Raw genomic sequence first — 226370 nt, 5'->3', positions numbered from 1 at the left:
ATCCGCATCCCCATCCTCTTCCACCTGTTCCTGGGGCCCGCGGTCATCCACCCGGACTTCCTGGACGCCATCGACTTCTACCCGGGCTCGCCGCCGCCGCAGTACGGCCGGCTGATGGGCGGCGCCATCGACGGGCGCCTCACCCGCCCTCGCGACGACCGCGTGCACGGCAGCGCCTACGCGGACTTCATCAACGCGGGCTTCTTCCTGGAGACGCCCTTCAAGTCCACCGGCACCAACGTCAGCCTCGCCGGGCGCTATTCCTATACACCGTGGATCATCGCGCTCGCGGCCAATCAGTTGCAGGACCCGCCGCCGCCGGGGCGCACCAACCCGAAGGTGGTGTTGGACTTCTGGGATTACCAGGCCCGCGTGGAGCAGGACGTGGGCAGAGGCAAGCTGCGGCTGTTTGCCTTTGGCTCGTCGGACACCTTCGGCTCCGAGGCGCAGGACGACCAGGGCGACACCGCGCTCCAGTCCATCAACTTCCACCGCGTGGACCTGCGCGGCCGCCACCCGCTGGGCAAGGGCGAGCTCGAGCTTGGCGGCACCTGGGGCCTGGACCGCTTCGCCGTCGTGTCGCGCGGGCCGGACGCCGGGGACGAAATCTACATCGACCAGGACAACTACTCCGGGCGCCTGGGCTACAGCGTGCCGTTGGATGCGCGGCTCCTCCTGCGCGCGGGCGCGGACGTGGAACACAAGCGCGCCATCGTGGACGTCCTCCGGACGGAGAACGGCCAGCCGGTGGACGCGGACTCGGTGCGCGTGCCCGTGGCGCTGGCCACCTTCACCGGCGCGTACGCGGAAGGCGTGTGGACCCCGACTGACAGCTGGACGGTGGTGCCCGGCCTGCGGCTGGACGCCTACCACCTGTCCGGCGGGTTCGACTACAAGGTCATCGAGCCGCGCCTCACCGTGCGCCGCAAGCTCAGCGACACCGTGACGCTCAAGGGGGGCGCGGGCATCTTCCACCAGCCGCCCACCACCCTCATCAGCCTGCCCGTGGTGGACGTGGGCAGTCTGTTGTTGGGCCTCCAGGAGGGCGTCCAGCTCTCCACCGGCGTGGAGTGGAAGGCCTTCGAGAAGTGGGAGGTGGGGCTGGATGTCTATGTGAACCCCATGGTGCGCACCATCGAGCTCACGCCCTTCTCCGACGAGGGCCTGCAGGACGACCTGGATGGCGTTGGCAATCCAGATGAGCCGCCACCTCCCGGCCGGGGGCCCCGTCAGGACGGCTTCCGCCGGGTGCGCGCGCGGCAGATCGACATCGGGAAGCCGCCCGTCAGCCGGGACGACTGGAACCTCCCGGACTTCACCAGCCATGGCCTGGCGTATGGCCTGGAGTTGCTCATCCGCTACCCGCTGGGGAACAACTGGTTCGGTTGGCTGTCGTACAGCCTCCAGCGCAGCACGCGGCGCACCACCTTCTATCGATATGACTCATCAGGCCGGGCCATCTCCGAGGCCAGCGCGGACCTGCCCTTCGCGTTCGACCAGACACACATCCTGAACCTGGTGGTCAGCCACAAGTTCTCCAACAACATCACCCTGGGAGGCGTGGTCCACTTCAACACCGGACGCCCCGAGTACGGCACCCTGGGAAGCCAGACGCACCGCGAGGGCACCGACTCCGACGGCCGCCCCGCCTGGGTGCAGGTGGACAGGGATCAGGCGGACCGGCTGCCGCCCTTCTTCCGCTTCGACCTGCGCGTCTCCAAGGCCTGGGCCTATGACACCTTCAGCCTGGAGGCCTACCTGGACATGCTCAACGTCACCCTCAACACGGAGACGCTGGGCTTTGACTACCTGGGAGGTGGTTACACCCGGCAACCCCTGACCAAGAGTGCGGTGGGTCTGCCCATCGCCCTGCCCATCATCGGCGTCAAGGGCCGGTACTGACCTGCCCCGGAGGGCAGGTCCAGTGCTCGGGGGTGAGCACTCTTTCGCGCCCCCTGCCCCGCAGGGCTGCTCCACTCGTGGCGAGATGTGTCAGTATTCCGCGAGACGCGGGTTTTTCCAGCCTGCCCGGCACCGACGTGATGGGTGGGGAAACAGACCCGTAGCGTCGGGGGGAGTACGATGATGGGTTTGTCCTGGGGGCCAGGCATGGCTCCGGCATGGGAACTGTCCGCAGACAGCGAGACGCCCTGCATCCTCCTCGAGCCGCTGTTCGGGGAGACGGGGGATGCGCTCGACTTCCGGTGGACGTCCATGAACGTCCCGGCGGAGGGCTGGGTGCGCTCCCTGGAGCTGGGCCGTCACGTCTCCCTGTGGGCGCGGGACGGCGCCGCGCTGTTCGACGTGGCGGCGTTCGTGCGCGTGCTGATGCGCGGTGTGCCGCACGTGGGGCTGGTGCCGGGGGACCCGGCGGGGCGGCGGTACGTGGTGGTGCGGCACGGAGAGGGATTGGCGCTGTGGCTGTTGCCGCGCGACGAGGGCCAGGCGGCGGATGCCCACCAGGCGGCGAGGGAGCGGGCGGCGCGCGAGGAGGTGGAGGCGGCGCTGGCTCGGGCGGAGCAGACGGTGAGCGCGCTGCGAGAGGCGGAGGAGCGCTACCGGCTGGCCACGCGCGCCACGCATGACGTGTTGTGGGACTGGCACTTCGCCACGGACCGCGTGCGGTGGGACCCGGGGACGGGGGACGCGTTCGGCCACGCCACGTCCATCCTGGAGCACAAGCTGGGCTGGTGGGGCGAGCGCGTGCACGACGACGACCGGGACCGGGTGGTGGACCGGCTGGTGGAGTTCGTCGCGTCCACGGGGGACGTCTGGAGCGAGGAGTACCGCTTCCAGCGCGCGGACGGCAGCTGGGCGCACGTGCTGGACCGGGGCGTGCTGGCGCGCGACGACGAGGGGCGCCCGGTGCGGATGATTGGCTCGATGATGGACGTCACCGAGCGCACCCGCCAGCTGGAGTCGATGGTGGAGGAGGCGCGCTTCCGCGAGCGCTTCATCGGCATCCTGGGGCATGACCTGCGCAACCCGCTCAACGCCATCGTGCTGTCGGCGCGGGCGCAGAAGCGCCGGGGACCGCTGGAGTGCACGCCGGAGCAGCACCGCCAGCACGCGCAGCGGATTGAAGCGTCCGCGACGCGCATGGGGAACATGATCGCGGACCTGCTGGATTTGACGCGCGCCCGGCTGGCCGGCGGCATCCCGCTGCGCAAGGGCCCCACGGACCTGGGGGCGGTGTGCCAGCAGGTGGTGGACGAGCTGTCCGCGGCGTACCCGGACCGCGCGGTGGCGGTGGACGTGGACGGCAAGGCGGAAGGGGAGTGGGACGCGGAGCGGCTGGCGCAGGTGCTCTCCAACCTGGTGGGCAACGCGCTGGAGCATGGCAGCCCGGAGGCGCCGGTGTTCCTGCGCTGCTGGGCGAAGGGCGAGCACCAGGTGCTGGAGGTGCAGAACCCCGGCGCTCCCATCCCGGAGGAGCTGCGCGAGCGGCTGTTCGATCCGTTCCGCCAGGGCGAGGGCGAGCGGGGGCAGGGCGGCCGGCGCAACAGCGGGCTGGGGCTGGGGCTGTTCATCGTGAAGGAGATCGTCCAGGCGCACGGGGGAACGGTGGAGGTGACGTCGACGCAGAAGGACGGCACCACGTTCACGGTGCGGCTGCCGCGGCCGCCGCGCCCGAAGGCGAAGGCCAAGGCGGGGCGGGGGCGGACGCGAACTGCCTGATCTTTCGGAAGGGGTCAGCGTTCGCCGCCGTGCGGTGAAGGGGAGGAGCGTCCGCCGCCGCACGCCGCGCGTGTTGGGCGAAGGACCGAAGGGGATGGGCCGGGAGGGCAGGGGCACTGCGCGCTTCATTGGCTTGCGTTTACCGGTTGATCCGACCGCACGGCTCGTGCGGCCACCCACGCGGAGGCAGTCCCCATGCACCTCAATTCCCCTCGCAATTCCCTGTTCCGTTCCTCCCTCTGGACGGCGCTCTGTCTGGCCGCGGCCCTGGTGGGGTGCGGCGCTCCCGTCGACGAAGGCTCGGACGTCCCGGGCCAGTCCTCGGACGCGCTCGCATCCACCAATGGCATGACGTTGAACGGCATGACGTTGAACGGCATGACGTTGAACGGCATGACGCTCAATGGCTTGCTGGTGAATGGCTTGTCAGTGGCGGGGCTGTCCACGAACGCATTCCAGAGCTGGTTCCAGCAGGATCCCGCGTTGGCGGACATGGTGATGCGCTACGTGGTGAAGTGCTCGATGGGGGCGGGGGTGACGTTGTCGTATCAGTCTCCGGCCACGGGGACGCGCTACGCCTGGGAGGGGAGTCTGGGGTTGGCGCAGGGGTGGTCGAGCGGGCAGCCGGCGACGGTGGCGGAGCAGCAGGTGGTGAGCGCGTGCCTGGCGGCGCACGCGAACAAGTATGGCGTGCACGTGAACATCTCCCTGCTGGGACGAGACGCGGCGGGCGGAGCGGTGCCGTACACCTCGGAGGAGCTGAATACATACAGTGAGAAGGAGGCGTGCTTCTTCGGCAACCTCTTCACGTCCGAGGGCGTGTTCGCGGCGAATGACGGCGCGTACCTGGACTATGACGAGAGCACGGTGCGCACGTGCGGCCTGTCGTCCTGGAGTGACACGACGTCGTGCTCGCCCATGAAGCACGTGGGCGCGTGCCGGTACTACTGCACGCTGGACGCCACGAAGACGTACTACACGCGCTGCACGTACAACGGCGTGAACTACCGCCCCATCACCACGCGCATGTTGCCCCAGGACATCTACCGCTGCGGCGACGGCGTGTGCCAGCTGACGGAGAAGTGCGGCACCGGCAACACGGCCGACAGCTGCGCGGCGGACTGCGGCGCCTGCCCGTAGCCACGGGCAGGGTGGGGCTTCTCAGGTGGGGCGGGCCCGCGCGGCGTGGAGCCGGTAGCGCGTGACGAGGTCCCCCCACCAGCGGCCAATCATGGCGACGGTGGCCGCGCCGTCCAGGCCGTGGCGCACGGGGTGGTCCATGCGGATGGCGTCCCAGCCCCGGTGCTCCAGCACGACGCGGGTGCCGCCGAAGGTGGGCTCGAAGCGGACGTCGACCTCGGTGAACTCCCCGGGGGCGAAGTTGCTCGCGCGCCACTGGAAGACGAGCCGCGCGCCGGGCTCCCAGACGAGCACGCGGCCAATCTCGAAGACGTCCTCCTCGAAGGACTCCAGCAGGCGTCCGCCGGGGCCGGGCGGGTCGAAGCGCAGGACGCCTCGGGGGTTCTTGACGGAGCGGTAGCGCGGGCCCTTGTTCCACCAGAGGTCGGTCTCCTCGGTGAAGACCTCAAAGGCGTCCAGCGGGGACACGGCGACGAAGGTGGTGACGCGGGCGCGGTCCGCGGTCATGACTTGCGGCCTCCGGAGGGCTTGGGGCCCCGGGTGCGCTCGGCGTGGGCCTTGAAGGCGCCCAGCTGGTCCTCCCAGAAGGACTCCACCTCGTCCAGCCAGCCGCGCAGGGCGGCGAAGGGCTCCGGGCGCAGCGAGTAGACGCGCACGCGGGCGTCGTCCGAGTCGATGCGCTCCTCCACGAGCCCTGTCTGCCGCAGGACGCGCAGGTGACGGGACATGGCCGGAGGGCTCATGTCGAACGCGGCGGCCAGCTCCCCGGCCGGCTGGGGCCGGCGACGCAGCCGGTCCACGACGCCCCGGCGCGTGGGGTCGGCGAGGGCGGCCAGGGTGCGGTCGAGCGCGGACGGGGTGGCCATGGCGGAGAGCCTACTTCGGCCCGGCGACGCGCGCGGTGAACCACCAGCGGTGGCCCTCCAGGTCCTGGGCGCCATAGGAGCGGTTGGTGCCCCAGTCGTCGCCGTAGTTCTTGGTCTCGGGCTCCTGGAAGATGACCGCGCCCGCCGCGCGCGCCTGGGCGCAGTGGGCGTCCACGTCGTCCACGTAGACCATGAGCGTCTGCGTGTTGACGCCGTCGTGCAGCCGCGGGCTCTGGTGGAGCCCGTGGCGCCCGGAGGAGTTCACCATGATGACGCCCTCGCCGTAGACCAGCTCCGAGTGCACGATGGTGTTGTCCGCGCCCTCCACCCTGAGTCGCGTCTGGAAGCCGAAGGCGCGCTCCAGCCAGTCGATGGCGGCGGGGGCGTCCACGTAGAACAGACTGGAAGAGATGCGCGGCCAGTCCTGGGGAATGGGCTTCATGGCGGTGACTCCTGGAGGATGGAAAGTCGTTAACGTCAGGGCGAATGATTAACCCTGACGTTAACGGTCGTCAATCCACCAGGGCCGCTAGCGGTACTGGAAGCCGCCGGGCGCCCGAGGGGCCAGGGTGGGGTCGGTGGGCGGCGCCTCCTTGGTGCCGAGGATGGCCGGGAAGGAGGGCGTGAGCTGCCCGACGTACAGCAGGCCCTGGAGTCCCTCGGCGGAGGGGGGGCGCAGCTGGATGTACGGACTCAGGCCGGCGCGGGCCGCCACTGCTGGCGCGGGCGTGGCACCCACGATGCCGCAGATCAGCTTGCTGTCGCGGCTCAGGTCGCAGCCCCAGCGCGTGCCCTGCGCGTAGCTCATGTCCAGCACGACGAGCGACCGGTCCTTCATCAGGTGCGCCATGGGCGTGAAGGACGGGTCCCACTGCGTGCCCTTCTGCATCTGGGTGTGGGTGTTGCCCGCGAGCACCACCTGGACCTCGTCCGGCCTCGCGGCGCGGCGCTTCGTCCAGACCTGGGCCAGGGCCGCGTCGCGTTCGCTGCCGTTCATCACGTCCGTGTCATAGGCCACGACCGACACCCGCAGGCCCGCCGCGCGCAGGGCGCGCATGCGGTCGATGAGGTCGAGCACGGCGCGGCTGCTGCGGCCGTCCTGGTACGGGCGGTTCCAGAAGCGGCCCTCCAGCAGCGCGTCCTGGTCGGCCGGGGCGCCGGGGCTCGCGAGGTATGCGTCCACGCGCGCCTGCTCCGTGTCGGGGATGGACAGGCCCAGCGTCACGGCGAGCCCTGTCTGGGCCGCCTGGCATGCTACGTGGCCCACCACGTCCGGCACTTCGTTGGAGCCCAGTTGCTCGCCGATGAGCAGCGTGAGGCCCGGGTGCAGCAGCTCCGGCAGGCCGCGCACGGGCGTGGTGCACGGGCCTGCCGCGACGGCGTCTTCCTTCCAGCGCCCCAGGTAGAACTCCGGCGCGCGCACGGCGGTGGGGCGCTTCTCCTCCACCGCGTTGCCCGCGATGACTTCGACAGAGGGTGCGGACTCCAGCCGCAGGGTGAGGGCCTGCTCCAGGTCCAGGTCGCGGGTGCCGTGCTGGGCGCCTTGCAGCATGGACAGGCGCCTGGTCTCCGCGTCGTCCTGGTCGAAGTCCACGTTCTTCACGAAGGGCTGGGCCTGCTGTTCGGCGCGCTCCAGGTAGATCTTCCACCAGACCTTCTTCCACTCGACGTCATTGCCCATTGTCTGCTGCGTCATGCGGAAGATGCGGACGACGGACTGACGCGGGGCCACGGTGATGCCGGTCACCAGGTAGCGCGTGTACGTGGTGTTGCGTGTCCCGGCCCGGTCCGGCTCGGACCAGGTGGTGACGAGCTGGTGGGGGTCCTCTGTTTCCTCGAACGTGTAGCCCTGCTCTTCCAGCAACTGGCGCGTGGCGGCGAGCGCCTCCGTCAGGGGCTTCTGGAAGACGTGCTCGTACTTGGGCAGCTCCGACTCGGGTGCCCGCTTCGAGTGGGCGCAGCCCGTGGACATCAAGAGCAACGCGACGACGAGCCAACGACGATGCATTCCTGTCCCCCTCCGAGAGAAGTGCGAAGCGCCTCTGATTAAAGCCTGCTCATCGCCGGAAACGCCAGGGGGCGCGTGGTGCTTCGTGGCGGCTGCCTACGCGGGTGGACCCGTTTGGGATGCATCGCCCGACTCCGCGCGCCGGCTTCATTTTTTGTTCCGGAGCCCCATTCACACCCAAATGTTATCATGATTCCATCATGACCCGATTTTCAGGCACTCCCTGCGAACAGCAGTGGTAAGGCCAGTGCACTCAACGTCTGGCATTCACCGTCCCGGCGCCAGAAGGCTCCGGGGGCCCTCGCGGGATGTCCTCTCATCATGCCTCGCTCCTCCGCCGTCTTGTCGCGGTCACTCCTCGGAGTGCTTGTCGCCGTGACACTGCTCTCCTGTCTGTCCTCTTCCGCGCCCGAGAAGGATTCGCCAGAGGTGGCGTCATCATCGCCTCCCACGATCCAGGCTCCCTTTGATGTCTCCGCGGTCATGCGACAGGTCCACTTCGCCTTTCGTCCCGATGGACAGGCGTGGAGCGGGGGCCACTCCACCTACGGTGTGACGGCAGGACCCGAGGGGCTGACACTGACGCCCTTCATGCCTCCGGGCGCGGTGCCCCCCGCGCAGCGCGTTCCTGCTCAGCGAGCGAACACGAAGGGTGCGCCGCTCAGTCTGGGCGCCATGCGCTGGCATCGCGGAGTCCAGGGCGCCGCGCAGAGGGCGGAGCCGGGACGATTGGAGCGGACCGGCCACCTCACCCTGGTTCGGGATGGCGTCGTCGAGCACCTGCGCAACACGGAGGACGGGCTTCAGCAGGAATGGGTCTTCTCCTCGGCGCCCAGGGGCTCGGGGGAGCTGGTGATGACGCTGCCCGCGAAGGGGTTGACCTATGTCGGCGCCACGGACAAGGGCCTCCACTTCAAGGATGAGCAGACGGGGCTGGGCGTTCGCTACGGCCATGCGGCCTGGGTAGAGGCTTCCGGCCGAAGCACGCCGGTCCTGGCGCGGTACGTCGCGGGAGCCCTCCAGCTCCGGGTACCCGAGGAGGTGGTGTCCTCGTCCGTGTTCCCCGCCACCGTGGCGCCCGTCATCTCTCCGGAGTTCGGCATGGATCAGCCCGTGCCAGGGCGGCAGACCTCACTCCATGAAAAGCCGGCCGTGGCTTCGAATGGCGCTGACTCCCTCGTGGTCTGGGAGGACTTCCGAGAGGGCATCATGCAGGTCTACGGGACCCGCGTGTCGAGCTCCGGGGCGGTGCTGGATTCCTTGGGCCTCGACATCTCTCGCGGCGCCAGGTCCGTCTCGGATGTCTCCGTGGCCTCCAACGGTGCGGACTACCTGGTCGCCTGGACCGAGCGGACCGAGAGCACCACTCGCGCCATGGCTGCGCGGGTGACCGGAGGAGGAGGACTGCCGGACACCGCGCCGTTCATCCTCACCCAGCAGAACTCGTACTCCCCAGCCGTGACGTCCAATGGGACGGCCTACTTCGTCACGTGGATCGGCACCGGCGGGGTGTTCGGTTCGCGCGTGACGAGCGCGGGTGAAGTCGAGGATCCGATGGGGATCGCCATCTCCACGTCGGCGGGCGCGAAGAGCCAGCCCGCCGCGGCCTCCAATGGCACGGACTATTTCGTGGTCTGGGAGGATGAGCGCAACGACGGGGTGGGCGACATCTTCGGGGCACGGGTCTCCGGCCTGGGCGTCGTGCTGGACGCGCAAGGAATCGCATTGGCCACGGGGACGCATTCACAGCGGACGCCCTCGGTGGCCTCCAATGGCAGCGACTACCTCGTTGCCTGGAAGGACACGGTCAACATCGACGAGTCGGACATCTTCGGGACGCGTGTCACGAGCACGGGTGCGGTGCTGGACGGCCCCGGGTTCGAAATCTCCACCGCCGAAAAGATGCAGGCCAATCCATCCGTTGCTTCAAACGGGGAGGACTATTTCGTCGTCTGGACGGACAATCGCTCGGGCTACAACGGCCTCCGTGGGACACGCGTCACGAATGGGGGGACCGTGGTCGATGTGGCCGGACAGGAGCTCTCCCCGAGCGGCGACTCTCCGGCGGTGGCCTTCAACGGGACCGACTACTTCATCGCCTGGGAGAGCGGTTGGGATGCCTTCGGGATGCGGGTGACGCAAGCAGGCGGCATCCTCGATTCAACGGGGATCATCCTCGCCTTGGCGGCCAGCACACAGACCGCCCCCGTGGTGGCTTCGAATGGCACGGACTTCCTTGTCGTCTGGTACGACAGGCGCAACCTCGGGGAGAGCATCGTCGGCGTGCGCGTCGACCCCCTGGGCGAGGTCCTGGATCCGTCGGGACTCGAGATCGCCTTGGGAACGGCCGACGGGATGGCCTACTTCCGCCCCACGGTGGCGTCCAATGGGACCGACTACCTCGTTGGCTGGGTGGGCTATGGCCATTCGCAGGGGCGGATTTTCGGCACACGGATCACCCGCACAGGCGAGGTGGTGAAGCCAGGGGGCCTTCCCCTCTCTCCCGCGTCCCTTGGGAGCGCCACCTCCCCCAAGCTGGCCTCGAATGGCACGGACTACCTCCTCGTCTTCGAGGCGTCCGAGGAGCAGTGGACCCCCCGATTCCTCGCGGGGGTGCGGGTCTCTGGTGCGGGCGTAGCCCTGGATGCCTCGGCATTCCTCATCACCCCCTCGCTTGGTGAGTACGGCACCCATGCCGTGGCGTCCAACGGCAAGGACTATCTCGTTGCCTGGTCGGCGAACGGCAGCAGTGACTGGGACATCCATGCCTCGCGGGTGACGAGCACGGGAGCGGTGCTGGACCCCGCGGGACTGATCATCTCCGCGGAGCGATACAACCAGCGATTCCCTTCGGTGGCTTCGAATGGAACGGACTACCTGGTCGCATGGGCAGGCTTCAGCGGGAGGAACATTCCTCATATCTATGGAGCCCGGGTGACGAGCGGGGGAGCGCGGCTCGACCCAGCGGGGTTCGTCATCGCCACGGAGCACTACCAGCGCCATCCCTCGGTGGCCTCGATGGGTACGGAATACCTGGTCGCATGGCAGGACAACGTGGTGAACAGCCCTGACTCCAATGTCTACGGGGCGCGGGTCACGAGCGCGGGCATTGTTCGTGAGCCTCAGGGGTTTGTCATCGCGGGGAGCACTGACAACGAAGAGACCCCCGCGGTGGTGTTTCTGGGAACCGGCAGGACAGCCCTCGTCGCCTACCCGCACGACGACAGGACGGCGCCCTACTGGGGCTACCGGATCCGGGGACGGCTCGTGACATTCAATGACAACCGTCCGCCCGCGGCCGTGGGACAGTCCGTGTCCACGCCAGTGGAGACCCCCCTGCCCCTGACGCTCCAGGGCACGGATCCGGATGGGCAGAGCGTGACCTATCAGCTCTTGACGCAGCCCCAGCACGGCACGCTGACTGGCTTTGGAGCCAACCCGACCTATCAGCCCGCGGCCCGCTACTCCGGCCCGGACAGCTTCTCCTTCCGTGTGTCGGATGGAGAGTTCTTCTCCGCCGCCGCCACGGTCTCCATCCAGGTGACGAACATCCATCATCCGCCGTCCGCGCCCGTGCTCATCGCGCCGGAGGCGGACGCCCACCTGACAGGAGGGCTCGTCACGTTCCGGTGGGACGCTTCCACGGATGCGGAGGGTGATGCCCTCGCCTACGACCTGGAGATCCTCCAGGGGGGCACCCGTCTTCGCCTGTACAGGACGGCGGAGACGGCCCGGACCCTGGCCGCGAACGAGGCGCTCGCCGTGGGGAGCTACTCCTGGCGCGTGAGCGCCGTGGATGCCCAAGGCGCCTCCAGCGCTCCGTCCCCCGAGCGTGGCTTCTCTGTCGTCGACGAAGCCCCTCAGGATGGCGGCAGCGGCACGGATGGCGGCGAGCCCGACGGTGGGTCCACCGCAGGCACCGAGGACGCGGGCGTTCCGGATGCCGGCGCTCCTGTGGATGAGACGCCCGAGCCTGCGTCGGGCTGCGGTTGCAACCCTGTCGCCGGTTCGACTCCCACGGCGCCCCTCTTCCTGGCGGCGCTCGGGGTGTGGGTGCGGTGGTCCCGCCGCCGCCGCTGAAGCAGGGAAGGCGCCAAAGCCCCCCTGCCTCGTTCACACGGCAGGGGGCGGGGAGGTTCGGAGGGCGGAGCAGATCCAACACCAGGCCGAGCCGCGCCGCGGTCAGGCAGACCCGCCGGAGCATCTTGCCCGCCTTCTGTAACCGTCCGGCCAGTGACGTGCCGGAAGGATTGAAGACGGACCACGACCGTGCACGGCGGGCGCCGCGAGGAGCGTGAGCTGTTCAGGGACTGGGCTGGAGGGGCGAAGCGGGCGGGTCGGCGGCGCGTCGCCGCATCCACTCGTGGGGGAGCAGCTCACCGATGCGCGAGTTTGGGTGCGTCTGCCCGCTCGCATCAAACGCTTCTGCCATCCGCCTCCACTCCGGCTTCTCCACCGTCTTCGCCATGCCCGAGAGCGTCCGCCGCGCGCCGCTACCACGGCAATCCCTCACGGCACGTCGTTGGCCGGACGGTTATCCCTCACCACACAGTCCGCTCGCGCTGCAGCCACCCGCACCGCCCCAGAGCAGCAACCCCTGGCCGTTGGAGACCGCGGTCATCTGGAGCGGCGGACGGAGCGCGTGGGCACGGTCTCTCAGGAACCCTGCTCCGCGTCACCGTCGTCGTTCGATGCGGCGGGACTTGAACAGCCCACGAGGGCCACAGGAGGAAGAGGCCTGGGGTCAAGCGCATCCAGGAGGACGCCACGGGCAGGGGCGCGCACCGAAATCCCATTCTCGGCCGCAGTCTGACATCCGTCGGGCCGGCAGGACACGCGCGGGGTGAGTGTCTTCTCGAACCCGGCGCCCAGTGCGCGGGTGACGCCAGACCTCGAGACCTGACGGTGTCAGTGGGCCTGAAGGGGTGCGCCTTCGGGCCGCCGGGGAGGGGCGAGGTGGTTCGCCCCCCCCGCGGTCAGTCGCCTCGCAGTGCCTCCGACACGGGGAGGCGCGCGGCGCGGAGGACCGGGAGGAGGCTCGCGACGACGCAGATGACGAAGAGCAGCGCCGTTGCCGCGCTCAGCGTCACGACGTCATCCGGAGCGACGCCGAAGAGGAAGCTGCGGCCAAGGTGCGCCGCGACGAGCGCTGCGGGAACGCCGAGCACCAGGCCGATGCCCGCCAGTTGGACCGCGTCACGCAGCACCAGACTCGCCACCGACCACGCGGACGCGCCCAGCGCTCTCCGCACAGCCAGCTCGCGCGTGCGCTGCCGGACCGAGTAGAGCAACACGCCGCTGAGCCCCACTACCGCAAGCACCAAGGCGCATGCCCCCAAGGTGCTCGCTAGCAGGGCGAGTGAACGCTCCGTCGAGGAGTCCGCGCGAACGACGTCGTCCTGGGTCCTGACGTAGGTCAGCGGGACGCCGGGAGCCAGCGCTTCGAGCTCCTTGCGGAGCGCGAGAACGACCGACAGCGGGGCGCCATGGGTCCGGACCTCGATGGTTGCCTGCCCCAGCAACTCCTCGGACGCCTGGGCCAGTGGCACATAGACCGCCCAGCGCGTGCGGCTTGCGTCGTCCCGGATGGAGGGGCGGATGTCCTTGGCGATGCCCACCACCGTCAACGGCTCGCCGCCGCCAGTGAGCCGGACCACGTGCCCCAGCGCGCCCATCCCGGGGGAGAGATAACGGGCAAGGCTCTCGCTGATCACCGCGACGCGTGCCGCGCCGGCAGAGTCGGAGGGGGCGACGTCGCGGCCCGCGACCAGCGCCACCCCCATGGTATCGAAGAACCGAGGCGTCACCGCGTTGATGGACACCCGGGCGGGGCTCCCTCTCTCCCCGCCCTCCTCGAGTTGTCGCTCGAAGTAGCCGCCGAAGTAGGGGGCTCTCGACACGGAGGCCGCCCTCACGCCGGGCAGGGCTCCCAGCCTCTCCGCGAGCCGGGTGTACAAAGCGAGCTCGCGCGTTCGCTCGTAGCCGAGCAGCGACGGGTAGAGGCTCGCGAGCAGCACCTGCTCCCGCTCAAATCCCAGCTGCACTCCTTCCACGTTCCTCACGCTGCGCAGCAGCAGTCCCGCGCCGGACACGAGCACCATGGACAGCGCGACCTGGAGCACCACCAGGGCTCGCGCGAAGCGCGAGCGCGGCGCCCCGACAGCTTGGCCTCGGTGGATGCCCTGGCCCATGTCGAAGCGCGTGGCGCGCAGGGCGGGAAACAACCCACACAGGAGCGTCGTGCCGACGGCGGACAGGGTGGAGAACAGCATCACCCTCCCGGAGGGATGGAACGACAGGGATTCGGAGTTCATGTCCTGGCTAAGCAGGAGCAGGAGCCCATCACCCATCCACCAGGCGGTGAGGAGCCCCAGGCCCGCCGCGAGCCCCGAGAGGGCCCCGCTCTCCACCAGGAGCTGCCTCACGATGTGGCCGGAGCGTGCCCCCAGGGCCTGTCGCACCGCCAGCTCGCGCCGCCGCGCGATCGCTTGCGCCAGGAGGAGGTTCGCGACGTTGCCGCACGCCACGAGCAACATCAACAGGACCATCCCCAGCAGAAGCAGGAGGGGGACGCGCAGCGCCTCATGCGCGAAGCTCTCTCCATGGGCGATGCTTCGCAGCTCGAGCCTCGCGGCCTGCAGGCCCGGGGCCGCGCTGGGAAAGCGCTGGAGCAACGCGTCATGGGTGCTGGACAGCTCCGCGAGCGCTGCCTCCGCTGTGGCGCCTTCCGCGAGGCGCACCACCACCCTGGCCTGATGGTCCTTCAACCCCAGACGGGCCTGGAGCCAGAGCGGTAGCGTCACCTGGGGCGGCCTGTCCCCGCGGGCCAGGCCGAAGTACTCACGCGGGGTGACGCCGATGATGGTTGAAGCAACACCTCCGACCACCAGCGTCGTGCCGATGACGGAAGGCGACCGTCCGAAACGCAGGGCCCACCACGCGTCGCTCAGGACGACTACGGGCTCGGCTCCCGGGCGGTCATCCTCCTCGCGAAGCAGCCGGCCCACCTGTGCCCGGACGCCCAGCACCTGATACCCGTTGCCCGCGAGGAACTGGCTCGACACCATCTCGGCTTCGCTGCTGGTGCCCACGACGAGGCGGGAGCCATCCTCCGCAAAGAGCCCCGCGATCGCGCTCGCGCCCGTGCGCCGCTCACTGCGCAGGCCCTCCACCAGCTCCGGAGCGAAGCCACTCTGGTAGCCCCGCTCCGGGAGGTTGCGGCCGACAGCGTAGAGCTGCTCGGGCCGGGTCACGGGCAGCGGGCGGAGCATCACGGCATCAATCAACCCGAAGACCGCGATGGTAGCCCCGAGGCCGAGCCCCAGCGAGGCCACCACCACCAACGACAGACCAGGGCTGCGCGTCAGCAGACGCCTCACGCTGGTGAAGTCCTGCCGCAGCCCATCCAAGAATCGTGAGAACCCCATACCCATGAAACCTGCAGTCGTCGTGCCGACGCCCTGCCGACGAGCAGGGCCGAGTCTCACACGGAAGGTGTGCCGGAAGTGGGAACTTCATGTCCCGGAGCCGGACACCCCGAGCGCCGCGATGCCGGCCGCGTCCTCACCACACCTGGCAGGCGTCGGCGCCTCGCGACATGGGGCTCCCCGCCTTGCAAGCGAAGGACTCCTGGAAGGCGGGGAAGTTCGCCAGGGAGTTGTTCACGCGGAACCTGGGGAGTGAGTGGGGGTTGGTGAGCACGTGGCGGCGGGCAGCCTCCGGGCGCTCCGCAGAGCACCAGGAGAAGGCGAAGGAGAGGAAGAATCGCTGACGGGCGGTGAGTCCGTCGGCGCCAACGTCATCCAGGGATCTTCCCTCTTTGCGGAGCGCGGATTGGAGCGCCAGGAACGCGATGTGAACCCCGCCGTTATCGGCGGTGTCCTCTCCCAGGGTGAACCGCCCGTTCGTCTTGATGCCCAGCCAGGGCAGCTCCCGGGTGTACTGCCGCGCGATGCAGTCCACCCGCTCGTCGTATTGCCTCGCATCCTCCGCGGTCCACCAGTCGCGGAGGTTTCCCAGGCCGTCGAACTTGCGGCCCTGGTCATCGAACCCGTGGATGACCTCGTGGCCAATCACCACGCCAATGGCGCCGTAGTTGACGGAGAGGTCGAGCGAGGGGTCGAACAAGGGCGGCTGGAGGATGCCCGCGGAGAAGTTGACGGAGTTGAGCTGCGCGTCGCAGTAGGCGTTGATGGTCGGCGGAGTCTGCGACCACTCCGCGCGGTCGACAGGCCTTCCAATCTTCGCGAGCTGCCGGCGGACCTCGAACCCGGTCGCCCGGGCGACGTTGCCGAGAAAGTCCGTTCGGCTCACCTTGATCTGGGAGGAGTCGCGGAAGCGCGCCGGGTAGCCGACCTTGTTCTCGATGGTCCGGAGCTTGGCTCGCGCCGCCGCGCGCGTCTCCGGGGTCATCCAGTCGAGCCGCTCGAGCTGGGCGTCGAGCGTCTGCTCGATCGTCTCGACCATCGCCTCCACCTGCTCCTTGCTGGAGCGCGGGAGCGCGCGGCTCACATAGGCCTGTCCCAGGGCCTCTCCCAGGTCCCTGTCCGCGTACGCGACGCAGCGGCGCCAGCGTGGGCGCAGCTCCCGAGCACCGGAGAGCACGCGCCCATAGAAGCTGAAGTTCTCGTCGACGAACGCCTTGGGAAGGGCCTCCGCCCTGCCGTGGAGGGTCCACCACCGCAGATAGGCCTTCCAGTGGCTGAGCGACTCACGCTGAATCAGCCGCTCGACCGCGTCGAGGAAGCCAGGGGTCGCCACGATATAGTGACGGGCGGCGGGCGCGCCCACGGCCTTGAGGTACGCCGCCCAGTTGAAGGACGGCGTCGCCGCCCTCACCTGCACGAGCGTGCGCACGTTGTCGAGCTTCTTCGGGTCTCGTCGCGCGACGGCATCCATGGAGGCCCGGGCGAGCGCCGTCTCGATTCCGAGCACCGCGTCGGCATCCCGCGCCGCACCCTCAGGCGACGCACCGGCCAGGGTGAACATCTCGCGGACGTGTTCCCGATACCGCGCGCGCTGCTCCTGGAGCCTGGGGTCTTCCGACACGTAGTAGTCACGACCGGGGAGCCCCAGGCCTCCCTGGTCGATCGCCGCGACAAGGAGGGTGGAGTCCGCGAAGTCCTGCGTGGGACCGAACCCAAAGAGCGCTGCCGGAGTGCCCGTGTCGTTCTTGTTGAAGCCGCCCGTTGAGTTCGGTGCCGACAGGTGAAGCCGGGCGACCTCGGCCGCGAGCGCCGCCTTGCTCCGCAGGCCATCAATGCGGCGTAGGTCCGCGGCGAGCGCGCCCAGACCCGCCCGTTCCACACCGGCTTCGTCCATGCAAGCCGTCCAGTAGTCCCCGATCTGTCGCATGGCGGGGGAGGGCGATGGCTCGAGCCTGGACGCACGTTCCAGGGTCTCGCGAAGCACCGTCTGGTTCCAGAGCTTGAGATTGGAGGTGGTGGTCCAGAAGCCCTGGTCCGTGGGAATTGGGTTCTGGCCGAGCCAGCGCGCGCACGCGTATTGATAGAAGTCCGTGCATGGGTCGAGCGTCGGGTCCGCGAGGGTCGACATGAACCGGCTGAGTTCGACGGAGTCACCCGCGTCCGCACGGGTTCCAGGGCACAGCGCCAGCAGGCCACAAAGGCCCGCGCCAAAGAGGGGACGTTGCATGGTCGTCCTCTCTTCTGCATCACCCATGCCTCATGCCCGCTGGACTTCGCTCCCGGTGAGGGGCTCGGCCGGCGCTCCGGAACTGGGAATCGACGTCCCACGTCCGGACTCGGGCTCAGCGAGCCATCGTCGGCCCGCGAGCACCTGCTTCCTTCGGCTGACACACGCGTGAAGGGAGTCCATGGCAACCCTGAGTACCGCACCGGATTGTTGAGACACCACGTTGGCCGTAATCAGGCATCTTGCTTCAGCATCAGCTCCCGCCGGGCCTGACCGCGGGGTTCGGCTGAGCCGATCCGGTGGGCATGAGCTGCTCGGGGGATGACCCGACCGATTTCCGAGGACTTACGTCGACGCATTCTCAAGGTGCGTGAGGAGAGCGGCAAGACGTACGAGGAGTTGGCAGAGCAGTTCCGCGTGGGCCGGGCCACGATGAATCGGGTCCCATCCTCGCGGGCCGCGAGTTTCGCGCCATCAAGGCCCACCAGGGACGGCCTGGGCTCCTTCACATCTGCCCAGCGCGGAACGAGGAACTCCGCGAAGCCGAAATGGGTCATCGCGTCGCCACGTCCCGGCTCGGCCGCCGGGTCGAGGTCGAAGCTCACGTTCAGCGTCCCGTTGTCGGTGGAGTACTGGAGCTCCAGTCGCTGGAGCGGCCGTGCGTCCTGGACTCGGGCGAAGTCCTTCACTGCCTTGGCGAGGAACTGCGCGACGCGCTTTTTGACAGCGACTTGCTGTTGGTCGACAGCGCCGCCTTCGCTGCAGCGTACGCCGTCGTTGATTCTGGCAGGGGCAACTCGCGTTGGATGGACGTGACGTGCACGATGACGCCTGCCCTCTGCGCCAGCATCGACGGCAGTACCCGTCCGGCCAATGACGTGACGCGCGCAGTTGCAGGCGGACGTGGAGCGTGTTCGGCGAGCGCCGGTACTCCTCGGGGTTGACGCCACTGGCCGCGCAGGTGGCGACCCGCGCGTAGAGGCCCGCGAGGTTTTCGCCCGCGGCCTCATGGCCGACGAAGAGAATGTTTTTGCGGCCCAAGGCTGCTTTCCGCAGCGCGGCCTCGGAGCGGTTGTTGTCCAAGGGCAGGCGCGCGTCGGAGACGAAACGCGTCAGGGCGTCCCACTGCTTCAGCGCGTAGGAAATGGCCTGGCCCAGCGGACTCTTGGGGAGCTGACGCTGTGCTGCTGGCGCAGCTCGCGGTGGGCCGCGGTGCGCACCACGTCCGCGCCTCGTGCCTGGGATTCCACGCGGTAGAGGGCAAGGATGAAGTCCAGCGCCTCACGCGCCTCGGGGGTGGTGGGCAGCGCGTCGAAGAAGCGGCGACGCACGTGGGCCCAGCACCCGACGCGCACACGGCCCTCGGGCAGCGTCACCGCGTTGTAGCCGGTGTACGCGTCCACCACGAGGGCCCCCGTGGTGCCGCCCAGGACTTCCTTCGGCGTCTTGCTGGCCCGGCCCAGACTGAAGCGGTAGCCGATGAGCCACTGCCCCGCCTCATTCTGGGTGAGGAAAGTCCAGAGGTAGCCCCGCTTCGTCTTCTTCACGTCCAGCACGCGAAGCGGCGTCTCGTCGGCCCACACCACGTCCGCAGACGCAATGCATTGCAAGAGGTGCTGGGACAGAGGCAGCAGCACCGAAGCGGCCTGGTGGAAGAGGTCCGTCAGCGTGCTGCGACTCATGGGCACGCCGCTTCTCTCCACCCGCTGGGCGAGTCGGTGTAGGGGCATGGGGTCCGCGCACTTCGACGTCGCCACGTGGGAGAGGAAGCCCGGGCCGTACTCGCCCCTGTCCACCACCCGGGCCGGAGGCGGGGCGGTGACGACGCCCCGGCCGCACGCGCACGCCAGCACCTCCTGCACGTGCACCTGCTTCTCGAAGCGGGCGGGCACGTACTCGTACACCACCGAGGTGCGGCCCTGGCCCAGGGGCCTCAAGTCCTCGCCGCCGCACGCGGGGCAGTGGCGCTCCTCGGCCGGCACCGCGTGGTGAATCTCCCGCGCCGGAGCCCCCTCGGCCTTGCGCGCGGCCCTCTCTTGCCGCTTCTGCTTCGCGGCCTCGGCCCGGGCCGCTGTCGAATCCGCGTCCCCGCGCAACTCGGCGGCCACCGTCGGCAGCTTCTCCGTCCTCCTGCCGAAGACGTGGCGCTGCAGGGCCGCAAGCTGCCCCTTGAGGGCGTCCACCTCCCCGCCAATGCGGCTCACCTCGGCCTTGAGCTCCTCGGCTTCCTCGCGCCAGGGGCAGAAGTGGTCCTGAGGGAGTTCGCGCGGCACCCAACCTCAACACGCCTGCGCCACGCCGCGTCCCGAGCCGGGCACGTCAGCTGCCCGTACGCCCGGGAGGTGCCCAGGCGGGCTGGCGCCTCACCTGGGCCACGTCGATGCCGTCCAGCAGCATCGCCAACTGCGTGGCGTCCAGCGTCACTGCCTGCGCGCCCGCGTCCACCGGCGGCAGCCGGAAGCGGCCCGTCTCCAGCCGCTTGTAGAGAAGCACGAAGCCGCCCCGGCTCCACGTCAGCACCTTGATGCGGTCGCCTCGCCTGGAGACGAAGGCGAAGAGGTGCCCCGAGTAGACGTCCTCGCCCCACGCCGTGCGCACCAGCGCCATGAGGCCGTCAATCGACTTGCGCATGTCCACCGGCTCCACCGCCAGCACCACGCGCACCGACGCAGGCAGGGCGAACATCGCTTCAGCGCCCCAACGCGGCGACGAGCCGGGCCACGTACGCCACGTCGGTACCGACGGCGAATCGCACCCGTGCTCCGCTCGTGGCCACCACCACCAGGGACTCCGGCGCCGCAGGGGCGCTCGCCACTCGCACCGGCAACAGCCGCACGGCTTCCGCTCGCGATGGAGCGGACCGCCGATGCCGGTACACCCACGACTGCAACGTGCTCAGCCGCATGCCGTGCGCCAACGCGAACTCCCGCTGCGTCTGCCCGCTCGCCTCAAAGGCCTCCGCGATACGCGCCCACTCCGGCTTCTCCACCTGCTTCGCCATGCCCAGCAGCGTCCGCCGCGCCCCGCTACCCCGGCAATCCCTCACGGCACGTCGTTGGCCGGACGGTTACGGTCTGCGCCTACGCTTGAACGCCTGATGCTTCCCGGCCCAGCTCACCTCCGTGAGCTTCTCCGCACCGAACTCGCCTCGGTACCGCCACTAGGTTCCGGTACCGGAAGTGCAGACTTCGTATCAGCGCGACGGCGGGTACTTCTGGAGCTTCCGCTGGAGCGAGCGCCGGTGGATGCCCAGCTTGCGCGCGGCTTCGGAGATGTTGCCGGCGCTGTCGGCGAGCACTCGGTGGATGTGCTCCCACTCCGCTCGCGCCAGTGACGGTGCCTGGAGTGTCTCTGGCGCCGCGACGTTGGGCGCTTCCTCCGCCCTCGCGAACGCCGCCAGGATGTCGTCCGCGTCCGCGGGCTTCGGCAGGTAGTTCACCGCTCCCAGCCGGATGGCATCCACCGTCGTGGAGATGCTGCCGTAGCCCGTCAGCACGATGACTCGCGTGGATGCATCCACCGCCAGCAGGTCTCGCACCAGCTCCAGCCCGCTGTGGCCCGGCATGCGCAGGTCCACCACCGCGTACTCCGGTGATTCGCGCCGTGCCACTGCCATGGCTTCGTCGTGGTTTCCCGCTGTCGTCACGTCCCAGCCGCGCTCGCGGAAGGCCCGCGCCAGGCGCTCGCGCAGCGTGCTGTCGTCGTCCACCAGCAACAGGCTGGGACGCTGATCCACCGGGACCGTGCTCATGCTGCTGCCTCCTTCGGGTCCGCACCCGGCAGGCTCAGGCTCGCCGTCGTGCCTTCTCCTGCCTTCGAGCGTAGCTCCAGGGACCCGCCCAATTGCTCCGCCAGCGAACGCGCCAGGAACAGCCCCAGCCCCATGCCCTCGCCCGGCGCCTTCGTGGTGAAGAACGGCTCGCCCGCACGCTGGAGCACCGCCTCCGGCATGCCCTGTCCTTCGTCGCGCACCTCCAGCCGCGCTCCCGCGCCCTCCGGATGCACTCGCAGCTCCACGCCCCGACCCATGGGCGTTGCCTGGAGCGCGTTCTTCACCAGCCCTCGCAGCACCCTCGCGAGCGCCCTTGGCGGTCCGTGGACAAGATGCGTCCTCAGTGCTTCCGGCATGTCCACCCGCACCCGCTCGCGGCCCGTCAGCTCCGACAGCGTCTCCTGCACCAGCCGCTCCAGCGGGATGGGCTGGAAGGGCTCTCCCGTCGTCTGGCCCGCGTCCGCGGACATCTGCACCAGCACGTCCCGGCAGCGGTCCACCTGCTGGCGGATGAGTCTCAAATCCTCTCTCACGGAGTCGGATGTCTGTGATGCCGTGAGCGCCCGCTCCAATTCCTTCGCCACCACCGCGATGGTCGACAGCGGCGTGGACAACTCATGCGCCGCACCCGCCGCCAGCGTCGCCAGCGAGGCCACCTTCTCCTGTCTCGCGTGCCTTGCCCTGGCCTGCTCCAATTCCTGCTCACGCCGCGCCAGCGCCCTTGTCACTCGCTGGATGAAATACACGATGAAGCCCGCCGCCACCGCGAACGCCACCCACATGCCGCTCAGGTGCAGCCGCATCAGCTCCGCGTGGTCCGGCCGCTCCAGTCCCGGCAACGTCACATCCTGCAACACGAACAGCGAACCGAACGCCACCAGCGTGAAGCCCAGCATCGCCCACGTGCGGCGCGGCGGCAGCAGCACCGTGCCCAGCGCCACGTTCACCAGGTACAGCGTGGTGAAGGGGTTGTGCGTCCCTCCACTCATCGCGAGCAGCCCCGTGAGCACCAGCGTGTCCCAGAGCATCAGCCCGAAGATGGCCGCCTCCGCCACGGGCCTCGCCTTCGCGAGCCCCGCGCGCACCGCCGCGTTCGTCACCGCCTCGATGCACAGCAGCGCCACCAGCGCGGGCACCGGCAGCGCCAGCTTCAGGCCCCACGCCGCCACCGCCACCAGCACCGCCTGCCCCATCAGCACGCCCCAGCGCAGCCGCAGCAGCCACACCAGGTTGATGCGGGCTCGGAGCGGGGGTTCGGAGGGCGGCGGTGAAGGCGTCATGGCGTGGCGGAGGACATCGCCACGGAGCGGGCCACCGTGTCCAGCGCCGTGGCCGCCGCACCCGGGGACTCCAGGTCCACCGTGGCCAGCCACGTGTCCCAGGCGAGCGCGAAGGTGCGCTCGGCCGTCGGCTCGTCCTCGGACAGCGTCAGCCCGTCCAGCACCACGTCCACCGTGGCGATGTTGGACGTCACCAGCCGGAAGGGCTGGGGCTCACCGCCGTTCGCGGGCACCCGCGTCCCCTCCAGCCACAGCGTGTGCTCCACCATGTCCACGCCGGTGCCCGCGCCCGGCAGGCCCTGCGCGTCCGCGTCCGCGGGCTCGAAGGTGAGCCTCGCCCGGCAGTAGCGCCCCGGCGGCGGCCGTAGCGTGCCGAGCTTCAGCACCGTCCCGTCCGGCCGCTCCAGCCCGCTCACGTGCGGCACGCCCAGCTTCAACGGCGACCCCACCGAGTGCGCGTGCGCCGTGCCAATGGGCGACAGCGCCTTCAACAGCCGCCAGCCCAGGGCCTCCTCGCACGGCCTCAACTCCACACTGCCCAGCGCCACGTAGCCGCGCGTCAGCGTGAGCACCTGTCCGTCCGCGCGCGTGAAGGAGCGCTCGCCGCCCGCCGCCTGCACGCCCTGCGCGGTGGCCCGGTGCTCCAGGCCCAGCGTGACGGTCATGCCGTCCACGCGCTCACCACACGCGCTCAGCATGCACAGCAATCCCATCCATCCCAGACTCGAGGCGCGGATCATCACAGGTCGTACGCGAGCGAGAGCACCGCGATGGGCGTGGACGACACCCGGCGCAGTTGGTTGACGACAGGAATGCGCACCCCGGCCTGCACCACCACGTCCATGCCCGGGCTGAACAGGACGTCCGGCGACACGTAGCCGATGAAACCCCCGCCGGACTCCTCCGGCGCGCCGTTCGTGTCCGGCGCCTTCTCCGCCCGCGTGTCCACACCCAGGCGCACCGCCCAGGTGGTCGACGGCTGGTACTGCGCCGCCACCTGCGCGCGCACGGACGCTCCCAGCCGGTAGTCGTCGCGCCCGCGCGAGGGCAGGTAGCCCAGGGCGCTCGCGAGGAACGACCACTTGCCCTTGAACCCCTGCCACGCCAGCCCCGCCATCGGATCCACCGAGCCGCTTCCGGGCTGCGCGTCGATGCCCAGCGTCGTCCCGTCCCGCGCGTGCAACCGGGGACCCGTGGGCAGCTTCACCCCGCCCACCACGCTGATCAGCTGGTCCGGCGAGAACTCCTTGTCCTTCCACACGAACGCCTTCGCGCTCACGTCGATGTCGCCCAGCCCCCAGCCGCGCTCCAACCCCAGGCTCACGTCCTGGACCTCGCGCGCCTGGAGCGGCAGGTTCACCGCCAGCACCAGCCAGGGCCTGGGCGCGTACGCCACCGCGACGTCCATGCGCAGCTCGCGCAGCCGCTGCGCATCCACGCCCGTCACGCCCTCCGTGTGGCCCCACGCGCGCAGCATCGTGGACAGCCGCAGGCGCCCCTCGAAGGGCTGCTCGCCCCCCATGGAGGTGAGGGTGGGGTCCCCGCACGCGCAGCTCGCGCAGGCCCATGCCGCGGACGCGGGGGCGAGGAGGAGCGCGGCGCTCAGGAAGGCCAGGGTGGGGGTTCTCAAGGCGTGGCCACCCTAGCGCTCCCCCGTCCCCGCGCGCTGTGGCGTGTTGTCGCAGCCCTCCGGTGCGTCACCCTGGAAACGGACCGGCTGTCCACCCGGCCGGAGAGCAGGTAGGGGCGCGAGGGCTGGCTGTCCGCCCGCCCATGCGTGCGTATCTGGAGAATGACACCCACCCGTCCGCGTTGAGGGGGGACACGCCGGAGGCATGGAGGTCATTCATGGGGCTGCTCGCACCGCTGGGACGGCTGCTGTTCTCGGTCATCTTCATCACCAGCGGGCTCAATCACTTCATCCAGCTCCAGGCCCTCACGGCCTACGCCCAGGCGTCGGGTGTGCCCGACCCTCGGATGGCCGTGCTGGTGTCCGGCGGGGTGCTGGTGGTGGGAGGCCTGTGCGTCCTCCTGGGGGCCTTCGCCCGGCTGGGCGCGGCCATGCTCGCCGTGTTCCTGGTGGCGTCCGCCTTCATGGTCCATCACTTCTGGAAGATGGATGACCCGGTGCAGGCGCAGAACAACCTCATCCACTTCATGAAGAACCTCTCCATGGCGGGAGGCGCCTTGCTCATCGTCTACTTCGGGCCCGGCCCCTTCAGCCTGTCGCGCAAGAAGCGCGACAGCTCCCTGGGCGGCATGAAGCTGGGGGCGCCCCTGCGCTGAAAGGCGCGCCGTCCCGCCCGCGTGGGTCAGGTCGCCCCGACGTGGGCGGCCTGCGAGGTGCGCAGCGTGAAGAAGGCGACCTCCGGCGTGCTGCCCCGGCGCAGGTACGGCCCGCCGAAGCCGAAGCCCAGCCCCTGGTTCACGTACAGGTGGTTGCCATTCACCCGGTAGTGGCCGCGGATGTACGGCTGGCCTGCGCGGCGGAAGATGGCCTCCGTGAGGCCTCGCACGATGAACTGACCGCCGTGGGTGTGCCCGGAGAACTGCACCAGCCCCGCGTGCGCGGGCAGCTGCTCCGCGGTGGGCGGCGTGTGGGCCAGCACCAGCCGCGTCCCGGTCGTGGGCGCGCCCCGGAAGGTGGCCTCCACGTTCGCCATGCCGGTGAGCCCGTCGTCGATGCCCAGCACCGTCACCGGCGCGCCCTTCACGTGCACCACGCGGTGCTCGTTCTGGAGCACCGTGTAGCCCAGCGCCTCGAAGCTCATGCGCAGGTAGGGCGCGTCCACCCAGTGGTCATGGTTGCCCATCACCACGAAGACGGGGCCGTTGAGCCCCTGGAGCAGCTGGCGCACGCGCGGCAGCGGCTTGGGGCTGTGCGTGACGTAGTCGCCCGTGAGGAAGACGAGGTCCGGCGCGGCCTCGTTCACCGCGGCCACCGCGCGGCGGATGCGCACGTCGGAGGTCGCCTGGCCCACGTGCACGTCCGACAGCTGCGCGATGCGCAGGCCGTCATGCTCCGGGTGGATGCTGTCCAGCTGGAGCAGGTGCTCGGTGAGCACGAAGTGGTCCCGCCAGCGCAGGCGCCGGTCTGGCCGGAAGGGGTCGGGGCCTCGCGCCTGGAGCTCGTTGCGGCCGTGGGGCTCCACTGCCTCGGAGATGGCGAGCGAGGAGGTGGCACCAGCGGCGTGACGGCGGCGGGCGAGTCTCAGGCGCATGCGTTCGGATTCCTCCGGCGGGGCGAGGGGCGATTGTAGAGAGCGGTCCTCGGGGCCGTGAAGCCCTGGGGCCGGTCTGCCTGCCTGCTTGCGTGAAGGCGGGGGGCGGAAGCAGAACCGGGCCTTCTTCCAGAACATTTCCGCGCCCCCCAGGGCGACCCCACCCCGTGACGCCGGGTGCGACATGCGCAGCGCCCCGGCGTCAGGGTGGGACCTGCTAGTAGCCGCGCAGCACCGTCAGGCCCTCGGAGGTGAGCACCAGCAGCATGCCGTTCGCCGAGGAGCCGTCGTAGACCAGCTGGAGCACCTTGTTGCCGCGCACGTTCGCCACCTTCTCCAGCGTCTTGCCCGGGGTCAGCCGGTAGAGGCCGCCCGAGTTGGTGCCGATGAAGAGCGAGCCGTCGTTCGTGGAGGCGAGCGAGTTGATGTTGGTGAGCGCCGGGATATCCGCGCCGATGCGCGTTCCCCTCTGGAAGGGATTGCCAGCGGAGCCAATGGTCATGTTCCACAGGCCATAGATGCTGCTGCCCAGATAGTACTTATCGTCCGTCGTCTGCTGGAAGCCACGCCAGTAGTCGAACTCCTCTTGCGAGTTGAGGTCCAGCAGGAACGAGGACTTCACCTTCTGCTGGTTGATGCTCTCCGTGGTGGTGTCGTCCCAGGTCTCCATCCTCGTGTCGGGCGTGACGGTGCCGAAGTTCCACTCGTTCGCGATGAGCACGTCCCCCGACGGCGAGATGCCCAGGCCGTAGGTGTAGCCGGCCTGCTGCGAGCCCTGGGCGCTGGGCTTTTCGGGATCCTTCTTGTACCAGATGGGGTGCCGGTGGGAGTTGTAGGTCAGTTCGCGGATGCGCACGACGCCGTGGTTGGTGCCGAAGAAGACGTCGCCCTTGTTCGGGCCGCGCAGCACGGACGTGCAGCTGAGCATGGACCGGTCTTCGTCGAAGTGGTGGTCGTTGCTGTTGCGGATGCCCAGGCTGACACCGTCCACCATGGTCGGGCCCGTCTGGATGAAGACGTTGCCGTTCGCGTCGAGGTTGGCGCGGCGGGACTGATTGATATGGCTTTCGAGGACGACCTGACCGCTGGCATTCAGCCTCACCGCGTCCACGTCACCCTGCTTGTAGAGCTGCAACCGGCGCGCGCTGAAGGGGTAGCAGGTCTGCTCGTTCACCGGGACTTCACACGGCTTCGCGGTGACGATGAAGTTGGGGTGCAGTTTGTCGAACTCTGGATCCGGCTGGAGGTCGGGCGCGCCGTAGCCCACGTACGCGCGGCCCGCCTCGCCGCCGCAGATGACGGTGGAGGGCTGCCCATCCGCCGCCTGGCCCACGGGGCTCGACACCCAGACCAGCTTCTGCGTGTCCGCGCGCACCACGCCAATGCGGTTGCCGTCCAGCACCCAGATGTTCTTGCCCAGATCGATGCCGACCGACTTCACCCTCCCAATGCCGTAGCGGTCCGAGTAGTTCGTCACCGGATCCGCCGGCCACGGATCCACCGTGCCCGCGTCCGTGCCCCCGTCGGTGCCGGCGTCCGTGCCCGCATCCGTGCCCGCATCCGCCCCGGCATCCACGCCCCCGTCGGTGCCGGCGTCCGTGCCCGCGTCCGTCCCGGCATCGGTGTCACCGCCCGTCCCCGCATCCACCTCCGGTCGCGGATGGATGTCGTCTGGATTGTCCACGGGGGTCGTGGGGTTGTCAGACCCGCCGCAACCCCACGCCGACAGCACCATCGCCCCTACACACACGCCCAGCAGTCGTCGTTTCACCATGGTCTCCCTACGCGTACACACCACCCAAGCAAGCGGCGTACCCGCCCTGGAGAGCAGGCTTCCGTGATGCATTCCCTGGGGCGAGGGCAATTCCCTTCCCAGCCAGGGCACCGGCCGCCCCTGAAGGAGCAGTAAAAAAGCCGGGCCCGCTCCCCTGGTGGGGAGCGGGCCCGGCGAAAGGCTCCGCGACGAACCTGTCCGGCCGTCCTACTGCTTGGGCGAGGTCGCCCTCAGCTCCAGCGCGACGGAGTCGCTCCCCTCCAACTGGAACTTCGCGCGGACGGTGGCGCCCTCGGGCAGGGCGCTCGCCTTCACGGTCTTGCCGTCCAGGGTCACCTTCGTCTGGTCGCGCACCTTCAGCTTCGCCTCCGGCAGCGTGTCCGTGCGCGCCAGGGTGACGTTGTCGTTGTGCTTGGACGACACGGTGCCGGTCAGGCTGTAGGCGTCCTTCTCCTTCCACACGCCGGTCTTGTTCGCGGCGTCCGCCTGCTCCTTGGACGTGTCCGTGCCAACGACCTTCTTCGCGGTGTTGCCGATGGCGGGGCCCACGTCCTGGGCCTGCCAGCCCGTGGACGGGCCATTGTGCTGTTGCGCGCTGGGCGCGCTGGGCGCCGGGTGTTGCGGCGTGCCGGTGGTGTCCTGCGCGAAGGCAGCCGTTCCCAGGCACATCACTGCCGCGACGATGAGCTTCTTCATGGTCCCGCTCCCTTTCGTGGATGCGTTGCGTGTCCGTACTCAAGGGTGGGGTGGCCGGGCTCCGCCGCCAACCTCCCTGCTCGCATCCGTCCCGTCCCGCCGCAGGTGGAGCAGGCGGGCTCTCAGACCGGCAGACACAGTTGCTTCACGGTGGTGAGCAGCGCGGACAAATCCAGCGGCTTTCGCAGGTAGCCCGCCACGCCCATGCCATCCACCGTGTCGCGCACGTCCAGGTCCGCGCTGGCCACCACCACCGGGATGTCCGAGCACGCGCGCTCGTGGCGCAGCGCCTCGCGGAACGCAATGCCATCCATGCGAGGCATCATCAGGTCCAGGAGGATGAGCTGTGGCCGGGGCTCCGACGAGCGCAGCCGCTCCAGCGCCTCCAGCCCATCCGCCGCCAGCTGCACGGCGTAGCCCTCCAGCTCCAGCGCGTCCTGGAGCGCATCCCGGATGTCCATGTCGTCATCGACGACCAGCAACGTGTGATGGGCTTCCATCCCAATCCCCCTGCGAGCCTTCGGAGCGCCCGCGCGCTCCCTTGAGCCGGAACGGCGGGGCCCCGCCTTCGCCAGCACGAATCTGTGCCCGGGGTCAGGAGAGTGGAAGCTCGCATGTAGGCGCGCGCCTACCAGTGAGCACATGTATCGCCAGGGGCTCGCCTGGCCGGCCGGTCAGCGGGTGGGCGCCGAGGGGTGGGGGCTACTCGCAGCGGTCGCAGAGGCCGCGCAGCTGCACCTCCACGGCCCGCTGCGACACGGCGCGGGGGACACCCCGAGCGGCGGTGAGGCGCACGGACTCCTCGGGGAGGCAGGAGACGGTGCCGCAGTCGGTGCAGGTGAAGTGGGGGTGGTTGTTGGCGTGCTCGGTGGCGCCGGCGCGCTTGAGCTCGAAGCGCCAGACGTGGTCGCCCAGGTCGGCGCGCACGACGAGGCCGGCCTCGGTGAGGTCGGTGAGGTTGCGGTAGATGGTGACGCGGTCGTAGCCCTCGCCCCCCAGCTCCTCCACCAGGTCCGCGTGGCTCATGGGAGCGGTGGCGGTCTCCAGCTTGCGCAGCACGGCCACGCGGGGGGCGGTGCTGCGCAGCCCCGCGGCGCGAATCCGGTCCTGGAACCCGGTCAGCTTCTCCTGCGCCGTGACTTTCTTGGCACCCATGGGCGGTCGAATAACACACCCGCCGCGCCACGTCCCCACGCGCTTGCAAACGAAGTGTACCTGTAGCCCGGTTGTACCAGTGACGCGGCAGGCCAGCCGCTGGTTTCCCGGCTCCGTGGCCTTCCAACTTCCAACACTTCCAAAGGGTTGCCTTGACTCAGGAGCCCCCGTCACGAGACTGCGCCCTTTCCACACCTGGGGGCGGGCCGTTGGGGTCCCACCTTCCGGGAACGACCTGTCGCCCGCGCCCGTCCTTCGTCCTCAAGTCCCCCCCGATGAAGCCCACCCTGCTGCTCGTCGAAGCCCCGGGCCCCCACCGGGAGCTGCTGTCCCTGGCGTTCCAAGGCCAGGGTTGGCGGGTGTTGCTGGCGGCGGGGGTGGAGCCGCTGCTGCGTGCGCTGCGCGAGTCTCCGCCGGTACACCTGGTGCTGGTGGCGGGGGAGCTGCTGACCCTGGCGGCGGAGCACCTGGACGCGCTGCGTGTGGCGCTGGCCGCGTCCGGCGCGTCTCTCTGGGCGGAGGCTCCGCCGGCCGAGCAGGAGGCGCTCCGGCGGCTGGGCATGCCGGTGACGGGCTTCCTTGCTCCGGGGCTGTCCCTGGGCGCGCGGGTGGAGGCGGTGCGGCGGGCGCTGCCGAGGGAGGCGCGCGCGGCGGAGGGCGGCCGGGCCGTGCTGCGGGTGCTGCTGGTGGAGGACGACCCCGTCTACCGCAAGCTCCTGCGGCTGGCGCTGACCCCCTTCCACTTCGAGCTGATGGAGGCGGAGGACGGCCTGTCCGCGCTGGAGCTGGCGCGGCGGCATCCGCCGGACATCGTGCTGACGGATGTGTTGATGCCCCGGCTGGATGGCTTCCGGCTGTGCCTGGCCCTGCGCCAGGACCCGAAGCTCGCCCGCGTGCCGGTCATCCTCACGCACGCCACCGCGCCGGACGAGCTGGACCTGCGCATGGCCGCGAACGTGGGGGCCAACGGCTTCGTGCGGCGCACGCAGGGGGATGACGAGCTGGTGGCCACGCTGCTGCGCGAGTCTCGCGCGGAGGGACCCCTGCCCGCGCCGGTGCCCGGCGAGCTGTCCACGGAGAAGCACCTCTACGCGATGGTGCGCCAGCTGGAGCGGCGGGTGGGGCTGCTGGAGCAGGCCGAGCGCACCGCGCGCGAGAGCGAGGAGCGCTACCGGCTGGTGGTGTCCGGTTCCTACGACGGTGTGTGGGATTGGGACGTGCGCAACCAGCGCATGTATTGGAGCCCGCGGCTGCTGGAGATGCTGGGGCTCAAGCCGGAGGACTTCCCCGGCACCTCCGAGGCGTTCCTCGCGCGGGTGCATCCGGAGGACCGGGACGAGGTGGCGTCCGCGCTGGCCCGGCACCTGGAGCAGGGGACGCCCTACGACGTGTCGTTCCGGTTGAAGCACGAGGCCGGGGGCTACCGCTCGTGCGTGAGCCGGGGCCGGGCCATCCGCGACGCGCAGGGGCGGCCCGTGCGCATGGCGGGCATCATCGGCGACGTGACGGAGCAGCTGCGGCTGTACCGCGAGGCGCGCGAGGCGGTGCGCGTGCGGGATGAGTTCCTGGCGGTGGCCGCGCACGAGCTGCGCACGCCGCTGGCCGCGCTGCGGCTGCGCGTGCAGGGGACGGCGGCGGCGCTCAAGCACGAGCGCCAGGTGGCGCCGGAGCGGCTGGAGCGCGCGCTGGTGGCGGCGGACCGGCAGGTGCAGCGGCTGGCGGACCTGGTGGAGGGGCTGCTGGACGTGTCGCAGATGCAGAGCCACGCGCCCCGGCTGAACCTGGAGGACGTGGACCTGGGGCAGGTGGTGCGGGACGTGGTGATGCGCACGGAGGAGATGGCGGCGCGCGCGGGGTGCATGCTGGTGGTGCGCGACGTGGCGTCCGCGGTGGGCCACTGGGACGCGCTGCGGCTGGGGCAGGTGGTGACGCACCTGTTGGTGAACGCGGTGAAGTTCGGTCCGGGCAAGCCCGTGGAGCTGGAGGTCCAGGCGGACGCGGACACGGCCTCGCTGGTGGTGCGCGACCACGGCATCGGCATCGCGCCGGACCGGGTGGACGGGCTCTTCCGCCGCTTCGAGCGCGCGGTGCCCGCGCGCAACTACGGAGGGTTGGGGTTGGGGTTGTACCGCCTGTATCGCATCGTGGAGGCGCACGGCGGCGAGGTGGCCGTGTCGAGCACCCCCGGGCAGGGGGCGACCTTCCGGGTCCGGCTGCCCCGTGCGGGGCCCCAGTCGGGCAACGCCTGACGGCTGCCTGGACGCCCGGCGCTCTGTCGCGTGCTCCACACCTGCTGGCGGGAAGCCGCTTTCCTCCGAAGCGGGAGGGCGCAAGTTCTCCGCATGGGAAAGCGACCCACCGTGCTGGTGCTCAACGGGAGCGAGGACCTCATCGAGGCACTGGAAGAGGTGCTGGACGGGGCCGGCTTCCAGACGAAGGGCGTGCGCGTGCAGGACGTCATGCGCGGGCCCTTGGACTTCCCGACGCTGGTGCGGGAGGTGGCGCCGGCGGTCATCGTCTACGACATCAGCGTGCCGTTCGATTTGAGCTGGCACGCGTTCCAGAAGCTCGCGGCGAGCCCGGTCGTCGCGGGCATCCCCTTCGTGCTCACCACCACCAACCGCGAGGGCGCGCAGGAGTACACCGGCCCGGATGTCATTGAGCTGCTCCTGAAGCCCTATGACATCGACCAGTTCACCCAGGCCGTGAACCAGGCGGTGAGGCGCGGGAGCACCGAGGCCAGGGGACGGTGAAGGGGAGCTGGCTTGCTCATGGCCGTCCCACCTCCTCCCGCGAGCGCAACAACACCCTCGCCGGCGCCCCGTCTCCGTCCTTCAAGCGCAAGGGCAGACACACCATCTCCCAGTCGCCGGGCTCCACCCGCGTCAGGTCCAGGCCCTCGATGATGCAGACCCCCGCGTCCAACAGCAGCCGGTGCGTCTCCACGCCCTCGTCCATGCCCGCGATGGACAGGTAGTCGATGCCCACGGTGCGCACCCCCACGTCCACCAGGTAGCGCGCCCCGCCGCTCGACAGGTAGGTGAAGCCCGGCTGGAAGGCGGACGTGTCCCAGCGGTGAGAGGAGTTGCGCGTCTTCAACAGCAGCCGTTCACCCTGGCGCGGCGCGTGGACCCGCAGCGCGTCCGCCGTGATGGCCGGCCCGCTGGAGAGCTCCAGCACCCGCACGTCCCCCAGCAGCCGGTCGATGGGGAGCGCGTCCACCCCCATCCCTCCCGCGATGAAGTGCACGGGCGCGTCCACGTGCGTTCCGGAGTGCACCCCCAGCGACAGGTGCGACACGTTGGCCGCGTCCCCCTTCGCCATCGCCAGGTAGGGCCGCACCTCGATGGGCGGGTTGTCCGGCCAGTGCACCATCCCGTCGCGGACCGGCACCGTCACGTCCACCCAGGGCGCGCCGCCCGCCTTTGTCTCCAACGTCGAATGCGTGGGCATGCGCGAAGCGTAGGCACGCGGTGTCCGCGACAGGACGCGGCGGGAGACGGCGTGCTCCACCGGCCGCCCTGGACTCCAGGGCAACGCGCGCCCCTACGCTCCGGACCCCTGCTTCGCGTCCAGGTGCGGCAGCCGCACCGTGAACGTCGTGCCCGCCTCCCGCGTGGACGTCACGTCGACGGTGCCGCCGTGCGCCTGCACGATGGTCCGCACGATGTAGAGCCCCAGGCCCACGCTGCGCGTCGCCGCGTCCATGCCCGGCGCCCCGCGCTGCATGGGCTGGAAGATGCGCGGCAGCACGTCCGGCGCGATGGGCGCTCCGCCGTTGTGCACCTCCAGCAGCACGCTGCCGGGCGCCTTCCACAGGCGCACCGCCACCGGCGTATCCTCCGGCGAGTACTTCAACGCGTTGCCCAACAGGTTGATGAGCAGCTGCGTGACGCGGTCCGGATCCCAGCAGCCGCGGAGGCCCGATTGCGGCAGCGACAGCTGGAGGTCCCGCTCCGGGGCGGTCATCCGCACCTCCTCCACCACCTGGCGCACCAGCGCCCCCAGCTCCAGGTCCTCGCAATTCACCGGGAGCCCGCCGCCCACGCGCGCCTGCGTGAAGTCCAACAGGTCGCGGATCATCCGCACCGCCCGCTCCGCGGAGGCCTGGATGCGCAGGACGGCCTTCGTCGCGCGACCGTTCAGCTCCTCGCGCTTCAGCAGGGACGACGTGCCCAGGGTGATGGCGTTCAGCGGGTTGCGCAGGTCGTGCGACACGATGCCCATCAGGTACTGCTCGAACTCCGCGCGCTGGCGCGCCGCCTCGTCCGCGAGCTTGCGCTGCGTCACGTCCAGCCCCGCGCCCACGAAGCGCATGGCCCGGCCGTCCGGCCCGAAGTGGACGTGGCCCCGCCCCAAAATCCAACGCACCGGCGGGCCCCCCTGGGGCGGCCGCACGCGGAACTCGCACGCGTACTCGCCGGAGCCACCCGGCCGGGCGGCCTCCTCCATCGCCTCCTCCACCCGGCGCCGGTCCTCGTCCAGGACGAACCGCATGGCCTCGTCGAGCCGCAGCTCGCCCTCCGCGGGCATGCCCAGCAGGGCGCGGAAGCGCGCGTCCCAGGTGGCCCTGCCCGTGGTCAGCTCGACGTCCCAGCTGCCCATGTCCGCCGCGTCCAGCGCCAGCCGCAGGCGCTCCTCGCTGGCCCGCAGCGTCCCCGCCAGGTCCTCCGCCCGCTGGCGGGCGCGCACGGCGTCCGTCACCTCGCTGGCGACGACGAGGATGCCCTCGATGCCGACCTCCTCCTGGCGCAGCGGCTGGTAGACGAAGTTGAAGTAGGCGTCCTCCAGGGCCCCGCCCTCGGCCCTCGCCAGCCGGGCGTGCCGCTCCTGGCCCAGGTACGGCGTCCCCGCGGCGAGCACGCTGTCCAGCAGCTCCCGGACGCCCTGGCCCTCCACCTCCGGCAGCGCCTCGAGCAGCGGCCGGTGCAGCACCTGGGCGCTGGAGCGGCCCAACAGCTGGCAGAGGCGGTCATTGGCCAGCGCCACGACGTGCGCGGGCCCCTGGAGGATGGCGAGCGCGACGGGCGCCTGCCGCAGCATCGTGCGCAACTGGCTCAGCTCCGTGTCCGCCCGCGCACGCGCGCTCCGGGCCTCGAGGAGCAACTCCTCGTGTCCGTTCTCCGCCTCCCAGCGGGAGGTGACGTCCTGCATGGCGCCCACCATGCGCACGCCCCGGCCCGCCGCGTCGCGCAGGATGACGCCCGTGTCGAGCACCCGCACGACGTCGCCCGGGGGGGTGAGGACGCGGTACTCGTCCTGCCAGCGCGCCTGCGTGCCCTGGATGGCCGCGTGGATGCCGCGCGTCACCCGCTCGCGGTCCTCCGGGTGGATTTGCGCCACCCACCAGTCCGCCCGGGGGCCCATCTGCTCGGGTGCCCAGCCCAGGAGCCTGCGGGTCTCCCCGCTCCAGGTGACCTCCTGGGTCAGGAGGTTCCAATCCCAGACGGTGTCCGCGGCCGCCTGGCTGGCAAGCCGGTAGCGCGTCTCAGACGCCTCCAGCCGCGCGTGCGCCTCCTCCAGCCGGCCCATCAAGAGCGCGCGGTCGAGGATGCCGGAGAGGTACTCCACCAGCGTCTCCAGGAAGCGCCTGGTCTGTGGGGGCACCGGCCGCGCCTCCGCGAAGCCCACGCACAGCACGCCCATCAGGTCGCCGTGGGGCCACAGCCGCAGGCCCAGCAGCGTGCTCCACCCGCTGGCGTGCAGCCCCTCGCGCTCGAAGTCCTCCAGGCCCCGCGCCTGCGCGAGCACCAGCGGCTCCTCCGAGCGCGCCACGCGGCCCAGGAAGGACGGCCCCTGCGCGTCCACCCACCGGCCTGGAGGCGGCACGGCGTGCGCGGTGTGCGCGACGGGGATCATCCTCCGCCCTCCCGCGTCCACGAGGAACAGCTCCGCCCCGTCCGCCTCCAGCGCCCGGACGATGAGCTCCACCAGCGGCTCCAGCCCGCGCTGGGGGGCCGCGCGCGGCGGCAGCACCCGGGGCGCCAGCGCGTCCATCTGGCGCAGGAGGCGCTTCTCACGCTGGCGGTCCTCCAGGGAGTAGCCGGAGAAGAGGACCACCACGTGGTCCATGGCCTCCTCCAACTGCTGGAAGAGACACCGGAGGTCCGCGGCCTCGGGCTTGTGCTCCGGCCGGGCGTCCTCCCAGAGCTGGGGGATGAGCCTGCCGAGGAGCGTGTATTCGTCCGTCGCGTCCTCCTGCGTGGCGCCCACGCGCAGCCGCAGGTTGATGTGGGCCTCCTCCAGGCGCGCCCGCGTCTCCAGCCGCTCCGGCGTGGGCCCCTGGCGGCAGATGGCCGCCACCGCGTGCAGGTACTCCGGCAGCGTGGAGATGAGCTCCGACGGCTTCAGCCCCTGCGCGCTCTCCCGCCCGCGCGCCGCCTCCGCGAAGCGCCGCACCAGTGCGTCCAGGTTCGCTTCGATGAGGTCAGCGACGAGGTTCATGGGTTCGTTCATGAAGGGGGTAGGGGCTCGGGCCCCCAGGTGCAACGGACCCACCCGGTTTCACTCGCGATTCCGAACAGGCGGACCGCCAGGGGCCCGCCCCGCGTGTCGTTCACGCGCACGCGCGGGGCGAGGACTCATGGCATCCCTGGCGTCAGCGGCGCGACCTGCATAGGCTGCGGCCCGTGAGCAGCACCCCCCCGCGTTCCACCATCCTCATCGTCGACGATGAACCGGACCTGCGTGAGGTCGTGGCGGAGCTGCTGGAGATGGAGGACTACACGGTGCTCCAGGCCGCCAACGGACAGGCCGCCCTGGACCTCCTGGCCTCCCACGACGATGACCCGCCCTGCCTGGTGCTGCTGGACCTGATGATGCCGGTGATGGACGGCCACGAGTTCCTCCACCGCATCCAACAGGACGTGCGCTACCGCGAGCTGCCCGTGTTGATGCTCACCGCCCACTTCTCCGCCAAGGCGCCGCCGGGCACGGTGGGCCTGCTGCGCAAGCCCGTGGACATCGCGGAGCTGCTGGCCACGGTGGCCCGTCACTGCCCCGCCTCCTGAGCGCGGGGGGCGTCACGCCTGCACGGCGTGCACGGCGATGGCGTCCAGCAACGCCTCCAGCTTCACCGGCTTGCCCAGCCGTCCAGACACGCCCTGCGGCAGCGGCAGCGTGGGGTGCGCCGTCAGCACCAGCACCCGTGTCAGCGCCAGCACGCCCGTGTCGCGCAGGCGTTCGATGAAGGCATGGCCGTCCATCACCGGCATCACCAGGTCCAGCAGGATGAGGGCGGGCATCCGCTCCTGCCGCGACAGGACGCCCAGCGCGTCCTGGCCGTTCACCGCGGTGTGGACCTGGTAGCCCTCCGACTGGAGGATTTCGCGCAGCGCCTCGCGCACGTCCTCGTTGTTCTCCACGAGGAGCAGGGTGGCGCGGTGTTGCGGAGTGGACACACGCGCACCGTAGGGCACGGGCCCCGGCGTTTCCAGGCGGCGCGTGGGACTGGCCGGCCGGCAAGCATGCGAACGGATTGACGCGCGCCCACCCGGGCTCATGCGCCGCTTCGGGGCAGTGTCAGGGTGAACACGGTCCGCTCCGCGTCCGACGTCACGGTGAGAGAGCCCCGGTGGCCGCGCGCGATCTGGTCGGAGATGAAGAGCCCCAGGCCCAGCCCGGAGGGCACGTGGGCGCCGGTGTGCGCGCGCTGGAACGGATGGAACAGCGTCTTCAGCGCCTCCGGGTCAATGGCCTCGCCGGGGTTGGTCACCCGCGCGATGACCTGCTCCGGCTCGCCCGCAAGCGCCAGCTCCACGGTGGCGTCCGGCGGGCTGTACTGGAGGGCGTTGCCCACCAGGTTGCTCAGCACCTGCGCCAGCCGGTCCGCGTCCCAGTTGCCGGTGAGGGGACCGGTGGCCGTCACCTCCACGGTGCGGTTCGGGTGCCCCAGCTCCAGCTCCTCCACCACCTGGCGCGCCACCTGGCCCAGGTCCGTGGCGCCCGGGGTCAGCGGGATGCCGCTGCCCAGCCGGCTGCGGGTGAAGTCCAGCAGCTCGGTGATCATCCGCGTCATCCGGTCCGTGCTGTGGATGATGCGGCTGGCGGTGCGCTCCAGCGGCGCGGGCAGTTGTTCGCTGGCGACGAGGTAGCTGGCGCCCATGCGGATGGAGTTGAGCGGGTTGCGCAGGTCGTGGCCGACGATGCCCAGGAAGCGCTCGCGGAACTCCGCGGTCGCGCGCAGCTCCTCTTCCGCCTGCTTGTGCCGGGTGACGTCCACCATCACGGTGCCCACGCCCACGACCTCTCCCCGCGCGGTGCGCACCGGGTGGTAGCTGGCCATCACGTGCACCCCGCTTCCGGGGGCGTCCGGGGGCTCCAGCGTGAAGCCCAGCTCCTCCACGGGCTCGCCCGTCTCCATCACGCGGCGAAGCACCGGCTCCAGCCGGGGCGCGTACCGGGGCAGCACCTCCGCCAGCGTCCTTCCCGAGTAGGCCTCCACGGGCAGCCCGTCCAGCTTCGCCATGCGCGCGTTGACGCGCACGAAGCGCAGGTCGCGGTCCAGCAGGGACAGCCCCACGGGCGAGGACGTGAGGAGCGCGTCCAGCTGCGCGAACACCTCCGCCTTCTCCACGCTCGCGCGCCGCACGTCGTCCACCAGCCGCTTGGCGCGCGCGAGCGCGTCCACCCGCGCGCGCACCTCCTCCGTGCGGAAGGGCTTGGACACGTAGTCGTTGGCGCCCGCGCGCAGGCCCTGCACCAGGTCCTCCGGCCGGCTGTGCGAGGTGAGCAGCAGCACGGGCAGCGCCTCCGTCTCCCGCTGGCCGCGCAAGAACTGGCAGACCTCCGGACCGGACATTCCCGGCATCTCCCAGTCCAGCACCACCACATCCGGCGCCCGCCCGGCGTGCAGGCTTTCGAGCATCGCGGCGCCGTCCGGGAACGTCTCCACCCGGAAGCCCGTTCCCAGCGCGGTCTTGATGAAGCGCGCCTCACTGGCGCTGTCGTCCACCACCCAGACACAAGGTGCGGGCTCCGGCGGGACCAAGGGGAGTCCCGGCGGGCGGGGGAAGGCGGCGTCGGGCGGAGGAGGCGGGCGCATGGATGGAGTTCGGTCCCCGGAGCGGAAGGTCAGCAGGGCGCAGGGTGCCGGATGTCATGGATGTCCGTGGCGCTCTGTCTCCCGGCGTGGCACACCGTCCAGGGCAGGCGTGGACAAACCAACGTTCAGCGCGCGCCGGATGACTCATTTCTTTCAGCGGGTCGGAATCGGTCTAGCTTGGCCGGTCGTTTCTAGAGGACGCCATGCCCGAGGTACTCGTCGTCGATGACAGCAAGGTGATGCGCGACATGGTGGTCGCCTGCCTGAGGCCCTACCCGGACAGCCACTTCACCCAGGCGTCCAGCGGGTTGGAGGCCATCGAGCAGCTGTCGCTCAAGCCGTATGACCTGCTCGTCCTGGACCTCAACATGCCCGACATCGGGGGCATCGAGGTCGTGGAGTTCGTGCGCGGACAGGACCACCTGCGCAACCTGCCCATCATCATCGTCACCACCCGGGGCGATGAAGCGTCCCGCGAGCGCGCGCTGCAGGCCGGCGCGAACCGCTTCATGACCAAGCCCTTCACGCCGGACTCCATCCAGGGCGCCGCCCGGGCCCTCCTGGAGACCTCGGCCGAGGCGCCGCGCGGGTGACGGGAAAAGGGGAGTTCGCGGAGTTCCTCCCCGCGTACCTGGCGGAGGTCGATGAGCTGCTCGCCGCCTCGCAGAAGGAGCTGCTCGCGGTGGAGGAGGCGGTGCGCAAGGGGCAGGCCCAGCCCCGCGCGGTGCGCGAGCTGTTCCGCGCGCTGCACACGCTCAAGGGCCTGTCCGCCATGGTGGACGTGGAGCCCGTGGTCTCCCTGGCGCACTGGATGGAGGCTTCGCTGAGGCTGGCGGACCAGGCCGGCGGCCGGCTGCCCGAGTCCAGCGTGGAGCCGCTGGTGGAGGGCCTGCGCGCCATCGAGCTGCGCGTGCGGCAGCTGGGCGCTGGCAAGGCCGCCTCGCCCGCGCCCGCGGGCCTGCTGGAGCGGCTGGAGGCGCTGGGGCCGCAGATGCGCGACGCGGCCCCCAGGCGGGCCCGGCGGGTGGTGCTGGACGCGGACGCCGCGTTCGCCTCGCGGCTGGCCGCGTCCGAGCGCGAGCAGCTGGAGGGCGGACTCGCCGGAGGCCAGCGCGCGCTGCGGCTGGACTTCGTGCCGTCGTCGGAGCGCGCCGCGAAGGGCCTCAACATCAACACCGTGCGCGAGCGCGTGGCGAAGCTCGCGGACATCGTGAAGGTGCTGCCCCTGTCCGGCGCGGCCGCGGGGGGCGCGTCGCTCGCGTTCGCGCTCCTGTTGAACACCCGCGCGGAGGACGCCGACCTGTTGGACGCCGTGGGCGGCCCGCCCGCCACGGTCCGCTCCCTGGAGGCTCCCGCGCCCGCGGAGGCCCCGTCCGGGGACGCCGCGAGCCTTCCCGGTCCCGCCGTCCTCGACGAGGAGCTGGAGGAGCCGGAGGTGCGCCGCGGCGGAGGACTCCTTCGCGTGGAGGTGTCGCGGCTGGACGAGGCCATGGAGTGGCTGGCGGCGCTCGTGGTCAACCGCTCCCGGCTGACGCGCGCCGTGGCGGCGCTCACCCAGGCCGGGGCGCCCACGCGGGAGCTCACCGCCATCCTCCAGGAGAACGGCCGGCAGCTGCGCGACTTGCGCTCGGCCATCCTGCGGCTGCGCATGGTGCGCGTGGGCGACGTGCTGGAGCGGCTGCCCCTGCTGGTGCGGGGCCTGCGCCGCGCCACGGGCAAGGCGGTGCGGCTGGAGCTGGACGTGGGCGACGCGGAGCTGGACAAGGCGGTGGCGGACCGGCTCCTGCCCGCGCTGGTGCACCTGGTGCGCAACGCGGTGGACCACGCGCTGGAGTCCCCCGAGGAGCGCCAGGCCGCGGCCAAGCCCCCGGAGGGGCTGGTGCGCCTGTCATGCCACGCGCGCGCCAACGGCCAGTTGGAGCTCACCCTGCGCGACGACGGCCGCGGCGTGGACGCGCAGGCGGTGGCGAAGGCGGCGAACAGCGCCGTGCCGGACTCCGCGGACGCGCTCCTGGACCTCCTGTGCCGCCCCGGCCTGTCCACGCGCCAGGAGGCCACGCGCACCAGCGGCCGGGGCATGGGCATGGACATCGTGCGGCGCATCGTCGTGGAGCAATTGGGCGGGGAGCTGCGCATGGACACGCGCAAGGGCGTGGGCACCACCTTCACCGTGTGCGTCCCCCTCACGGTCACGCTGATGGACGCCATCATCTTCGAGTGCGCGGGCCGCCGGTACGCGGTCTCGGTGGCCACGGTGGAGGAGCTCATCGACGTCACGGGCGTGGTGCGGCCGGCGGGCGCGGACGGCGTGGGGCTGGTGGAGCGCCGGGGCGCGGCCGTGCCGCTGGTGTCGCTGGCGCGGCTGCTGGACGCGGGGGGGCCCGGGAGCGCCAGCGAAGCGGGCCAGGGCGCCAAGGCGCTCATCGTGCGCCAGCGCGGGGAGCCGGTGGCCTTCGCGGTGGACCGGCTCGTGGGGCAGCAGGAGATCGTCCTGAGGCCGCTGGAGGATCCGCTGGTGCGCGTGCCGGGCGTGGCCGGCGCCACGGACCTGGGTGACGGCCAGCCCACGCTGGTGCTGGACCTGGGCGCGCTGGGCGCGGCGCGCTCGGGCCGCCGCAAGCGCGCGCCGCGGGTTGGGGAGTGGGTGACATGAACGTGCTGCACGTGCTGTTCAAGGTGGACGGGACGGAGTACGCGATTCCCGCGGCGGACGTCGTGCAGATGGAGTCCTTCACCGGCGCGACGCCGGTGCCCGGGGCGCCCGCGCACGTCGCGGGCCTGGTGCAGGTGCGGGGCCGGGTCATCCCCGTGGTGGACGCGAGGGCGCGCTTCGGGCTGCCGGCGGGGACGCCGTCGCTGGATTCGCGGGTGGTGGTGGGGCAGCTGGGCGAGCGCACAGTGGGGCTGCTCGTGGACAGCGCCCGCGAGGTGTTGAAGCTGGATCCGCGCACCATCCAGCCGCCTCCCCCCATGGTGGTGGAGGGCGCGAAGGGGTTCGTGAAGGCCGTGACGCAGGTGGGCCCGCGGCTGGTGATGCTCATTGATTTCCCCCGGGTGGTGGGGGAGGAGGCGGCGGATGTCGACGGACAACGGTAACAGCGTGCGCAAGCTGGAGGACGCGCGCGCGCTGGCGGAGCGCGCCTCGCTCCAGGTGGCGGAAGGCGTGGGGCTGGTGAAGTCCACCGAGCAGCTGACGGCGCGGCTCGCGTCCGCGGGCAACGACCAGGCGGCGGCGGGCGAGCAGGTGCGCATCGCCATCGAGTCCGTGGCCGCGCAGGTGGAGCAGACGAGCGCCGCCGTGCAGGCGCTGGTGCGCAGCCAGACGGCCACGAGCGACGCGGCGAAGGCCGTGCAGCAGGAGGCCGAGACCACCGCGGGCGCCATGCAGGAGGTGACCGCGTCCGTGTCCAGCGTGCGCAAGGACGCGGGCGTGCTGTCGTCCAGCGCCGACGTGACGGCCTCCACGCTGGAGGAGGTGGCGCGCTCGGTGAAGGGCGTGAGCGCCAACGCGGAGGACCTGGCCGCCTCCAGCGAGCAGCTGCTGGCGAGCATGCAGGAGATGACCGCCACGGTGGAGGACCTGGTGTCGCGCAACCAGACCAGCGCCGCCACCACGGAGGAGGTCGCCGCCACCATTGAAGAGATGTCCAAGGGCATCACCCGCCTGGCCACGGACGCGCAGGGCGTGGGTGAGCGCATGGGCCAGGTGTCCGGCGCCGTGATGTCCCTGGGCAGGACGCTCCAGGACGTGGTGCGCGACGCGGCCGCCATGGCCGCCAGCGTGGAGGAGACGGCCTCCACCGCGGAGCAGGTGGCGCGCAGCGTGCGCGGCGTGGCCGAGCACACGCGCACCCTGGAGGCCAGCGCGGTCACCACCGCGTCCACCGTGCAGGAGGTGGCCGCCAGCGTGGAGGAGGTCGCCGCCACCGCGGAGAAGAACGCCGCCGTGGTGGACACCAACGCGGCCACCATCGAAGAGCTGTCGCGCTCCGCCCAGGCGGTGGCCCGCGCGGCGGAGAGCATCAACAACCTGGCGTCCACCAGCGCCACCGCGTCCTCGCAGCTGGAGTCCTCCACGCGCCGCGCGTCGCAGCTGACGGAGGAGGCGCGGCAGGCCGCCGAGCGCGTGGGCGCGAGCGCGCGCGAGGGCGGCGCCACGGTGGCGCGCTCCATCGCGGGCTTCGGCCGCATCCGTCAGTCCATCGTGGAGTCGTCCGGGGTGATGAAGGAGATGGGCCGGCGCGCCGAGGAGATTGGCGACATCGTCCAGACCATCAACCTCATCGCGGACCGCACCAACCTGCTGTCGCTCAACGCCAGCATCGAGGCGGCGCGCGCGGGTGAGCACGGCCGCGGCTTCGCGGTGGTGGCGGAGGAGATCCGCGCCCTGGCGGACCGCGCGGCGGCGGCCAGCAGCGACGTGGCGAAGATTGTCCGGGGCCTCCAGGCGACGGCGCGCGAGGCGGCCGTGGCCACCGGCGAGGGCGTGCGCGCGGCGGACGAGGGCGCGGCGCTGGCGGGGGACGCGGAGCGCGCGCTGGGCACCATCCTCAAGGGGGTGGACGACCTGGGCCTGAACGTGCGCGAGGCGTCGCGCGCGTCGGCGGAGCAGGTGCAGGCGGTGCAGGCGCTGGTGCAGGCCACGGCGAAGGTGAGCGAGCAGGGGCGGCTCATCGCCGCGTCCGCGGTGGAGCAGGCGCAGGCCGCGCAGGCGCTGGCCCAGGGCGGCACGGAGATGCGGCGCATGGCGCGGCAGACCACCCAGGCCACCCAGGACCAGGCCAAGGCGCTGCGCGACGCGGTCCGCTCCAACAACCAGCTGACGGAGGTGGCGGAGAAGGTGTCGCGCGCGATGCAGGAGCAGGCGCAGGCCGCCACGGACCTGGCCCGGGGGGCCACGCAGATGCGCCAGCTGGTGCAGGGCGTGAACAGCGCGGTGATGGCCCAGGGCCAGCAGGTGGCGGTGCTGGGCACGGCGGCGCAGGAGGTGGCGACCTCCACGCAGCGCACGCTCACCGGCGTCGCGGAGCAGGCCAAGGCCGCGCAGGAGGTGACGAAGGCCATGGAGGCCACGCGCAAGGAGGTGGCCCAGTCCACGCGCGCCATGGCGGAGCAGGCCCGCGCGCTCAAGCAGGGAGAGCTCGCCAGCCGCCAGGTGGCCAGCCTGGCCAAGGAGGTGACGCGCGCCACGGAGGAGCAGGCCCAGGCGCTCACGTCGCTGGTGCGCGGCGCGGAGGAGGTGCGCCGGGTGGCGAAGTCCACCGCGCGCGCGCTGGATGAGCAGACGGACGCCCTGGCGCTGCTCACCGCGTCCGCCGCGAAGCAGGCCACGGGCGTGGCCTCGGTGGCGAAGGCCACCCAGGACCAGGCCGTGCTGACCGAACAGCTGGGCCGGTCGGTGGAGGACATGCGCACCCGTGCCAGGGAGATCGCCGGCACCACCGCGGAGCAGGCGCGCGCCATGGCCGTCACCGCCCAGGAGGTGAAGGAGGTGGCGGGCCGGATGGGGCAGCTGTCGCGGCTGCATGGAGAGCAGGTGGAGGGCTTGAGCCACCTGAGTGGCCTCCTGGGTGGGACGACGCCGCGGAGCACGCGGGAGCAGGCCACGTGAGCACCCCCGCGAAGCAGCACCCGCTGTCCCTGTCCGCGGACGACCGCGCGCGGGTGGAAGAGGTGGAGCAGCTGGCGCGCCGGGGCCCGGTGAGCCTGCCGGTCCTGGTCCAGGGGCTGGACGCGCCGTCGTGGGCGGTGCGCCGCGCCGTGGTGTCCGCGCTGGCGCGCCTGGGCACTCCCGCCGTGGGGCCCCTGTGTGAGGTGCTGCGCCACCGCCGGGACAACGAGGCGCGCATCGCCGCGGCGGTGGACGCGCTGGTGGCCGCCACGGGCGAGGTGGAGGCCCGGGTGGAGGCGCTGGGGGACGACCCCAATCCGGCCATCGTCTGTGACGCCGCGCAGGTGCTGGGGCGGCGTCGCAGCCGGCGGTCCGTGCCGCTGTTGTCGCGGCTCATCGTCCACCCGGACGACAACGTGGCGGTGGCCGCCATCGAGGCGCTGGGCCGCGTGGGCGGCGGCGCGGCGGTGGACGCGCTGCTGGCCTCGCTGGGCAGCGGCAACTTCTTCCGCATCTTCCCCGCCATCGACGTGCTGGGCCGCTCGGGGGACCCCACCGTCGTGCCGGCGCTGATGGCGCTCTTGTCGGACCCCTTCTACGTCCTGGAGGCGGCGCGCGCCCTGGGGCGCACCGGCCAGGAGGCCGCGGTGCCCGCGCTCGTGAGCCAGCTCCAGCGCGGCAATGACGCGGTGGTGCGCGTGGCGGCGGTGGCGCTCGTCGAGATCCACGACGCGCAGGTGCAGCGCTTCGGCGGCGCGCGCACGGTGCCGTCGGTGCTGCGCTCCAGCTCGGCGGATCCGCACCCCACGGGCCGCCGGCTGGCCCAGGTCATCGCGGGCGCGGACGCGGGAGAGAAGACCGCGGTGGCGCGCCTCCTGGGCTGGGTGGGCGGCGCGGACGCGGCCGTGGGGCTCTTGAAGCTGCTCGACTCGCAGGACCTGGGCGTGTCGCGCGCGGCCGCGGCGGCGCTGGGCGAGCTGGGCGCGGAGGCGGACGCGCAGATTCTACAGGCGCTGCGGGAAGGGGACAGCTCGCGCAGGCGGGTGCTGTTGCCGCTCGTGGGCAAGCGCTCCGCGGCGGTGCCGGACGTGCTGCTGTGCCTGGAGGACCGGGACGCGACGGTGCGCGCGCTGGCGGCGGAGACGCTGTCGCGCATTGGCGACACGTCCGCGGTGCCGGCCCTGTTCGCGCGGCTGTCGGACGAGGACCCGCGCGTGTCGCAGGCGGTGGTGGGCGCCATCCAGTCGCTGGGCAGCGAGGCGACGGAGGCCCTGGCGCTGGAGGCGGCGCGCTCCACGGACGCGCGCCAGCGGCGGGCGGCGCTGCGCATCGTGGCGTACTTCGGCTACCCGCGCGGCCTGGACGCGCTGCTCGCCGCCATGCGGGACCCGGACGAGCGGCTGCGCGACGCGGCCATCTACGGCCTGCCCTTCATCGACGACCCGCGCGCGGTGGACGCGCTGCTGGCCGCCGCGAGCCATGAGTCGGAGCGCACGCGCGCCACCGCCATGCGCGCGCTGGGACAGACGGACAAGCAGGCGCGCATCACCTCCACGCTGCTGGGGGGCCTCAACGACCGCGACCCGTGGGTGCGCTACTACGCGTGCCAGTCGCTCGGGAAGCTCAACGAGGAGGCCGCCGCGGACGCCATCGTCGCGCTGGCCAACGACGACGCGGGCCAGGTGCGCGTGGCGGTGGTGGACGCGCTCGCGCACATGCACACGGAGAGCGCCATGGCGGCGCTGCGCCGGGCGGCTTCCTCCGCGGACGCGGACGTGCGCCGCGCGGCCCTCCTGGGCCTGGGCGTGGCCCGGCGGCCGGACGCGCTGCCGGTGCTCCTGGAGGCGGTGCACTCGGAGGACCCGGCCACGCGGCTGGTGGCCCTGTCCGCCGTCGCGGAGTACGACGCGCCGGAGACGCTCCCCGCGCTCCTGCGCGCCGCCGGAGACCGGGACGACAGCGTGCGCAGCGCGGCGGTGGGCTTCCTCGCCACGCGCACGGGCCCGCATGCGACGCAGCAGCTGGTGTCGCTGTTGGGCGACATGATGCTGCGCGAGCAGGTGGTGTCCGCGCTGGCCCTGCCGGTGGAGGGGCGCCTGCCCGGGCTGATGGCGGCGCTGGAGGTGGCGGACGACGCCACGGCGCCCCTGCTGGTGGCGGCGCTGGCGCGCATGCGCCGGGCGGACGCGCGGGCGGCGCTGATGCAGGCGCTGGTCAGCGCGAGCCCCGCGGGCCGCCGGGCCACCGCGCCCGCCGTGGCGGCGCTGGGCACCGTGGAGGCGCGCGAGGCGCTGGACCGGGCCGCCCACCGCGACGAGGACCCGGAAGTGCGCCGCGCCTGCCTGCTGGCCCTGGGCCGTTGAAGAGAAGCCACGGCCCATGAACGCGCTGCCGCTGTCCCCGCAGGTCCTGGCCATCCTCTCCATGCTCATCGAGCAACGCTCGGGGCTGCACTACGGGCCCGAGGACCGGGACCTGCTGGCGGAGAAGCTGTCCACCCGCGCGCTGGACGCCGGGTTCGACTCGCTGCTCGACTACTACTACTTCCTCCGCTACGACCCGAAGGGGCTGGAGGCGCTGGACTCACTGGTGGAGGCGCTGCTCGTCCACGAGACGTACTTCTTCCGGGAGCCCCAGGCGCTGGAGGTGCTGGTGGACGAGCTGCTCGTTCCGGAGGTCCGCGCCGGCCGCAAGCCCCGGGTGTGGTGCGCGGCGTCCTCCACCGGCGAGGAGCCCCTCACGCTGGCCATGGTGCTGGACGCGCGCGGCGTGCTGAACGACGTGTCCATCCTCGCCACGGACCTGAGCGCCCGGGCGCTGGAGCGCGCGAAGGCGGGGGAGCACAACCTGCGCTGCCTGCGCGCGCTGCCTCCGGGCGTGATGGGGCGCTGGGTGGACCTGGTGGACGGCCGTCCCCGCGTGCGGCCGGAGCTGATGGCCCGCGTGGAGTGGCGCCAGCTCAACCTGGTGGACATGGAGCGCTACCCGGAGCCGGGCAGCTGCGACGCCGTCCTCTGCCGCAACGTGCTCATCTACTTCCAGGACGACACCGCGCGCCGCGTGGTGGACGGCCTCACCGGGGCGCTGCGGCCCGGCGGCCACCTGGTGGTGGGCACGTCCGAGTCGCTGATGCGCTTCGGCACGGCGTTGCGCTGCGAGGAGCGCCGCGGCTCGTTCTTCTACAGCAAGGCGGACCCATGACGTTGCGCGTGCTGGTGGTGGACGACTCCGCGTTCGCGCGCAAGGTGCTGCGCAAGGTGCTGTCGGAGGCGGAGGGGCTGGAGGTGGTGGGCACCGCGCGCGACGGGCTGGACGCGCTGGAGCGCGTGACGGAGCTCAAGCCGGACGTCATCACCCTGGACCTGGTGATGCCGTCGCTGGACGGCGCGGGCTTCCTGCGCGCGCTGGGCGGCATGCCGGACGCGCCTCGCGTGGTGGTGGTGAGCAGCGCGGGCACGGACAGCGAGCTGGCGGTGGCCGCGCTCGAGGCGGGGGCGGTGGACCTGGTGCACAAGCCCACGGCGCTCGCCACGGACCGGCTCTACGAGCTGGGCGCGGAGCTGGTGGAGAAGGTGCGCGTCGCGGGGCGCGCGGTGCCGCGCTACGCGACGGCGCTCGCGGCCGCCGTGAGCGCCCCGTCCCCGCGGTCCCTGCCCCTGGCGTCGACGAAGCTGCTGGCCGTGGGCACGTCCACGGGGGGGCCGCAGGCGCTGACGCGGCTGTTGGGCGCGCTGCCCCGGGACTTCCCGGCGCCGGTGGTGCTCGCGCTGCACATCCCCGCTGGCTACACGGAGGCCGTGGCGAAGCGGCTGGACTCGCAGAGCGCGCTGGAGGTGGTGGAGGCCAGCGACGGCCTGGAGCTGGTGCCGGGCCGCGCGGTGCTGGCGCGCGCGGGCCACCACCTGAAGGTGGCGCGGCACGGGGCGCTCAACCTGGTGCGCCTGGACCGCAACCCGCTGGGCACCCCGCACCACCCCTCCGTGGACGTGCTCTTCCAGAGCGTGGCGGACGTCTGGGGGAAGGACGCCCTGGGCCTGGTCCTCACCGGCATGGGCGAGGACGGCCTCCAGGGCGCGCGCGCCGTGCGCGCCGCGGGCGGCGTGGTGCTCACGGAGGCGGAGTCCTCCTGCGTGGTGTACGGCATGCCGCGCGCGGTGGCGGAGGCGGGCCTGTCCAACGGCAGCGCGCCGCTGGCCGAGCTGGTGCCCCTCATCTCCCGCTTCGTCTGAGTCAGGTGCGGTGCGGAGGCGGCGGGGGCGGCTCGGGCGGCGGGCCCTTCCGGGGCGGCGCGCGGCGCGGCAGCGTGACGGTGAAGGTGGTGCCGGCGTCCTCGGTGGAGGTGACGTCGATGGTGCCGCCGTGCGCGTGGACGATCTCCCGCACGATGTAGAGCCCCAGGCCGTAGCTCATCTTCAGCGTGCGCGTCTGCTGCGGGCCCTGGCGGAAGGGTTCGAAGAGGTGGGGCAGGGTGGCTTCCGGGATGGGGCGGCCCTGGTTGTGGACCGTCATCATCACCTTGTTGCGCAGGCCGTGCGTGGACAGGCGCACGGGCGCGTCCGCCGGGCTGTACTTGAGGGCGTTCTCCACCAGGTTGGACACCACCTGCGCCAGGCGGTCCGGGTCCCAGTGCCCCTGCGTGTTGCCCTTGTGCTCCACCACGATGTCGCGCTGCGGGAAGGCCACGCGGAACTCGTGCGCCACCTTGGTGAGCAGCTCCTTCGTGTCCGTGCCGCGCGGCTCTATCACCACGCCGCCCACCAGCCGGGCGCGGGTGAAGTCCAGCAAGAGGCGCGTCAGCCGCTCGATGCGCACCGCCGCGGTGGCGATGCGCCGGCTGGTGCGCGCCGTCTCCTCCGCGGGGCCGCCGGCCGCGAGCACGCGCGACCAGTTCATGATGGCGCCGAGCGGGCTGCGGATGTCGTGGCTGATGATGCCCATCAGGTGTTCCTGGAACTCGGCGTGCCGGCGCACCTCCTCTTCCGCCCACTTGCGCTGGGTGATGTCGCGGCTGATGCCGAACAGGCCGAACACGTTGCCTTCCGGGTCGCGCAGCGGGCCCTTGGTGGACAGCCACACGCGCGTGTCCCCGTGGGGGTCCTTCTGCGAGTCCTCGTAGGTGAGGGGATGGCCCGCCTTGAGCACGTCCCGGTCGTGCCTCAGGTTGACCTGCGTCTCGTCCGGCGGGAAGAGCTCCGCGTCGGTGCGCCCGCGCACCTCGGACACGGTGCGGCCCAGGGCCCGCGCGCCCGCGGAGTTGATGACCTGGTAACGGCCCTCCATGTCCTTGATGTAGATGGCGTCGGTGGTGCCCTCCATCACGGACTGGAAGAGCTCGCCCGCGCGCTGCAGCTCATGGCGGGCCTGGAACTCGCGGGTGATGTCGCGGCAGTGCACCAGCAGGCCGCCGTCCACGGGCTGGGGGCTCACCTCGAAGCAGAAGCCGCCCTCGTGCCAGCGGTGCTCATAGGGCGCGGCGGCGGCCTGCTCGGTCGCGGGGGCGTCCAGGCGCAGGTGCCCGGCCAGGCCCAGCACGTCCGCCGCCTTCTTTCGAAGGTCGTCCCCCGGCTGGATGCGCGGGCCCAGCAGCTCGCGCATGCGCCGGCTCAGCCAGGTGATGCGCCAGCCCGCGTCCACGCCGAGGAAGGCCTCCGGCAGCCCCTCCAACAGCGCGAGCAGACCCGGGCCGGAGGACTCCGTCGGTGACGGGGCGGTGGGACGGGAGCGCGGGCGGGCAGGGGCTTGGGCCATCGGCGGATTGTCGGGGTGCGGGAGCGGTTGGTTCCTTCAGGTGGAGAACACAGCACTGCCATGGAGCGTGCCCGGCTTCATCGCCGGAACACGGAACCAGGACAGCGCAGGGCGTCCTGACCGCCCGTGACTCGATTCAAGAACTCGTGGATTTCCGAGGGTAGGGAGGAACCTCCAGGAGGGAACGGGTCTGTGACGTTCTTGTCGCCCAGGCCCTGGGAGAGGTCCGCCATGCGACAGAAGACACGGCTCTGGAGGGGGACGGGGCGCATCCTCCCGGAACCATAGCGCGCGAAACGCGAAGCGGGGGCCCGCCCGGAGGGATGAGCCGCGTTCCCTGCGGCACACCCCCGTCCGGCCCTCCCTGGCGGGTGGCCCCGGTGGAGGGTTGTGACCGGAGCGGATGGCGCCGCTCTCAAGAGCTGGGAAGGAAGGGGGTGGACGCCACCCCGCCTCAGGGCTTCTTCGCTTCCCGAGGCTCCTTGGCCTCGCGGGCCTCGGCGTCGCCGCGCTCCAGCTTGCGGTAGAGCGTCTTGCGGTCCACGCCCAGGATGCGCGCGGCGAGCGTGCGGCTGCCGCCCACCGCCTCCAGCACGCGGTGGATGTAGCGGCGCTCCAGCTCCTCCAGCGTCACCAGCTCCGACGGGTCCGTGTTCTCCGGCACCACGCGCGGCGTGCTGTAGTTGCGGATGCGCTCCGGCAGGTCGTCCACGGTGAGCTGTTCGAAGGACGTGAGCGCCACGGCGCGCTCGATGCAGTTCTGCAGTTCGCGCACGTTGCCCGGCCAGCCGTAGGCCAGCAGGCGCTGCGCGGCGGCGGGGGACAGCCCCACCACCGTCTTGCCCGTGCGGGACGCGAACTGCTCCACGAAGCGCTGCGACAGGAGCAGCACGTCGTTGCCGCGAGCGCGCAGCGGGGGCAGCTCCAGGCCGATGACGTTGAGCCGGTAGTAGAGGTCCTCGCGGAAGCGGTTCTCCTCCACCGCCAGCTCCAGGTCGCGGTTGGTCGCCGCGACGATGCGCGCGTCGAAGGGCATCTCCGTGTCGCCGCCCACCGGGCGCACCACGCGCTCCTGGAGCGCGCGCAGCAGCTTCGGCTGGAGCGTCATGGGCAGCTCGCCCACCTCATCCAGGAACAGCGTGCCGCCGTTGGCCTTGATGAAGAGGCCGGTGCGCGACGCCTTCGCGTCGGTGAAGGCGCCCTTGGCGTGGCCGAACAGCTCGCTCTCCAGGAGCTGCTCCGGCATGGCCGCGCAGTTGATGGCCACGAAGGGCCCCTCCCTGCGCCGGCCCCGCGCGTGGAGGGCGCGCGCGGCCACCTCCTTGCCCGTGCCGCTCTCGCCCGTGATCAGCACCGTGGCGTCCACGTCCGCCACCCGGTCGATGAGCGCGTACGCCTGCTTGAGCGCGGGGCTCTCTCCCACGAGCGCGCCGTCGTCCTGGCGCTGATCCAGGGCCTGGCGCAGCCGGCGCACCTCCGCGCGCAGGGCGCGGTGCTGCACGGCGCGCTCCAGCACCAGCACCAGGGCGTCCAGGTCGATGGGCTTGGTGATGAAGTCGTAGGCGCCCGCGCGGATGGCGGCCACCGCCGTCTCCAGGCTGCCGAAGGCGGTGACGACCACCACGGGGATGTCCGGCCGGTTGAGCACGATGCGCTCGCACAGCGCCAGGCCGTCCATGCCCGGCATGCGCAGGTCGGTGAGGACGGTGTCGAAGTCCTCGGCGGCCAGCCGCTGGAGGGCCTCGTCCGCGGCGGCCACGGCCAGGGGCTGGAAGCCCCGGCGCTGGAGGCCCTTCTCCACCATCGTGCGCATCTCGCGCTCGTCTTCGACAATCAGGATGCGGCCTGGCATGCGTGCGTCCCTGGCGGCAGGTAGATGGAGAAACAACTCCCACGGCCTGGTTCACTTTTCACGTCAATCCAGCCGCCGTGGTCCCGCACCATCCCATAGGAGACGGACAATCCGAGCCCCGTTCCCTCGCCCACGTCCTTGGTGGTGAAGAAGGGCTCGAAGACGTGGGGCAGCACGTCCGGCGGGATGCCCGAGCCCTCGTCCTCCACGTCCAGCCGCACCCAGTCCTGCTCCGGGCCGCCCACGTCCGCGGGCGGCGTGGCGCGCAGCACCTGCGAGCGCACCCGCAGGGTGCCGGGCCGGTTCGTCGCCTGGAGGCCGTTCATCACCAGGTTGGTGAGCACCTGCTGGAACTGCCCCGCGTCCACCTCCACGATGAAGCCCGGGGGCACCTCCTGGGACAGCGTCACGCTGCGCTTGGTGGCCATGGGCTTGAGCAGCTGCAGGGTGCGCTCCGCCAGGAGCGACAGGTCCTCCGGCGCCCGGGACGGCGCGCGGCGCCGTGCGAAGTCCAGGAGCTGCCGGATGATGCCGGTCATGTGCTGCGCCTGCTGGAAGATGATGCGGGCGCACTCGTTCACCTCGTCGCCCTCCGCCTCGCCGGAGGAGACCATCTTCGCGCGGCCCATGACGACGTTGAGCGGCGTGCCCAGCTCATGCGCCACGCCGGAGGCGAGCTTGCCCACGGTGGTGAGCCGGTCCGCGTGGCGCAGGTGCTCCACCGTGGCCAGGCGCGCCTGCGTCTCCGACGCCAGCCGCGCCCGCGTCTCCTCCAGCTGCTCACCCATCCGGTTCATGGCCACCGCCAGGGTCGTCAGCTCGTCGCCCTGCTCGCGCCGCAGGGGGACGCGCGCGGTGAGGTCGCCCTCGCCAATGCGCCCCGCAAGGTGCACCAGCTGCTCCACGGGCCGGCCCACCAGCCTGCGGCCCATGGCCATGGCGGCCAGGAGGAAGAACACGGACAGCGCCGCCGTGGCGATGAAGGTGCCCAGCACGGTGGTGCGCACGTGCTGCTCCTGTTCGGACAGGGACTCGGTGATTTCGATGGCGCCCATGCGCCGGCCCAGGAACACCGGCGTGTACGAGCGCAGCACGCCCGGGCTGTTGGACGTGTCCATCAACCAGCCATCGTGCCCCTCGCGCAGGCTGGCCAGCAGGGCCGGGGGCAGCGCCGGCGCGAAGCCGGAGCCCGGCCCGCCATCCAGCCACACCCAGCGCAGCCGCACCTGCTCCTGGAAGCGGTTGGCCTGGTTGAGGAGCGTGAGCGCTTCGGCTTCGCCCGCCAGCTGCCACGCCTTGCCAATGGAGCCGGCCAGCGTGTGGCCGAGCAGGCGGTGGTCGTGCTGCGAGTCGATCTCCGACCGCGCGAGCTCCCGGTTGACCTGGAACGCCTGGAGGCCGGCCATCACCGCGACGGCGAGCAGCACCAGGGCCAGGGTGAACTTGCGAGCGAGCTTCACGAAAAGGCAACCCCCGGTTCGTGCGTGAGGGGGAAGGAACACACGGACCGGGGAGGTACGCTACGGGTACCGCGGGTGCTGCGTCACGACGGGGTTTGGCTAGTTGCTGCCCGAGCCCTCGGCCGGGGCGGCGGAGGCCTTCTGGCCGGCCGGCTGCTTCGCCTTCTTCGCCTTGGCGCCGGCCTTCGGCTGGGTCTGGGCGGGCGCGCTCTTGGTGGACTTGGGGGCGGCGGCGAACGCGCCCATGGAGGCGAGGGACAGGGAGAGACCGAGGACCAGGGCGGACGTGCGCTTCATGGAGAGACTCCGTATGGGCCCGCGAGAAGTGAGGTGCGGGGCTGACAAGGGCTAGAGCATCCGCCGTGCCAACCCCCGTCCCCGAGTAGGGCGCTGCCAACGCGAGGCGGAATGGCCATGCATGCCTGGGGCACATTGCCCCGGTGGGGGCAGGATGCCCCGGGACCGCATGCGGCACGACGGATCCACGTCCCTTCAAGCCATGGAACGCAGGGGCGTGGCATGCGCCGTGCTCCTTCCGCACCCAGATGTCGAACGCACCTCCACACGAAGAAGCGGCGCCCGCCGTGCGCATCCTGGTGGCCGAGGACGACGACGCGATGCGGGCGATGCTGGTGCGCACGCTGACGCGCTCGGGCTACACGGTGGTGGAGGTGGAGGACGGCTTCGAGCTGGGGGACTACGTGGCGATGATGCAGGGCCACGGCGGCTCGCTCGCTCCGCCGGACCTCATCGTCAGCGACGTGCGCATGCCGGGGCGCACCGGGCTGGAGGCGCTCGGGCGGCTGCGCGCGCAGGGCGTCACGTGCCCCGTGCTGCTGCTCAGCGCCTTCGCGGACGAGGAGACGCACGCGGAGGCGCTGCGGCTGGGCGCCCGGCAGCTGCTGGACAAGCCGGTGGACCTGGACGTGCTGAAGGCCGCGGTGCGCGACGCGGTGGCGCACCCCTGAATCAGGGCCCGGGGGCTCAGGCCGGCGTCCCCGCGTCGGCCGGCGGGACCTCCGGGACGGACCGGCCGTCGAGCTCGGCGCGCAGCCGCTCGCGGTCCAGCTCGTTCTCCCACCGGGACACGACGATGCTGGCCACGCCGTTGCCAATGAAGTTGGTGATGGCGCGCGCCTCGCTCATGAACCGGTCGATGCCCAGGATGAGGGCCAGCCCCGCCACCGGCACGGACGGCACCACCGCCAGCGTGGCGGCCAGGGTGATGAAGCCCGCGCCCGTCACGCCGGAGGCGCCCTTGGACGTGAGCATCGCCACGCCCAGCAGCGTGGCCGTCTGGGTGAAGGTGAGCTCCACGTTGAGCGCCTGGGCCACGAACAGCGCCGCCATGGTGAGGTAGATGTTGGTGCCGTCCAGGTTGAAGGAGTAGCCGCTGGGCACCACCAGCCCCACCACGGACTTCGAGCACCCCAGCCGCTCCAGCTTCTGCATCAGCGGCACCAGCGCGGACTCCGACGACGACGTGCCCAGCACCAGCAGCAGCTCCGCGCGGATGTAGCGCAGGAACTTGAGGATGGAGAAGCCATTCAGCCGCGCCACCAGGCCCAGCACGCCGACGACGAAGAGCACGCACGCCAGGTAGAAGCACCCCATGAGGCGCAAGAGCGGCCCCAGGCTGGTGACGCCGTAGGCGCCCAGCGTGAAGGCCATGGACGCGCCCGCGCCAATGGGCGCCAGCTTCATCACCGTGCGGATCATGTGGAAGAAGGCCTGGGAGAGCGCCTCCAGGAGGACGACCACGGGCTTCGCCGTGGCGCCAATGGCCGTGAGCGAGAAGCCGAAGAGCAGCGCCAGCAGCAGCACCTGGAGCAGGTCGCCCTCGCCGGTGAAGGCGTCCACGAAGGTGCGCGGGATGATGTGCAGCAGGAAGCCCGCGGTGGACTGGTCATGCGCCTGCTGGGCGAAGCGGGCCACGGCGCCCGCGTCCAGCGTGCGAGGGTCCACGTTGAAGCCGGAGCCGGGCTTGAGCACCCTCACCACCAGCACGCCGATGAAGAGCGCGAACGTGGAGACGACCTCGAAGTAGAGCAGCGCCTTGCCGCCCACCCGGCCCACCTTCTTCATGTCCGCCACGTTGGCCACGCCCAGCACCACGGTCAGGAAGATGACCGGGGAGATGAGCATCTTCACCAGCGCGATGAACCCGTCGCCCAGCGGCTTGAGCTTCACCGCCGTGGACGGCGCCAGGTGGCCCAGCAGGCCCCCCGCGAAGATGGCGGCCAGCACCCACAGGTAGAGGCGCGAGGAGGACTTCGAGGAGCCAGCGGACGCGTCGGCGCTCATGGGCGTGTCCCTCAGGCCGACTTCTGCTCGGCTTCGTCCTTTTCGAACAGCTGCTCCAGCTCACGGCGCGCGCGGACGATGACCTCCATCATCTTCTTCTCGTCCTTGAAGACCTTGGCGGTCTCCCGCATCAGGGACTCGTCGTGCTCGCGGAAGCGCTCCACGGAGCGGCGGGCCTCCGCGAAGGTGAGGCCCATCTCCTGGAGCACGTCGCCGGCCATGACGAGGCTCGCGTCGAACGTCTCGCGGATCAGATGGGTGACGCCCATGTCCAGCAGGCGGTAGGCGTGCTCGCGGTTGCGCGCCCGCGCGTAGATGGTCAGGTGCGGGAAGTGCTCCTTCACCATCTGCGCGGTGCGCAGGGACGCGGCCATGTCGTCGATGGCCAGCACGAACACCCGGGCCTTCTCCGCGCGGGCCGCGCGCAAGAGGTCCAGCCGGGACGCGTCGCCGTAGAACACCTGGTTGCCGAAGCGCTGGATGAAGTCGATGTGCTCCGCGCTCGCGTCAATGGCGGTGAACCCGATGCGCCGGGCGCGCAGCAGGCGGGCCACGACCTGTCCCACGCGCCCCATGCCCGCGATGATGACCGGGTGGTCCTCCTCCGGGGCCACGTTGTATTCGCGCTGCGGGCCCTTCTGCTTGAAGCGCGGCGCCACCCAGCGCTCGTGGATGGCGGACAGGAACGGCGTCACCACCATGGACAGGCCCACCACCAGCACCAGCAGGTCCGCCTGCTCGCGGTCCATCACGTGGAAGGACACCGCCAGGGAGAAGAGGACGAAGGCGAACTCACCGCCCTGCGAAATCACCACCGCCAGGCTCTCCGCGGAGCCCGGCTTCTTCAGCCCCACGCGCCCCAGGCCGTACAGCACCAGCGCCTTGAGGAAGGTGAGGCCCAGCACCAGCGCCAGCACGCGCAGGGGCTCGCGCGCGAGCAGCTCCAGGTTCACGGACATGCCCACGGCGATGAAGAACAGGCCCAGGAGCAGGCCCTTGAAGGGCTCGATGTCCGCTTCCAGCTCGTGGCGGTACTCGGACTCCGACAGCAGCACGCCCGCGAGGAAGGCGCCCAGCGCCATGGACAGCCCCACCGCGCTGACCAGCGACGCGGTGCCCACGACGACGAGCAGCGCCGTCGCGGTGAACAGCTCCTGGCTGTGCACGGACGCCACCGCGCGGAACACCGGCCGCAGGAGGTAGCGGCCCGCCAGCACCACCAGCACCACCGCGCCCACGGCCTTCAGGGCCACCAGCCACCCGGCCTCCGTGGACGGCGTGTCGGAGGTGCCCAGAAGCGGCAGCGCGGCCAGCAGCGGGATGACGGCCAGGTCCTGGAACAGGAGGATGCCGAAGGCCAGCTGGCCGTGCTCGGTGGTGAGCTGGTTCTTCTCCGCGAGCAGCTGGAGCGCGAACGCGGTGGAGGACAGGGACAGGCCGAAGCCCGCGATGATGGCCGCGCCCCAGGACAGCCCCAGCGCCTTGCCCACGCCCGCGAGCAGCACGCCCGTCAGCACCACCTGCGCGCCGCCCATGCCGAACACGTTGCGGCGCAGGCTCCACAGGCGCGACGGCTGCAGCTCCAGGCCAATCACGAACAAGAGCAGCACCACGCCCAGCTCCGCGATGTGGAGGATGTTCTCCACGTCGGACACGAGCCCCGCGCCATACGGCCCGATGGCCGCGCCCGCCGCCAGGTAGCCCAGCACGGACCCCAGTCCCAGCTTCTTGAAGAGGGGCACGGCGATGACCGTGGCGGCCAGGAACACCAGCGCCTGATGCAGAAAGGACATAAGGCGCCTGCATGGCACGCTGAAGGCCACCTCGGCAACAGGCGTGGGGTACGGCTCAGGGCTGCTGGGTGGGCATGAGGGTGAGCTGCTGGAAGTTGATGTGCCGGGGCTGGGCGGTGGCGAAGGCGATGATGCCCGCGACCTCCTCGGGCGACATCCAGGTGAGCGACTTCCGGGCACCCTCCAGCCAGGCCCGCGCGCCCGGGTCGGTGTTGCCGTCGTGCAGCTCCGTGTCCACCAGGCCGGGCTCCAGGGCCATCACGCGGACGAAGCGGGGGCCCAGCTCCGCGCGCAGGTGGCGGGACAGGTGGGTGACGGCGGCCTTGGTGGCCGCGTAGACGTTGAAGTTCGGGGCCACCGTCTGCGCGATGACGGACGACACGTTGATGAGGTCCGAGCGCCCGCCCGCCTTCGCCGCCGCCAGCAGCGGCTCCACGAAGGTCTCCGCGACGCGGACGCTGGCCTTCACGTTCACATCAATCATCCGCTCCCAGTCCGCCGTGGGGTGGGCCTCCAGGGGCGTGGGCCGCATGTAGCCGGCGTTGTTGAGGACCAGGTCCACGACGCCCAGCTCGCCCGCGATGGCCTTCGCGGCCTCCTTCACGGACCGCGCGTCCAGCAGGTCGGCGCCCAGGGCGAGCGCCCGTCCCCCCTCTTGCGTGAGGGTGGAGACGAGCGCGTCCAGCCGCTCCTTGCGGCGTGCGAGCAGGGCGACGCTCGCGCCGTCCCGGGCAAGGCGCAGGGCGGTGGCGGCGCCAATGCCGCTGGAGGCGCCGGTGATGACGGCGACGCGGCCGGACAAGGAGAGCGTGGGGGATGCCATGGGTGACTCCTGCTCGCGCTGGGGAAGGGTGCGGCTCTCGCGAGACAGGCCAAGGGATAGGAAACAGAGGCTGCCGGGAGTAGGTCTGGAATCCGGATGGACTCCTGAGGAAAGCTCAGGAATGGCCCTGACCCCGCTCAATGCCTTGCACCAGTTTCTCGCCGTGGCCCGGCACCGCAGCTTCGCGGCGGCCGCGGCGGAGCTGGGCGTGTCCGCCTCCGCGCTGAGCCACACGGTGCGCCAGCTGGAGGAGCGGCTGGGAGTGCCGCTGTTGTCGCGCACGACGCGCAGCGTGGCGGTGACGGCGGCGGGACGGCGGTTGGTGGAGCAGGCCGGGCCGGGCGTGGCGCAGGCCCTGGGGGCGCTCAAGGATGCGTCCTCCCAGCCCGGGGCGCTGACGGGGGCGCTGCGGCTGACGCTGCCGTCCACCGCGCTGCCGTTCCTCCTCGCGCCGCTGCTGGCTTCGTTCCGGAAGCGGCACCCCCAGGTGGAGCTGGACCTGGTGGTGGAGAGCCGCAAGGCGGACATCGTCGCGGAGGGCTTCGACGCGGGCATCCGGCTGGAGGAGCACCTGGAGCGGGACATGGTGGCGGTGCGCATCGCGCCTCCGTTTCGCTTCATCGTGGTGGGCGCGCCGGAGTACCTGGAGCGCCACGGCGTGCCGCTGAAGCCGAAGGACCTGCTCCAGCACGACTGCTTCACCTACCGCTCGTCCAACACCGGCGCGCTCCTGCCGTGGGACTTGGAGAAGGGCTCGCGCGCGTGGCGGCTGCCGGTGCGCGGCACGGTCACCACCAACGACGAGCGCGTCTGGCTGGGCCTGGCGGAGGCCGGCCTGGGCCTGGCGTACGTGCTGGAGTCGCAGGTGGAGGCGCAGCTGCGGGCGGGCACGCTGCGCCGGGTGCTGGAGGAGTACGCCGCGTCCGTGCCGGGCCTCTTCCTCTACTTCCCCAGCCGCACGCAGGTGTCACCCGCGCTGCGCGCCTTCCTGGAGCACGCGCGCGAGGTGCTCACCCCGCCCGCGCGCAAGAAGGGGCGCTGAATCAGTGCTCGTAGGTGTCGCGGGGGCGCGTCATGTCGGCCGTGCCCTGCGGGGCGGCGGCGGGGAGGCCGATGTGCGGCGCCACGGGCAGCGTGAAGGTGAAGACGCTGCCGGTGCCCAGGATGCTCTCCGCGCGGATGGTGCCGCCGTGCGCCTCCACCAGGCCCTTGGCGATGGCCAGCCCCAGGCCGGTGCCGCGGGCGGCCGCGTCGCGCGCCTGCCAGTAGCGGTCGAAGATGTGCGGCAGCGCGTCCGGCGTGATGCCGTTGCCCGTGTCGCGCACGTCGAAGGACACCTCGCCGCCGCGCCTCACCGCCTTCACCGCCAGCGTGCCGCCCGGGGGCGTGAACTTCACCGCGTTGCCCAGGAGGTTGCCCATCACCTGGAGCACGCGGCTGCGGTCGCACTTCACGCGCAGCCCCTCCGTGGGCAGGTCCGCCTCCAGGTGCAGCCCCTTGGCCTCCGCCAGCGGCCGGATGGCCTCCAGCGCCTCCGTGGCCAGCGCCACGGCGGTGTGCTCGCCCAGCTCCAGCGGCAGGTGCCCCGCCTCCAGCCGGCCCCAGTCCAACAGGTCGGAGATGAGGCGCGACATGCGCTCCGCCGCGTCGTTGATGCGCGTGGCCTGCTTCGCCACCGCCTCGCCGCCCGGCTTGCCCGCCGTGCCGCGCAAGAGCAGCGCCGCGCCCAGCTGCACCACGCCCAGCGGGTTCTTCAGGTCGTGCGACACCACCGCGAGCAGGTCCTCGCGCGCGCGCGCCGCCCTGCGGGACTCACCCACCAGCCGCGCGTTGTCGATGGCCAGGCTCGCGCGCAGGCACAGGTCCTCCGCCAGCGCCAGGTCGTCCGGGCCGTAGCGCCGCCCGGAGCCGGAGCTCACGAACGTCACCGCGCCCAGCGTGTGGCCGCGCGCGCGCAGCGGGATGATCATGTACGAGCGGGCCTGCAGCGCCTCCAGCATCGCCGGGTGCGCGGGCTCCGCCGCGGCCGCGCGCAGCAGCGAGTCCGTCACCGCCGGCACCAGCTCCGGCTCGCCCGTGCGCAGCACTCGCAGCAGGCCCACGGGCGCGTCGTCGCGCACCTCCGTGCGCATGGGCAGGCCCCGCGCGCGCTCCTGCTGCGTCGGGTCCAGGCACGCCACCGCCGCGCGGCCCACCCACGGGCCCTGCTCCAGCGCGTCCACCAGGCACCAGTCCGCCAGGTCCGGCACCGCCAGGTGCGCGAGCAGCGTGTACATGCCCTGCGGGTCGGGCGGGTGGGTGAACAGCGTCGTCATCGCCTGGTAGAGGAAGGACCGGCGGCGCTCGGCGGTCTCCACCTCCGCGCGCGCGGCCTGCTCCAGCTCCAGCGCGCGCGAATAGACGGCCTCGGCCTCCGTGAGCGCCCGCGCCGTCACCAGCACCGTGGGGGACGCGTCCGTCTGCGGGCCCAGCGGCGTGAGCACCAGCGCGTGCCGGCGGAGGCCCTGCGCGCCCGGCCAGGGCGCCTCCACGGTGGCGGACTCGCGCAGCGTCACCACGCGCACGCGCGCGGACTCCAGCGCCGTCAGCGCCTCGTGCGGCAGCCCCAGCTCGCTCCAGTGCCGGCCCGACAGCTCCCCCACCTCGTGGCCGAGCGCCCGGGCGCCCGCCGCGCTGCACGCCACCAGCCGCCCCGTCCCGTCCAACAGGTAGGCCGGGTCGGGGATGGCGGCGAAGACCGCTTCGTAGGTGACGGCAGTCGAGGGAACACTCATCGGGAGGCGCAGGCGTGGGGAGGGCCCGGATTGGACCCGATATTGACACTCCGCTCCAGGCCCGCCATTCCGGCCACAAGCTCCCGCGGATGAGTTTCACTCAACCAACACTTCAGGGGAGCCGCCCCCCGGGTTGGAGCAGGGACGACAGCCTGCGGGCAATCTGCCCGAGCGGCAGGACCTCGTGCGCCAGGTTGGCGCCCACCACCACGGCGGGCATGCCGTAGACGACGGAGGTGGCCTCGTCCTGGGCGATGACCCGCCCGCCTGCCTGGTGCAGGTCGCGGATGCCGTCCAGGCCGTCCTGGCCCATGCCGGTGAGCACCACCGCCAGGGACGTCTGCCCGTAGGCCCGGGCCACGGCGCGGAACAGCCAGTTGGCGGATGGGCGGAAGCCCTGGATGGGGGCGGCGCCGGACACCTGCGCGCGGTGGTCCTGGGTGACGCCCAGGTGCTTGTCGTCCGGGGCCAGGTACACGGTGCCGGGGACCAGCGGCTCGCCGTCCTCGGCCACCTTCACCTGGAGCTTCGTGGCCGTGCCCAGCCACGTGGCCAGGCCGGAGCCGAAGCCCAGCGCGATGTGCTGCACCACCAGGATGGGGGGCGGGGGCGTCTCGCGGGCGCCCAGGTCGGCCAGGATGCGGTAGAGCGCGGCGGGGCCCCCGGTGGACGCCGCCATCGCGAGCACGGCCGGCGGGCGGGCGCCGGGCGTGGGCGTGGACTCCGGCGGCGGCGGCGCGGCGGCGCGGTCCGGCCAGCGGCGCACCACCTTCACCTGGGCCATGGCCTTGAGCGTGTCGCGCAGGCGGCGGCTCTCCGCCTCGAAGTCCGGCGACTCCGGGCCCACCGGCTTCTGGAGCACCGCGAGCGCCCCGGCCCTCAGCGCGGCCATGGACGTCTGGATGTCGCGCTCCACCAGCGTGGACACCACCACCACCGGCGTGGGCACCTCCGTCATGATGCGGCGGGTGGCGTCCAGGCCGTCCATGCGCGGCATCTGGATGTCCATGGTCACCAGATTCGGCCGCAGCCGCTGGCACAGCTCCACCGCCTCCAGGCCGTCCCTGGCCTCGCCCACCACGGTGAGCGCCGGGTCGGTGCGCAGGATCTCCACCAGCAGTCGCCGGGCCGTGGGCGAGTCCTCGGCCACCAGGATGCGCAACGGTTCGGTCTTCATAGCAATCGCCTCAGCGTCTCCAGCAGGCTCGTGGGGTCAAACGCGCTCTTCACGATGTACGCGCTCGCGCCGGCTTGCAGGCCGCGCGCCTTGTCCTCGGGCTTCTCCCGCGACGTGACGAGCACCACCGGCAGCCGTCCAAAACGGGGAGAGGTCCGCACGGCCTCCGTCACCTGGAAGCCGTCCATGCGCGGCATCTCCACGTCCAGCACCAGCGCGTCCGCGCCGCCGGCCTGGAGCCGCTCCCAGGCCTCCGCGCCGTCCGCGCACGCGGTGACGTCGTAGCCGGCGCCCTCCAGGATGCTCTGCTCCAGCATGCGCGTCGTGGGCGAGTCGTCCGCCAGCACCACGCGCCGGCGCACCGCCCGCTCCTTGGGCGTGGGGAAGAACTGGGCGGAGGGGCGCCCCCCCGCGGCCCGCACCAGCGACGCGGGGCTGAGCAGCAGCGCCATGCGCCCATCCGGCAGCACCGCCGCGGCGGCCACGTGCCGCGCGCGCTTCACGCGGCTGCCCAGGGAGCGCACCAGGACCTCCTGCTCCGCGATGACCTCGTCCACCACCAGCGCCGCCTGCGCGGTGCCCGCGGACAGCACCACCGCGGGCGGCCGCGCCCTGGGCGGCCCCGGGGGCAGGTCCAGCACGCTCGCGAGCGACGCCAGCGGCACCAGCGCCTCCGGCGTCACCCAGGACGCGCGCCCCTCCACCTCGCGCACGTCGGCGGGAGACAGGCGCAACAGCCGGTCCACGCCCTCGCTGGCGAGCGCCAGCACCTGCCCGCCCACGGACACCAGCAGCACGCGCAGGGTGCTCAGGGTGAGGGGCACGTCCAGCGTGAAGCGGGTGCCCTGGCCCGCCTTGAAGGCCACCTCCACGCTGCCGCGCAGGGCCTCCACCTGGGCGCGCACCACGTCCAGCCCCACGCCCCGGCCGGACACCGCCGTCACCTTCCTCGCGGTGGACAGGCCCGGCAGGAACACGAGCCGCGCCGCCTCCTCGTCGTCCTCGGGCGCCTCCAGGCCCCGGGTCCGCGCGCGCTCGCGCAGGGCCTCCAGGTCCAGGCCGCGCCCGTCGTCCTCCACCGCCACCTCCACCCGGCTGCCGCGGAGCCGCGCGGACAGCACCACGCGGCCCTCCTCCGGCTTGCCGTGGCGCGCGCGCTCCTCCGGCGCCTCCAGGCCGTGCGCCACCGCGTTGCGCACCAGGTGCAGCAGGGGCTCGCGCAGGGACTGCAGCAGTGAGCGGTCCAGGTCCAGCCCGCCGCCGTGGACCTCCATGCGCACGCGCCGGCCCAGGCCATGCGCCACGTCACGCGCGGCGCGCTCCAGCCCGGTGCAGCCCTCCTCGAAGGGGAGCATGCGCGCGCGGCGCACCTCATCATCCAGGCCGGTGGAGGACTGGAACAGCGCGCGGCGGTCCTGCGCCAGCATGCGCGCCACCCGCGCCAGCTCCAGCTCCACGCGGCGCAGCGTCGTCTCGGACTGCGTGCCGCGCACCGCCTCGCGCAGCCCGGTCACCTCGTCGCGCAGCGCCTCCAGGGACTCGGCGTGGCCCTCCAGCCGGAGCATCGCCACGCGCAATTCGCCGCTGCGGCCCAGGAGCGCGTCCAGCTTCTGCCCGGACACGCGCACGGGCAGCGCCTCCGCGCTGGCCTGCGAGGGGACGGGCAGCTCCGGCTCGGGCTCCCGCGGGGACGGCGCCTCGCCGGACGCGGGGGCTTCCGGCGCCGGCTTCGGAGCGGCCTGGGGCGCCTGGGACGGCGCGCCGCGCGCGGCCTGCTCCAGCTGGGGCAGCAGCGCCTCCAGCGGCGAGCCGGCCAGCTCCTGGCGCGACGCCAGCCGGCGGCCCGCGTCGTCCAGCGCGTCCACCGTGGCGAAGCACAGCTCGAAGAGGTCCGGCGTGGGCGCGCGCCCATGGATGAGCGGCTCCAGCACCTCCTCCATGCGGTGGCAGGCGTTCTCCACCATGCTGGCGCTGGCCGCGCGCGACGCGCCCTTCACGCTGTGCAGCGTGCGCAGCAGGCCCGGGATGAGCTCCTTCGCGCGCGCCGGCGCCTGCTCCAGCGCGAGCAGGTCCCGGTTGAGGGACACCACGTGCCCCTCCAGCTCCTCCAGGAACGAGTCCAGCAGTGCCTGCGCCAGCCTGTCGCGATCCATGGGTTAGCGCCCGAACTCCCCGAGCAGCCCCTTCAGCTTCTGGCCCATGGCGTTGATGTCCTGCATCGCGCGCTCCGTCTGCCGCGACGAGATGAGCCCCTGCTGCGTGGCCTGGTTCACGTCGTGCATCGCCTGGCGGATCTGCCCGATGCCGGTGGCCTGCTGGTTGGCGGACGCCGCGATCTGCGCGGCCGTGAGCGACGCCTGGGTGAGCAGGTCCGCCAGCTGCTGGATGGTGGCGCCCGCCTCCGTGACGACGCGCGTGGCGGCGGACACGCTCTTGGTGCCCTCCTCCGTGGTCATCACCGCGCCGTGGGTGGCCTTCTGGATCTGACCAAGAATCTGCCGCACCTGCGCGGTGGCCTTCTTGGACTGGTCCGCCAGGGCCTTCACCTCGGAGGCGACGACGGCGAAGCCGCGGCCGTGCTCGCCCGCGCGGCTGGCCTCGATGGAGGCGTTGAGCGCGAGCATGTGCGTCTGCTCGGAGATGTCATTGACGGTGGTGATGATGTCGCCAATGGCCTGGGCCTGCTCGGCCAGGGCGAGGATGCGCGACGCGATGGACTCCACCTGGTCGCGCACGGCGCCCATGGAGGACACGGCCTCCTCCACGGCGCGGCGGCCGGAGCGGCCCACCTCTTCGGAGTGGCGCGCGGACTCGCTCACCGCGCGGGCGCGGCCGGCGGCCTCTTCCGACGTCTTGGTGATCTCCTCGATGGTGCTCACCGTCTCCGTGACGGCGGTGCCCTGCTCCTGGGCGCCGGCCACCTGCTCGGTGGTGCTGGCGAGGATTTCGGAGGACGCGCTGGCCAGCTGGTTGACGAACTCGGCCACGGTCTTGAGCGTGTGCTCGCGCTGCTCGGACTGCCTGGCCAGCTGGATTTCCGCCTGCTGGCGGCGCTCCGCCATGGCGTTGAAGGCGCCGGCCAGGTCGGCCATCTCGTCCTTGCCGCGCACGTCGATGCGGTGGGTGAGCTCGCCCTTTCCCAGCTGCTCCGCGCCGAAGGTGAGCTTGCGCAGGGGGTCGGTGATGCCGCGGGTGATGACGAAGCTGCCCACGCCCACGATGGCCAGGCCCAGCAGGGTGCCCAGCGCCAGCACCCAGACGCTGCGCTGCGCGGCCTGGGTGGCGGCGTCGGAGTACTGCTTCCAGCGGTCCTCCTCCGTCTCGCGCATGTCCGTGATGATCTCCCGGATGGCCTCCATGTCCCGCTGGCCCCGGTTGGTCTTCACGATGGCCTGGGCCGCCTCGAAGCCCTGCTCACGGCGGATGCGGACGGTGTCGGAGAGCTCGTCCAGCTTGCTCAGGACCATCGGCTCCAGCTTCGCGAAGCGCGAGCGCTGGTCGGGGTACTTCGCCATCGCCGGGCGCAGGGCGTCCAGGTCCGTGCGCAGCTCGGCCAGCGAGTTCTGGTACGGGCGCAGGTAGGACTCGTCACCGGTGAGGATGAAGCCGCGCTGGCCGGTCTCCGCGTCCACGACGAGCGCGCGCACCTCGCGCAGCAGCTTGTAGTTGTTGTGTGACTCCAGCAGGCCCTCGGTGGTGGTGGTGAGCTGCTGGGCGCCCTGGAAGGCCACGCCGGCGATGATCAGCAGGACCAGCAGGGACAGCCCGAAGCCCAGCGCGATGCGATTCCCGATGCTCATGCGACTCCTTCTTCGGACAGCTCGAACACGAGGCGGTCGTCGGCGAGGAGGGCCTCTCCCTCCAGGACGAGCGCGCCGTCGGGGCTGACGCCGGACACCAGCGCGCCCGCTTCCTCTTCCAGGGAGGGGGGCGCGGGCACCAGCTCCGTGCCCGTCAGCTCCGCCACCTCCGCCACCTCATCCGTGCGCAGGCCCAGCTCCGCGCGGGCCGTGCCCACCACCAGCACGGGGCCCACGCCCTGCGACGCGGGCCGGCCGAACAGGGGGGCCAGCTCCACCACGGGCAGCACCTCGCCGCGCAGGAGCGTCAGGCCGCGCAACAGCGGCGGCGCGCCCGGCAGCAGGGTGAGCTCCGGCGCGCGCAGGACCTCCAGGATGAAGCGCGACTCCAGGGCGTACGTCTGGCCCGCGACCTTGAAGCGCACCACCTCCCGCAGGCTGCCGGGCAGCATGGGGACTTGGGCCGGGAGGGCCAGGGCGCGCGCGCGCGCGTCGAGCGCCTCGCGGGCGGCCTCGTCGGTGAAGCTGTCGCGCGCCTCGGTGGCGCGCTCCAGCTCCTCCAGCCGGGCCCGGGCCTTGTCCCAGTCGATGTTTCCCTCGCGCTTCGGCATCCGCTCGCCTCGTCAGCCTTCCGTCCGCTCCAGGCGCCGCCACTCCTGGCGGGCCACGTCCGCCAGCGCTCCAGCCCGCTCTCCCTCCGCCAGCGGCACCAGCGCCTCTGGCGGCAGCTTCCGGCACAGCCCCTCCGCCTCGCGGTAGGCCCGGGCCGCGGCGGCGGGTTGGTCCCGCCGGCGCAGCACGTGGCCCAGGAGCAGGTGGCCCACCGCGAGCCCCGGCTCCAGGTAGAGCGCCTGCCGGGCGGACCTCTCCGCCTCGTCCAGCCGCGCCTGTCCCAGGAGCAGCAGCGCCTCCAGATACCGCAGACCGGCGACCAGTGGGTGACGAACCGAGGCCTCCTCGCACGCGAACAGCGCCGCGCGGGGATCCAGGTTGGCCAGTGCACGAACCGCGGTGAGAGCGCCCTCCGGGTCGGCGGAGTGCGCGCCTGCCCGCCGTGCGGCCTCGCGCCAATCGCCCCGGGCCAGCGCCACCCGCACGGCCTCCAGCGCCTCCACGCTGAGCGTGAACCGGGTCCGCGTCCCGGACGCGGAGGACTCGCCGGAGCGGACCGCCGGGGGCGTCCCCGAAGCGGGAGTGCCGCGGGCGGGCGAAGTCCCCGGCGCGCGAGCACCACCGCCAAGAGGCCCGGGAGCCGGGGCGGGAGCGCCGCTGGAGACGCCAGTGCCCGGCGCGGGAGCCCCGGTGGGGCCCGCGCCACGGGGGCCCACGCCCTCTGCTCCGGCGGCCGAGGGCCGTCCCGGCGCGGAGGCGCTGGGGGGCGCCGCGGTGAAGGGCGTGCCGTCCGCGCGCAGCGGGGCCAGGGGTTGGAGCGGGACGACGTGCCCGGCGTTCGCGCCGGCCAGGGGCTTGCGGTACAGCACGCCCCACTCCGTGAGGACGGGCTCGAACGGCGCGTAGTCCCCGAGCGGCGGATCCGACGGCCCCGTGAACAGGTAGCCCCCGTCATCCAGCGACGCATGGAGCCGGCGCGCCACGCCCTCGATGGTGGCGCGGTTGAAGTAGATGAGGACGTTGCGGCAGAAGATGACGTCCAGCTGCCAGATGCCGCTCTCCGCCGAAGGCCACGTCTCCAGCGCCAGGTTGAGGTAGCCCAGCTGCACGTGGCGCTTCACGTCCTGGGACAGCCGGTAGAAGCGGCCCTCCTGCGTGAGGTGGGGGCGCATGCGGTCCGCGGAGGGGCCGCGCAGGGACCAGTCCGTGTAGCGGGCCTGCTGGGCGCGGTGGAGCGCCGTGCGTGACACGTCCGTCGCGCGCACGGACATGTGCTCTTCCCAGCCCTCGGCCATCAGCAGCGCGGCGATGGAGTAGGGCTCCTCGCCGGAGGAGCACGCCGCGCTCCACGCGCGCACCAGGTGGTCCGGCCCTCGGCGCTCGCGCAGCTCCGGCAGCACCACGCGGCGCAGGTGGTCGAAGTGCTCGTGGGTGCGGAAGAAGTACGTCTCCCCGATGGTGAGCTCGGTGAGCAGGTCGTCCAGGAGCGCGTTGTCGAACGACAGCTCGCGCAGGTAGACCTCCACGTCCTCCTGGCTGGCGCGGGCCATGGCGCGCTGGATGCCCTCCAGCGCGGCGGCCAGGCAGCTGGGCGCGGCGAGCCCCGCGCGCTCCTCCACCAGGGCGAGCACCTCCTTGAAGCCCGGGGGCAGGACGCCGCCAATCAAGAGGGCTCCGGAAGGGCTCCGAGCGCGGCGTCGAGTTGCAGGGCTTCCGCCTCGGAGAGGAAGGCGCGCAGGTCGTGCACGAGCACGAGCCCGTCCGGGAGCTTCGCGGCCCCGGCCACGTACCCCACGCCCGGCAGCTCCCGGGGGGACGGGTCCCACTCCCCGGCGGTGACGGCGTGCAGTCCTTCGGCCCGGTCCACGCGCAGCGCCACCCGCCGCACTCCGGCGGAAGCGACGATGAAGTGGTCCATGGGCGACAGCGCGCGAGCGGGGTGGCGGAAGCGGCGGCGCAGGTCCAGCACGGGCAGCAGGTCGCCGCGCAGGTTGAGCAGGCCCTCCACGACGTCCGGGGCCTGGGGCAGGGGCGTGAGGCGCGCGGCGCGCACCAGCTCTCGCACGTCCTCCACGGGCAGGCCGTAGCGCTGCCGCTCCAGGGTGAACAACAGGACTTCCTGTGGGCGGGCCTCCGAGGGGGGATTCATGGATGCGCGTGGCAGGCTACAAGAGGCCGGGCCCCCTGGGGATTCAGGATGTTGGCCCGTCCTCCAGACAACGCTCCCGAGCGGACGAACGCAGGGCCAGCCCGGAGCCAACGCCCGGCGGAGCGTCTGGAGTCCCGAGGAAACGCTTTTTCGCCTGGGCCGTCCTCAGGGGACAGTCGCCAGCCGGCGAGGGGCCGGGCATCGTGAGGCACATGGTTCAGCACGTCATCGTCGTGGGCGCGGGACCGGGAGGCCTGACGGCCGCCATCAACCTGGCGGGGCAGGGCTTCCGGGTCACGGTGGTGGAGAAGGACGCGGTGCCTGGTGGCCGGATGAAGGGGCTCACGCTGGGCCAGGCTGGCGAGTACGCGGTGGACACGGGGCCGTCCATCCTCCAGCTGCCGGGCATCCTGAAGCAGATCTTCCAGCGCGCGGGGAAGCGGCTGGAGGACTACGTCACGCTGGTGCCGGTGGACCCGAACACGCGCGTGCACTTCTGGGACGGCACGCACCTGGACACGCGGCGGGACCTGGAGCGGATGGGCCGGGACCTGGAGGCGTTCGGGGCGGGGAAGGGGCGGGGGCTCCAGGAGTGGATGGAGGACGGGAGGAGGAAGTACGCGCTCGCGTACGAGAAGTTCATCTGCACGAACGCGGGCGGCCTGGACTACTACGCGCCCTGGCGGCTCGCGCCCACGCTGCGTTTCAAGCCGTGGCAGACGCTCTACAAGCAGCTGGATTCGTTCTTCCACGACGACCGGATGACGTACGCGCTGGCGTACCCGTCGAAGTACCTGGGGCTGCACCCGACGACGTGTTCGTCGGTGTTCAGCGTGATTCCGTTCATCGAGCTGGCCTTCGGCGTGTGGCACGTGCGTGGCGGCTTCCGGGAGCTGGCGCGAGGAATGATGAAGTGCGCGCAGGACCTGGGCGCGACGTTCCGCATGGGCACGGCGGTGGAGCGCGTGCGCACGGAGGCGGGGCGCGCGGTGGGCGTCCGGTTGACGAGCGGCGAGGTGTTGGACGCGGACGCGGTGGTGGTGAACGCGGACCTGGCCTACGCGGCGCGGAAGCTGGTGGCGCCGGAGCTGCGCGAGGGCACGCGGTTGTCGGACGGGGCGCTGGAGCGGGCGAAGTATTCGTGCAGCACGTTCATGGCGTACTACGGGTTGGACACGACGTACGCGGACCTGCCGCACCACCTCATCTACCTGTCGGAGAGCGCGAGGCGCACGGACCGGGACGCGCTGGAGGACCGCACGGTGGACGTGGACGACCCGCCCTTCTACGTGTGCAACCCGGGGGTGACGGACGGCTCGGGGGCGCCGAAGGGGCACTCCACGCTGTACGTGCTGGTGCCCACGCCCAACACGGCGCGCCCGGTGGACTGGGCGAAGACGGAGGCGACGCTGCGCGAGCGCATCCCGAGGATGCTGGAGAAGGTGGGCATCAAGAACCTGCGCGAGCACGTGAAGGCGGAGCGCTACTTCACGGCGGAGACGTGGAGGGACGACTTCAACGTGTTTCGGGGCGCGGTGTTCAACCTGTCTCACACGTGGATGCAGCTGGGCCCGCTGCGGCCGCGCGTGAAGAACGCGCAGGTGGAGGGGCTGTACTTCGTGGGCGGCGGCACGCACCCGGGAAGCGGGCTCTTGACCATCATGGAGAGCGCGAACATCGCGGCGGACTACCTCACGCGGGAAGCCGGCAAGGGGCCGCTGAAGGGCTGGCCGTACGTGCCGCCGCTGGAGGATGACGGCGAACAGGCGCCGCTCCGCGTGGCGCGGAGCGGCTGAAGGTCGCGCCGGGTCCTCCCATGTCAGACCTCCCCGCTAGGTTCGGCGGCGTTGTCGAAACGAGGGGGGCACCGTGGCGCTGGATTGGAAGACATTGCTGTGTGACACACGGATCCGTGAGGCGGAGGGTGGACGCGGTTCCTCTCCGCTGGAGGATGATGGCCGGTCCCAGTTCGACCGGGACTATGACCGGACCGTCTTCTCCACTCCCGTCCGGCGCCTGAAGGACAAGACCCAGGTCTTCCCACTGGAGCCAAACGACGCGGTCCGGACGCGCCTGACGCATTCCCTGGAGGTTTCGACGCTGGCGCGGGGCCTCGCGCGAGGCGCGGCCCGATGGATGCTGCGAGCGCATCACCTGGAATCCGTCCAGCAGGCCCTCGACATCGAAGCCATCGCGGCGACCTGTGGCCTCATCCACGACCTGGGCAATCCTCCGTTCGGTCATGCGGGCGAGGAGGCCATCAGCAGCTGGTTCAAGAAGAACTTCGGCGAGACGGGACAGGGGCTCTTCCCTGGGACGGAGGGGCGTGACGGCCAGCTCCGGAATGATTTCTTGCTGTTCGAGGGAAACGCCCAGACGCTACGCATCGTGTCGCGCCTTCAACTGCTCGCGGACTCCTACGGGCTGAATCTGACGGTGGGCACGCTGTCGGCCGCGATGAAGTACACGGCTGCTTCGGATGCGACCTCCGAGAGCGGGCCCGCCGACAAGAAGAAGCCCGGTTACTTCGCTTCGGAACGGGCCATCGTCGACAGGGTCCGGACCCTGACGGGCACCGGGTCCGCACGCAACCCCATCGCGTATCTGGTGGAAGCCTGTGATGACATGGTCTACGCGACCGTGGACATCGAGGCCGGGGTCAAGAAGGGCATCGTGAGCTGGCCGGAGGTCGAAGCCCTCCTGGAGAAGCACGATGACTCGGGCATGGCGAAGACCGTCCTCAAGAGCGTCCATGACTACATCGAGAAGGCGGACACACCGCTGGAGGGACGGGCTCGGGACGAGGCCCTCGCGCAGCACTTCCGGACGGTGGTCATCGGCGAGGCCAAGCGGGAAATCCTCGCGGCCTTCCACAAGCACTACGCCCGGCTCATGCAGGGCGAAGCGCTCGAGCAGGGCGACCTCATCAGCGCCAGTGGAGCCTCGCGCCTCATCGAGGTCTGCAAACGGTTCGGGCGAGAGCGCGTCTACAACGCTCCGGAGACGCTCCGCTTGGAGACCCTGGGCCGCCGTGTCATCCATGGCCTGATGGACATCTTCTGGGAGGGGGCTCGCGCATGCCCGGTCCCCATGGACCCCGTGAGCAAGGCCTGGAAGAAGTTCTGCAAGAGTCCTGAGGGCAAGGTCTACAACCTGCTGTCGAGGAACTACCGGACCGCGTTCGAAGCCGCCTGCAAGAACTCGAGCCTTCCTTCGCTGTACCATCGCTACCAGTTGGTGACCGACTACGTTTGTGGAATGACAGACACCTTCGCTTGCGACCTCCATGCGCAGCTCACCCACGGATAGCGCGGTCATCCACGATCCCGTGGGGGCGTTGCGCAGGCGTCTGAGCGACTTCGTCACCCGTGTGCCGCATCCCTGGCACGGTGCGATGCGGACGCTCCTGGACGTCTTCCGGGCGCATGACTGGGAGGTGTTTGTCTTCGGAGGCACGCTGCGGGACCTGCTGGCCGTGTCCGCGACGGCGGCGCCGCGAGACGTGGATCTGGTCGTGGCGGGTGCGACAGGAGAGGCGCTCCGGGCGGCCTTCGCCCGGCAACTGGTCCGGGTCAACCGATTCGGGGGGCTGCGCCTCCAGGTCCAGAAGCTCCCGGTCGACATCTGGACCCTGGAGTCCACGTGGGCCTTCCAGCAGAAGCTCGTCCCTGGAGGAGACTTCGCCCAACTGCCGAGGACGACCTTCCTCAACGTGGAGGCCGTCGCCGCGGAGATGGACACCCGGAAGGGGCGTGCGCGCCAGGTGTACGGAGACGCCTTCTTCCGCGCGGTGCGCGAGCAGGTGCTTGAAATCAACCTGGAGGAGAACCCCTACGCGGGCCTCTGTGTGGTCCGGTCCCTGCTCACGGCACGGAAGCTCCACTACGCGCTCGGGCCTCGGTTGGCGCGCTACCTTGCCCACCATGGCTCCCGCATTGATGGGGCGGAGCTGGAAGCCATTCAGCGCTCCCATTACGGCCGCGTGCATCTCGGCCGGGACCAGTTGATGCGGCTGATCCGAATCGTGAGTGGTAGGGCCACGGCCACGCGCCCGAGGCCCATCGAGCTGCCCCGGGCGCGTCAGCTTGAATGGACGTTGCCGCGTCCTCAGCAGCTCGACTGGTACTCCCGCGCTGGCTGAGGCTCATGCGATGACCGCACAGCCGCACGTCACGCGGCGCCGGGACGGCAGCTCACCTCCACGAGGATGCCGCCGGGCGCGCGGCAGTAGACGAGGGTGCCCCGGTTGTTGCGGATGACGTCGGACACCTCCAGGCCGTCAGCCTTCACGCGCTCCTGGAAGGCGAGCACGGGGGCTTCGGCGTCGTGGAGGAAGCCGACGTGGAAGTCCTCGGGGAAGACGTCGGTGTCGCGCTTGCGGCGCTGGAGGACGAGCACGAAGCCGTCCGCCCCGCCGAGGATGGCGATGGCGGGCGAGTCATGGTTCTTCGCGTGCGACGTGAAGCCGCAGTAGCGCATGAAGAAGCGGGCGGTGGCCTGGACGTCGGGGACCTGCAGATCAAGGTGGTTCAGCTTCATGGTGGACCTCGCGAAGGCACACGAGTGCCTTCGAAGGGCCGTGGGTCCTGAATCCCGAAGGAGACGGACAAGTGCTTCCACCCTGGAAGTGACCGGGGCTCACCGAACCGGTCCGCCGTTTTCCGACCGGGGCGCAGACTAATGCAATGGCAGACGGAATGCCAGACTACGACACGTACCGCTCCGCCAGCTCCGACACCTGCCCCGTCGCCTGGGCCACCGCCGTCGCCGCCTCCTGCGTCGTGCCCAGCTGCCGCAGCGTCGCGGCCATCAGCTCGTCCATCTCGCTCACCGCGCTGAACAGCTGATCCACGCCCGCGTGCTGCTGCGCCACGGCCTCGGCGATCTGCCGCACCGCTGACGCGGACTCGTGCGTCAGCTTGATGAGCTCCCGCAGCCGCTCGCCGCTCTTGCGCAGCGGCACCAGCGCCGCCTCCACGCCCTGCGCGCTCTTGTCCGCGGTGATGACCGCCTCACCCGTCGCGGCCTCCATGCCCTCCAGCAGCCCGCGCACCTGCCCTGTCGCCTTGATGGACTGGTCCGCCAGCTCCCGCATCTGCCGGGCCACCACCGCGAAGCCCCGGCCCTGCTCGCCCGCGCGGCTCGCCTCGATGGCCGCGTTGATGGCCAGCATGTGCGACTGGTCCGCCAGCGACTTCACCACCTCCGACACCCGGCCCACCTCGCGGGCCCGCGTGCCCAGGTCCGCCACCTGCTGATTCAACCCGTGCGTCAGGCCCCGGATGTCGTCGAGCCCCTGCTCCGTGCCCGCCAGCGACTCCTCGCCCAGCCTGCCCATCGCCGCGGTGCGCTCCGCCACCTGCAGGACGCTCCCCGCGCGGCTGGCCGCCAGCTTGGACATCTGCTGGATCTCCTGCGCCGTCGTGCGCGCCTGGTGGATGGCCGACGCCTGCCGCGACAGCGTGCGGTTCTGCTGGTCGCTCGCCTCCGTCAGCCGCGTGCCCGCCTTCGCCAGGTGCCCCGCGGACGAGCGCAACGACCGGGGCAGCTCCTGCAACTGCTCGTAGAGCAACCACGTGCGCGCGGACAAGTCCCCCAGCTCATCCGTGGACACCCACTGCGGCGGCGACGCGCGGCCCTCCACCAGCGCGTCCAGCGACGCCCCCACCGCCTTCGCCCCCTGCGCCAGCCGGCGCGCCGCCCACGCCGCCGTGAAGATGGCCCCCAGCGCCGCGAACCCACCCAGGAACGCCACCGGCAACGTCAGGTCGCGCTGCAGCGGGTGGATGCGCGAGCGCACCCGCGCCGCGCCCCGGTACTCGCCCGACAGCTCCAGGTCATCCGCCAGCGCCGACAGGTTCTTCTCCAGCCGCAGCTGCAACGTGGCGATGCTCGTGATGCACGTAATCAGCAGCGCGGACACCACGATGGCCGGCAGGAACCAGCTCTGCCGCGGCAGGAACAGCCCCTCGCCGACAGGGCGCTCGTGCGGCGCCCGGCGGAACGCCTCCAGCGTCACCGCCGCCAGCGCCTTCTCGTAGAGCATGTACATGATGGGCGCGCTGAAGAGGCCCGCGCTCATCGCCACCGCCACGCCCACCAGGATGACGCGCGGCGGCCGGTCCAGCGCCAGGCCAATGGCGCCGTTGAAGAAGATGCCGCCCAGGAACCAGCCCGCCTGCGCCTCCACGAACGTGAGCACGCCCGGCAGCCGCAACAGCCGCCCCAGCCGCTCCGCCGGACTCGCCTCCGCCTCCACCGCGTGCCGCAAGAGCGCCCCCACCGCCCCAATGGGCACCACCAGCGCCAGCCCGCCAATCACGATGGGCGTGACGACGCCCAGCACGAACCCCGCCATGCTCGCGTCCACGTCCAACAGCTGCATGTCGACGTAGATGGCCGGCGCCACCGCCACCGTGACGACCAGCGTGCGCAGCAACAGCAGCTTGAAGAGCAGCGCCTGGGTCGAGGTGGAGGAGGGCTGTATCATCGGGTGACGGATCCGGGAGGACCGCTCAAGCCTGAGCGGGAAGCGCGGGTGCGTCAATGCAACGTCCACGTCTTGTCGCGGGCCGTGGCATGGACTCTCGGGTCTCCGCGAAAAAGCAGGGACACGGCGGGTGGGGAGGGCAGGGCGCGTGTCGTTCTACCGCACGCCGCACCCTGTCCATCGCCTGACATTCCTGGCTGTCGCGGACGTGTCACGGCCCGGGGGCAGCCGTGCGGGCGAGCCACCGCCGACGCATGCCGCCGGCGGGTGACGTGAGCACGTTGTCCTCCACAACGATTCACACACCGACGTCAGGAGGACGCCATGGGCGAGTGGACTGACAAGGCCAAGGGCAAGGTGAAGGAAACCGTGGGGGTCGCGACCGGCGACCGCTCCCTGGAAGCCGAGGGCAAGGCGGACACCCTCAAGGGCAAGGTCAAGGGCGTGGTCGAGGACGTGAAGCACGCCATCAAGGACAAGCGCGACGAGCGCGAGGAAGCGCGCCGCGGCGACGCGGATCCGCAGTAGCGCCAGTCACCCCCGTTGAAACCGTTCGGGCCGCGGAAGCCAGTGCTTCTCGCGGCCCGAGCCGTCTTCACATCCCCGCGGGGTGCTCAACGCCGCATCTTCTCGCAGGGACACGCCACCTCGAGGAAGGTGGTGGACTTGCCGCTGAGCATCACCCAGAGGCAGCGCAACACACAGGCTGTACCGAACTCCCGGTAGATGAGTCCCAGGTTGGCAACCACCTCACGTCCGGTGATGACCCCTCGCATGTTCCCGCTCCCTTGCCTTCCTGCCGTCCGACCCGCCGCCCATGGCCCTTCGTGCGGAGCCGGGCAGAGGTCTTTGCAAAGGGCTGGCCGGACCTCTGAAAGCGCCCCCATCCGCGAGCGTCGTGCGCTCAACGCCCCAAGCCGTTGAAACAACGGCCCTGAGCGCCCGTCTGCCCTGGAGTCCTTGAACGAAGCGGTGGGGCGCCCTGAAAACGTTACAGAAACAGGACTCCTTCCAAAGACGGGACGGCCTGTTCGCCTGTTCCCGGTGAAGCGGCCCGCCGGGCTCCGCCGCTCGCGTGGCCCCCCGCCAGGCTGCGGACGTGGCATCCCCACCCAACACGCCCGCAAGACAAGTGGCACATCCACCGACGGCGCTGAATGTATGTCCATGAGCGCCCGCGTGAGCCGCCGTGCCGCCACGCCGACGCCCATGGGGTGCGTCCAAGCGCGGAGCGGTGGAAGGGAGTCGAGATGAGGCCGAATGCGTCTTCCAGGAGGACCTTGCCGCTGCTGCCCGCCGGCCTCCTGCGTGCTCAGCGGGGGCTGCACCGGGTGGCGGTGGGGTTGGACTTCTCCCTGCAGTCCGAGTTCGCGCTGGCCCGCGCGCTGCGGCTCCCGCTCGCGCATGGGGCGGCCTTCAGCGTGCTGCACGTGAGCCGGTGGGATGGCCACAAGGGCTCGGACGGGATGGTGGGCAGCGAGCGATGCCTGCGCCGGTCGGTGTCATCCGTGGCGAAGCGGCTGCGGCAGCGGCCGGACGTGGACGTGCGCGAGGAGCTGCGCACCGGGGACGCGCCCCACGAGGCGGCGGAGCTGGCGAAGGACCAGGGCGTGGAGGTGCTGGTGGTGGGCCGGCCGCACCCGGGCCCCCCGGTGGTGCCGCTGCCGGAGGACTCCATGGTGATGCGGCTGGTGCGGGAGGTGGACGCGTCCGTGCTGGTGGTGATGCCGCACCCGGGCCGCGTCTATCACCGCCCCCTCGTCGCGGTGAACTTCTCGCGGGAGTCGCGCCGCGCGCTGGAGCTGACGATGCGCCTGTGTCCCGCGTCGACCCCCATCGAGGTGCTGCACGTGGTGGACGTGCGCGAGGAGGCGGCGGCCCTGCACCGGCGGGACGCGCCCCTGGCGCTGGAGCTGCGGCTGCGGCAGGAGCGTGAGGACGCGACGCGCAGGGCGCTCGGGCGCTTCCTCGCGCCCTACCGCGAGACGGGCCGCGCGCTGGAGATCCGCCTGCGCTTCGGGGACCCGCGCGAGTGCATCCTCGCGGAGGCCCGGGAGCGCGACTCGGACCTGCTCACGCTGGGCATGTCCTCCGCGAATCCGCCGTCCTCGTTGACCGAGTTCGTGGTGCGGCACTCGCCCTGCGACGTGCTCATCTCCCGGCACGTGGCCCCGCCCGGCGCCCTGCCGGACGGCGTGGTCGCCCCCACCTCCTGAAAGCAGGGAAGCCCAGCGCGGCGGGCGCCAGGGCGTTATGAGGGGCGGCACCTTGCCACCTCCCACGCCGTCGACACCGCCATCCCTCCGCGCCCGCCTGAAGAACGCGGGCGTCCTCTTCAAGCAACTGCCGGGCACCTTCCACCTCTTCTGGCGGGCGAGCCCCCGGGGCGCGGTGGTGCTGGGCGTGCTCACGCTGGTGGCGGCGGTGCTGCCGGCGGGCATCGCGTGGGTGGGCAAGCTCATCGTGGACACGGTGGTGGCCGCGGCGAAGGGCGACGCGGCGGCGCACTCGCGCGTGCTGGGCCTGGTGGCCACGGAGTTCGGGCTGATGGTGGCCTCCGCGGTGGTGGACCGGGGGCTCACGCTCACCAAGGACCTGCTGCGCGCGCACCTGGGAAACCTGCTCAATGAGCGCATCCTCCAGAAGGCGCTGGAGCTGGAGCTCAAGCACTTCGAGGACTCGGACACCTACGACAAGATGCAGAACGCGCGGCGCGAGGCGAACGCGCGCCCGCTGTCGCTGGTGATGCAGGCGTTCAGCATCGTGCGCAACGTCATCACCCTGTCCACCTACGCGGTGCTGCTCGTGGCGCTGTCGCCGTGGAGCGTGGTGGTGCTGCTCGCCGCGTCCATCCCCGCGTTCATCGCGGAGGCGCGCCTGGCGGCGGAGGGCTTCCGGCTGTACTCGTGGCGCGCGCCGGAGGGGCGCAAGCTCAACTACCTGGAGTGGATCCTCACGCGCGACAGCACCGTGAAGGAGGTGAAGCTCTTCGGGTTGGGGCCGCTGGTGATGGGGCGCTACCGCACGCTGTTCCAGAAGTTCTTCGCGGAGGACCGCGCGCTCGCGCGCAAGCGCATGGGCTGGGGCCTGGGGCTGGGCCTGGTGTCCCTGGCGGCCTTCTACGGCTGCTACCTCTTCGTCGCGAGCCGCGCGGCGTCCGCCACCATCTCCGTGGGCGACATGGTGCTGTACCTGTCCGTGTTCCGGCAGGGGCAGGCCGCGTTCCAGGGCATCCTCACCAGCGTGGGCTCCATGTACGAGGACGCGCTCTTCATGAGCAACCTCTTCGCCTACCTGGACATCCCCACCGCGGAGAACGCGCCGGGGCTGCTGCCCGCCGTCTCACCGCCGCGCGGCAGGAACAACGCCATCGAGCTGCGCGACGTGTCCTTCCGCTACGCGGGCAAGGACGCGTGGGCGCTGCGCAACGTGTCGCTCACGCTCAAGCCCGGCCAGAAGCTGGCGCTGGTGGGGGAGAACGGCGCGGGGAAGAGCACGCTGGTGAAGCTGCTGTTGCGCATGTACGAGCCCACGGAGGGCCAGATTCTCTACGGCGGCGTGGACACGGCGCGGATGGACGCGGACGACCTGCGCGGCCGCTTCGGGGCGGTGTTCCAGGACTTCGTGCGCTACCAGTTCAGCGTGGCGGAGAACATCGGCCTGGGACACGTGCCCGCGCTGGAGGACCGGCCGCGCATCGAACGGGCGGCGGAGCAGGGCGGCGCCAACACGGTCATCGCGGCGCTGCCGGGCCAGTACGACACGATGCTCGGCGGCTGGTTCGAGAAGGGCCAGGAGCTGTCCAGCGGCCAGTGGCAGAAGCTGGCGGTGTCGCGCGCCTTCATGCGCGACGACGCGGAGGTGCTCATCCTGGACGAGCCCACGGCCAGCATCGACGCGGAGGCCGAGCACGCCCTCTTCGAGCGCTTCCAGGCGCTGGCCGCGGACCGCATCGCCATCGTGATTTCGCACCGCTTCTCCACGGTGCGCATGGCGGATCAGATCGCCGTGCTCCACAACGGGACGGTGCAGGAGCTGGGCAGCCACGACGAGCTGATGGCGCTCGAGGGGCGGTACGCGCACCTGTTCCGGCTTCAGGCGCGCGGCTACCGGGACTGAACGGGGCCCGGGCCTCTTTCAGGCCTGGGCCTTGGCGCCGCCGGGCAGGTGGTCCCGGATGACGCCCAGGAAGTACGGCTTGCCGTAGTACTGGCTCATCTTCCCCAGGAGCTTCCCGTTGCGGAACAGCAGGAAGGTGGGGATGCCGAACAGGCCGAAGCGCGTGGCCAGCGCCTCGTGCTCGTAGGCGTTGACCTTGACGACGCGCATGGGGGCGCCGTCCAGCTCCTCGAGGAGCTCGGGTTCGGCGGCCGCGTAGATGTCGCAGTTGGGGCAGCCGGGACCCCAGAAGTCCACCACCACCAGCTCGTCGCGGGGTTCCATGACGAGCGAGTCGAAGGTCTCGGTCGTCGCCTCGATGCTTACGGGATGCGCCATGGCGTCCTTCCTAACGCCCGAGGGGCCAGGCTTCCATCGGGGCCGCCAGGCTCGGGGGCAGGCGGCCAGGAGGGATGGCGGGGGCGGCGTGTCAGGTTGTCCAGGTATGTCTACAGGCGTCGGGTAGACGAAACCCGACATGCACACTGCGCACGAGGGCCCAGGCGCCTTAAGGTGCGAGCCCTGGTGGCTGTCGATGTCGTGGAGGGGTCATGCACGAGTGGTTGGAGTCACTGCGCAAGTCGGCGAAGACGACCTCGGAGGGTGTGCAGGCGGAGGAGGTCCGCCGCGCGGAGACGGAGTGCGGCGTCCCGTTTCCCGAGGACCTGGCGGACCTGTATCAGGCGCTCAACGGCGGTGAGTTCCAGGGCGAGGTGCGGCTGTACCCGCTGCATGGCGGCGAGGGGGAGCCCAGCGTCCTGGAGAAGAGCCGCCTGATGGTGGTGGGCCTGCCCGCCGCGGGCGTGTGGCGCTTCGGGCTGAAGGGGACGCACCGGCACCTGTTCGTCGCGCGCAAGTCCGCCATGGAGGAGCAGGGGGACGGCGGCGGGCCGCTGCCCGGCTGGGTGGACGCGCTGGACGGGGAGGACTGGGTCTTCGGCACCTGGGACGGCGAGAAGAAGGACATGCGGATGTACCGCTCGCTCAAGGACATGCTGGAGGTGCTGATTCCGCCCGTCGAGGAGAAGGAGACCTTCGGGGAGCGCACCTTCGCGCGCGCCATGAACGCCGTGCTCCAGGGCGCGCTGTCCGGCGCCGCGGCGCGGGTGGGCGACGAGGGCGAGGAGGCCGACACGGATGCCGCCGACGCGGAGGCATTCGAGGCCGCCGAGGCCGCCGACGAGGACGGTTTCGACGACGAGGGCGAGGCCGAGGTGTCCGGCGAGGAGGAACTGGAGGAGGAACTCGCCGAGGACACCGGTGAGGCGGAGTCCGGAGCCGACGAGGACGTGCGCGACGAAGAGGCGCCCGAACAGGAGGAGCTGTTCGAGGAGGCCAAGCCGAAGCGCCCCGCCGCGAAGAAGGCCCGCCGCGAGCCGCCCATCACCGGGGCGCCGGCCGCCCCCGCCAAGAAGGGGGCCGCCGCGAAGAAGTCCGCGCCCGCGCGTGGGGCCGCGAAGAAGGGCGCCCCCGCGAAGAAGGCCACGGTCAAGGCCGCCGCGAAGAAGTCCCCCGTGAAGAAGGGGGCCACCGCGAAGAAGGGCGCTGCCCAGAAGCGCGGGGCCGCGAAGAAGGCCGCCGCGAAGAAGGCCACGGGCAAGGCCACCGCGAAGAAGGGCGCTGTCCAGAAGCGTGGCGCCGCCGCGAAGAAGGGCGCTGCCCGGAAGCGCGGGGCCGCGAAGAAGGCTCCGGCCCGCAGGTCCGCGGCGAAGAAGTCCTCGCGCCGCCGGTCCTGAGCCGGACCCGGTGGATGGGGGGCTCCTGACGGGCCCTCCACCTGACGAACAAAGGGCGCGTCCCACGCACGGGGGACGCGCCCTGTTCACATCCCCGGGTCGGACCCGGCTACCCCTCGGGCAGCAGGTCCGGCGACTGCGCGCGGGCCCCGGGCTCGTCGGGCTGCGCGCTCACCTCGCGCTCCTCTTCCTCCTCGTCCCCCCGGCCGAAGCGTTGGATCTGATCCGGCAGGATGTCCCGCGCATCCGCCTCCTCTTCCATGGGCGGCGACGCGGCCAGGTCCTGGTCCGAGATGTTGATTTCATCCTCGCCGGTGTCCGGGTTCCGGTGGCGCAGTGAGGTGGACTCGCCCACGTCCTCATCTCCGAGCTTGTTGAACCGCATGGGGTCTCCTCGACAGGGACGGTTGAGAAAAGCTTCCGTGTCCTCACGAAAATGGGACCCCGGGAAGGCGGCCGCAATGGAACGCAGCCCGCCTGCCTGCCGGGCCCGGCCCTCGTCAGCGGGGAGCCGTCGGCGGCCGGGCGTCAGGGCTGCCGGGCTTCACGTCCAGCAGCACCATCCCCAGCGCCAGCACCCGGGAGAGCGTCTCGCGCACCGTGTAGCGCCAGGGGGTCGGCCGTCCCTCGTCCGCCGCCACGCCCCACGCGTCGATGCCCACCGAGTTGGCGATGAAGAGCGCCCGCGACAGGTGGAAGCGCTGCGTGACGAGCACCGCCCGGTCCGCGCCGAACACCGAGTGCGCCCGCAGGCAGCTGTCGTACGTGGACAGCCCCGCCTCGTCTCCCAGCACCGCGTCCGCGGGCACCCCGCGCTCCAGCAGGTAGCGCCGCATGGCCCGCGTCTCGTTGTGGAAGGGCGCGGAGTTGTCCCCGCTCACCAGGAGCGACCGCACCTTGCCCTGCCGCCACAGCGCGATGGCCGCGTCCAGCCGCTGCGCCAGCACGGGAGACGGCACCGCGCCCGGCGCCAGCCCCGCCCCGAACACCAGGGCCACCGGGGCCTCTGGCGCGACCGCCAGCGGCACGATGCGGCCCTGGTAGCGCAGGCGCACGAAGTGGGACAGACCCAGCAGCACGGCCAGGGCCAGCCCGAGCAGCCCCAGGCCCCTGCGTACCCACACCCTGGTCGTGCCGCCAGCCTTCATGGACCCCGCAGAACGGTCGGAAGGGGCCATTCTCTTCCGGCGCCCCCCACTCGGAAAGCACCACCGGCGGCCCGTTGATGGGAACCGGTCACGCCCGCCCGGTCCCCGGACGGCGGTGGCGGCGGGCCCGGGGGCAGGGTGGGGGCCTCATCCGGGCACCCCGCCGTTGACCGGCCCCCGCCCCGCCTATATAGGGGGCCCGCCGTCCCTCATGGCCAGCCCGGGCTGTCACAGGGGCGCGCGCCGCACGTCGTTCCAGAGGAGTTTCCGGTCCATGGCGTCCCTTCGCGACATCCGCAAGCGCATCCGCTCGGTGAAGAACACGCGGCAGATCACCAAGGCCATGAAGATGGTCTCCGCCGCGAAGCTGCGGAAGGCGCAGGACGCCATCCTCGCCGCCCGCCCGTACGCGCAGACGCTGGAGCAGATCATCTCCGAGCTGGCCGCGCGCTCCGCCGACCAGGAGCTGGCGCACCCGCTGCTGGCCACCCGCCCCGTGCGCCGCGTGGAGCTGGTGCTCCTCACGTCCGACCGCGGCCTCGCCGGCGGCTTCAACTCCAACGTCATCCGCCGCGCCAACCGGTTCCTGTACGAGAACAACAACCTGGAGATCCGCATCTCCACGGTGGGCCGCAAGGGCAACGACTTCTTCCGCAACCGCGGCCAGGCCATCCGCAAGGACTTCGCCGGCCTCTACGCGACGCTCAACTACCGCTCGGCCGCCAACGTCGCGGAGGAGCTGGCCGCCTCGTTCCTCAACGACGAGGTCGACGCGGTCTACGTCGTCTACAACGAGTTCGTCTCCGCCATCAGCCAGAACGTGGTCGTCTCGCAGCTCCTGCCGCTGCAGCCCGCCGCGGTGAAGGCCGCCCCCTCCGAGGAGGCCTCCGTCACCACGCCCACGGCCCTGGTGGACTTCAAGTACGAGCCGTCCCGTCAGGCCGTGCTGGACCGGCTGGTGCCCCAGGCGGTGAACATCAAGCTGTACCGGGCGCTGCTGGAGAGCGTGGCCAGCGAGCAGGGCGCGCGCATGAGCGCCATGGAGAACGCCACCAACAACGCCACGGACATGATCTCCAGCTACACGCTGATCTACAACCGCACCCGCCAGGCGGTCATCACCAAGGAGCTCATGGAGATCGTCTCCGGCGCCGAGGCCCTCAAGTAGTCCGCCTCCCGCCCGGCCGCCTCCCGGCTCCTGGCTTCATGACGCAGGGCCCGTTGCTTCGCGCTCCCACGAGCGTCCGAGGCACGGGCCCTTCGTCGTTCCAGGCCCCCTCACCGGCCAGGCGCCAGGGGCGGGCGCCGCAAGGGACTGGCGCCCGGGACACGGCTCCGCTAAGCGGGACTTACGTGCGCGGACCCGGGAGGCTTGACCCTGCCGGGCACCCCCCGGTAAAGGGGGCCCGCCCACACCCCTCTTCGGGGTTCGATTTCCTGACGGGCGGCGGCGCCCCGGCCGCTCGCCACACGAGACAAGGCAGAGGAGTCCCATGAGCGCTCAAGTCCCGACGACTGGCAAGATCACGCAGGTTCTCGGCCCCGTGGTCGACGTGGAGTTCCCGCCCGGCGGGCTCCCGGAGGTGTACGTCGCCCTCAAGGTGACCAACCCCAACCTGAGCGCGGAGAAGGACAACCTCGTCATCGAGGTGGCGCAGCACCTGGGTGAGAACACCGTGCGCTGCATCGCCATGGACTCCACCGAGGGCCTGGGCCGCGGCATGCCGGTGTCCAACACGGGCGCCCCCATCCAGGTGCCGGTGGGCAAGGCCACCCTGGGCCGCATCATGAACGTCACCGGCGACCCGGTGGACGAGATGGGCCCCGTGAGCGCCACCGAGTACTGGCCCATCCACCGCGCCCCCCCGCCCTTCACGGAGCAGGACGTGCGCGTGCAGATGTTCGAGACCGGCATCAAGGTCATCGACCTGCTCGCCCCCTACACCCGCGGCGGCAAGATCGGCCTGTTCGGCGGCGCCGGCGTGGGCAAGACGGTGCTCCTGCAGGAGCTCATCCGCAACGTGGCCGTGGAGCGCGGCGGCTTCTCCGTGTTCGCCGGCGTCGGTGAGCGCACCCGCGAGGGCAACGACCTGTACCACGAGATGCAGGAGACCAAGGTCATCCAGACCGACAACCTGGAGAAGAGCCAGGCGGTCCTCGTGTACGGCCAGATGAACGAGCCGCCCGGCGCCCGCGCCCGCGTGGCCCTCTCCGCGCTGACCATGGCGGAGTACTTCCGCGACGTGGAGGGCCGTGACGTGCTCCTCTTCGTGGACAACATCTTCCGCTTCACCCAGGCCGGCTCGGAAGTGTCCGCCCTCCTGGGCCGCATCCCCAGCGCGGTGGGTTACCAGCCCACGCTCGCCACGGAGATGGGCGGCCTGCAGGAGCGCATCACCTCCACCACCAAGGGCTCCATCACCTCCGTGCAGGCCATCTACGTGCCCGCGGACGACCTGACGGACCCGGCGCCGGCCACCGCGTTCGCCCACCTGGACGCGACCACGGTGCTCAACCGCTCCATCGCGGAGCTCGCCATCTTCCCCGCCGTGGACCCGCTGGACTCCACCAGCCGCATCCTGTCCGCGGACGTGCTGGGCGCCGAGCACTACGCCGTGGCCCGCCGCGTCCAGGGCATCCTGCAGCGCTACAAGGAGCTCCAGGACATCATCGCCATCCTCGGCATGGACGAGCTGTCGGAAGAGGACAAGCTGTCCGTGGCGCGCGCCCGGAAGATCCAGCGCTTCCTGTCCCAGCCGTTCTTCGTGGCCAAGGTCTTCACCGGCAAGGACGGCCGCTACGTGAAGCTCCAGGACACCATCCGCGGCTTCAAGGAGATCGCGGACGGCAAGCACGACGACATCCCGGAGAGCGCCTTCTACATGACGGGCGGCATCGAAGAGGTGCTGGAGAACGCCCGCAAGATGGCGGCGAGCTAGTCGCCTCCCGGAGAGCGTCCCCATGCGCCTGACCGTCGCGCTCGCCCTGCTGCTCTGTGGTGCCGCGCCTTCCGCCCTGGCGGAGGAGCGCGGCAGCCGGGCACGGGTGAGCGGGAACGGCCTCTACAGCGTCCGCACCGTGGACGTGGGCGTGGGGAAATGCCGGCTGGAGATGCTCAAGGAGAGCGGGCCCCTCTGGTCGGCGGACGTGTGCGTGGGGACGGTGGATGACCTCTACTTCGCGTCCAACGACGGGGAGAAGGTCTGGGTGCTGTACCCGCTGGTGGAGAAGGGCAAGCCGCTCCCCAGCCAGGGCAGGAAGAAGGCGAAGGGCCAGGGCCTGGCGTGGGCGCGGGTGATGGTGGCGGCCCAGTTCGACCGCACCGGGCAGAAGCTCCAGGAGCGGCGGCTGACGGAGCTGATGACGACGAAGCAGCTGCCGGAGGTGCGGCAGCTGGCCCACCACCTCAAGTGGCTGGAGGGCACCCTGGGCATTCCGGGCAAGGGCCCCCGCCTGACGGACGCCGGGGTGTTGGAGTTCGAGCCGGTGGGCGCGCAGACCCAGCGGCTGACTTTCTGATGCGGTAGTGCGGTAGCACGAGGACCTTCATGGCCAAGCTGACTGTCGAGATCGTCACCCCCGAGAAGCGCATCCTGTCCGTGCAGGCCGACGAGGCCATCGTGCCGGGCGGCGAGGGCCTGTTCGGCGTGCGTCCCGGCCACACGCCGTTCCTGTCGCTGGTGGAGCCGGGCACGCTCACCCTCATGGAGGCGGGCCGTCAGGACCGCTACTTCGTGGCCGGTGGCTTCGTGGAGGTGAGCAACGACAAGGTGCTGGTGCTGGCGGACGCCGCCGAGCACGTCACCGGCATCGACGTGGCCAGCGCCCGCCGCCGCATGGAGGACGCCCAGGCGCGCCTCAAGGACCTGAACAGCGCGGACGCGCGCTACGCGATGGAGCAGGCCACGGTGCGCCGCGAGACCGCGCGCATCAGCGCCGCCGAGACGCGCTGACGTCCTGCTTCGCGCGTCCTCCCCGGCGCGCGCAGGCGGCATCCGGAAGGGTGGAGTCCCGAAGCTCCCGAGGCACGGGGGCCGGCGCTCCACCCTTTTCGCGTTCCAGGGCGCATGATGCGGCGCTGTCATGAGCACACCCGACTCGCCCGTCCTGGAGCTGTTCCACCGCATCGCGGATCCGCCGTCCGCCACCGCGCGCCGCTTCGTCACGGACCACGCGCTGGAGGACCGCGTGCGCTTCCGCAACCTCACCTACGAAGAAGTGGAGCGGGACTGGCGCGAGCGCGGCGGCCACACGTCCCCCGCGCTGTGGGACGGCGCGCGGCTGCACCAGGGCGCGGAGGCCGTGGTGGCGCGGCTGATGGCGGTGGTGAACCTGGGCCGCGACGGCGCGTGATCCGCGCGCGCACCTCGCGCATCGCGTGGACGAAGTGAAGTCGCGCGCGTCAAGGTGAACACCTGAGCCCGTGGGTCGCGCACGCGCACGGCGCCTTGCGCACCCACGCGCGGCCACCCATGCGTCCCTTTCGGTCCATGTGCAGCATTCGAAGTTGGACATGCTCGCGCGTTTCCACGGGCCCGCCTGCTTGCTGAAAAGCGGCAGGATGCGATAGCTACCGCGCCCCCGGTTGCGCCGTGGTGACGGCGGAGGAGGCGGACAGTGGCGACGCGCGTGGTGCAATCCAGCGGGACCTTTCTTGTCCAGCGCTTCACCGCACCCGCTTCGTGCACGTCAAGGCCCCATGATCGATCCGCCGTCGCGTCGCGCGCCCACGCAGCGTTCATCTCGGTGCTCGTCCTTGGCTGAGGCTCGGGTAATCTCCGCCCCTCCGATGCCGCTGACTCCCGCAGACCGCCAGGACCGTTTTCATGCGGCATTCCTGGGGCTCGCCATCGGGGATGCGCTCGGCTTTCCGCTGAGGGGCATCCCCCCGGCGAGCCTGGCGCGGCTGCCCGGGCTGGCGGAGGACTTCGCGCCCCGGCCGCGCGGCAAGTTCGCCAAGGGCCAGTTCAGCGACGACACGCAGCTGCTGCTCGCGGCCGCGGAGAGCGTCATCCGCGAGGGCAAGGTGGACGGCCGCAGCGCGGCGCTGCACCTGGCGTGGCTGTGGCAGGAGGGCATCATCCTCCAGCCGCCGCGCAGCCTCTCCGAGGCGCTGCAGCGGCTGGCGGGCGGCACGCCGTGGATGAGCGCGGGCGCGCCCCTGGGCACGAAGTGCCCGTCGGTGCTCAGCCGCGCGCTGGTGGTGGGGCTCTTCGAAAGCGGCCAGCGTGCGCGCCTGCCGCACGACGCGGGCGTGCTCACCGTCATCACGCACAAGGACCCCGTCTGCGCCGCGGCCGCGGCCGCGTTCGCGCAGGCGGTGGCGCTGGGCATGGAGGAGGAGGCCCTCACGCCCGCGGCCTTCTGCGAGGCCCTGGCGCTGTCCGCCGCCGTGCACGACAAGAACCTGGCGGAGGAGATCCGCCACCTGCCGCGGCTGCTCACCTGGGACACCCAGCGCGCGCTCAACCAGCTGCGCAAGGTGGGCGTGCCCCCCAGCGAGCTGAAGGGCGTGGACGGCCTGCCGTGCCACGTGGTGCCGGTGCTGCTCACGTCGCTGTACGCGACGCTGAAGGTGCCGCACGACTTCCGCGAGGCCGTGGTCCTCACGCTGCGCTGCGGCGGCGAGGCGGACGTGACGGCCGCGCTCACCGGGGCCCTCCTGGGCGCGCACCTGGGCACCCGCGCCATCCCGGCCCGCCTGCGCAAGCAGGTGCTGTACGCGGAGAACCTGCTGGACACCGCGGACCGCCTCTTCCGGGCCCGCCAGGTGCGCGAGACCCTGGCCACGGCGATCGCGCATCAGCAGCGCCGCCGGTAGTTGACCGGGGGCCGGATGCCTCTCCTCACGGGGCGGGGGCACCAGGCAGGCAGCCGGACGGAAAAGGGGTGTGCGGCGGGACTTCTCCCACACATCCTTCCTGACCACCTTGAGGGACAGACCGGGGGCAGCCGGGACGGCCAGTCAGGCGTCCGAGGGCTGCGCTCTGGAAGTCATCCTGTCGGAGGCACGGTCGTGGACCTCGAATCGGAACGCCTGGAGCGGACGCAGCTGGAGACGCTCTCCACCGCGGAACTCATCCGGCACGCGCTGTCGGAAACCCGCCTGCTGGTGAAGGCGGAGGTGATGCACGCCAAGAAGGAGCTGAAGCAGGAGCTGCAGTCCGCCAAGCTGGCGGGCATCTTCGTGGGCGCGGGGGCCGTGCTCGCCCTCACGTCGCTGGCCGTGCTCTTCGTCGCGCTGGGCCTGGCGCTGCCGCTGGGGGCCGCCGTGGGCGTGCTCATCGTGGGGGTGGTGCTGCTGGCCGTGGCCGGCCTCCTGTTGTTCCTGGGCACGAAGCGGATTCCCAAGAAGCCGCTGGTCCACACCCAGGAGCGCTTGAAGACGGACTTTCAGATGACCCGGGAGACGCTGCAATGAGCCAGGCACCCGAGACGCAAGCCCACGAGGACCACGCCATCACCCGGCGCATGGGCGACCGCGAGCAGGTGGAGCAGACCGCGGACCGCATCCGCGACGAGCTGCTGCTCACCCTGGAGGAGCTGGACCGCCGGCGCGCCCGCGCCACGGACGTGCGCTACCACGTCAACCAGCACCGCGACCTGCTCGTCACCGTGGGCGCCGCCGCCCTGGTGGCGGTGGGCCTGGGCGTGGGCTACGCCATCTACCGCGCCCGCCACCACGACGAGCGCGTGCGCCGCCAGCGCCGCAAGGCCCTGGAGCGCGCCTGGGCCCACCCGGACCGCGTGGCCACCAGCATCGAGGACAAGCCGCTGGGCGCGGAGCTGGGCCGCAAGGTGGTGATGATTTTCGCCACGTCGCTCGCCACCGCCGTGGCCCGCAACTCCATCCAGTCCCTGGTGCCCTCCAGGGTGATGACCAAGGTGCCTGCGGACAAGGATAAGAAATCCTGAATGCGTAAAAATCGCGCATAAAGCAGACTGATGTCCATGACGGACCTGCTCTATGCGCGCGCGCAGATGGGACTGTCGCTCGCGTTCCACATCGTCTTCGCGGCGGCCGGCGTGGCGTTGCCTGTCTTGATGGTCTTGAGCGACCTGAAGTCCCGGCGGACGGGGGACGCGGACTACCGGAAGCTCAGTGAGAAGCTGGCGAAGGGCACCGCCATCCTGTTCGCGGTGGGGGCCGTGAGCGGGACGGTGCTCTCGTTCGAGCTGGGCCTGCTGTGGCCGGAGTTCATGGGTCGCTACGGGGAGGTGATTGGCCTGCCCTTCAGCCTGGAGGGCGTGGCCTTCTTCACCGAGGCCATCTTCCTGGGCATCTACCTGTACGGCCGCGAGCGCGTGTCGCCGGGCCTGCACCTGTTCAGCGGCGGGATGGTGGCGGTGAGCGGCGCGGCGAGCGCGTTCTTCGTCACGCTGGTGAACACGTTCATGAACAACCCGTCCGGCTTCACGCCCACGCCGGCGGGGCCCACGGACGTGCAGCCGCTGGTGGCCATGTTCAGCCCCGGCTGGCAGTACCAGACGGCGCACGTGCTGTTGTCCTGCTATCAGGCCAGCGCGTTCGCGATGGCGGGCATCCACGCCTTCATCCTGCTGCGGCACCCGGGCGCCGCGTTCCACCGGAAGGCGCTGTCCATCGCGCTGCCGCTCGCGTGCGTCACCGCGCTCGTGCAGCCCCTGGTGGGGGACCTGTCCGCGAAGCACGTGGCGCGCGCGCAGCCGGTGAAGCTGGCCGCGATGGAGGCGCACTTCCACACGGAGGCGGGCGCGCCGCTGAGGGTGGGCGGATGGCCGGACGCGGAGAAGGGCACGGTGCCGGGCGCCATCGACCTGCCGAAGGGGCTCTCCATCCTGGCGTTCGCGGATCCGGACGCGGTGGTGAAGGGGCTGAACGAGTTCCCCCGCGAGAACTGGCCGCCGGTGGCCAGGGTGCACGGGGCCTTCCAGGTGATGGTGGGCACGGGCAGCCTGATGGCGCTGCTCGCGCTGGTGACGCTGTGGCGCAGGTGGCGCGGACGCGAGTGGCCGCACGGCAAGGGGATGATGCGCGCGTGGCTCTGGGCGGGGCCGCTGGGGCTGGTGGCGCTGGAGGCGGGGTGGCTCGTCACGGAGTGGGGACGGCAGCCCTGGATCGTCCGGGACGTGATGCGCACGGGCGAGGCGGTGACGCCGGTGCCGCACCTGGCCGCGCCGTTCCTCACCTTCACGGGGGTGTACCTGTTCCTCGGGGTGACGGTGCTCTTCGTGCTCTGGCGGCAGGTGGCGGGCACGCTGCCCGGCTCCAAGACGCCCGGCGCGCCCGCGGGAGGCGAGGTGGCCCATGTCCCCTGAGACGGCGGTGCTGGGCTTCGCGGTGGCGGGCACGTTCGTGCTGTACGCGCTGCTGGGCGGAGCGGACTTCGGCGGCGGGGTGTGGGACCTGCTGGCGCGGGGGCCGCGCAAGGCGGAGCAGCGAGCGCTCATCGCCCACGCCATCGGGCCGGTGTGGGAGGTGAACCACGTCTGGCTCATCGTCGGGCTGGTGCTGCTCTTCAGCGGCTTCCCGCGCGCCTTCGCGGCGCTGAGCGTGGCGCTGCACGTGCCCCTGACGTTGCTGGTGCTGGGCATCGTGTTCCGCGGCACGGCGTTCACCTTCCGCGCCTACGACACGCGCGGCGACGCGGTGGAGCGCCGCTGGGGCGTGGTGTTCAGCGTCGCGAGCGTGGTGGCGCCGCTCCTGTTGGGCATGTGCGTGGGCGCGGTGGCCAGCGACGCCATCCGCATGCAGGGGCACGCGGTGGTGAGCGGCTTCTTCGCGTCGTGGCTGTCGCCCTTCGCGCTGTCCGTGGGCGCGCTGACGCTGGGGCTGTTCGCGTTCCTGGCGGCCGTGTACCTCACGCACGAGGCGCGCACGCCCGAGCTGGCGGAGGACTTCCGGCGCCGGGCGCTGGTGATGGGCGGGCTCTTGTTCCCGCTGGCCCTGGCCGCCCTGCTGCTGTCGCGCGAGGGGGCTCCCCGCGTGTGGACGGGGCTCTTGCAGACGCCGTTCGCGCTGGCGCTGCACGCGGGCACGGCGGTGGCGGCGGTGACGGCGTTCGCGCTCCTGTGGACGCGGCGCTTCCGGGCCGCCCGGGTGGCGGCGGCCACGCAGGGCGGGCTCATCGTGCTGGGGTGGGCCGTGTCGCAGGCGCCGTACCTCGTCTACCCGCACCTGACGCTCCAGGGCACGGCCGCGCCGCCGGAGGTCCAGCGGCTGCTGCTCGTGGCCCTGGCCGTGGGGCTGGTGACGGTGGTGCCGTCGCTGGTGCTGCTGTTCCGCGTCTTCGGGCCGCGCGGCCAGGCGCCCCAGGCTCCCCCCCAGGCTCCCCCCCAGGCTCCGGAGACGCCTACGACTTGAGCACGGGGAAGAGCGGCGGGTGCACGACGCGGGGCGGCTCGTCGCCCCGCGCCACCAGCACGCGGGCCCCTTCGAGCAGGTCCTCCGCGTCCAGCGCCTCCACCACGGTGCGCGCGGCCGAGTCCGGGTCCATCACGCGGCAGTGCACGCGCATGACGCCCGCCTCCGTCTCGCCGCCCTCCACCTCGCCGTTGCCCGTCCAGCCGAGCGCGTCCGTGAGCAGCTCCTCCACGGCGTTGCGCTGCTCGAAGTCGTGGCCGGTGCCCTTGCCCTGCACGGTGTACTCGACGAGGAGCACGGCCATGGCGTCCGGCTCGGGCTCGTCGTAGCCGGCGTCCACCAGGGCCCCGGCTTCCTGGGCGATGACCATGTCGGGGTCCTCGTCCGGGGGGACGGGGACGGTCTTCTGCTCGCCGCCATCACCGACGGCGCCCCAGTGCACCGTGACGACCCCCTCGTGCTCCCACGCCTCCCAGTAGCGCAAGGTGTCGCCGTCCTTCTTGTAGAGCTTCAGCAATGCGTTGGCCTCATGCGGGCGGACTCCATACCGCAACGGGCCCTAGTAGGCACGGCCCTGTCCGCCGTCCACGGGGAGGGTGGCGCCGGTCACCCACTTCGCCCGCTCGGAGCAGAGGAAGGCGACCACGTCCGCCACCTCCTCCGGCGTGCCGAAGCGGCCCCAGGGAATCTGCTCGCGCACCATCTTCGCCACCGCCTCCGGGTCGTGCTGCTGGCGTTTGTCCCAGCTGCCGCCGGGGAAGAAGATGGAGCCCGGGGCCACGGAGTTGACGCGGACGCGGTGGGACGCCAGGTCCACGGCCATCTCCTTGGTGAGCGCGACGAGGCCCGCCTTGGCGGCGCTGTAGGGCGCGCTGGTGGCGTACTCGCGGCCGAAGATGGAGCTGATGTGCACGATGCTGCCGCCGCGCTGGCGCATCACCGGCACCGCGCGCTGGCTGCACCACACGGCGGACATCAGGTTGCGCTGGAGGACGTCGTTCCACTGCTGGGTGCTGGCCGCGTCGAAGGCGCCCGCGCCGCCGCTGCCGCCCACGTTGTTCACCAGGATGTCCAGCGAGCCGAAGGCGCGCACCGCGGAGTCCACCGCCAGGTACGCGCCCTCCTGCGTGGCCACGTCCGCGACCACCGTGGCCACCTGGGCGCCCTCGGAGCGCAGCTCCTTCGCGATGGCCTCCAGCGGCTCCAGGTGGCGCGCGCACACGCACACCCGGGCGCCCTCGCGCGACAGCACCGTGGCGATGGCCCTCCCGATGCCCCGGCTGCTGCCGGTGACGAGCGCTGTCTTCCCCGTGATTCCGAGTTCCATGCCGTCCGTTCTACCGCCCGCCCGGGCCGGGTGGGGGAGGGGATTCGCCGGGGCGTTCAAAGGCGTTCGAAGACGTCCAGGCGCCAGGCGCCCTCCATCACGCCGCGCAGGTGGCGCAGGTGCGTGGGGGCGAGCTGGCGGAAGGCGTCGTGGACCGCGTGACCGTCCAGGCACATGTCGCGCGTCTGGCCGGTCCAGTGCACGAGCACCAGGTGCCCGCCGGGCTCCAGGTGTTCCAGGATGCGCTGCTGCGCGAGCGCCATCTCGCGGAGGTTCCAGTAGGCGGCGCGTCCGGCCACCAGGGTGAGGTCGAAGGTCTGCGCGGGGTAGCGCACCAGGATGTCCGTCTGCTCGAAGCGGATGTGCGACAGGTGGCGGCAGCGGTGGATGGCGCGGGCCTGGGCGGACCCGGAGGACTCCAGGGAGAGCAGGGCGTCACAGCGCGACTGGAGCTTCTCCGTGAGCAGCCCGATGTTGCCGCCAATCTCCAGGCCGGAGCGGTAGCGCGCGTGGGGGAGCGAGGCCAGCGTGACGTCGTCGCGGCTGCGCACGCAGCCCAGCGTGTCGGGGCCCCACGGATCCTCGGCCTCCCGGGAGGCAAGGGGCGGGGGCCGCAGGAGGGCGGAGGCTGGTTTCATCGCGAGGGGCTCCTGAGGAGATGGACTCTCAGGATGGGAACCGTCCGCGCCCCCCACATCCCGTGCGCCCGGGGCCAGGAGGTGTCGACCCAGGGGCAGTCGGAGCGTCTGGCGTTGGTCAGCGCAGGGTCAGCCGGCCTGGAAGCGGGCCTCCGCCGGACGCGCGCCGCCCGAGCGCTTCACGCCGTGGTCGCTGTTCGCGGACAGGTGCTCCAGCAGCTTGAACACCGTCTCCACTTCATCCGCCGCGCCGATGTCCTGCGCCAGCTGCTCCGCCGAGCGCGCCTCCGCCTTCGCCGCCTTCAGCTTCGCCAGCAGCTTGCCCTGCAGCTCCAGCACGCGCCCCGCGGCCTTCTTGCCCGCCTCCACGCCCGGCTGGTGATAGGCGTTGATGTTCACCAGGCTCGCGTAGAAGCCCACCGCCCGCTCGTACAGGGCGATCAGCGCCCCCAGCGTGCGCGCGCTCACGTCCGGCACGGTGAGCGTCATCGACTCGCGGCCCTTCTCGAACAGCGCCCGGCGCGTGCCCAACAGGAACCCCAGCAGGTAGTCGCCGCTGGTGTTCTCACCCTCCACCGCCAGGGACCTGCCGTCGCGGTCCTTCAGCACCTCCACGAAGGTGACGAAGAAGTTGTTCACGCCCTCGCGCAGCTGCTGCACGTAGGCGTGCTGATCCGTGGAGCCCTTGTTGCCATAGACGGCGATGCCCTGGTTCACGACCTTGCCGTCCAGCGACAGCTCCTTGCCCAGCGACTCCATCACCAGCTGCTGGAGGTACTTGGACATCAGCATCAGCCGGTCCTTGTACGGCAGGATGACCATGTCCTTCTGGCCCCTGCCGCCGCCCGCGTGGAACCACATCAGCGCGAGCAGCGCCGCCGGGTTCGCCGCCACGTCATGCCCGCGCGTCGCCGCGTCCATGTCCTTCGCGCCCGCGAGGAAGCCGTCCACGTCCAGCCCCTGCAGGTACGCCGGCACCAGCCCCACCGCCGACATCACCGACGTGCGCCCGCCAACCCAGTCCCACATGGGGAAGGTGCGCAGCCACTGGTGGCCCCTGGCGTAGGCGTCCAGCTCGCTGCCGTCGCCCGTCACCGCCACCGCGTGCGCGCCGAAGTCCAGGCCGCGCTGCTTGTAGGCGGCCTCCGCCTCCAGCATGCCGTTGCGCGTCTCCTTGGTGCCGCCGGACTTGCTGATGACCACGGTGAGCGTCTCCGCCAGCCGCTCGCCCAGGCCGTTGAGCACGCGGTCCATCCCGTCCGGGTCCGTGTTGTCCAGGAAGTGCACCTGCATGGCGTCCCGGCCGCTGCCCAGCGCGTCCGCCACCAGCTGCGGACCCAGCGCGGAGCCGCCGATGCCGACGATCAGCACCTGCGTGAACTTCCGCGCCTTCGCGGGCTTCACCTTGCCCGCGTGCACGTCCCTCGCGAACGCGGCCACCTGGGCCTGCATGTCCGTGATGGCCTTCTTCAGCTCCGCGTCCGGCGCCAGCTCCGGGGCGCGCAGCCAGTAGTGGCCCACGCGGCGCTTCTCATCCGGATTGGCGATGGCGCCCTTCTCCAGCGCGTCCATGGCCTGGAAGGCCGCGTCCATGCGCGAGCGCATCCCGTCCAGGAAGTCCGCGCCGAAGTTCATGCGGGAGATGTCCAGCGTGAGCCCCACGGAAGGGACGACGCACAGGTGCCGCTGGTACCGCTCCCACAACTCGCGCTCCGTCATGACCCGACTCCCTTGCAAGGGGCGCCGACCTCATGCGCGGCGCCCGCCAGAACCGTCGCGGCGCACCGTAGCAAGGCCCGCATGGCGGGGACGCAACGATGTCGCGCGCCGCGTTGCCTGGACGTCGGTTCCACCCCCGGGCTGTCCTCCACCCGGAAGGGCGAGGCCCTCAAGGCGCCGGGTTGGCGGCCTCCACGGTGGGGGGCCCCGCCGCCGGCGGCGCCTCCTTGGGCTTCCATGCCGGGTTTCGGAAGATGTAGCCCAGCCGCTGGCTCAGCGGTCCGGGGCGGGCCGCGTCCTTCACGATGGCGGCGAACTCATGGAACGCGATGCGCACCGGGTTGTGCGTGGTGAGGTTCTTCGTCAGCCCGTAGATGGGGCGCTCGGTCTCCGGGACGAACGTGCCGAAGAGCCGGTCCCAGATGATGAGGATGCCCGCGTAGTTCACGTCGATGTAGGCCGCGTTGGATGCGTGGTGCGCGCGGTGGTGCGAGGGCGTGTTGAACAGCCACTCCACCGGACGCGGCAGCCGGTTGATGGCCTCCGTGTGGATCCAGTACTGGTACAGCAGGCTCACCGCCTGCTGCGTGACGATCATCTCCGGGGAGAAGCCCAGCAGCGCCAGCGGCGCCCAGAACACCCAGCCCGTCATGGGCGTCCACGTCTGCCGCAGCGCCGTGGACAGGTTGTAGTGCTGGCTGGAGTGGTGCACCACGTGCGACGCCCAGAAGAAGCGGCTCTCGTGGTGGACGCGGTGGAAGGCGTAGTAGCAGAGGTCTTCCATGAAGAAGAGCAGCACCCACGCCACCAGCCCGTGGCCCATGCGCAAGGGCGTCAGGTGGTAGAGCGCCGCGTAGCCCGCGAAGGCCACGCCCTTCCAGAACACGCCCACCGCCACGTTGCCCAGGCCCATGGAGAGGCTGGCCAGCGTGTCCTTCCACGTGTGGCCCTTGATGCTTTCGCCACGTTCCTGCCGCAGCCTCCTCACCCAGAAGACCTCGGCGATGACGGTGATGACGAACACCGGGATGGCCGGGGTGATGAGGTCGGGGATGTGCGTCATGTCCATGGCTGCTGACCTCCTGCGAATTCAATCCCTGGGTGCGAACGCGACGCGCATGAAGCGCGCCAGCGTGTCCAACATGCGGCGGTGCGCGGGGTCCGAAGGCCGGGCCGCGCCACCCACCGCCGCGCCCTGCACCGCGTCCAGCGCCAGCTCCACCACGTCGTCGAAGTCCGGGTGCGTGGCGGCCACGTCCGGGAACAGCTCGCGCGCCACGCGGTGCATGTTCTGGCGGTGCGGCCCGTCCACCGCCGCCAGCGCCTTCTGAAGCTCGGGGCTGGTGCGCGCCGCGACGTACAGCTCGATGGCGGCCTGCAACTCCGGCCGCTGGTAGGCGGCCCACAGCATGTCCACCGCCGCGCCCACGCGGTCCTTGCCGGAGGGCCGCGCGCCCACGCCCGCGAGGAAGTCCTGGATGAGGCGCGGGAACAGGTGCTCCACCGCCACCGCGAGCAGCTCCTCCTTCGTCTCGAAGTGCGTGAAGAGCGCCCCCTGCGACACGCCCGCCCGCTTCGCCACCTCCACCGTCGTCAGCCGCGCGTAGCCCTGCTCCACCAGCGTCTCGAGGGTGGCGTCCAGCAGCTTGCGGCGCGTCGACTCGCGGCGCTCCGCCTGCGTGCGGCGCACCGGGACCGCGGCCTTCCGGGGGGCGGACTTCGGGGACATGCCGGAACGATAACCGCTGACTTAAAAAGTGACCAGTCACTTTCTTGGGGCCCGGCTCCAGGAGGTCGGATCGCGGACGCCCGGGCCTGCCCGTGGGGCGTTCAGGCGGACGGGCGTCTGTCTTTGCGCCCGTGCAGCTGACAGGGATGGGGGCGGATGTGATTGGGAGGCGCAATGCCTGCCAACCGGACAGGCAGGGAGGCAGGCGCTCTCGTGCTTCCGGGCCGTTTTCCCTCTGGAGTGTGGTCAAGGCTCGCCCCCTTGAGACAGGGCGGGGCGTGGCTCGGCTGCTAGTGATCCGTTCGGGACTGAGCGAAAATGGCTGTGAAATAGCGCGAGGCCTTGCGCTGGTTGTCCGCCCGCCCCGATATGAACTTCTCCGCTCTTCTCGTCGGCTCCCTCCTCGCTTCTGCTCCTGCCCTCCCTCCCGCCGCCTCGGCGGCCGCGAACATGCCCGAGGTGGGCGTGCCCTTCGCCTGTGGTCGCATCTATACGGTGAGCCAGGGTCACGAGACGGGCAGTCACCAGCACAACGACACGTTCGCGTGGGACTTCCGGATGCCGGAAGGCACGCCCATCGTGGCGGCGCATGACGGCGTCGTGCGCATGGCGCGCGGCGACAGCAAGCAGGGCGGATGCGGCGAGCAGTTCGCGCCCATGGCCAACTACGTCGTCATCTCCCACGGCGACGGGCTGGAGACGCAGTACCTGCACTTCAGCGCCGTGGTGGTGAAGGCCGGTGAGCGCGTGAAGGAGGGCCAGCTCATCGGCTTCTCCGGCGCGACGGGCTGGGCGTGCGGCGCGCACCTGCACTTCAAGGTCGCCAGGGAGCAGGGCGCCGGCTGGAACAACCCCTCCGTGCCCGCGCGCATCGTGGGCTACGGGGACCCGGTGCGTGACACGCTGGTGTCGGCGCCGCTGTGCAAGGACTCCGCGCAGCCGCTGATGGCCTCCAACGGTGGCGTCCACGTGCCCGGCCAGGCCGTGATGTCCATGTCACCCGAGAACGCGAATACGCTCCAGGATGCGTCGCGCGGCCTGCCGCCCGGTGCCAAGGCCCTCCTCGACGGCCTCTCCCAGCCTCCCGCCCAGGGCGGCGAGGGCCTCGACAAAGCGGCTCCGGCCCGCACGCCCCGCATGGCGAGCGGCTCCGACGAGACTCGCTGACGCGAGCAGCGCTCCGGCGCCCGCGAGCAGCCCGAAGAAGGCCCCCGCGTTGAGGAAGTACTCCAATGGCAACAGGGGGCCTTCGACGTATCCGCGCACCACGCGGTAGCCCACGTGCGCCAGCAGCGCGAGCAGGGGCAGGTTGATGAGCGGCAGCACCAGCCACCGGGCCGTGCGCCACCAGCGGGCCACGGCCTCCGCGACGGCGGTGGAGGCCGTGTAGCGCCACGCGCCCGCGCGGGCCACGCGCAGCTCCGCCAGCATCGCCTCCACGTCCGGCACGCCCAGGCTCTCCGCCTCCAGTCCCTGCGTGCGCGCCACGCTGCGCGCCTCCGCCAGGGCGGTGCGAGCGGCGGACTCCGCGAGGAAGTCGTCCTCGAAGGGCTCCACCACGGCCACCTCCGCGGCGCGGGCGCGGGTGCGGTCCCTCACCGCGTCCACCACCGTGGAGGCCGCCGCCACCGCGAGCCCCGCGGGCAGGCTGCGCCGGGCCACCAGCGCGCCCGCGCCCATGCCGGACGCTCCCCACAACGACAGCCGCAGTCCCCACGCGGCGGGGCCCCAGAAGCGGCCCGCGGCCTGACGGCGCACCTCCGACGCCAGGTGTCCGTGGGCCAGGGACAGCCGCGCGTCGAAGTCCGCCTGGAGCGCCTCCGCCGCGCGAGCGAGCCCCGCGTCCAGCGCGGTGCGCGTCTTCGCGAGCAGCGCGTCCGTGTCATCGAGCGCCCTCTGGATGATGGAGGCGAGCTCCTCCAGCGCGCCCAGCGCGTTGGTGTGGCGCACGCGCGCGGCCACGGCCTGGGTGGCCAGCCCGCGCAGGTGGAAGAGGAGCGGGCCGAACTCGCCGGAGACGTCCTGGCCGTCCTTCGCGGCGCGCGCGCTGATGGCGAAGACGGGGACGTCCTCCGCGGCCAGGCCGTAGTGCTGGGTGGCCAGGCGGCGGACCTGGGACTTCAGCGCGTCGCGCGAGTCGGCGGAGAGCTCGTCCGCGAAGTTGAGGATGAAGACGAGCGCGCGGCGGCGGGCGAACTCGGCGAGGAACTCCACCTGGGTGGCCTCCGCGACGCTGCCCCGGTGCATGACCACGAGCGCCACGTCGGCCTTGTCCAGCGCGGCGCGCGCGACCTCGCGGTGCGCCGTGGCCACGCTGTTCAGGTCCGGCGTGTCGATGAAGACCTGGCCGCTCCACAGGCCCTGGGGGCCGGGCGTGTAGCGCACGACGCGCGCGCCGGTGCGGGCCAGCTCGTCCGTGGCCATGCCCTCCGGCGCGAAGAGGGTGGAGGCGGTGCTGGTGGGGCGGTCCACGCCCTCGCGGGAGAGGTGCTGGCCGGAGAGGGCGTTGAGCAGGGTGGACTTGCCCGCGCCGGTGGCGCCCACCAGCGCGACGACGAGCGGCGCGTCCCTCCGGGCGATGCCCCGCGCGTAGTCCTCCAGCAGGCGCTCCAGGCGCGGGCCATGGGGCTTGAGCGCGGGCAGCGACAGCGCGTCGGTGAGCAGCGGCCGGAGGGCTTCAGGGTCGGGAAGGCGGGTGTCGTCCACGGAAGGGCCAGCGTGACGTGGCGCGCTCGTGCTGGCTACCAGGATTGAGCGGCGACGGTGCGCCAGCGTGCATTCTCCCAGGGGCCCGCGGGCGCTGTCCCTCAGCTCGCGACGGCCTCGACGGGCTGCGGGACCTGACCCGGGTCTCCAACGGTCTTCCACAGCCAGGCGTTCACGTCGAAGCGCGGGTCGCCCAGCTTGCGTCCCAGGTCGATGCCGTCCCAGGCCAGGTGGTGATCATCCGGAGGGCCCAGGTCGCTGAGGATGGCCATCAGCTTGACCATCTGTTCTCCCGGAGCGCTGTCGTTGGTGGCGCCGAACATCGCGTAGAAGGCCAGGTGGTGGGTCTGGTCCCGCCCCGCGCTTCCGTTGTCGTCGAGGCGGCTGACGCGAAAGCCGGTGGGCGGGAGCGGGCGCGGGTGGTTGAGGTTCCAGCGCTGGTCCCGCTCCGACGTCAGGCCATCCAGGCCGGAGTCCGTCCCCGCGAACAGCAGGCCCAGGTCGCGTCCCGCCTCCGCGCGATGGATGCGCGTGGTGGGGCCCTCTCCGGTGGTGAGCAGCCATCGGACGCGCTGGGTGGCGCGCGAGAACAGCTCCAGCGCCAGGCGTCCCGCGAGCCGCTCCTCCGCGGCCCTTTCCCGGAGGAAGTCGCGCCGCAGGTGGGCATGTTGCCGGAAGAACTCACGCACCGCGGCCACCCTCCGCGCCGTGGCCGCGGTCAGCCAGTGTCCCCGCGCGTCCAGGAAGGCGATGGCCTCCACCTGGATGACATGGTCGGAAAGCGGCGGAGGGGCAACGGTGCGGTGCGCCATGGGCGTTCTCCGGGCAAGGGGACACCCGAAATGTCGGAACGCTTCACAAGGCCGGAAGTGGGGCCGCCCTCCCGCATGTCTGCCATTGCGCATCGCGGAAGCGGAACGTGCGCTCGTGCGCAGTGACCCGGCACGCCCGGGTGTCAGGGGGCCTCCGCGCATGTGGTTCCGCGAGGGAGCGCTCGAGGGCCCCGTGTGCTCATCCCTCCGCAATCGGGAGCGGACCTCACGGCCTGGGGCATCCCTACGTCCGTGACGGGCCCTGGCGGGAACGTCAGACGGGCAGGCCTCGCCTGGGACGACACGACGCCGGATGCGAGGGGCACAGGGGGCCCCTCCCGCCCGGCGTCGGTCATGGCAGGCGCTGACGCCTTACAGCGAGTTGACGAACTTCAGGAGCGCGTTGCGGTCCGCGGCGCTGAGGTTCACGAAGGCCTGCTTGGCGGCCTCGCCCTCGCCGCCGTGCCAGAGGATGGCCTCGGTGACGCTGCGCGCGCGGCCGTCGTGCAGGTACGCCTCACCGCCGGACACGCCCGCCGTCAGGCCAATGCCCCAGAGCGGCGGCGTGCGCCACTCGGCGCCGGAGGCCTGGCCTTCCGGCAGGTTGTCCGCCAGGCCCGCGCCCATGTCGTGCAGGAGCAGGTCCGTGTACGGGTGGATGGTCTGGTTGCGGAACTCGTTCATCGCCGCGTACTGGCTGGTGGTCAGCGTGGGCGCGTGGCACTTCGCGCAGCCCGCGTTGTTGAACACCGTCTCACCCTGCATCGCCGTCGCGTCCGAGTGGTCGCGGCGCGCGGGCACGCCCAACAGCGCGATGTAGCGGGTGAGCTTGTCCAGGTCGCTGTCGGCCAGCTCCACGCTCGTGCCCGCGCAGCCCTGCTGCGCCGAGCCGCAGTCCATCGCCTTGAACACGTTGGTCGTCACGCCCATGTCGCTGTTGAGCGCCTCGGCCACCTGGTGCTTCACGCGCGCCGTGCCCGCCTTCCAGCCGAAGCGGCCCAGGCGGGTGACGCCCGTCTCCGGGTCCGTCACCGTCTGCATGCGGCCGGAGATGCCGTCGCCGTTCGCGTCGTTCGGGTCCGCGAGGCCGGCGATCTGCGACTCGGGCACCGCCTCCAGCAGGCCCATGCCAATCAGCTGCGGCGAGATGCGCGGCGAGAAGTTCGTCGGCGTCACGTTGAGGAAGCTGTAGTTGGGCTTGCGCAGCTGGTACGCCGTGCCGTCGCGCAGCGTGCCGCTCGTGGTCGTCCAGCCGCTGATGCGCACGTCCGCCTCCGGCGTGCCGCTGACCGCGCGCGGCTGCAGGCGGAAGCCCAGCGCGGGGTCCCCCGTCACGGTGCTGCCGTTCACCTTGCCCACCTTCACCACGTAGTTCTCCAGCGTGGTGTTCGTGGTGGCGGGCGGCAGGCCGCGGCCGTTCTGCTTGTGGCAGGAGACGCAGGACACGTTGACGTAGTTGTTCCCCAGCTTGTTCGCCTGCGCCGTGAAGATGGGGTTGTCCGGCTCGGAGTGGCTGCCGTCGCGGAAGTTCGTGTGGTGCAGGCGGCGGCCCTCGACGAAGGGCTGCGCGTTCACCGGCGCCAGGTTCGTGGGCATCTGGAGGAAGCGGTTGTCCGGCTCGTTGGAGAACGGCGTGTGCAGCGTGCCGCGGCCGCCCGCCCAGGCCTTCTCCGGCAGCGGGAAGGAGTCGCGCAGCGAGCCCTGGCCCTCGAAGGGCAGCAGGCCGCCCTGGCCCACGATGTAGAGCATCGCCGTGGAGTAGTAGTTGAAGCGGCCTTCCACCGGCTGCTGGAGGAAGACGCCAATCTCCAGCTCCATCCGGTCGCCCACGCGGATGGCGCGGCCTTCCTTCGCGTTGAAGTTCACCGACGACGTGTACTTGTAGTCGTTGACCTTCACGAAGTCCGCGTTGTGCCAGTACTCGGCCACCGTGTTGATGCCGCGGAAGAACGCGCGGAAGTCCGGCGAGTCGTACGGGTAGAGGGTGTACAGGTTCACCGTGATGGTGCTGCCGCCCTTGGCCACCTCATCCACGATCTCGATCCAGTGGGTGCGCTTCTCGAAGTACAGCTTCAGGTAGTGGTCGTAGGCCTGGTACTGGTCCTCGCGCATGTGGCGGTCGCGAACGCGGTCGCCCACGCGGGTGATGATGGCGGTGGCGGTGGTCTCCACCGTGGCCGGCTCCAGCGCGGTGGCGCTGGTGAACAGCGGCACCACCGGGCCTGCGTCGCCGCTGGGAGGAGGGCCCGCGTCGGGCGTGCCCGCGTCCGGCGTACCGGTGCCCGCGTCCGTGCCGCCGCCGGTGCCGGTATGCGTGTAGCGCGTCCAGGCCGTGTCCCGAGCGCAGGCGCAGGACACGTCCCAGTACGTGAAGAAGTAGTCGATGTAGTTGCCGTTGCTCAGGCCCGTGACGGTGTACTGGTTGCGTCCGCCCGTCACCGCCATGCGGATGTTGAGCTGTCCTCCGTCGTTGAGCTTGTAGTGGATGTCCGCCCAGTCCGTCGTGTCGACGTAGAAGACGGCGGAGGAGCCAGACGGCGTAACGCCATACGTGGCGGCTTCTGCGGTTTGCACCGCCAGACAACTGACGGCCAGGAATGCGAGCGCGATTCCCGTGAGTCTGCTTCGGCTCATGGTTGCGAACTCCATTGTGGGGTGGATGGGGCGTGGGACGGCCAGCGCTACGAATGGGGACTTCGTAGCTTGTCCGAAGAAAGTCGGAACGGCTGGAAGCCGCAAGGTGGGATGGCTGAGAATTCGGCTTAGGCGTGATAAATGATAAATAAGCGAAATTGATGTCATCCTTGACGCGCTGTGCTGTCAGGGATTGACGCGTTGTGTTGGGAGTGGGGCGTGGACGTGCCCGTCCCCGAGCGGCGGCGGGGGATGGGGCGGCGCGGCGTGGGTGGGTAGACTCCGGGCCCATGCGCTTCCAGCCACCGTGGGGTGGAGCCTTCCGGCTCGACACCTTCTTCCACCGCACCCCGGACGCCCTGCCCGAGGAGACGATGGCCTCCATCCGCTCGGCCATCCTGGGCTCGTCGCTCCTGGGGGAGTCGAACCTGTCCGGGCAGTTCTCCGGCACGTACGGCTTCTCGCTGACGTTCCGCCGGGACGCGCTGCCGGAGGTCCACCAGCGCTTCCCGGCCTTCGCCCCGTACCTGGCGAAGACGCTGTTGCCGGAGTGCAACGCCTTCCTGCTCAACCCGCTGCTGGTGGGGCAGGGCCGGAACGTCGCGGCGCACATCGACCGGAGTCTTGAATTCTACGGCCCGAGCATCGGCTGCCCGGTGGCGGTGAGCGTGCTGTATGTCCAGGTTCCGAAGGAACTCCGGGGCGGGGCGCTGAGGCTGTACCACCGGGGAGGGCAGGTGGCGGAGCTGAAGCCGCAACAGAACGCGCTGGTGATGTTCCGGGGCGACCTGCTGCACGAGGTGGAGGCCGTCACCTCCGGCGCGCCGGGGCTCTCGGACTCGCGGATCAGCCTGGTGGTGGAGCAGTACCGCGCGCCGGAGGACTTGCTGGCGAACGTGCCGCGCTTCGAGCTGCGCACGCGCTCGGGGGTGCGGGCGTGAGCGACCTCGCGCTGGAGTGGAGGCTGCCCGCGCCGCCGGACGCGGTGTTCCCCGCCTTGTCGGAGCCCGCGCTCATCCGCCGCTGGTTCGGAGCGCCGCCGGGCTGCCACCGCACGCACGCGCCGGATCCGGGCGCGCTGGGCCAGCCCTACCGGGTGGGCCTGCGGGACGCGGCGGGCCGCCCGTTCGCGCAGGTGGGCTGCATCGTGGAGGTGGAGCCGGGGCGCTTCCTGGCGCTGGAGATGGACTGGGAGGGCGGGCCCATGCCGCGGGGGCGCACCCGGGCGGAGCTGACCTTCCATGCGGCGGACGAGGGCACGCGGCTGGAGCTGCGCCAGGGCCCGTTCCCGGACGACGCGGCCCGGGACGCGCACCGCGCCTACTGGGAGGCGTGCCTGGGGCGGCTGGCGCGCGTGGTGGCGGGCGAGGCGGTGCCGTGCTTCGAGGAGTTCTGGGAGGAGTCGCGCGGCTACGTGGGGCCGCTGGCGGTGGCCGCCTACGCGGTGCTGGCGGGGCTGCGCGAGGCGGGCGCGCCGAAGGAGACGGTGGCCCAGGTGGAGGACGTGCTCTACACGCACCTGCCGCGGCTGCGCGAGGACACCGCGGACGTGCTGGGCGCGGTGCTCCAGTCGCGGGTGGAGGGCGAGCCGGAGCGCTGACGGCGGCCACGGTGCCGCGCAGGCGCCCGAGGGGTCGTCGTTGGACGCGGTGACGCGCAGCTCCCTTGGAGAAGATGGACAGGTGCTCGACGGTGCGCAGCGAGGCCAGGCCGTACCGTGACTGCAGGGCCCGCTTTCCCCTTCATACGGGGAGAGGGGCCCGGACCGGTCACGCGGCCGTCAGGCTCAGGAGGCCAGGGCCTGCGGCGGAGGGGCGTGGGCGTCCTCCGCCGGGACGTGGGCCTCCGCGTCCTTCGCCTTGGCGATGCGCTCGTCGAGCTCCGCGGTGAGGTGCTCGAAGACCTCCTTGTTGAGCGTGCCCTGCTGGTAGGCGTTGAAGAGGGCGTCCTTCTCCACGATGAGGACGCGGCGGATGGCCTCCTGCTGCTCCTCTTCGTGGAAGCGCGTGGACTGCTGCTTGAGCGTGGTGAGCTCCTGCTCCACCGCCTGCGCCTTCTGCTGGTAGTCGCGCTCCAGCGGCTCCAGCACGTCCACCGGAATCTCCCGCGCGCGGCGCATGGCCTCCAGGGACGCGAGCGCCGCGTGGATGGCGCCCAGCTTGCCGCGGGCCAGCTCGTACTTCTCCTGGTAGACGTCCTTCTGGCCGGTGATGCCCAGCCACTTGAGGAACGGCGCCATGGTGAGGCCCTGGAAGATGATGGACAGCACCACCACGCCGAACGTCATGTTCACCAGCAGCTCGCGGTGGGCGAAGTCGTCCGGAAGACCGAGCACCAGCACCATGGACACCGCGCCGCGCAGGCCGCTCCAGGTGAGCACCGCGCTCCACGACCACGGCAGCTTCTCCGACGTGAACCGCAGCACGCCGGACGTGATGTAGACCACCAGCGCGCGGCCCAGCAGCACCGCCCCGTACGCCAGCAGGATGGGCAGCCACGACTGGAGCAGCGACGTCAGCTGCACCTCCAGGCCGATGAGCAGGAACACCACCGAGTTGAGCGCGAACGCCAGGTACTCCCAGAAGCTCTCCACCGCGATGCGCGTGGTGGGGCCCATGCCCAGGCGCGCCGCCCAGTTGCCGCACAGGAGGCCCGCCACCACCACCGCGATGACGCCCGAGTAGTGGAAGTGCTCCGCCACCACGAAGGACCCGTACGCGGCGATGACCGTGAGGGTGATCTCCACCATGGCGTCCTCCACCCGGAGGATGACCTTGGACACCGCCCAGCCCACCGCCGCGCCGATGACGGCGCCCATGCCCGCCACCTTGATGAAGTCCATCACCGCGCCGCCCACGGTGAAGGCCTGGCCGCCGGCCACGCCCACCACCAGCGTGAAGAGCACCACGGACGTGCCGTCATTGAGCAGGCTCTCGCCCTCCACCAGGATGGCCAGCCGCTTGGGCGCGCCCAGCGCCTTGAACAGGCCCACCACCGCGATGGGGTCCGTGGACACGATGAGCGACGCGAACACCATCGCGTGGATGAGGCCGAAGCCCTCCAGCAGGTTCATCCCCCGCATCGCCGGGGACAGCAGCAGCGCCGTGAGCGCCATGGACGCCACCACGCCCGGAATCGCCATGGAGGTGATGGCCAGCTTGTTCTTCATGAACTTGCGGAAGTCCACGTGGAACGCCGCTTCGAACAGCAGGCCCGGCAGGATGACCGCGAACAGCAGCTCCTTCGTCAGGTGCGGGGGTTCGAAGGCATGCACGATGCCCAGGGCCAGGCCCGCCAGCACCAACGCCACCGTGTACGGAAACTTGAAGTAGCGCGCCGCGATCGCCACCGCCGTCGCGATGGAGAAGAGCAGCACGAAGGCCAACTCGAAGTGCATGAATCCCCAGCCTCGTTCGTGCCCAAAAAATGGCGAGGATGCCATGCGCGCGGGGCGGTGGGGCAACCCCCTTTCGAGGGGAAATGAGAGGGGACAGGCGAGCGTGGCATTTTGCCAGACGCGTTTCTCACGGCGGGAGACGCAGCCGCGTGAACGGGCAGGCGTGCACACGGATGGAATGGACCTCCGATGGAATGAACATCCACTGTGGAGCGGTGGACGGCCGGGCTTCGGGCGGGCGGGGGGAGCGGGCCGGGTGCATTGTGGGGCCCCGGGCCGGCGGCTAGAAGCGAGGGATGATGGACCTCTTCCTGATGTCGCCCCCGGGCCGGGGCTGGGCGCTGCGGGGCCGCTCGAACTTCCGCAGCCGCGAGGCCGCTCCGGCGGATGCGCGCGGCGCGCGGCGGGAGTGGCTGACGCTGGCCCGCCACATCGAGTCGCGAGGCGGCACGGTGGTGGCGCTGCCCTCGCCGTCGGACGCGCTGACGGGCATGCCCTACGCGGCCGAGTGCGGCCAGGTGGTGGCGCGCGAGGGGCAGGCGCCGCTGTTCCTCCTGCCCAGGATGATGAGCGCGCATCGCTTCGCGGAGCGCGACCACTGGGCGCCGCTGGCCCGGCGCATGGGCATGGAGGTCGTGGACCCGGGCGTGGGCATCTGGGAGGCGCACGGCGACGTGGCCACGTTCGACGGCGTGACGCTGCTGTTCTGGGGCGGGCGCACCACGCTCGACGGGCTGGAGGCGGCCCAGAGGTCCTTCCCCGGCGAGGTGCTGCGCGTGCAGGTGCGCGAGCCCGCGTTCCACGGGAACATGGCGGTGCTGCCGCTGCCGGCGGTGGACCGGCTGGTGGTGTGCCCGGACGTGATGGCGCCGGAGTCGGTGGCGCTCCTGGAGCAGCGCTTCGGCGCGAACCGGCTGGTGCGCGTGACGGAGGGAGACATCCGCCGCTATGCGACGAACGGGCTGCCGCTGGGCCGGGACCTGCTCGCGCCCACGGTGATGCCTCCGCACATCGTGGAGACGTTCGAGCGGCTGGGCCTGCGCGTGGTGTCCATGCCGATGCCGGAGCTGACGGAGAAGGGCGGCGGTTCGTCGCGCTGCCTCGTGTCGCGCGCGTCGGTGGAGGCCTCCCGCGTCACGCTGCCGCCCGAGTATCGGTTGGACGTCGTGGCGAAGGACCTGGAAGCCGATGGCGGGTGAGCTCGCGGCGCTGGCCCAGGCGTTCTTCGCCGCGACCCCGGAGCTGTCGTTTCAGGCGCTGGGCTCCGGCGTGCACGTCCCGTCGCTGGACCTGGAGCCCTACGGCGTCCCGGTGAAGCACCTGCTGGCGGAGCACAACGCGGAGCTCGCGCGGCAATACCTCACGCTCAACCAGCTGGCGTTCGGCGGCATCGGCGTGCCGCGCTGGGTGCTGTCGGACCTGTACCTGCTGCCCGGCGCCATCGGGCTCCTGCGCTGTCCCGCGCGGCTGCTCAAGGCGCCCGCGCGCGAGCGGCTGCTGCTGGCGGACGAGGAGTCCGCCATCGGCGCGGCCTGCTACGTGGCGCCGACGCTGACGCCGGGGCTGTTCGTGGGCGTGTCGCTGTTCAGCTTCCTGCCGGGGCGCGGCGTGTCCGCGTGGGTGAAGCTGCTCACGCTGGGCATGGTGCGCGCGAAGCGGCTGCGCGGCGTCACCCAGTGGGACAACCCCGCCGTGCGCGTGCACTCGCGGCTGGGGCCCATGCGGCTGGTGGGGCGCGTCCCCGGCGGACACGAGTACGACGAGCGCACCTTCGTCTACGAGACGGACTTGAGCGACGAGACCCGCGTGGCCCGGGCGATGCTCCGGGGAGCTTCACCGCGGTCCGCGGTCCGCATCCCCGTCACGGACCTGCTGTCCCTGGGCGCGCTGCTGGACCGCGCGGAGCGGGGCGCCCGGCTGGAACTGGCGCCTCCGGGCCAGGACGGCGGCCACGTGCTGGTGCGCGAGCTGCCGCCGGACTGAGGGCTTCAGGGCGCGGGGGCGTGCGGGAACTCGTCGTCCTGTTCCAGGGCCTTGCGCAGGGCGTTGGCGCCGTCCTTGAGGATGGGCGCGCCGTGCGCGAAGCAGACGGTCTGGATGGGCAGGTGGTCCAGGATGCGCTGGATGCTGGTGCGCGTGCGCAGCGGCTCGTCTTGATACTCGCCGGGGACGAAGTCCGGCGTGCGCTTGCCTTCATGTGACAGCAGGTCGGAGATGAACACCACGGCGTGCGGGCTCTTCTGGAGCCAGAGCGTGTACATGGCCTCCGTGGGCCCCGGCGTCTGGAAGGTGTTGAGGCCGCCCGGCAGCGTGGTGCCGTTCACGTATTCGAAGTCCGGCTTCTCCTCCAGACCCTGCGCGCCCTCGGGGGCCCAGACGGGCACGCCGAACGCCTTGCGCATGCGCCACGCGGAGCGCTGGTGGTTGCCCGCGGTGAGCACGATGGCGTCGATGTCGCCCAGCTTGCGCAGGGCCTTCTCGTCGATGGGCAGCGGGTCGATGAGGGTGACCGTGCCGTCGTCATCCACCACCGCGTAGGCGTCGCTGCGGATGCCGCCGAGCCGGTCGTCGGAGACGGTCCAGTGGTGCACGCCGGGGACGATCTCCTCCGTCTTCTTCGCCTGGGCCTTGGGCTCGCTCATGCGGACAAAGCTAGGCACCTGTCCCGGGATGACAGGGGAGCGCGCTCCGCCTGCCTGCCCCTCCAGCGGGCCCTCCCGCCCCCTTCGCATCCATCCCGCCGCGCGCACCTTTGTCGTCGGACGGACGAAGGAGGGACCCGATGCGCGCGATGACCCGCGAGATGAAACCGCTCGTGCTGTTCGATGGGGACTGCGGCTTCTGCAAGCGCTGGGTGGCGCGCTGGCGCCAGGGCACGGAAGGGCGCGTGCGCTTCGTGCGCGGGAGCGGGTGGCTGCTCAAGCTCCTGGGCATCTCCAAGAAGGACATGCGCAAGGCGATGCAGCTCGTGGAGCCATCGGGGCGCCGCTCGTCCGGCGCGGAGGCCGTCTTCCGCGTGCTCGCCTGGTCGCCCCGCTGGAGCACGCGGCTCGCCGCGCGGCTGGGCCTCTTGCCCGGAGTCCGGCAGGTGGCGGGCGCGGTGTATTCGGTCATCGCGCACGACCGGGGGCGCGCGTCGCGGTGGGACACGTGGTTGTTCAGCCGCGTGACGGAGCCCGCGGAGCACCGGCTGGTGCGCTGGGCCTTCCTGCGGCTCTTGGGCGGCACGTTCCTCATCGCCTTCACGTCGCTGGGCAAGCAGGTGCTGGGGCTCTATGGAGAGAAGGGCATCCGCCCCATCCGCGACGTGGCGCAGTCCGAGCGCTACGCCGAGCAGGGCCGCTGGCGCCGTCCCTCCGTGTTCTGGAGGGACGCGTCGGACGCGGCGCTGGTGCGAGGCTGCCGCGTGGGGCAGGCCCTGTCGCTGGCGCTGCTCCTCGACGTGGCGCCTCGCCTGAGCGCGGGCGCGCTGTGGGGCCTGTACCTGTCCTACGTGTCGATGGGGCGCGAGTTCCTGTCGTTCCAGTGGGACGTGCTGCTCCTGGAGATGGGGGTGTTGGGCGCGCTCACCGCGCCGGGCGGCGTGCGGCCCGGGCTGGGGAAGCGGGATGTGTCCGCGGTGGACGTGTTGCTCTTCCGGATGCTCGTGTTCCGGCTCTACTTCGGGTCGGGCATCAGCAAGTTCCACTCGGGGGACCGGACGTGGCGCGAGCTGAGCGCGTGCGACGTGTACTTCGAGACCGCGCCCCTGCCCACGCGCGGCGGTTGGGCCGCGCACCAGCTCCCGCGCCAGGTGCGCCACGCGGGCACGGCGGCGGTGCTGGCGGTGGAGACCGCGGTGCCCTTCCTCGCCTTCGGTCCCCGGCGCGTGCGGCAGGCCGCCTTCGGCATCTTCTCCGCGCTACAGGCGGCCATCATGGCCACGGGCAACTACGGCTTCTTCAACGTCCAGTCGCTGGCCCTGGGGCTGTGGCTGCTGGACGACGCGGCGCTGAAGCGCGTGCTGCCGGAGGCGCTGTGGCGCGGCGCCGGGCCCGCGCGGCGGCCGTCGGTGCCGGGCACGGCGCTGTCCATGGCCGCGGCGGTGCCGGTGCTCACGCTGGGCACCGTGGAGCAGCTGCGCCGCATGGGGTGGTGGCCGCGCGGCCCGGAGCGCCTGGTGCGGGCGGTGGACTGGCTGGAGGACCGGGTGCTGCCGCTGCGCTCGGTGAACTCCTATGGCCTCTTCGCGGTGATGACGGTGGACCGGCCGGAGATCACCATCGAAGGCTCGGACGACGGCGTGCACTGGGTGGAGTACCCGTTCCGCTACAAGACGTCCGCCGTGGACCGGCCGCCACGCCAGGTGGCTCCGCACCAGCCCCGGCTGGACTGGCAGATGTGGTTCGCCGCGCTCGGGTCGCCGCCCTCGTGGTTCCTGGCCCTGATGGAGCGGCTGCTGGAGGGCTCGCCGGAGGTGCTGGGGCTGTTCGCGTCCAATCCCTTCCCGGACCATCCCCCCCGCATCGTGCGGGCGGTGCTCCACGACTACCGGATGACGTCCGCCGAGGAGCGCCAGCGCACCGGGGCCTGGTGGAAGCGGGAGCGGCGCGGGCTGTATGTGTCGCCGTTGACCCTCGCGCCCGGGGCCTCCGAGCAGGCCGGACGGCTGACCTGGCACGTCTGAGCCGCGCCCGGGCCTCTCGGGCCCGGTATGTCAGGACCCCACACCGAGGCGGAGCGGCGAAGGGTTTCCCCCGTGTGAAAGCGTGGGGCCGGGGACTGGCGGGGGATGGGGAACGCTGGGTACGGTGCAAGGGCGATGGTGTCCGGTGCTTCCCCGTCTTCCCTCATCTTCGGCAGGTACGCGGTGTTGCGTCGCGTGGCCGTGGGGGGCATGGGGGAGATCTTCCTGGCCCGTCAGGTGGGGGTGAGCGGCTTCGAGCGCCCCGTCATCCTCAAGAGCCTGCTGCCGGACCTGCTGGAGCACGAGGGCTCGGTGGAGATGTTCCTCGACGAGGCCCGCGTCGCGGCGCACCTGAACCACCCGAACGTCGTCTCGCTGTACGAGGTGGGCGCGTGGCAGGGCACGTTCTACATCGCCATGGAGTACATCGAGGGCGAGAACCTGGGCCGCCTGGCGAAGGCGGCGCAGCGGGCCGGCACGCCGCTGCCCCACCGCGTCTGCGCGCAGATGATCCGCGACGCGGCGCTGGGGCTGGACCACGCGCACCACGCGCGTGACAGCCAGGGCCAGCCGATGGAGCTGGTGCACCGGGACATCAGCCCTCAGAACATCATGGTGCGCCTGGACGGCCTGGCGAAGGTGGTGGACTTCGGCGTGGCCAAGGCGACCATCCGCGCCAGCCGCACGCGCACGGGCGTGCTCAAGGGCAAGCTGCGGTACATGTCGCCGGAGCAGGTGCGCAACGAGCCCGTCTCCGGCACCAGCGACCAGTTCGCGCTGGGCGTGGTGCTGTGGGAGCTGTGCACGCGCCGGCCGTTCATCGACACGGACAACCCCGCGGAGGCCATGCGGCGCATCGCGCTGGCGGCGGTGCCCCGGCCCTCGCAGTTCGTGGAGGGGCTGTCGCCGCTGCTGGAGCAGATCATCCTGCGCATGCTCCACCGGGCGCCCGCGCAGCGCTTCGCCCGCTGCGCGGACGTGGCCCGCGCGCTCCAGGCCTATCTGGATGAAGTGCCGGAGGCGCCGGAGGAGAGCGTCTCCGCGGTGGTGACGCGGCTGGTGGGGGACGCGGTGCTGGCGCGGCTGCGCGACGCGGGCAGCGGTGAGCCCGGCCTGCCCCAGGTCCGCGAGCCCTCCAACGTGTCATGCCCGCGCTGCGGCCAGCGCACCAGCGCGACCAACCGCTTCTGCCCCGCGTGCGGCAACGCGCTCGCGCCTCCGCCCGGGGACGCCGCGCCCAGGTCGCTCACGCCTTCCGCCGGAGGCGCCGCGCCGAAGCCGCCGATGATGCCCGCGCTGCGCGAGCCGCCCGTGCACCTGGGCGACGAGGACGTCCCCGACGCGCCGACGGCGAAGGCGCCCGCCCATCGCGCCGATGGCGCCGTGCACGAGCCGCCCACCGACCCGACGATGGAGGTGCCCGCGCCGCTGGCCTCCGCCCGGGACCCTGCGCCGCCTGTCGCCGGGGACGATGACGGCCCCCCGCCCCTGGGAGACGAGGCCCCGGGCCCCACGGTGAAGATCCGCGCGATGGACGCGCAGGCGCAGATGCGCCGGCTCACGCTGCTGGTGGTCGCGGCCGAGCCGGCCCACGCGGCCCGGCTGCGCGACGCCGTCGTGCAGGTGTCGATACGCCACTCCGTGGAGGCGGTGGCGCTGTCGGCCACGCACTGGTGTCTGTCCTTCGGGCTGCCGCAGGCGCACCCCGAGGGCGCGACGCAGGCGTTGAAGTGCGCGGAGGAATTGGGCAGCGCCGGTCTGAACGTGCGGCGGGGCCTGGAGTCCGGCGTGGTGCGCGTGAGCACGGAGGCCGGAGTGCCCCGGCTGTCCGGCCAGGGGCTGGAGCGGGCCCAGGCGCTGGCGGACGCGGCGGTGCCCGGAGAGCTGCTGGTGGGCGCGTCGGTGAAGGCGCTGCTGGTGGAGGCGGGCGGGGTGCGCATCGGCGTGGCGCGCGAGGTGCCGGGCGGCACGGCGTGGCGCGTGGAGTCCGGCGCGCCCGCGACTCGCGTGGATGCGCTGGTGGGGCGCGACGAGGCGCTGACCCAGGCGGCGGTGGTGGTGGAGTCGGCGCGCAAGGGCGAGGGCGGCGCGCGGCTCTTCGTGGGCCCCACGGGCGTGGGCCGCAGCCGCTTCCTGGAGGCGGTGGCGGAGCTGGCCGCGGGCAGCTCGCCGCGCGTGGTGTACGCGTGGGGGGGAGACCCCCGCTCCGCGGGCGCGATGGGGCTGTGGCGCACGGTGTTCGCCACGCTGTCGCGGGCCGCGACGGGGGGCGACGCGTCGCTGCCGCCGCTGTCCGGGCTGGGCCTCTCCGAGCCGGAGGCCGCGGCGCTCTGGCGGAGGCTCGCGCGGGGCGCGCCAGCGGGCGGGCACCTGCCGGCGGGGGACGGGGCGGTGGTGGACGCGCTCCAGCGCGTGGCGAAGCCGTCCGGCCTGCTGTTGCTGGTGGACGACGTGCACCGCGTGGACGGCCCTTCGCTGGAGCTGCTCGCGAGCGTGCTCGCGGCGAAGGACGCGGGCGTGGCGCTGGTGGCCACGGGCGACGTGGACGCGGTGCCCACGGCCCTGGCGCCCCTGCCCGTGACGGTGCTGGAGGGGCTGTCGCCGTCGGAGCTGAACGCGCTGCTCACCGCGAGCCTGGGCATGGCCCTGTCGCCGCCGCTGGAGCGGGCGGTGGCGGACCGGGTGCGCGGCAATCCCGCGCATGCGCTGGCATTGGTGCGGCTGCTGGTGGCGGTGGGCGTGCTGCAGCGCACGGAGGGCGGCTTCCAGTCCAACGGGCCGCTGTCCTCCGCGTCGCTGCCGCAAGGCCTGGGGCAGGCCCTGGGCGCGCGGCTGGAGCTGCTGCCCGCCGCGTCGCTGCGCTTCCTCCAGCGGGCCGCGGTGGAGGGCTCGCTCTTCTGCGCGGAGCTGGTGCGCGCGTCGCTGACGGCCCCTGACGGCGCGGAGGTGCTCGAGGACGCGGAGTGGGTGGTGCCCGTGCCCGGGCAGCCCGGCATCTTCCGCTTCACGCGCGAGGAGGCGCGGCAGGTGCTGCGCGAGCGCCTGTCGCTCCCGCGGTTGCGCGGCGCGCACCAGGAGCTGGCGGAGGCGCTGGAGCACAAGGCGTTCGCGCAGGAGCCGGCCCGCGAGGTGCGGGTGGCGGACCACCTGCTGGGCGCGGAGTCCGCCGGCGCGCCGGCCGCGTGCGAGCGGGCGGGAGACTGGTTCGCGGCGCGAGGCGAGTGGCGCGCGGCGGTGGACTTCTACCGCTGGGCCCTGGGCCGGGCGCCCGGCGCGACGGCGACGGTGGTGCGCTGGCAGCTGGACGTGCTCGCGCGCGCGGCGGGGTGTCTCACGCAGGTGGACCCCGCCGCCGTGGACGGGCTGGTGACGCCGTGGCTGGACAACGTGCCGGTGATGCAGACGCCCGGCCGCTGGGCGGAGGCCGCGAGGCGCCTGGCCGTCGCGGAGCTGAAGCTGGGGCGCGTGGACGACGCGGAGGTGCGCCTCAGCATGGCGCAGGGCCCCTCGGGCGCGGACCCGGAGGTGGAGGCCCTGGTGCTGGGCGAGCTCGCGCGGGTGCGTGAGGCCAAGGGCGAGACGACCGCGGCGGTGGAGCTGCTGGCGCGGGCCTTCCAGCGCATGGGCAACCGGACCCCGCACGCGGCGGACTTCTTCTGGGAGCACTACCTGCTGCTGGGCCGGCTCCAGCAGCGGCTGGGGCAGCTGGACCGGGCGCGGGTGGCCTTCACGCGCGCGGCGGACCAGGCGCGGTCGGTGGGCAGCGCGGTGGGCCAGGCGCGGGCGCTGTCGCAGCTCGCGGGCCTGCGGGTCCTCGCGGGCGAGCCGGGCCAGGCGCTGTCGGACCTGGAGCGCGCGCTCGTGCTGGCCGAGCAGGGGGGGGACGCCCAGGAGGTGGCGCGCATCCACTTCAACGCCGGGCGCCTGCTGGTGGCGGGAGGCCGGGCTCCAGAGGCGCGCGAGCGGCTGGAGCAGGCGAGGGAGCGTGCCCGGGTGGCGGGCTGGCGGGAGGGGGAGGCCCTGGCCGCGCAGGTGCTGGGGGCCATGGAGGCCCGGGCACCCCGCCGCTAGGGGCGGGAAAACGTCGGCAGGCGAGCAGGCGCGAGGACTTTGGCGCGGGCGCTCACGGTTTTCACGCCCGCCGGGTGGTCCGCCGGTAGACTCGGTTACCCCCACCCGCCCCGTGCCTGCCTTCGTGAAGACGTCACGTTCCTTCTCCATTTCCCTCATGGGCTTCCTCGCGCTGGGTGTGCTGGGCGCGTGTGGACCGTCGCCCACGACCATCACCCTGGAGCCGCCCGAGCTGCGCTACCTGCGCACGCAGGGGCAGAACCTGCCGCTCGGCTACACGGTGCTGGACGCGGACGGGCGCAAGATGATGGACGCGCGCCTGCGCTGGACCAGCTCCGCGCCGGAGGTCGCCTCCGTGCTGGAGGACGGCACGGTGGTGGCGCGCAAGTCCGGAAAAACAATCATCGGCGTGCAGGGCGGAAGGGCGAAGGCGGCGCTGCCGCTGGACCTCACCATCCTCGCGTCGCTGGACGTGCGCGCGCCAGGGGCGGACTTCGTGGAGGTGGGGCGCACCCTCAAGCTGCGCGTGGTGGCGCGCAACGAGTCGGGCCACGTCATCGCGGACGCGGCGCCCACCTTCCGCTCCAGCAACGAGGCCGTGGCGCGCGTGGAGAACGGCGAGCTCATCGCCGCGTCCGCGGGCGTGGCCACCGTCACCGCGACGCTGGGGCACCTGAACCGCGCCATCGCCGTGCAGGTGGTGCCGCCGGACTTCGCGCGCCTGGGGCTGAACCTCACCTCGTACACCTTCAAGAAGAAGGGCCAGTCGGTGATGGTGCAGGCGCGCGCGTACAACCGCAACGGCGTGGCCCTGGAGCAGGTGCCGCTGGAGTGGTTCAGCTCGAACAGCGCCGTGGTGACGGTGTCGCCCGAGGGCCGCGTGACGGCCGTGGGCCCGGGCCGCGCGGTGGTGTCGGTGGTGGCCGGCCGCCGCCGCACCGCCGCGGACTTCATCGTCGAGTAGGCCCGTCCTTCGAAGTCCGGGCCCGCCGCCCTCGCGCGGCGGGCCGCGGAGTCATCAAGGCTTCTTCGCGGGCGGCGGCGCGGTGGGGCGCTTGCCGCCCTTCTTCTTGGACGCGGCCTCCACGTCATCCGGGCAGGGCGGGCGGGGCCCGTCGCTCGGCGGCTGGATGGTGAACTCGACGCGGCGGTTGAGGGCCATGCCCTCCTCCGTGGCGTTGTCGGCCACGGGCATGCTGCGCCCGAAGCCCTGCGAGCACACGCGCTCCGCGGCGACGCCGCTCTCGATGAGGAAGCGCTTCACGCTGGAGGCGCGGCGCTTGGACAGCTCCAGGTTGTACTGGTCGCTGGCGCGCGAGTCGGTGTGGCCCTCCACGAGGATGCGGTCCATCTTCGGGTTCTCCTGCATCACCCGCGCGACCTCCTCCAGCACGGGGTAGGACTCGGAGAGGATGACGTCCTGGTCGGTGGCGAAGTTCACCTGCTCCAGGATGACGATCTTGTTGCCCGTCGTGCGCGCGAGCGGGCAGCCGTCGCGGCCGCGCTTGCCCTGCGGGACGTCCGGGCACTTGTCGAGCCGGTCCACCACGCCGTCGGAGTCCGCGTCGGTGTCCGGGCAGCCCGCGTTCTCCACCGGGCCCGCGACGGTGGGGCAGCGGTCGCGCTCGCCGATGACGCCGTCGTTGTCGGGGTCCACGGGCGGCGGGGGCGGCGGGGGCGGCTCCTTGAAGCGCTCGATGGCCTCCCACTCGCGCGTCTTGGCGGGCACCCAGAGGATGGACGTGAAGAAGCTCAGGTTCGGCGACGCCAGCGAGCAGCCGCAGCCCAGGCCGCCGCCGAAGGTGAAGGTGACGCCCAGCGAGCTGTACCAGCGCAGGCCGATGAGCAGCTCCGCGGGAATCTGCCGCTCCTGCCCCGGCGCCTTCTTGAGGCCGAACGCGCCGTTCACCATGCCGAGCGCGGTGATGCCGCTGCCGCGCAACAGGGGCACCTCCGTGCCCAGGCCGAACGGCGCCATGTCCCCCAGCTCCACGTTGTTGAAGATGATGTCCGGCCGCTTCCAGAAGCCGCCGTTGAAGGCGAGGAGGATGCCGGACTCGAAGCGGTAGTCGAGCACCAGGCCCGGCGCCCAGGTGAGCTCGCCGTCACCGGCGAAGGCCTCCCGCACGCCGGTGGGGAAGCTGACGTTGAGGGTGAGCGCGGCGCCCCAGCCGTGGCCCTCGGCGGGGCGGCGCAGGCCGGGGATGGCCACCTTGCCGGTGAGGCGCAGGTCGCCCAGGGCGAAGCTCTCCACGGGCCCTTCCGTGCCGATGACCTCCAGGTTCTGGCCGCCCTGCAGGAGCACGAGCGGCATGTCCACGCCCACTTCGGCCCAGTCGAAGAGGCCCACCGTGGCCATGACGTCCAGCTGGAGCCGGTTGCCCACGAGGCTGATGGAGCCCAGGTTGCCGTCCTTGGGGACGAGCGAGAGCGGGTTGATGGAGTAGCTGAGGTAGGGCCCGGCGGAGACGGACAGGTGGGACAGGGGCCGGGACTGGGTGACCATCACCAGGTCCTGCGGCGCGCCGGACGGGCGGAAGACCTGGATGTTGAAGCGCGGATCCGGCGCGGCGTGGGCGGCGGTGGACAGCGCGAGGGCCAGCAGCAGCGGGAGGAGCGGCGTGCGGGAAGGCTTCATCGGACGCGGCGGGCGGAGCGCAGGAAGAGGAAGCCCAGGGCGAGGGTGACCAGCATGGCGGTGCTGCCGGTGGGGGTGTCCTCGGCGGTGGTGCCGCAGCAGAAGGCGCCGCCCTGGGGCTCGGTGCCCGGCTTGCGGCGGCCGCGTTCGCACTGCTGGGTCTGGGCGGAGCAGAACTCGACGCCCAGGCAGTCGCCGCTGTCGGAGCAGGATTCGAGGCAGGTGTTGGTGGTGAGGTCGCAGGTGCCGCCGCAGGGGCAGTGGGCGTCGGCGAAGCACTCGACGCACGAGGACCCGTCACACACGAGCCCCGCCGCGCACGTCACGGCGCACGCGCCGGTGTTGGAGCAGGTGCGGGTGGTGGGGTCGCACTTGCCGCTGCCGCAGTCGGAGTCATTGACGCAGCCCACGCACACGCTGTTCTGCACGGTGCCGTCGGAGAGGCAGAACGGGGTGTCGCCGCCGCAGGCATCGCAGCGCGGGCCGCAGCGCTTGTCGGTGGTGCAGGAGCTGCATTCACCGCTGAGGCAGAACTGGCCGTCGCCGCATTCCAGGTCGTTGCGGCACTGGACGCAGACCTCGCCGTCGAGACAGAAGGGGCGCTCGCCGGGGCACTTGGAGCAGCCGGGGCCGCAGCGGTCGGAGGTGTTGCACTGCGGGATGGCGTCGACGCAGGCGCCGTTCAGGGTGTCGCAGCGCTTGCCGTTGGCGCACTGGCTGTCGGTGGTGCACTCGACGCAGGAGGGCTGGGCGCCGGGAGTGGGCGCGGCGCACTGGGTGCCATGGGGGCAGCAGTTGCAGGAGTTGCCGGCGCAGGCGTCGTTGGTGTTGCAGGGCGTGCAGACGTGGTTGGAGCACGACTCGCCGCGGTCGCATTGCGTGTCTTCGTTGCACTCGACGCAGGTGTTCGCGGTGAGGTCGCAGACCTGGCTGCCGGGGCACTCCGAGTCGGCGGTGCACTGGACGCAGGTGAAGTTCGGCTCGTCGCAGACCTTGCCGGAGCCGCAGTCGGAGTCGCGGACGCAGCCGGTGCACACGTTGGTGGTCGTGTCACAGCGGCCGGTGGCGCAGTCGCTGTTCTGGGTGCACTGGACGCAGGTGAACTGGCCGCTGACCTGCGCGCAGATGGGCGCGGTGGGCCCGCAGGGTGAGCACGTGTCGCCGCACAGGAGGTTCGTGTCACAGGGGGCGCAGAGCGCAGCGGAGTTGCAGTAGTAGGACGGACCGCAACTGCCATTGCCGGGCTGGTTCGCGAACTGCCGGTTGCACTGGATGCACTGATCCAGGTTGTCCGGGAACGACGGACGGCCGGTTTCGGTCTGGAACAGCCGCGTGGGCCGGACCAGTTTAAATTCAGCGGTGTTGAGCGGAACGACTGGAACTTGATTCGCCGGACGGTCGTAGTCCGTAAACGGTCCGTCGAGCACTGAGAACTCTAGCGCCGCGTGCTCTACGATCTGCGCGTAGAGCAACTCAATGGGGTAGAGCCCGGATTGAGTGAAGGTGACGGAGTTGGTGGTGCGTCGCGTGGGGGCGCCGAGCTCTGGTGGCCGGATGACGATGTCGTAGCGCCTGCTGGCCTTATCGAACAGCACGAGGCTGATGGCATCGTCGGCGTAGAAGCCAAAGTGCAGGACACGCCCAACCATGTCTGGGGTGACGTTCAGGTAGCCGCGGAAGCGAGAGACAAATCGCGTGGTCGAGTCGTTGTAGTGGAAGGGGCAACCGCCCTGGGCGCAGCCCGAGACCTCGTTGACGAAGTCGCCGTAGCTCAGGATTCGACCGTCATTCAGGTTGTTCGACAGGTCGAACGCGGAGCGCAGCACGGAGGTCATCCGCGTCCCGCGGTTCTCCTCCATGTATGCGTTCAGGCTGTCCGTATAGAGCGACTGACTTTGCGGGTACTCCGCCGCGGTGCGCGTCCACACGTTGGACGCCATGCAGAGCCCTGTACCGATCTCAGTTGGGGATGGCGCTGAGGGCGGCCCGTTCACCACCACATCCGGCAGCTTCTGCGCCACGGCAGGCGCGCTCGCGAGGCACACAGCGAGCAGGAACAGCGCGGCGGACGCGCGGAAGGGCAGGGGAGCAGTGCGCAAAACGTGCGCAGCCTTACAGATTGGGTTGACGTTGCCAACAATCGGCCATGTCCCGAGTCCCCGTGCGGAATGTGACCTCCAGGGTCCTCCGCTCCTCGGAACCGCAGTCAATCAGGACAGCATGCAAAACCGGAAACGTCACGCGCGACGGCAGGCGACGTCACCATCCTGTGAACGGATGAACGCCGCGGCGAGTTCGCTGCCCAGGGCCGCGCACAGCACCTCGTACGTCCGCCGCCGCGCCCCGCCGAAGAAGCCGGGCTGCCGGGTCAGCGTCTCCGGGTGACGCACGAAGACGTTGTACCCGAGGATGCACCCATCCGCGCGCAGCACGGTGATGCCGTCAGTGGCCATCATGCCGCGCAAGAGCTGCGCGGTCGCACGCACCGCCGACGCCGCGGTGCCCTCCTGCGTCGCGTGATGCCGATCCAACAGCGCCACCACGTCCATGGGCCGGGGCAGCAGGATGCCGTCCACGAACAGCGCCGAACCCGCGCGCTCCCGGGGCAGCACCGCCACCAGCGTGCCGTGCGACGACTGCATCACCTCGAACAGCACCCGCCGGAAGAAGCCCCGCGCGTGCTCGCGGCTGGAGGGCAGGACCTGCTCGGTCACAGCGCTCGCCAGCGCGTCCAGCACCACCGAGGGCGGCTCCAAATCAGTGCGGGCGCCGGACAGGTACACGTGCCGGCACAGGCCGCCACATCCACGCAGCTCGATGATGTTGTCCGCCAGCTGCAACACGCCCACCACGCGCGCGCCCCGGTCCGGCGCGTGCCGCAGGCGCTCCAGCGGCGTCTCCGACAGGGGGAACGGATCCGTGCGGAAGATGCCGTAGGACAGGCCCGCCGGCTCGCGCAGCAGGTACAGCGCCCACCAGCGCCCCTGGCCCAACGGCGCGCACTGCTTGAGCGCCCGCTGGATGGTGGCGCGGTTGCGCGGCCCCACGCCGAGCGGAATCGGATCGTGTCCGCCCAGGAGCTCCATCATCATGCCCAGGTCGTCTCCCACGAACGCGGTGGGGAACAGCAGCGCGCCCTCCTCGCGGTAGCGCGACAGCGTCACCAGCAGCTCGCTGAGCGAGTCCGCCGTCTGCGGACACGTCATGTCCGCCTCGTCGAGGAACGCACTGACGGACTCGGTCAGCAGGTGACGGAACGACAGGATGAGAGGCGAACCCGCCTCCGGGCCCGGACCGGTCATGGCGGACCCAGCATGACGCATCGGTGGCGGTGAGGCACGAAGTCTCGCTGCCCTCCCCGAGGCGGCGGCCTGTCAGGCACCCGCCGCCTACTCCGCCGCCCGCCGTGCCGCCTCCAGGGTGGAGGCGGTGCGCAGCCAGCCCTCCGCCTGGGTGTCCAGGTGGGACAGGAGTTCCGCGAAAAAGCGGGTCTCCAGCGCCTGCGCCAGCGTGGCCCCGTGCGCGTCCGCCCACTTGCGCGTCACCGTCGCGCGCACCTGGGCGCCCAGCAGGTCCACGAAGCGCTCCAGGAGCGGCGTGGACAGGAGCGTCCCCGCCCACACCACCGCGTCGTGCCCGAAGCCGCCGGTGGCCACCGTCACCACCGCCGCCGCCCCGGACGGCACCGAGTACACCAGCGTGGTGAGCGTCTGGAGCAGCTCCTCGCGCATGCCGCCCTGCAGCTCGCTCCCCACCAGCTGACGGCAGAAGTCATACAGCGTCGCCCGGTCCGCCGCGTGCGCGTGCAGCGCGCCCAGGTCCAGCGGGGCGTCCAGGCGGCCGAGCATCGCGGGCCCGAAGGACTGCGCCAGCATCTCCCGGGTCTCCGCGTCGCCGCGCCACGCGGCCACCTCCGGCGCGAAGGCATCCACCAGCCTGCGCAGCCCGTCCTTCAGCGATTCATCCACCGCCTGCGTGGGCAGCGCCTCCTGGGGCCGGGGCCCGGTGAAGGAATCACGCACCTTGCGGCTCACGAACGTGAGCGCCGTGGCCAGCCCGCGGAACGGCAGGCGAACGAAGCGGTGGAAGGTGCTGCGCGCATCCAACTCGTCGCGGAACGCGTCCACGAGCACGTCCGCGGGCACGGCCTTCAGCGCCGCCTGCGCGCCGATGCCCAGCAGGTCGTGCCGCAGCCGCTGCCGCAGCCGCTCCGGTTCACGGGCCGCGCGGATCGCCGCCCGCGCCACCGCGTCCAGCTCCGAGCGCGCATCCGACAGCGAGGCCTCCAACGCCCGCGCCTTCAGCTCACGCGCATGCTCCGCCTGTCCCAGCAGCGCGGCGAGCGGCGGCCGTCCATCCAGCGCCTCCGTGGCCAGCGGCTTCAGCCCCGCCTCCACGTCCGGCTGATGCGGCGCCAGGTAGCGAGCGATGGGCGGGTGGCCCACGTCCTGGGCCAGCTTGTCCAGGTGTCCGCGCGCCACGTCCTCGCGCGTGGCCTCGTTGTAGACGAGCAGGTACGGCCTGCCGTGGCCCACCGCCGCGCGCAGGAAGTCCACCAGCGCCGCGTTCTGGTACGTCTGCCGGCTCACCACGAACGCCAGCACGTCCACCGTGACGAGCAGCGCCTCGGCCCGCTCGCGGTTGTCGCGGTACACGCTGTCGAAGTCGGGCGTGTCCATCACCAGCAGCCCGCGTGGCACCGCGTCCGACAGCACCAGGTAAAGCCGGCCCGGAGGCCCGGGCTCGTCCACCGGCGCCACCGTGCCGTGGGCCACGGGGACGATGTCGTAGCGCTGGGTGAGCACGTCCTTCAGCGCGCCCGTCCACGTCTCCGGATTCGAAGCGGCCAGGCACTGCTTGGTGAGCCCGCCCTCGGGACGCGCGGGCGACAGGGGCGCCTTCGCCAGCGCGTTGAAGAGCGTGGACTTCCCGACGTTGTTGGGCCCGGCGATGGCCACGAGGAGCAGGGGCACATCCCCGTCGCCGGAGCCCAGGCGGGGCAGCAGGTCGCGGCGCAGGCGCTCGGCCAGGCGGCGGGCCACGTCGGCGTCGCCTCCGTCGGGGAAGCGCTCGGAGGCGGGCAGGGCGTCCAGGGCGGACGCGAGGGCGGTGCGCAGGGCGCGAGGGTCCTTCATGGGCATAGGGGCCGGGCGCAGGACACCACGCACGCCGCGCGGTGCCCAGACAAGTGTGCGCACTCTGTCCACCGGGGACACCCCTGGAGAGGCGCGGTAGGGTGCGCCGCATGCGCTCCCTCCTCGCCTGTCTGCTCCTGTCGGGGTCCATCGCCTGCACGGCCACGAACGCCAACGCGCCCGCGACCGCGTCCGCCGAGGCCCACGCCGAAGGCCCACTGCCCTTCATCCCGGATGACTACGCCCGCGCGCTCGCGGACGCGAAGGCGAAGGGCGTGCCCCTGTTCGTCGACACCTGGGCGCCGTGGTGCCACACCTGCCGCTCCATGCGCGCGTATGTCTTCACGGACAAGGCGCTGGCGAAGCAGGCGAACCGCTTCGTGTGGCTGGAGCTCAACACCGACCTGACCCAGAACGCGGCGTTCCAGGAGAAGTACCCGGTGGAGTTCTGGCCCACCTTCTTCATCATCGACCCGCGCGAGGAGAAGGCCCTGCTGCGCTTCGCCGGCAGCGCGACGGTGCCGCAGCTGGAGCGCCTCTTCGAGGACGGCGAGCGCGCCTACAAGGGCGGCGCCACCGGCGCGGACGCGCTGCTCGCCCGGGGCGATGCCCTCTACGGCGAGCGCAAGCCCGCGGAGGCCGCGGAGGCCCTGACGCTCGCGCTCGCGGAGGCCCCCGCGGACTGGTCCCGCCGGGGCCGTGCGCTGGAGTCGCTGCTGATGGCGCAATACGGGGCGAAGCAGTACGAGCCCTGCGCGCGGAAGGCGGTGGCGGAGCTGCCGTCGGTGCCGCGCTCGCTCAACCAGGCCAACAGCGTCCTCAACGGCCTCACCTGCGCGCTGGCCCTCCCCGAGGGCACGCCCGAGGCGGCGGACCTGCGGCACACGCTGGAGGCGAAGGCGCGCGAGGTGCTGGCGCCGCCCGCCATCGAGATGGCGGCGGATGACCGCTCCGGCCTGTACGAGGTGCTGGTGGAGGCGCGCAAGCAGGACCAGGACGCCGCGGGCGCGAAGCAGGTGGCCCAGGAGTGGCTGACGTACCTGGAGGCCGAGGCCGCGAAGGCGCCGAACCCCGAGGCGCGCAGCGTGTTCGACTCGCACCGCATGCTCGCGGCGATGACGCTGGAGCAGCCGCAGCGGGCCATCCCCGCGCTGGAGCAGAGCGAGAAGGACCTGCCCCAGGACTACAACCCGCCCGCGCGGCTCGCGACGCTGTACCGCCTGTCGGGCCGGTTGGATGACGCGCTCGCCGCGAACGACCGGGCCCTCGCGCGGGTGCAGGGGGCCCGCAGGCTGTCCGTCCTCTCCGGCCGCGCGGACATCCAGGTCGCGCGCAAGGACACCGCGGGCGCCGTGAAGACGCTGGAGGAGGCGCTGACCTTCGCCAGGACGCTGCCCGCCGCGCAGGTGTCTCCGCGTCAGGTGGAGGCGCTGGAGAAGAAGCTCGCCGGCCTCAAGTCGCCCGCCGCCGTGCCGGGCGCGGCTCCGTAGCAGTGACCCCCTCCCTCGCGTGTGCCCTGCATGGGGCACGCGCGAAGGTTCACGGAGCTCGCTTCACCGCGCGCCGTGCATCCAGGTCGAACAGCTCGAAGTCCTCCGCGCGGCCCTCGCGCATCGCGCCGTCGGTGAACACCATCACCGCCTCGCCCGGGCCCGTCGCTGGCGGCGGGCCGTGCGCGTAGTCCACGCGCGCCCCATCCGTCACCAGGTGGCGCAGCACCCCATCGCGCGCGGGCCCCGGCGCCGACACCAGCTCCCGCACCCGCTTGTCCCGCGTGTGGCCCACCACCTGGACCAGTCCCCGCGGCAGGTCCCGGGGATCGAACCTGCGCCGGGGCGTCCCCCGCACGCGCTCCGCGTCCTCCGCCAGGAGGCTGGGCCGCTGGTAGAAGATGCCCAGCCCTTCGCCCTCCTTCGCGTTGCCCGGGTGGTGCAGCCCCGGCAGCACGAGCGGCCCGCCCTTCCACGCCGCCACCGCCCGGTCCATCACCCCGTTGAGCGCCTCCGCCACCGCGCGCGCATCCGCCCACCGCTCGGGCGCGAGCCCCACGACCCGCAGGTCCGCGCGCGTGACGCCCGCGTGCAGCACCACCATCGAGTCCCCAACCGCATGCGCCACGCGGAAGCGCCGCGCGCGCAGCAGGTGCTCCACCCATGCACGCTGCTCCCCGGTCCAACTGCTGAAGTCGCGCGCCGCCAGCTCCGCGCTCGGCAGCCCCGGCCAGCGCTGGAGGAAGGCCCGCTCCGCCGCCGCGTCGGTGTCATCCCCCGCGTAGACCTGATCCGCGTCCCTCTGCGCGGCGCGGAAGGTCTCATCGCTGAAGCCCGCCAGCTCTCCCACGCGCCCCAGGTCGTGGTTGCCCAGGAGCATCACCGCCTGGTCCGCCGGATGGGACGCGAGCCACGCCACCAGACGGAGCGCGCTTCGGGCCACGCGCTCGCGGTCCGCCGCGGGCCCCCAGTCGAAGTGGTCGCCCACGGACACCAGGCACACGTCCGGCCGCAGCCCTCCCGCTCCGTCCAGCAGCCCATGCAACGAGAGGATGGACAGCACCCGCTCGAAGTCCGCCTGCGGGTCTCCCATCGCCACGTGCAGCGTGCGGCGCCGGCCCTCCGCCCCGGCCGCGTGCGGCCCCTTCGCCACCGCGGCGTCGGCGCGAGCCAACGCCTTCCTCAAGAGCGCGTCGTCCATCCCTCCATCCTAGTCACGCCCCGGCCCGTCCCCACCGGCCCGTCAGGACTGGAAGAAGCGCGAGATGAGCGCGGAGCGGCTCTCCACCTGGGCCTTGTTCAAGAGGTGCGTGACGTGCACCTCCACCGTGCGCTCGGCGCAGCCCAGGTGCAGGGCAATGGCCTTGTTCGTCTCGCCCTGCACCACGTGCTCCAGCACCTGCGCCTCGCGCGCGGTGAGCCCCCAGCGCTGGGTCAGCACCGGCAGGCGCGAGGTCGGCTCCATCGGCGGCCCGGGGTCCAGCACCAGGTAGTGGTCCGGCAGCCCCTGCGTGCGCAGCGGCCCGGAGGAGAACAGCGGCCCCGTGCCCGGCGTGCTCCGCAGGCACTCGCGCACCTGCGCGGCCAGCCCCTGGGCGTCCTGCTCCCACCGCGCCTGTCCCGCCTTGTTCGCGTGCATCACCCGGCCGCTGAACGTGACGACCCACGCGGGCCGCCCCAGCACCTCCAGCGCCGCGCCCAGCGCCGGACCCAGCAGGCCCGCCTCGCGCAGCCGCCGGTCCATGGCCATCCGCCGCTGGATGGCGGGCGTCAGCGCCTGCAGCAGCCGCTGCTCCCGCTCCGTGAAGGGTTCGCTCCGGAAGGCGCCCACCCAGCCCAGCATCATGTCGCCTTCACACACCAGCACCCGCAGCTGCGCCAGGTGCTCCAATCCCAATTGCCGGTAGAGATTGGCCGTGGCCCCGGCGAGCTGCGTCCGCGCGTGCTCCCACTCCTCCTCGCTCAATCCCAGCCGCTCCCACAGCGGCCCCGCGCCCTCGCCCGTGATGGGCAGGGCCCGCAGCGGCTCTGACAGCCCCAGCGGTGAGAAGCGCATCGCGCGGTTGCGCTGGGCCAGGGGCGGACGCGCGGGATCGAAATAGCCGAAGCGGCTCCCCGCCGGCGGCAGCGACGCGTCGAACAGCTCCGCCAGGACCGAGGGCGGCTGCGCGAAGCCCACGCCGTGCACGAACGCCGTGTGATAGCGGTCCGGGCCCACATCCACGCCGAAGGCCGCCGTCCGCTCCGCGCGCAAGGCGTTGCGGAGCGCGACGAGGACCGCCGGCAGGGCCTCGGAGCCAGGCTCCAATCCCTCCAGCAGGCCCTCCATCTCCTGCAAGAGACGTTGGTCCTCGGAAATCAAATCAATCACGGTTTACTTGCTATAGCCGCTGGGGCCCATTGGAAGACGTGTAAGGTCGGAAATGGAATGCGCGTTTCTTCCGCCTATCCAGGTGGGGAGTGATTCCCAGACCCCCGAGTCGTTTAAGACTCGCGTGATTTCCTCAATAGAAATGAATTTCGGCTGACGGCACCATGGCGTTCCGTGCCCTTCCGGGGGGGTGGGCCGACCCTAGGAGTCGAAGAATCCGCGTGTGCGCGCGCCGGGCGTTCCCCCAGGAATGTCCGGCGCGCTGCCCCTTTTCTGGCGACTCCCACCCACGTGTCCACCACCCCACGGGCCCGCCGCCGGGACGTCCCCACCCTGACGGGGCGCGGCGATGATGGCCGCTCCCTGCGTCACCGCGTCCGGAGGCCTGAAATGCCGCGTGATTACGCCTACTACGCCCGGGCACTGGAGGGACGGCGGCTGCCGTTGGCCTTCGCGGACCTGGACCTGCTGGGCGAGAACGCGGCGGCGCTGCTGAGGCGCGCCGGGGGGCTGCCGGTGCGGGTGGCCACCAAGTCGGTGCGGTGCGTCGCGCTGCTGCGGCGGGTGCTCGATGGGCATCCCGGCTTCCAGGGCCTCATGTGCTTCAGCGCCGACGAGGCCGTGCGCCTTCGCGAGCGCGGCTTTACCGACCTGCTCATGGGCTACCCCGTCGTGGATGCCGAGGCCCTGGCGGAGCTGTGCCGGCCGCCAGCGCCCGTGACGCTGATGATCGACTCGGTGGAGCACGTGGCGCTCGCCGCCCGGGCCGCGAGGCGCCACGGCACGCGTGCGCCGCTGTGCCTGGACGTGGACCTGTCCGTGGACCTGCCGGGCCTGCGCTTCGGGGTGCACCGCTCGCCGGTGCGCTCGCCGGAGGACGCGCTGGCGGTGGCCAGCGGCATCGCGGCGGAAGGGGACGCCGTGTTCCTGGCGGGCGTCATGGGCTACGAGGCCCAGCTCGCGGGCGTGCCGGACGCCGCTCCGCACGCGGGGGCGAAGAACGTGGTCATCCGCGCGCTCAAGCGGGCATCCGTGGGCCGCGTGCACGCGCGCCGGCAGGCGGTGGTGGCCGCGCTGAAGGACGCGGGCTTCGCGCCGCGCTTCGTGAACGGCGGCGGCACCGGCAGCCTGGAGTCCACGCGCGAGGACACCAGCGTCACCGAGCTCACCGCGGGCAGCGGCCTGTACTCGCCCGCGCTCTTCGACGGCTACCGCGGCTTCCGCCACCAGCCCGCGGTGGCGTTCGCCATCCCCGTCACGCGGCGTCCCGGCCCGGGCCTCTTCACGCTGCAGGGCGGAGGCTACGTGGCCTCTGGGGCGGCGGGCGTGGACAAGCTGCCGGCGCCCTACCTGCCCGAGGGCGCCAGGCTCCTCCCGCTGGAGGGCGCGGGGGAGGTGCAGACGCCCATCGCGTACACGGGCCCGGTGCCGCTGCCCCTGGGCGCGCCGGTGTTCTTCCGGCACGCGAAGGCCGGGGAGGTGTGCGAGCACTTCCGCACGCTGCTGCTCATCTCGAATGGCCGCGTCGTGGAAGAGGCCCCGACCTACCGGGGTGAATGGGGGTGAAGGCATGACGACCGAGGCGGCGAAGGTGAAGACGTGGCGCAACTGGTCCGGCGCGGTGGTGGCCCATCCGTCCGGCTTCCTCCAACCGGAGTCCGTGGACGCGCTGAAGGCCGCGCTCCGCGACGCCAGCGCCCAGGCGCGCACCGTGCGCGTGGTGGGCAGCGGCCACTCGTTCCCGCCCCTGTGCGCGACGGACGAGACGATGGTGTCGCTCGAGGCGCTGCGGGGCCTGGAGTCCGTGGACGAGCGGACGCGCGAGGCCGTGGTGTGGGCGGGCACGAACCTGCGGGAGCTGGGGACGCTGCTCGCGTCCCACGGGCTCGCGATGGAGAACCTGGGCGACATCAACAAGCAGTCGCTGGGCGGCGCGCTGGGCACGGGCACGCACGGCACGGGCGTGGGGCTGGGCATCCTCTCCACGCAGGCGGCGGCCATGACGCTCGTCACGGCGAGCGGGGACGAGGTGACGTGCTCGGAGGACGCGTCGCCGGAGCTGCTCCAGGCCGCGCGCGTGTCCCTGGGCGCGCTGGGCGTGGTGACGCGGGTGCGGCTGCGCCTGCTGCCCGCGTACCGGCTGCGGCTGACGCGCCGGAACCTGGGGCTGGAGGAGTGCCTCGCGGGGCTGCACGAAGCGCGGGCGCGCCACCGGCACTACGAGTTCTTCTGGTTCCCGCACTCCGACCGCGTGATGACCAAGGCCATGGACCTCACGGATGAAACGCCGCACGGGGTGGGCATGGGGCGCTGGTTCAGCGAGATGGTGATGGAGAACGCGGTCTTCGGCGCGGTGAGCCGCGCGTGCCGCATGCGCCCGGCGTGGTGCGCGCCGGTGAGCCGGCTGTCGGCGAAGCTCGCATCGGAGGGGGTGCTGGCGGGAGAGAGCCACACGCTGTTCGCCACGCCGCGGCTCGTGCGCTTCCAGGAGATGGAATACGCCGTGCCGGTGGAGCGCGGACCGGACTGCCTGCGCGAGCTGTCCGAGTACATCATGCGCGAGCAACTGCCCGTGCACTTCCCGGTGGAGTACCGCTTCGTGCGCGGCGACGACGTGTTCCTCAGTCCGGCGCACGGCGGGGACCGCGCGTTCATCGCGGTGCACCAGTACCGGGGCATGCCGCTGGAGCCCTACTTCTCCGGCGCGGAGGCCATCTTCCGCAACCACGGCGGCCGCCCGCACTGGGGCAAGCTGCACACGCAGACGGCGGAGACACTGAAACACCTGTATCCGCGCTGGGACGACTTCCAGCGCGTGCGCGAGCAGCTGGACCCGGAGGGGCGCTTCCTCAATCCCTATCTGAGACGTCTCTTCCTGGGGGAGGGCGCCCGCCGCCCGCGGAACGAAACCGGCGGCGCGAGGCTCGCGTAGACCCACTCGCCGTGAAACACGAGGCGCGAAGTCCTTGACGCACCTGGGGCCGGATTTTCGCGCCGTATCGCGTCAGACGATCCACCAACCTCTCGATAATGCACAATTCATCGCCCGGCATGCGGTTGGCTAGGGCGTGGGTCGGCGCCAGGCCCGGTGGCGCCCTTTCGAGGGGGCTGGATGCGGACGAAGTCTTCATGGAAGCGCGCGGTGACGGCGTCGATGCTGATGCTCGCCGTGGGGTGTCGCACGCCCTCCGCGGGCCTGCGGGCCTCGGAGGCGTCGGACTCGGCCAACTCGAGCCAGGGGGACTCCAGCCGGTCCGACTCGGGCAACTCCAGCCACGGGGATTCGAGCCAGACGAACTCGGATGGCTCCTCGGGCTCCAGCGACCACAGCACGGGAGAAGGGGACTCCAGCCACTCCGGTTCCAGCGAGCACAGCGACTCGGGCACCAGCGAGTCGAACCAGGTGGACCAGGGCGACGACTCGCGCACGCGCAGCGAGAGCAGCAACGGCAAGGAGAATCAGCTCCTGTCGACGGCCACGGTGGCGCTGACGGTGCTGGGCCTGGGCATCGTCATCTGGCAGTCGTATGAGCACTCGGCGCGGCGCAAGGGCAGGCGGCCCTCGCCGAGGGAGGTGGGGGAGGCGGCCCAGGTGTATCTGCGGGCCCGCACGCACCAGCTGCGCGAAGACCTGGCGTTGGGCGCGGGCCCCACGGTGGATGACCTGGCGCAGGCGGCGCACATCCGCCGCGGGAACCAGGATGTCTTCGGCAAGCTGTTGCGCACGCACCGCCAGGAGCTGCTGAAGATGGCGGACGCGAAGACGCTGACGCCCGAGCGCGCCCGCGCATGGCTGGAGCGCGTGGGCCAGCTGGCGCGCACCGAACCCCGGCTCGAAGAGGACCGGCAGGCATTCCTCCAGCAACAGGAAGGGGCGACCCGAGCGGCCGAGGCCCTTCCGTGAAACCCCGCCCGGTGTGGCTGGGATGGCTCACGGTGCTGCTGGCCGTGAGCCCGCGGGCGCATGCGCAGGACGCGGCCTTCGAGGAGCCCCCAGGCCACCTCGCGGTGCCCGCGTTCTTGAGGGTGTCCCCGGAGGTCGCCCTGGCTTCGAGGGTCGCGGTCCTGGAGGCCACGGCGGGCATCCTCCTGCGGGGCGCCGCGGCTCAGGACGCATCGCTCGTCTCGGACGTGGAGGCGGGACTCGCCGCCCTGCCTCCCGCGATGCGGCGTCCGCCAGGAGGCCGGCTGGAGCTCGTCCTCCACCCGGAGCCCGCGCCCCTGGGCCTGGGTGATGGCACCAAGGCCCGGCCCGACTGGTCGGAGCAGCGCGAGCAGTTCCACCTCTACCGCTACGCCCCGTCCGAGGAGCGCCGGGCCATGCTGCGCCTGTCGCGTCTCACCGACACGGAGGCCGAGCACCTGTGGCGCCGCCGCGCCGTGGTGCACGCCGTGATGCAGCGCTGGGACGACGCGCGCGGCTGGAGCAGGCGTCCCCCGTGGCGCAGGTTGGACGGATGGCTGCTGCCCTTGGAGCGGCCCCTCACGTGGAGGGAATCCGCGAGCATCACCTACGCGGGCGCCTTCAGCCGCGCCCGGGGCCAGGTCAGCGCGTCGTTGGACCTGGTCACCTTCGCGGAGGAGCTGCTCGTCCCCGTGGAGTCGCTGCGCCCGGACGCGCTGCCCGTGGATGAGCAGGTGCGCTGCCAGGAGTTCTCCAAGGCGCGCGCCCTGTCGGAGTTCATCTCGGAGGCGCGCCTGGGCACGCTGCCCGCGAGGGGCGGCTGCCCGGCCTTCGATGACTGGGCGGAGGCGGACGCGCTCTCCCATCTGGAGGTCCTGCTCGTCGCGGCTTCGGGCCGCCAGCCCCAGTCCCTCTTCGGCCACCTCCTCCTGCGCCCGGTCTGGCGCGAAGGGGCCACGGTGCGGGGCCCGGACTTCGAGCGCGTCGTGCAGCTCGTGGCGCTCACGGGCATGGAGGAGAAGGGCCTGGGCTACCTGATGAAGGGAATGACAGGCGGCTACAGCACCGTCTTCCTCACGGGCACCCTGGGCGACATCACCCACGAATCGCTGGAGCTGGAGCAGCGCACCATCCGCCGCTTCCGGCTGAACCTCACGCCCGGCGAATCCCAGCGCATGCTGGAGCGCATCTGGGAGCTCGAGCGTCGCGGCTACCTGGGCTACTACTTCTTCACCGACAACTGCGCCGCCGCGCTCCTCTTCCTCCTCAACGGCTCGCTGGAGGACGGCCGTCACGTGAGCGCCCCCGGCACGCTGTGGGTCCTGCCCACCGCCACGCTGGACACGCTCGCGAAGACGAACGTCGTGGACGCCCGGGGCCGCACGGTGCCGCTCCTGGAGCACCTGCCAGATGCCTTTGAATCCACCGCAGACCGGGCCCGGCGCGCGCTGGTGGAAGAGGAGCGGCGGCTCACGGCGCTGGCCTCCCTGCTGCCGGCCACGGCCCTCGCGCCCCTGCGACACGTCCACCGCCAGCTCCAGTCTCCCGAGCCCGATGTCCGCCGGCAGGCCTACGAACACCTGCCCTCCGCCGCGATGACGGCGCTCGGCGCCGCGGCACCGTCCGAGCAGGCGAAGGCCCGCGAGGCCCTGCACGCCTACGTGGCGCACGCGGTGCGCGTGGAGCGCGCGGCGGTGGACCAGGCAGAAGAGGAGAAGCTCTCCATCGAACGCGAGCGCCTCGTCGCCGTCGACCTCAAGGGCGAGGGAGGCGCCGCGCAAGGTGTCCGTGAACGTCAGCGCCTCTTCGAGCGCGAGGACGCCATGCAGCGGAAGCTCGCGGTGCTCGACCGCACGGCCCTGCTCCAGCAGGCCCTGGACACCGCCACCAAGCGCCTGCCCACGCCGGATGAGCTCAAGGCCCTGGTCCGCGCGGAGCACACCGAAGCCGCCTTCGCCGCGGCCACGGAGGCCCAGGGCGCGCTCAACGACGGGCCGTTCGCGGACGTGGATCCGCGCGCCTTCCTCGCGCGGGACCATCAACGGAAGGTGGACGCGGAGACCACCTGGGCCCAGGGCGCGCTGCGCGAATCCGGCGCGGCCCGCATGGTGGTGAGCGGCGGCGTGGACTTCCCGGAGGTGGGCGCCGCGCGTCCGGTGGTGAGCCTGCGCACCTCCGCGATGAATGAATCCCTGGGCGACGCGCGCCTGCACGGCTTCCAGTCCAGCAGCGAGCTGCGCGTGCTGGACGGGGAGCTGGCGGTGGAGCCCCGCTGGGGCGTGCCGCGCATCATCGGCTCGCGCCTGACGTTGGTGGGCTACCGCACCCTGCTGCCGCAACTGCCCCAGCAGCGGCGGTCGCTCCTCGACTCACTGGGGTGGGGCGCGGAGGCGAGGATGTCCACGGACATCGACCGCCCGTTGCCCTACCGCGCGACGGTGGACACGGAGGCGCTGGGCGTGGTGGCGGCCTCGGAGCGCTTCGACACCTTCCTCGCGGTGGGGCTGGGCGCCCAGGCCACGATGGCCTGGAGCCGGGGGGAGACGGTCCCGACGGTCGGGCCCCGTCTGTCATTGGCCCACCGCACGGGCCTGCCCGGCCCGGGCAACAGCGCGCTGCGCCTGGAGGCCACGTATGTGCCCTCGTGGCGCCTGGGCCTCACGCCGGGCTTCACGCACGAGGCGGACGCGACGCTCCAGGTGGAGTGGTACCTGGGGCGTGTCGCCCGCTGGAGCGTGCTGCTCACTCCTCGCGCCCAGCTCCACTGGGAGGGGACACTTGCGTCGTGGGCAGGTCGCGGGACAGGTCTCGCGAGCCTTCCGGAAGGGCTGGAGCGACATCGCCTTGCGTTAGGAGTGGAGCTCCGCTGATGCCCGACGGGTACGCGTAGCCGGGGGTGATCTCCCCGCTGAACATCGGGCGGCTGGAGGCCCCGCAGAGGGCGCCGATGAACAGGCCGATGGCATTCAGGATGGTCCAGTTCACCCAGCCCAGGCCGTAGAAGAGGCGCTCGGAGCCCACGCTGAAGACGTTGTAGGCCACGAAGAACGATGCGGGCACCAACACGGCGGCGACGAGCGCGGCGGCCAGGGCCCGGCGAGGCCGTCCCGCGTGGAAGCCGCCGAACGTGCCGGCCAGCAGGCCGTTGAGCAGCGGCATGAAGAACGTGACGGCGCTGATGAGCGTCATCGTCAGCACGCTCACGTCGAAGCGGTTGCGCTTCCAGATGAACCGGCTCTCCTCCACACGCGTGTCGGGCGGCGCGGCCGCGTAGTACTCGACCCGCCCTTCCCGCACCGGCGAGCGCTTGCTCGAAGTCGTGACGTGTCCTGATGCCTCCGTATAGGTCTCATCCATGGCGCAGGGGCCTCCGTGCGGGCGGGGGAAGGACGTGCCCGGACCATTGGGAGATGGTGCTGGAGGCGAGCGGGTGGAAGGGCTGAGGGGTCCACCGGCCCTCGAGGGAGAGGGCGCGGGTTTCGCCTGCCCGCCGGGAATTTCCGCCACCGGGCGTGAGGGCGGATGCCATACCCCGGGACCGTGACACACCGGGGACTTGGCGTTCGGTGGCTGGCGGCTATGCTGCCGCGCCTCCGCCGTACCGCTTCCCAGCCTGGATGGATTCCATGAGCCTTCGCCGCAACCTGCTGACCGTCGCCCTCCTCTCCTCCGCGCTGCTGTCCGCCTGCGCGCTGCGCCCGCGCTACAACGACATCGTCCAGGCGAACGGCGCGACCGCGCTCCAGGAGAACCAGCTCGTGGTGCTCCGCGTGACGGATGCCGAGACGGGCAAGCCGGTGAAGGGCGCCAAGATTCTGGGCGGCGAGTACCGCAACCACCTCAACGCCACCAGCGATGAGAACGGCGAGGTCGCCCTCCAGCTCGACCCGGGCCTGGTGAAGGAGAACCCGCTGGTGGAGGTCGTCCTGCCCAAGGGCGTGAGCCACTACAAGCTCCAGCTGGTGCCCTCCGGTCAGGCCCCCGCGCCCGAAGGCGAGCCCATCGCCCCCCCGGAGTCGTCCACCGCGCCCGCGACGCCCGGCGCGCCGTCGGAGACCCCGGCGAACCCCGAGACCCCCAAGTAGGCACCGCCGTCAGGTGGGCCCGCGGATCAGGTGCCTGCCCTGCGAGCGCCTGAGCGCCCCGTCTCCCAGAATCAACGCGCCTCCCAGGAGAGCGCCCGCCTTCATCAAGAACCAGGCGGGCAGGCGGGCCCCGTGTGCAATGCCCGGGAAACGTTGAGAGATCTCCTGGGAGGAGGGAGCGGGCCATGTCGAAGGCATTCACCAAGGAAGACGGGGGCGGCGACGAGGGGCTCACCCCCGCGCGTCCCCGGTCGACGTCGGCGGAGCAGCGCTACATCACGCCCGAGGGCTACCGCGCGCTCCAGGAAGAGCTCCTGGACCTTCAGGGCCCCGCGCCGGGGGACTGGCCGGAGCTGGAGGCCGCCGTGCGCAAGCGCGAGCGCGAACGCCGGGTGCGTGAGCTCACCGCCATCCTCGAGGACGTGCGCGTGGTGACGCCGGATCCGTCTCAGGCGGGCCGCGTCTTCTTCGGTGCGTGGGTGGTGCTGGAGGACGAGGACGGCGCGAGCGTGCGCTACCGCATCGTCGGCCCGGATGAGGCGGACGTGAAGGCAGGAAGGCTGAGCGTGGAGTCCCCGCTGGCGCGCGCGCTCCTGGGCAAGGAGGCCGGCGAGTCCGTGCAGGTGGAGCGTCCTCGCGGCACGGTCGAATACGAAATCCTCGCGGTGGAGTACGCGGAGTCCGAGGGCGCCTCGGCCGCGCCGTGAGGCCGCATCAGCGCTTCGTGGCGATGACGGTGACGAGCCGGCCAAAGGGTTCCGGCATGTCGCCCTCGCGCACCTCCACGTCGAACCCCGCCGCCTCCAGCAGCGCGCGGGCGCGGGGCACGAGGAACGTCAGGTAGTACATGACGAACGGCGGCTTCCAGAGCGCGTTGCGCACGCGCATGGCGGCGTTGAAGCCCTTCGCCACCCAGTAGCCGGGGTTCAGTGCGGATGGCGGCTGAGCGGTGACGAAGACGAAGCGCCCCCCGGGCTTCAGCGCCCGCGCGATGCCCGCGACGAGGCGGGGCTCGTCCTCCTCCAGGATGTGTCCGAAGGCGCCGAAGCTGGTGACCAGGTCGAACGCCGCGTCGAAGGGCAGCGCCAGCGCGTCCCCGCGCACGAAGTCGAGCGCCGCGCTGCCAGGCGCATCCGCGAGCCGCCGCCGCGCTTCATCCAGCATGCCCTGGCTCAGGTCGAAGCCGACGACGCGCTCGCGGCACAGCGGGCGCAGCACGCGCATCGCGGCGCCGGTGCCGCAGCACACGTCCAGGGCGCTGCCCACGGGGCCCACGTGCGCGAGCGCGGCCTTGAGCACCGGATCCGGCGTGCGGAACGGCGTGTGCTCGAACTTGGGCGCGAGCAGGTCGTAGCCGTGCTCGACGGAGGTGAGGGCCTGCCGGGCAAGCTCGCGGAGGGTGGGGCCGTCGCGGTGGAACATGGGACGAGGTGTACCCACATCCCTCCGGCCCCGCCACCGGGGTTCAGGGGGACTCGACGGGATTTGAATGTTCCGGCGGGGGCTCCGTCAGTCAGGACAAGCAACTCGGACGGAGGATGGATGACATGGCTTTCAAGCTCGGACTCGCGACCCTGACCTTCGGTGCACTGCTGCTCGGTTCCTCCACGTCGTTCGCGGCGGACTGGCGCGGCCCGACGCAGGCGGACGCGCGCTGGGGCGGCCAGCAGCCGCGGTACCAGGGCGGGTGGGACTCCGCGCCCCAGGGCCAGGCGTTCCGCTACGCCGATGACGACGAGAAGGTCCGCCGCTACATGGGCTGCCGCGGCCCGAACTGCAACTACGGCCCCATGCCGCGCCCGGTGGACTCGCGCGGCCGCTACGAGCTGCAGACGGTGGAGCGCTGGGTGCCGGCGCGCTACGAGCAGGTCTGGGTCCCCGAGCAGTGCGTGACGCGTGGCCGCCACGGCCGCCACATGCGGTGCACGCCGGGCTACTACGACCAGCAATATGTGCCGGGCGGCTACCAGGCGGTGACGGAGTGGGTCTGGGTGCCGTACGGCGGGCGCCGCTGGGTGAACGTGCACGCGGTGTCCTACTACCCGTAGCCAGCCAGAGGAGACGAAGGGGACGAACGACGCAGAGGGGAAGCAGGGGAACAACGCGGGGCGGCGCCTGGAGTGGGGACTCCGGGTGTCGCCCCGCGGTGTTTCGTGCGTGAAGGCGCCGGGTGCCTTTCGCGGGCGGGCCTGTTAGGCAGGGCCCGCATATGGGGACCGCATTCATCACGGGCGCGGGCGTGCGCGTTGGAAGCGCGGTGGCGCGAGCGCTCGGCCGCGCCGGCTACGACCTGGCGCTTCACGCGAACCGTTCCATGGAACCGCTGGAGGCGCTGGCGCACGAACTGCGCGCGCTGGGCCGCGACGTCACGCTCTACAGCGGAGACCTCTCCGACGCGCAGGCCGTGGACGCGCTGGGCGCCCGGGTCCGCGAGGCGCACCCCGCGCTGGACGTGGTCGTCCACAACGCGGGGCTCTATGAACGGGTGGACTTCGCGGACGTGACGCGCGAGCAGTACCGCCGCATGCAGGCCGTGAACGTGGACGCGCCCTTCTTCCTCACGCAGGCGCTGCTGCCGTCGCTGCGTGCGGGGAAGGACCCGCTGGTGGTGCACCTCACCGACATCGGTGGGGAGCGGGCGGTGAGCCACTACGCGCACTACTCGGTGAGCAAGGCGGGGCTCGTGATGCTGACGCGCGCGCTCGCGGTGGAGCTGGCGCCGCACGTGCGCGTCAACGCCATCTCGCCGGGCGTGGTGGCGTTCCCGGAGCACTTCGACGAAGCCGCGCGCAAGGAGGTCCTCGAGCGCGTGCCCATGGGCCGCGAGGGCAGCGTGGAGGACGTGGCGCGCACGGTGGTGTTCCTCGCGCGCGAGGCGCCGTACCTCACCGGACAGGTCATCGCCGTGGATGGTGGAAGGAGCGCGCAGCTGTGAGCCAGGAGCCGGCGTGGAGCCACCCCGTGGTCACCGACGCGCAGGGCCGTCCGTTGGACGTGATGGAGCTGCGCGGGCTCACGGTGGACGTCATCGTGGGCATCTACAACCGCGAGCGCGTGAAGCCGCAGCCCCTGCGCCTGGACGTGGCGCTCTTCCTGGACGCGCGGCAGGCGGCGGTGGGCGGAAGGCTTGCGAACACCGTGCACTACGGGCGGCTGGCCGGTGAGCTGCGCTTCCTGCTGGATGCGTGCCGCTTCGAGTTGTTGGAGTCCGCGGCGGAGGCGGTGTGCCGCTACCTGCTGGCGCCGCCCACGGACGCCGCGCCGCACGCGCCGCTGTACGCCGCCACGGTGCGGGTCACCAAGCCGGAGGCGCTGACGGGCTGGGCCATCCCGTCGCTCCAGGTGCACCGGACCGCCGAGGAGATGGTGTACCGGACGGAGACGAAGTCCTTTGGCTACGTGGACGTCATCCACGAGGGCGCGACGTATGGCGTGTACCGGCTGCGGGTGGAGCCGGGCGGAGCCATCCCGCCGCGCGCGGACGGGCACACGGAGGGCATGGAGCTGGTGCTGGGCGCGGGGTTGCAGCTCGAAGGACAGCCGGTGGGGCGGGGGATGGCGTTCAGCGGGCCGGGCGTCTTCGGCCACGGCTACGACAACCCGACGGGCACGGAGCAGACGGTGTTGGGGGTGTACCGGCCGCGGCTGGTGCTCGCCGGGGGAGGCGGTTTCGGGGAGAGGCCGCCCGTGGGGCCGGGCACGTTGTATTACCTGCCCGAGTAGACCCCGGGCGGCCAAGCGACGGGGGCGGGCGGGTGTGCTAGCAGTAGAGGCGCCTCGTTCGCGAAGGACGCATTCGGATGACCCTGGACCGGCGGATTCAGCTTTTCATGGTGCTCGCGGGGGTGTTCATCACCTCGCTGGTGGTGGGCGACATCATTGGCGCGAAGCTGTTCGAGGTGCACCTGGGCCCGGTGGTGGCGGTGATGTCGGCGGGCATGTTGCCGTTCCCGGTGACGTTCCTGCTGACGGACATCCTCAACGAGTTCTACGGCAAGCGGGTCGCGCGGTTCGTGACGTGGGTGGGCTTCTTCATGGCCATCTTCACGTTCGTGATCATCGCGCTGGCGGGCCAGATTCCGTGGGCGCCGATGACGGAGGCGAAGGACTACAGCGGGACGGTGGCGGCGTCGTTCAACAACGTGTTCGGCGGCTCGCAGCGCATCCTGATGGCGTCGATGGTGGCGTACCTGGTGGCCCAGTTCCTGGACATCTCGGTCTTCAACCTGCTCAAGCGCATCACGAACAACCGGATGCTCTGGCTGCGCGCCACGGGCTCCACGGTGGTGTCGCAGCTCATCGACACGATGGTGGTGCAGTTCGTCGCGTGGACGGGCGTGCTGCCCCAGAACGTCATCTTCCGGATCATCTTCACCTCGTACGCGGTGAAGCTGCTGGTGGCCATCGGCCTGACGCCGCTCGTCTACCTGGGGCACGCGCTGGTGGAGCGCAAGCTGGGCATCGCCCCGGTGGTGCTGGGCGAGGACGGAGAGCCGGTGAACCTCGTGGAGACGAACCCGGCGCCCCCGCCCGCGGCCGCAGCCTGACTGTGGTAGGCTGCGGGGGGCAGGAGGGTGCCCCATGCAGTTCACGCTCACCGACGATGCGCCACCGCAGCTGTCGTTCGCAGGCCTCTTCTGGCCGATGTTGTTCTTGCTGCTCTGGGTCGCGTTGCCACTCGTCCTCTGGTTGAGGCGAGGGCCCCGTGACGGCCATGACGTCCTGAGCCTGAAGGCGTCATCCCCCTGGACCCGGTTCTCGAGCGCCCGGGAGTTCATGGCGTGGGCCTGCGTGGCGGCGGCCTTCATGGGCCCGCTGCTGATGCTCCTGGTCCAGGTCGTAGGCGACATCCGATGGGCTGTTTCACATGAGTCCGAGCCTTTTCCTGAGCCTTGGAGTGTCGAGACCGTCTGCTGCGGAATCGTCATCCTCGCTGCCTGTGCCGTGGTGCCCCTGGTGCGCTGGTCGGGATGGGGGGCGCGTGTGGCCCGTGAAGCGATGCCCGTCCGCATCCGCCTGCGTCAACGTTTGGGAGACCTGCTGGGCTGGCTGGGAGTGGTGGTCATCTTCGCGGGCCCCGTCCTGTTCGGCCAGCACATCATCTGGGGGTTCGGCTCGCGGATAGGGGTAGATGAATACTTCCAGTGGGGACCGCCGCCTTCTCCGATGGAACTTCTCCTGGGCCTGGATCGCCTCGGGTATTGGGGTCTCGTGACGATCGCGGTGTTCGCCACGGCAGGATGGCTTCTGCTCGCCTTGTGGCGACGAATGGACTGCTCCCCCCTGGATGTCGTGAAGGTGGCGGTACGGTCGTCTCGGGGCTTCGTCCCAGCCATCCGGGACCTGTTGTCGTGGATCAGCGTCGCGGCCCTCTGCATGGGCCCGCTGCTGCTCGGCATGAAGTTCCTCATCTGGATGGATGGCGGCCTGATGGAACATGGTGAGCAGACATTCATCGGGCTTGAGCCCAACTCCTGGGCATGGTTCGCCGCGATGACGCTGCTGTTCGCGCTCCTGAGAGTGCGTTGGCTGCGAAGCGCTTCCTCCAAGTGGGACGTGCTTCACATCGCCTGAACGAACAGAGGGGCAGGGCTCGAAGTAGGAGCCCGGCCCCTCATGGTGTCAGTGGCGTCCTACAGGGCGTTGCACTGGGTGTAATTGCTCACGCAGCTGCCCGTGTTCAGGCAGCAGATCTGCGTCGAGGAGCAGTACGTGGTGCTGGCCATCTCGCCCGTGGCGGGGTCCATGATGCCGCAGGGAATTCCATCCACCGGCGTGGGGCGACACGCCGAGTTGATGCAGCCCTGGCCGACCGGACAGTCGTCGTTGCTCCAGCACTGCTTCAGGTCCTGCTCCACCGAAGCCGTCTCCAGCTCCGAGCCGTCCGCCACACCACCACAGCCGACGAGCGCGCCGAAACCCAGCGCAGCGAACATCACCAGACCACGCAGCTTGTTCATGCTCATCCCGATGTCCTTGGAAAGGGGGGACATCGAGTCTAGGAGGCCGGGCGTCGCACGGACAATGCGACCCTGACGCACACTGCGTCTCAGCGCGCGTTCGCCGCCGGGTGCTTGAGCACCTGCATCGTGCCGCGCGTGACGCCGAACTGCTCGTGCACCGCCGCGCGCTTCACCGCCTCCGCGGGCGACAGCCGGCCCGCGAGCAGCTCCTGATACGCGCCCAGCACCCGCGCCGCCTCCTCGCGCGTCTCGCGCACGAACTCCACGCGGAAGCGCCGCACGCCGCGCTCCAGCAGCCGGGGCACCAGCGACGCCGCGCTCTGCGCCTGCGCGTTGAACACCGTGTTGCGGCAACCCACGTCCACGATGACCGGGTGCTCCAGCCCCAGCCGGTCCTTCAGCGCGATGGCGTGCTTCTCACACGGCCTTCCACACGTCTTGTAGTCGCGCCCGTTGGACAGCGTATGCGAGTACACGCAGTGCTCCGTATGGAACGTGGCGATGTGGTGGTGCAGCGCCACCGCGAACCGGTGCGCCGGCGCCTGCTCCAGCAGCGCGAACAGCTGCTCCGAATCCAGGTCGTGCGACACCGTCAGCGTGTCCAACCCCAGCCCCAACAGGTGCGCCGCGGTCAGCGAGTTGGTGACGTTCAGCGAGAAGTCCCCGTGCAGCACCGGCCGCGATGCCCCCGCCGGCTGCTCCAGGAAGTGCATCATCGCGCCCCAGTGGCGCACCAGCACCGCGTCCGGCCGCAGCCGGTCCAGGCGCGTGTCGTAGCCCTCCTCGCCCGGCTTCTGCACGCGCACCGTGGCGATGGTGACGCGCAGCCCCGCCGCCCGCGCCCGCTCCACCGCTTTCTGGAGCCCCACCATCTCCATCCAATCCAGCTCCACCTCGCGCAGCCCGGCCGCGATGACCGCCTCCAGCTGCGCGTCGTTGCGGCACAACGGCAGCAAGCAGGGCGCCTCCTCCGCCGGCCGCGACGCCACCTTCGCCAGCAGGGCGTCACGCACGCCGGTCTCCACCGCCTCCTCGCTCACCGTCCGCGCGGGGCCACGCTCCACGTCGGCCGTCAGCTCCGTCACCAACTGCCGCCGCAGCGCCTTCAGCTCCGACACCGGCAGGTGCAGCCCTGGCGCCAGCCCGGACGCGTCCAGCTCCGCCAGGTGGAACGACGTCCCGCCCAGCGCGGCCAGCTTGTCCTTGAGCAGCGCCGCGTCCACACCCGCGCCCCGCGACGGCGCGAGCACCGTCGTGCCCACGGCCTCGCGCGTGAACTTCCCGGTGCTCATCCGCACGCGCAGCGGCGTGCCCTCCGAGCCGGACACCACCAGCGACACCGGGATGCGGCCCTCGGGCTCACCCTGCGCGAGCAGCTCTCCCGTGCGCCGCGCGAGCGCCGGATCGCTGTTCAGCCACACGCGCTGCCCCGGCGCCACGCGGCCCAGGTCGGGCCCGGGATGCCCGAAGCCCAGCACCCACGCGTCGCCTTCACGCTCCACGCGGAAGATGGGGCCGCCCGGCTCGTGCTTGTCCTCCGGCGCGCCCGCGTCGAACACCACGCCCATGCCCGGGCGCGGATCCACGTCCGCGGGGTCGGGCTCGCCCGTGAGCGGCGCGGACACCGTGCCCGCCGGGGCCTCCGGGCGCTCGTCGCCCAGGCCCAGCGCGCCCGTCCACGGCCGGTCGTCCGGCGCCACCAGCACGTCCTTGCCCGACACCGCCCGCACGCGGCCCAGGTACAGCCCGCGGTGCTTCGGGAATCTCCCCTCCACCAGCGTCTGGTGGTCGGACCCCGCCAGGAACCCGTGCGAGAAGCCCCGGCTGTACGACAGCGACATCTCCGCCAGGTCCTTCGCCAGCCGCGCGGCGTCGGGCTTGCCCGCCATCACGCCGTCCAGCCAGCGGCGGTAGCCCTGCACCGTGCTGGAGACGTAGGCCGGGCCCTTGAGCCGGCCTTCAATCTTCAGGCTGTGCACGCCGATGTCCGCCAGCTCCGGCACGGCGCGCACGCCCGCCAGGTCCTTGGGGCTGAGCAGGTACTTCACCTCGCCCAGGTCGCGCGTCTCGCCGTCCACCACCAGGTCGTACGGCAGCCGGCAGGACTGCGCGCACTGGCCCCGGTTCGCGGACCGGCCGCCCCAGGCCTCGCTCGTGAGGCACTGGCCGCTCCATGACATGCAGAGCGCGCCGTGGATGAAGACCTCCAGCTCGATGTCTGTCTGGGATGCCAGCCGGCGGATCTCCGCCACCGACAGCTCGCGCGGCACCACCATGCGCGTGAAGCCCAGCCCCGTGGCGAACCGCGCGCCTTCCGCGCTGGACAGCGTCATCTGCGTGGAGGCATGCAGCTCCAACTGGGGACACACCGCCCGCGCCAGCAGCGCCACCGCCGGGTCCTGCACGATGAGCGCGTCCACGCCGGCCTTCGCCACGCCGCGCAGGAGGTGCTCCACCACCGGCAGCTCCGGCTCGAACACCAGCGTGTTCAGCGTCACGTAGGCGCGCGCGCCAGCCCGGTGGATGAGCCCCACCGTCTCCGGCAGCCGGGCGAGCGAGAAGTTCTCCGCGCGGGCCCGCGCGTTGAAGCCTTCATCGAGCCCGAAGTACACGGCGTCCGCGCCACTGGCCAGGGCGGCGCGCAACGACTCCAGGTCACCAGCGGGGGCGAGGATTTCGGGGCGTCGGGGAGACATGCCTCCTACCTAGCACGCCCACTCCGGTCGCTCTCGACTTGATGCCCGGCCCCTCGCCGGGCAGCCATCCGGGTCATCCTGCCTCCCATGCGGGTCCCGCCTGAACCCATACAGGGTGTTTGGCGCGACAAGAATTCCAGTGGGAAGGGTGTTTTGTCGGAATGTTTGTCTTTGCGGGCAGGGGTGATATCCCATGCCTCCGGCGCGCAAGGCAGGCATCCGCTCGAGGGGGAGGGAAGCCATCCACGCCGCGCGCCTTCTTCTGAAAGGATATCCCATGCAGCGCGAGCAGGTGTCGGGGGCGCGCTCCGCCTCTGGACGGCTGGAAGCGGTGGATGCCATGCGGGGCACGGTGATGTTGCTCGTGTTCCTGTCGCATTTCGCGGACGCATATCTCTATCCGCTGGGCGGTGAGGCCGCGCACGTGCGCGAGCGGATGAACCTGCTGACGATGATGGCCACGCCCGGCTTCATGGTCATCAGCGGCCTGATGCTGGGGCTGCTGCACTCGCGCAGCCGCGACTTCGGTGCGCTGCGCGCGCGGCTCCAGCGCCGGGGCCTGTTCCTGCTCACCGCGGGCCACCTGCTCATCGTGCCCACCTGCCGCTTCTGGGCGAACGAGCCCCAGTACTTGCTGCGCATCCTGCCGGTGACGGACACCATCGGACTGGCGCTGCTCGTGGGGCCCTGGATGGTGACGCGTTTGAACGGACGGGCCCGCGCGGCGCTGGGCCTGGGGCTGTTCGTGCTGAGCTGGGCGGTGAGCCTGGGCTGGTGGCCGGAGTCGGTCGTGGCCCGCACGCTCAAGGAGATCTTCTTCGGTCAGCTCGAGCTGTCCGTGCTGCTCTCCAGCTTCCCGGTGGTGCCGTGGCTGGGCGTGTACCTGGTGGGCAGCATGTTCGGCGAGTGGCTGGGGACCTGGGGCCGCGCGGACGCCAGGGGCGTGGGGCGGCGCTTCGAAATCGTGGGGCTGGGCATCGCCATGGGCGGCGCCGCGCTGGTGGTGCTGCACATCGCGGTGCACCGCCTGTGGCACGGCGCGGGCTTCGACACGCTGATGGCGCTCACGTCGCAACAGCAGAAGTACCCGCCGGGCCCCGCCTACATCGCGCTGTATGGCGGCACGGTGCTCGCGCTGCTGGGGCTCCTGATGCGCGCGGAGCAGGCCGGATACCTGTCGCGCTACCTGCGCACGGCGAGCGTCATCGGCCGGCACTCGCTGCTCGCGTTCGTGCTCCAGTTCTACGTGTACTACGTGGGCCTGTACCTGCTGCGCGTGCACTACACGCCGCTGTGGCCGCTGCTGTTCGTGCTCACCGCCGTGCTCCAGTGGTGCGCCCTGTACGCATGGGACCTGCGCGGCCGGGCCCGGGAGACCAGCGCGCGTCTGCCCGCGGCCGCACCGGTCGCCCGCTGAGGAGGGCGGACAGGCGGGCGAGCGCCTCATGCCGGGTGTCGGACCGCGGTCCGAGTCCCCACCCTTTGGCGCAGGAGGTCGTGATGCCCGAGGTCGTCGTCTACATGAAGCGCACCTGCCTCTACTCGAGGCAGGCCATGGATCTGCTCAACGAGAAGAACTGCGAGTTCCAGAAGGTGGATGTCGGCGCGGACGAAGCGCGGCACGAGGAGATGATGCGGCGCTGCGGCAGCCAGACGGTGCCGCAGATCTTCATCGAGGGCCGCCATATCGGCGGCTGCGATGACCTGTTCGACCTGGAGGCGCGCGGAGAGCTGGACGCACTCCTGGGCCGGGCGGCCCGCGACTCCGCCGCTCCCTGAAGCCGCCATCCGCCGTCACGCGCGGGCCGTGTTCCTCGTTCCGGGGGACACGGCCCTCGTGTTTTCCGGGCACCCGCTTCATCCCTTCGGACACGTGCCGGGACAGGCCCGGCGACGGAACTTGTCGCGCCCCGGGGACGGGCCTCCGGGTGGAAGCCTTGAAGCCCGTCCTGCGCGCGGTGCCCACCCTCCGGCACATTCGCGGGCCGCTGTCGCCAGGCCCAACCGCGCGGATTCTCATTCCTGCCCGCCTCCCCTGCGACCCGGCGGCGACGACATCCACGGCTGACAGGGAATGTCCGGCACGCACGTCTCCGTTGCCGGCCGACCCCGCGAGCGCCTCCCCGCGCCGTGAACCCTCACGAGGAGTCCACATGCGCTTCCGCCCGACCCTGACGACCCTCGTCTGTGCCACCGGGATGCTCGCTGGCGCCGTCGGCTGTACCGGCACGGTCGAGCCCGCGCCCGCGAACGCCACGCCTCCGAGCAAACCCACGCCACCAATCGTCATCTCGCCGCGACCCCAGTCGCCCGCCGACGCGGGCACGGGCCCCCGCGAGGACGGCGGCAGCGCCACGGACGGCGGTACCAGCGCCCCCACGGATCCGCCAACGGAGCCAGAGGACCCACCGCCCGCGGATCCGCGGGACCCCGGACCGCCGCTACCCGCCGAGCCGCAGTACACGCACGTGCTCTGGGTATCCCCCAGCGGCAACGACTCCGCGGCGGGCACGGAGGCGCAGCCGCTGCGCACGGTGGCTCGGGCCGTGGCGCTGGTGAAGCCCGGTGAGGCGGTGTTCCTCCAGTCCGGCACGTGGCGGGAACACGTGCAGCTGAAGGAGCGGCAGGGCACGGCGGATCAGCCGCTGACGCTGCGGGCCGCGCCGGGCGCCACGGCCATCCTCAAGGGCGGCTCCCTGGGCGAGACGGCGCTGGTGGACGTGAGCGGCGCGCACTGGAACATCGAGGGGCTCACGGTGGACGTGGGCGGCGAGTCCACCTTCGCGGTGATGTGGCGCGGCGCGGGCGCGCACCACGGCGTGCTCCGGGACAGCATCGTGAAGAACGGCACGGAGGGCGCGGGCGTCTACGTGACGGAGAAGGCGCACGACGTCCTCATCGAGCACAACGACATCTCCCACTTCGACAAGGGCGAGGTGGACAGCCACGGCGTCTGCGTACAGACCTCCGCGTTCAACGTGGTGGTGCGCGGCAATGACATCCACCACAACTCCGGCGACGGCGTGCAGTGCCTGGGGCCGGAGGGTGGTGCCACCAGTCCAGGCACGCCGTTCGACAACCTGCTCGTGGAGGACAACCTGCTCCACGACAACCGGGAGAACGGCGCGGACATCAAGACGTGCACCCGCGTCACGCTGCGCGGCAACACCGTCTACAACCACCGCGCGGTGTCCACCTCCGCGGGCGAGGGCATCCTCATCCACATGTCCCCGACCGACGTCACGCTGGAGGACAACGTCCTCTACGCCAACGCGCGCGCCATCCAGATTGGCGGCAACCGCGAGGGCGCGCCTCCCACGCGCGTCATCCTGCGCCGCAACCTCATCCACGACGGCCTGGGCGCGGCCGATGGAGAGGAGGGCACGGGCATCCGCATCGACACGTCCGTGGACGTGAAGGTGCAGCACAACACCGTGTGGAACCTGAGCGGCGCGTGCCTCACCTTCGGCACGGGGTCCACCGGCGCCAGCCAGGGCCTGGACGTGCGCAACAACCTCTTCGCCGGCTGTGGCATCGCCGCGCGCGGCGGCCCGGGCCGGAGCGGCGCGGTGGTGGACGGCAACCTGTACTTCCGGAGCGGCGGCGCGGCGGTGTTCAACCTGGAGGGCGCCACCCTGCGCCTGGCTGACTGGCGCACGAAGACCGGCCTGGACAAGCGCTCCCAGGAGCGCGCGCCCGCCTTCGTCGACCCGGGCGCGGACGACTACCAGCTGTCGGCCCAGTCCCCCGCGCGCGAGGCCGGCCTGCCCCTGGGGCTGCCCTTCTGCGGCTCGGCGCCGGACCAGGGCGCCTTCGAGTCAGGCTGCCCCTGACCCCCGGGGTTGTGTAGACTCCGGGGCCCCTCGCTCCGGAGTCCTGCGCCCCGTGTCGGCCCCGTCGGAACCCGCCTTCGGCATCGTCCTGGTCCCCCCAGGGTCGGTGGCAAGAGAACCCCTGAACGCCGCCGCCGAGCGCGCGGGCCTGCGCGTGGTGGAGGACCCCGATGACGCCGCGCTGGCGCTGGTGGACCTCACCGCCCCCGGCTGCGGCCCCGCGGTGGTGGAGCTGCTCACCTCCCTCAACGGGCCGCACCTCACGCTCATCGCCGTGGTGTCGCCGGAGCCACGAGGCTTCGCCGCCGTGGACACGCTGCGCCCCGCGGACATCATCACCCACCAGGCGATGCCCTACGAGCTCACCTGGCGCCTGCAGCGCGCCGCGGAGCGCCACCGCGAGCGCGAAGAGCAGGCCCGCAGCCAGACGGACCTGGCGCTGCTCCTGGAGCTCACCGCCGACTACGCGGAGAGCTCCGACGTGGAAGCGCTCCTGCACGGCGTGACGCGGCGCCTCGCGGAGCAGCTGGACATCGCGCGCGCCACGCTGGTGATGGTGGGCGGCGGCGTGGACGAGGGCGTCATCGTCGCCGCCAGCGACGACCCGGGCATGAAGGACCTGCGCATCGACCTGGCGCGCTACCCGGAAATCCGCGAGGTGGTCCGCACCGGCAAGCCCGTGGTCATGCAGGAGGCCGCCACGCACCCGCTCCTGGGCGACACGGAGCGGAAGGCCGTGGCCGCGCGAGGCATCCACGCCATCGCCGCGCTGCCCCTGCCCATCCGGGGCCAGGTGCGCGGCGTGCTGCTCCTGCGCGCGGCCGGGCGCAGGCGGGCCTTCAGCACGCGTGAAATCGACTTCCTCACCACGGTGGCCCACGCCACGGCGGTGGCGCTGCGGAGCGCGTCGGTGCTCCAGTCCGTGCAGACGGCGCGGCTCGCGGCGGAGGAGAAGGCCGCCTCGTTCAAGCCCTACCAGCTCTTCTTCGCCCACGTGAGCGAGGGCGTGGCCATCCTCGACGACGAGGCCGCCGTGCTGTCGCTCAACCCCGCCGGCGCGCAGATGCTGGACACGACGGCCGGCGAGGCCCGCGGCAAGCACCTCAACCAGATCACCCAGCCGGTGGATGACGGCGTGCTGATGGAGCTGGTGACGTCCGCGTCGCGCGGTGAAGCGCGCATGGGCGTGGACGTGGTGGTGCGCACGCCCGCCGGACGCTGCCTCACGCTGTCCATGTCCGCGGCGCCGCTGCGCGACGAGGACGCGGCCACCATCCTGTCCTTCCGTGACGTGACGCACGCGCGCAAGCTGGAGGACGAGCTGCGCAACACGAAGGACTTCCTGGAGCGGCTCATCGACTCGTCGGTGGACGCCATCATCGCCGCGGACCTGAAGGGGCGCATCATCCTCTTCAACAAGGGCGCGGAGGCCATGTGCGGCTACACCGCGCAGGAGGCCCAGGAGAAGCTCACCGCGCACCTGCTCTATCCGCCCGGCGTCGCCCAGCGCATCATGGCCCAGCTGCGCGGGCCCGACATGGGCGGCAAGGGCCGGCTGTCGCTCACGCGCCAGGAGCTGATGCACCGCTCTGGCGAGCGCGTGCCCGTGAACATGACGGCCTCCATCGTCTACGAGGGCGGCCGCGAGTCCTTCACCGTGGGCATCTTCACGGACCTGCGCGACCGCGTGCAGCTGGAGCGCAAGCTGTCCGACGTGGAGACGCGGCTGGAGGAGAGCGAGAAGAACGCCGTCATCGTCGCGCTCGCCGGCACCGCCGCCCACGAGCTCAACCAGCCCCTCACCTCCGTGATGGGCTACGCGGAGCTGCTCAAGCGCAAGCTCAAGGAGGAGGACTTCGCCTTCAGGCCGGTGGACATCATCTACCGCGAGGCGGAGCGCATGGCGGAGATCGTCCGGAAGATCGGGAAGATCACCCGCTACGAGACGAAGTCATACGTGGGGGCGCAGCAGATCCTCGACCTGGACAAGGCCAGCTCCCATGAAGAGTGAGATCCGCGCCGTGCGCCCGTCCGGAAATCTGGCCCCCGACGCCTTCCAGGCCTTCTTCGACGCGCTCGACGAGCCCGTCGCCGTCTGTGATGCGTCCCTGCGCATCGCGGCGGTGAACCCCGCCATGCGCCGCTTCTGCGCCGAGCACGCCATCCACGTGGAGGTGGTGGCGGAGGCGCTGGCGGGCGCCGTCGCGCCGGAGGACGGGCAGTCCCACGAAGTCGACCTGGTGCTCCAGAGCGGCACCTCGCTGGTGTTCACCCTGTCGCGCCGCGCGGACACCGTGGCGGTGCGCGCCCGCGTGGACACGGAGGTCATCAGCGGCCGGCTGGTGGTGGCCGAGCGGGCCCTGCTGGAGCAGGCGCGCACCGAGGGCGTGCTCCTGGACCTGGGCCGCAGCGTGGCGGAGGCCGGCGGCGAGGAGGAGCTGGTGGCCGCGGTGGCGCGCGGCGTGAAGGAGCTCTTCCCCGGCCGCGCCTTCTGCATCCGCATCGTGGACGCGCGCTCCGGGGGCCTCACGTCCCTCTATGCCGAGGGGCGCCTCAAGGAGGGCGCGCACGAACCGCTGGTCCTCTTCCAGCGCTCCGTGGAGAAGACCAACCTCACGCCCACGGCGCTGCCGCAGGGGAGGGTGACCATCTCGGAAGAGGTGCCGCTGCTCTTCCACGGCAGCACCCGCGCCGTGAGCGCCCCCCTGGTGGCGAGCGGCCAGCTCTTCGGCGCCATCAACATGGAGTACCCGGAGGGGCTGGACGCGGACCCCGCGCACGACGAGCGCGTGCTGCTCCAGCTGGCCAACCAGGTCGCCGTGGCGGTGAAGAACGCGAAGCTCATCGACGAGCTCACGTTCGTGCGCAAGTACCTGGAGGAGCTGCTGGAGAAGGCCAACGCCCTCATCCTGGTGGTGAACCGGGACAAGCAGGTGGTGGTCTTCAACCAGGCGCTGAGCGCGCTCACCGGCCTCTCCAAGGAGGAGGTGCTGGGAAGGGACCTGTCCTCGCTGGTGCCGGACAGCGAGCACCTGCGCATGGCGCCCGTGCTGGCCGCGGCCATGCGCGGCGAGTCCGTGAACAGCTTCGAGACGCGCCTCCTCACCCGCGACGGCGGCGAGGTGCGCGTGTCCTTCGCCACCTCCTCCATGCTCACCCAACCCGGCGAGGTGGAGGGCGTCATCGCCATTGGCCAGGACGTCACGGTGGTGAAGGAGCTGGAGAAGCGCATCATCCACGCGGAGAAGCTGGCCTCCATCGGGCAGCTCGCCGCCAGCGTGGTGCACGAAATCAACAACCCCATGACGGCGGTGGCCACCTACGCGGACGCGCTCTTGCAGCGCTCGCGGATGACGCCGGGCGCGAACCCCGCGGACCAGGAGAAGCTGAAGAAGATTTTGGAGAGCAGCCACCGCATCCTGCGCTTCACCCGCGACCTGGTGAGCTACGCGCGGCCCGCGCAGGACCGGCCGGAGCGCGTGTCGCTCAACGCCGTCGTGGACATGGCGGTGGGGTTCTGCGAGCACGTCGTGTCCCAGGCCCGCGTCAGCGTGCAGCGCGACTACGCCAGCGACGTGCCGCCCCTGGCCGCCGTGCGCGCCAACCTGGTGCAGGTGTTCGTCAACCTCATCACCAACGCGTGCCACGCCATGCAGCCCGGCGGGCAGGTGTACCTGACCACGCTTCAGGAGGGCACGGAGGCGGTGGTGCGCGTGCGCGACAGCGGCACCGGCATCGACCCGCGCAACCTGTCGCGCATCTTCGAGCCCTTCTTCACCACCAAGCCGGAAGGGCGCGGCACCGGCCTGGGCCTGTCCATCTGCCAGGGCATCGTGGAGAACCACGGCGGACGCCTCACCGTGGAGAGCACGCTGGGGCAGGGCACCACCTTCACGGTGCGGCTGCCCCTGGCGACGGACTGACGAAGCGGCGGCGCGGGGGCGGCGCCTCAGCCCTCGCCGCCCTCGTCGTCCAGCTCGCGCCGGAACTCGTCGTTCGTGAGCAGGCCCTTGCGCGCCATGATGCGCATCAGCGCCCAGAAGCGGCGCTCCAGCTCCTCCAGCCGGTCCGGCTCCTCGCGCGCCGCCTGACCGAAGAGGTAGTCCAGGTCATCCAGCACGCCGCCCCCGCTGGAGGACGGCCGCGGCCTGGCCTTGTCCCCCGCGCCGCCGCGCTTGCGCTTCGCCTGCTCCTCGCGCTCGCGGATGAGGTCCGCCAGCGACGTGCGCTGCGTCTTCTCCGACGCGGGCAGCTCCTCGCCGACGATGACCTCCTCGTCGTCGTCCTCCACCGCCGGCCGCGCGGGCGCTGGAGCCGCCCTCGCCGGCGGACGCGCCGGGGCGGGGCGGGGGCCCGTGGCCACGGGGACCTTGTGGTAGTAGCGCAGGATGGCGCCGCGCACCGCGGACAGCGCCGTCACCCGGCCGCTGACCTTCAGGCCGCTGGTGAACTCAATCTCTTCAATGGCGGTGATGTTCAGCGGGTCCGCCATGGCCACCACCAGCTGCCGCTTGCCGCCCACGTTCTCCAGGGCGTACGGGAACAGGTCGTGCTGCTCGCAGAAGCGCGCGCGAAGCAGGTGCACCGCCGCCCAGTCCGGGGTGATCGCCGCCAGGTCCACCTGCGGCATCCCCAGGGCCTCGCTGAGCGCCTGGGCCAGCGTGGCCTCCGTGATGGCGCCCTGCCCGATGAGCGTCACCCCCAGCCGCTGCCGCGTCTGCCGCTGCGCCGCGAGCCCCGCCTCCAACTGCGCGGGGGTGATCGCCCCGCGCTCCACCAGCAGCTCCCCAATGCGCTTCCTGGCCATGGTTTTCCCGCCTAACACGTCATTCCAAGGTGCCCAAATCGCTGGCATGCTCGTTGCGCAAGCCGCGAAAAAGGGCCCGTCATGTGCCCTGCGGAGCGACTTGGCAAGCCACGCGCCAACGCAAAATTCCTGTGAGATTTCAGTAACTAACGCTGAGGGTGCCTGCCTTGACACGCCTGGGAGCGGTTCCTAGACTCGGCGGCACCGTGATCCAAAATTCCTGCCGCTGACCTGGGTGGATGTCCACCCGGCCGGTCGCAGTGCGGAACGGCGCGCAAGCCCGCGCCGGGCCGCCCATCTGGAGGCTTTCCGTGATGAACCTGGGGTTCGCAGCCAATCTGTCCGTCCTCGCCAACGCCGCCAGCGGCAATGAGACCTTCCTGCAGGAACTGGGGCGCCGCTGGGAGTCCGGTCAGGCGGGTATGTACCCCATCGCGGTCTGTCTGGTGATCGCGTTGTCCATCATCATCGAGCGCAGCATCGTGCTGTTCGGCAAGGCCTCCATCAACAAGGAAGGCTTCCTGCGCGGGCTGAAGAAGCACATCTACGCGGGTGACCTGGACAAGGCCATCAACTACGTGGCCGGCCAGAAGAGCACGCCGCTGACCAACGTCATCAAGGCCGGCCTGATGAACGTGCCGAAGGGCCAGGAAGAGGTCCAGGCGGCGCTCGACGAGGCCAGCCTGCGTGAGACGCCGCGCCTGGAGGCGCGCACGGGCTACCTGGCGATGCTCGGCAACGCGGCGATGCTCGCGGGCCTCCTGGGCACGGTGAACGGTCTCATCACCTGCTTCGAGGCGGTGGCGAACGTGAACCCGGCCGACAAGGCGACCATTCTGGCGAACGGCATCTCCGAAGCCATGAACTGCACGGGCTTCGGGCTGCTCACGGCCATCCCGTCGCTCATCGCCTTCTCCGTGCTGATGGGCCGCACCCAGGGCCTCATCAACGACATCAACGAGACCAGCGTCTCCGTGCTGAACCTCATCGTGGCCAACCGCGACAAGTTCAAGAACCTGAACATCCCGGCCTCCGCCCACGCCGAGGAGTAGTCCTCCTCGCGCGGTAGAGCGGTGGATGTGGAACCGGCGGTACGGGCGCGCTGTCTGGACACCCCGAGGCATGGGGAGCACCGGGAAGCGCGCCTTCCTTCGCAGTCTTCTTGAAACGTCGTTCGTGCGCGAAGCGCGCGGTGGGTTGGGAGGTTAGTCGCCATGGCCGGCGGAATGGACCTGGGCACCGGCGGGAAGGGTGGCAAGAAGCCGCTCGATACCGCCATCAACATGGTGCCCTTCATCGACCTGATGGCAGTGACCATCAGCTTCCTCATCATGACGGCGGTCTGGACGCAGATTGGCCGTCTCCAGGTGTCGCAGGCCGGCGGGGCCTCCACGGACGAGCAGCAGGAGGAGGAGAAGACCAAGACGGTCCAGCTCACCCTCCTGGTGTCGCCCACGGAGATGCGCCTCACCGCCGACCAGAGCGCCTTCGACCCCATTCCCCTCACCCGGGATGACAAGGGCCGGCCGGACCTGACCAAGCTGATTGCGCGCTTCAAGGAGTTGAAGGCGCAGCTGCCAGACCAGTCCGCCATCACCCTTCAGACCGAGGACGCGGTCCGCTACGAGGACCTGGTCCGCATCATCGACGAGTGCATCGGCTCCGGGCTGCCCCAGGTGTCGGTCTCCGCGGCGATGGGCTAACAGGAGTCAGCGAACGCCATGGGCATCAAGGTTCCCGGTAAGCGGTACGGCAAGCGGCTGGAGCACTCCAAGGTCTTCGGCCACGGCGGTCACGGCAAGAAGAACGGCAACGCCGACCTGCTCATCACCCCGCTCGTCGACATGTTCGTCATCATCGTGCTCTTCCTCATCGCGAACTTCTCCGCGACGGGCGAGGTGCTGATGATGACCAAGGACATCGTCCTCCCCGAAGCGGTCAACGTGAAGGAAGTGGAGATGCACCCGGTGGTGATGGTGTCCAACGACCAGGTCAGCGTGTCGGGCACCATCGTGGGCCGGGTGGAGGACCTCACCAAGGACGAGTACCTCAACATCCCCGCGCTGGAAGAGAAGCTGCGGGACATGAAGAAGCAGTTCGAGGACCTGCACTCCATGGCCGGCGGTGGCGAAGCCTTCAAGGGCGACGTGAACATCCAGGCCAACAAGGACGTCCAGTTCAAGGTCATCAAGCGGGTGATGTTCAGCTGCGCCACGGCCGGCTACAGCAACATCAACTTCGCCGTCATCCAGGCCGGTGGCTCGGCGACCGGTGAGAAGACCGCCGCCGCCACGCCCTGAGCTGAAGCTTCGCGGCGGATCCCGGCCGGTTCCGGGGTCCGCGCTTTACAAAAGACGCCCTGACCCTGCATGGGTCGGGGCGTTCGCGTTTTTTCAAGGAAGGGACTTCCGCCGTCATGCGCCTGCGCGCCGTGCTCTTCGACCTGGATGGGACGCTGGTGGACTCGCTGGGGGACATCGCCACGGCGATGAACCACGCGCTCACGCGGCACGGCCTGCCGCCGCACCCGGAGGCCGCCTACCTGCGCTTCGTGGGGGAGGGCGTGGCGAAGCTGGCGGAGCGGGCCACGGGCGGGGCACCTCCGGAGCTCCAGGGCCAGGTGCTGTCCACCTACCACGCCTACTACGACACCCACCTGTTCGACCGGACGCGCGCCTACCCGGGCGTGGAGGACGCGCTCGTCCAGCTGGCGGCGGACGGCGTGCGCCTGGGCGTGCTCAGCAACAAGTCCGACGACTTCGTGAAGCGGCTGGCGGCGCGGCTGCTGCCCTCCGTGCGCTTCACGGCCGTGTACGGCGAGCGGCCCGGCATCCCCCGCAAGCCGGACCCCACCGCGGCCCTGGCCCTGGCGGCGGAGCTGGGCGTGGCGCCGGACGCGTGCGGCTTCGTGGGGGACACCTCCGTGGACATGGACACGGCGAAGGCCGCGGGCATGTACGGCGTGGGCGTCAGCTGGGGCTTCCGCGCGGCGGAGGAGCTGCACGCGCACGGCGCTCGCGCGGTGGTGGCCTCGGCGGGCGACCTCCTGGCCGCGCTCCGGACCGCGGGCGCCTGAAAAGCGACAGGGGCCGCCTCCCGCGTGGGGAGGACGGCCCCTGGCGACGAACGCCGGACAGCGTCGTGGCTCAGGCCGCCACGGCGAGCTTCGGCTTGGCGTCCTCCGTGACGGGGTCCGCCACCGGCGGGCGGCCCAGCATCCTGAGCATCCGGTAGTGCGAGGCCACGGCGCTCCGGAAGGTCTCCGCCTCCAGGTAGGGCAGGCCGTGGTCGTGGGCGGTGGCCTTCACGATTTCGCTCAGGGCCGGGTAGTGGATGCTGCACACCTTGGGGAACAGGTGGTGCTCCACCTGGAAGTTGAGGCCGCCCACGTACCAGCTCAGCAGGCGGTTCCTGCGGGCGAAGTTCGCCGTGGTGCGCAGCTGGTGGACCATCCAGGCGTCCTCCACCTTGCCGTCCGTGTCCGGCACGGGGAACTCCGCGTCCTCCACCACGTGCGCCAGCTGGAACACGATGCCCAGGATGAAGCCCGCCGTCAGGTGCATGGCCAGCTGCCCCAGCACGAACTGCCACCAGGTCACGTCCAGCACCATCCACGGAATCACCAGCGTCCAGCCGTAGTACACGGCCTTCATCGCCAGCATGCGGACCCACTCCGCGCGCGCGTGCTTCTTGCCCTTGTAGGGGCCCAGGTCCTTCTGGAAGAAGTACTTGTAGTCCTTGGCGAACACCCAGAAGACCGTGGTCAGCGAGTACGCCGCGAAGGCGTACAGGTGCTGGAAGCGGTGGTACCCCTTCCACTCGCTGTACGGCGACAGCCGCAGCTGCGGGCTCACCGTCAGGTCCTCGTCCATGCCCTGGATGTTGGTGTAGGTGTGGTGCAGGACGTTGTGGGTGATGCGCCACATGTAGCTGTTCGCGCCAATCAGGTCGAACGCGAAGCCCACCACCGCGTTCACCCTGGCGTCGTCGCTGTAGGAGCCGTGGACGCCGTCATGGCCGATGCAGAAGCCGATGCCCGCGATGGCCACGCCCATCAGCACGGCCAGGCCCAGCATGCCCCAGGCGTTGAAGTGACCGCTGAGCAGGAGGCCGTAGACCCCGGCGGTGAAGCCCATGATGGACAGGGCCTTCACGTACATCGCCTTGTTGGCCCGCTGAGAGAGGTTCCGGGTCTCGAAGTACTCGGAGACGCGCCGCTTCAGATCCTCCGCGAAGGAGGCGTCACGCTGGCCAAAGGTCACACGGGTCGGGTTTGTCACAGGGGGGGACGCCTCACGGATGGGGGACGGCAGGGTGGAGCGGGGACGGGCACTGTCCACGATAGGACACGTTCAAGCGGAAGTGTTCGGCCCTAGAATCTATTCCGAAACACCGCCTTACCCGAAACCTGTCACCCCTGGCCGCCCGGAGCGTCAGCCAGCGGGAAATGTCCCGCCCCGAGAATGCGTTTCACCGCTGGATCGAGGTTATTACCTTCGACGGCGTGAGGAAGGGCGGGAGGGGTTCCCGGCTCGACTTCACGCCTGTGGCGGGTTAAGGCGCGGTCTTCGCCCCGAAAGTCACGGGGGGCAGGCAGCCGAGCGATGTCGCGGGCTGCTAGTGGGACAAGGAAGCAGATCATGGCAAGTGGTACGGTGAAGTGGTTCAATGATGCGAAGGGCTTCGGGTTCATCACGCAGGACAGCGGGGGCCCGGACGTGTTCTGCCACCACACGGCGATCCAGTCCGACGGGTTCCGCACCCTGGCTGAGGGCCAGAAGGTCGAATTCGACGTGAAGAAGGGCCCCAAGGGCCTGCAGGCGGAGAACGTCCGCCCGGTCGGCTGAGCCTGACGGGCTCGGCTGCTCTTCACGCATCCACGAGGTCCGGTCCTTCCGGGGCCGGGCCTCTTTTTCGCTCAAATGTTTCCCCCGGAGGTTTCATGCAGGGAAGGTCCACCAAGCGGCAGAAGGAGCTGGCGCGCGCGCAGAAGCAGCGTGAGAAGGACGCCAGGAAGGTCGAGCGCAAGAACGAGAAGGACAACCGTCCGGCGCGTGGTCCGGGCGAAGAGGATCCCGACATCGCCGGCATCATCCCGGGCCCGCAGCCGCTGCCCGACGCGTTCAACACCTGAGGCGGCTGGAAATGACACCGCCCCGGCCCATGCGGGCACCGGGGCGGCGGTGGGCGAGGGGCTTTCAGGGCCCCTTTTTCATGTCCGCGCTCCAAGGGCCGCGGGACTAGCCCATGCCGTATCTCATGCGCTCCTTGTCCTCGGCGCGGTTGTAGGCGGTGGCCGCCGCGATGACGTGGCACACCCAGCCGAGGAGGCCGCCGGTGCCCAGCCAGAAGCCGGGCGTGATGATGAGCCAGAAGACCCCGCGCAGGATGTCACCGTTGTAGATCTGCCCCACGCCGGGGATGAAGAACGACAGCAGCGCAGCAAGACCGGGACGCGACATGGATTCGTTCCTCCTTGTCCCTTCCTACGGTCCTGGAGGGCGTCCATTGCATCCCCTGCCGGACACCGCCTGCCTGGCGGGCGGGCCCGCGGGCGGATGGGGTGCAACGCCCTGCCTTCCCCGCTAGCATGACGCATGTTCCTCCGGCCGCTGTCACGGCCCGGGAGGGATGGGGGGAGTCATCATCCAAGGTCGTCCTCAGGCCCGTGTGGCGGCGTTCCCGGTCCGGGGCCTCGTGGAGGTCCTCGCGCTGGCGGCGGTGTATCTGCTGGCCGCGCGGGTGGCGCTGTCGCTGGCCGTGGAGCAGAGCCACATCTGCCCCGTCTGGCTGCCGTCGGGCGTGGCCCTGGGCGGGCTGCTGCTGCTGGGCGTGTCGCGCTGGCCCGCGGTGGCGCTGGGCGCGGGCGCGGTGGCGTACGCCATGGACGTGACTCCGGACGTGGGCCTGTCCGTCGTGCTGGGCTCCACGCTGGAGGCGGTGCTGGCGGCGCTGCTCTTCCGGCGCATGCAGGGCGCGCGGGAGCTGCACCGCGTGCGCGACGTCGTGTGGCTGGGCGCGGGCGCGGGGCTGGGGGCGCTCGTGGGCTCGGGGGCGGGCACGCTGGGGCTCGTGCTGGGCGGGGTGGTCCCCGTCGCGTCGTGGGGCCCCTCCGGCTGGCTGTGGTGGATGGCGGACCTCCTGGGGATGCTGCTGGTGACGCCGGTGCTGCTCCTGCGCAGGCCCCGGCGCGCGGAGCGCTCCTGGGAGGCGCTGCTGCTCGCGGCGCTGACGGCGGCGGTGTGCGTGGGCGTCTTCGCCTTCCCGATGCCGGGCTCGGGCGCGGCGCACGCGCTGACGTTCCTGCTCTTCCCGCTGATGGCCTGGGCGGCGCTGGGCTTCGGGCTGCGGGGCGCGGCGCTGTCCTCGCTCTTCATCGCGCTGGCGGCCATCGCCGGGACGGCGCGGGAGCGCGGCCCGTTCTTCACGGGGGACCTGCCGCACCGCGGGCTGGTGGTGCTGCAGCTCTTCATCGGCATCACCGCGCTGACGGGCCTGCTGCTCGCGGCGGCGCGCGCGGAGCGCCGTCAGGCGGTGGAGCTGCTGGAGCTCCTGGCCACCACGGTGCGCGCGGTGCACGAGGGCGTGCTCATCTGCGAGGTGCGCGAGCCGGGCGCACTGCACACCGTCTTCGCCAACGAGGCCCTGTGCGCGCTGGTGGGCCGGCGGCGCGAGGAGCTCGTCGGGACGGCGCCCGGGGAGCTGCTGGCGTCCGGCGACGGCGGGGACCGGCAGCGGCTCTGGGAGGCGCTGCGCGACGGGCGTTCGCTGCGCGCGGAGGTGGCGCTGACGCGGCCGGATGGCACGCGCGTCTGGAGCGAGATGCAGCTGTCCCCGGTGCGCGCCCACGGCCAGGCCGTGACGCACTTCGTGGCGACCCACCGCGACGTCACCGCGACCAAGGAGCTGCAGGCGCGGCTGGTGGCCGCCGAGCGCGTGGCCGCCGTGGGCACCCTGGCCGCGGGCGTGGGCCATGAAATCAACAACCCGCTGGCCTACCTGGCGCTGAACCTGGAGTCCGCCCGGAAGATGCTGGAGGCGGAAGGGGCGCAGGCCCCGCAGGGCGTGCGCGACGCGCTCGCGAGCGTGCGCGGGGCCCAGGAGGGCGCGGAGCGCATCCGCCTCATCGTGAGGGACCTGCAGGTGTTCAGCCGCGAGGGCGCGCCGGAGCGCGGCCTGGTGGACCTGAACGCGCTGGTGCCGCCCGCGGTGCGCGTGGTGCTGCACGCCCTGCGCTCGCGGGCGCGGCTGGTGGAGGACTTCGGGCCGGTGCCGCGCGTGCTGGGCAGCGAGGCGCGGCTGGGGCAGGTGCTGCTCAACCTGCTGGTGAACGCCATGCAGGCCATCCCGGAAGGGGACGCCGGCCCGCACCATGAGGTGCGCGTGCGCACCGGCACGGACGCGTCCGGCCACGCGCGCGTGGAGGTGGAGGACACCGGCGTCGGCATCCCGCCGGAGGTCCTGCCGCGCATCTTCGACCCGTTCTTCACCACCAAGGGCAGCGACGCGGGCACCGGCCTGGGGCTCGCCATCTGTCAGCAGATCGTCCGCACGCACGGGGGCGAACTGCGCGTGCACAGCGTGCCGGGCCAGGGCTCCACCTTCACGCTGCTCCTGCCGCCCGCGCCCGTGCGGAGCGCGGAGCGTCCGTCCTCGCCGCCGCTGCACGCCGTGGCGCGCGACGGGGAATCCCCCGGGCCCCGGGCGGCGGCCTCCGGGCGCAAGGGCCGGGTGCTCATCGTGGACGACGAGCCTCGCCTGGCGCAGTCCATGCGCCTCTTGCTGGAGCCCACCCACGAGGTCGTCACCGCCGCGCGCGGCGAGGACGCGCTGGCGAGGGTGGCCGCGGGCGAGTCCTTCGACGTGGTGCTGTGTGACTTGCAGATGCCGGGCATGGACGGCATCGCGGTGTACCGGCGGCTCGAGCAGGAGGCGCCCGAGCTGGTGCCGCGCACGGTGTTCATCTCCGGCGGAGCGTCGTCACCGGAGGCGCGCGCCTTCGTGGAGACCGTGGCCCGGCGGGTGCTGGAGAAGCCGGTGCGCCCGGACGTGCTGCTGGCCACGGTGGAGGCCGTGCTGGAGGGCGGCCCCCCGGAGCGGGCGGCGCGCGGCGCGGTGGGCGGCGCGCGCCGCGGCTGAACGCGCGTCAGACGCGCAGCCACCTGCGGGCGGTGGGGCCGAAGAAGCGCACCACGCCCCCCACCAGGAAGAAGCGCACCGACCGGCCGATGATGGACGCCAGCAGGAAGCGCTCCAGCGGCACCGACACCAGGCCGCTGCCGATGGCGACGATCTTGAACGGCGTGGGCAGGATGGAGCACAGCAGCGACAGCACCCAGAAGTTCTGCCCCAGGAGCTCGCCCACCGTGCCGGACACGCCGAAGCGGTCCACGCGCACGTCCAGGTCGATGTGGAGCAGCTGCGTGATGCCCCCACCCACGAAGGCCCCCAGCCCGTAGCCGATGAAGCCGCCCACCAGGCTCGCCAGGGTGCCCAGCAGGCAGTAGCGCACCCACTTCTTCGGCTGGGCGAGCACCATGGGCACCAGCACGGCGAAGGGCGGGATGGGGAAGATGGAGCCATCCACCACCGACACCGCCATCATCGTGGCGAGCGCATGCGGGGTGGAGGCGGCGGACTCCACCCGCAGATACAGCCGGCGGTACCAGGACAGCTTCGGGGCGGCAGCGGCCGGAGCGGCCGGGGAGGTCTGGGGGGAAGGCTCGGTGGAGGACATTCGGGGGCGCACCCTAGCGGAACCCGGGGCCCTTGCCACCGGGACGCCGGGCCCGGATGCCTGCCTGATTGGAATGCGCCCCATGCCCCGGGGGCTTACACACGGGAAGGGTGACCATGACCGCACTAGAGACCGTGGAACGCGCCGCCGGTGCGCTGAAGGTGTTTCCCCTGCCGTCGGCGGTCCTGTTCCCGCACACCGTGATTCCCCTGCATATCTTCGAGCCCCGCTACCGGGCGCTGGTGAAGGACGCGCTCGCCACGGACCGGGTGCTGGCCCTGGGCCAGCTGGAGCCGGGCTGGGAGGGGAACTACGAGGGCCGTCCGCCCCTGCAGCCCCTGATGTGCGCGGGCGTCATCGTCTGGGAAGAACAGGTGGAGGGGGGGCGCTACAACATCCTCCTCCAGGGCGTCAGCCGGGTGCGGATGGTGCAGGAGCTGCCGCCGGACGCGCCCTACCGCCAGGTGCGCGCCCAGGTGCTGCCGGATGCGCCCTACACGGGGCCCGAGGAGGAACAGCTGCGCCAGGCCGTCTTCGAGCTGGCCGGCCGGGTGCCGCCCTCGTTCGCGGAGAGCCTGATGCCCGTGGCCGCGCGAGCGGGCGGGGGCATGCTGGCGGACGTGGTGGCGTCCGCGCTGGTTCCGGAGCCCGGCCGGCGGCAGGAGCTCCTGGGTGAATTGGACGTGCGGCGCCGCCTGGAGGCCGTCCTGGAGGACGTGAGCGACCTCTTGAGCCAGCTGCAGCCGGTGCGCCCCACCGGGCCGCTGAACTAGCCAGGGGCGCCTGTCCCGGCGGGCCACTGAACGCCGGGGGCTTCGGGCCGCATCATCCGCTTGCCCTGGCCCCCGCTTGCGCGCATTGCTCGGGGCATCACGCCTTCCGAGGGAGAGCGACGCACCATGCGGCTCGTGAAGATTGGCATCGCCAGCGTCAACACCACCGTGGGCGCCTTCCAGGCGAACACCGACCGGGTGCTGGACCTGGCGAGGAAGATGGCGGCGGAGGACGTCACGCTGGGCGTCTTCCCCGAACAGGTCATCGCCGGCTACCCGGCGGAGGACCTGGTCCAGTGGCAGGGCTTCATCGACCACCAGTGGCCGGAGCTGGAGCGCTTCGCGAAGGAGACCGCGGCGCTGCCCCTGGTGAGCATCCTGGGCGTGGGCGTGGCCCACCAGGGCGTGCGCCTCAACTGCGCGGCGGTGGTGGCGGGCGGCAAAATCCTGGGCCTGGTCCCCAAGGAGAAGCTGCCCACGTACAACGTCTTCTACGAGGGCCGCACCTTCGGCCACGGCCAGCCGGGCATGGCGGAAGAGCACCGGGGCGTGCCGCTGGGTGACTACCTCTTCCAGTTCGACTTCGGCACGGTGGCGCCGGAGGTGTGCGAGGACATCTGGAGCGCGGACGGCCCCATGCGCCGGCGCGCGTACTCCGGCGGAGAGCTGGTGGTGAACCTGTCCGCGTCCCCCTTCCGGCTGGGCTTCTGGGAGACGCGCCGCGAGCTCATCGCCACCCGCGCGTCCGACCACCAGGTCACCATCGCCTACGCGAACGCGGTGGGCAGCAACGACGGCCTCATCTTCGACGGCGGCGGCTTCATCAACCAGAACGGCCGCCACGTGCTGGAGACGCCGCGCTTCCAGCAGGGCTTCAGCTCCGCCGTGGTGGACCTGGACCGCACGCTGCGCCTGCGCACGGAGAACACCACCTGGCGCGTGGACCGCGAGGACTGGGTGTCGGCCGGCGGCGGGAAGGTGCCCACCCTGGACTGCACGCAGGCGGTGAGGACCGAGCGCCAGAAGCTGTCATACCCCGTGCCCCCGCACCGCAGCTTCTTCCTGCCCGCGCCGGACACCCGCCGCACCGCGCGCGTGGCGCTGTGCGAGGACATCCTGGACGCGCTGTCGCTGGGCGTGGGCGACTACTTCGAGAAGACGCGCGCCTTCAAGCTGTTCGGCATCGCGCTGTCGGGCGGGCGGGACTCGCTGCTCACGCTGCTCATCGCGCACCGGTACGCGAAGCGCGCGCGGCCGGACGACCCGGGCTCGCTCATCCAGGCGTTCTACATGCCCAGCCCCTACTCCAGCCAGCAGACGCGCGACGCGGCGGAGACCATCGCGCGGGAGCTGGGGGTGCCCTTCCAGGTGGTCTCCATCGAGGAGGCCTTCGAGCGGGAGAAGGCCGCCGCCCAGAAGATGCTGGGCGAGACGAAGCTCACCCCCATCACCGAGCAGAACATCCAGGCCCGCATCCGCGCCCAGCGCATGTGGAACTGGAGCAACTCCTGCGGCGGCCTGTTCCTCCAGACGGGCAACATGAGCGAGAAGTCCGTGGGCTACACCACCATCGGCGGCGACCTGATGGGCGCGCTCGCGGTCATCGCCAACGTGCCCAAGACGGTGGTGATGTACCTCTTGGACTACCTGCAGGAGACCACCGGCTACGAGGGCATCCGCAAGGTGCTGGCCAAGCCCGCGGGGCCGGAGCTGGCGCATGATCAGGTGGGCGAGGAGGAGCTGATGCCCTTCCCCATCCTGGACGCGTGCTTCTACCTGCACGCGGGCGAGAAGCTCACCCCGGCGGAGATGCGCACCGCGCTCACCGCGATGTTCCCGGAGGTGGAGGCGGACCGGCTGGGCGGGTACGTGGACCGCTTCGTGCGCCTGTTCCAGCAGTCCATCTACAAGTGGGTGCAGGCGCCGCTGTCGCTGCACATCGGCAACCTGGACCTGGACCGTGAGCGCGCGCTGCAACTGCCTGTCGTCACCGGCTCGGCCTGGCTGCGCGACGCGTGACGGATGCGTTTCCGCGTCTGTCTTTGACGCTGGACGGGGAGGCGGCCGGGCCCTCCGCCCCCGTGAAGTGGCTCTGAAGCCACGCCCTCTCCCCTGGAGGGCAGGCGGGCAGGTCGGCTGTCTTTGACCTCCCGAGCAAGGCTTGCCGGATGTCCCTCGCAAGACAACCTTCATGTCGGTCAGTCGACGATGGAGGGATTGGATGAAAGCGAAAATTCTGGCGGGCGCCATCGCGGCGCTCATGTATGGGACGGGGGCGGGGGCGGCCGAGAAGGATTGCCCTCCAGGGCAGACGGCGGTCCACAAGGACCACAACAAGGACATGTCGGCGCAGTCCTCGCAGGGCCAGGGCCAGGAGGACATCCTCATCGAGGAGGTGCCGGTGGATCAGGGCACGGGCGGCAGCGGCTCGTCCGGGACCTCGAAGAGCAGCCAGAACCTGGGCAGCAGCGAGCAGGGCATGAGCGGCTCCAGCGCGAACGCCACGGGTGGCAGCGGCGCGGTCTACCTGAACATGCCGCTGCGCTGCGAGCCGACAAACCAGTCCGGTACGGGCGGCAGCGGTACTGGGGGCAGTGGCGTTACGCCGCAGAGCGAGCCTCCGGCACCGCCTCCTCCCGCGGCGCAGCCTCCTGCTCCCCCTCCGCCGCCGTCCGGTACGAGCAGCGGCGGCATGAGTCAGCGTGAAAGCACGGTGACCGGCGAGCAGGCCACGGGGGGTAGCGGGCTGACGACTCCGCCTCCCTCGGACTTCCGTCCGACGGCGAACGCCAACGAGGAGGTCCAGCCGCTGGAGGTGGAGAAGAAGAGCCACAACGTCAAGAAGGGCCTGACGCTCCTCATCGGTGGCGGTGTGGAAGGCTACACCGGCGCCCTGGCTCCGCAGCTGGCCCCCGGCCCCTCCGCGAACGTGACGGCGTCCATCAAGCCGACGTCCGTGCTGGGCGTGGAGGTCGGTTACACCGGCGCGTTGAACAACATCAAGAACGCGGGCTCCGCGGGCGCCTCGAGCGGTCCGGACCTGGTGCGTAACGGTGGCCAGGCGGCCCTGACGCTCGCCATGACGCCGACGGCGGTCCAGCCCTACCTGCTGGGCGGCATCGGCATCAACAACTACCACTTCCGCGGCGGTGAGGCGCTCGGCTACCACGACGACACCGTGGGCAACGTGCCGGCGGGCGTGGGCGTGCGAGGCCACTTCGGCCACTTCACGGCGGACCTGCGGGGTTACTACAACTTCCTGTTCGACAAGCAGTTCGCGCCGAACATCAACCCGGGTGGTGGTGACGCGGGCGGCGGTGGCAGCTACGTGGGCGCGCTGAACGTGGGTGGCACGTTCTGACCTGAAGCCTGAAGACACTGTCTCCATGGCAGGAGCTGGCGGCGGGGGGTCCGGTACCATCCGGCTCCCCGCCGCCACTTTTTCATTCCGGCCAGGGGGCGGGGCATTCAGGGAGGCGGGAGGCTGTGCACGGCGTTAGAGTGCGCATCTTTCCACGGCGGATTCCCCGCCAAGGGAGCCTGGCATGAGCTTGAAGGTAGAGGACGTGAAGGTCGGGACCGGGGCGGAAGCGGTCGCTGGCAAGCGGGTGACGGTGCACTACGTGGGCACGCTCACCGACGGCAAGAAGTTCGACAGCAGCCGTGATCGCGGTCAGGGCTTCACGTTCCCCCTGGGCGCCGGCCACGTCATCCAGGGCTGGGACCAGGGCGTCGCGGGCATGAAGGTCGGCGGCGTGCGCAAGCTCACCATCCCGCCGGAGCTGGGCTACGGCTCGCGCGGCGCGGCCGGTGTGATTCCCCCCAACGCCACCCTCCTCTTCGAGGTGGAGCTGTTGGACGTTCGTTAGGAGGCCATCATGGCGACGCTCGAAATCACGAAGGACAACTTCAAGGAGACGGTGGGCAAGAGCGGCATCGTCATCCTGGACTGGTGGGCCACCTGGTGTGGTCCGTGCCGCGCGTTCGCGCCCATCTTCGAGAGCACCTCCAACAAGCACGCGGACATCGTGTTCGGGAAGATCGACACCGACGCGCAGCCGGAGCTGTCCGGTGCTTTCGAGATCCGTTCCATTCCCACGCTGATGGTGTTCCGGGACGGCATCCTCCTGTTCGAGCAGCCGGGCGCGATGCCGGCCGCCGCGCTGGAGGACCTGCTGCGGCAGGTGCGCGCGCTGAACATGGACGACGTGCGGCGCGAGGTCGAAGCGCAGCGCGCCGCGAAGGAAGCGCCCAAGGCGTGACGCCCCGCCGGGGCCTTCCCGTGACGGGGAGGCCCTACGGCGCGGCGACGGTGCAGACGCCGCCGCCATTGAGGTGTGCCTGATCCACGATGCTCTGGGTGACGAACTCCTGGAGCGTGCGCAGGGCGTAGGCGCCGGGCTGGTAGACGACGGGGTTGCCCTGGGCGTCGCGCAGCTCGCCGCCGTCCAGACCGCGCAGGTCCAGCAGGTCCTGGGACGCCAGCCCCTCCGGCGTGATGACGTGGTGGGCGTCCGCGGTGGCGGCGATGGCCTCGAAGCGCAGCTGCACGCCGCGGTGGGTGCCCAGCCGGTCGTAGAACATGTGCTCGGCGTGGATGGTGACCTCCGCCTCCGCCACGGAGTTCTCCGGCACGACGATGCCCTGGGTGCCGTCCACGCCGTTGATGCAGTCCACCATCCGCGCGTTGACGGGGAAGCCCATGCGGAAGGTGTAGAGGCCCAGGGTGGGGTCGCGGTTCTGCGCGCGGCCCTCCACGAAGTAGCTGAAGCCGCGCTCGCGCATCATCGCCAGGTCGTCCGCGGACACGGAGGCGCCCGCCACGGTGCGCGCCTCCGGAGGGCTCACGCGGAAGGCCACGCCGTAGCGCCCCGCCTCCAGGTCCTTGAGGCCGGCGAGGGGCACGTCCCCCTTCTGGACATCCACCAGCAGGTGCTCCGTCGTGGCCCGCACGTCGCCGGCCGCGGAGGTGAGGGTGAAGTCCCCCAGGGACACCAGGTACTTCGTGAACTGCACGGACCAGCCGTCCTGGAAGAGGTGGTCCGCGTAGCCGCGCTGCGTGCCGTCCCCGCCGCTCAACGTCACCCGCACGTCGCCCCGCGCCACGGCGTCGCCGCAGCCCGCGGCCATGAGCGCCAGCGCGCCCGCCAGCAGGCCCCGCGTCCACTTGCGTCGTTGGTTCATGCAGTTGGTTGGTATTTGTAACCATGTTGCAAGTCAAGCCCGGGTTGCGATATCCACGGGCGGCCGTTGGGAGGACCGCCCGTGCCGGGTGGGCCCCGCCGGCCGAGGTCGTTGCCCGTGTTCATCCCGACGCTGGTGCTCTGGCTGTTGAGCGCGTCGCCCGAAGTGCCCGTGACGCCGCCCGTGCCCGTGGAGGCGCCGCCGCCCGTGATGCCGGCGGAGGAGCCCGCGCTGACGGAGGCCGTGCGCGTGCTGCTGCGGCTGACCATCGACACCGCGGGTGAGGTGGCCCAGGTGGAGGTGAGGGAGTCCGGAGGCGTGGCCTTCGACCGGGCCGCGATGGCGGCGGCCCTGCGCTGGCGCTTCGAGCCCGCGCGTCGGGGGGCGGAGCCGCTGGAGGTGCGGGTGGACGTGCCGGTGACGTTCGAGCCGGTGGCGGAGGACACCGGGGGGGCGAGCTCCGCGCCCGAGCCACCCGAGCCCGCGAAGCCGGAGCCGCCCACGCTCTCCACCACGGTGCGCGGGCAGTCCGTGGCACCGCCACCGGTGGCCGTCGGGGACTTCCACATCACGGTGGGGCAGCTGGCGGATGTGCCTCGAAACTCGGCCACGGACCTGATGCTGCTGGCGCCGGGCGTGATGCTCGCCAACCACGGTGGGGAAGGGCACGCGGACACCGTCTACCTGCGCGGCTTCGACGCGGGCGAGGGCAAGGACGTGGAGATGCGCCTGGACGGGGTGCCCCTCAACGAGGTCTCCCAGGCCCATGGCCACGGCTACGCGGACACGTACTTCATCATCCCGGAGCTGGTGCAGTCCCTGCGCGTGACGGAGGGACCCTACGACCCGTCGCAGGGCGACTTCGGCGTCGCGGGCACCGTGGAGTACCAGCTGGGGCTGGAGCGGCGGGGCATCACCGCGTCCGCCAGCTCCGGCAGCTTCGCGTCGCGCCGGCTGTCCCTGGTGTGGGGGCCTCCCGAGTCCACCGCCGCGACCTTCGTCGGCGTGCTCCTGCGCCAGGGGCACGGCTTCGGCCCCAACCGCGCCTATGCCAATGCGGGCCTGATGGCCCAGACGGAGCTGCGCCTGGGCGCGGAGACGAAGCTGCGCCTGTTCGGCGCGAGCTATGGCGCGCGCTACTCCTCCGCGGGCGTGGTGCGGGAGACGGACGTCGTGGACGCGCGGCTGCCGTGCGACGCGGCCGCGGACTCGCAGTTCTTCTGCCTCTACGACCCGAACCAGGGCGGCGCGAGCCAGCGCCACATCGCCTCCGTGGAGCTGACGTCCCGGCTGGAGGGCGGAGGCCGCTTCGTGCAGCAGGCCTTCGCCCTCGCCCGGCAGATGCGCAGCCGCGAGAACTTCACCGGCTTCCTCCAGGACACGCCGCCCATTGGCGAGGCCCAGCGCGGCGACAACACGGAGCAGTCCTACCAGGGCACCACCGTGGGGCTGCGCGGCCGCTACACGCCGGGCGTCACCTGGGTGGGACAGCCGCAGCCGGTGGAGCTGGGCTACGTGGCCCGCTACGACAACGTGCACACCCGCGCGCGGCGCCTGCGCGACAGGGGCGGCGCTCCCTACGCCACCGTGTTCGACAACCAGGTGCGCGTGACGAACCTGGGCGCGTACCTGTCGCTGCGGGGCGCGCCGCTGGAGTGGCTCACGCTGCGCGGCGGCGTGCGCATGGACACGTTCCTGTTCGGCGTGGAGGACCTGAACCGGCCGGCGGAGGATCGGCAGGGGGCTCGCATCCCGGAGGAGTCCGTGGAGGCCTATGGCTTCTTCGCCAGCCCCCGGGCCAGCGCGGAGGTGCGCCTGACGCCCCGCCTCACGTGGCTGACCAGCGCGGGGCTGGGAGCGCGGTCCAGTGACGCGGCCGGCCTGTCCGACGCGGAGTTCGCCCCCTACGCGCGGGTGACCTCCGGGGAGACGGGCCTCGGCTGGAGGTGGAGCGACGGACCTTCCCTTCTGGAGCTGCGCGGCGCCGTGTTCGCCACGCGCGTGTCGCAGGACCTGGTGTTCAGCGAGACGACGGGGCGCAACCAGCCCATCGGGCCGTCGCAGCGGCTGGGCGCGTTCGGCAGCGCGCGCTTCCAATGGGAGCAGCGCCTGGACGTGCAGGCGAGCCTCGCGTGGGCCCGCGCGACACAGCCGTTGCCCGGGGCCTCGCCGTGGAGGCTGTGGGATGGCGCGGTGCTGCCGTACATCCCGCAGCTCCTGGGCCGCGTGGATGCTTCATGGCGGGGCACGGCCACCGTGGCCCGGCAGCCGGTGGGGTGGAGCGTGGCGCTGGGGCACAGCGCCATCGGGCCCAAGCCCCTGCCGTTGGATCGCTACAGCGAATCCATCTTCCTCTTCGACGTGGCGGCGCGTGCACGCTGGCGCGCCGTGGAGCTGGGCTTGTCGGTGGAGAACCTGCTGGACGCGCGCTGGCGCGAGTCCGAGTTCAACTACGTGTCCAACTTCCGAGGCCCCGGCGCGCCCGCGTCCCTGCTGGCCACGCGCCACTTCTCCGCCGGTGCGCCTCGCACCGTGCGCGGCACCCTCACCGTCTATCTGGACCTCCAGGAGGACCGGCCATGAAGCGCTGTTCGCGTCGTGCCTTCACGTGGATGCTGGGCGGAGCGCTCGCGGCGGGCTGCGGCCTGTCCGGCACCGGCGGCCGGAGCATCACCTTCCGCATGGGCCTGCGCACGGGGCTCGCGCCCGGTGAGCCCTCCGTGGGCGCCTTCACCACCGACACCGGCTGGCGCGTGACGCTCACCACCGCGCGCCTGGTGCTGGGGCCCATCTACCTGTTCGAGAAGGCGTCGCCCCTCCAGCCCCAGGCCCTGCTGCGCCGGCTGGGCGACGTGCTGCTGCCCACCGCGCACGCGCACGAAGGGGACTTCTTCTCCGGAGGCCGCGTGCTGGGCGAGTGGGACCGGGAGGTGGTCTTCGACCTGCTCGCGGACGCGGGGCAGGCGCGCGTGCTGGGGCGCTCTCCCGGCATCGCGGGCCTGGCGCGGTCGCTGTCGCTGCTGCTCCAGCCGCCGTCGAGCGCCCTCGGCACGGAGGCGGACGTGATGGGAGGGCGCTCCCTGGTCCTGGAGGGCGTCGCGACCCAGGCGGCGGCGCGCGTGCCCTTCCGCGTCGCGCTGGACTTCCCACCGCCCGTGGAGCTCCAGCGCGTGGACTTCGTGCCCATCCAGGTGGACCTGGACGACGAGGGCCTCTTCGTCCTGGAGCCGCGGCCGGACCGCTGGTTCACCGGCGCGCGCTTCGACCGGCTGACGGTGCCTCCGGAGGGGACGCCGGTGGACGTGGGGCCGGACACGCAGGTGTACCGGGCGCTGAGCGTCAACGTGCGCCGCTTCGACGCGTTCACCGGCACGTGGGAAGCGGCGGCGTGAAGCCGTCAGCGGAGGCTTGATAGGGTCGTCGCTCGACAGCGTCATGCCCTTCCATTACCGCTTCCCGCTCCCCGCCCTCTCCCGGCCCCTGGTCATCTCCTCGGAGGACCTGGTGGAACTGGGCCACGACGAACCCGATCCGGAGCTGGCACCGGAGCCCGCCGTCCTCGAAACGCTGGTCACGGTGCCTCACCTGTTGGTGAAGACGCTGGAGGCGCCGGCGGTCTTCGGGCCCTTCCCGGAGCCGTGGGAGCGAGCCGGGACCTATCTCCCCAAGCTCCTGGACCAATGGGGTGCGGGTGCTGCTGGCGTGCCAGAGCTGCTCCTGGCGCTCGGCGCCGAGGAGGTTGCCTCGCTCTCCTTGCCCTCGAACGACGAGAGGCTCCGCTACTCCGTGTGGGTGGATCAACTGGTCCGTGGCTACGGAGACCTGGACCTGCTCGGCTTCCTCCTGGTTGAACCCTCGCGCACGGACATGGAGCGGCACTTCGACCGCATGCCCGAAGTCGCGCGTGCGTTCGCGCGCAAAGTGGCGGCGTGGTGCCTTGCTCCGGAAGAGCGCCATGCGCTGGCCGCCGCGCTCACGGCCGCGAAGGCGGATGGCTACAGGAAGCTCCAGCGCCACCTGCGCGGCGAGGTGGCCGGGCGTTTCGCCGCGTTCCTGGCTCCCGCGTCGGAAGCGGGGAGCATCGACCTGTTCATGGGGCGGACCGCCTCCTATTTCGCGCCGGACCACCGCGAGCAGCGAGGAAAGCCGATGCGCGCGGAGGGGCCTCCCGTGCTCGGCGTGACGCACCAGGGCTGGCGCAGGGTGGGGGCCGTCATCGCCATCCTGGTGGGGTTCTTCGTCTTCTCATGGGGGGTGTGGGGGCTGGTGGCGCTGTTGTCGCTACCCTTCAGGCGCTGACGCCTTCACTTCTGGGTCCAGAACGGCGCCAGCGTCAGATCCACGTTGCCGAAGGGCTCCGCGCGCACGCGCTCCTCGTCCACGTAGGTGTTCATCAGCATCCAACGCTCGCGGTCCTGACGGAGCACCTCCACCACGCGGTGCACGGGGTTGATGACCCACGCGTTGCGGATGCCCGCGCGGGCGTAGCGAGGCAGCTTGATGGCCAGGTCCAGCTTCGCGGTGGCGGGCGTCAGCACCTCGCAGATCCAATCCGGCACGTTCTGGATGAACGCGCCATCGGGCAGCGTCGGAGGCCGCCCGCCCACCCAGCCCGCGAGGTCCGGCACCAGCACGTCCTGGCCCAGGAGCAGCCGGGGCTCGGAGGTCCACCACCAGCCCTCCGGTGCGCGGCCCAGCAGCGGAGTCAGGCCCTGCTTGCGCGCGATGGGCGGTGACGAGACGTAGAGGACGCCATCGAGCGCCTCGCCCACCAGGTAATGGGGCAACGTCTGCACTTCCTCGTAAGGGGCGAGCGTCCTGGGCGTGGCGGCATGGCGCATGCGGTAGGCCTCCGGCTCCGAGAGAGACCGTCACCGTAGCGGGCAGTCTTCCAAGCGGCATCGGACCGCCAGGGCGGCCCACCTTGTCCTGGTGGACGCACGCCCTCCCCGCGGGACATGTGGCGTTGCTATCCGCGCTCCATCACGAACTGGACGTGCTCGGAGGCCACGGGACCGAACTGGAACAGGTAGAGCTGATCCCCCGGCTCCGACGCGAACGTCACTGTGTGCGTGATTCCGGCGCAGATGAACCGCGCGGGCGCGAGCACCGACGTCACATCCGTTCCCGCCGTGTCGTTGGTGACCTTCGTGGGCACCCACTGGTTCAGGTAGAGCGTGACGTGTTCGGCGTTCTCCGGGTCGGAGATGAAGCCCGTGTAGCCGCCGAAGCCGCCCTCCACCGGGCGCAGGGTGACGTCGTAGCGCGCGTGGCCGGTGTTGGTGTCAGGCGGGAAGTCGAAGGGCGTGCGGCCCGCGGTGACGGCCTCCGGCGTGTTCACGAGCGTGTGCGTGCACGCGTGCTCCAGCTCCGGGTCGCGCTCGCCTGTGGTGAAGTCCAGCGCGGCCGTGGGAGACAGTGCGAGCCCGGCCGCGTCCCTCAGCGCGTCCAGCGCCAGGGTGTAGTGGGTGGAGACCTCCAAAGGACGGGTGCTCTCCTCGGTGCGAGGCACGGTGATGGTGAGCGTGCGCCCATCCTCGGACCAGCCGCCGGTCAGCACGCGGGCGGGGACGGTGGTGTCCGTGCGGTCGTGAAGCGTGACCTGGGAGGCGGACGGGTCCATGGGCTCGCTGAAGGTGAGCGTCAGCACCTTGCGGAAGGCGATGACCGGCGTCTGGCCGGACGCGTCCAGGTACATCTCCAGCGGGTAGACGTCGGTCTCGCCCTCGGCGGGATGGGCGGTGGTGACGGTGGCCGTGGAGGAGGGCGTGCCCGCATCGGGGCCCGCGTCGGTGCTGGTGCCCGCGTCCGGCGAGACGGTGGGGGCTTCGTCATCGCAGCCGGTCAGCGCGAGGGCGGCGCAGGTGACGAACAGGAAGGTGGCGGAGGAGAGACGCATCGGGGGAGTCCTTCGTGCAGGCGGGGAAAGGCCCACGCCGGAGCACCCTTCCGAGGGAGGTGCTCCGGCGCGGGAGCGAGCCTTCTTCAGGCCCGCGTCAGGGCGCGGCGGTCAGCACTGCACCCCGTCGCAGTTGTCATCGATGCCGTTGCCGCAGATCTCCGGCATGCCCGGGTTGATGCTGGCGCCAATGCCCGGCGTGTCGTTGCAGTCGAAGCGCTGCGTCGTGTAGCCGGCGGGCGGCGTGCACGCGGTGTAGATGGACACGGAGTTGTTGCCGTAACCGTCGCCATCCGCGTCCTGGTAGTAGCGCGTGCGCGTGTCGTTGAGGAACTCCGGCACCACGGTGATGGCGCTGCCGGACGCAGGCCCCGTGGCGACGATGTACGTCGTGCCCGCCGTCAGGTCATAGACGGACACGTGCGTGAGTGAGCAGCCGGAAGCGGACACGCCATGCGCCAGCGCGGCGGGCACCGTGGCGCTGGTGGCGCCGTTGATGACGGTGAAGGCCACGTTCTGCGTCCGGTAGAACGCGTACGAACCCGTGGTGGCCGGGACGTACGTCACCGAGCCCTCGGCGCCGGACGGCAGCGCCAGGTCATAGGCCTTGTGCTTGGTGCTGATGGCGGGCGCGCTGGTGACGCGCGTGGCGCTCGCCGTGATGGACACGTGGTCCGTGGGGTTGCTCGCGTGGGTGCACGCGTGCGTGGTGATGCCCGTGCCCAGCGACGTGCAGCCGGCCTCCAGCCCCTGCGAGTCCTGCGCCTCGAAGGAGGACTCCGGCGCCTCCTCCATCGGTCCGCAGGCCGTCAGGCCGAGCGACAACAGCGCGCCCAGCGCGATGCGCTTCATCTTCAACATGGGTGTTTCCTTTCGGGATGCCGGGCGCGGCGGGGTTCCAGGCGGCCAGAAGCCGCCGGTGCGCCCGGTACCTCACTCATGCCGCAAACGCAACTTGGTTGCAATAATGTCCGGTGCGATTCAGCCCGTCACTGGAGGTGTTCGATGACGAGCCCGAGGTTCGTGAGCGCGGTGGGGCCGAAGGTGACGGTGTACTGGACCTTGTCCGTCAGTTCGTAGCCGACCATCTGCTTCAGGCCATCGCAGAAGGCGCCGGTGGGCTGGGTGCCCACGGGCTCGACGATGCGCTCGCCCTCCTTCACGGTGACGGCGACGTCGGGAGTGCTCAGGTAGAGGACGAAGTCGCCCGTGGCCCAGGCCTTGAAGTTGAAGGTGCCCACGAACTGGCTGCCCTCCGGGCGCAGGTGGACGGTGTAGTGCGTGTGGAAGTCGTCCACGCGCGGCTGCCGCGCCGGCGAGGCGGTGACGGTGGCGAAGGGGCCGTTCGCGACGTGCCAGCAGGCGTGCTCGCCGTTGTCCCCGAAGTCGAAGCCCTCGCGCGGCACGTAGTTCGGATCCGCCACGCACGACAGGCCCTGCTCGCTGGCCAGGTACCCCCGGTCGCAGTGGCACCAGTCACCGTCAGGCTCGCGGTGGATGTGGCCGTGGGGGGCGCATGGGTCGGTCTGCTCCTGGGGCGTGTCGTCCGGGCCGGGCGGAACGTCGTCATCGCCGCCACAGGCGGTCAGGACCGCGAGACCGCCGGCCAGGAGGAGGGCGGGAAACGGGGTGCGCATGGGGCTGTCTCACCGGAAGCTGGGATGTATATGCAACTGAGATACAAAAGTTTTTGGGTGTTGGGAAGGCCCGTGGACCTTGGAGGTGTCCACGGGCCTTCATTCACGAGGGGCTATGCCTCGTGGTGGTCGTGCGCGGTCTCCTCGATGACGAGGAGGAACGTGGCGGGCTGGGGGACGATGGCCGCGAAGTCCACGCGGTAGTCCACGCCGCCCTCCAGGTCCGCGGTGACGGCGGTGCGCAGGCTGCCGCAGACCTCCCGGGGGATGTTGTAGCGGCACTCCAGGCCCACCTCCTCGTTGGTGGCCGCGTTGACGATGCGGATGGCGCGGTAGCCGGAGGTGAGGAAGGCGTACTCGGTGGACTCCTCGGGGGTGAAGATGACGGAGCCCGCGTAGCCCAGCGTCCACTTCCGGTAGCTGATGGCCGGCAGGGTGACGTTGTACGCGGTGTGGTCCACGCTCACGTCCACGAAGGACGGGCCGCCGTAGGGCGCGGCGGTGACGGACTCGAAGGGACCATATTCGGCGTGGGTGCACGAGTGCTCGGCGACCTCCGCCAACTCCTCCGTGTCCTGGCAGGCGGCGAGCAGCTCCGACTGCTGGGTGACGGGGGCCTGGGACTCCGGCGGGGGCGCTTCTTCGGTACCGCAGCCGGCGAGCATGAAGACGGCGCCAGCGGCGAGCAGGACATGGGACGGCTTCGACATGGGTGACTCCTTGGAGGGGTGCTGCGGGTGAGAGCGGGGGCTAGGAGCGGTCCGGGCGCAGGACGAGCCAGGGGACACGCACCTCGCCCGACGGGAGGCGCTCGGGCGGGAGCTGGAGGTGGGCGCCGTGGGCGCTGGGGGACAGGCCGGACGCGCGTTCCCAGGCGTCGCGGAAGGACGCCTCGTCCGGGAAGGTGACGCGCGTCATGCAGCCCGCGGCGTAGCAGTGGGGCGGCTCCGCGGGGACGGGCCGCACGTCCTGGGCGATGCGTGCGTGCCACGCCTCCAGCGCGGCGCGAGCGTCCCGGGTCCACGGCTCCGCGCTGTCCCCGGACGCGGTGAGCTCCGCGAGCACGGCGTCACGGCGGGCCTGGGGCGTGGGGTGGTCCGCGCGCAGGGCTCGCACCAGCCGCACGCGTGTGTCCGGCAGCACCCGGCGCTCACGGTCCCGGAGCTCCGGCTGCACGGGGCCCTTCACCTTCAGCGCCGCGTCGAGGAACACCTCCGCCGACGGGAGCGTCTCCGGCTCCGGTGCGGCGGGCTCGGACTCGCGCACGGGCTCGCGGCGCGGGGGCACGGCCTCTGCCTTCGGGGGCGGGGCGGGGGGCTGCTGGAAGACGATGGGCGTTGCGGGGACCTGCTCGGCCGGGGCCTCCAGGGGCCGGTGCAGCCAGGCCACCGCGAGACACGACAACACGACTCCCGTGCCTCCGACACTCCAGACGATGCGGTTCATGGGTTCCCCTCGGGACGCACCTGTGGCGGTGCGCGCGCCCGCTCGCCTTCCCGCGAGGGGCCCGCAATAAATGCCACCGGGAGTCACATGCAATCAAGTTGCATTTGTTGGGTGGTTTCCCGGGTAGGGTCTTGCGGGAGGGTTGTCACCTCGATTCGACGAAGGGGGGGCTGTTCCTGGCGCCCCGGCTTTGCTGAAGATGCCGCGCTTCTTCTTCCCGCAGGCCTGGAGGTGCCGTGAAATGAGTGGGTCGTCCTTGTTGTCGCGCGTCCTGGTGTTGACCGTGCTGGTGCTCCCCGCGTTGGCGCAGGCGGGCTCCTACCTTCGGGTGGTGAGCTGGAACCTCCGCCACGAGGGCTGGGCGGCGGAGCAGACGTACCTGGATGACGCGAAGCAGCTGTGGAACCAGTTCGGTTCGAACAGCACGTCGAACAACGGCTGTGACCTGGTGTTCCTCCAGGAGGTGATGGCGTCGTCCGCGGCGACGGCCATCGCGGACAACCTGACGCAGGTGTCCGGGGTGACGTGGAAGGCGGTGGTGACGCCGCTGCTGGGCCGGTCGTCCTACAAGGAGTCCTACGCGGTGCTGTACCGGCCAGACACGGTGGCGCTCCTGTCCTCCACGGTGTGGCCGGACACGGAGGACCTGTTCGAGCGTGAGCCGCAGGTGGTGAAGGTGCGCCACGTGACGACGGGCGAGGACTACACCTTCATCAACTGGCACACGGTGTGGGGGACGGCGGCGGACCGCACGGCGGAGGCGCAGGCCATTGACGAGGTGTTCGCGGCCGTGCAGGACGAGAGCGGCACGGACCAGGACGTCATCCTCGTGGGCGACCACAACATGGCCTGTACCCACGCGTCCTGGAGCCAGCTGAAGGGCCTGTCCCCCGCGGTGTCGTGCAAGCTGAACGTGGCCACCACGATGAACACGTCCGGAGGCTTCGCCAACGCGTACGACCACTTCTGGATGCAGGACGCCTACGTGACGGAGTTCTCCAGCACCGGCCGTGACTACATCGCGGATCCGGTGGACTACGTCACCCGGCTGTCGGACCACGCGCCGGTGTGGCTGTCCCTGTACTCCAACAGCGACACGGACTGAGGCCGCATGCGCCGCAAGCAGGTCCTGGGCGGGCTGGTGGTGATGGTGCTCCTGTGCGTGGGCGCGTGGATGCTGCTGCGTCCCGAGCCCACGCCGCCGGTGCCGTCATCACCTCCCGTTTCCGCGCGGGTCGAGGACGCGGGAGGGCCGGAGGTGGCTCCCGCGGTGGAGCCCGTGGCGGCCGCGGACGCGGGCCTGTGGCTGACGGCGACGTTGGAGGGAGCGCAGCCGTTCGAGGGTGAGGCGCGCGTGGGCGCGGCGTTCATCTCCGACGCGGATCGCGGCTGGTGGGAAGAGGAGGGGCGCCTGCGCTTCGCGCGCACGGGGCCCAGGCGCATCGAGGACCTGGCCAACGTGCGCGAGTGGGTGGAGGCACCCGTCAGTGCTTCCGCGCAGGGGGGCGTGCTGGGGCCGGTGGAAGTGCCTTCGGCGCCGCGCTACGAGGTGATGGCCTTCGCGCCAGACGGGACGGTCTGGTGGGCGGAACAGGTGCCCGCGAGCCCTCCCACAACGGGCGTCGTGGACCTGGGCGTGGTGAAGGCACGTCCTCCCACGGGCGTGCGTGTGCGGCTGGAGGGGGCGCGAGACGTTCCGGGGACGTTCTCCGTGCGGATGCAGCGCGGCGTGGATCCGCGGAACGTGGATGCGGTTGGCCGGCTGCTGCCGGTCCTGACACTGGCGGCGCCCGAGTTGATGCACGCCTTCGAGAACGACACGCCCGTGCCCCTGGCAAAGGATGGAGAGACCCGGCTGGCGCCCCTGCCGCCGGATCGGTCGCTGCGGCTGTTGCTGCGTACGCCTTCGGGGAAGCAGAGCGAGCCGGTGGAGGTCCCACTGCGCGAGGGCTCCGTGGCGGAGGTGACGCTGGACGTGGCGAGGTTGTTCCCCAACGGCGTGGGGGGCACCGTCACGCTGCGAGGGCGGGTGCTGCTGGGCGATGGGACGCGCCCCCTGGGGACGGCGATGTTCCGGCGGGGGGACGGCGAGGAGCTGCCCCTTGCGCCGGACGGCCGCTTCACGATTCCGGACGTAGCGACGTGGACGGAAAGCCGTTTCACGGTGCGGCGGGAGGTGGCGGAGGAGGAGGGGCGGCCCCTGGGGCCGCTGTGGTGGGACTTCGTCTTCACGCCGACGGCGGAGTCGCGAGGCACGGTGGACGTGGTGTGGCGCATGCCGGTGTACCGGTGGCTGGTGCTCCGGATGGATGGCTTCACGCGGGCGCAGTTGAAGGGGCGCTCGGAGCCGCCCTATCCGGTGTTCCTGCTGGAGCGCCTCGACGCGCAGGGCGCCTGGAGCCTCGTGCCCACTCGGGAGTTCCGTCCGGAGGGAGACAACCTGGCGGTGTCCCTGGTCGAGCCCGGGACGTATCGGGTGCGGGTGGCGTCGTCGCCGTATGCATCGCGCGTCAGCGGCACCGCGCGGGTGGGCGAGGACTTCGTGGACGCGGAGGTGCGGCTGCCGGCGGAGGACACGTCCCCCTCCACCTGTGAGCTTCGGATCACCCACCAGGGACAGGCGGTGGCTGGCGCAGTGGTCATCGCGGGTGGAGGGAGTCCGTCGTTGCCGCCCGTGCGTGCGGAGACGGACAGCGCGGGGCGTTGGCGGATGGGCGGAGTGACTTCCGACGTTCTGCCGCTGCGCGTTCTGGGCGCGGGGAACGAATGGGAGGGCGACGGCGCGGAGGCGTGCCGCCGCTCGGGCGTCATCGAGGTGCGGCTGTAGGTTCAGGCGGCCGAAGCCGTTAGAAGGTCGTCAGGGGCGCTGGCCAGATCGGCGTTCTCCTCGGCGACCTCTTCGGCGGTGCGGGCCTGGGTGGTCAGTGCCTGCATCCACACCTCCAGGACATCCATCAGCGCGCTGCGCATCTCGCCCTCGAGCGGGGACAGCAGCTTCGCCATGCGCTCCTGCACCTGCGCGTCGAGCTCGTCCGCGAGCGCGCGGCCCGCGTCGGTGAGGCGCACGCGCACGCGGCGGCGGTCATGGCGCACGGAGCGCTCGCGGCGCACGAGGCCGCCGTTCTCCAGCCGGTCCACCAGCCGGCTCAGGCGCGGCATGGCCAGTCCCCCCAGGCGCATGGCGAGCACTCCCACGGGCAGCAGGCTCTCCGAGCGCAGCCACCAGAGTGCCTGAAGCTCCCGGGGGTCCCAGTGGGGATGATTCAGGACCGCCAGGGGGCTCTCCATCGCGCCGCAACGGGCCGCGTCCACGAGGAGGTTCCGCCACCGCGCCACCTGCACGCGCACGTCCGCCGAGAGCTCCGTCATGCACCCCTCCCTGCCGTGCGCACCCACCCGAGTCCGGCCCCGCAGGCGTCGCTTCCGGCATCCCGCGGGCTCCAAGGACCCGCGAAGGACTCAACGGAGATACGCGACGGACATATCGGAGTGGTTTCTGACCGGGATTTTCGCGGCGCGCATCGGGAAACGGAGCGCAGGTCACGAAAGCCTGACGACGGGCTCTCCGCGTGCCATTCAACGACACCCTCCAGCAGGTCCGATGGTACGGCGGGGTCGACGAGGTTGTCTTCGTCCTCTTCCGAGAGCGCCTGGGCCCTGCTCCGGGCCAGGCGCTCAAGCGCCTTGGGGATCACGCTTCAGGTGATGGGCATGAGCTCCGAGTCGACCGCGATGGATTTGACGAAGCTCAAGGAGCCCCCGGGCTTCCTACTCCCCGCTCGCCGCCTTGCGCCTGGCGTTGCGTGCCTTCGCATGCGCCTTGTCGAAGCCTTCGTAGAAGCGCACGGCCTGCTCACCCACCATCTGGATGTGCTGGTTGTTGAGGTACGCCGTGATGGGCGCCGCGACCAGCGGCATCGCGCGCCCCAGCGTCGTCATGCCGCCCTTGGCGAGCAGCAGCGCCGCCAGCTTCCCCAGCACCTTCGGTCCAGAGCGGTGCAGCGGCCCCAGCCCGTTGGCGTAGCCGAACAGGTCCAGCAGCTCCCCCCGCGCGCGCTCCGTCTTGAGGTTCGCCTTGTAGAGCGTGGCCACGTCCGTCAGCAGGACCAGCTGGAGGTACGCCATGAACGTCAGGTCCGCCGGCAGCGAGATGAGCCCGAACACGCCGCTCACGCCGCCCACCATCCCTGCGAAGCTCTTCTTCTCATCCACCAGCCGCTGCGCCAGCTCCTTGGTCGTCGCGGAGGGGTAGCGCTTCTCCAGCTGCGCCACGCGCACGCGCGCCCTGCCGATCTCCGCCTGGATGAGGTCCGACAGGCGCAGCGACCCCAGCTTCTTCAGCTCCGCGGGGGTCAGCTTCTTCATGAAGCCCAGCCGCTCCGTCACGCCGTCGTAGAAGGCCATGTCCTCCTCCTTGGGCCGCGGTGCGCGCGGCCAACCGTCTCTAGTAACCCCGCTCCGCGAGGTACAGGTCCACCAGCGCGCCCTCTTCGTACCAGGCGTGTCGCATCTCGGACTGGAACCACCGTGAGTCCGGACGCGCCGAGCGCACCTCCAGCTTCACCTGGTTGGGCCCCGTGTCGATGACCGCCGCGCGCGCCTTGCACGCCGCGCCCGGCTCCTCGCCGTAGCCGCCCTCCAGGCACACTTCGTCTCCCACCGCCAGGCGCCGGGTGTACACGCTGGCCAGATAGAGGGCGTCGTCGCAGCCGCTGCGCACGGAGGCCTTGCCCAACGCCGCGCAGCGGTCCTGGGCGGGCGCCCGGATGACCGGCACGTTGGTGACGAACGCGTCATCCACGTTGGGATCGCGTTGATACCGGCCCACCTGCCTGCACCCCGTCACCGCCACCAGGACCCCGAGTCCCGCCCACGTCCACTTCATCGCGTTGTCGCCTCCAGGACGCGCACCGCCGCGCCCGCCAGGGAAAGGGCGGAAAGCATGGCAGACAGGGCTGGAGGCGGCAAAAGATGCCGACAGGACCCGACGGGCGTCTCTACGCGATACGGCGCGCGGGCCCGGGGATTTCCTCTTTGATGCCGGGAACCGCCCGGTTCTTGCCGTCCACGAAGACGACCGTGGGCTTCCAGTTCGCGACCTCCGCCTCCTCGACCTCCGCGAAGGTGGCCAGGATGACCAGGTCGCCCGGCTGGTTCAGGTGCGCGGCCGCGCCGTTGATGCAGATGACGCCGCTGCCGGACTCGCCCTCCAGGGCGTACGTCTCCAGCCGGGTGCCGCGCGTGACGTTCCACACCGCGACCTTCTCGTAGGGGAGGATGTCCGCCGCCTGGAGCAGGTCCTTGTCGATGGTCACCGAGCCCTCGTAGTCGAGGTCGGCCTGGGTCACCGTCGCGCGGTGGATCTTGGACTTGAAGAGGATGCGGCGCATGGGGGGCCCTCGGGAAGCGGCGCAACCGTAACGGCTCCCCTGCCCGGGGACAACATCCCCGGTGTCCCATGCACCGCCTGCTTCCCCGCACGCCCTACCGTCTACTTCGTGAAATTCACGAGCTGGCTCAGGTTCAGGGGCACGGACTGCGCGTCCGAGGTCAGGTTGCCCGTCAGGCTCACCTGGGCGTTGCCGCCCGAGCGCAGGGCCATGGCCGCGGACGCGGCGCTCGCGAAGTTGATGGTCAGCGGGAGCGTCACCTGCTTGGTCCCGCTGCCGTCCAGCATGCCCAGGTTGCCCGTGGACAGGTTGCCCACGTTGGCGCCCGCCACCTTGAGCGCCCCGGTGATGCCCGCCACCGGCAGCGGGAAGGCGTTGCGGTTGGTGATGGCCAGCGGGAACTCCACCGTGGCGCCGCTGAGCGTGACGTGGGTGATGCGCGGCGCCTGGAACTGCACCTGCGGAATCTTGGGCACGGGGAAGGTGCCCTCCTTCTCCAGGGGGAACCTCAGCACGCCCAGCGGCGTCTGGATGCCCAGCGTCCCCTGCGCCTTGAAGGCCGCCACGTCCTTGTCCAGGAACGTGGTCACCACCGGCGCGATGTCCGCGAACTTCACGTTGGCGGGGAAGACAAGCTGGCTCTTGCCGTTGGCCTTGAGGTTCAGGCCCTCCTTCGGCTTGCCGGCCACCAGCTGCTTGCCCTCCACGAAGAAGGCGTAGTCCACGGACGCCAGCTTCAGGCCCAGGCTGTTGGGGTTCTCCAACTCGTACACCAGGTCCACCGTGGCGTCGGACAGGGAGGCGTCCGCCAGCCGCGCTGTCTTGAAGCGCAGGGTGGGCTTCTGGAAGGCGCCGTTGAGCAGGCTCTGCAGCGTGGCGCAGCCGGCGAGCGTGGTGAGCGACAGGGTGAAGAGGACCAGGAACGCGCGTTTCTTCATGGGCATGGGCGTAGCAGAGGACGCCCCGCGTTCGCGCGCATTCAATCGCCGCGCATGTCCGGGGAACGACGGGTGCACCTTCCGCACACCAATGCTATGCGCCAGGGGACTCCCCCGTGCTGGAGGTTGGACCGCCGTGACAGGTGGCATCTTGTCTCACCCCCTCGCCGCGCCCCCGGGACGTCGCCCGGGGAGGTGGCTCGCGCTGGCGGTGCTGGCGGCGCTGTCGCTCGCGGGCTGCTCCCAGGCCGGCGGCGGAGCCCAGGCCTCGGAGAGCGCGTCCGGGCGGCGGATGGCGCTGAAGCCGTGCCGGCTGGACGGGGTGGCCGCGCAGACGTTGTGCGGCACGCTGGAGGTCTTCGAGGACCGCGCGGCGGCGAAGGGGCGCAAGATTTCGTTGCGCGTGGTGGTGGTGCCCGCGCTCGCGGCGGAGCCGAAGGCGGATCCGCTGTTCTTCCTGGCGGGCGGCCCCGGCCAGGCGGCGTCCCGCACGCGCATCCTGCCCGCGCTGGAGCGCATCCGCCGCCAGCGCGACATCGTCTTCGTGGATCAGCGCGGCACGGGGGATTCGCACCCGCTGGACTGCGAGGCGCTGAGCCCCTCGCGCAAGTCGCTGGCGGAGCGCTTCGAGGACCGCGAGGACGCGGACGTGATTCCCCAGTGCCGCAAGGGCTGGGACGCGGACGAGCGGCTCTACACCACGTCCATCGCGATGGATGACCTGGACGACGTGCGCGCGGCGCTGGGCTACCGGCAGGTGAACCTGTGGGGCATCTCCTACGGGACGCGCGCGGCGCTGGTGTACATGCGCCAGCACCCGGACCGCGTGCGCACCGCCATCCTGGATGGCGTGGCCCCCATGGGGCAGTACCTGCCGCTGTACGCCGCGCGCGACGGCCAGCGCGCCCTGGACCTGCTGCTGGAGGCGTGCACGAAGGACAGCGTCTGCGCGAAGGCGTATCCGGACCTGCGGACGCGCACGGAAGCGTTGCTCGCGAAGCTGGAGGCCGCGCCCGCGAAGGTGCACCTGGCGCACCCGCGCACGGGCGTGCCGGAGGACTTCACGCTCACCCGGCGCGTCTTCCTGTCGGAGCTGTTCTCGCTGCTCTACAGCCCGGACGTCGCGTCGCTGGTGCCGCTGATGCTGGACCGCGCCGCGAAGGATGACTGGACGCCCTTCGTGGCGCTGTCCTTGGGGCTCACCGACGAGGTGGCGCGCACCACCAGCCGGGGCATGTTCATGGCCGTGGTGTGCGCGGAGGACGCGCCCTTCTTCACGGAGGAGGACGCCGAGCGCGAGGCGAAGGGCACCTGGTTCGGCCCGCGCATGGCGCTGGACGTGAAGCGCGCGTGCGCGAAGTGGCCCCAGGCGAACGTGCCCCCGAGCTTCCGCGAGCCCGTGAAGTCGGACATCCCCACGCTGCTGTTGTCCGGGGAGCTGGACCCGGTGACGCCGCCGCCCTGGGGCGAGGAGGCGAAGCGGACGCTGACGCACAGCCTGCACGTGGTGGTGCCGGGGCTGGGCCACAACACCGTGGGCGCGGACTGCGCGCGCACGCTGATGGCGGAGGTGCTCGCGCGCGGCAGCGTGGAGGGCCTGACGCCGGACTGTGGCGCGGGCCTCAAGCGGCCGCCCTTCTTCACCTCCTTCGCTGGCCCCGTTCCGTAGGACCCGAGCGCCCATGATTGAAGCCAGGAACCTGCACAAGCGCTTCGGCTCCGTGACGGCCGTGCACGACGTGTCCTTCACCGCGGAGGACGGCGTCATCACGGGCCTGCTGGGCCCCAACGGCGCGGGCAAGACGACCACGCTGCGCATGCTCTACACGCTGGTGCGCCCGGACGGCGGCACCGCCACCGTGGACGGCGTGGACGTGGCGAAGCAGCCGGAGGTGGCAAGGCGCGCGCTGGGCGTGCTGCCGGATGCGCGCGGCCTCTACCCGCGCCTCACCGCGCGCGAGCACGCGCGGTACTTCGGCGAGCTGCACGGGCTGTCCGGCGCCGCGCTCGACGCGCGCGTGGAGGAGCTGGTGGAGCTCTTGGACATGAAGGACATCGCGGACCGGCGCACGGAGGGCTTCAGCCAGGGCGAGCGCGTGAAGGTGGCGCTGGCGCGCGCGCTGGTGCACGGGCCCCGCAACGTGCTCCTGGACGAGCCCACCAACGGCCTGGACGTGATGGCCACGCGCTCCGTGCGCACGCTCCTGCGCAAGCTGAAGGCGCAGGGCTGCTGCGTGGTGTTCTCCAGCCACGTGATGCAGGAGGTGGCCGCGCTGTGTGACCGCATCGTGGTGGTGGCGCGCGGGCAGGTGGTGGCGGACGGGACGGCGGATGCGCTGCGCGCGGCCACCGGCAAGGACAGCCTGGAGGAAGCCTTCGTGAGCGTGATTGGCAGCGAGCAGGGGTTGCGCGAATGAGGGGCCTCATCGCAACGGTGCTGCGCAAGGAGGTGCGCGACCACCTGCGGGACAAGCGCACGCTGGGCTCGGCGGTGATGTGGCCGCTCCTGGGCCCGCTGGTGTTCCTGGTGATGTTCAACGTGATGGCCTCCTGGTACCGGCAGGACCGGCCGCTGGAGATGCCCGTGGTGGGCCGCGAGCACGCGCCCAGCCTGATGGCCTTCCTGGAGCGCTACGGCGCGAAGCTGTCGGAGGCCCCGCGGGACTACGAGGCGCTGGTGCAGGCCGGGAAGCTGGACCTGGTGCTGGTGGTGCCGGACGACTACGCGAAGGACTTCGCGAACGGGCACACCGCCGCGGTGCGCTTGGTGGTGGACAGCTCGCGCAACAAGGCCCGGCAGTCCGTGCAGCGCGCGCAGCGGATGCTGGGGGCGTACTCGCAGCAGACCGGCAGCCAGCGCCTGTTCGCGCGCGGCGTGTCCCCGGAGCTGGCGGAGCCCGTGCGCGTGGACGAGCTGGATTTGTCCACTCCCGAGCGCACCGCGGCCACGGTGCTCACCACCATCCCGCTGTTCCTGGTGATGGCGGCGTTCGCGGGCGGCATGCAGCTGGCCAGCGACACCATGGCGGGCGAGCGTGAACGCGGCTCGCTGGAGCCCCTGCTCCTCAACCCCGCCCCGCGCGGCGCGGTGGTGGCGGGCAAGTGGCTGGCCACCTGCGCGATGGCGGGCGCGGGCGTGCTCCTGTGTCTGGTGGGCTACTTCCTGGTGGTGAAGCGCGTGCCGCTGGAGGACCTGGGCGTGCGCGCCCGCTTCGACGCGCCCGCCGCGCTGGGCATGCTGGCCGCGGTGCTGCCGCTGGTGCTCGCCGCGTCCGCCGTGCAGATGTGGGTGTCCACCTATGCACGGTCGTTCAAGGAGGCGCAGACGTACCTGTCGCTCCTGATGGTGCTGCCCACGCTGCCCGGGATGATGCTGGCCCTGTCCCCCATCCAGACGCAGACGTGGATGTTCGCGGTGCCGGTGCTGGGGCAGGAGCTGCTCGCGGGCGAGGTGATGCGCGGGGAGTCGCTGGGGCCGGTGCCCTTCCTGCTCGCGCTCGTGTCCTGCGTGGCGGTGGCGCTGGTGGCGCTGCGTTTCACCACGCGCCTGCTCGGCCAGGAGCGCATCATCTTCGGCAGGAGCTAGCGGGCAGGCGGGGGCCGGCCGCGCCTCGCGCCCTGAGTGTCGTCGGGGCGCAACTTGGTTCGCGTGTTCGCGTGACAGGGCGGGCGAAGTGCCGTCATATGTTTCGCGATGACGCTCGAGCGTGAACGAGAAGCCCTGCTGCCCTTCGCCCCGACCTCGGTGGCGTCCACGGAGGGGGAACCGCGGTTCGGCACGTACCAGGGAGAGCTGCCGGAGGTGGACCTGCCCCGGCTGTTGGGGAAGTGGGCGCCGGGGCGCACGACGCGGCTGCTCAAGCGCAAGCGCTGGCACTACACCTTCGTCGCCACGCAGGAGGTGGCGGCCCTCTTCGCGGTGGTGGACCTGGGCTACACGGCCAATGCCTTCGCGGTGGCGGTGGACCTCCAGGAGAAGAAGCCCCTCTGTGACGTGAGCTTCCTGGGCGTGCCCGGGCCGCTCGCCGAGGTGAGCGACAAGCCGGGGGCGGGGCTGGTGGCGGCCTTCCGCACGCTCGGCGGGCGCATGTCCGTGAAGCGCGGCGAGGCCGACGAGCGCTACCAGGTGGAGGTGGACGTCAGCCGCATGCGCACGCAGTCGCTCCAGACGTTCCAGTGGAACGGCGAGCTGCTGGTGGCGGGGGGCCCGCCGGCTCTCACCGTCATCGCGCCGGTGGAGGGCGACGGGCTGGTCAACGTCACCCAGAAGCGCAGCGGCCTGCTGGCCTTCGGCAGCCTGGAGGCGGGCGGCCGGCGCTTCCGGCTGGATGGCGGCGTGGGCGGCATGGACTACACGCAGGGCTACCTGGCGCGGCACACCGCCTGGCGCTGGGCCTTCGCGGCCGGGCGGCTGGCGGACGGCACGCCCGTGGGGCTCAACCTGGTGGAGGGCTTCAACGAGGGCGCCACCGAGGCCAACGAGAACGCCGTCTGGCTGGGAGACCGGCTCTACCCCGTGGGCCGCGCGCGCTTCGAGTACGATGCGAAGGAGCTGTTGGACCCGTGGCGCCTGACGACGGCGGACGGCGCGGTGGACCTGCGCTTCAAGCCCATCTACGTGCACCGCGAGGAGCGCAACCTGCGCCTCGTGGTGAGCCACTTCGCCCAGCCCGTGGGCTTCTTCGAGGGCACCCTGCGCGTGGGCGGCCAGGAGCTGCGCGTGTCCAGCCTCCCCGGCGTCACCGAGGACCAGGACATGCTCTGGTAGCGGTGCTTCTCCGGGACAGCAGGACTCCCGGGGAGGTCCTGGGTTGTCTCCGACCCGGCGCTTTGCCAGTGTGGGTGGCCTTCACCTGGAGAGAACCGCATGTCGTTTGTCCGAGGAGCCGGCGTCGCGTTGGGCTGTGTCGTGGGGCTGCTGATCAGCGGCTGTGGCGCTGACGGCGCGCAGGGGCCCGCGGGACCGGCGGGGCCTCCGGGGCCGGTGGAGGTGGGCACGGGGCTGAAGCTCGACGGCGAGGCGGTGAGCGTCGTCTACGGAAACGGGCCGGGCACGGCGGTGGAGGGGAATGATCCGCGCCTCGCCGCCGCGGCGCAGGCCATCCGCAACGGGACGGAGCCGCAGGATGCGTCGTTCGCGGTGGCGGGCACGGGACAGGTGCTCGGCCGGCTGACGGCGAACGCGGAGGTGTTCCTGGACGCGAGCGCGTCCGCGAAGGACACGGTGCCGCTCTTGCGCGTGCGCAACAGCGTGTCCGGAACCAACGAGCCCACCTGGGACAAGTACCGCGTCTTCACGGTGGACTCCGCGGGCGGGCTGCTCGCGCGCGGCGAGCAGGGGATTGGCACCATCCCCCTCACGGGCCCCGGGGACCGGATGATGTGGCACCCGTTCAAGGCGGCCTTCCGCGTGGGCCATGCCGACACGGAGTGGGACGAGGCCAACATCGGCTTCGTGTCCTTCGCGGGCGGCAACAAGACGCTGGCCAGCGCGTACGGCACCGTCGCGTTCGGCGACCAGTGCACGGCGTCTGGTGTCGTCGCGGCATGCATGGGCTCCACCAACACGGCGAGCGGGACCGCGTCCTTCACCGCCGGCGCCTCCAACGTCGCGAGCGGCTTCACCTCCATGGCGGTGGGCTACACCAGCACGGCCACGGGGCAGGGCAGCGTCGCGCTGGGCTACCGCAACAGCGCCAACGCGGACTACTCCATGGCGCTGGGGCAGCGCGCGGCCTCTGGCGGCTTCAAGGGGTCCTTCATCTGGGCGGACAACTCCATCACCGACTCCGTGGTGGCGAACACGGCGAGCAACCAGTTCCTGGCGCGCGCGTCGGGCGGGTTCCGCTTCCGCACGAACAGCACCTTGAGCACGGGGTGCGATCTGCCGGCGGGCTCGGGCGTGTTCAGCTGCACGTCGGACCGGGCCACGAAGGAGGACTTCCGCCGCGTGGACGCGGAGGCCGTGCTGGCGAAGGTGGCGGCGATGCCGGTGGACAGCTGGCGCTACAAGTCCGAGGCCGATGGCGTGCGGCACGTGGGCCCGGTGGCGCAGGACTTCCGTGCGGCGTTCGGCCTGGGCGCGGATGACAAGAGCATCGGCCTGTTGGACATCGACGGCGTGAACATGGTGGCCATCCAGGCCCTGGCCCGTCGCACGGAGGAGTTGAACGCGAAGAGCGCGGAGGTGGATGCGCTCAAGGCCCAGATGGCCGAGCTCCAGCGCGGCCTGTCCCGCCTGGAGGCGGCCGTGCGTGCGCAGGGAGTGAAGCCCTGAGGGCCTTCCACGCGTTCACGGAGGATGCACCGGTCAGCGAGGTACTGGCTGTCCGCGCCCGTTTCGCCTGAGGAGGACTCGCGCCATGTCCTGCCCGCATTGTGGTCAGCCGCTCCCTGAAGGTCGGACGTCGCGGACGTGTCCCCACTGCGGCGGGGACCTGGAGGCGCCCGGGTCTCCGGTGATGGACGAGGTGGCGGACAAGGCGCAGCGCGCGGCGGACACGGCGGGCCGCGCGGTGCAGGACGTACTGGATGACCCGAGGCTTCGCGAGCGGTTGCCAGGTGGCTCGCTGCCGCTGCTCGGCTCCGGGCTGGTGACGGCGGCGGTGCTGGTGCCCGTGCTGCCCTTCGTCAGTGGCGGGCTGGGGCTGCCGTGGGCGGTGCTGATGCTGGTGGGGGCGGGCATGCTGGGCGCGCGCGAGTGGGTGGCCGCGGGCCGGAAGCTGCCGGACGCGCTGGAGCCGGTGGTGAAGCGGGCCGCGCATCCGGCGTTCCTGCCGATGTTCACCGCGCTCACCGTGACGCAGGCGTTCCTTTCGCTGGGGTTGGGCGTGGCGCCGCTCTTGTGGGTGCTGGCGGCGGTGGTGCTGGGGTTCGTGCAGTGGCGGGCGTTCAAGGCCTCTCCACTGGCGGAGCCGTCGCTCACGTGGCGGCCGGCGGACGTGCGGTTGAAGCGCTGGGTGTTCGCGGGCGTGGCGGCGTGCGCGGTGGGGCTGCTCCTGCCATGGAGCTCGGCGTGGTCGCTGGTGCCCACGGCGCATTTGCAGCGCGAGCGCAACATCACCATCGACGACAACTTCGCCTGGGACATCCAGGACAACGACACGTGGAGGTTCAACACGCTGGTGCTCCCGTCCGGACAGGGCGCGGGGACGGGGCGCGGGCGGCTGGGCGCGACGGGCGTGGTGCTGGGGCTGTTGGCGCTGGGCGTGCTGGGGTCGGTGCGGCGTGCTCGGGAGGCGCTGCCCTCGGTGGTGCCGGCGGTGCTCGCGGGGCTCATCACCGTGTGGGCGCTGACGGGCCTGTCCTCGCGGCCGGGGCCGTGGCTGTTCCTCCTGGGCATCCTCGCGGTGGACGTGGCGGTGGCGCGCGAGTGGCTGGGGCACCGGGACGCGGCGCCCCCCACGGAGCCGCCCGCGTCAGCGTGACGCGCGCCCCTGCACGATGGCGCGGAAGGAGCGGCTTCGCAGCTCCTCCAACGTGAGGCCGGAGGCGCGGGCTTCGTCCTCCGTGAGGGCGCCGCAGGCCAGGCCGCGCAGGAAGAAGTTGAGCAGGCCCTGGCCGGTGGCGGCGTCGTCGAACACGTCGCCCAGCAGGGTGGCCTGGGCGGCCTTGTCCACGAAGGCCTTGAGGCGCTGGGAGGCCGGCTCCAGGCCCTCCAGGAAGAAGGCGTAGACGGCGGCGTAGCGCACGGGGAGCTGGGCGGGGTGCAGGTCCCAGCCCTGGTAGTAGCCGCGCTCCAGCGAGTGGCGCGTGTGCCGGTACGCCACCTGCCACGCGCGGTGCACGGCGTCGGTGTTCTCGCGCCGCTGGGTGGGGAGGAGCTCGGCGTCGCCCTGCTTGCGGTGGGGGCCCACGGGCATGACGTTGGTGGCGCCGTCGGAGAGGCGCACGCCGCTGCCCGCGAGGAGCACCTGCACGGTGTCGCGCAGGGAGTCACAGGCGGGGTGGAGCATGTGCTGCATGTGCGCGCTGATACCCAGGGCGGCGGTGTAGTCGTAGACGCCCAGGTGCACGTGGGAGCAGCGGCCCTCGCCGGCCTCCACGAGCGAGCGCAGGTGCGGCCGGCCGCGCGCGTCGAAGAGGGCCTGGGGCGTCTCCACCATGAGCTCCAGGGTGAGCGCGCCGGGGGACAGGTGGTGGGCGGACTCCAGCTCCGACAGCAGCTTGGCCAGGGCGGTCACCTGGTCGGGCACGGTGACCTTGGGCAGGGTGACGACGAAGGACGGAGGCAATCTGCCACCGGATTGCTCCAGCAGCGCGGTGACGAAGATGTCCAGGGTGCGCGAGGCGCGGGCGTAGAGCTCCTCCGTGAAGGACTTCACGCGGATGCCGATGAACGGCGGGAGCGAGCCCTGTTCCAGGCCGCGGGCCACCTCCGTGGCGGCGGAGACGGCGTGGGCGTCCTCTTCGGCGTCGGGGCGGTGGCCGTAGCCGTCCTCGAAGTCGATGCGGAAGTCCTCGACGGGCTCCCGCTGGAGCTTGTCCACGACGCGGTCATGGACGCGCTGGGCGAAGCCGCCGCGCTGGGGCAGGCCCAGGCCGTGGGCGAGCTGGGAGCCATCGGTGGCGTAGTCGCGCAGCGCCGCGAGCGCCAGGTCCCCCATCTTCCGCGCGGTGTTCGCACGGAAGAGGTGGGCGCCGCCGTAGACGGTGTGCACGGGCTGACGCCGGGAGGATTCACCCGGGTAGGCCTGGGTGAACGCCGCGTTGGCGCGGCGCAGGGCCTCACGGGAGGCGGCGGTGGCTTCGGGCGTGAGCGTGGTCTTCATGGGGTTCCAGGGCCTCCGTCAGGAGGAGGGCTCGGCTCCAACGGAGGCGCTGGCATCATGGCGCGAGTGCCACCATCCGGGGCATGGAAGAAGCGAAGGGGCGGGCCTCCCGGCTGAAGCTCCGGAGAAGGCGGACACGATGAAGAGCGTGCGCGTGCGCATGTCGATGTGGCCCCTACTGCCGTTGGATGCGGTAGTTCGTGTCATCGAGCCAGGTGAGCGTAGCTGCGTGGGGTCATGGCCCTTGGAGGAGAACGCGATCATTCCTTCGAGAGCTTCCACCGCAGAGGAAACTCCTGGTCGCCCGGGCGGCCCGCGGTGGCCTGGGGCTGCTTCAGGAGCAACGGGCAGGCTGCCACCAGCGCTTCGGAATAGGTCCGATAGGGGCCATGGCCGGGCAGGGGGCCCGTGATGTGCTCCAGTCGCTCACCGGGAGGCGGCTGAATGACGCCCACAGGGGGGCTGGAGGCCGCGCACCCAGGCTCCCAGACCATGAAGAGCAGAAGCGATCTCCACATCACCCCTCCCGGGTGGCGCTCACTTCACGGCCGGCGCTTCAGCCACGCGGCCACCTCCGGGGCCACGCGCTCGCGCAGGGCCACGTCCTGCGCCAGGCGCTCCAGCGTCTGCGCCGTGGCCTGCTGCGCCTCCGGAATCGGGTTGGCCTGGAGCAGCGCCTTCACCTGCTCCAGCTGCTCGCGCGTGCGCAAGAGGCCCAGCCCCTCCACCACCCGGCGCAGCAGCATGGGCGCCGCTCCCGTGCGCGCCACCAGGTCCTTCCAGCGCTTCTGCAACTGCTCCCACCACGCGTCACGACCGGTGCGGTTGCCCAACAGCCCCGTCGCGAAGCTCGCCACGTCCTGCGTCTTCACCGCCTCCGTGAACAACAGCCCCTGCGCGCGCTCCGCCAGCTTCGCGTCTTCAAACGACGTGAGCGCCATCAGGTAGCGCCGCTGCGTCGCGGGGTCCGGCTCCTTCGGCATCCGCCGCAACAGGTCCTCGAAGAGCGCCGTGTCGCCCGCGCGCGCCACCATGCCCACCGCCGTATCGAGCAGGTTCGCGTCCAGCGCGGACTTGTCCCCCTGCAGCATCCGCTGCACCAGCGGACGCGCCTGCGCCAGCACCTCCGGACTGCGCGCCAGGCCTCCCACCGCGCGCACCAGCGCCGCGCGGCGCAGCCGCACCCGGTCCGGCTCGCCCTGCGCCGCCTGCCAGCCCAGCTTCTTCAGGCCGCCGCCCAGCAACTGCTCCACCCAGCGGCGGAAACGCTCCTGGTCCTCGCCCTCCGTCAGCCGGTTCTCGATGTACCCGAGCCGCCCGACGAGCTCGTCCAGCACCGCCTCGTCCTCCTCGTCCCCGAAGCGCGCCGCCAGGTCCAGGAGGTCCGCCACCGGCGCCTGTCCCGCGCGGACCAGCGCCCACGTGTCCGCCAGCAGCGAGATGCGCTCCGACGGCGCCAGCGTCCCCAGGTTCGCCGCCAGCGCGTCCAGCGCCGGCTTCTCGTACGCCACCCGGTAGAAGCCCGTGGAGCCGCCGTTGGCGCACAGCCACTTCACGTCCCCGGAGCCGCCCTCCAGCGTCACCGTCGCCTGCGCGTCGCGGAAGAGCACGCGCTGCTCGCGCACCCTGCCCGCGTCCTCGAAGCGAAGCACCATGGGCACCGGCCACGTCTCCGCGCTCTTCACCCCCGGCTCCGAATAGAAGCGCTGCTGCGACAGCGTCACCTTGCGCCCCTCCACCTTCACCGACACCAGCGGGAAGCCGCTCTGGCCGATCCACTTCGTGGCCAGCTCGTTCACCGGCTGCTTCGCCGCCTCCCCCAGCGCGTTCCACAGGTCTTCCTTCACCGCGTTCGCGCGCGCGTGCTTGCGCATGTACAGCCGGATGCCTTCCCGGAAGGGCCCCTCGCCCAGGAAGCCTTCAATCATCCGCAGCACCGCGCCGCCCTTCTCGTAGGTAATCGCGTCGAAGCTCTCCCCCGCCTCGCCCGCGTTGCGCACCTCGCCGTGGATGGGGTGCGTGGACTTGAGCGCGTCCAGCGCCAGCGCGCTCGCCCGGTGCGCGTCGAAGTCCAGCCACATGCGCCAGTCCGGCCGCCACTGGTCGACGATCTTGAAAGCCATCCACGTCGCGAACGCCTCGTTGAGCCAGAGGTCGTCCCACCACACCATCGTCACCCAGTTGCCGAACCACTGGTGCGCCAGCTCGTGCGTCACCACCTCCGCCACGCGCTTCTGCACGGACAGCGGCGCGGTGGCGGGGTCCAACAGCAGCGCCACCTCCCGGTAGGTGATGAGGCCGGCGTTCTCCATGGCGCCCGCCTCGAAGTCCGGGATGCCCACCTGATCCACCTTGCCAAAGGCATACGGCAGCCCGAAGTAGTCCTGCAGCCGGGGCAGGACCTGGAGCGCCGCGTCCTGCCCGAACTTCGCCAGGTGCGCCTTCTCCGGCAGCGCCCACGTGCGCACCGGGATGCCCTGCGCCTTCTCCTCGGGCGTGCCCACCAGCGGGCCCACCACCAGCGCGATGAGGTAGGAGCTGAGCAGCTCCGTCTCCGCGAACGTCACCTTGCGCAGCGCCCCGTCCTTCTCGTCCTTCAGCACGCGGCCGTTGCCCAGCACCGTGTGGCCTTCCGGCACGCGCACCGTGAGCGCCCAGCGCGCCTTGAAGGCGGGCTCGTCGAAGCAGGGGAACAGCCGGCGCGCGTCGGCGGCCTCGAACTGCGTCGCGGCCACCTTGCCCGCCGCGTACAGGCCGCGCAGGCCCTCACTGAAGTGCCCCGTCCACAGCACGTCCAGCGTGGCCTGGCCCGCGGGCAGGGGAGAAGCGAACGTGAGCACCACCGTCTCGCTCACCGGAGAGACGCGCTTGGACGCGGGCTTGCGCACGTCGTTGCCGGCGCGGAAGGTGACCTCGCCCAGCTCCAGCGCGTTGGCGTGGAGGATGATCTCCGTCGTGGGCTGGGCCAGCTCCAGCTCCACGCGCTCTTCGCCCGTGAAGGTGCGCCCCTCCAGGTCCAGGGTCACCGTCGCCTGATAGCGGCGCGGGCGGAGGGTGGTGGGCAGGCGGAAGTTCTTGTCGTCGGTGGGATGCGCCATAGGGGCGGCAATCTAGCGCCGGCCGCGCCTTGTGCTCGCGCTCCATTTCCCAGTGTCCGCCGCTTCACGGCGTTTTGCCCCCGCTGACGGGGGCACCAGCTGCCCGAAGAGGCTCGACTCGCGCTGGAAGAAGCCCTCCGTGTGGAAGGAGGCGGACAGCTCCAGCCAGAGGAAGTCCAGGTGGTGACACAGCTCATGCAGGAAGGTGCGCAGGTACGTGCGGAAGGCCACGACCTGGCCGCGCTTCGCGGTGCGCATCCACACCTGGATGCGGGGCCGCTGCCCGGGCGCCCACGTGTAGAGCCCATGCAGCTCGCCCTCGTCATTCGAAGGCCGCGTCTCCAACACCTCCACCGCCACCCCGGGCACCTCCAGCCGCTCGGTCATCGCGCGGGCCAGGGCCTGCGTCGCGGCCTGGAGCGCCGCCCGGTCCTCCTGGAGCAGCGCCTGTCGCACCGCCTCCGCCCGGGGCCGCAGCGTCGCGGGCGTCCGCAGGGGCACCTCCTTGACGGCGTCGCTCTGGCGGTAGACGCGCTGCTCGGCGGGCGACAGCCGTTGGTAGTAAGCGAAGCGCACCGGGTTCAGTCTAACCCTTGAGGTTGGGTCGCGCCGCACATCCACCTCCACCGGGCGACACCTCCGTTGGCCGGCGGGCAGGAGCACGCCCCCGTGGATGGCATTGGACCGGGGGACTCGCGCAGACTGCCGGGCCATGCGCTCGCGTCTCGTTCATGTGGTGGCTTTGGCGGCGGCCAGTGTCATCGGGCTGTTGGTCCCGTGGGCACAGGCGGACACCTGGGCGAACCTGCTGGACGCGGTGCTTCGCTCGGCGGCCATCTGGCGGCTGTCCGGGGTGGAGCAGGGCGTGGTGCACCGGCTCGCGGAGCTGGCGGTCTTCGCTGTCGCAGGGGGGATGCTGGGCAACGCGCAGGTGCATGCGCTGCGCCGGGCCGGGCTCCAGGTGACGGGCTGGGTGGGGATGACGGCGATGGCGGTGGCGGTGGGCCTGGTGGGCTCGCGGGCCCTGGCCGTGGCGCTGGGGCTGTCACCGCTCATGGCGCCCGTGGGGATGGGGGTGGTGCTGGGGCTCGCGCAGGCGTGGCTGCTGCGGCGCGAGGTACACGGCGCCGCCGTGTGGCTGGCGGCGTGCGCGGTGGGCTACGGCATGGCCGGGCCGGCGGCGGACTGGAGGCAGGAGACGTGGAGGGCGGCGGTGGACACGGGCGCGACCTGGCGCCTGTCCTCCATCACCATCACCGCGCAGGCCATGACGTGGGCGGCGCTCGCGCTGTGCATGGCCATTGGAGGCGCGTTCATCCTCGCGAACGTGCGCGCGCAGGCGCTGCCCGCTCCCGGCTCGCGGATGCCCGGGGCCCTGGGGCAGTTCGCGGTCCTGGGGCTGGCGCTGCCGCTGATGGTCGCGCTGGAGGCCCGGGCGAAGAGTCCTCCGCCGCGGGAGATGCAGTCCAACCCCCCGGCGCGGATGCAGCCCCGGCCCACGCGGACCTGGGGAGGGGGAGCCGAGCCGTCGCCCTCGGGCCGGTGGAACAGAGCCCCGTCGAATGCCGGGCTTGAGAACGCCAGCGATCCCCAGGGCGCGGAGCCCGCCGCCCGCGTCAAACCCATCATCTGAAGGGCTCCAGGGCGCGCGGTTGCCGTGTGTGGGAACTTCCTTTCCCACCGCGTGCCGAAGGGTGCGCGCGCTTCGTCGTGAGGTGGACATGCGCAACGTCGCGGAAGCCGGGCACGGCGGTTGCTCTGTCGCGTGCGCATGGGACGAGGCGTGTGGGTGGGCGCGTTGGTGAGCGCGCTGGTGTGGGGCGGGGCGGCTCAGGCCGCGAGCAAGGTCACGGCGACGAAGAAGGCCCGGCCGGAGGTCCAGCTGGCGGACCGGGCGCTGTGGCGGGCGAAGTCCTGGGTGGGGATGACGACGCTCGCGAAGATGAGCTCGGCGGTGAGCGATGACTGTTCGGGGATGACCCGGCTGGCGTTCCAGCAGAAGCGGTTGGACCTGCTGCCGGACGACGTGCTGCCGGAGGAGAACGGCGTCACCGCCATCCACCGCAAGGCGCGCGCGCTGGGCGTGCTGACGGAGACGCCGACGCCGGGCGCGCTGGTGTTCTTCAAGAACACGTTCGACCGCAACCGCGACGGCCTCATGAACGACGGCCTCACGCACATCGGCATCGTGGAGCGCGTGGGGACGGACGGCACGGTGACGTTCGTGCACAAGTCGGGCGGGCTGGTGAAGCGCTCGCGCTTCAACCTCCTGCACCCGGAGGAGCGCAAGGACGCGAAGGGGCGCGTGCTCAACGACTGGCTCCGCCGTAAGGGCAGGAATACGCGCGGCTACCTGGCGGGAGAGCTGGTGGCGGGCTTCGCGTCGGTGGACGAGCGCTGGCGCTCGCCCGAGCCGCCGCGCCTGGCCTCCGCGAAGCTCACCATGAAGGCTGACGCCCGGAGCGCGCGGCGCTAGACACTGCCGGCCGATGTCCACCGTCGAAGGTCCACTCGAAGCCCCGCGCCGCGAGCCCGCCGCGCCCGTCCGGCCGCCCGAGGTGCGTCCGGCAGCGCCGCGAGGAAGACGGCGGGGGCGCTGGGTGCTGGGCGGCCTGGTCGTGCTGGTGCTGGGCACCGCGGCGCTCACGCTCGCCGGGCTGCCGGACGCGAGCCCCCTGGCGAAGGAGAACCCGAGCACGACGGCGCTCATCGAGCAGCGCGCGAGCGAGGCGCGCGAGGCCGGGCACAAGCCGCGCCGGCGGCAGCAGTGGGTGCCGCTGTCGGCGGTGTCCAAGCCCGCGGTGGACGCGGTGCTCATCTCCGAGGACGCGAGCTTCTACCTGCACGACGGGGTGGATACGGTGGAGCTGGCGCGCGCGGTGGGACAGGCGGTGGAGCAGGGGAGGCTGGGGCGCGGGGCGTCCACGCTCACGCAGCAGCTGGCGAAGAACCTCTGGCTGTCCACGGACCGCAGCCTGACGCGCAAGCTGAAGGAGCTGGTGCTGGCGCACCGGTTGGAGGAGGCGCTGACGAAGCAGCGCATCCTCACGCTGTACCTCAACGTGGTGGAGTGGGGGAACGGCGTGTATGGGATTGAGGCGGCGGCGCGCGAGCACTTCGGCGTGTCCGCGTCCCAGCTCTCCGTGGCGCAGGGCGCGGTGCTCGCCGCGATGCTGCCGTCCCCGCGCAAGCGCTCGCCGTCCAGCGGGTCCCGCGCCTTGTGGAAGCACGCGCACCACGTGGTGGATGCGTTGAGGCTCTACAAGCGCATCAGCCCGGCGCAGGCGGAGAGCGCGCACGCGGAGGTGGACCGGCTGCTCGGCCGGGCCCCCGCGGACGATGGGGGCGCGGACGACGCGGACGACGACGGGACCTGAGCGGTACTACAAGCCGGGCCTCCCATGGCAGGGCCGTACCCTGGGGGCCCGGCTTCCGGCCCTAGAGTCCGCCGACCTCCAGGGCCCCGCCCAGTCCCGGGAAGGTCTTGGTGACGTTGGCGCTGAACACGATGTTCTCCAGCACGATGTTCACCGGCAGGCCGCCCGTGGGCAGGCCGCTGGTCCGCGTGACGGTGTTCTCCACGATGAGCCACACGCGCTGCCGGCCCAGGGCCTGCTTCAGCGCCGGGCTGTCCACGGTGAGCGGCGTGCGGCTGTTGGGCGCGAACGTGCGCGGCGCCAGCAGCAGCGTGGAGGACGCGTAGTACGGCGGCAGGTTGGCCTCCGTGTAGGTCTTCGGCGTGCCCGGCTCCGCCTGCCCCGTGAAGGACAGCCGCGCGCTCAGCTGCAGCGTCAGCGTTTGAGAGGGATTGGCCACCGTGAGCGCGGCCTGCACCGTGTTGACGGTGACGACCGACAGGTCCCGCGTCTCCTCCGGCAGGTCCAGCGCCACCTCCGCGTACACCGGCGCCAGCACCGACGTCACCGGCACCGTCTGGGTGAACGGCGCCGTCTCCACGTTGATCTCCGCCGAGCACGACGCCAGCAACAGGCCGCACAGGCCCACGACGCACCACCGCATCATCGGAAGCTCCAGGACAGATCGAAGGTGGGCAGCACCGGCAGCTCCTGCCCCGGGAGCGCCGGGTCGCTCAGGTCCACGTAGGCCGCGCCCAGCGCCATGCCGAAGTGCTCGCCGCCGTAGCGCACGCCCGCGGCGGCCTTGAGCTTCGCGCCGCCCTTCACGCGCATGCCGCCCTCCGCGATGAGCGACCACGCCCCGGTGAAGTTCCACGCCACCGCGCCGGTGAAGGCCAGGTAGTCGGAGTCGTACCGCGCATAGCGCGCCTCGCCCTGCACCAGCACCGGCCCCAGCGACAGGCCATACACGGCGTAGAAGGCCGGGCCGGACAGCTCCGGCGTGAAGCTTTGAATCGCGGGCTCGCGCGACTCCACGCGGCTGGAGTACGCGGACGCGCCCACGAAGTGCGTGTAGCGCGCGCCCAGCGCCACCCGGTGCGGCCCTCCGGCCGCCGCCCACCGCACCCCCAGGTTCGGCGCGAGCAGCGCGTCCGCGTACAGGGACGTGTCCACCGACAGCCCGGCGAACAGCGGCAGCGCCGTGCGCTGGAGGCCCACCACCGGCGCGTCGATGACCTCCGCCGCGTCCGAGGTGAGCAGCCGCGCGACGTTGGTGCGCACCTGCGCGAAGGCCGCGGCCGGGAGCAGGAGCGCGGCGAGGAACAACCGGGTGGATGGGATGGGTCGGGGTGGGGACACGGCGCACGGCTCCAGAGGAACGCAGGGACGACTCCTTGTAGTGCGTCCGAGCGGCCGGATTGGATCCCTTCCGTGCGCACTCCACCTGGGAAGGGAGTACTTCCACACAGTCCGTCCAGGGAGGGCCCTTCCTCCCCGGGCGCCTTTGGCTGGCGGGCCGCTCCGGCGGGACGTAGTTTGAGTGCAAACACCATGGCCGACCCCCACCAGGACACCGCGCGGGACGCGGGCGACGCGCGCGAGCGGGTGCTGGCGTTGCTCAAGCGCCACGGCTGGAACGCGACGTCCTTCCAGGTGCTGCAGCCGGGCTTCGAGTACTGGTTCTCGCCGGAAGGGGATGGGTGCATCGCCTACGTGGACACGGGCGGTGCGTGGGTGGCGGGCGGCGGCCCCATCGCCGCGCAGGAGCGGGTGTGCGACGTGGTGGAGGGCTTCCACCGGGCGGCCCGGAGCGCGGGCAAGCGCGTGAACTTCTTCGCCACGGAGTCGCGCTTCTCACGGCTCGTCCCTTTCGAGGAGCTGCCCATTGGCGAGCAGCCGGTGTGGGACCCGGCGAAGTGGGAGGCGGTGGTGAAGGGCAGCCGAAGCCTGCGCGAGCAGCTGCGCCGCGCGCGCTCCCACGGCGTGCGCGTGCGCGAGGTGCCCGCGGAGGTGATGGAGACGGAGGGCCATCCGCTGCGGGCGGCGGTGGAGGTGTTGGCCGAGCACTGGCTCGCGTCGCGCCGCATGGCGACCATGGGGTTCCTGGTGGGGCTGGCGCCGGGCGCCTTCGCTCGCGAGCGCCGCGCCTTCGTGGCGGAGGTGGAGGGGCGCGTGGTGGGCTTCCTGTCGGTGACGCCGGTGTACGCGCGCGACGGCTGGTTCCTGCAGGACCTCTTGCGGGAGCCCTCCGCGCCCAACGGCACGGCGGAGACGCTGGTGGACGCGGCGATGCGCGCGGCCGCGGTGAACGGGCGCAGGTATGTGACGTTGGGGATGGCGCCGCTCGCGGGGCCGGTGCGGCCGTGGCTGCGGTTCGCGCGCAAGGCCGGGCGCCCGCTGTTCGACTTCGAGGGCCTGCGCTCCTTCAAGGCCAAGTTCCGGCCTGACGCGTGGGTGACGCTCTACCTGGCGCACCCGAAGGACGAGCCGGCGGTGTGGGCCATCTACGACGCGCTCCGGGCCTTCGCGCGGGGGAGCCTGGTGAAGTTCGGGCTGGTCACGCTGCTGCGGCGGCCGCGCCTCTTCGTGCGTGCGTTGACCGCGCTGCTGGTGCCGTGGACGGTGTTGCTCGCGCTGCCCATGAGCGCGCACTGGTTTCCGTCGCCGTGGGTGCAGCACGGCTGGGTGGTGTTCGACGTGGGGCTCATCGCGGGTCTGCTGCTGCTGCTGCGCCGCTGGCGCGACGGCCTGGCCACGCTGCTGGGACGGCTCACCACGGCGGATGCGTGTCTGACATTGATTCAGGCGCTCGGCTTCAACGCCGCACGCGCGCGGGGGCCATGGGACTGGAGCATCATCCTCGCGTCGGTGCTCGCGCCAGCCACCGCGTCCGCGATGCTGCTGCGCTCACGCGACCTGCGCGTGCCGGAGCCCTGAGTCATGGAGCGGGTGCGTCTTCAGGTGGCGCTTCATCGCAGCCACAGTGCCAGCGACGCCCGCAGATGACGGGGTCATCGTCAGAGCCGATCGTGAAGACCCGGTCGAACGCGGGGGTACCTATGCAGCCTATGAGCTGCTCCGGCTCGTGCTGCTCGGCCGTACAGCGGCCCCTCGCATCGGGTGGCCCCATGGAGAAGCTGCAGTTCCCGGCACTGACATGGATTTCCAGCGAGCGGCGCTTCCAGAACCGCTTCTTCACATTGCAAGGCCAGGGAGGGATGTCCGAAGTGACGGTCCATGCCGGCCAGCCGGCGTCGGTCGCGACATCCGGGCCCGGCTCCTGACTGGCGACGGGCTCTGGACTCTCTCCGGGCGGCGAGACGACGGCCGCACGAGGCGTGCAAGCCGCCAACATGAAGATGGCCAGAGCCTGGATGTGGTAGCGAAGCATCATCCCTTTTCGAGTCTACGCTCCTGGAGCGGGGCTCCGCTGCCCGGATGAAGCGGAAGGCCCCGTTGCTCGAAGGCTCAGGCCACTGCCTCTTTCCGAGCAACCTCGATCTGGGCAGCCTCATGTTTCGCGAGTTGCTGCTGGAGCCATGCGCCTTCCTGGAACGACTGGCTCTGCATGGCGCGCTCGACCGCCTGCGTCTCGCGGAACTCCCGGGCCTCGGCGGTCATCGTCCACTGAGCCTGGAGGCCCATCCCATCCACCACCTGTCGGATGGTCTGGAGTGTCAGCCGGAAGAACTCCTTGCGCGGGTTGACCTTGTTCACCTGCTCCCGGACGAAGCGCTTGTGCAGCTCGCGCTCCAAGGTGGGCGCATCCTCGCTGTGGATGAGGGCATGCACGTCGAACTCAAACGGCACGCTGGCATCGCCCAGCTCCCGGATGCGGTCGAGCGGCTCCAGGCGGCGCGTGAGGCCGACCTTGAAGACGTTCTCGCCGAAGGAGCCCACGTTGGAGATGACGTAGACGTGGCCCGTCTTGGTCTGCTGCGCCATGGAGATGGCCCGCTTGTTCTTCTCTTCCGCCTCCTGGAGTTTCTGGGCGAGCTGCGCGAGCTGCTCCTCGTACTTCGACTTCTGCTCGTCGCCCGCCTTCTCGAACTCACGCCGGGCCTCCTCCATGGCCTTGCGCAGCAGCTCCTCCTCCTTCTCCGCGTCGCGCTGGGCCTTCTCGAACTCGCGCTGGGCCTTCTCCTCCTCGCGGATGCGTTCCTTGATGAGCCGCTGCTCCTCCCGCTCCTTGAGCTTCAGTTCGTTGGCCACCACGGCCCATTTGAGCTCTTCCATCCGGACAGCGAGGTAGTCCGGAGCGATGCGGGCGTTCCGGAAGGCCTGCCCGTTGTTGTTCACCACGCTGAAGGCATCCTTCACCTTCTGCTCCAGCGTCCCGAAGTTGTCGTGACGGACGCCCGCGAGGATGGAATCCACCTTGCCGTTGAAGGCGTCGAGGACGAACTCGATGGCCGTGGTGCGGCGGTTTGTTTCGACGTAGTCGCAGCTCGCGGCCTTGCCGGTGCGGATCAGCTCGCGCATCCGTTCGCGCGCGCTCTTCAGTCGCGCACCAGCCTCGGTGAAGCCAAAGTGCTCCGCGAGCTCATCAAGGATCCCCTGAGTGGGCACGAGGTAGCGGTCCCCATAACCTTCGATGATGTTGCGCATCGCCGTGGCGGTCTGCTCCAGGTGCTTCGCGTGCTGAATCGCCGCGAAGGCCTCACCCGCCACTTCCTGTGCACGTTTGTTCGCTGACTCGACGATGCGGCTCGCCTCGAGGGTCGCCCCTGCGAGCACCGACTCGGAGCGTCTTCGGAGTTCAGCGGCCTCCAAGGCGGCGCTGCTGTGCACGCCCGCGGCCGCGCCAGCCGCGTTGTTTCGGACGGTCTCTGCCTCCGCCAACGCCTTGCCGCGGATCGCCTCTGCTTCCGCGACCGCACGGTCGCGTATGGCCCGGGCTTCAGCCTCCGCGTCCACGACGCCCTGGTACTTCTCAAGCTCCCGTTTCTGGGCCTGAAGCGTGGCGACTTCGCGCTCAACGCGTTCCTTCTGGGCGAGCGCTTCACGGAGCGCCTGTGCCTCCGCGCGCCGCTTCGTGAGGACGACAGCCAGGGTCGTCGAGGCAATGAAGAGGAGAAGCAGGCTGAGCAGGAGCACGGGCAAACCCTCCTTGAGGGAAACAGGCTCAAGCCTTCCATTCCCCCAAGTCGTTTCATCTCACCCGAGCGGGGGATTGCGCTTCGCCTCCAGGGGGGCCTGGCTCAGGCTTGTCGGCCGTCGCTTCGTCTCCCGGCCAACCCTCGTCCGACAGATGCGAATGAGCGCCCAGGCCATGCGGCTACGTTGCGCCACCGCGCCATGGCTTCCCCCGCACTCGCGAACCCCTCCCTGACGCTCGGCCTGTCCCTGGTGGCCGGCATCCTGGCGCAGCTGTTGGCCCGGCACCTGAGCGTGCCTGGCATCGTCGTGCTCCTGGCCGCGGGCGTGCTGCTGGGCCCCGAAGGCCTGGGCCTCATCCAGCCCGCGTCCCTGGGACCCGCGCTCCAGACCGTGGTGGGCTTCTCCGTGTCCGTCATCCTCTTCGAGGGCGCCATGAGCCTCGACGTGCGCAAGCTGCGCCGCGAGGCCCGCTCCATCCAGCGGCTCGTCACCCTGGGCGCGGCCGTCACCGCCGTGGGCGGCGCCCTGGCCGCCCGCGCCCTCATGGGCTGGGACTGGGGGGTATCCGCCCTCTTCGGCACCCTGGTCATGGTGACCGGCCCCACGGTCATCACGCCGCTGCTGCGCCGCGTGCGCGTCTCCCATCGCGTCGCCACCGTGCTGGAGGCCGAGGGCATCTTCGTGGACGCCGTGGGCGCCATCATCGCCGTGGTCGCGCTGGACATGGCGCTGCACGCGGAAGAGGGGCCGTGGCTCCTGGTGCGCGCGCTGGGCTCGCGGTGGGGCGTGGGGCTCGCCGTGGGCGGCGTCACCGGCCTCCTCATCACCGTGGGCCTCCGAAAGGCCTCCTGGGTGCCCGAGGACATGACCAATGTCTTCGCCCTCGCCCTGGTGCTGGGCGCCTTCCAGGTGAGCAACGCGCTCGCGCCAGAGAGCGGCGTGCTGGCCGCCATCGCCGCGGGGCTCGTCGTGGGCAACGGCAGGGTGCCCGCCCGCCGGGAGGTGCTCGCCTTCAAGGAACAGCTCACCCTGATGCTCCTGGGCATGCTCTTCATCCTGCTGGCCGCGGACATGCGGCTGTCCCAGGTGACGGCGCTGGGCTGGCGCGGCCTGCTCACCGTGCTCACGCTGATGCTCCTCGTGCGGCCGGTGGCCGTCGCCCTGTCCACCGCTGGCTCCGGACTGTCGCGCAACGAGAAGGCCTTCATCGCGTGGCTGGGCCCGCGCGGCATCGTCGCCGCCGCCGTGGCGTCGCTGTTCGCCACGCGCCTGGGCGCCCAGGGCGTGGAGGAGGGGCAGGCCCTGCGCGCGCTGGTGTTCCTGGTCATCGGCGTCACGGTGGTGGTGCAGGGCCTGTCCGGTGGCTTCGTGGCGGGACTCCTGGGCGTGCGCCGCGTGGTCCCCAGGGGCTACGTCCTCCTGGGCGCGAACGCGCTCGCGCGGCAGGTGGCGCACGCGCTCCAGGCGCGCGACGAAACCGTGCTCCTCGTGGACTCCAGCGACGCCACGCTGACGCGCGCGCAGCAGGAGGGCTTCCGCGTCCTCTTCGGCAACGGGCTGGAGGAGCGCACCCTCCTGCGCGCGGAGCCGGAAGGACGCCAGGGCTTCGTGGGCCTCACCCACAATGAGGGCGTCAACCTCCTCTTCGCGGAGCGCGTGCGCGCCCTCCAGCGCACTGCCCGCAGCTACACCGCCCTGCACCGGGGCCACGTGGGAGTGTCCGCGGAGACGGTGCGTTCCACGGGAGGTCACATCCTCTTCGGCGCGGAGCGGGACCTGGATGTCTGGGTGGCGCGCTGTGAACAGGGCGCCGTGTCCCGCGAGTCCTGGCACCTGGACGCGCCGCAGGTGGAGGCCATCCTGCCCCCCGCCACCGGCAACCTGGAGGAGGCGCTCGTCCCGCTCGTGCTGGAGCGCGAGACCGGCACCGTCCTCTTCGACGAGTCCACCGTTCCCATGGCCGGAGACCGCGTGGACTTCCTCGTGGCGCACGGACGGAAAGATGAAGCCCACACGTGGCTCTCCTCGCATGGCTGGCGTCCCGTGGCGCCAGATGTCCCAATACCAGACACTGCCCCCTCCCTGAAGGGCCAGGCGCCGTCGAAGGGGCCGTAAGGCAGTCACCAGATATCGCGAGGCGCAGGGAGTGGCGGATTGGCCAGCAATCCGTGGCATGGAGTGTAATAGAAGGACCGAAACTCCGGGCAACCCCTGCCTCATCCGGAGATTGGAGTCCCGCCGCCATGAGCCGAATCCCCAAGCCCACCAACGCTTCCTTCTCGCCTCGCCCGGAAGGAGTCCGTTCGCCCCCGACGCCCCCTTCCGCGCCGCTCCCCAATCTTTCGAACGTCGCCAACCAGAGCAAGATCCCCAAGCCGGTCAACACGCCGGCCAGTGCGCATTACAGGCCTCGCCAGGACGGGCCCCGCCCGCCCGGCGACAGCACCCAGCCCAATCGCACCCAGGCCGCCTTCCAGTCCCATCAGGGCGTCAGCACCTTCAACAGCCCGGCGACCACCTCCACGCAGGCGGTGGGCAGCTCCAACACCGGCGTCAAGTATCCCCAGGGCCCGTGCCCTCCCATGGCCGCGGCGGACCTGAGCCGTCCCCAGACGGCCCTCAATCTGGGCAATGCCGCCTGTCTCACCCACGGCATCTCCCCGGAGCACGTGCAGAGCGCCCTCCAGCAGGGCCAGCTCAACTCCGCCTACAGCCGGCTGGGCAAGGACGGCAAATACTCGCGGGACGCGGACAAGAACGGCGGCGGAGCGCTGGCCGTCTACACGCGCGCGGTGGGAACCGAGCAGAACACCTGGAAGGCCCAGGGCAGCGGCGTGGGGAGCAATGACAGCAAGGTGCAGATGATCCTCAGCCCCGCCATCCTGCAGGACCCCAACCACGGCTGGCGGGCATCCTCCACGGACAACATGGGCAAGGTCCCGGGCTCGACCACCGCCCATCAAGCAGGCCTCCCCAAGAACGACCCCCTCGGCCGCGCTTCGCTCTGGAGCCGCCAGACCGAGTCGGCCCGCAACAGCGCCTTCAACGCGACCGTGAACGGCAAGGCTCCCCAGGCGAACAACGAGCAGCTGCACTGGGAGAAGGTCCCCCTCCAGGGAAACCTCAAGGGAATGGTGGTCACGTCCCCCGCCAGCTTCGACACGTTGATGGGACTCCCCGGCGCGCAGCGGACCGAGGGCAAGCAAGGCAGGGGCACCGTCCGGTTCGGCGACCAGGACGTCAAGGTCATCCTCACGGATGGAAAGCGCCCGCTGCTCGCCACGCTGAAGGAAGCCGGCATCGCGGAGGCCAACGGCCAGGTCCGTTGAAACCAGGACACATTCCAGTCCCAGACACTCTCCCTCCCCCACGACCGAGAGACCGTTGAACGGTTCTCTCGGGTTGCGTGAAATGCCCGGACCGGCCTCGGACCGGGCGGATGCCCCGCGGCGGCTCCAGAGAACGGGTGGGAGGCGTTCATGCGGCTGCCTTCGGGCGTCGTCACGGTGTGCGCCGTGGTGCTCAACTCCGGCGTGGGACTGGCGGCATCACCCCCTTCACAACAGACCCAGGCAGCCTCTCCGCAACTGCCACCGGGCGTGTCCGCGACGCTGTGGCGCGTCTCGGTGCCCCAGGGCTCCGAGCCCACGCCGGAGCGGGTCGCGCTCGGCGAGAAGCTCTTCCGGGACAAGCGCCTGTCGGTGGACAACACCGTGGCCTGCATGACGTGCCACGAGCCGGAGCTGGGCTTCACCGACGGCAAGCCGCTGTCCGAGGGCGTCAAGCAGCAGAAGGTGGCGCGCAACAGCCCCACCGTCCTCAACGCCCTGTTCAACGCCACCCAGTTCTGGGACGGCCGCGCGGCCACGCTGGAGGACCAGGCGAAGCTGCCCATCCTCAACCCGCGTGAGATGGGCATGCCGGACGCGGACACCGTCATGAAGAAGGTGCGGGGCATCCCCGAATACGTCACGGACTTCCAGAAGGTCTTCGGCCGCGAGCCCACCTTCGACGACCTGGCGACCGCCATCGCCGCGTTCGAGCGGATGCAGTTCTCCGGGGACGCGCGCTTCGACAAGTTCATCGCGGGTGACAGCAAGGCGCTCACCGCGTCGGAGAAGAACGGCTGGGCGCTCTTCAACGGCAAGGCGCGCTGCAACTCCTGCCACGCGGGCAACGCCGTGTCCCCGCTGTTCAGCGACCAGAAGTTCCACAACATCGGCGTCGCCGCGCACAAGCAGGACTTCGTCACCCTGGCGCGCAAGGGCGTGCAGGTGGTGCGCGCCGGTGACGAGAAGCAGATCGACGAGCTGGCGCTCAACTCGGAGTTCTCCGAGCTGGGCCGCTTCCTCGTCACCAGGCAGGAGAACGACGTGGGCTCTTTCAAGACGCCCACCCTGCGCAACGTGGGCATCACCGGCCCGTACATGCACGACGGGTCGCTCGCCACGCTGTGGGACGTGATGGACCACTACAACAAGGGCGGCGTGGCCAATCCCTACCTCGACGGGGGGATGCAGCGGCTGGGGCTCACCGAGCCTGAAATCGATGACCTGGTGGCGTTCCTCTTCACGCTCACGGACTCGAAGTTCGACAAGCTGAACAAGGAGCAGCTGGCGAAGCAGCGCGCCCGGAAGAACACGCGGCCGGAGCGGGACACCGCCATCGCCATGGGCAAGAAGGGCAACCTGGGCGACATCGCGCCGAACCCGGACCTGGCGGAGAAGAACCCGGCGGACCTGGGCTTCTACGGCAGCGTCACCCCGGCGCCCGTCATCCCGGCAGTCAAGCAGCGCTAACGGAGGCTCGCCATGGCAAACAAGTTCCAGAGCATCGAGACGAAGCACTACGCCGAGCGCGACGCCTTCTTCGAGGGGCTGAAGAAGCTGGATCGCCGCGCCTTCATGCGCATCGCCGGCATCTCCGCCGGCATCGTCGCGGGCATGGGCAGGCTCACGCCCAACAGCTTCCAGTTGGTCAACGTGGCGGAGGCGCAGGGGGAGAAGCCCAGGTTCTCCTTCGCGTACATCTCCGACACGCACCTGTACGAGAACAAGCTCAACGACCGCTTCGTGCGCGCCATCCTCAAGGCCGTGGACGACGTGAACGCGTTGGACCCGCAGCCGGACTTCGTCCTCTTCGGCGGCGACCTGGCCCAGCTGGGCCAGGCCGGCGAGCTCAAGCTGGGCGCTCAAATCCTCAAGTCCGTGAAGGCCCCCATCAAGATGATGGTGGGCGAGCACGACTGGTTCCTGGACATGGGCGAGCTGTGGCGCGACCTGTTCGGTCCGCCCAACTACTCCTTCGACCACAAGGGCGTGCACTTCGTGGTGCTCAACTCCATCCACGAAAAGGACTTCTGGACGGAGCGGAAGCTCTCCCCCATGGAGCGCATGAAGATCGTCGCCGGCCTGGACAATGGCATCCAGTCCCGCTTCGAGGTCGGCGCCGAGCAGCGCCAGTGGCTCCAGAACGACCTGGCCAAGGTGGCGAAGACGACGCCCCTCATCGTCTTCAGCCACTCTCCGCTCTACAAGTACTACAAGCCCTGGAACTTCTGGACCGACGACGCGGACGAGGTGCAGGCCATCCTCAAGCCGTACGAGAAGGTCACCGTCATCCACGGGCACACGCACCAGATGCTCAGCAACCGCATTGGCAACATCTCCTTCCACGGGATGCTGTCCACCGCGTGGCCGTGGCCGTATGCGCCGGAGGGCCTGCCCTCGCTCACGGTGCCCATGAACCGGGCGGATCCGTTCAGCCAGTTCGACGGCTGCGGCGACGGCCGCATGGACGTGCTCGAGTCGGGGCTCGTGGACAAGCTCTACAACCTCTGGCAGCGCGACCCCATCACCGTGCGCGCCAGCTATCTCGGCTCGGGTGGCAAGCAGTCCGCGCCCCCCAAGACCAGGCTGCCCACCTATTAGGACCGGAAGAGGAACTCCCTCCCATGAACCTGCGAATGAAGCTGCTCGTGGTCCCGTGCGCGGCCCTGTCCTTCGCTGGCGGCGTGGCGCTCGCCACGTCTCCGGATGCGAAGGCGGTTCCCCAGGCGGAGCCGCTGCCGAAGCACGTCCTGCCCGCGTCCAAGGACGGCAATCTGGTGCTGGGCCTGTGCGACGGTGAGACGTCCATGGAAGTGCCTGGCGTGAAGGATGGCCAGAAGCTCACCCGCGCCCAGGCCATCACCGCCACCGCGCAGTTGATGGGCGACTGGCGCAAGAAGAACCCGAACGCGAAATGGGATGACGTGCCCGGCCCGGTGCTGGCGCAGGCCTCGCCTCCGGCCACGAAGAAGTCCCCCGCGCCCGCGCCCCAGCCCGCCCCTGGCGCGAAGCCCGCGGGCAGCGACGTGCGCCCGGGCGGCGTCGGCGCGCAGACGGGCGCGAGCGCGGTGCCCCAGCAGCGGAAGGCGGATGTCCAGACGGGCCACACCTATGGCGCGTTCTCCGAGCGCGACGAGCAGGTGTGGGCGGACTCCGTGCAGGCGGCGGTGAAGGAAGGCCACCGGGTGTTCCACGACGCGGAGGCGCTGGGCGGAACGGTGGGCGTGTCGTGCGACATGTGCCATCCGGACGCGGCCAACACCCACCCGGAGACCTACCCGAAGTACCAGGTGCAGCTGGGGCGCGTGGCGCTGCTGCGCGACATGATCAACTGGTGCATCGAGAACCCGGTGCGCGGCAAGCCGCTGGCGGACGGCGACCCGAGGATGCGCGCGATGGAGGCGTACATCTACGCGCAGCGCAAGGGCGTGAAGCTGGAATACGGCAAGCACTGACGCCTGGGCGGGACCTGGGGCCCCGGGCGCGTCGTGCGCTCAGGGGCCCAGGTACAGGTCCAGGGCCGTGTAGGCCGCGCAGAACGGATACGCGAGCAGCAGGCTGTAGGCGAGCTGCAGCGGCGTCAGGTGCCACCGGTCGATGACGCCCCCGGTGGGGCCGCGTTCATCCCTGCGGCGCAGGTAGGCCCCCAACGCGAGGGACACGACCCCGGACATGAGCCATGCGTTCATGGGAGAAGACATCAAGCGCGCTCGGACCGGGACGCAAGCCAGGCCCCGTCACATCCGGTTGAGGAAGAAGCGGACCAGCAGGAACAGCGCCATCGCGTAGGCGTAGCCCAGCAGGACGCGCCCGGCGATGCGCTGCGGCGTCGGCTTGTGCGGCCCGGCCTCCGGTGGTGGCGCACGGCGCTGGTCGCGCATCACGAGGAAGCGCCCCAGGCCGAGCGCGACGATGACGGAGATGATCACGAGGTCGAAGGCACCCATGGCGCGGGAGCTTCGGTCCTCGGCCTGACGGGATTCAAGGCGAGGGCCATGCCGCACCCCGCCAGCGGCGCACGGCAAGAACCGGTCCGGCATTCCGCCAGGCCTCCGCTGGACGGATGGCGCGCCCCCTCGGCAGGGTTTGCCAAAACCTGTCCGACAGCCGGACAGGTTCCGATGGCCCGGCTGGAACGGAGCCCCTGGCCCGCCACGGTCCGTGAACTTGTCCGACAGCCGGACAGGGTTCGGCACTCGGATTGAGTGGCGGCTCCCAGCCGCGGTGTTCCCACGCGGCCGGACAGCCGGACCGTCGGACAGGCTTTGACGGGTCGGGTGGCGGATGCCCCCAGCCGCGTCTGCCCGACGTTGTCCGACTGTCCGACAGGTTCTGGCTGCGCGGCTTCCGGCAGGGGGCTCGGCAGGGTTCTTACGCTCTCATCCGAGGGGACCGCCTTCGGGCTCGGAGGACCGGCTCGACCCTGGATGAGGGAGCCCCTCGCGCGGTTGACGGCGCACGCATCCCTCGGACGGTTCGAGCCTGGGTTTGACAGGATTCCAGGCTTGGGGGCTTGCCTTCCCCCTGCCAGCGCCCGGTTGAATGCGGGCCCATGTCCCTCACCCCTGTCTCGGACCCCAGCGGCCTGCTGGAACGCGCGCCACGTCTGGCGGAGCTCCTTCCGGATGCCGCGTTGTCGGAGGCGCTCGCGCGGGGGGATGCGTGGGCGGTGCACTCGGTGCTGTCGCGCCGGTTGGAGCGTGAGCCGTCCGGCCCCGCTCGGGCGCTGCTGACGGCGCTGGTGGAGGACCGGGGGGCCTTCGTCATCGCGGCCCGCCCTCCGTCCTCGTCCTCCCTGCTGGGGACGGGGGTCCGGTGGAAGGGCGCGCCTCCTCGTGGCGTCCCACCGAATGCACCGTTCGTCGCCGAACGCACCGTGACGGTGTTGGGCATTCCGGTGTGGCCCCTGGACGGCTACCTCGTCCGCGCGGATGGCCAGGGCGTGCTCCAGGTCATCGGGCAGGTGCCGCCTTCGCCGGGCAGGTCGCGCCGCCGCGCTCTGTCACTGGCGGGAATGGCAGTGGGGCTCTGTGCGCTCGCGGGAGCAGGCGGGATGTGGCTGGAGGCTCGCGGCATGCGCACCGTGACGGTCATCAACGGCCTGTCGCGACCCGTGGACGTGCGCATCGGCGGCGAGCACTGGGTGGTGGCGCCCGGGACGCAAGAACAGGGGCGCGTGAAGCTGGGCGACGACCTGCTCCGCGCGGTGACGACCTGGCCCGGCCAGACGCCCGTCATCGAGGACGTGGTGCTCCCGGTGGACGGCGAGCGGCTTCTCTACAACGTGAAGGGCGTGGCGATGCTGGAGGGCACTGCGCCCTCGAAGGGGCCAGACCCGGACGTGCGGCCGTTGCAGGGCAGCGCAGGGGCGTTGCTCGATAACGAGGAACTCCGCGTGGTGTACAGGGATTGGGAGTCCACCGCTCGCGCCCACGCGGAGGCGGGACGTTGGCAGCTCGCGGGCCGGGTGGCCGCCGCGGTCGCGGAGGCGGAGCCGGGGAACAGCCGCGCGCGGGAGTTGGCGGCGCGTGCCCTGCTCATCGTGGATGCGCAGGCCCCCTCGAGCCTCCCGGATGAGCTGCGCTGGCGGAACACCCGCGACTTCGCGCGGATGCTGATGCACACCTGGCAGGAGGACCTGGGCGCGCAATCGCTGGCGCAGGACCTGATGGCCTTCATCGGCCGGGGCTCGGAGGCCCATGCCCGCTACTTGGAGCACGCCGCGCAGCACCCGGACTCACCGCTGGCGGCCCTCTACCTCCAGCGCGCGAGCCCGCCGTCGCCGGGCACCGCCGAGGCCGTCGCCGCATACCAGGCCCTGGCGGCGCGCTTCCCGGACTCGCCCGAGGTGAACCGCGCGTGGCTGGAGGCGCGGTGGCGCTTCGAGCTGGGGGAGCCGCGGTCCCTGGGGGACGGTGAGCGGCAGGCGTACGCCGTCGAAACGGCGAGGCTGGCGCAATCCCTGGCGCAGAAGCACCCGCCGGACACCCTGGAGGCGCTGGAGCTGCACGTGCGCATCCTCCTGCGCGCGCAGCTGCGCGACGCGGCCACGGCGCTGGTGCGCCGTCATGGCCAGGACGCGCGCCACCGGACCTGGGACTTCCTGGTGCTCGCGGGGCGCACGGCGGCCGCCGCCGGTCCCGAGCACACCTCCTATGTGATGCGCGACTGGGTTCCCCCCCTCCTGGCGCGCATGCCAGAGCGCATGGCGATGTTGGCCCTGCTCACCGGCGAGCGCTCACCCAAGGAGGCGGAGCTCGCGGCGGTGACCACGCCCGTGGAGCGCGCCGTGCTGCGCCTCACCCGGGACACGCTGCTCAATCCAAAGCGCGCGCTCGAAGAGGCCGTGGGCGAATCCGAGGCCGTGCTGTCCCGCCTGGACCCGGAGGTCAGCGCGCTGCTCGCGCTGGAGCTCACGCGGGTGGGGGATGCGCGCGCGAAGAATGTCTTCAACGCCTCGCTGCCGCTGATGCTCGCGCGCGCACCGCTGCGCAACCACGTCCTGTCCCTGTCGCGCGCCACCGGACCGGAGCTCCTCCGCCTGGCTCCCGGCCTGCGCGCCGCCGCCACGCTGGTCCACGCCCGGCGCGATGCCCCCGAGGGCCATCCGGTGTTCACGGAGCGGCTGGACGGCCTTGCCCGCATGGATGCGCTCGGCGGCTTCGCGGTCCGCGCCGCCGGCCCCTGGATGCGGCGCGCCTTCGATGCCTGCATGGACGCGAAGGTGGCGCAGCCCCTGCCGCCGGGCATCCACCTGACCGGCGCCACCGCGGAGGAGCAGGCCCGCGGAGAAGATGACCGGGAGGGGCGCCGCCGGAGCTGCGAGGCGCGCATCGTCACCCCCACCGGACTGCCCCTGCCCCGGGCCACCGCCACGGCGACGGCCGGAAACGCGAACGGCGCCGACCCCTGAAACCGGGTCCGGCGCCGTCACGGTACCGCAAGCAGGAGCGCGGTCAGCCCGGCTGGCAGACCTGGCGGAGGATGTCGAGCGACTCCAGCGCCTTGCCCGCGCCAATCACCACGGCGGACAGCGGGTCCTCTGCGAGGAACACCGGCAGGCCCGTCTCCTCGCGGAGCAGCGTGTCCAGGTTCTTGAGCAGCGCGCCGCCACCGGCCAGCACGATGCCGCGGTCCGCGATGTCACCGGCCAACTCCGGCGGCGTGCGCTCCAGCGTCAGCTTCACCGCCTCCACGATGCCGTTGACGGGCTCCGCGAGCGCGTCGCGCACCTCGTCGCTGGACACCGTCAGCGTGCGCGGCACGCCGGCCACCAGGTCGCGACCCTTGATCTCCATGGTCATGACCTCGTCCGTCGGGTACGCCGTGCCGATGCCCATCTTGATGAGCTCCGCTGTGCGCTCGCCGATGAGCAGGTTGTACTTGCGCTTGACGTACTGGATGATCGCCTCGTCCAGCTTGTCACCGCCGATGCGGACGGACTTGGCGAACACGATGCCCGCGAGGCTGATGACCGCGACGTCGGACGTGCCACCGCCGATGTCCACAATCATGTTGCCGCTGGGCTCCGTCACCGGCAGGCCCGCGCCAATCGCCGCGGCCATGGGCTGCTCGATGAGATAGACCTCGCGCGCGCCCGCGTTGGCGGCCGCCTCGCGCACCGCTCGGCGCTCCACCTCCGTGATGCCGGACGGGATGCCAATGATGATGCGCGGGTTCACCAGCGTCTTGCGGTTGTGCGCGCTCTGGATGAAGTAGCGCAGCATCGCGGCGGTGATTTCAAAGTCCGCGATGACGCCGTCCTTCATGGGCCGGATGGCCACGATGTTGCCCGGCGTCCTGCCGAGCATCTCCTTGGCCTCCTTGCCTACGGCGAGCACCTTCTTGCCGCCGCGCGAGTCCTGCTGCACCGCCACGACGGAGGGCTCGTTGGAGACGATGCCCTGGCCGCGGATGTAGATGAGCGTGTTCGCCGTGCCCAGGTCGATGGCGAGGTCGCGCGAAAACAGGGTGTGGAGCCAGTCGAACATACGGGGACGGAAACTTTCGGAAGGGCCGGGAAACTCCCCGCCCTTCAGACGGAGTGCGTTGTCGAAACTACTACGCGCGGCAGGACGGAGGAAGAAAAGCCGGAACCCCTTCCGGGTGCCGCTCGCTGGACAACCAACCGCACCCGTCCGTCTGTTCCCTTGTCCGCATTCGGAGGCCCCCCGCCGCATCCCCTCCAGGACAGCGGCCGGGCGGACGTCCACGTGTTTCAGCGCTTCAGCGAGTACTTCGCGATGGCGTAGAGGGCCCGCACGCCGTCCTTCCAGCCAATCTTCTTGCCCTCCTCGTAGGTGCGCCCGTGGTAGCTGATGGGTACCTCGAAGACGCGCCAGTTGCCGCGCGCCACCTTGGCGGTGATTTCGGGCTCGAAGCCGAACCGGTCCTCCTCCACGTGCACGGAGCGCAGCACCTCCGCGCGGAAGGCCTTGTAGCAGGTCTCCATGTCCGTGAGGTTCAACCCGCTCGTCATGTTGGAGAGCATGGTGAGCGTGTTGTTGAGCACGGTGTGCCAGTAGTACAGCACCCGGCGTGGCGACCCGATGAAGCGGCTGCCGAAGACGACGTCCGCCTCGCCGTCGATGATGGGCTGGATGACCCGCGGGATGTCCTTGGGGTCGTACTCCAGGTCCGCGTCCTGGACGAGGATGATGTCCCCGGTGGCCTCGGCGAAGCCCCGGCGCAGCGCGGCCCCCTTGCCCTGGTTCTTCTCCTGGAAGAGCACCCGGATTTCGTTCCGGTTCTTCGGCGTGCCCCCCAGGACGTCCAGGCCCTGTTCGGACAGCTGACGCAGGAATTCGCGGCTGCCGTCCTTGGAGCAGTCGTCCACCAGGACGAGCTCCTTGGGGAAGTCCACCGCGGTGCAGCGGCGGAGGATTTCCGCCAGGGTGGGAATCTCGTTGTAGACGGGAATGACGAGCGAGACGAGCATGGCGGCCCCGCCCTATCGCATTTCCACCGCCAGGGCGACTCCCTTGCACACAAAATTCAGGAAAGGGCCGCACCCCGGAGCGCGTCCAGCAGGGCCTCCAGGTCCGCGTCCCCGGTGAGCGGGTGGATGAGCGTGGTGCGCAGGTAGACCCCCCGGGGCAGCCGCGTCTGCACCAGGTAGAAACTTCCACGGGAGACCAACACCTCGCGCAGGCGGACCTGGAGCGCGTCCCAGCCCTCGGGCGGGACGTGCGCGGGGGTGTGGCGGAAGCAGACGATGTTGCAGTCCGGCTCCAGCGCCAGCTCGAAGTCCGGCGCGGCGGTGAGCATGCGCGCGAAGCGGCGGCCCTGGTCGTAGGACGCGGTGACGGCCTCCTCGAAGACGCGCGTGCCCAGCACGGACAGGCACGTGTAGACCTTGAGGGCCATCATCTCCTTGGTGCACTCCAGCGTGCGCAGGGCCACATCGCTGTAGGGGCGCGCGTCCTCGCCGTCGCCGTGGAAGAGGTAGTGGGCCTCCTGGGAGAAGGCGTCGAAGGAGCGCGCGCCGTCGCGGAAGAGCACCGCCGTCACCAGCGCGGGCATGAGCAGCCCCTTGTGCGCGTCCCACACCACGGAGTCCGCCCGCTCGATGCCCTTCACCTGCGCGCGGTACTTCGGGCTCAAGGCCGCGGCGGCCCCGTGCGCGCCGTCCACGTGGAACCACAGGCCGTGCGCTTGCGCGAAGTCCGCCACGGGCTCCAGCGGGTCGAAGGCGCCGGTGGAGGTGGAGCCCGCGCTGGCCGCCACCGCGATGACCTTCCTCCCCGCGCGGGTGGCCCGCTCGAGCGCGTCCTCCAGGGCGTCCGGCCGCACGCGGAAGCGGTCATCCACGTCCACCGGGGTGAGGCCGCCCTCGCCCCAGCCCATGATGCGGACCGCGCGGGCCAGGGAGTAGTGGGCGGAGCGGGGGACCAGCACCGTGAGGGGCGGACCCGCGTGCGCGCCGCCGTTCCACGCGTCGTAGCCGGCCTTCGCCTGGCGCGCGGCGAGCAGGGCGGTGAGGTTGCCCGCGCTGCCACCGGAGGTGAGGACGCCCCGGGCGCTCGGGGGCAGGCCCAGCTTCGCCGCCATCCACGCGAGCACGTGGAGCTCCATCGCGGTGGCGACGGGGCCCATCTCGTACACGGCCATGCCGTTGTTGAGCAGCGACGATACCGCATCGCACAGCGCCGACAGCGGCACGGGCGCCGTCACCTGGTGGCCCACGTAGCGCGGGTGGTGCAGGTGGTGCGAGCCCTCCAGCACCCGCGCCATCAACCCGGCGAAGGCCGTGGAGACCTCCAGGGCCGGCTCCTCCGGGAAGGGCGCGGCGAAGCGCTCCTGGTTCACCGCCGGCGGGGCCCAGGGCAGCACCGGCATCGCGCCCCCGCCGAGCGCGGCCTTCAGATAGTCCGCGAGCTGATCCATCAGGGCGTGGGCGGTGGCCCGGAAGGCCTCCGGTTCATAGGCGGCGCGCAGCGGCGGGAAGACGGGGGTCGTCATGGCGGACGCACGCTACCGGGCGCGCCTCTTCCAGGCGCGCGAAACCCAAGGCCCCGAGGGCCCCGGCGGGCTCCAGGCCGGACGGCCGGTGGCTCCCTCCCGCTCCGGGAGGGGGCGGGCGGGCAGGGGCCCGGCGGAGGGTGGCGGCTCGCGGCGCCCGGGGGCCGTCCCCACCTTTCCCGCGCACGGGAGGAGACGACCGATGGCTTTCGACGATACGCCGTTCGAGCGGCGCTCCATTGTGGGCGGCATGCGGGTCCGGGCACCGGACGGGAAGTTCCTGGGCTACGTGGCCTTCATCGGACAGGAGCACCTCTATGTCCGGCACTCGCCCTTCAGTCACCACTGGAAGGAGGTGCCCCTGTCCGCCGTGGGCCGGGTGCTCCGGGGCGCGGTGGTGCTGCGCGAAGGCACCGGGCCGCTGGTCGCCGCGGACAAACTGCATCACGGGGAAATCCTGACGCAGACCCATCCGCTGGCGCTGGTGCCGGGGGCGTCGCACGCCTGACGGGCCGTCCGGCGGTGGGCATTGAGGGAGGGCGCGGACACCTGAAGTGTGATTCAACTCGCCGCCATGGCGACCTCTCTCGAAGAGCTTTCCCAGCGGGTGTCCGCGGCGTTCGCGGACCGGGCGAAACTGAAGGACGCGGACACGGTGGCGGCGGTGCGTGAGACGCTCGCGCGGCTGGACTCCGGTGAGCTGCGCGTCGCGGAGAAGGGCCCGGAAGGCTGGCGGGTCAACGCCTGGGTGAAGGAGGCCATCCTCCTGTTCTTCGCCGTGTCGGAGATGCGGGTGATGGAGGTGGGCCCCTTCGAGTTCCACGACAAGGTGCCGCTGAAGAAGGGCCTGGAGGCGGCGGGCGTGCGCGTGGTGCCGCCGGGCACCGTGCGCTATGGCGCCTTCGTGGAGAAGGGCGCGGTGGTGATGCCCGGGTACGTGAACATCGGCGCGCGGGTGGGCGCGGGCACCATGGTGGACACGTGGGCCACGGTGGGCTCGTGCGCGCAGGTGGGCCGCAACGTCCACCTGTCAGGCGGCGTGGGTCTGGGCGGCGTGCTGGAGCCGCCCACCGCGTCGCCGGTCATCATCGAGGACGGCGCGTTCCTGGGCAGCCGCTCCATCGTGGTGGAGGGCGTGGTGGTGGAGGAGGAGGCGGTGCTCGGCGCCAACGTGGTGCTGACCGCGTCCACGCAGATCATCGACGTCACCGGGCCCCAGGAGGTCATCCACAAGGGCCGCGTGCCGGCGCGCAGCGTGGTGATTCCGGGCATGCGGGAGAAGCAGTTCCCCGCCGGGAAATACATGGTCCCGTGCGCGCTCATCATCGGGCAGCGCAAGGCGTCCACCGACCAGAAGACCAGCCTCAACGCCGCCCTGCGGGACTTCGCCGTCGCGGTGTGAGCTGGCGGGAAATCCGCCGCTGGCGGGGTCGCGTATAGAAAAGGACGCGACGCGATACACCCGCTGGCTCTCGTGAAGACATGGAACACCTCGACGACATCCTCCCCGAGTGGCTGCTCGGGACCCTGGAGCCGGACCGGCGCGAGGCCGCGGCCCGGCACCTGGACGGCTGTGCGCGCTGCCGGGCGGAAGCCGCCCGGCTGGCGCCCGCCGTGGATGCGCTGGGGACGCTCGTCCCGCCGGTGGCGCCTCCGGAGTCGGTGCTCCAGCAGCTGATGGACCGGATGGAGGGGCCCGGCCGCTTCGCCCGCTGGGCCGGGAAGGTGGCCGCGTTCCTGGGCGTGACGGAGGGGCGGGCCCTCGAGCTGCTGGCGTCCATGGCGGAGCCGTCCAACTGGATGCCCGGCCCGGTGCGGGGCGTGGAGCTGATGCCGGTGGAGACGGGCCCTTCGCGCGAGGGGATGATGGCCGCCGTCGTGCGCCTGCTCCCCGGCGTGCGCTACCCGCGCCATGCGCACCAGGGCCGCGAGTGGAACCTGGTCCTGGAGGGCGGCTTCCGCGAGGGCACCGGCCACGAGGTGTGGCCCGGTGACGAGCTGGAGAAGGCGGACGGTTCGCTGCACGACTTCACCGCGCTGCAGGGCCCCGCGTGCCTCTGCGTCACGGTGTTGGAGGGCGCCACCTCCTTTGAGGAGCAGGTGGACGGCGCCTGAGAGGACGGTGTGCCGGGCGCGGCCGGGGAGTATGGTGCTTCGCGCATGGCCTCCAACGACCTCGCCACCCGCCTTGCCCGGACGACGCTCGAGCTGTGTCGCATTGAAAGCCCCATTGGCCACGAGGGTCCCATCGCGGACCACGTGGAGGGCTGGGCGCTGAAGCACTTCCGCCGCGAGGAGGTCTTCCGCGTCGGGCACACGCTGCTCCTGGGCTCGTTGGAGGACCCCCGCCCCACGGTGGCGCTCATCGGCCACCTGGACACGGTGCCCATGCACCCCGGGGATATGGGCCGCGCTCCGCGCATCGAAGGGGAGCGCGTGCACGGCCTGGGCGCTTCCGACATGAAGGGCGGCGTCGCGGTGATGATGGCGCTGGCGGAGGACCTCGAGCGCGATGCCCTGCCCGTCAACGTGGCCTTCCTCCTGTACGAGCGCGAGGAGGGCGCCTACGCGGAGAGCGGCCTCATCCCGCTGTACGCGAAGCGGCCGGACCTCTCCCGCGTGAAGTTCGGCATCGCCATGGAGCCCACGGACGGCGTGGTGCAGGTGGGCTGCGTCGGCAGCATGCAGGTGACCGTCCGCTTCACGGGGCGCAGCGCGCACTCGGCCCGGCCGTGGCAGGGGGAGAACGCCATCCACAAGGCGGGGCCGCTGCTCACGGAGCTGTTGGGCCGCGAGCGCGTGGAGGTGAACGTCGCGGGCTTCCCCTTCTATGAAGTCATCAGCGCCACGCTGGCCAAGGGAGGCCGTGCGCGCAACGTGGTGCCGGAGGCGTTCGAGCTGAACCTCAACTACCGCTTCGCGCCGGGCAAGAGCGTGGCGCAGGCGAAGGAGGACGTGCTGGCGCTGGTGGCGGGCCGCGCGGAGGTGGAGTTCACGGACGCGTCCCCCAGCGGGCCGGTGGCCGCGGGCAACCCGCTGTTCCAGCGGCTGATGTCGCTCACGGGGCTGCCCGCGGCGTCGAAGCAGGCGTGGACGGACGTGGCCCGCTTCGGCGAGTGGGGCGTGGACGCGGTGAACTTCGGACCCGGCGAGACGGCGCAGGCGCACCAGCTCCATGAGAGCGCGCCGATTCCTCCCTTGGCCGTGGCGTATGAGAAGCTGGCCGCGTTCCTCAGGGGCGCGGCGTAGCGGCACCGGCCCCGCGGTGTGCTCCGGGGCCGGATTCTCGGCCTCGCGCGGGATGTGGCAACGCGCGCATTCGTCATCTGGCGTGCATCTGCGCAGGGGGCCATGCGTGCAACCGTGGCGGTTGCGCTTACCCTTGCAGGGTCGTCATCCCTGGAGGTCGTTGATGCACGCCGAGTCGAACATGCAGGACCCGAACGAGACCCCGTCGTCCAACACGATGCTGCCGGTCGGTGAGGCGACGCCCGCCGCCACGCCGTCGCGCCGCCGCTCCTCCGGCGCGCGCAAGGGCGCGCGCAAGGCGTCGTCCCGCCGCACGGGGGCCGCGAAGAAGGCGACCTCCAAGCGCACCACGGCGAAGAAGGCCGCGGGCAAGCGCACCGCGAAGAAGGCCGCGGGCAAGCGCGGCGCCGCGAAGAAGGCCACCGCCAAGCGCGGCGCCCGCAAGGCCCCGGCCCGTCGCGCCGCCGCCGGCCGCACCGCGCGCAAGTCGTCCGGCCGCGGCACGTCCGCGCGCAAGAGCTCCACGCGCCGCTCCACGCGCCGCTAGACGGTCGCGCGCGGGTCACGCGGGGAGGCGGACGTCGCTGGACTCCCCGCAGGAGTTCTCTTCTTCTCATCTGCTGAACAGAGTGGGTCATCCTCCATCCCCGCGAATCCTTATTCGCGGGATTAATCGATTTTTCCTGCTCAAACTGATACTCGTGGTGTTGACCATTGGACGACAGTACAAGCCCTCGGGGTTCAACGAGGGGTGTGCATGTCCAAGGGCAAGCAGAAGCAACCGTTCCAGTTGCCGGAGTTCTACGTGCCCTGGCCGGCGCGCCTGAACCCGAACGTGGAGGCGGCCCGCGCGCACACCAAGGCGTGGTCGTACCAGATGGGCATCCTGGGGCCGCCCCGGGATGGCACGGACCGGGAGGTGTGGTCCGAGCGCCGCTTCGACGGCATGGACTACGCGCTGCTCTGTGCGTACACGCACCCGGAGGCGCCGGGCCCGGAGCTGGACCTCATCACGGACTGGTACGTCTGGGTCTTCTACTTCGACGACCACTTCCTGGAGGTCTTCAAGTACTCGCGCGACGTGAAGGGCGGCCAGGCCTACCTGGACCGGCTGCCGCTGTTCATGCCGCTGGACATGTCCCAGACGCCGCCGGAGCCCACCAACGCGGTGGAGCGCGGCCTCTGGGACCTGTGGCAGCGCACCGTGCCCTCCATGTCCATGGACTGGCGCCGCCGCTTCTTCGAGAACACCAAGCACCTGCTCGATGAATCGATGTGGGAGATCGAGAACATCAGCGAGGCGCGCGTCTCCAATCCCATCGAGTACATCGAGATGCGCCGCAAGGTGGGCGGCGCGCCCTGGTCGTCGGACCTGGTGGAGCACGCCGTGGCCGCGGAGATTCCGGCCCGCGTCGTGAAGAGCCGGCCGATGCGCGTCTTCAAGGACACGTTCTCCGACGCGGTGCACCTGCGCAACGACCTGTTCTCCTACGAGCGCGAGCTGGAGGAGGGGGAGCTCTCCAACGGCGTGCTGGTGGTGGAGAAGTTCCTCGACTGCGACACCCAGCGCGCGGCGGACCTGGTCAACGACCTGCTGACCTCCCGGCTCCAGCAGTTCGAGACGACGTTCGCCACGGAGCTGCCGTGGCTCTTCGCGGAGTACGCGCTCAACCCGGTGGAGCAGGCCCAGGTCCTCACGTACCTGCGCGGGCTCCAGGACTGGCAGTCCGGCGGCCACGAGTGGCACATGCGCTCCAACCGCTACATGAACCAGCACTCGGAGGAGCGCCCGGCGCTGTCCATCCCCGTGCCGTCCGGCCTGGGGACCTCCGCGCTGCGGATCCCGCTGACGGCCGGCGGGCTGGGGCTGGGGCCTCGCGCCCGCTCCTTGAGCCACGTGCCGCGCCAGCACGTGGGCCCCACGAAGCTGCCGAAGTTCTACGCGCCGTACAGCACGTACCTGAGCCCCCACCTGGACCGCGCGCGCAAGAACTCCAAGGACTGGGCGCGGCGCGTGGGCATGCTGGAGGTGGTGCCCGTCGTGGGGTTCTACGTCTGGGACGACCACAAGTTCGACGCGGCGGACGTGGCCCTCTGCGGCGCGCTCATCCACCCGGACGCGACACCGGAGCAGCTGGACCTGACGGCGTGCTGGCTCGTCTGGGGCACCTACGCGGACGACTACTTCCCCATGCTCTACGCGAACACGCGGGACATGGCGGGCGCGAAGGTGTTCACCGCGCGGCTGGGCCAGTTCATGCCGGATGACGTGGAGGCCGCCAACGCGGCGGTGCCCACCAACCCGGTGGAGCTGGGCCTGGCGGACCTGTGGAAGCGCACCGCCGGCCCGCTGTCGCCGCGCGGCCGGAAGCTGTTCCGCAATGCCATCCAGGACATGACGGACAGCTGGGTGTGGGAGCTGAACAACCAGCTGCTCAACCGCGTGCCGGACCCCGTGGACTACGTGGAGATGCGCCGCAAGACGTTCGGCTCGGACCTCACCATGAGCCTGTCGCGCCTCTCCAAGGGTGACGCGGTGCCGGAGGACGTCTTCAACACCCGCACGCTGCGCGGGCTGGAGAACTCCGCCGCGGACTACGCCTGCTTCGTCAACGACCTCTACTCCTACCAGAAGGAGATCGAGTTCGAGGGCGAGCTGAACAACTGCGTGCTCGTGGTCCAGAAGTTCCTGGGCGTGGACAAGGACGAGGCCGTGCGCGTGGTCAACGCGCTGATGACCGCGCGCATGAAGCAGTTCGAGCACCTGGTGGCGAAAGAGCTGCCGGTGGTCATCCGCACCTTCGGCCTGGATGAGAAGGCGCAGGAGAAGTTGCACAAGTACGTGGAGCAGCTCCAGCAGTGGATGGCGGGCATCCCGCGGTGGCACGCGGGGGTGACCCGTTACACCGAGACGGAGCTCCTCCACGACGCGGCGCCCAAGCTCAAGGCCGGGAACGTGTCCGGCCTGGGCAGGTCCGCGATGCGCATCGCCGAGCTGTTCCGCGCCACCAGGCCCTGAGTTCGACCGCAGTCCGACGCTTTCCGGAACCTCAACCTGAAGAAGGGTGACCCATGTCCAACGACACGAAGAAGTTCGACGACAACAACCAGAGCCTTGGCACGCAGGCGGCGCGTCAGCTGGCGACGACGACCAAGTCCGAGCCGCAGATGCAGGGCATCTCCTCGCGGTGGCTGCTCAAGCTGCTGCCGTGGGTGCAGGTGTCCGGCGGCACGTACCGCGTCAACCGCCGCATGACCTACGCGGTGGGCGACGGCCGCGTCACCTTCACCAGCACCGGCGCCAGGGTGCAGGTGATTCCGCAGGAGCTGGGGGAGCTGCCCCTCCTGCGCGGCTACGAGGACGTGGACGCGCTCACCGCGCTGGCCAACCGCTTCGAGCAGAAGGAGTACAAGGCCGGTGAGGTCATCACCGAGGCCGGCCACGAGGCGGACTCCATCGTCCTCATCGCGCACGGCAAGGTGAACCGCATCGGCAAGGGCAAGTACGGCGAGCCGGTGGTGCTGGAGACGCTGGCGGACGGCGACCACTACAGCTACCAGGCGCTGCTGGAGTCGCAGGACTACTGGCAGTTCACGGCCAGGGCCGTGACGCCGGTCATCGCGCTCGTCCTCCAGCAGTCCGCCTTCGAGGCGGTGGTGGCGCAGGTGCCGTCGCTGCAGAAGCACATCGAGCAGTTCAAGGCCCGCTCCAAGAAGAAGCAGGACACCTCCGGCCAGAAGGCCATCGAGCTGGCGGCCGGCCACCACGGCGAGCCGGTGCTGCCCGGCACCTTCGTGGACTACGAGACGCACCCGCGCGAGTACGAGCTGTCCGTCGCGCAGACCGTGCTGCAGATCCACACGCGCGTCGCGGACCTCTTCAATGACCCCATGAACCAGACCCAGCAGCAGCTGCGTCTGACGGTGGAGGCGCTGAAGGAGCGCAAGGAGCACGAGCTCATCAACAACCGCGACTTCGGCCTGCTGCACAACGCGGACCTGAAGCAGCGCATCCACACCCGCTCGGGCGCGCCGACGCCGGACGACATGGACGAGCTGTTGGCCACGGTGTGGAAGGAGCCGTCGTTCTTCCTGGCCCACCCGCGCGCCATCGCCGCGTTCGGGCAGGAGTGCAACAAGCGGGGCATCTACCCCACCAGCGTCGAGATGAACGGGAACCACGTGCCCGCGTGGCGCGGCATCCCCATCGTGTCCTGCAACAAGATCCCCGTCTCCGAGTCGCGCACCACGTCCATCATGCTGATGCGCGCGGGTGAGAAGAACCAGGGCGTCGTGGGTCTGCACCAGGCGGGCATCCCGGATGAGATCGAGCCCAGCCTCAACGTCCGGTTCATGGGCATCAACGAGAAGGCCATCATGAACTACCTGGTGACCGCGTACTTCTCCGCGGCGGTGCTCACGCCGGACGCGCTGGGCATCCTGGAGAGCGTGGAGCTGGGCCGCTCGTAGTCGTCGCAGTCCCCCTGACTTCGCATCCGAACGGAAGGCATTTCCATGGCGAATCCAGACAACGACCTGGCGAACCACGAGTCCACCAGCCTGAGCACGGCCGGCGCCCGCCAGCTCGCGACGACCACCAAGACGCAGCCGGTGATGCAGGGCATCTCGCCCCGCTACCTGCTGAGCATCCTGCCCTGGGTGCAGGTGTCCGGCGGCACGTACCGCGTGAACCGGCGGCTGACGTACACCGTGGGCGACGACCGGCTGAACTTCAGCAACATCGGCGCCAAGGTGGAGATCATCCCCCAGGAGCTGCTCAAGCTGCCGCTGATGCGGGGCTTCCAGGACGTGGATGACCTGCTCATCCGCACCCTGGCCAGCCGCTTCACCCAGCAGCAGTACAAGCCGGGAGAGAACATCGTGGAGGCGGGGAGGTCCGCCGAGCACGTCATCCTCATCGCGCACGGCAAGGCGCAGAAGCTGACGGCCGGCAAGTACGGCGACCCCGTCGTGCTGGAGACGCTGGCGGACGGCGACCACTTCGGCGACCAGGCGGTGGTGGAGTCGAACGACGTGTGGCCCTTCACCGTCAAGGCCCTCACGGCCTGCACGGTGATGGCGCTGCCGCAGGAGGTGTTCGAGTCCCTCATCGCCCAGTCCCCCGTGCTGAAGGCGCACGTGGAGCGCTACACGGCGAGCCTGAAGAAGCCCCAGGACAAGGCGGGGCAGGCGGCCATCGCGCTCGCGGCGGGCCACCACGGCGAGCCGGTGCTGCCCGGCACCTTCGTGGACTACGAGCTGAAGCCGCGCGAGTACGAGCTGAGCGTGGCGCAGACCATCCTGCGCGTGCACACCCGCGTGTCGGACATCTTCAACGACCCGATGAACCAGACGCAGGAGCAGCTGCGGCTGACCATCGAGGCGCTGAAGGAGCGCAAGGAGTGGGAGCTCATCAACAACCCGGAGTTCGGCCTGCTGCACAACGCCGACCTCAAGCAGCGCATCAACACCCGCTCGGGTCCGCCGACGCCGGACGACATGGACGAGCTGGTGTCGCGCCGCCGCAAGACGCGCTACTTCCTGGCGCACCCGCGCGCCATCGCGGCGTTTGGCCGGGAGTGCAACAAGCGCGGCCTGTACCCCACGGTGGTGGACGTGGGCGGGGCGAAGTTCCAGGCGTGGCGCGGGGTGCCCATCCTCCCGTGCGACAAGCTGCCCATCAGCCGGGAGAACACCACCTCCATCATCGCCATGCGCACCGGTCAGGAGGACCAGGGCGTGGTGGGCCTGCACAACGCGGGCATCCCCGACGAGGTGGAGCCGAGCCTCACCGTGAAGCGCATGGCCGTCAACGACCAGGCCATGACGAACTACCTGGTGAGCACCTACTACTCCGCCGCCGTGCTCGTCCCGGACGCGCTGGGCGTGCTGGAGAACGTGGCGCTCGGCGGCTGAGGCGCTTCAAGCCGTGAGGTGTGAGCGGGCCCGGTGCATGCGTGCGCCGGGCCCGTTCTTCCTTGGCGTCCGCCTAGTACTTCACGCGCACCAGGAACACGTCGCCGCGCGCGGGCTTGAGCTTGCCCAGGCCGAAGTCCGTGACGCGGTCGGTGTCGCCGAACAGCACCGCGTCGCCGTCCGGCATCAACGTCACCGCGGGCACCGCCTCCATGCCGTACAGCTCGCCGCGCGCTTCCGGCGCGGCGGCCAGGAAGAGGTGCGACGCCAGCGGCTGGCCCGTGGGGTCGAAGCGCTGGGTGAAGAGCTGCGCGGACCCCAGGCCGTCCGCGTTGGTGGTGCCGTTCTCCAGCCACGAGTACGTGTAGCCCACCACCAGCACCTCGCCGGTGGAGTGGATGGCCACGCCCTGCACGGACGCGTCCACGCCCAGGTCGCGCGCCCAGCGCTCGGTGCCGTCCGCGCCCGTCACCACCACGAAGGGGCTGGGGCTGGCCGCGCCCTTCAGCGACGCGCCCGCCCAGGAGAAGCTGCCCAGGAAGTCGCCGCCCGCCACCACGTCGCCCGCGGCGTCGCGGCTCACGTCCCGGACGCTGCCCTTCACGCCGGGCCGCGGCTTCGCCCAGCCGAGCGCGCCGTTCTCCCGGTACAGCGCCACGAAGGGGCTGCCCGAGTCAGCCCCCTGCGTGACGGTGGTCCCGAAGCGCACCGTGCCCACGTAGCGCCCCGCCACCACCACGCTGCCGTCCGCGCCGGGGGCCAGGGACAGGGGCTCGGCGCCCGCGCCCGAGGACTCCGCGCTGCCCACGGCGAAGACGCGCTCCGCCGTGCCCTCCGCCGTGAACACCGCCACGCCGGCCGGTGCCCCCTTCACCTCGTTGCCCAGGTCCACGGAGCCCGGCGCGGTGTAGGCCACGTACAGCCGCCCGTTCGCGTCCGAGGCCACGTCCTTCACCGTCAGGTCGCCGGGCACCTGGTGCGCCCAGAGCGTCACGCCGTCCGCGGACAGCCGGGCGACGATGGCGCCGTCGCTGAGCTTGCCCGTGCCCAGGTCCACCGTGCCCTGGATGTTGCCGGCCAGGAACATGCCCCCCGCGCCGTCCGCCGCCACGCGGGCCTGCACGTCCGCGCGCAGCGACTCCGGCGTGGGGGCCACGCGCACCTCATACGCGTGCGTCCACAGCGTCTGCCCCGCGC

At 71.3% G+C, this 226370-nt stretch carries 192 protein-coding genes and 2 pseudogenes (2 of these 194 cut by a window edge); 101 read left to right on the top strand and 93 right to left on the bottom strand.

Annotation, left to right across the window (positions count from 1 at the left end):
• The 3 genes from KYK13_RS36400 to KYK13_RS36390 all read left to right on the top strand — a co-directional run.
• Positions 1–1902 carry the 3' portion of a TonB family protein gene (locus KYK13_RS36400; RefSeq protein WP_223639456.1) on the top strand. It extends 1026 nt beyond the left edge of the window, so 1902 of the gene's 2928 nt are visible here — the last part of the coding sequence; its start codon lies off the left edge, out of view; its stop codon occupies positions 1900–1902.
• A gap of 207 nt (positions 1903–2109) precedes the next feature.
• Entirely contained in the window at positions 2110–3678 is a 1569-nt protein-coding gene (locus tag KYK13_RS36395; RefSeq protein ID WP_223639452.1) for a PAS domain-containing sensor histidine kinase, read from the top strand.
• A gap of 195 nt (positions 3679–3873) precedes the next feature.
• Positions 3874–4818 (top strand): hypothetical protein, encoded by a 945-nt coding sequence (locus KYK13_RS36390; RefSeq protein WP_223639451.1) that lies wholly within the window; start codon positions 3874–3876, stop codon positions 4816–4818.
• Between the two features lie 21 nt (positions 4819–4839).
• Here KYK13_RS36390 and KYK13_RS36385 read toward each other — a convergent pair whose 3' ends face one another.
• From KYK13_RS36385 to KYK13_RS36370, 4 genes are all read right to left on the bottom strand, one after another.
• A complete protein-coding gene (locus KYK13_RS36385; protein WP_223639450.1) occupies positions 4840–5325 on the bottom strand; it encodes an SRPBCC domain-containing protein in 486 nt (161 codons plus the stop codon).
• Positions 5322–5684 carry a helix-turn-helix transcriptional regulator gene (locus tag KYK13_RS36380; RefSeq protein WP_223639447.1) on the bottom strand — a complete coding sequence of 121 codons (363 nt, stop codon included), beginning with the start codon at positions 5682–5684 and terminating at the stop codon, positions 5322–5324. The genes KYK13_RS36385 and KYK13_RS36380 overlap by 4 nt, the downstream gene beginning before the upstream one ends.
• Positions 5685–5694: 10 nt before the next feature.
• On the bottom strand, positions 5695–6126 hold the full coding sequence (locus KYK13_RS36375; protein WP_223639444.1) for a VOC family protein: 432 nt from the start codon (positions 6124–6126) through the stop codon (positions 5695–5697).
• A gap of 87 nt (positions 6127–6213) precedes the next feature.
• Positions 6214–7692: a hypothetical protein gene (locus KYK13_RS36370; protein WP_223639441.1), complete on the bottom strand. Its 1479-nt coding sequence runs from the start codon at positions 7690–7692 to the stop codon at positions 6214–6216.
• Positions 7693–8421: 729 nt separating this feature from the next.
• Between KYK13_RS36370 and KYK13_RS36365 the strand changes: the two genes are divergently transcribed.
• Positions 8422–11772 carry an Ig-like domain-containing protein gene (locus KYK13_RS36365; RefSeq protein WP_223639439.1) on the top strand — a complete coding sequence of 1117 codons (3351 nt, stop codon included), beginning with the start codon at positions 8422–8424 and terminating at the stop codon, positions 11770–11772.
• Between the two features lie 896 nt (positions 11773–12668).
• Here KYK13_RS36365 and KYK13_RS36360 read toward each other — a convergent pair.
• From KYK13_RS36360 to KYK13_RS36310, 11 genes and pseudogenes are all read right to left on the bottom strand, one after another.
• Positions 12669–15119, bottom strand: coding sequence for an ADOP family duplicated permease (locus tag KYK13_RS36360; RefSeq protein WP_223639436.1), 2451 nt, complete (start codon positions 15117–15119; stop codon positions 12669–12671).
• Positions 15120–15255: 136 nt separating this feature from the next.
• Entirely contained in the window at positions 15256–17346 is a 2091-nt protein-coding gene (locus KYK13_RS36355; protein WP_223639434.1) for a M13 family metallopeptidase, read from the bottom strand.
• A gap of 233 nt (positions 17347–17579) precedes the next feature.
• Entirely contained in the window at positions 17580–17951 is a 372-nt protein-coding gene (locus KYK13_RS36350) for a hypothetical protein (RefSeq protein WP_223646967.1), read from the bottom strand.
• Between the two features lie 80 nt (positions 17952–18031).
• Positions 18032–18196 carry a hypothetical protein gene (locus KYK13_RS36345; RefSeq protein WP_255654412.1) on the bottom strand — a complete coding sequence of 55 codons (165 nt, stop codon included), beginning with the start codon at positions 18194–18196 and terminating at the stop codon, positions 18032–18034.
• Between the two features lie 203 nt (positions 18197–18399).
• A pseudogene (locus KYK13_RS36340) lies at positions 18400–19454 on the bottom strand (IS66 family transposase); the annotation flags it as partial.
• A gap of 211 nt (positions 19455–19665) precedes the next feature.
• A complete protein-coding gene (gene tnpB, locus KYK13_RS36335) occupies positions 19666–20031 on the bottom strand; it encodes an IS66 family insertion sequence element accessory protein TnpB (RefSeq protein WP_223639431.1) in 366 nt (121 codons plus the stop codon).
• A 4-nt stretch (positions 20032–20035) separates the two neighbouring features.
• Positions 20036–20347 (bottom strand): IS66 family insertion sequence element accessory protein TnpB, encoded by a 312-nt coding sequence (locus KYK13_RS36330; RefSeq protein WP_223639428.1) that lies wholly within the window; start codon positions 20345–20347, stop codon positions 20036–20038.
• A 192-nt stretch (positions 20348–20539) separates the two neighbouring features.
• A complete protein-coding gene (locus tag KYK13_RS36325) occupies positions 20540–21097 on the bottom strand; it encodes a response regulator transcription factor (RefSeq protein WP_223639427.1) in 558 nt (185 codons plus the stop codon).
• Complete coding sequence (locus tag KYK13_RS36320; protein WP_223639425.1) at positions 21094–22398, bottom strand: ATP-binding protein; 1305 nt, start codon at positions 22396–22398, stop codon at positions 21094–21096. The genes KYK13_RS36325 and KYK13_RS36320 overlap by 4 nt, the downstream gene beginning before the upstream one ends.
• Positions 22395–23111: a hypothetical protein gene (locus tag KYK13_RS36315; protein WP_223639423.1), complete on the bottom strand. Its 717-nt coding sequence runs from the start codon at positions 23109–23111 to the stop codon at positions 22395–22397. The genes KYK13_RS36320 and KYK13_RS36315 overlap by 4 nt, the downstream gene beginning before the upstream one ends.
• A 26-nt stretch (positions 23112–23137) precedes the next feature.
• Entirely contained in the window at positions 23138–24028 is an 891-nt protein-coding gene (locus KYK13_RS36310) for a transporter (protein ID WP_370645230.1), read from the bottom strand.
• A gap of 218 nt (positions 24029–24246) precedes the next feature.
• Here KYK13_RS36310 and KYK13_RS36305 point away from each other — a divergent pair, with 218 nt between their 5' ends.
• Positions 24247–24684 (top strand): DoxX family protein, encoded by a 438-nt coding sequence (locus tag KYK13_RS36305; protein WP_223639421.1) that lies wholly within the window; start codon positions 24247–24249, stop codon positions 24682–24684.
• Positions 24685–24710: 26 nt separating this feature from the next.
• On the opposite strand, the gene KYK13_RS36300 is transcribed toward KYK13_RS36305, so the two are convergent.
• The 5 genes from KYK13_RS36300 to KYK13_RS36280 all read right to left on the bottom strand — a co-directional run bounded on the left by KYK13_RS36300 (position 24711) and on the right by KYK13_RS36280 (position 29244).
• Positions 24711–25619, bottom strand: a complete 909-nt coding sequence (locus KYK13_RS36300) for a metallophosphoesterase (protein WP_223639419.1) — start codon at positions 25617–25619, stop codon at positions 24711–24713.
• Between the two features lie 217 nt (positions 25620–25836).
• Positions 25837–27393 carry a hypothetical protein gene (locus KYK13_RS36295; protein ID WP_223639417.1) on the bottom strand — a complete coding sequence of 519 codons (1557 nt, stop codon included), beginning with the start codon at positions 27391–27393 and terminating at the stop codon, positions 25837–25839.
• Positions 27394–27600: 207 nt separating this feature from the next.
• On the bottom strand, positions 27601–28089 hold the full coding sequence (locus KYK13_RS36290) for a hypothetical protein (protein ID WP_223639416.1): 489 nt from the start codon (positions 28087–28089) through the stop codon (positions 27601–27603).
• Between the two features lie 122 nt (positions 28090–28211).
• Positions 28212–28589 carry a response regulator transcription factor gene (locus KYK13_RS36285; RefSeq protein ID WP_014400342.1) on the bottom strand — a complete coding sequence of 126 codons (378 nt, stop codon included), beginning with the start codon at positions 28587–28589 and terminating at the stop codon, positions 28212–28214.
• A gap of 202 nt (positions 28590–28791) precedes the next feature.
• Positions 28792–29244 (bottom strand): Fur family transcriptional regulator, encoded by a 453-nt coding sequence (locus KYK13_RS36280; RefSeq protein WP_223639413.1) that lies wholly within the window; start codon positions 29242–29244, stop codon positions 28792–28794.
• 275 nt (positions 29245–29519) lie between these two features.
• Here KYK13_RS36280 and KYK13_RS36275 point away from each other — a divergent pair, with 275 nt between their 5' ends.
• Together KYK13_RS36275 and KYK13_RS36270 are read left to right on the top strand one after the other, a co-directional pair.
• Positions 29520–31493 carry an ATP-binding protein gene (locus KYK13_RS36275; RefSeq protein ID WP_223639410.1) on the top strand — a complete coding sequence of 658 codons (1974 nt, stop codon included), beginning with the start codon at positions 29520–29522 and terminating at the stop codon, positions 31491–31493.
• Between the two features lie 93 nt (positions 31494–31586).
• Positions 31587–31997 carry a hypothetical protein gene (locus KYK13_RS36270; RefSeq protein WP_223639407.1) on the top strand — a complete coding sequence of 137 codons (411 nt, stop codon included), beginning with the start codon at positions 31587–31589 and terminating at the stop codon, positions 31995–31997.
• A gap of 16 nt (positions 31998–32013) precedes the next feature.
• Here KYK13_RS36270 and KYK13_RS36265 read toward each other — a convergent pair whose 3' ends face one another.
• Both KYK13_RS36265 and KYK13_RS36260 read right to left on the bottom strand, forming a co-directional pair.
• Positions 32014–32697, bottom strand: a complete 684-nt coding sequence (locus KYK13_RS36265) for a cyclase family protein (RefSeq protein WP_223639404.1) — start codon at positions 32695–32697, stop codon at positions 32014–32016.
• A 93-nt stretch (positions 32698–32790) separates the two neighbouring features.
• On the bottom strand, positions 32791–35688 hold the full coding sequence (locus KYK13_RS36260) for a PAS domain-containing protein (protein WP_223639402.1): 2898 nt from the start codon (positions 35686–35688) through the stop codon (positions 32791–32793).
• A 185-nt stretch (positions 35689–35873) separates the two neighbouring features.
• On the opposite strand from KYK13_RS36260, the gene KYK13_RS36255 reads away from it, so the two are divergent.
• A complete protein-coding gene (locus tag KYK13_RS36255; protein WP_223639400.1) occupies positions 35874–36254 on the top strand; it encodes a response regulator in 381 nt (126 codons plus the stop codon).
• Positions 36255–36266: 12 nt separating this feature from the next.
• On the opposite strand, the gene KYK13_RS36250 is transcribed toward KYK13_RS36255, so the two are convergent.
• Both KYK13_RS36250 and KYK13_RS36245 read right to left on the bottom strand, forming a co-directional pair.
• Complete coding sequence (locus KYK13_RS36250; protein ID WP_223639398.1) at positions 36267–36662, bottom strand: response regulator; 396 nt, start codon at positions 36660–36662, stop codon at positions 36267–36269.
• Between the two features lie 80 nt (positions 36663–36742).
• Positions 36743–38200: a response regulator gene (locus KYK13_RS36245; RefSeq protein ID WP_255654108.1), complete on the bottom strand. Its 1458-nt coding sequence runs from the start codon at positions 38198–38200 to the stop codon at positions 36743–36745.
• Between the two features lie 290 nt (positions 38201–38490).
• Between KYK13_RS36245 and KYK13_RS36240 the strand changes: the two genes are divergently transcribed.
• The 7 genes from KYK13_RS36240 to cheB (KYK13_RS36210) are packed head-to-tail and all read left to right on the top strand — an operon-like array spanning position 38491 to position 48127.
• The gene (locus KYK13_RS36240; protein ID WP_223639394.1) at positions 38491–38880 is read left to right on the top strand and encodes a response regulator; all 390 of its coding nucleotides are present in this window, start codon (positions 38491–38493) and stop codon (positions 38878–38880) included.
• Positions 38877–40940: a chemotaxis protein CheA gene (locus KYK13_RS36235; protein ID WP_223639391.1), complete on the top strand. Its 2064-nt coding sequence runs from the start codon at positions 38877–38879 to the stop codon at positions 40938–40940. Before KYK13_RS36240 ends, KYK13_RS36235 begins: the two co-directional genes overlap by 4 nt.
• Positions 40937–41383 carry a chemotaxis protein CheW gene (locus tag KYK13_RS36230; protein WP_223639388.1) on the top strand — a complete coding sequence of 149 codons (447 nt, stop codon included), beginning with the start codon at positions 40937–40939 and terminating at the stop codon, positions 41381–41383. Before KYK13_RS36235 ends, KYK13_RS36230 begins: the two co-directional genes overlap by 4 nt.
• The gene (locus tag KYK13_RS36225; protein WP_223639385.1) at positions 41364–43898 is read left to right on the top strand and encodes a methyl-accepting chemotaxis protein; all 2535 of its coding nucleotides are present in this window, start codon (positions 41364–41366) and stop codon (positions 43896–43898) included. The genes KYK13_RS36230 and KYK13_RS36225 overlap by 20 nt, the downstream gene beginning before the upstream one ends.
• Positions 43895–46261: a HEAT repeat domain-containing protein gene (locus KYK13_RS36220; RefSeq protein WP_223639382.1), complete on the top strand. Its 2367-nt coding sequence runs from the start codon at positions 43895–43897 to the stop codon at positions 46259–46261. The genes KYK13_RS36225 and KYK13_RS36220 overlap by 4 nt, the downstream gene beginning before the upstream one ends.
• Before the next feature lie 16 nt (positions 46262–46277).
• Complete coding sequence (locus KYK13_RS36215; RefSeq protein WP_223639380.1) at positions 46278–47099, top strand: protein-glutamate O-methyltransferase CheR; 822 nt, start codon at positions 46278–46280, stop codon at positions 47097–47099.
• Positions 47096–48127 (top strand): chemotaxis-specific protein-glutamate methyltransferase CheB, encoded by a 1032-nt coding sequence (cheB, locus tag KYK13_RS36210; RefSeq protein ID WP_223639377.1) that lies wholly within the window; start codon positions 47096–47098, stop codon positions 48125–48127. The genes KYK13_RS36215 and cheB (KYK13_RS36210) overlap by 4 nt, the downstream gene beginning before the upstream one ends.
• A 1-nt stretch (position 48128) precedes the next feature.
• Here cheB (KYK13_RS36210) and KYK13_RS36205 read toward each other — a convergent pair whose 3' ends face one another.
• From KYK13_RS36205 to KYK13_RS36190, 4 genes are all read right to left on the bottom strand, one after another.
• Positions 48129–49646 (bottom strand): ATP-binding protein, encoded by a 1518-nt coding sequence (locus tag KYK13_RS36205; protein ID WP_223639374.1) that lies wholly within the window; start codon positions 49644–49646, stop codon positions 48129–48131.
• 454 nt (positions 49647–50100) lie between these two features.
• A complete protein-coding gene (locus KYK13_RS36200) occupies positions 50101–51498 on the bottom strand; it encodes a sigma-54 dependent transcriptional regulator (RefSeq protein WP_223639372.1) in 1398 nt (465 codons plus the stop codon).
• Complete coding sequence (locus tag KYK13_RS36195; protein WP_223639370.1) at positions 51480–52958, bottom strand: sensor histidine kinase; 1479 nt, start codon at positions 52956–52958, stop codon at positions 51480–51482. The genes KYK13_RS36200 and KYK13_RS36195 overlap by 19 nt, the downstream gene beginning before the upstream one ends.
• Before the next feature lie 99 nt (positions 52959–53057).
• Positions 53058–53255 carry a hypothetical protein gene (locus tag KYK13_RS36190; RefSeq protein WP_223639367.1) on the bottom strand — a complete coding sequence of 66 codons (198 nt, stop codon included), beginning with the start codon at positions 53253–53255 and terminating at the stop codon, positions 53058–53060.
• Positions 53256–53542: 287 nt separating this feature from the next.
• On the opposite strand from KYK13_RS36190, the gene KYK13_RS36185 reads away from it, so the two are divergent.
• The gene (locus KYK13_RS36185; protein ID WP_223639365.1) at positions 53543–53926 is read left to right on the top strand and encodes a response regulator; all 384 of its coding nucleotides are present in this window, start codon (positions 53543–53545) and stop codon (positions 53924–53926) included.
• 16 nt (positions 53927–53942) lie between these two features.
• On the opposite strand, the gene KYK13_RS36180 is transcribed toward KYK13_RS36185, so the two are convergent.
• From KYK13_RS36180 to KYK13_RS36170, 3 genes are read right to left on the bottom strand one after another with little or no spacing between them, the layout of a single operon-like run.
• Positions 53943–55262 carry a dicarboxylate/amino acid:cation symporter gene (locus tag KYK13_RS36180; protein ID WP_223639364.1) on the bottom strand — a complete coding sequence of 440 codons (1320 nt, stop codon included), beginning with the start codon at positions 55260–55262 and terminating at the stop codon, positions 53943–53945.
• 11 nt (positions 55263–55273) lie between these two features.
• The gene (locus KYK13_RS36175) at positions 55274–57055 is read right to left on the bottom strand and encodes a monovalent cation:proton antiporter-2 (CPA2) family protein (protein ID WP_223639362.1); all 1782 of its coding nucleotides are present in this window, start codon (positions 57053–57055) and stop codon (positions 55274–55276) included.
• Between the two features lie 55 nt (positions 57056–57110).
• Complete coding sequence (locus tag KYK13_RS36170) at positions 57111–57878, bottom strand: SDR family oxidoreductase (protein WP_223639359.1); 768 nt, start codon at positions 57876–57878, stop codon at positions 57111–57113.
• Positions 57879–57999: 121 nt separating this feature from the next.
• Between KYK13_RS36170 and KYK13_RS36165 the strand changes: the two genes are divergently transcribed.
• On the top strand, positions 58000–58920 hold the full coding sequence (locus KYK13_RS36165; protein WP_223639356.1) for a LysR family transcriptional regulator: 921 nt from the start codon (positions 58000–58002) through the stop codon (positions 58918–58920).
• Position 58921: 1 nt separating this feature from the next.
• Here KYK13_RS36165 and KYK13_RS36160 read toward each other — a convergent pair whose 3' ends face one another.
• The 7 genes from KYK13_RS36160 to KYK13_RS36130 form a co-directional block, all read right to left on the bottom strand.
• Complete coding sequence (locus tag KYK13_RS36160; RefSeq protein ID WP_223639353.1) at positions 58922–60652, bottom strand: ATP-binding protein; 1731 nt, start codon at positions 60650–60652, stop codon at positions 58922–58924.
• Between the two features lie 112 nt (positions 60653–60764).
• A complete protein-coding gene (gene cheB, locus KYK13_RS36155) occupies positions 60765–61829 on the bottom strand; it encodes a chemotaxis-specific protein-glutamate methyltransferase CheB (RefSeq protein ID WP_223639350.1) in 1065 nt (354 codons plus the stop codon).
• Positions 61826–63982: a response regulator gene (locus KYK13_RS36150; protein ID WP_223639347.1), complete on the bottom strand. Its 2157-nt coding sequence runs from the start codon at positions 63980–63982 to the stop codon at positions 61826–61828. The genes cheB (KYK13_RS36155) and KYK13_RS36150 overlap by 4 nt, the downstream gene beginning before the upstream one ends.
• A gap of 3 nt (positions 63983–63985) precedes the next feature.
• Positions 63986–65629 carry a methyl-accepting chemotaxis protein gene (locus KYK13_RS36145; RefSeq protein ID WP_223639344.1) on the bottom strand — a complete coding sequence of 548 codons (1644 nt, stop codon included), beginning with the start codon at positions 65627–65629 and terminating at the stop codon, positions 63986–63988.
• Positions 65626–66240 carry a chemotaxis protein CheW gene (locus KYK13_RS36140; RefSeq protein WP_223639341.1) on the bottom strand — a complete coding sequence of 205 codons (615 nt, stop codon included), beginning with the start codon at positions 66238–66240 and terminating at the stop codon, positions 65626–65628. Before KYK13_RS36140 ends, KYK13_RS36145 begins: the two co-directional genes overlap by 4 nt.
• 12 nt (positions 66241–66252) lie before the next feature.
• Complete coding sequence (locus KYK13_RS36135; protein ID WP_223639338.1) at positions 66253–67908, bottom strand: CheR family methyltransferase; 1656 nt, start codon at positions 67906–67908, stop codon at positions 66253–66255.
• Positions 67905–68390 carry a chemotaxis protein CheW gene (locus KYK13_RS36130; RefSeq protein WP_223639334.1) on the bottom strand — a complete coding sequence of 162 codons (486 nt, stop codon included), beginning with the start codon at positions 68388–68390 and terminating at the stop codon, positions 67905–67907. The genes KYK13_RS36135 and KYK13_RS36130 overlap by 4 nt, the downstream gene beginning before the upstream one ends.
• Positions 68391–68602: 212 nt before the next feature.
• On the opposite strand from KYK13_RS36130, the gene KYK13_RS36125 reads away from it, so the two are divergent.
• The 3 genes from KYK13_RS36125 (at position 68603) to KYK13_RS36115 (ending at position 72531) form a co-directional block, all read left to right on the top strand.
• Positions 68603–70186: an NAD(P)/FAD-dependent oxidoreductase gene (locus tag KYK13_RS36125; protein ID WP_223646927.1), complete on the top strand. Its 1584-nt coding sequence runs from the start codon at positions 68603–68605 to the stop codon at positions 70184–70186.
• 73 nt (positions 70187–70259) lie between these two features.
• Positions 70260–71699: a dGTP triphosphohydrolase gene (gene dgt, locus KYK13_RS36120; protein WP_223639331.1), complete on the top strand. Its 1440-nt coding sequence runs from the start codon at positions 70260–70262 to the stop codon at positions 71697–71699.
• 85 nt (positions 71700–71784) lie between these two features.
• Positions 71785–72531: a hypothetical protein gene (locus tag KYK13_RS36115; RefSeq protein ID WP_223639328.1), complete on the top strand. Its 747-nt coding sequence runs from the start codon at positions 71785–71787 to the stop codon at positions 72529–72531.
• Between the two features lie 29 nt (positions 72532–72560).
• Here KYK13_RS36115 and KYK13_RS36110 read toward each other — a convergent pair whose 3' ends face one another.
• Together KYK13_RS36110 and KYK13_RS36105 are read right to left on the bottom strand one after the other, a co-directional pair.
• Positions 72561–72929, bottom strand: a complete 369-nt coding sequence (locus KYK13_RS36110) for a VOC family protein (protein ID WP_223639325.1) — start codon at positions 72927–72929, stop codon at positions 72561–72563.
• A 166-nt stretch (positions 72930–73095) separates the two neighbouring features.
• The gene (locus KYK13_RS36105; protein WP_223639322.1) at positions 73096–74880 is read right to left on the bottom strand and encodes a methyl-accepting chemotaxis protein; all 1785 of its coding nucleotides are present in this window, start codon (positions 74878–74880) and stop codon (positions 73096–73098) included.
• A gap of 324 nt (positions 74881–75204) precedes the next feature.
• Here KYK13_RS36105 and KYK13_RS36100 point away from each other — a divergent pair, with 324 nt between their 5' ends.
• Positions 75205–75408, top strand: coding sequence for a CsbD family protein (locus KYK13_RS36100; protein ID WP_223639319.1), 204 nt, complete (start codon positions 75205–75207; stop codon positions 75406–75408).
• An 86-nt stretch (positions 75409–75494) separates the two neighbouring features.
• Here KYK13_RS36100 and KYK13_RS36095 read toward each other — a convergent pair whose 3' ends face one another.
• Positions 75495–75656: a hypothetical protein gene (locus tag KYK13_RS36095; RefSeq protein WP_223639316.1), complete on the bottom strand. Its 162-nt coding sequence runs from the start codon at positions 75654–75656 to the stop codon at positions 75495–75497.
• A gap of 504 nt (positions 75657–76160) precedes the next feature.
• Here KYK13_RS36095 and KYK13_RS36090 point away from each other — a divergent pair.
• Positions 76161–77096 (top strand): universal stress protein, encoded by a 936-nt coding sequence (locus tag KYK13_RS36090; protein WP_223639313.1) that lies wholly within the window; start codon positions 76161–76163, stop codon positions 77094–77096.
• Positions 77097–77133: 37 nt separating this feature from the next.
• Entirely contained in the window at positions 77134–78999 is a 1866-nt protein-coding gene (locus tag KYK13_RS36085) for an ABC transporter ATP-binding protein (RefSeq protein ID WP_223639310.1), read from the top strand.
• A gap of 18 nt (positions 79000–79017) precedes the next feature.
• Here the strand turns inward: KYK13_RS36085 and KYK13_RS36080 are convergent, their stop codons facing one another.
• The gene (locus KYK13_RS36080; RefSeq protein WP_223639308.1) at positions 79018–79377 is read right to left on the bottom strand and encodes a co-chaperone YbbN; all 360 of its coding nucleotides are present in this window, start codon (positions 79375–79377) and stop codon (positions 79018–79020) included.
• A gap of 212 nt (positions 79378–79589) precedes the next feature.
• On the opposite strand from KYK13_RS36080, the gene KYK13_RS36075 reads away from it, so the two are divergent.
• Positions 79590–80774 carry an SMI1/KNR4 family protein gene (locus tag KYK13_RS36075; RefSeq protein ID WP_223639305.1) on the top strand — a complete coding sequence of 395 codons (1185 nt, stop codon included), beginning with the start codon at positions 79590–79592 and terminating at the stop codon, positions 80772–80774.
• 109 nt (positions 80775–80883) lie between these two features.
• Here KYK13_RS36075 and KYK13_RS36070 read toward each other — a convergent pair whose 3' ends face one another.
• On the bottom strand, positions 80884–81159 hold the full coding sequence (locus KYK13_RS36070; RefSeq protein ID WP_223639302.1) for a hypothetical protein: 276 nt from the start codon (positions 81157–81159) through the stop codon (positions 80884–80886).
• Positions 81160–81274: 115 nt separating this feature from the next.
• On the bottom strand, positions 81275–81922 hold the full coding sequence (locus tag KYK13_RS36065; RefSeq protein ID WP_223639299.1) for a vancomycin high temperature exclusion protein: 648 nt from the start codon (positions 81920–81922) through the stop codon (positions 81275–81277).
• Positions 81923–82196: 274 nt separating this feature from the next.
• Between KYK13_RS36065 and atpG the strand changes: the two genes are divergently transcribed.
• From atpG to KYK13_RS36015, 10 genes are all read left to right on the top strand, one after another.
• A complete protein-coding gene (atpG, locus tag KYK13_RS36060; protein WP_223639296.1) occupies positions 82197–83090 on the top strand; it encodes an ATP synthase F1 subunit gamma in 894 nt (297 codons plus the stop codon).
• Between the two features lie 325 nt (positions 83091–83415).
• Positions 83416–84861: a F0F1 ATP synthase subunit beta gene (atpD, locus tag KYK13_RS36055; protein ID WP_223639293.1), complete on the top strand. Its 1446-nt coding sequence runs from the start codon at positions 83416–83418 to the stop codon at positions 84859–84861.
• A gap of 22 nt (positions 84862–84883) precedes the next feature.
• Positions 84884–85441 carry a hypothetical protein gene (locus KYK13_RS36050; protein ID WP_223639290.1) on the top strand — a complete coding sequence of 186 codons (558 nt, stop codon included), beginning with the start codon at positions 84884–84886 and terminating at the stop codon, positions 85439–85441.
• Positions 85442–85470: 29 nt separating this feature from the next.
• Positions 85471–85875, top strand: a complete 405-nt coding sequence (locus tag KYK13_RS36045) for a F0F1 ATP synthase subunit epsilon (RefSeq protein ID WP_223639287.1) — start codon at positions 85471–85473, stop codon at positions 85873–85875.
• A 130-nt stretch (positions 85876–86005) separates the two neighbouring features.
• The gene (locus KYK13_RS36040) at positions 86006–86275 is read left to right on the top strand and encodes a hypothetical protein (protein WP_223639284.1); all 270 of its coding nucleotides are present in this window, start codon (positions 86006–86008) and stop codon (positions 86273–86275) included.
• A gap of 436 nt (positions 86276–86711) precedes the next feature.
• Positions 86712–87743, top strand: a complete 1032-nt coding sequence (locus KYK13_RS36035; RefSeq protein WP_223639281.1) for an ADP-ribosylglycohydrolase family protein — start codon at positions 86712–86714, stop codon at positions 87741–87743.
• A 195-nt stretch (positions 87744–87938) separates the two neighbouring features.
• Positions 87939–88343 carry a phage holin family protein gene (locus KYK13_RS36030; RefSeq protein WP_223639278.1) on the top strand — a complete coding sequence of 135 codons (405 nt, stop codon included), beginning with the start codon at positions 87939–87941 and terminating at the stop codon, positions 88341–88343.
• The gene (locus KYK13_RS36025; protein ID WP_223639276.1) at positions 88340–88837 is read left to right on the top strand and encodes a hypothetical protein; all 498 of its coding nucleotides are present in this window, start codon (positions 88340–88342) and stop codon (positions 88835–88837) included. The genes KYK13_RS36030 and KYK13_RS36025 overlap by 4 nt, the downstream gene beginning before the upstream one ends.
• 36 nt (positions 88838–88873) lie before the next feature.
• Positions 88874–90220 (top strand): cytochrome ubiquinol oxidase subunit I, encoded by a 1347-nt coding sequence (locus KYK13_RS36020; protein WP_304504124.1) that lies wholly within the window; start codon positions 88874–88876, stop codon positions 90218–90220.
• Complete coding sequence (locus KYK13_RS36015; RefSeq protein WP_223639271.1) at positions 90210–91265, top strand: cytochrome d ubiquinol oxidase subunit II; 1056 nt, start codon at positions 90210–90212, stop codon at positions 91263–91265. The genes KYK13_RS36020 and KYK13_RS36015 overlap by 11 nt, the downstream gene beginning before the upstream one ends.
• Here KYK13_RS36015 and KYK13_RS36010 read toward each other — a convergent pair.
• The 6 genes from KYK13_RS36010 to KYK13_RS35985 form a co-directional block, all read right to left on the bottom strand.
• Complete coding sequence (locus tag KYK13_RS36010) at positions 91255–91782, bottom strand: hypothetical protein (RefSeq protein ID WP_223639269.1); 528 nt, start codon at positions 91780–91782, stop codon at positions 91255–91257. The genes KYK13_RS36015 and KYK13_RS36010 overlap by 11 nt on opposite strands.
• Before the next feature lie 42 nt (positions 91783–91824).
• Positions 91825–92592: an SDR family NAD(P)-dependent oxidoreductase gene (locus KYK13_RS36005; protein ID WP_223639267.1), complete on the bottom strand. Its 768-nt coding sequence runs from the start codon at positions 92590–92592 to the stop codon at positions 91825–91827.
• Positions 92593–92648: 56 nt separating this feature from the next.
• Positions 92649–93230, bottom strand: coding sequence for a nodulation S family protein (locus KYK13_RS36000; RefSeq protein ID WP_223639265.1), 582 nt, complete (start codon positions 93228–93230; stop codon positions 92649–92651).
• 129 nt (positions 93231–93359) lie between these two features.
• Complete coding sequence (locus KYK13_RS35995) at positions 93360–94949, bottom strand: glucose-6-phosphate isomerase (protein ID WP_223639263.1); 1590 nt, start codon at positions 94947–94949, stop codon at positions 93360–93362.
• A gap of 169 nt (positions 94950–95118) precedes the next feature.
• Positions 95119–96018 carry a sterol desaturase family protein gene (locus KYK13_RS35990; RefSeq protein WP_223639261.1) on the bottom strand — a complete coding sequence of 300 codons (900 nt, stop codon included), beginning with the start codon at positions 96016–96018 and terminating at the stop codon, positions 95119–95121.
• Between the two features lie 21 nt (positions 96019–96039).
• Positions 96040–96678: a TetR/AcrR family transcriptional regulator gene (locus KYK13_RS35985; RefSeq protein WP_223639259.1), complete on the bottom strand. Its 639-nt coding sequence runs from the start codon at positions 96676–96678 to the stop codon at positions 96040–96042.
• 369 nt (positions 96679–97047) lie between these two features.
• Between KYK13_RS35985 and KYK13_RS35980 the strand changes: the two are divergent.
• A pseudogene (locus KYK13_RS35980) lies at positions 97048–97497 on the top strand (M23 family metallopeptidase); the annotation flags it as partial.
• A gap of 177 nt (positions 97498–97674) precedes the next feature.
• Here KYK13_RS35980 and KYK13_RS35975 read toward each other — a convergent pair.
• The 3 genes from KYK13_RS35975 to KYK13_RS35965 form a co-directional block, all read right to left on the bottom strand.
• On the bottom strand, positions 97675–99384 hold the full coding sequence (locus tag KYK13_RS35975; RefSeq protein ID WP_223639257.1) for a GTPase: 1710 nt from the start codon (positions 99382–99384) through the stop codon (positions 97675–97677).
• Between the two features lie 101 nt (positions 99385–99485).
• Positions 99486–100196 carry a hypothetical protein gene (locus KYK13_RS35970; RefSeq protein WP_223639254.1) on the bottom strand — a complete coding sequence of 237 codons (711 nt, stop codon included), beginning with the start codon at positions 100194–100196 and terminating at the stop codon, positions 99486–99488.
• A gap of 372 nt (positions 100197–100568) precedes the next feature.
• Entirely contained in the window at positions 100569–102830 is a 2262-nt protein-coding gene (locus KYK13_RS35965; RefSeq protein WP_223639251.1) for a di-heme oxidoredictase family protein, read from the bottom strand.
• A 290-nt stretch (positions 102831–103120) separates the two neighbouring features.
• Between KYK13_RS35965 and KYK13_RS35960 the strand changes: the two genes are divergently transcribed.
• Together KYK13_RS35960 and KYK13_RS35955 are read left to right on the top strand one after the other, a co-directional pair.
• Positions 103121–103771: a 2OG-Fe(II) oxygenase gene (locus KYK13_RS35960; protein WP_223639248.1), complete on the top strand. Its 651-nt coding sequence runs from the start codon at positions 103121–103123 to the stop codon at positions 103769–103771.
• Positions 103768–104430 carry an SRPBCC domain-containing protein gene (locus KYK13_RS35955; protein ID WP_223639246.1) on the top strand — a complete coding sequence of 221 codons (663 nt, stop codon included), beginning with the start codon at positions 103768–103770 and terminating at the stop codon, positions 104428–104430. The genes KYK13_RS35960 and KYK13_RS35955 overlap by 4 nt, the downstream gene beginning before the upstream one ends.
• Positions 104431–104616: 186 nt before the next feature.
• Here the strand turns inward: KYK13_RS35955 and KYK13_RS35950 are convergent, their stop codons facing one another.
• A complete protein-coding gene (locus KYK13_RS35950) occupies positions 104617–106227 on the bottom strand; it encodes a Na+/H+ antiporter (RefSeq protein WP_223639244.1) in 1611 nt (536 codons plus the stop codon).
• A 296-nt stretch (positions 106228–106523) separates the two neighbouring features.
• On the opposite strand from KYK13_RS35950, the gene KYK13_RS35945 reads away from it, so the two are divergent.
• On the top strand, positions 106524–107426 hold the full coding sequence (locus KYK13_RS35945; protein ID WP_223639242.1) for a dimethylarginine dimethylaminohydrolase family protein: 903 nt from the start codon (positions 106524–106526) through the stop codon (positions 107424–107426).
• Positions 107416–108210, top strand: coding sequence for a hypothetical protein (locus KYK13_RS35940; protein ID WP_223639240.1), 795 nt, complete (start codon positions 107416–107418; stop codon positions 108208–108210). Before KYK13_RS35945 ends, KYK13_RS35940 begins: the two co-directional genes overlap by 11 nt.
• Before the next feature lie 5 nt (positions 108211–108215).
• Here the strand turns inward: KYK13_RS35940 and KYK13_RS35935 are convergent, their stop codons facing one another.
• The gene (locus KYK13_RS35935; RefSeq protein WP_223639238.1) at positions 108216–108869 is read right to left on the bottom strand and encodes an MBL fold metallo-hydrolase; all 654 of its coding nucleotides are present in this window, start codon (positions 108867–108869) and stop codon (positions 108216–108218) included.
• A gap of 140 nt (positions 108870–109009) precedes the next feature.
• On the opposite strand from KYK13_RS35935, the gene KYK13_RS35930 reads away from it, so the two are divergent.
• The 3 genes from KYK13_RS35930 to KYK13_RS35920 all read left to right on the top strand — a co-directional run bounded on the left by KYK13_RS35930 (position 109010) and on the right by KYK13_RS35920 (position 115928).
• On the top strand, positions 109010–110893 hold the full coding sequence (locus KYK13_RS35930; protein WP_223639236.1) for a lipase maturation factor family protein: 1884 nt from the start codon (positions 109010–109012) through the stop codon (positions 110891–110893).
• A gap of 135 nt (positions 110894–111028) precedes the next feature.
• Complete coding sequence (locus KYK13_RS35925) at positions 111029–114964, top strand: protein kinase (protein WP_223639233.1); 3936 nt, start codon at positions 111029–111031, stop codon at positions 114962–114964.
• Positions 114965–115088: 124 nt separating this feature from the next.
• Positions 115089–115928 carry an Ig-like domain-containing protein gene (locus tag KYK13_RS35920; protein ID WP_223639230.1) on the top strand — a complete coding sequence of 280 codons (840 nt, stop codon included), beginning with the start codon at positions 115089–115091 and terminating at the stop codon, positions 115926–115928.
• A 54-nt stretch (positions 115929–115982) separates the two neighbouring features.
• Here KYK13_RS35920 and traB read toward each other — a convergent pair whose 3' ends face one another.
• The 4 genes from traB to KYK13_RS35900 all read right to left on the bottom strand — a co-directional run bounded on the left by traB (position 115983) and on the right by KYK13_RS35900 (position 122737).
• On the bottom strand, positions 115983–117602 hold the full coding sequence (traB, locus tag KYK13_RS35915) for an outer membrane exchange protein TraB (RefSeq protein WP_223639228.1): 1620 nt from the start codon (positions 117600–117602) through the stop codon (positions 115983–115985).
• Complete coding sequence (gene traA / locus KYK13_RS35910; protein WP_370645462.1) at positions 117599–119596, bottom strand: outer membrane exchange protein TraA; 1998 nt, start codon at positions 119594–119596, stop codon at positions 117599–117601. Before traA ends, traB begins: the two co-directional genes overlap by 4 nt.
• Positions 119597–119839: 243 nt before the next feature.
• A complete protein-coding gene (locus tag KYK13_RS35905; protein ID WP_223639225.1) occupies positions 119840–120904 on the bottom strand; it encodes a hypothetical protein in 1065 nt (354 codons plus the stop codon).
• Between the two features lie 87 nt (positions 120905–120991).
• On the bottom strand, positions 120992–122737 hold the full coding sequence (locus KYK13_RS35900; RefSeq protein ID WP_223639222.1) for a GTPase: 1746 nt from the start codon (positions 122735–122737) through the stop codon (positions 120992–120994).
• Positions 122738–122847: 110 nt separating this feature from the next.
• Here KYK13_RS35900 and KYK13_RS35895 point away from each other — a divergent pair, with 110 nt between their 5' ends.
• Positions 122848–124227, top strand: a complete 1380-nt coding sequence (locus tag KYK13_RS35895; RefSeq protein ID WP_223639220.1) for a thioredoxin family protein — start codon at positions 122848–122850, stop codon at positions 124225–124227.
• A gap of 49 nt (positions 124228–124276) precedes the next feature.
• On the opposite strand, the gene KYK13_RS35890 is transcribed toward KYK13_RS35895, so the two are convergent.
• Both KYK13_RS35890 and KYK13_RS35885 read right to left on the bottom strand, forming a co-directional pair.
• Complete coding sequence (locus KYK13_RS35890; RefSeq protein ID WP_223639218.1) at positions 124277–125428, bottom strand: metallophosphoesterase; 1152 nt, start codon at positions 125426–125428, stop codon at positions 124277–124279.
• A 42-nt stretch (positions 125429–125470) separates the two neighbouring features.
• Complete coding sequence (locus tag KYK13_RS35885; RefSeq protein WP_223639216.1) at positions 125471–126598, bottom strand: LuxR family transcriptional regulator; 1128 nt, start codon at positions 126596–126598, stop codon at positions 125471–125473.
• A gap of 390 nt (positions 126599–126988) precedes the next feature.
• Between KYK13_RS35885 and KYK13_RS35880 the strand changes: the two genes are divergently transcribed.
• The 6 genes from KYK13_RS35880 (at position 126989) to KYK13_RS35855 (ending at position 135294) form a co-directional block, all read left to right on the top strand.
• Complete coding sequence (locus KYK13_RS35880; RefSeq protein ID WP_223639214.1) at positions 126989–128164, top strand: alanine racemase; 1176 nt, start codon at positions 126989–126991, stop codon at positions 128162–128164.
• Positions 128165–128168: 4 nt separating this feature from the next.
• Positions 128169–129530, top strand: a complete 1362-nt coding sequence (locus KYK13_RS35875; RefSeq protein WP_223639211.1) for a D-arabinono-1,4-lactone oxidase — start codon at positions 128169–128171, stop codon at positions 129528–129530.
• A gap of 180 nt (positions 129531–129710) precedes the next feature.
• Positions 129711–130502: a hypothetical protein gene (locus tag KYK13_RS35870; protein ID WP_223639209.1), complete on the top strand. Its 792-nt coding sequence runs from the start codon at positions 129711–129713 to the stop codon at positions 130500–130502.
• Positions 130499–133372, top strand: a complete 2874-nt coding sequence (locus KYK13_RS35865) for a DUF4105 domain-containing protein (RefSeq protein ID WP_223639205.1) — start codon at positions 130499–130501, stop codon at positions 133370–133372. Before KYK13_RS35870 ends, KYK13_RS35865 begins: the two co-directional genes overlap by 4 nt.
• A gap of 756 nt (positions 133373–134128) precedes the next feature.
• On the top strand, positions 134129–134587 hold the full coding sequence (locus KYK13_RS35860) for a hypothetical protein (protein ID WP_223639202.1): 459 nt from the start codon (positions 134129–134131) through the stop codon (positions 134585–134587).
• A 185-nt stretch (positions 134588–134772) separates the two neighbouring features.
• Positions 134773–135294, top strand: a complete 522-nt coding sequence (locus KYK13_RS35855) for a GreA/GreB family elongation factor (RefSeq protein ID WP_223639199.1) — start codon at positions 134773–134775, stop codon at positions 135292–135294.
• Positions 135295–135301: 7 nt separating this feature from the next.
• Here the strand turns inward: KYK13_RS35855 and KYK13_RS35850 are convergent, their stop codons facing one another.
• Complete coding sequence (locus KYK13_RS35850; RefSeq protein ID WP_223639197.1) at positions 135302–136009, bottom strand: class I SAM-dependent methyltransferase; 708 nt, start codon at positions 136007–136009, stop codon at positions 135302–135304.
• Between the two features lie 125 nt (positions 136010–136134).
• Here KYK13_RS35850 and KYK13_RS35845 point away from each other — a divergent pair, with 125 nt between their 5' ends.
• From KYK13_RS35845 to KYK13_RS35825, 5 genes are all read left to right on the top strand, one after another.
• Positions 136135–136635, top strand: a complete 501-nt coding sequence (locus tag KYK13_RS35845; RefSeq protein WP_223639194.1) for a hypothetical protein — start codon at positions 136135–136137, stop codon at positions 136633–136635.
• Positions 136636–136796: 161 nt separating this feature from the next.
• Positions 136797–137522, top strand: a complete 726-nt coding sequence (locus KYK13_RS35840) for an SDR family oxidoreductase (protein ID WP_223639190.1) — start codon at positions 136797–136799, stop codon at positions 137520–137522.
• Positions 137519–138310, top strand: a complete 792-nt coding sequence (locus KYK13_RS35835; RefSeq protein WP_223639187.1) for a dihydroneopterin aldolase — start codon at positions 137519–137521, stop codon at positions 138308–138310. The genes KYK13_RS35840 and KYK13_RS35835 overlap by 4 nt, the downstream gene beginning before the upstream one ends.
• Before the next feature lie 77 nt (positions 138311–138387).
• Complete coding sequence (locus tag KYK13_RS35830; protein ID WP_223639184.1) at positions 138388–139134, top strand: queuosine precursor transporter; 747 nt, start codon at positions 138388–138390, stop codon at positions 139132–139134.
• A 34-nt stretch (positions 139135–139168) separates the two neighbouring features.
• Positions 139169–140161 carry a hypothetical protein gene (locus tag KYK13_RS35825; RefSeq protein ID WP_223639181.1) on the top strand — a complete coding sequence of 331 codons (993 nt, stop codon included), beginning with the start codon at positions 139169–139171 and terminating at the stop codon, positions 140159–140161.
• Between the two features lie 59 nt (positions 140162–140220).
• On the opposite strand, the gene KYK13_RS35820 is transcribed toward KYK13_RS35825, so the two are convergent.
• Both KYK13_RS35820 and KYK13_RS35815 read right to left on the bottom strand, forming a co-directional pair.
• Entirely contained in the window at positions 140221–140553 is a 333-nt protein-coding gene (locus KYK13_RS35820) for a hypothetical protein (RefSeq protein WP_223639178.1), read from the bottom strand.
• 83 nt (positions 140554–140636) lie between these two features.
• A complete protein-coding gene (locus KYK13_RS35815; protein WP_223639176.1) occupies positions 140637–143246 on the bottom strand; it encodes a U32 family peptidase in 2610 nt (869 codons plus the stop codon).
• A 277-nt stretch (positions 143247–143523) separates the two neighbouring features.
• Between KYK13_RS35815 and KYK13_RS35810 the strand changes: the two genes are divergently transcribed.
• The 5 genes from KYK13_RS35810 (at position 143524) to KYK13_RS35790 (ending at position 151002) form a co-directional block, all read left to right on the top strand.
• Positions 143524–144663 (top strand): heparan-alpha-glucosaminide N-acetyltransferase domain-containing protein, encoded by a 1140-nt coding sequence (locus tag KYK13_RS35810; RefSeq protein WP_223639173.1) that lies wholly within the window; start codon positions 143524–143526, stop codon positions 144661–144663.
• Positions 144664–144746: 83 nt separating this feature from the next.
• Positions 144747–145025 (top strand): glutaredoxin 3, encoded by a 279-nt coding sequence (gene grxC, locus KYK13_RS35805; protein WP_223639170.1) that lies wholly within the window; start codon positions 144747–144749, stop codon positions 145023–145025.
• 374 nt (positions 145026–145399) lie between these two features.
• Positions 145400–147079: a nitrous oxide reductase family maturation protein NosD gene (locus tag KYK13_RS35800; protein WP_223639168.1), complete on the top strand. Its 1680-nt coding sequence runs from the start codon at positions 145400–145402 to the stop codon at positions 147077–147079.
• Between the two features lie 52 nt (positions 147080–147131).
• Positions 147132–149090, top strand: coding sequence for a PAS domain S-box protein (locus KYK13_RS35795; protein ID WP_223639165.1), 1959 nt, complete (start codon positions 147132–147134; stop codon positions 149088–149090).
• Entirely contained in the window at positions 149080–151002 is a 1923-nt protein-coding gene (locus KYK13_RS35790; RefSeq protein WP_223639162.1) for a GAF domain-containing sensor histidine kinase, read from the top strand. The genes KYK13_RS35795 and KYK13_RS35790 overlap by 11 nt, the downstream gene beginning before the upstream one ends.
• A gap of 26 nt (positions 151003–151028) precedes the next feature.
• Here the strand turns inward: KYK13_RS35790 and KYK13_RS35785 are convergent, their stop codons facing one another.
• The gene (locus tag KYK13_RS35785) at positions 151029–151886 is read right to left on the bottom strand and encodes a general secretion pathway protein GspE (protein WP_223639159.1); all 858 of its coding nucleotides are present in this window, start codon (positions 151884–151886) and stop codon (positions 151029–151031) included.
• A 314-nt stretch (positions 151887–152200) separates the two neighbouring features.
• Between KYK13_RS35785 and KYK13_RS35780 the strand changes: the two genes are divergently transcribed.
• The 4 genes from KYK13_RS35780 to KYK13_RS35765 all read left to right on the top strand — a co-directional run bounded on the left by KYK13_RS35780 (position 152201) and on the right by KYK13_RS35765 (position 154962).
• Positions 152201–152938 carry a MotA/TolQ/ExbB proton channel family protein gene (locus KYK13_RS35780; protein ID WP_223639156.1) on the top strand — a complete coding sequence of 246 codons (738 nt, stop codon included), beginning with the start codon at positions 152201–152203 and terminating at the stop codon, positions 152936–152938.
• Positions 152939–153100: 162 nt separating this feature from the next.
• On the top strand, positions 153101–153589 hold the full coding sequence (locus KYK13_RS35775) for a biopolymer transporter ExbD (RefSeq protein WP_223639154.1): 489 nt from the start codon (positions 153101–153103) through the stop codon (positions 153587–153589).
• A gap of 18 nt (positions 153590–153607) precedes the next feature.
• On the top strand, positions 153608–154186 hold the full coding sequence (locus KYK13_RS35770) for a biopolymer transporter ExbD (protein WP_223639153.1): 579 nt from the start codon (positions 153608–153610) through the stop codon (positions 154184–154186).
• A gap of 116 nt (positions 154187–154302) precedes the next feature.
• Positions 154303–154962 carry an HAD family hydrolase gene (locus tag KYK13_RS35765; protein WP_223639151.1) on the top strand — a complete coding sequence of 220 codons (660 nt, stop codon included), beginning with the start codon at positions 154303–154305 and terminating at the stop codon, positions 154960–154962.
• 70 nt (positions 154963–155032) lie between these two features.
• Here KYK13_RS35765 and KYK13_RS35760 read toward each other — a convergent pair whose 3' ends face one another.
• The gene (locus KYK13_RS35760) at positions 155033–156166 is read right to left on the bottom strand and encodes an acyl-CoA desaturase (RefSeq protein WP_223639149.1); all 1134 of its coding nucleotides are present in this window, start codon (positions 156164–156166) and stop codon (positions 155033–155035) included.
• Between the two features lie 360 nt (positions 156167–156526).
• On the opposite strand from KYK13_RS35760, the gene KYK13_RS35755 reads away from it, so the two are divergent.
• The gene (locus KYK13_RS35755; protein WP_014400218.1) at positions 156527–156733 is read left to right on the top strand and encodes a cold-shock protein; all 207 of its coding nucleotides are present in this window, start codon (positions 156527–156529) and stop codon (positions 156731–156733) included.
• Positions 156734–156828: 95 nt separating this feature from the next.
• The gene (locus tag KYK13_RS35750; RefSeq protein ID WP_223639147.1) at positions 156829–157020 is read left to right on the top strand and encodes a hypothetical protein; all 192 of its coding nucleotides are present in this window, start codon (positions 156829–156831) and stop codon (positions 157018–157020) included.
• Between the two features lie 106 nt (positions 157021–157126).
• On the opposite strand, the gene KYK13_RS35745 is transcribed toward KYK13_RS35750, so the two are convergent.
• Positions 157127–157348 (bottom strand): hypothetical protein, encoded by a 222-nt coding sequence (locus KYK13_RS35745; RefSeq protein WP_223639144.1) that lies wholly within the window; start codon positions 157346–157348, stop codon positions 157127–157129.
• Positions 157349–157556: 208 nt separating this feature from the next.
• Here KYK13_RS35745 and KYK13_RS35740 point away from each other — a divergent pair, with 208 nt between their 5' ends.
• On the top strand, positions 157557–160025 hold the full coding sequence (locus KYK13_RS35740) for an MASE1 domain-containing protein (protein ID WP_223639142.1): 2469 nt from the start codon (positions 157557–157559) through the stop codon (positions 160023–160025).
• Between the two features lie 7 nt (positions 160026–160032).
• Here the strand turns inward: KYK13_RS35740 and KYK13_RS35735 are convergent, their stop codons facing one another.
• Positions 160033–160623, bottom strand: a complete 591-nt coding sequence (locus KYK13_RS35735; RefSeq protein WP_223639139.1) for a YqaA family protein — start codon at positions 160621–160623, stop codon at positions 160033–160035.
• 116 nt (positions 160624–160739) lie between these two features.
• Between KYK13_RS35735 and KYK13_RS35730 the strand changes: the two genes are divergently transcribed.
• The 5 genes from KYK13_RS35730 to trxA all read left to right on the top strand — a co-directional run bounded on the left by KYK13_RS35730 (position 160740) and on the right by trxA (position 165658).
• A complete protein-coding gene (locus KYK13_RS35730; RefSeq protein WP_223639135.1) occupies positions 160740–161396 on the top strand; it encodes an LON peptidase substrate-binding domain-containing protein in 657 nt (218 codons plus the stop codon).
• Positions 161397–161522: 126 nt separating this feature from the next.
• Complete coding sequence (nadE, locus tag KYK13_RS35725; RefSeq protein ID WP_223639131.1) at positions 161523–163415, top strand: NAD(+) synthase; 1893 nt, start codon at positions 161523–161525, stop codon at positions 163413–163415.
• A 202-nt stretch (positions 163416–163617) separates the two neighbouring features.
• Positions 163618–164757, top strand: a complete 1140-nt coding sequence (locus KYK13_RS35720) for a hypothetical protein (protein ID WP_223639128.1) — start codon at positions 163618–163620, stop codon at positions 164755–164757.
• A 184-nt stretch (positions 164758–164941) separates the two neighbouring features.
• Complete coding sequence (locus tag KYK13_RS35715; RefSeq protein WP_223639125.1) at positions 164942–165265, top strand: FKBP-type peptidyl-prolyl cis-trans isomerase; 324 nt, start codon at positions 164942–164944, stop codon at positions 165263–165265.
• A gap of 9 nt (positions 165266–165274) precedes the next feature.
• Positions 165275–165658, top strand: coding sequence for a thioredoxin (trxA, locus tag KYK13_RS35710; RefSeq protein ID WP_223639122.1), 384 nt, complete (start codon positions 165275–165277; stop codon positions 165656–165658).
• Positions 165659–165692: 34 nt separating this feature from the next.
• Here trxA and KYK13_RS35705 read toward each other — a convergent pair whose 3' ends face one another.
• The gene (locus tag KYK13_RS35705) at positions 165693–166580 is read right to left on the bottom strand and encodes a hypothetical protein (protein WP_223639118.1); all 888 of its coding nucleotides are present in this window, start codon (positions 166578–166580) and stop codon (positions 165693–165695) included.
• A 117-nt stretch (positions 166581–166697) separates the two neighbouring features.
• Here KYK13_RS35705 and KYK13_RS35700 point away from each other — a divergent pair, with 117 nt between their 5' ends.
• From KYK13_RS35700 to KYK13_RS35690, 3 genes are read left to right on the top strand one after another with little or no spacing between them, the layout of a single operon-like run.
• Positions 166698–169163 (top strand): TonB-dependent receptor domain-containing protein, encoded by a 2466-nt coding sequence (locus tag KYK13_RS35700; RefSeq protein ID WP_223639115.1) that lies wholly within the window; start codon positions 166698–166700, stop codon positions 169161–169163.
• Positions 169160–169972 carry a hypothetical protein gene (locus tag KYK13_RS35695; protein WP_223639112.1) on the top strand — a complete coding sequence of 271 codons (813 nt, stop codon included), beginning with the start codon at positions 169160–169162 and terminating at the stop codon, positions 169970–169972. Before KYK13_RS35700 ends, KYK13_RS35695 begins: the two co-directional genes overlap by 4 nt.
• 43 nt (positions 169973–170015) lie before the next feature.
• Entirely contained in the window at positions 170016–170879 is an 864-nt protein-coding gene (locus KYK13_RS35690) for a hypothetical protein (protein WP_223639109.1), read from the top strand.
• Between the two features lie 5 nt (positions 170880–170884).
• Here the strand turns inward: KYK13_RS35690 and KYK13_RS35685 are convergent, their stop codons facing one another.
• From KYK13_RS35685 to KYK13_RS35660, 6 genes are all read right to left on the bottom strand, one after another.
• Entirely contained in the window at positions 170885–171421 is a 537-nt protein-coding gene (locus KYK13_RS35685) for a Uma2 family endonuclease (protein ID WP_223639106.1), read from the bottom strand.
• 128 nt (positions 171422–171549) lie between these two features.
• Entirely contained in the window at positions 171550–172479 is a 930-nt protein-coding gene (locus KYK13_RS35680) for an Ig-like domain-containing protein (protein ID WP_223639104.1), read from the bottom strand.
• Between the two features lie 111 nt (positions 172480–172590).
• The gene (locus KYK13_RS35675) at positions 172591–173340 is read right to left on the bottom strand and encodes a putative metal-binding motif-containing protein (protein ID WP_223639101.1); all 750 of its coding nucleotides are present in this window, start codon (positions 173338–173340) and stop codon (positions 172591–172593) included.
• A gap of 128 nt (positions 173341–173468) precedes the next feature.
• Positions 173469–174116 carry a hypothetical protein gene (locus tag KYK13_RS35670; protein ID WP_223639098.1) on the bottom strand — a complete coding sequence of 216 codons (648 nt, stop codon included), beginning with the start codon at positions 174114–174116 and terminating at the stop codon, positions 173469–173471.
• Between the two features lie 113 nt (positions 174117–174229).
• Complete coding sequence (locus KYK13_RS35665; protein WP_223639094.1) at positions 174230–174826, bottom strand: lipoprotein; 597 nt, start codon at positions 174824–174826, stop codon at positions 174230–174232.
• A 40-nt stretch (positions 174827–174866) separates the two neighbouring features.
• Complete coding sequence (locus tag KYK13_RS35660; protein ID WP_223639091.1) at positions 174867–175562, bottom strand: hypothetical protein; 696 nt, start codon at positions 175560–175562, stop codon at positions 174867–174869.
• A gap of 241 nt (positions 175563–175803) precedes the next feature.
• On the opposite strand from KYK13_RS35660, the gene KYK13_RS35655 reads away from it, so the two are divergent.
• Positions 175804–176667, top strand: coding sequence for an endonuclease/exonuclease/phosphatase family protein (locus KYK13_RS35655; RefSeq protein ID WP_223639089.1), 864 nt, complete (start codon positions 175804–175806; stop codon positions 176665–176667).
• Positions 176668–176673: 6 nt separating this feature from the next.
• Entirely contained in the window at positions 176674–178389 is a 1716-nt protein-coding gene (locus KYK13_RS35650) for a carboxypeptidase regulatory-like domain-containing protein (protein WP_223639087.1), read from the top strand.
• Positions 178390–178391: 2 nt separating this feature from the next.
• On the opposite strand, the gene KYK13_RS35645 is transcribed toward KYK13_RS35650, so the two are convergent.
• The 5 genes from KYK13_RS35645 to KYK13_RS35625 all read right to left on the bottom strand — a co-directional run bounded on the left by KYK13_RS35645 (position 178392) and on the right by KYK13_RS35625 (position 181896).
• Positions 178392–178931, bottom strand: coding sequence for a MarR family winged helix-turn-helix transcriptional regulator (locus KYK13_RS35645; protein WP_223639085.1), 540 nt, complete (start codon positions 178929–178931; stop codon positions 178392–178394).
• A gap of 399 nt (positions 178932–179330) precedes the next feature.
• Positions 179331–179966, bottom strand: coding sequence for an EcsC family protein (locus KYK13_RS35640; RefSeq protein WP_223639083.1), 636 nt, complete (start codon positions 179964–179966; stop codon positions 179331–179333).
• Between the two features lie 40 nt (positions 179967–180006).
• The gene (locus tag KYK13_RS35635; RefSeq protein ID WP_223639081.1) at positions 180007–180447 is read right to left on the bottom strand and encodes a hypothetical protein; all 441 of its coding nucleotides are present in this window, start codon (positions 180445–180447) and stop codon (positions 180007–180009) included.
• A gap of 112 nt (positions 180448–180559) precedes the next feature.
• Entirely contained in the window at positions 180560–180952 is a 393-nt protein-coding gene (panD, locus tag KYK13_RS35630) for an aspartate 1-decarboxylase (protein ID WP_223639079.1), read from the bottom strand.
• A 101-nt stretch (positions 180953–181053) separates the two neighbouring features.
• Complete coding sequence (locus KYK13_RS35625) at positions 181054–181896, bottom strand: LEA type 2 family protein (RefSeq protein ID WP_223639077.1); 843 nt, start codon at positions 181894–181896, stop codon at positions 181054–181056.
• Positions 181897–181981: 85 nt separating this feature from the next.
• Here KYK13_RS35625 and KYK13_RS35620 point away from each other — a divergent pair, with 85 nt between their 5' ends.
• From KYK13_RS35620 to KYK13_RS35595, 6 genes are all read left to right on the top strand, one after another.
• Complete coding sequence (locus KYK13_RS35620) at positions 181982–183559, top strand: alpha/beta hydrolase (RefSeq protein ID WP_370645224.1); 1578 nt, start codon at positions 181982–181984, stop codon at positions 183557–183559.
• A gap of 13 nt (positions 183560–183572) precedes the next feature.
• A complete protein-coding gene (locus KYK13_RS35615) occupies positions 183573–184307 on the top strand; it encodes an ATP-binding cassette domain-containing protein (RefSeq protein ID WP_223639074.1) in 735 nt (244 codons plus the stop codon).
• Positions 184304–185476, top strand: coding sequence for an ABC transporter permease (locus tag KYK13_RS35610; RefSeq protein ID WP_223639071.1), 1173 nt, complete (start codon positions 184304–184306; stop codon positions 185474–185476). The genes KYK13_RS35615 and KYK13_RS35610 overlap by 4 nt, the downstream gene beginning before the upstream one ends.
• A gap of 108 nt (positions 185477–185584) precedes the next feature.
• The gene (locus KYK13_RS35605; RefSeq protein WP_223639068.1) at positions 185585–186658 is read left to right on the top strand and encodes a DUF2804 domain-containing protein; all 1074 of its coding nucleotides are present in this window, start codon (positions 185585–185587) and stop codon (positions 186656–186658) included.
• Positions 186659–186757: 99 nt separating this feature from the next.
• Positions 186758–188167 carry a tail fiber domain-containing protein gene (locus KYK13_RS35600; protein ID WP_223639065.1) on the top strand — a complete coding sequence of 470 codons (1410 nt, stop codon included), beginning with the start codon at positions 186758–186760 and terminating at the stop codon, positions 188165–188167.
• Positions 188168–188252: 85 nt separating this feature from the next.
• On the top strand, positions 188253–189317 hold the full coding sequence (locus KYK13_RS35595) for a zinc ribbon domain-containing protein (protein ID WP_223639062.1): 1065 nt from the start codon (positions 188253–188255) through the stop codon (positions 189315–189317).
• Here the strand turns inward: KYK13_RS35595 and KYK13_RS35590 are convergent.
• The 4 genes from KYK13_RS35590 to KYK13_RS35575 form a co-directional block, all read right to left on the bottom strand.
• Positions 189309–190661: a phosphoenolpyruvate kinase gene (locus KYK13_RS35590; protein WP_223639059.1), complete on the bottom strand. Its 1353-nt coding sequence runs from the start codon at positions 190659–190661 to the stop codon at positions 189309–189311. The genes KYK13_RS35595 and KYK13_RS35590 overlap by 9 nt on opposite strands.
• A 260-nt stretch (positions 190662–190921) precedes the next feature.
• Positions 190922–191179: a hypothetical protein gene (locus KYK13_RS35585; RefSeq protein WP_223639056.1), complete on the bottom strand. Its 258-nt coding sequence runs from the start codon at positions 191177–191179 to the stop codon at positions 190922–190924.
• A 24-nt stretch (positions 191180–191203) separates the two neighbouring features.
• Positions 191204–193759: a M1 family metallopeptidase gene (locus KYK13_RS35580; protein WP_223639053.1), complete on the bottom strand. Its 2556-nt coding sequence runs from the start codon at positions 193757–193759 to the stop codon at positions 191204–191206.
• Positions 193760–193771: 12 nt separating this feature from the next.
• Positions 193772–194335, bottom strand: coding sequence for a hypothetical protein (locus KYK13_RS35575; RefSeq protein WP_223639051.1), 564 nt, complete (start codon positions 194333–194335; stop codon positions 193772–193774).
• 136 nt (positions 194336–194471) lie between these two features.
• Here KYK13_RS35575 and KYK13_RS35570 point away from each other — a divergent pair, with 136 nt between their 5' ends.
• The 3 genes from KYK13_RS35570 (at position 194472) to KYK13_RS35560 (ending at position 197136) form a co-directional block, all read left to right on the top strand.
• A complete protein-coding gene (locus KYK13_RS35570) occupies positions 194472–195392 on the top strand; it encodes a hypothetical protein (RefSeq protein WP_223639049.1) in 921 nt (306 codons plus the stop codon).
• A gap of 132 nt (positions 195393–195524) precedes the next feature.
• Complete coding sequence (locus KYK13_RS35565; RefSeq protein WP_223639047.1) at positions 195525–196235, top strand: CHAP domain-containing protein; 711 nt, start codon at positions 195525–195527, stop codon at positions 196233–196235.
• A gap of 13 nt (positions 196236–196248) precedes the next feature.
• Complete coding sequence (locus tag KYK13_RS35560; RefSeq protein WP_223639045.1) at positions 196249–197136, top strand: biosynthetic peptidoglycan transglycosylase; 888 nt, start codon at positions 196249–196251, stop codon at positions 197134–197136.
• A gap of 61 nt (positions 197137–197197) precedes the next feature.
• On the opposite strand, the gene KYK13_RS35555 is transcribed toward KYK13_RS35560, so the two are convergent.
• Positions 197198–197782, bottom strand: coding sequence for a hypothetical protein (locus KYK13_RS35555; RefSeq protein WP_223639044.1), 585 nt, complete (start codon positions 197780–197782; stop codon positions 197198–197200).
• Entirely contained in the window at positions 197779–198477 is a 699-nt protein-coding gene (locus KYK13_RS35550) for a hypothetical protein (RefSeq protein ID WP_223639042.1), read from the bottom strand. Before KYK13_RS35550 ends, KYK13_RS35555 begins: the two co-directional genes overlap by 4 nt.
• 192 nt (positions 198478–198669) lie before the next feature.
• On the opposite strand from KYK13_RS35550, the gene KYK13_RS35545 reads away from it, so the two are divergent.
• Both KYK13_RS35545 and KYK13_RS35540 read left to right on the top strand, forming a co-directional pair.
• The gene (locus tag KYK13_RS35545) at positions 198670–200055 is read left to right on the top strand and encodes a bifunctional lysylphosphatidylglycerol flippase/synthetase MprF (protein ID WP_223639040.1); all 1386 of its coding nucleotides are present in this window, start codon (positions 198670–198672) and stop codon (positions 200053–200055) included.
• Positions 200056–200246: 191 nt separating this feature from the next.
• A complete protein-coding gene (locus KYK13_RS35540) occupies positions 200247–200402 on the top strand; it encodes a hypothetical protein (protein WP_223639038.1) in 156 nt (51 codons plus the stop codon).
• A gap of 184 nt (positions 200403–200586) precedes the next feature.
• Here KYK13_RS35540 and KYK13_RS35535 read toward each other — a convergent pair whose 3' ends face one another.
• Complete coding sequence (locus KYK13_RS35535; protein ID WP_223639036.1) at positions 200587–202215, bottom strand: DUF4041 domain-containing protein; 1629 nt, start codon at positions 202213–202215, stop codon at positions 200587–200589.
• Positions 202216–202416: 201 nt separating this feature from the next.
• On the opposite strand from KYK13_RS35535, the gene KYK13_RS35530 reads away from it, so the two are divergent.
• From KYK13_RS35530 to KYK13_RS35510, 5 genes are all read left to right on the top strand, one after another.
• The gene (locus KYK13_RS35530; RefSeq protein WP_223639034.1) at positions 202417–204333 is read left to right on the top strand and encodes a sodium:proton antiporter; all 1917 of its coding nucleotides are present in this window, start codon (positions 202417–202419) and stop codon (positions 204331–204333) included.
• Positions 204334–204461: 128 nt separating this feature from the next.
• Positions 204462–205547, top strand: coding sequence for a hypothetical protein (locus KYK13_RS35525; protein ID WP_223639032.1), 1086 nt, complete (start codon positions 204462–204464; stop codon positions 205545–205547).
• A 150-nt stretch (positions 205548–205697) separates the two neighbouring features.
• On the top strand, positions 205698–207017 hold the full coding sequence (locus KYK13_RS35520) for a cytochrome-c peroxidase (protein ID WP_223639022.1): 1320 nt from the start codon (positions 205698–205700) through the stop codon (positions 207015–207017).
• Between the two features lie 12 nt (positions 207018–207029).
• Complete coding sequence (locus KYK13_RS35515; protein ID WP_223639020.1) at positions 207030–208148, top strand: metallophosphoesterase; 1119 nt, start codon at positions 207030–207032, stop codon at positions 208146–208148.
• Between the two features lie 23 nt (positions 208149–208171).
• On the top strand, positions 208172–209002 hold the full coding sequence (locus KYK13_RS35510) for a c-type cytochrome (RefSeq protein WP_223639017.1): 831 nt from the start codon (positions 208172–208174) through the stop codon (positions 209000–209002).
• Positions 209003–209041: 39 nt separating this feature from the next.
• Here KYK13_RS35510 and KYK13_RS35505 read toward each other — a convergent pair whose 3' ends face one another.
• Positions 209042–209236, bottom strand: coding sequence for a hypothetical protein (locus KYK13_RS35505; protein ID WP_223639015.1), 195 nt, complete (start codon positions 209234–209236; stop codon positions 209042–209044).
• 48 nt (positions 209237–209284) lie between these two features.
• Positions 209285–209494, bottom strand: coding sequence for a hypothetical protein (locus KYK13_RS35500; protein WP_223639012.1), 210 nt, complete (start codon positions 209492–209494; stop codon positions 209285–209287).
• Positions 209495–210099: 605 nt separating this feature from the next.
• On the opposite strand from KYK13_RS35500, the gene KYK13_RS35495 reads away from it, so the two are divergent.
• A complete protein-coding gene (locus tag KYK13_RS35495; RefSeq protein WP_223639009.1) occupies positions 210100–212460 on the top strand; it encodes a hypothetical protein in 2361 nt (786 codons plus the stop codon).
• A gap of 43 nt (positions 212461–212503) precedes the next feature.
• Here the strand turns inward: KYK13_RS35495 and KYK13_RS35490 are convergent, their stop codons facing one another.
• The 3 genes from KYK13_RS35490 to KYK13_RS35480 all read right to left on the bottom strand — a co-directional run bounded on the left by KYK13_RS35490 (position 212504) and on the right by KYK13_RS35480 (position 216008).
• Positions 212504–213538 carry a rod shape-determining protein gene (locus KYK13_RS35490; protein ID WP_014400170.1) on the bottom strand — a complete coding sequence of 345 codons (1035 nt, stop codon included), beginning with the start codon at positions 213536–213538 and terminating at the stop codon, positions 212504–212506.
• A 227-nt stretch (positions 213539–213765) separates the two neighbouring features.
• Positions 213766–214485, bottom strand: a complete 720-nt coding sequence (locus KYK13_RS35485) for a glycosyltransferase family 2 protein (protein ID WP_223639006.1) — start codon at positions 214483–214485, stop codon at positions 213766–213768.
• A 56-nt stretch (positions 214486–214541) separates the two neighbouring features.
• Positions 214542–216008 (bottom strand): aminotransferase class I/II-fold pyridoxal phosphate-dependent enzyme, encoded by a 1467-nt coding sequence (locus tag KYK13_RS35480; protein ID WP_223639003.1) that lies wholly within the window; start codon positions 216006–216008, stop codon positions 214542–214544.
• Between the two features lie 202 nt (positions 216009–216210).
• Between KYK13_RS35480 and KYK13_RS35475 the strand changes: the two genes are divergently transcribed.
• The 8 genes from KYK13_RS35475 to KYK13_RS35440 all read left to right on the top strand — a co-directional run bounded on the left by KYK13_RS35475 (position 216211) and on the right by KYK13_RS35440 (position 225173).
• Positions 216211–216516 carry a hypothetical protein gene (locus KYK13_RS35475; protein WP_223639000.1) on the top strand — a complete coding sequence of 102 codons (306 nt, stop codon included), beginning with the start codon at positions 216211–216213 and terminating at the stop codon, positions 216514–216516.
• 66 nt (positions 216517–216582) lie between these two features.
• Entirely contained in the window at positions 216583–217410 is an 828-nt protein-coding gene (locus tag KYK13_RS35470; protein WP_206787396.1) for a 2,3,4,5-tetrahydropyridine-2,6-dicarboxylate N-succinyltransferase, read from the top strand.
• Positions 217411–217490: 80 nt separating this feature from the next.
• A complete protein-coding gene (locus KYK13_RS35465) occupies positions 217491–218123 on the top strand; it encodes a cupin domain-containing protein (protein WP_223638998.1) in 633 nt (210 codons plus the stop codon).
• 45 nt (positions 218124–218168) lie between these two features.
• Complete coding sequence (gene dapE / locus KYK13_RS35460; RefSeq protein WP_223638996.1) at positions 218169–219257, top strand: succinyl-diaminopimelate desuccinylase; 1089 nt, start codon at positions 218169–218171, stop codon at positions 219255–219257.
• A 163-nt stretch (positions 219258–219420) separates the two neighbouring features.
• The gene (locus KYK13_RS35455; protein WP_223638994.1) at positions 219421–219804 is read left to right on the top strand and encodes a cell envelope biogenesis protein TolA; all 384 of its coding nucleotides are present in this window, start codon (positions 219421–219423) and stop codon (positions 219802–219804) included.
• Between the two features lie 210 nt (positions 219805–220014).
• A complete protein-coding gene (locus KYK13_RS35450; protein ID WP_223638992.1) occupies positions 220015–222276 on the top strand; it encodes a family 2 encapsulin nanocompartment cargo protein terpene cyclase in 2262 nt (753 codons plus the stop codon).
• Between the two features lie 53 nt (positions 222277–222329).
• On the top strand, positions 222330–223727 hold the full coding sequence (locus KYK13_RS35445) for a family 2B encapsulin nanocompartment shell protein (RefSeq protein WP_223638990.1): 1398 nt from the start codon (positions 222330–222332) through the stop codon (positions 223725–223727).
• A gap of 45 nt (positions 223728–223772) precedes the next feature.
• On the top strand, positions 223773–225173 hold the full coding sequence (locus KYK13_RS35440; RefSeq protein WP_223638988.1) for a family 2B encapsulin nanocompartment shell protein: 1401 nt from the start codon (positions 223773–223775) through the stop codon (positions 225171–225173).
• A 73-nt stretch (positions 225174–225246) separates the two neighbouring features.
• Here the strand turns inward: KYK13_RS35440 and KYK13_RS35435 are convergent, their stop codons facing one another.
• A protein-coding gene (locus KYK13_RS35435; protein ID WP_223638986.1) for a hypothetical protein crosses the window boundary here: on the bottom strand, positions 225247–226370 show its 3' portion. It continues 448 nt past the right edge of the window; only the last 1124 of its 1572 coding nucleotides appear in the window; its start codon lies off the right edge, out of view — the gene reads right to left on this strand; it ends in the stop codon at positions 225247–225249.

This window comes from Corallococcus sp. EGB (genome assembly GCF_019968905.1).
Classification (GTDB): domain Bacteria; phylum Myxococcota; class Myxococcia; order Myxococcales; family Myxococcaceae; genus Corallococcus.
Note: the sequence above shows the minus strand (reverse complement) of the source record. Positions and strands in the feature narration are given on the sequence as shown.

What these genes read in the sequence shown, in the direction of transcription:
- KYK13_RS35780 (WP_223639156.1), top strand. Translation starts at nt 152,201, where the DNA reads ATGAACCTGGGGTTCGCAGCCAATCTGTCCGTCCTCGCCAACGCCGCC.
- KYK13_RS35770 (WP_223639153.1), top strand. Translation starts at nt 153,608, where the DNA reads ATGGGCATCAAGGTTCCCGGTAAGCGGTACGGCAAGCGGCTGGAGCAC.
- KYK13_RS36110 (WP_223639325.1), bottom strand. Translation starts at nt 72,929, where the DNA reads ATGAAGCTGAACCACCTTGATCTGCAGGTCCCCGACGTCCAGGCCACC.
- KYK13_RS35590 (WP_223639059.1), bottom strand. Translation starts at nt 190,661, where the DNA reads ATGAAGACCACGCTCACGCCCGAAGCCACCGCCGCCTCCCGTGAGGCC.
- KYK13_RS35705 (WP_223639118.1), bottom strand. Translation starts at nt 166,580, where the DNA reads ATGAACCAACGACGCAAGTGGACGCGGGGCCTGCTGGCGGGCGCGCTG.
- KYK13_RS36325 (WP_223639427.1), bottom strand. Translation starts at nt 21,097, where the DNA reads ATGAGCACGGTCCCGGTGGATCAGCGTCCCAGCCTGTTGCTGGTGGAC.
- KYK13_RS36390 (WP_223639451.1), top strand. Translation starts at nt 3,874, where the DNA reads ATGCACCTCAATTCCCCTCGCAATTCCCTGTTCCGTTCCTCCCTCTGG.
- KYK13_RS35850 (WP_223639197.1), bottom strand. Translation starts at nt 136,009, where the DNA reads ATGTTCCACCGCGACGGCCCCACCCTCCGCGAGCTTGCCCGGCAGGCC.
- KYK13_RS36300 (WP_223639419.1), bottom strand. Translation starts at nt 25,619, where the DNA reads ATGCGCCTGAGACTCGCCCGCCGCCGTCACGCCGCTGGTGCCACCTCC.
- KYK13_RS36215 (WP_223639380.1), top strand. Translation starts at nt 46,278, where the DNA reads ATGAACGCGCTGCCGCTGTCCCCGCAGGTCCTGGCCATCCTCTCCATG.
- KYK13_RS35505 (WP_223639015.1), bottom strand. Translation starts at nt 209,236, where the DNA reads ATGAACGCATGGCTCATGTCCGGGGTCGTGTCCCTCGCGTTGGGGGCC.
- panD (WP_223639079.1), bottom strand. Translation starts at nt 180,952, where the DNA reads ATGCGCCGCATCCTCTTCAAGTCCAAGATCCACCGCGCGACGGTGACC.
- KYK13_RS35645 (WP_223639085.1), bottom strand. Translation starts at nt 178,931, where the DNA reads ATGACGGAGCTCTCGGCGGACGTGCGCGTGCAGGTGGCGCGGTGGCGG.
- KYK13_RS35450 (WP_223638992.1), top strand. Translation starts at nt 220,015, where the DNA reads ATGTCCAAGGGCAAGCAGAAGCAACCGTTCCAGTTGCCGGAGTTCTAC.
- KYK13_RS36260 (WP_223639402.1), bottom strand. Translation starts at nt 35,688, where the DNA reads ATGAACCTCGTCGCTGACCTCATCGAAGCGAACCTGGACGCACTGGTG.
- KYK13_RS35825 (WP_223639181.1), top strand. Translation starts at nt 139,169, where the DNA reads ATGCAGTTCACGCTCACCGACGATGCGCCACCGCAGCTGTCGTTCGCA.
- KYK13_RS35800 (WP_223639168.1), top strand. Translation starts at nt 145,400, where the DNA reads ATGCGCTTCCGCCCGACCCTGACGACCCTCGTCTGTGCCACCGGGATG.
- KYK13_RS35945 (WP_223639242.1), top strand. Translation starts at nt 106,524, where the DNA reads ATGATGGACCTCTTCCTGATGTCGCCCCCGGGCCGGGGCTGGGCGCTG.
- KYK13_RS35545 (WP_223639040.1), top strand. Translation starts at nt 198,670, where the DNA reads ATGGCCGACCCCCACCAGGACACCGCGCGGGACGCGGGCGACGCGCGC.
- KYK13_RS35665 (WP_223639094.1), bottom strand. Translation starts at nt 174,826, where the DNA reads ATGTCGAAGCCGTCCCATGTCCTGCTCGCCGCTGGCGCCGTCTTCATG.
- KYK13_RS35520 (WP_223639022.1), top strand. Translation starts at nt 205,698, where the DNA reads ATGCGGCTGCCTTCGGGCGTCGTCACGGTGTGCGCCGTGGTGCTCAAC.
- KYK13_RS36395 (WP_223639452.1), top strand. Translation starts at nt 2,110, where the DNA reads ATGGCTCCGGCATGGGAACTGTCCGCAGACAGCGAGACGCCCTGCATC.
- KYK13_RS35790 (WP_223639162.1), top strand. Translation starts at nt 149,080, where the DNA reads ATGAAGAGTGAGATCCGCGCCGTGCGCCCGTCCGGAAATCTGGCCCCC.
- KYK13_RS35755 (WP_014400218.1), top strand. Translation starts at nt 156,527, where the DNA reads ATGGCAAGTGGTACGGTGAAGTGGTTCAATGATGCGAAGGGCTTCGGG.
- KYK13_RS36125 (WP_223646927.1), top strand. Translation starts at nt 68,603, where the DNA reads ATGGTTCAGCACGTCATCGTCGTGGGCGCGGGACCGGGAGGCCTGACG.
- KYK13_RS36295 (WP_223639417.1), bottom strand. Translation starts at nt 27,393, where the DNA reads ATGGTGAAACGACGACTGCTGGGCGTGTGTGTAGGGGCGATGGTGCTG.
- KYK13_RS35595 (WP_223639062.1), top strand. Translation starts at nt 188,253, where the DNA reads ATGTCCTGCCCGCATTGTGGTCAGCCGCTCCCTGAAGGTCGGACGTCG.
- KYK13_RS35730 (WP_223639135.1), top strand. Translation starts at nt 160,740, where the DNA reads ATGACCGCACTAGAGACCGTGGAACGCGCCGCCGGTGCGCTGAAGGTG.
- KYK13_RS35650 (WP_223639087.1), top strand. Translation starts at nt 176,674, where the DNA reads ATGCGCCGCAAGCAGGTCCTGGGCGGGCTGGTGGTGATGGTGCTCCTG.
- KYK13_RS35475 (WP_223639000.1), top strand. Translation starts at nt 216,211, where the DNA reads ATGGCTTTCGACGATACGCCGTTCGAGCGGCGCTCCATTGTGGGCGGC.
- KYK13_RS35785 (WP_223639159.1), bottom strand. Translation starts at nt 151,886, where the DNA reads ATGGCCAGGAAGCGCATTGGGGAGCTGCTGGTGGAGCGCGGGGCGATC.
- KYK13_RS36140 (WP_223639341.1), bottom strand. Translation starts at nt 66,240, where the DNA reads ATGCCGAAGCGCGAGGGAAACATCGACTGGGACAAGGCCCGGGCCCGG.
- KYK13_RS35765 (WP_223639151.1), top strand. Translation starts at nt 154,303, where the DNA reads ATGCGCCTGCGCGCCGTGCTCTTCGACCTGGATGGGACGCTGGTGGAC.
- KYK13_RS35810 (WP_223639173.1), top strand. Translation starts at nt 143,524, where the DNA reads ATGCAGCGCGAGCAGGTGTCGGGGGCGCGCTCCGCCTCTGGACGGCTG.
- KYK13_RS35680 (WP_223639104.1), bottom strand. Translation starts at nt 172,479, where the DNA reads ATGCGTCTCTCCTCCGCCACCTTCCTGTTCGTCACCTGCGCCGCCCTC.
- KYK13_RS35860 (WP_223639202.1), top strand. Translation starts at nt 134,129, where the DNA reads ATGAGCCTTCGCCGCAACCTGCTGACCGTCGCCCTCCTCTCCTCCGCG.
- KYK13_RS35845 (WP_223639194.1), top strand. Translation starts at nt 136,135, where the DNA reads ATGGCTTTCAAGCTCGGACTCGCGACCCTGACCTTCGGTGCACTGCTG.
- KYK13_RS36020 (WP_304504124.1), top strand. Translation starts at nt 88,874, where the DNA reads ATGACGGACCTGCTCTATGCGCGCGCGCAGATGGGACTGTCGCTCGCG.
- KYK13_RS35900 (WP_223639222.1), bottom strand. Translation starts at nt 122,737, where the DNA reads ATGAAGGACCCTCGCGCCCTGCGCACCGCCCTCGCGTCCGCCCTGGAC.
- KYK13_RS36190 (WP_223639367.1), bottom strand. Translation starts at nt 53,255, where the DNA reads ATGAAGCGCACGTCCGCCCTGGTCCTCGGTCTCTCCCTGTCCCTCGCC.
- KYK13_RS35690 (WP_223639109.1), top strand. Translation starts at nt 170,016, where the DNA reads ATGCCCTTCCATTACCGCTTCCCGCTCCCCGCCCTCTCCCGGCCCCTG.
- KYK13_RS35890 (WP_223639218.1), bottom strand. Translation starts at nt 125,428, where the DNA reads ATGGACGACGCGCTCTTGAGGAAGGCGTTGGCTCGCGCCGACGCCGCG.
- KYK13_RS36065 (WP_223639299.1), bottom strand. Translation starts at nt 81,922, where the DNA reads ATGAAGGCTGGCGGCACGACCAGGGTGTGGGTACGCAGGGGCCTGGGG.
- KYK13_RS35500 (WP_223639012.1), bottom strand. Translation starts at nt 209,494, where the DNA reads ATGGGTGCCTTCGACCTCGTGATCATCTCCGTCATCGTCGCGCTCGGC.
- KYK13_RS35675 (WP_223639101.1), bottom strand. Translation starts at nt 173,340, where the DNA reads ATGTTGAAGATGAAGCGCATCGCGCTGGGCGCGCTGTTGTCGCTCGGC.
- KYK13_RS35925 (WP_223639233.1), top strand. Translation starts at nt 111,029, where the DNA reads ATGGTGTCCGGTGCTTCCCCGTCTTCCCTCATCTTCGGCAGGTACGCG.
- KYK13_RS36345 (WP_255654412.1), bottom strand. Translation starts at nt 18,196, where the DNA reads ATGCTGGCGCAGAGGGCAGGCGTCATCGTGCACGTCACGTCCATCCAA.
- KYK13_RS36175 (WP_223639362.1), bottom strand. Translation starts at nt 57,055, where the DNA reads ATGTCCTTTCTGCATCAGGCGCTGGTGTTCCTGGCCGCCACGGTCATC.
- KYK13_RS36280 (WP_223639413.1), bottom strand. Translation starts at nt 29,244, where the DNA reads ATGGGTGCCAAGAAAGTCACGGCGCAGGAGAAGCTGACCGGGTTCCAG.
- KYK13_RS35515 (WP_223639020.1), top strand. Translation starts at nt 207,030, where the DNA reads ATGGCAAACAAGTTCCAGAGCATCGAGACGAAGCACTACGCCGAGCGC.
- cheB (WP_223639377.1), top strand. Translation starts at nt 47,096, where the DNA reads ATGACGTTGCGCGTGCTGGTGGTGGACGACTCCGCGTTCGCGCGCAAG.
- KYK13_RS36070 (WP_223639302.1), bottom strand. Translation starts at nt 81,159, where the DNA reads ATGCGGTTCAACAAGCTCGGAGATGAGGACGTGGGCGAGTCCACCTCA.
- KYK13_RS36290 (WP_223639416.1), bottom strand. Translation starts at nt 28,089, where the DNA reads ATGAAGAAGCTCATCGTCGCGGCAGTGATGTGCCTGGGAACGGCTGCC.
- KYK13_RS35840 (WP_223639190.1), top strand. Translation starts at nt 136,797, where the DNA reads ATGGGGACCGCATTCATCACGGGCGCGGGCGTGCGCGTTGGAAGCGCG.
- KYK13_RS35445 (WP_223638990.1), top strand. Translation starts at nt 222,330, where the DNA reads ATGTCCAACGACACGAAGAAGTTCGACGACAACAACCAGAGCCTTGGC.
- KYK13_RS35600 (WP_223639065.1), top strand. Translation starts at nt 186,758, where the DNA reads ATGTCGTTTGTCCGAGGAGCCGGCGTCGCGTTGGGCTGTGTCGTGGGG.
- nadE (WP_223639131.1), top strand. Translation starts at nt 161,523, where the DNA reads ATGCGGCTCGTGAAGATTGGCATCGCCAGCGTCAACACCACCGTGGGC.
- KYK13_RS36025 (WP_223639276.1), top strand. Translation starts at nt 88,340, where the DNA reads ATGAGCCAGGCACCCGAGACGCAAGCCCACGAGGACCACGCCATCACC.
- KYK13_RS35970 (WP_223639254.1), bottom strand. Translation starts at nt 100,196, where the DNA reads ATGGCGCACCGCACCGTTGCCCCTCCGCCGCTTTCCGACCATGTCATC.
- KYK13_RS35480 (WP_223639003.1), bottom strand. Translation starts at nt 216,008, where the DNA reads ATGACGACCCCCGTCTTCCCGCCGCTGCGCGCCGCCTATGAACCGGAG.
- KYK13_RS36240 (WP_223639394.1), top strand. Translation starts at nt 38,491, where the DNA reads ATGCCCGAGGTACTCGTCGTCGATGACAGCAAGGTGATGCGCGACATG.
- KYK13_RS35750 (WP_223639147.1), top strand. Translation starts at nt 156,829, where the DNA reads ATGCAGGGAAGGTCCACCAAGCGGCAGAAGGAGCTGGCGCGCGCGCAG.
- KYK13_RS35940 (WP_223639240.1), top strand. Translation starts at nt 107,416, where the DNA reads ATGGCGGGTGAGCTCGCGGCGCTGGCCCAGGCGTTCTTCGCCGCGACC.
- KYK13_RS36320 (WP_223639425.1), bottom strand. Translation starts at nt 22,398, where the DNA reads ATGACGCCTTCACCGCCGCCCTCCGAACCCCCGCTCCGAGCCCGCATC.
- KYK13_RS35960 (WP_223639248.1), top strand. Translation starts at nt 103,121, where the DNA reads ATGCGCTTCCAGCCACCGTGGGGTGGAGCCTTCCGGCTCGACACCTTC.
- KYK13_RS36170 (WP_223639359.1), bottom strand. Translation starts at nt 57,878, where the DNA reads ATGGCATCCCCCACGCTCTCCTTGTCCGGCCGCGTCGCCGTCATCACC.
- traB (WP_223639228.1), bottom strand. Translation starts at nt 117,602, where the DNA reads ATGAAGCCTTCCCGCACGCCGCTCCTCCCGCTGCTGCTGGCCCTCGCG.
- KYK13_RS35670 (WP_223639098.1), bottom strand. Translation starts at nt 174,116, where the DNA reads ATGCGCACCCCGTTTCCCGCCCTCCTCCTGGCCGGCGGTCTCGCGGTC.
- KYK13_RS35935 (WP_223639238.1), bottom strand. Translation starts at nt 108,869, where the DNA reads ATGAGCGAGCCCAAGGCCCAGGCGAAGAAGACGGAGGAGATCGTCCCC.
- KYK13_RS36225 (WP_223639385.1), top strand. Translation starts at nt 41,364, where the DNA reads ATGTCGACGGACAACGGTAACAGCGTGCGCAAGCTGGAGGACGCGCGC.
- KYK13_RS35525 (WP_223639032.1), top strand. Translation starts at nt 204,462, where the DNA reads ATGAGCCGAATCCCCAAGCCCACCAACGCTTCCTTCTCGCCTCGCCCG.
- KYK13_RS36275 (WP_223639410.1), top strand. Translation starts at nt 29,520, where the DNA reads ATGAAGCCCACCCTGCTGCTCGTCGAAGCCCCGGGCCCCCACCGGGAG.
- KYK13_RS35820 (WP_223639178.1), bottom strand. Translation starts at nt 140,553, where the DNA reads ATGAGCATGAACAAGCTGCGTGGTCTGGTGATGTTCGCTGCGCTGGGT.
- KYK13_RS35465 (WP_223638998.1), top strand. Translation starts at nt 217,491, where the DNA reads ATGGAACACCTCGACGACATCCTCCCCGAGTGGCTGCTCGGGACCCTG.
- KYK13_RS36005 (WP_223639267.1), bottom strand. Translation starts at nt 92,592, where the DNA reads ATGGAACTCGGAATCACGGGGAAGACAGCGCTCGTCACCGGCAGCAGC.
- KYK13_RS35930 (WP_223639236.1), top strand. Translation starts at nt 109,010, where the DNA reads ATGCGCGCGATGACCCGCGAGATGAAACCGCTCGTGCTGTTCGATGGG.
- KYK13_RS36035 (WP_223639281.1), top strand. Translation starts at nt 86,712, where the DNA reads ATGCCGCTGACTCCCGCAGACCGCCAGGACCGTTTTCATGCGGCATTC.
- KYK13_RS35895 (WP_223639220.1), top strand. Translation starts at nt 122,848, where the DNA reads ATGCGCTCCCTCCTCGCCTGTCTGCTCCTGTCGGGGTCCATCGCCTGC.
- KYK13_RS35615 (WP_223639074.1), top strand. Translation starts at nt 183,573, where the DNA reads ATGATTGAAGCCAGGAACCTGCACAAGCGCTTCGGCTCCGTGACGGCC.
- KYK13_RS35605 (WP_223639068.1), top strand. Translation starts at nt 185,585, where the DNA reads ATGACGCTCGAGCGTGAACGAGAAGCCCTGCTGCCCTTCGCCCCGACC.
- KYK13_RS36285 (WP_014400342.1), bottom strand. Translation starts at nt 28,589, where the DNA reads ATGGAAGCCCATCACACGTTGCTGGTCGTCGATGACGACATGGACATC.
- KYK13_RS35635 (WP_223639081.1), bottom strand. Translation starts at nt 180,447, where the DNA reads ATGAAGTGGACGTGGGCGGGACTCGGGGTCCTGGTGGCGGTGACGGGG.
- KYK13_RS36105 (WP_223639322.1), bottom strand. Translation starts at nt 74,880, where the DNA reads ATGATACAGCCCTCCTCCACCTCGACCCAGGCGCTGCTCTTCAAGCTG.
- tnpB (WP_223639431.1), bottom strand. Translation starts at nt 20,031, where the DNA reads ATGTTCGCCCTGCCTGCGTCGGTGCGCGTGGTGCTGGCGGTGGAGCCG.
- KYK13_RS36040 (WP_223639284.1), top strand. Translation starts at nt 86,006, where the DNA reads ATGAGCACACCCGACTCGCCCGTCCTGGAGCTGTTCCACCGCATCGCG.
- KYK13_RS36180 (WP_223639364.1), bottom strand. Translation starts at nt 55,262, where the DNA reads ATGAGCGCCGACGCGTCCGCTGGCTCCTCGAAGTCCTCCTCGCGCCTC.
- KYK13_RS36095 (WP_223639316.1), bottom strand. Translation starts at nt 75,656, where the DNA reads ATGCGAGGGGTCATCACCGGACGTGAGGTGGTTGCCAACCTGGGACTC.
- KYK13_RS35950 (WP_223639244.1), bottom strand. Translation starts at nt 106,227, where the DNA reads ATGCACTTCGAGTTGGCCTTCGTGCTGCTCTTCTCCATCGCGACGGCG.
- KYK13_RS36205 (WP_223639374.1), bottom strand. Translation starts at nt 49,646, where the DNA reads ATGGCCCAAGCCCCTGCCCGCCCGCGCTCCCGTCCCACCGCCCCGTCA.
- KYK13_RS36015 (WP_223639271.1), top strand. Translation starts at nt 90,210, where the DNA reads ATGTCCCCTGAGACGGCGGTGCTGGGCTTCGCGGTGGCGGGCACGTTC.
- KYK13_RS36375 (WP_223639444.1), bottom strand. Translation starts at nt 6,126, where the DNA reads ATGAAGCCCATTCCCCAGGACTGGCCGCGCATCTCTTCCAGTCTGTTC.
- KYK13_RS36265 (WP_223639404.1), bottom strand. Translation starts at nt 32,697, where the DNA reads ATGCCCACGCATTCGACGTTGGAGACAAAGGCGGGCGGCGCGCCCTGG.
- KYK13_RS35560 (WP_223639045.1), top strand. Translation starts at nt 196,249, where the DNA reads ATGTCCACCGTCGAAGGTCCACTCGAAGCCCCGCGCCGCGAGCCCGCC.
- grxC (WP_223639170.1), top strand. Translation starts at nt 144,747, where the DNA reads ATGCCCGAGGTCGTCGTCTACATGAAGCGCACCTGCCTCTACTCGAGG.
- KYK13_RS35990 (WP_223639261.1), bottom strand. Translation starts at nt 96,018, where the DNA reads ATGGACATGACGCACATCCCCGACCTCATCACCCCGGCCATCCCGGTG.
- KYK13_RS36080 (WP_223639308.1), bottom strand. Translation starts at nt 79,377, where the DNA reads ATGGCGCATCCCGTAAGCATCGAGGCGACGACCGAGACCTTCGACTCG.
- KYK13_RS36130 (WP_223639334.1), bottom strand. Translation starts at nt 68,390, where the DNA reads ATGAATCCCCCCTCGGAGGCCCGCCCACAGGAAGTCCTGTTGTTCACC.
- KYK13_RS36100 (WP_223639319.1), top strand. Translation starts at nt 75,205, where the DNA reads ATGGGCGAGTGGACTGACAAGGCCAAGGGCAAGGTGAAGGAAACCGTG.
- KYK13_RS36355 (WP_223639434.1), bottom strand. Translation starts at nt 17,346, where the DNA reads ATGCAACGTCCCCTCTTTGGCGCGGGCCTTTGTGGCCTGCTGGCGCTG.
- KYK13_RS35540 (WP_223639038.1), top strand. Translation starts at nt 200,247, where the DNA reads ATGGAGAAGCTGCAGTTCCCGGCACTGACATGGATTTCCAGCGAGCGG.
- KYK13_RS36370 (WP_223639441.1), bottom strand. Translation starts at nt 7,692, where the DNA reads ATGCATCGTCGTTGGCTCGTCGTCGCGTTGCTCTTGATGTCCACGGGC.
- KYK13_RS36360 (WP_223639436.1), bottom strand. Translation starts at nt 15,119, where the DNA reads ATGGGGTTCTCACGATTCTTGGATGGGCTGCGGCAGGACTTCACCAGC.
- KYK13_RS36230 (WP_223639388.1), top strand. Translation starts at nt 40,937, where the DNA reads ATGAACGTGCTGCACGTGCTGTTCAAGGTGGACGGGACGGAGTACGCG.
- dapE (WP_223638996.1), top strand. Translation starts at nt 218,169, where the DNA reads ATGGCCTCCAACGACCTCGCCACCCGCCTTGCCCGGACGACGCTCGAG.
- KYK13_RS36085 (WP_223639310.1), top strand. Translation starts at nt 77,134, where the DNA reads ATGAGGGGCGGCACCTTGCCACCTCCCACGCCGTCGACACCGCCATCC.
- KYK13_RS35485 (WP_223639006.1), bottom strand. Translation starts at nt 214,485, where the DNA reads ATGCTCGTCTCGCTCGTCATTCCCGTCTACAACGAGATTCCCACCCTG.
- KYK13_RS35870 (WP_223639209.1), top strand. Translation starts at nt 129,711, where the DNA reads ATGCGGACGAAGTCTTCATGGAAGCGCGCGGTGACGGCGTCGATGCTG.
- trxA (WP_223639122.1), top strand. Translation starts at nt 165,275, where the DNA reads ATGGCGACGCTCGAAATCACGAAGGACAACTTCAAGGAGACGGTGGGC.
- KYK13_RS35965 (WP_223639251.1), bottom strand. Translation starts at nt 102,830, where the DNA reads ATGAGCCGAAGCAGACTCACGGGAATCGCGCTCGCATTCCTGGCCGTC.
- KYK13_RS35695 (WP_223639112.1), top strand. Translation starts at nt 169,160, where the DNA reads ATGAAGCGCTGTTCGCGTCGTGCCTTCACGTGGATGCTGGGCGGAGCG.
- KYK13_RS35715 (WP_223639125.1), top strand. Translation starts at nt 164,942, where the DNA reads ATGAGCTTGAAGGTAGAGGACGTGAAGGTCGGGACCGGGGCGGAAGCG.
- KYK13_RS35580 (WP_223639053.1), bottom strand. Translation starts at nt 193,759, where the DNA reads ATGGCGCATCCCACCGACGACAAGAACTTCCGCCTGCCCACCACCCTC.
- KYK13_RS35735 (WP_223639139.1), bottom strand. Translation starts at nt 160,623, where the DNA reads ATGTCCTCCACCGAGCCTTCCCCCCAGACCTCCCCGGCCGCTCCGGCC.
- KYK13_RS35510 (WP_223639017.1), top strand. Translation starts at nt 208,172, where the DNA reads ATGAACCTGCGAATGAAGCTGCTCGTGGTCCCGTGCGCGGCCCTGTCC.
- KYK13_RS35470 (WP_206787396.1), top strand. Translation starts at nt 216,583, where the DNA reads ATGGCGACCTCTCTCGAAGAGCTTTCCCAGCGGGTGTCCGCGGCGTTC.
- cheB (WP_223639350.1), bottom strand. Translation starts at nt 61,829, where the DNA reads ATGAAGACCGAACCGTTGCGCATCCTGGTGGCCGAGGACTCGCCCACG.
- KYK13_RS35880 (WP_223639214.1), top strand. Translation starts at nt 126,989, where the DNA reads ATGCCGCGTGATTACGCCTACTACGCCCGGGCACTGGAGGGACGGCGG.
- KYK13_RS36330 (WP_223639428.1), bottom strand. Translation starts at nt 20,347, where the DNA reads ATGGCGAAGCAGGTGGAGAAGCCGGAGTGGGCGCGTATCGCGGAGGCC.
- KYK13_RS35995 (WP_223639263.1), bottom strand. Translation starts at nt 94,949, where the DNA reads ATGACGGAGCGCGAGTTGTGGGAGCGGTACCAGCGGCACCTGTGCGTC.
- KYK13_RS35685 (WP_223639106.1), bottom strand. Translation starts at nt 171,421, where the DNA reads ATGCGCCATGCCGCCACGCCCAGGACGCTCGCCCCTTACGAGGAAGTG.
- KYK13_RS35905 (WP_223639225.1), bottom strand. Translation starts at nt 120,904, where the DNA reads ATGACCGGTCCGGGCCCGGAGGCGGGTTCGCCTCTCATCCTGTCGTTC.
- KYK13_RS35455 (WP_223638994.1), top strand. Translation starts at nt 219,421, where the DNA reads ATGCACGCCGAGTCGAACATGCAGGACCCGAACGAGACCCCGTCGTCC.
- KYK13_RS35490 (WP_014400170.1), bottom strand. Translation starts at nt 213,538, where the DNA reads ATGTTCGACTGGCTCCACACCCTGTTTTCGCGCGACCTCGCCATCGAC.
- atpG (WP_223639296.1), top strand. Translation starts at nt 82,197, where the DNA reads ATGGCGTCCCTTCGCGACATCCGCAAGCGCATCCGCTCGGTGAAGAAC.
- KYK13_RS36160 (WP_223639353.1), bottom strand. Translation starts at nt 60,652, where the DNA reads ATGAGTGTTCCCTCGACTGCCGTCACCTACGAAGCGGTCTTCGCCGCC.
- KYK13_RS35655 (WP_223639089.1), top strand. Translation starts at nt 175,804, where the DNA reads ATGAGTGGGTCGTCCTTGTTGTCGCGCGTCCTGGTGTTGACCGTGCTG.
- KYK13_RS35660 (WP_223639091.1), bottom strand. Translation starts at nt 175,562, where the DNA reads ATGAACCGCATCGTCTGGAGTGTCGGAGGCACGGGAGTCGTGTTGTCG.
- KYK13_RS35570 (WP_223639049.1), top strand. Translation starts at nt 194,472, where the DNA reads ATGCGCTCGCGTCTCGTTCATGTGGTGGCTTTGGCGGCGGCCAGTGTC.
- KYK13_RS35985 (WP_223639259.1), bottom strand. Translation starts at nt 96,678, where the DNA reads ATGTCCCCGAAGTCCGCCCCCCGGAAGGCCGCGGTCCCGGTGCGCCGC.
- KYK13_RS35830 (WP_223639184.1), top strand. Translation starts at nt 138,388, where the DNA reads ATGACCCTGGACCGGCGGATTCAGCTTTTCATGGTGCTCGCGGGGGTG.
- KYK13_RS35585 (WP_223639056.1), bottom strand. Translation starts at nt 191,179, where the DNA reads ATGTGGAGATCGCTTCTGCTCTTCATGGTCTGGGAGCCTGGGTGCGCG.
- KYK13_RS36385 (WP_223639450.1), bottom strand. Translation starts at nt 5,325, where the DNA reads ATGACCGCGGACCGCGCCCGCGTCACCACCTTCGTCGCCGTGTCCCCG.
- KYK13_RS36115 (WP_223639328.1), top strand. Translation starts at nt 71,785, where the DNA reads ATGCGGACGCTCCTGGACGTCTTCCGGGCGCATGACTGGGAGGTGTTT.
- KYK13_RS36000 (WP_223639265.1), bottom strand. Translation starts at nt 93,230, where the DNA reads ATGAAACCAGCCTCCGCCCTCCTGCGGCCCCCGCCCCTTGCCTCCCGG.
- KYK13_RS36380 (WP_223639447.1), bottom strand. Translation starts at nt 5,684, where the DNA reads ATGGCCACCCCGTCCGCGCTCGACCGCACCCTGGCCGCCCTCGCCGAC.
- KYK13_RS35855 (WP_223639199.1), top strand. Translation starts at nt 134,773, where the DNA reads ATGTCGAAGGCATTCACCAAGGAAGACGGGGGCGGCGACGAGGGGCTC.
- KYK13_RS35530 (WP_223639034.1), top strand. Translation starts at nt 202,417, where the DNA reads ATGGCTTCCCCCGCACTCGCGAACCCCTCCCTGACGCTCGGCCTGTCC.
- KYK13_RS35875 (WP_223639211.1), top strand. Translation starts at nt 128,169, where the DNA reads ATGACGACCGAGGCGGCGAAGGTGAAGACGTGGCGCAACTGGTCCGGC.
- KYK13_RS35555 (WP_223639044.1), bottom strand. Translation starts at nt 197,782, where the DNA reads ATGATGCGGTGGTGCGTCGTGGGCCTGTGCGGCCTGTTGCTGGCGTCG.
- KYK13_RS36075 (WP_223639305.1), top strand. Translation starts at nt 79,590, where the DNA reads ATGCACGAGTGGTTGGAGTCACTGCGCAAGTCGGCGAAGACGACCTCG.
- KYK13_RS35625 (WP_223639077.1), bottom strand. Translation starts at nt 181,896, where the DNA reads ATGCCCATGAAGAAACGCGCGTTCCTGGTCCTCTTCACCCTGTCGCTC.
- KYK13_RS36200 (WP_223639372.1), bottom strand. Translation starts at nt 51,498, where the DNA reads ATGCCAGGCCGCATCCTGATTGTCGAAGACGAGCGCGAGATGCGCACG.
- KYK13_RS35440 (WP_223638988.1), top strand. Translation starts at nt 223,773, where the DNA reads ATGGCGAATCCAGACAACGACCTGGCGAACCACGAGTCCACCAGCCTG.
- KYK13_RS36270 (WP_223639407.1), top strand. Translation starts at nt 31,587, where the DNA reads ATGGGAAAGCGACCCACCGTGCTGGTGCTCAACGGGAGCGAGGACCTC.
- KYK13_RS35620 (WP_370645224.1), top strand. Translation starts at nt 181,982, where the DNA reads ATGCTATGCGCCAGGGGACTCCCCCGTGCTGGAGGTTGGACCGCCGTG.
- KYK13_RS35815 (WP_223639176.1), bottom strand. Translation starts at nt 143,246, where the DNA reads ATGTCTCCCCGACGCCCCGAAATCCTCGCCCCCGCTGGTGACCTGGAG.
- KYK13_RS36315 (WP_223639423.1), bottom strand. Translation starts at nt 23,111, where the DNA reads ATGGGATTGCTGTGCATGCTGAGCGCGTGTGGTGAGCGCGTGGACGGC.
- KYK13_RS36145 (WP_223639344.1), bottom strand. Translation starts at nt 65,629, where the DNA reads ATGAGCATCGGGAATCGCATCGCGCTGGGCTTCGGGCTGTCCCTGCTG.
- KYK13_RS35745 (WP_223639144.1), bottom strand. Translation starts at nt 157,348, where the DNA reads ATGTCGCGTCCCGGTCTTGCTGCGCTGCTGTCGTTCTTCATCCCCGGC.
- KYK13_RS35495 (WP_223639009.1), top strand. Translation starts at nt 210,100, where the DNA reads ATGTCCCTCACCCCTGTCTCGGACCCCAGCGGCCTGCTGGAACGCGCG.
- KYK13_RS35640 (WP_223639083.1), bottom strand. Translation starts at nt 179,966, where the DNA reads ATGGCCTTCTACGACGGCGTGACGGAGCGGCTGGGCTTCATGAAGAAG.
- KYK13_RS35610 (WP_223639071.1), top strand. Translation starts at nt 184,304, where the DNA reads ATGAGGGGCCTCATCGCAACGGTGCTGCGCAAGGAGGTGCGCGACCAC.
- KYK13_RS35720 (WP_223639128.1), top strand. Translation starts at nt 163,618, where the DNA reads ATGAAAGCGAAAATTCTGGCGGGCGCCATCGCGGCGCTCATGTATGGG.
- atpD (WP_223639293.1), top strand. Translation starts at nt 83,416, where the DNA reads ATGAGCGCTCAAGTCCCGACGACTGGCAAGATCACGCAGGTTCTCGGC.
- KYK13_RS36150 (WP_223639347.1), bottom strand. Translation starts at nt 63,982, where the DNA reads ATGGATCGCGACAGGCTGGCGCAGGCACTGCTGGACTCGTTCCTGGAG.
- KYK13_RS36305 (WP_223639421.1), top strand. Translation starts at nt 24,247, where the DNA reads ATGGGGCTGCTCGCACCGCTGGGACGGCTGCTGTTCTCGGTCATCTTC.
- KYK13_RS36050 (WP_223639290.1), top strand. Translation starts at nt 84,884, where the DNA reads ATGCGCCTGACCGTCGCGCTCGCCCTGCTGCTCTGTGGTGCCGCGCCT.
- KYK13_RS36165 (WP_223639356.1), top strand. Translation starts at nt 58,000, where the DNA reads ATGGCCCTGACCCCGCTCAATGCCTTGCACCAGTTTCTCGCCGTGGCC.
- KYK13_RS35775 (WP_223639154.1), top strand. Translation starts at nt 153,101, where the DNA reads ATGGCCGGCGGAATGGACCTGGGCACCGGCGGGAAGGGTGGCAAGAAG.
- KYK13_RS36045 (WP_223639287.1), top strand. Translation starts at nt 85,471, where the DNA reads ATGGCCAAGCTGACTGTCGAGATCGTCACCCCCGAGAAGCGCATCCTG.